Annotated in this window: 199 protein-coding genes, 1 tRNA gene, 1 other RNA gene, 2 pseudogenes and 1 riboswitch (2 of these 204 cut by a window edge); of the genes and pseudogenes, 91 read left to right on the top strand and 112 right to left on the bottom strand. The window is 36.3% G+C overall.

The window, feature by feature from the left end; translation table 11 throughout:
* From J3U00_RS11650 to J3U00_RS05350, 15 genes are all read right to left on the bottom strand, one after another.
* A protein-coding gene (locus tag J3U00_RS11650) for a DNA translocase FtsK 4TM domain-containing protein (RefSeq protein WP_416379878.1) crosses the window boundary here: on the bottom strand, positions 1-2,251 show its 5' portion. It extends 635 nt beyond the left edge of the window; 2,251 of the gene's 2,886 nt are visible here — the first part of the coding sequence; the start codon lies at positions 2,249-2,251; its stop codon lies beyond the left edge, outside the window.
* Between the two features lie 105 nt (positions 2,252-2,356).
* A complete protein-coding gene (locus J3U00_RS05415; RefSeq protein WP_065563620.1) occupies positions 2,357-2,878 on the bottom strand; it encodes a gamma carbonic anhydrase family protein in 522 nt (173 codons plus the stop codon).
* Positions 2,879-2,880: 2 nt separating this feature from the next.
* Positions 2,881-4,122, bottom strand: coding sequence for a Bcr/CflA family multidrug efflux MFS transporter (locus tag J3U00_RS05410; protein WP_218058474.1), 1,242 nt, complete (start codon positions 4,120-4,122; stop codon positions 2,881-2,883).
* A gap of 82 nt (positions 4,123-4,204) precedes the next feature.
* Positions 4,205-4,894 carry a 16S rRNA pseudouridine(516) synthase RsuA gene (rsuA, locus tag J3U00_RS05405; RefSeq protein ID WP_220225696.1) on the bottom strand — a complete coding sequence of 230 codons (690 nt, stop codon included), beginning with the start codon at positions 4,892-4,894 and terminating at the stop codon, positions 4,205-4,207.
* 15 nt (positions 4,895-4,909) lie between these two features.
* On the bottom strand, positions 4,910-5,641 hold the full coding sequence (locus J3U00_RS05400) for a class I SAM-dependent methyltransferase (protein ID WP_267331803.1): 732 nt from the start codon (positions 5,639-5,641) through the stop codon (positions 4,910-4,912).
* The gene (gene prlC / locus J3U00_RS05395) at positions 5,628-7,655 is read right to left on the bottom strand and encodes an oligopeptidase A (protein WP_267331802.1); all 2,028 of its coding nucleotides are present in this window, start codon (positions 7,653-7,655) and stop codon (positions 5,628-5,630) included. Before prlC ends, J3U00_RS05400 begins: the two co-directional genes overlap by 14 nt.
* Positions 7,656-7,744: 89 nt before the next feature.
* Positions 7,745-8,002, bottom strand: coding sequence for a BolA family protein (locus tag J3U00_RS05390; RefSeq protein WP_220225699.1), 258 nt, complete (start codon positions 8,000-8,002; stop codon positions 7,745-7,747).
* 71 nt (positions 8,003-8,073) lie between these two features.
* Positions 8,074-8,352 carry an STAS domain-containing protein gene (locus J3U00_RS05385; protein WP_267331801.1) on the bottom strand — a complete coding sequence of 93 codons (279 nt, stop codon included), beginning with the start codon at positions 8,350-8,352 and terminating at the stop codon, positions 8,074-8,076.
* 6 nt (positions 8,353-8,358) lie between these two features.
* Entirely contained in the window at positions 8,359-9,000 is a 642-nt protein-coding gene (mlaC, locus tag J3U00_RS05380; RefSeq protein WP_065563614.1) for a phospholipid-binding protein MlaC, read from the bottom strand.
* A 2-nt stretch (positions 9,001-9,002) separates the two neighbouring features.
* Complete coding sequence (gene mlaD / locus J3U00_RS05375; RefSeq protein ID WP_065563613.1) at positions 9,003-9,575, bottom strand: outer membrane lipid asymmetry maintenance protein MlaD; 573 nt, start codon at positions 9,573-9,575, stop codon at positions 9,003-9,005.
* Between the two features lie 11 nt (positions 9,576-9,586).
* The gene (gene mlaE, locus J3U00_RS05370) at positions 9,587-10,366 is read right to left on the bottom strand and encodes a lipid asymmetry maintenance ABC transporter permease subunit MlaE (protein WP_267331800.1); all 780 of its coding nucleotides are present in this window, start codon (positions 10,364-10,366) and stop codon (positions 9,587-9,589) included.
* Positions 10,366-11,184, bottom strand: a complete 819-nt coding sequence (gene mlaF / locus J3U00_RS05365) for a phospholipid ABC transporter ATP-binding protein MlaF (RefSeq protein WP_081299570.1) — start codon at positions 11,182-11,184, stop codon at positions 10,366-10,368. The genes mlaE and mlaF overlap by 1 nt, the downstream gene beginning before the upstream one ends.
* 264 nt (positions 11,185-11,448) lie before the next feature.
* The gene (locus J3U00_RS05360) at positions 11,449-12,048 is read right to left on the bottom strand and encodes a methionine ABC transporter permease (protein WP_065563747.1); all 600 of its coding nucleotides are present in this window, start codon (positions 12,046-12,048) and stop codon (positions 11,449-11,451) included.
* 98 nt (positions 12,049-12,146) lie between these two features.
* Positions 12,147-13,190, bottom strand: coding sequence for a methionine ABC transporter ATP-binding protein (locus J3U00_RS05355; protein ID WP_065563611.1), 1,044 nt, complete (start codon positions 13,188-13,190; stop codon positions 12,147-12,149).
* A 13-nt stretch (positions 13,191-13,203) separates the two neighbouring features.
* On the bottom strand, positions 13,204-14,340 hold the full coding sequence (locus tag J3U00_RS05350) for an amidohydrolase (RefSeq protein ID WP_267331799.1): 1,137 nt from the start codon (positions 14,338-14,340) through the stop codon (positions 13,204-13,206).
* A gap of 182 nt (positions 14,341-14,522) precedes the next feature.
* Here J3U00_RS05350 and J3U00_RS05345 point away from each other — a divergent pair, with 182 nt between their 5' ends.
* Complete coding sequence (locus tag J3U00_RS05345) at positions 14,523-15,371, top strand: MetQ/NlpA family ABC transporter substrate-binding protein (protein ID WP_267331798.1); 849 nt, start codon at positions 14,523-14,525, stop codon at positions 15,369-15,371.
* 31 nt (positions 15,372-15,402) lie between these two features.
* On the opposite strand, the gene J3U00_RS05340 is transcribed toward J3U00_RS05345, so the two are convergent.
* Complete coding sequence (locus tag J3U00_RS05340; protein ID WP_267331797.1) at positions 15,403-15,735, bottom strand: rhodanese-like domain-containing protein; 333 nt, start codon at positions 15,733-15,735, stop codon at positions 15,403-15,405.
* Between the two features lie 113 nt (positions 15,736-15,848).
* A complete protein-coding gene (gene pepN / locus J3U00_RS05335) occupies positions 15,849-18,476 on the bottom strand; it encodes an aminopeptidase N (RefSeq protein ID WP_267331796.1) in 2,628 nt (875 codons plus the stop codon).
* Positions 18,477-18,749: 273 nt separating this feature from the next.
* Here pepN and pncB point away from each other — a divergent pair, with 273 nt between their 5' ends.
* The 6 genes from pncB (at position 18,750) to mdtH (ending at position 26,229) form a co-directional block, all read left to right on the top strand.
* Positions 18,750-19,937 (top strand): nicotinate phosphoribosyltransferase, encoded by a 1,188-nt coding sequence (gene pncB / locus J3U00_RS05330; protein WP_065734669.1) that lies wholly within the window; start codon positions 18,750-18,752, stop codon positions 19,935-19,937.
* A 160-nt stretch (positions 19,938-20,097) separates the two neighbouring features.
* Positions 20,098-21,501: an asparagine--tRNA ligase gene (asnS, locus tag J3U00_RS05325; RefSeq protein ID WP_267331795.1), complete on the top strand. Its 1,404-nt coding sequence runs from the start codon at positions 20,098-20,100 to the stop codon at positions 21,499-21,501.
* Between the two features lie 306 nt (positions 21,502-21,807).
* A complete protein-coding gene (locus J3U00_RS05320) occupies positions 21,808-22,971 on the top strand; it encodes a porin (protein ID WP_267331794.1) in 1,164 nt (387 codons plus the stop codon).
* A 309-nt stretch (positions 22,972-23,280) separates the two neighbouring features.
* The gene (locus tag J3U00_RS05315; RefSeq protein WP_267331793.1) at positions 23,281-24,426 is read left to right on the top strand and encodes a porin; all 1,146 of its coding nucleotides are present in this window, start codon (positions 23,281-23,283) and stop codon (positions 24,424-24,426) included.
* Positions 24,427-24,558: 132 nt separating this feature from the next.
* Positions 24,559-25,017, top strand: coding sequence for a methylglyoxal synthase (locus J3U00_RS05310; protein WP_065734666.1), 459 nt, complete (start codon positions 24,559-24,561; stop codon positions 25,015-25,017).
* Entirely contained in the window at positions 25,018-26,229 is a 1,212-nt protein-coding gene (mdtH, locus tag J3U00_RS05305) for a multidrug efflux MFS transporter MdtH (protein ID WP_267331792.1), read from the top strand.
* Here the strand turns inward: mdtH and J3U00_RS05300 are convergent.
* Both J3U00_RS05300 and lpcA read right to left on the bottom strand, forming a co-directional pair.
* Complete coding sequence (locus J3U00_RS05300; RefSeq protein ID WP_267331791.1) at positions 26,207-26,986, bottom strand: class II glutamine amidotransferase; 780 nt, start codon at positions 26,984-26,986, stop codon at positions 26,207-26,209. The genes mdtH and J3U00_RS05300 overlap by 23 nt on opposite strands.
* A 1-nt stretch (position 26,987) precedes the next feature.
* On the bottom strand, positions 26,988-27,563 hold the full coding sequence (lpcA, locus tag J3U00_RS05295; protein ID WP_065734664.1) for a D-sedoheptulose 7-phosphate isomerase: 576 nt from the start codon (positions 27,561-27,563) through the stop codon (positions 26,988-26,990).
* Positions 27,564-27,923: 360 nt separating this feature from the next.
* On the opposite strand from lpcA, the gene ribE reads away from it, so the two are divergent.
* The 11 genes and pseudogenes from ribE to gorA all read left to right on the top strand — a co-directional run bounded on the left by ribE (position 27,924) and on the right by gorA (position 37,749).
* Positions 27,924-28,394 (top strand): 6,7-dimethyl-8-ribityllumazine synthase, encoded by a 471-nt coding sequence (gene ribE, locus J3U00_RS05290; protein WP_416380190.1) that lies wholly within the window; start codon positions 27,924-27,926, stop codon positions 28,392-28,394.
* Between the two features lie 4 nt (positions 28,395-28,398).
* The gene (gene nusB, locus J3U00_RS05285) at positions 28,399-28,818 is read left to right on the top strand and encodes a transcription antitermination factor NusB (RefSeq protein WP_218058472.1); all 420 of its coding nucleotides are present in this window, start codon (positions 28,399-28,401) and stop codon (positions 28,816-28,818) included.
* 21 nt (positions 28,819-28,839) lie between these two features.
* Entirely contained in the window at positions 28,840-29,877 is a 1,038-nt protein-coding gene (locus tag J3U00_RS05280) for a TrmH family RNA methyltransferase (protein ID WP_267331790.1), read from the top strand.
* A gap of 144 nt (positions 29,878-30,021) precedes the next feature.
* The gene (gene nadR, locus J3U00_RS05275; RefSeq protein WP_267331789.1) at positions 30,022-30,957 is read left to right on the top strand and encodes a multifunctional transcriptional regulator/nicotinamide-nucleotide adenylyltransferase/ribosylnicotinamide kinase NadR; all 936 of its coding nucleotides are present in this window, start codon (positions 30,022-30,024) and stop codon (positions 30,955-30,957) included.
* A gap of 62 nt (positions 30,958-31,019) precedes the next feature.
* Positions 31,020-31,790 carry a bifunctional demethylmenaquinone methyltransferase/2-methoxy-6-polyprenyl-1,4-benzoquinol methylase UbiE gene (gene ubiE / locus J3U00_RS05270; RefSeq protein ID WP_267331788.1) on the top strand — a complete coding sequence of 257 codons (771 nt, stop codon included), beginning with the start codon at positions 31,020-31,022 and terminating at the stop codon, positions 31,788-31,790.
* A gap of 15 nt (positions 31,791-31,805) precedes the next feature.
* A complete protein-coding gene (ubiB, locus tag J3U00_RS05265) occupies positions 31,806-33,347 on the top strand; it encodes a ubiquinone biosynthesis regulatory protein kinase UbiB (RefSeq protein ID WP_267331787.1) in 1,542 nt (513 codons plus the stop codon).
* Positions 33,348-33,419: 72 nt separating this feature from the next.
* Entirely contained in the window at positions 33,420-33,632 is a 213-nt protein-coding gene (gene tatA / locus J3U00_RS05260) for a twin-arginine translocase TatA/TatE family subunit (protein WP_065563594.1), read from the top strand.
* Positions 33,633-33,635: 3 nt separating this feature from the next.
* Positions 33,636-33,959 (top strand): annotated as a pseudogene (gene tatB / locus J3U00_RS05255) (Sec-independent protein translocase protein TatB); the annotation flags it as partial.
* A 14-nt stretch (positions 33,960-33,973) separates the two neighbouring features.
* Positions 33,974-34,735: a twin-arginine translocase subunit TatC gene (gene tatC, locus J3U00_RS05250; protein WP_267331786.1), complete on the top strand. Its 762-nt coding sequence runs from the start codon at positions 33,974-33,976 to the stop codon at positions 34,733-34,735.
* A 44-nt stretch (positions 34,736-34,779) separates the two neighbouring features.
* Entirely contained in the window at positions 34,780-36,204 is a 1,425-nt protein-coding gene (gene hldE, locus J3U00_RS05245; RefSeq protein WP_267331785.1) for a bifunctional D-glycero-beta-D-manno-heptose-7-phosphate kinase/D-glycero-beta-D-manno-heptose 1-phosphate adenylyltransferase HldE, read from the top strand.
* 192 nt (positions 36,205-36,396) lie between these two features.
* Complete coding sequence (gene gorA, locus J3U00_RS05240; RefSeq protein WP_267331784.1) at positions 36,397-37,749, top strand: glutathione-disulfide reductase; 1,353 nt, start codon at positions 36,397-36,399, stop codon at positions 37,747-37,749.
* A gap of 72 nt (positions 37,750-37,821) precedes the next feature.
* Here the strand turns inward: gorA and J3U00_RS05235 are convergent, their stop codons facing one another.
* Positions 37,822-39,171: an MFS transporter gene (locus J3U00_RS05235; RefSeq protein WP_065734657.1), complete on the bottom strand. Its 1,350-nt coding sequence runs from the start codon at positions 39,169-39,171 to the stop codon at positions 37,822-37,824.
* 243 nt (positions 39,172-39,414) lie between these two features.
* On the opposite strand from J3U00_RS05235, the gene J3U00_RS05230 reads away from it, so the two are divergent.
* The 3 genes from J3U00_RS05230 to mnmE all read left to right on the top strand — a co-directional run bounded on the left by J3U00_RS05230 (position 39,415) and on the right by mnmE (position 42,036).
* Positions 39,415-39,966 (top strand): DNA-3-methyladenine glycosylase I, encoded by a 552-nt coding sequence (locus tag J3U00_RS05230; protein WP_267331783.1) that lies wholly within the window; start codon positions 39,415-39,417, stop codon positions 39,964-39,966.
* A gap of 10 nt (positions 39,967-39,976) precedes the next feature.
* Positions 39,977-40,579: a YdcF family protein gene (locus tag J3U00_RS05225; protein ID WP_267331782.1), complete on the top strand. Its 603-nt coding sequence runs from the start codon at positions 39,977-39,979 to the stop codon at positions 40,577-40,579.
* Positions 40,580-40,674: 95 nt separating this feature from the next.
* Entirely contained in the window at positions 40,675-42,036 is a 1,362-nt protein-coding gene (gene mnmE, locus J3U00_RS05220; protein ID WP_267331781.1) for a tRNA uridine-5-carboxymethylaminomethyl(34) synthesis GTPase MnmE, read from the top strand.
* Positions 42,037-42,218: 182 nt separating this feature from the next.
* Here the strand turns inward: mnmE and J3U00_RS05215 are convergent, their stop codons facing one another.
* Complete coding sequence (locus tag J3U00_RS05215) at positions 42,219-43,109, bottom strand: LysR family transcriptional regulator (RefSeq protein ID WP_267331780.1); 891 nt, start codon at positions 43,107-43,109, stop codon at positions 42,219-42,221.
* 148 nt (positions 43,110-43,257) lie between these two features.
* On the opposite strand from J3U00_RS05215, the gene J3U00_RS05210 reads away from it, so the two are divergent.
* Positions 43,258-44,160 carry a DMT family transporter gene (locus J3U00_RS05210; protein ID WP_267331779.1) on the top strand — a complete coding sequence of 301 codons (903 nt, stop codon included), beginning with the start codon at positions 43,258-43,260 and terminating at the stop codon, positions 44,158-44,160.
* A 272-nt stretch (positions 44,161-44,432) separates the two neighbouring features.
* Positions 44,433-44,615: pseudogene (locus tag J3U00_RS05205) on the top strand (tRNA uridine-5-carboxymethylaminomethyl(34) synthesis GTPase MnmE); the annotation flags it as partial.
* 89 nt (positions 44,616-44,704) lie between these two features.
* Here J3U00_RS05205 and J3U00_RS05200 read toward each other — a convergent pair.
* Positions 44,705-46,129 carry an MFS transporter gene (locus tag J3U00_RS05200; protein WP_267331778.1) on the bottom strand — a complete coding sequence of 475 codons (1,425 nt, stop codon included), beginning with the start codon at positions 46,127-46,129 and terminating at the stop codon, positions 44,705-44,707.
* 15 nt (positions 46,130-46,144) lie between these two features.
* A complete protein-coding gene (locus tag J3U00_RS05195; protein WP_267331777.1) occupies positions 46,145-47,317 on the bottom strand; it encodes a M20 aminoacylase family protein in 1,173 nt (390 codons plus the stop codon).
* A gap of 429 nt (positions 47,318-47,746) precedes the next feature.
* Between J3U00_RS05195 and J3U00_RS05190 the strand changes: the two genes are divergently transcribed.
* Positions 47,747-47,953 carry a heavy-metal-associated domain-containing protein gene (locus tag J3U00_RS05190; RefSeq protein WP_267331776.1) on the top strand — a complete coding sequence of 69 codons (207 nt, stop codon included), beginning with the start codon at positions 47,747-47,749 and terminating at the stop codon, positions 47,951-47,953.
* 196 nt (positions 47,954-48,149) lie between these two features.
* Here the strand turns inward: J3U00_RS05190 and thiD are convergent, their stop codons facing one another.
* From thiD to J3U00_RS05125, 13 genes are all read right to left on the bottom strand, one after another.
* Positions 48,150-48,962 carry a bifunctional hydroxymethylpyrimidine kinase/phosphomethylpyrimidine kinase gene (thiD, locus tag J3U00_RS05185; RefSeq protein WP_267331775.1) on the bottom strand — a complete coding sequence of 271 codons (813 nt, stop codon included), beginning with the start codon at positions 48,960-48,962 and terminating at the stop codon, positions 48,150-48,152.
* 11 nt (positions 48,963-48,973) lie between these two features.
* Positions 48,974-49,615: a thiamine phosphate synthase gene (thiE, locus tag J3U00_RS05180; protein WP_065563582.1), complete on the bottom strand. Its 642-nt coding sequence runs from the start codon at positions 49,613-49,615 to the stop codon at positions 48,974-48,976.
* Complete coding sequence (gene thiM, locus J3U00_RS05175) at positions 49,615-50,400, bottom strand: hydroxyethylthiazole kinase (protein WP_267331774.1); 786 nt, start codon at positions 50,398-50,400, stop codon at positions 49,615-49,617. Before thiM ends, thiE begins: the two co-directional genes overlap by 1 nt.
* Before the next feature lie 52 nt (positions 50,401-50,452).
* A riboswitch (TPP riboswitch) is annotated at positions 50,453-50,554 on the bottom strand.
* A 54-nt stretch (positions 50,555-50,608) separates the two neighbouring features.
* The gene (gene trkA, locus J3U00_RS05170) at positions 50,609-51,970 is read right to left on the bottom strand and encodes a Trk system potassium transporter TrkA (RefSeq protein ID WP_065563580.1); all 1,362 of its coding nucleotides are present in this window, start codon (positions 51,968-51,970) and stop codon (positions 50,609-50,611) included.
* Between the two features lie 114 nt (positions 51,971-52,084).
* Positions 52,085-53,080, bottom strand: coding sequence for a tryptophan--tRNA ligase (trpS, locus tag J3U00_RS05165; RefSeq protein WP_220225723.1), 996 nt, complete (start codon positions 53,078-53,080; stop codon positions 52,085-52,087).
* 23 nt (positions 53,081-53,103) lie between these two features.
* The gene (locus J3U00_RS05160) at positions 53,104-53,799 is read right to left on the bottom strand and encodes a phosphoglycolate phosphatase (RefSeq protein ID WP_065563578.1); all 696 of its coding nucleotides are present in this window, start codon (positions 53,797-53,799) and stop codon (positions 53,104-53,106) included.
* Positions 53,792-54,469, bottom strand: a complete 678-nt coding sequence (rpe, locus tag J3U00_RS05155) for a ribulose-phosphate 3-epimerase (protein WP_267331773.1) — start codon at positions 54,467-54,469, stop codon at positions 53,792-53,794. Before rpe ends, J3U00_RS05160 begins: the two co-directional genes overlap by 8 nt.
* Positions 54,470-54,508: 39 nt before the next feature.
* Positions 54,509-55,327: a Dam family site-specific DNA-(adenine-N6)-methyltransferase gene (locus J3U00_RS05150; RefSeq protein ID WP_065563576.1), complete on the bottom strand. Its 819-nt coding sequence runs from the start codon at positions 55,325-55,327 to the stop codon at positions 54,509-54,511.
* A gap of 9 nt (positions 55,328-55,336) precedes the next feature.
* A complete protein-coding gene (locus tag J3U00_RS05145; RefSeq protein WP_267331772.1) occupies positions 55,337-56,146 on the bottom strand; it encodes an SPOR domain-containing protein in 810 nt (269 codons plus the stop codon).
* Between the two features lie 58 nt (positions 56,147-56,204).
* The gene (gene aroK / locus J3U00_RS05140) at positions 56,205-56,726 is read right to left on the bottom strand and encodes a shikimate kinase AroK (protein ID WP_065563574.1); all 522 of its coding nucleotides are present in this window, start codon (positions 56,724-56,726) and stop codon (positions 56,205-56,207) included.
* 188 nt (positions 56,727-56,914) lie between these two features.
* Positions 56,915-57,877: an arabinose-5-phosphate isomerase GutQ gene (gutQ, locus tag J3U00_RS05135; RefSeq protein WP_065563573.1), complete on the bottom strand. Its 963-nt coding sequence runs from the start codon at positions 57,875-57,877 to the stop codon at positions 56,915-56,917.
* Between the two features lie 170 nt (positions 57,878-58,047).
* Positions 58,048-58,671: a LysE family transporter gene (locus J3U00_RS05130; protein ID WP_065563572.1), complete on the bottom strand. Its 624-nt coding sequence runs from the start codon at positions 58,669-58,671 to the stop codon at positions 58,048-58,050.
* Positions 58,668-60,110: an LTA synthase family protein gene (locus tag J3U00_RS05125; RefSeq protein ID WP_267331771.1), complete on the bottom strand. Its 1,443-nt coding sequence runs from the start codon at positions 60,108-60,110 to the stop codon at positions 58,668-58,670. Before J3U00_RS05125 ends, J3U00_RS05130 begins: the two co-directional genes overlap by 4 nt.
* A gap of 223 nt (positions 60,111-60,333) precedes the next feature.
* Between J3U00_RS05125 and J3U00_RS05120 the strand changes: the two genes are divergently transcribed.
* The 10 genes from J3U00_RS05120 (at position 60,334) to J3U00_RS05075 (ending at position 69,712) form a co-directional block, all read left to right on the top strand.
* Positions 60,334-60,960, top strand: a complete 627-nt coding sequence (locus J3U00_RS05120; RefSeq protein WP_267331770.1) for a nitroreductase family protein — start codon at positions 60,334-60,336, stop codon at positions 60,958-60,960.
* An 11-nt stretch (positions 60,961-60,971) separates the two neighbouring features.
* Positions 60,972-62,159, top strand: coding sequence for an FTR1 family iron permease (locus J3U00_RS05115; RefSeq protein ID WP_065563569.1), 1,188 nt, complete (start codon positions 60,972-60,974; stop codon positions 62,157-62,159).
* A 139-nt stretch (positions 62,160-62,298) separates the two neighbouring features.
* Positions 62,299-62,862 carry an iron transporter gene (locus J3U00_RS05110; protein WP_267331769.1) on the top strand — a complete coding sequence of 188 codons (564 nt, stop codon included), beginning with the start codon at positions 62,299-62,301 and terminating at the stop codon, positions 62,860-62,862.
* A 97-nt stretch (positions 62,863-62,959) separates the two neighbouring features.
* Positions 62,960-64,174, top strand: a complete 1,215-nt coding sequence (locus J3U00_RS05105) for a Fe-S-containing protein (RefSeq protein ID WP_065563567.1) — start codon at positions 62,960-62,962, stop codon at positions 64,172-64,174.
* A 21-nt stretch (positions 64,175-64,195) separates the two neighbouring features.
* The gene (locus tag J3U00_RS05100; RefSeq protein ID WP_065563566.1) at positions 64,196-65,464 is read left to right on the top strand and encodes an ABC transporter permease; all 1,269 of its coding nucleotides are present in this window, start codon (positions 64,196-64,198) and stop codon (positions 65,462-65,464) included.
* A 13-nt stretch (positions 65,465-65,477) separates the two neighbouring features.
* Entirely contained in the window at positions 65,478-66,620 is a 1,143-nt protein-coding gene (locus J3U00_RS05095; RefSeq protein WP_220225729.1) for an ABC transporter permease, read from the top strand.
* A gap of 11 nt (positions 66,621-66,631) precedes the next feature.
* A complete protein-coding gene (locus J3U00_RS05090; protein WP_267331768.1) occupies positions 66,632-67,291 on the top strand; it encodes an ABC transporter ATP-binding protein in 660 nt (219 codons plus the stop codon).
* Positions 67,292-67,311: 20 nt separating this feature from the next.
* Entirely contained in the window at positions 67,312-67,779 is a 468-nt protein-coding gene (locus tag J3U00_RS05085) for a DUF4418 family protein (RefSeq protein ID WP_267331767.1), read from the top strand.
* A 62-nt stretch (positions 67,780-67,841) separates the two neighbouring features.
* Positions 67,842-69,047 (top strand): ABC transporter permease, encoded by a 1,206-nt coding sequence (locus tag J3U00_RS05080; protein ID WP_267331766.1) that lies wholly within the window; start codon positions 67,842-67,844, stop codon positions 69,045-69,047.
* A complete protein-coding gene (locus J3U00_RS05075) occupies positions 69,047-69,712 on the top strand; it encodes an ABC transporter ATP-binding protein (RefSeq protein WP_065563561.1) in 666 nt (221 codons plus the stop codon). The genes J3U00_RS05080 and J3U00_RS05075 overlap by 1 nt, the downstream gene beginning before the upstream one ends.
* 24 nt (positions 69,713-69,736) lie before the next feature.
* Here J3U00_RS05075 and J3U00_RS05070 read toward each other — a convergent pair whose 3' ends face one another.
* A complete protein-coding gene (locus J3U00_RS05070) occupies positions 69,737-70,318 on the bottom strand; it encodes a Maf family protein (protein ID WP_065734637.1) in 582 nt (193 codons plus the stop codon).
* A complete protein-coding gene (locus J3U00_RS05065) occupies positions 70,315-70,725 on the bottom strand; it encodes a GNAT family N-acetyltransferase (RefSeq protein WP_267331765.1) in 411 nt (136 codons plus the stop codon). Before J3U00_RS05065 ends, J3U00_RS05070 begins: the two co-directional genes overlap by 4 nt.
* 138 nt (positions 70,726-70,863) lie before the next feature.
* Here J3U00_RS05065 and J3U00_RS05060 point away from each other — a divergent pair, with 138 nt between their 5' ends.
* Complete coding sequence (locus J3U00_RS05060; protein ID WP_267331764.1) at positions 70,864-71,292, top strand: universal stress protein; 429 nt, start codon at positions 70,864-70,866, stop codon at positions 71,290-71,292.
* A 329-nt stretch (positions 71,293-71,621) separates the two neighbouring features.
* On the opposite strand, the gene rlmKL is transcribed toward J3U00_RS05060, so the two are convergent.
* The 4 genes from rlmKL to J3U00_RS05040 form a co-directional block, all read right to left on the bottom strand.
* The gene (rlmKL, locus tag J3U00_RS05055; protein WP_267331763.1) at positions 71,622-73,742 is read right to left on the bottom strand and encodes a bifunctional 23S rRNA (guanine(2069)-N(7))-methyltransferase RlmK/23S rRNA (guanine(2445)-N(2))-methyltransferase RlmL; all 2,121 of its coding nucleotides are present in this window, start codon (positions 73,740-73,742) and stop codon (positions 71,622-71,624) included.
* 213 nt (positions 73,743-73,955) lie between these two features.
* The gene (locus J3U00_RS05050; protein ID WP_065563556.1) at positions 73,956-74,498 is read right to left on the bottom strand and encodes an MltR family transcriptional regulator; all 543 of its coding nucleotides are present in this window, start codon (positions 74,496-74,498) and stop codon (positions 73,956-73,958) included.
* 6 nt (positions 74,499-74,504) lie between these two features.
* Complete coding sequence (locus J3U00_RS05045; RefSeq protein WP_267331762.1) at positions 74,505-75,665, bottom strand: mannitol-1-phosphate 5-dehydrogenase; 1,161 nt, start codon at positions 75,663-75,665, stop codon at positions 74,505-74,507.
* Positions 75,666-75,735: 70 nt separating this feature from the next.
* Complete coding sequence (locus tag J3U00_RS05040) at positions 75,736-77,619, bottom strand: PTS mannitol transporter subunit IICBA (RefSeq protein ID WP_220225737.1); 1,884 nt, start codon at positions 77,617-77,619, stop codon at positions 75,736-75,738.
* Positions 77,620-78,250: 631 nt separating this feature from the next.
* Between J3U00_RS05040 and J3U00_RS05035 the strand changes: the two genes are divergently transcribed.
* A complete protein-coding gene (locus J3U00_RS05035; protein WP_267331761.1) occupies positions 78,251-78,895 on the top strand; it encodes a DUF7424 family protein in 645 nt (214 codons plus the stop codon).
* Positions 78,896-79,414: 519 nt separating this feature from the next.
* Here J3U00_RS05035 and glmS read toward each other — a convergent pair.
* Together glmS and glmU are read right to left on the bottom strand one after the other, a co-directional pair.
* A complete protein-coding gene (gene glmS, locus J3U00_RS05030) occupies positions 79,415-81,247 on the bottom strand; it encodes a glutamine--fructose-6-phosphate transaminase (isomerizing) (protein ID WP_267330499.1) in 1,833 nt (610 codons plus the stop codon).
* A gap of 3 nt (positions 81,248-81,250) precedes the next feature.
* Positions 81,251-82,627: a bifunctional UDP-N-acetylglucosamine diphosphorylase/glucosamine-1-phosphate N-acetyltransferase GlmU gene (gene glmU / locus J3U00_RS05025; RefSeq protein WP_416379890.1), complete on the bottom strand. Its 1,377-nt coding sequence runs from the start codon at positions 82,625-82,627 to the stop codon at positions 81,251-81,253.
* Positions 82,628-82,780: 153 nt separating this feature from the next.
* On the opposite strand from glmU, the gene hemG reads away from it, so the two are divergent.
* Both hemG and typA read left to right on the top strand, forming a co-directional pair.
* Positions 82,781-83,317: a menaquinone-dependent protoporphyrinogen IX dehydrogenase gene (hemG, locus tag J3U00_RS05020; protein ID WP_416379889.1), complete on the top strand. Its 537-nt coding sequence runs from the start codon at positions 82,781-82,783 to the stop codon at positions 83,315-83,317.
* A 154-nt stretch (positions 83,318-83,471) separates the two neighbouring features.
* Complete coding sequence (gene typA / locus J3U00_RS05015) at positions 83,472-85,295, top strand: ribosome-dependent GTPase TypA (RefSeq protein WP_065563548.1); 1,824 nt, start codon at positions 83,472-83,474, stop codon at positions 85,293-85,295.
* A gap of 39 nt (positions 85,296-85,334) precedes the next feature.
* Here the strand turns inward: typA and J3U00_RS05010 are convergent, their stop codons facing one another.
* Positions 85,335-85,721: an RnfABCDGE type electron transport complex subunit B gene (locus tag J3U00_RS05010; protein WP_267331759.1), complete on the bottom strand. Its 387-nt coding sequence runs from the start codon at positions 85,719-85,721 to the stop codon at positions 85,335-85,337.
* Positions 85,722-85,734: 13 nt separating this feature from the next.
* Entirely contained in the window at positions 85,735-87,441 is a 1,707-nt protein-coding gene (locus J3U00_RS05005; RefSeq protein ID WP_416379877.1) for a formate--tetrahydrofolate ligase, read from the bottom strand.
* A 145-nt stretch (positions 87,442-87,586) separates the two neighbouring features.
* On the opposite strand from J3U00_RS05005, the gene sohB reads away from it, so the two are divergent.
* The 15 genes from sohB (at position 87,587) to J3U00_RS04930 (ending at position 107,280) form a co-directional block, all read left to right on the top strand.
* Positions 87,587-88,630, top strand: a complete 1,044-nt coding sequence (gene sohB / locus J3U00_RS05000; protein WP_065734628.1) for a protease SohB — start codon at positions 87,587-87,589, stop codon at positions 88,628-88,630.
* A 595-nt stretch (positions 88,631-89,225) separates the two neighbouring features.
* Positions 89,226-90,560 carry a hypothetical protein gene (locus J3U00_RS04995; RefSeq protein WP_267331757.1) on the top strand — a complete coding sequence of 445 codons (1,335 nt, stop codon included), beginning with the start codon at positions 89,226-89,228 and terminating at the stop codon, positions 90,558-90,560.
* Between the two features lie 766 nt (positions 90,561-91,326).
* Complete coding sequence (locus J3U00_RS04990; RefSeq protein ID WP_267331756.1) at positions 91,327-92,649, top strand: hypothetical protein; 1,323 nt, start codon at positions 91,327-91,329, stop codon at positions 92,647-92,649.
* A gap of 792 nt (positions 92,650-93,441) precedes the next feature.
* Complete coding sequence (locus tag J3U00_RS04985) at positions 93,442-94,782, top strand: hypothetical protein (RefSeq protein WP_267331755.1); 1,341 nt, start codon at positions 93,442-93,444, stop codon at positions 94,780-94,782.
* 755 nt (positions 94,783-95,537) lie between these two features.
* Positions 95,538-96,881, top strand: coding sequence for a hypothetical protein (locus J3U00_RS04980; RefSeq protein ID WP_267331754.1), 1,344 nt, complete (start codon positions 95,538-95,540; stop codon positions 96,879-96,881).
* 297 nt (positions 96,882-97,178) lie between these two features.
* On the top strand, positions 97,179-99,581 hold the full coding sequence (rnr, locus tag J3U00_RS04975) for a ribonuclease R (RefSeq protein WP_267331753.1): 2,403 nt from the start codon (positions 97,179-97,181) through the stop codon (positions 99,579-99,581).
* Positions 99,582-100,328 (top strand): 23S rRNA (guanosine(2251)-2'-O)-methyltransferase RlmB, encoded by a 747-nt coding sequence (gene rlmB, locus J3U00_RS04970; protein ID WP_065733738.1) that lies wholly within the window; start codon positions 99,582-99,584, stop codon positions 100,326-100,328.
* 13 nt (positions 100,329-100,341) lie between these two features.
* Positions 100,342-100,959, top strand: a complete 618-nt coding sequence (locus J3U00_RS04965; RefSeq protein WP_220225747.1) for a hypothetical protein — start codon at positions 100,342-100,344, stop codon at positions 100,957-100,959.
* A gap of 192 nt (positions 100,960-101,151) precedes the next feature.
* Positions 101,152-103,224: a BglG family transcription antiterminator gene (locus tag J3U00_RS04960; protein ID WP_267331752.1), complete on the top strand. Its 2,073-nt coding sequence runs from the start codon at positions 101,152-101,154 to the stop codon at positions 103,222-103,224.
* 42 nt (positions 103,225-103,266) lie between these two features.
* A complete protein-coding gene (locus tag J3U00_RS04955; protein ID WP_065563343.1) occupies positions 103,267-103,569 on the top strand; it encodes a PTS sugar transporter subunit IIB in 303 nt (100 codons plus the stop codon).
* A 21-nt stretch (positions 103,570-103,590) separates the two neighbouring features.
* Complete coding sequence (locus J3U00_RS04950) at positions 103,591-104,880, top strand: PTS sugar transporter subunit IIC (RefSeq protein ID WP_065563344.1); 1,290 nt, start codon at positions 103,591-103,593, stop codon at positions 104,878-104,880.
* A gap of 14 nt (positions 104,881-104,894) precedes the next feature.
* Positions 104,895-105,302: a hypothetical protein gene (locus J3U00_RS04945; protein WP_267331751.1), complete on the top strand. Its 408-nt coding sequence runs from the start codon at positions 104,895-104,897 to the stop codon at positions 105,300-105,302.
* An 11-nt stretch (positions 105,303-105,313) separates the two neighbouring features.
* Positions 105,314-106,171 (top strand): class II fructose-bisphosphate aldolase, encoded by an 858-nt coding sequence (locus J3U00_RS04940; RefSeq protein ID WP_267331750.1) that lies wholly within the window; start codon positions 105,314-105,316, stop codon positions 106,169-106,171.
* Between the two features lie 16 nt (positions 106,172-106,187).
* Positions 106,188-106,796, top strand: a complete 609-nt coding sequence (locus J3U00_RS04935; RefSeq protein WP_267331749.1) for an AAA family ATPase — start codon at positions 106,188-106,190, stop codon at positions 106,794-106,796.
* A gap of 238 nt (positions 106,797-107,034) precedes the next feature.
* Positions 107,035-107,280 (top strand): hypothetical protein, encoded by a 246-nt coding sequence (locus J3U00_RS04930; RefSeq protein WP_065563348.1) that lies wholly within the window; start codon positions 107,035-107,037, stop codon positions 107,278-107,280.
* A gap of 239 nt (positions 107,281-107,519) precedes the next feature.
* Here J3U00_RS04930 and J3U00_RS04925 read toward each other — a convergent pair whose 3' ends face one another.
* The 14 genes from J3U00_RS04925 to J3U00_RS04860 all read right to left on the bottom strand — a co-directional run bounded on the left by J3U00_RS04925 (position 107,520) and on the right by J3U00_RS04860 (position 122,921).
* Complete coding sequence (locus tag J3U00_RS04925; RefSeq protein ID WP_267331748.1) at positions 107,520-108,980, bottom strand: catalase; 1,461 nt, start codon at positions 108,978-108,980, stop codon at positions 107,520-107,522.
* 227 nt (positions 108,981-109,207) lie between these two features.
* Positions 109,208-109,747: a 5-formyltetrahydrofolate cyclo-ligase gene (locus tag J3U00_RS04920; protein ID WP_267331747.1), complete on the bottom strand. Its 540-nt coding sequence runs from the start codon at positions 109,745-109,747 to the stop codon at positions 109,208-109,210.
* Positions 109,748-109,775: 28 nt separating this feature from the next.
* Positions 109,776-109,958, bottom strand: a non-coding RNA gene (gene ssrS / locus J3U00_RS04915) — 6S RNA.
* 65 nt (positions 109,959-110,023) lie between these two features.
* Positions 110,024-110,308, bottom strand: coding sequence for a cell division protein ZapA (gene zapA / locus J3U00_RS04910; RefSeq protein WP_267331746.1), 285 nt, complete (start codon positions 110,306-110,308; stop codon positions 110,024-110,026).
* Positions 110,309-110,315: 7 nt separating this feature from the next.
* Positions 110,316-112,178, bottom strand: coding sequence for a 1-deoxy-D-xylulose-5-phosphate synthase (dxs, locus tag J3U00_RS04905; protein WP_416379888.1), 1,863 nt, complete (start codon positions 112,176-112,178; stop codon positions 110,316-110,318).
* Between the two features lie 15 nt (positions 112,179-112,193).
* On the bottom strand, positions 112,194-113,063 hold the full coding sequence (gene ispA, locus J3U00_RS04900; RefSeq protein WP_220225753.1) for a (2E,6E)-farnesyl diphosphate synthase: 870 nt from the start codon (positions 113,061-113,063) through the stop codon (positions 112,194-112,196).
* Positions 113,056-113,295 (bottom strand): exodeoxyribonuclease VII small subunit, encoded by a 240-nt coding sequence (gene xseB, locus J3U00_RS04895; protein WP_065563353.1) that lies wholly within the window; start codon positions 113,293-113,295, stop codon positions 113,056-113,058. Before xseB ends, ispA begins: the two co-directional genes overlap by 8 nt.
* Before the next feature lie 76 nt (positions 113,296-113,371).
* Positions 113,372-114,727, bottom strand: a complete 1,356-nt coding sequence (gene rmuC / locus J3U00_RS04890; RefSeq protein WP_267331744.1) for a DNA recombination protein RmuC — start codon at positions 114,725-114,727, stop codon at positions 113,372-113,374.
* Positions 114,728-114,729: 2 nt separating this feature from the next.
* Positions 114,730-115,704: an elongation factor P--(R)-beta-lysine ligase gene (gene epmA, locus J3U00_RS04885; protein ID WP_065563355.1), complete on the bottom strand. Its 975-nt coding sequence runs from the start codon at positions 115,702-115,704 to the stop codon at positions 114,730-114,732.
* 63 nt (positions 115,705-115,767) lie between these two features.
* The gene (mdoH, locus tag J3U00_RS04880; protein WP_220225755.1) at positions 115,768-118,122 is read right to left on the bottom strand and encodes a glucans biosynthesis glucosyltransferase MdoH; all 2,355 of its coding nucleotides are present in this window, start codon (positions 118,120-118,122) and stop codon (positions 115,768-115,770) included.
* A 21-nt stretch (positions 118,123-118,143) separates the two neighbouring features.
* A complete protein-coding gene (locus J3U00_RS04875) occupies positions 118,144-119,703 on the bottom strand; it encodes a glucan biosynthesis protein G (protein WP_065563357.1) in 1,560 nt (519 codons plus the stop codon).
* Positions 119,704-119,722: 19 nt separating this feature from the next.
* Positions 119,723-120,379, bottom strand: a complete 657-nt coding sequence (locus tag J3U00_RS04870) for a hypothetical protein (RefSeq protein WP_065563358.1) — start codon at positions 120,377-120,379, stop codon at positions 119,723-119,725.
* A gap of 166 nt (positions 120,380-120,545) precedes the next feature.
* Positions 120,546-120,785, bottom strand: coding sequence for a YecH family metal-binding protein (locus tag J3U00_RS04865; RefSeq protein WP_065563359.1), 240 nt, complete (start codon positions 120,783-120,785; stop codon positions 120,546-120,548).
* A 192-nt stretch (positions 120,786-120,977) separates the two neighbouring features.
* Positions 120,978-122,921, bottom strand: coding sequence for an exoribonuclease II (locus J3U00_RS04860; RefSeq protein ID WP_267331743.1), 1,944 nt, complete (start codon positions 122,919-122,921; stop codon positions 120,978-120,980).
* 123 nt (positions 122,922-123,044) lie between these two features.
* On the opposite strand from J3U00_RS04860, the gene J3U00_RS04855 reads away from it, so the two are divergent.
* The gene (locus tag J3U00_RS04855) at positions 123,045-123,788 is read left to right on the top strand and encodes an alpha/beta fold hydrolase (RefSeq protein WP_267331742.1); all 744 of its coding nucleotides are present in this window, start codon (positions 123,045-123,047) and stop codon (positions 123,786-123,788) included.
* On the opposite strand, the gene J3U00_RS04850 is transcribed toward J3U00_RS04855, so the two are convergent.
* Positions 123,785-124,444: an HAD family hydrolase gene (locus J3U00_RS04850; RefSeq protein WP_416380189.1), complete on the bottom strand. Its 660-nt coding sequence runs from the start codon at positions 124,442-124,444 to the stop codon at positions 123,785-123,787. The two genes, J3U00_RS04855 and J3U00_RS04850, sit on opposite strands and share 4 nt — an antisense overlap.
* Before the next feature lie 244 nt (positions 124,445-124,688).
* Here J3U00_RS04850 and J3U00_RS04845 point away from each other — a divergent pair, with 244 nt between their 5' ends.
* Positions 124,689-125,576, top strand: a complete 888-nt coding sequence (locus J3U00_RS04845) for a LysR family transcriptional regulator (protein ID WP_267331741.1) — start codon at positions 124,689-124,691, stop codon at positions 125,574-125,576.
* Here the strand turns inward: J3U00_RS04845 and J3U00_RS04840 are convergent.
* The 4 genes from J3U00_RS04840 to J3U00_RS04825 are packed head-to-tail and all read right to left on the bottom strand — an operon-like array spanning position 125,548 to position 127,336.
* Positions 125,548-125,886 (bottom strand): type IV pilus modification PilV family protein, encoded by a 339-nt coding sequence (locus tag J3U00_RS04840; protein WP_176713942.1) that lies wholly within the window; start codon positions 125,884-125,886, stop codon positions 125,548-125,550. The two genes, J3U00_RS04845 and J3U00_RS04840, sit on opposite strands and share 29 nt — an antisense overlap.
* Positions 125,879-126,262, bottom strand: coding sequence for a DUF2509 family protein (locus tag J3U00_RS04835; protein ID WP_267331850.1), 384 nt, complete (start codon positions 126,260-126,262; stop codon positions 125,879-125,881). Before J3U00_RS04835 ends, J3U00_RS04840 begins: the two co-directional genes overlap by 8 nt.
* A gap of 40 nt (positions 126,263-126,302) precedes the next feature.
* Positions 126,303-126,866: a prepilin peptidase-dependent protein gene (locus J3U00_RS04830; protein WP_220225763.1), complete on the bottom strand. Its 564-nt coding sequence runs from the start codon at positions 126,864-126,866 to the stop codon at positions 126,303-126,305.
* Complete coding sequence (locus J3U00_RS04825) at positions 126,860-127,336, bottom strand: prepilin-type N-terminal cleavage/methylation domain-containing protein (protein ID WP_267331740.1); 477 nt, start codon at positions 127,334-127,336, stop codon at positions 126,860-126,862. The genes J3U00_RS04830 and J3U00_RS04825 overlap by 7 nt, the downstream gene beginning before the upstream one ends.
* Before the next feature lie 218 nt (positions 127,337-127,554).
* On the opposite strand from J3U00_RS04825, the gene dapD reads away from it, so the two are divergent.
* From dapD to bglX, 3 genes are all read left to right on the top strand, one after another.
* Positions 127,555-128,379, top strand: coding sequence for a 2,3,4,5-tetrahydropyridine-2,6-dicarboxylate N-succinyltransferase (gene dapD, locus J3U00_RS04820; protein ID WP_065563367.1), 825 nt, complete (start codon positions 127,555-127,557; stop codon positions 128,377-128,379).
* A 93-nt stretch (positions 128,380-128,472) separates the two neighbouring features.
* Positions 128,473-128,964 (top strand): YajQ family cyclic di-GMP-binding protein, encoded by a 492-nt coding sequence (locus J3U00_RS04815; RefSeq protein WP_267331739.1) that lies wholly within the window; start codon positions 128,473-128,475, stop codon positions 128,962-128,964.
* Between the two features lie 254 nt (positions 128,965-129,218).
* Positions 129,219-131,492 (top strand): beta-glucosidase BglX, encoded by a 2,274-nt coding sequence (bglX, locus tag J3U00_RS04810; protein WP_267331738.1) that lies wholly within the window; start codon positions 129,219-129,221, stop codon positions 131,490-131,492.
* Positions 131,493-131,657: 165 nt separating this feature from the next.
* On the opposite strand, the gene J3U00_RS04805 is transcribed toward bglX, so the two are convergent.
* Positions 131,658-132,122: an NfeD family protein gene (locus tag J3U00_RS04805; protein WP_267331737.1), complete on the bottom strand. Its 465-nt coding sequence runs from the start codon at positions 132,120-132,122 to the stop codon at positions 131,658-131,660.
* Positions 132,123-132,195: 73 nt separating this feature from the next.
* Positions 132,196-133,104, bottom strand: a complete 909-nt coding sequence (locus J3U00_RS04800) for an SPFH domain-containing protein (protein ID WP_065563371.1) — start codon at positions 133,102-133,104, stop codon at positions 132,196-132,198.
* A 565-nt stretch (positions 133,105-133,669) separates the two neighbouring features.
* Here J3U00_RS04800 and J3U00_RS04795 point away from each other — a divergent pair.
* The 11 genes from J3U00_RS04795 to truB all read left to right on the top strand — a co-directional run bounded on the left by J3U00_RS04795 (position 133,670) and on the right by truB (position 146,778).
* Positions 133,670-135,232: an anthranilate synthase component 1 gene (locus J3U00_RS04795; RefSeq protein WP_267331736.1), complete on the top strand. Its 1,563-nt coding sequence runs from the start codon at positions 133,670-133,672 to the stop codon at positions 135,230-135,232.
* Complete coding sequence (gene trpD, locus J3U00_RS04790; RefSeq protein WP_267331735.1) at positions 135,232-136,863, top strand: bifunctional anthranilate synthase glutamate amidotransferase component TrpG/anthranilate phosphoribosyltransferase TrpD; 1,632 nt, start codon at positions 135,232-135,234, stop codon at positions 136,861-136,863. Before J3U00_RS04795 ends, trpD begins: the two co-directional genes overlap by 1 nt.
* 15 nt (positions 136,864-136,878) lie before the next feature.
* Positions 136,879-138,261, top strand: a complete 1,383-nt coding sequence (gene trpCF / locus J3U00_RS04785; protein ID WP_324169890.1) for a bifunctional indole-3-glycerol-phosphate synthase TrpC/phosphoribosylanthranilate isomerase TrpF — start codon at positions 136,879-136,881, stop codon at positions 138,259-138,261.
* A gap of 23 nt (positions 138,262-138,284) precedes the next feature.
* Positions 138,285-139,478 carry a tryptophan synthase subunit beta gene (trpB, locus tag J3U00_RS04780; RefSeq protein WP_065563375.1) on the top strand — a complete coding sequence of 398 codons (1,194 nt, stop codon included), beginning with the start codon at positions 138,285-138,287 and terminating at the stop codon, positions 139,476-139,478.
* Positions 139,475-140,281, top strand: coding sequence for a tryptophan synthase subunit alpha (gene trpA, locus J3U00_RS04775; protein ID WP_267331734.1), 807 nt, complete (start codon positions 139,475-139,477; stop codon positions 140,279-140,281). Before trpB ends, trpA begins: the two co-directional genes overlap by 4 nt.
* 218 nt (positions 140,282-140,499) lie before the next feature.
* Positions 140,500-140,576: transfer RNA gene (locus J3U00_RS04770), tRNA-Met, on the top strand.
* Between the two features lie 185 nt (positions 140,577-140,761).
* On the top strand, positions 140,762-141,223 hold the full coding sequence (rimP, locus tag J3U00_RS04765) for a ribosome maturation factor RimP (RefSeq protein ID WP_065563377.1): 462 nt from the start codon (positions 140,762-140,764) through the stop codon (positions 141,221-141,223).
* A 16-nt stretch (positions 141,224-141,239) separates the two neighbouring features.
* Positions 141,240-142,715, top strand: a complete 1,476-nt coding sequence (nusA, locus tag J3U00_RS04760) for a transcription termination factor NusA (RefSeq protein ID WP_267331733.1) — start codon at positions 141,240-141,242, stop codon at positions 142,713-142,715.
* Between the two features lie 17 nt (positions 142,716-142,732).
* Complete coding sequence (infB, locus tag J3U00_RS04755) at positions 142,733-145,381, top strand: translation initiation factor IF-2 (protein ID WP_065563379.1); 2,649 nt, start codon at positions 142,733-142,735, stop codon at positions 145,379-145,381.
* A 64-nt stretch (positions 145,382-145,445) separates the two neighbouring features.
* Positions 145,446-145,823 (top strand): 30S ribosome-binding factor RbfA, encoded by a 378-nt coding sequence (gene rbfA, locus J3U00_RS04750; protein WP_065733757.1) that lies wholly within the window; start codon positions 145,446-145,448, stop codon positions 145,821-145,823.
* Positions 145,824-145,887: 64 nt separating this feature from the next.
* Positions 145,888-146,778: a tRNA pseudouridine(55) synthase TruB gene (gene truB / locus J3U00_RS04745; protein WP_267331732.1), complete on the top strand. Its 891-nt coding sequence runs from the start codon at positions 145,888-145,890 to the stop codon at positions 146,776-146,778.
* A gap of 25 nt (positions 146,779-146,803) precedes the next feature.
* On the opposite strand, the gene J3U00_RS04740 is transcribed toward truB, so the two are convergent.
* Positions 146,804-147,850 (bottom strand): LacI family DNA-binding transcriptional regulator, encoded by a 1,047-nt coding sequence (locus J3U00_RS04740; protein ID WP_267331731.1) that lies wholly within the window; start codon positions 147,848-147,850, stop codon positions 146,804-146,806.
* Positions 147,851-148,024: 174 nt separating this feature from the next.
* On the opposite strand from J3U00_RS04740, the gene J3U00_RS04735 reads away from it, so the two are divergent.
* The 3 genes from J3U00_RS04735 to dnaB are packed head-to-tail and all read left to right on the top strand — an operon-like array spanning position 148,025 to position 151,271.
* The gene (locus J3U00_RS04735; protein ID WP_220225772.1) at positions 148,025-149,032 is read left to right on the top strand and encodes an aspartate-semialdehyde dehydrogenase; all 1,008 of its coding nucleotides are present in this window, start codon (positions 148,025-148,027) and stop codon (positions 149,030-149,032) included.
* Entirely contained in the window at positions 149,019-149,810 is a 792-nt protein-coding gene (gene truA, locus J3U00_RS04730) for a tRNA pseudouridine(38-40) synthase TruA (RefSeq protein ID WP_267331730.1), read from the top strand. Before J3U00_RS04735 ends, truA begins: the two co-directional genes overlap by 14 nt.
* 33 nt (positions 149,811-149,843) lie before the next feature.
* Complete coding sequence (gene dnaB, locus J3U00_RS04725; RefSeq protein ID WP_267362479.1) at positions 149,844-151,271, top strand: replicative DNA helicase; 1,428 nt, start codon at positions 149,844-149,846, stop codon at positions 151,269-151,271.
* Between the two features lie 35 nt (positions 151,272-151,306).
* On the opposite strand, the gene J3U00_RS04720 is transcribed toward dnaB, so the two are convergent.
* The 4 genes from J3U00_RS04720 to J3U00_RS04705 are packed head-to-tail and all read right to left on the bottom strand — an operon-like array spanning position 151,307 to position 154,805.
* Positions 151,307-152,137: a metal ABC transporter permease gene (locus J3U00_RS04720; protein WP_324169889.1), complete on the bottom strand. Its 831-nt coding sequence runs from the start codon at positions 152,135-152,137 to the stop codon at positions 151,307-151,309.
* Positions 152,134-152,988, bottom strand: coding sequence for a metal ABC transporter permease (locus tag J3U00_RS04715; RefSeq protein WP_220225774.1), 855 nt, complete (start codon positions 152,986-152,988; stop codon positions 152,134-152,136). Before J3U00_RS04715 ends, J3U00_RS04720 begins: the two co-directional genes overlap by 4 nt.
* Positions 152,989-153,885, bottom strand: coding sequence for a manganese/iron ABC transporter ATP-binding protein (locus tag J3U00_RS04710; protein ID WP_081303320.1), 897 nt, complete (start codon positions 153,883-153,885; stop codon positions 152,989-152,991). It lies immediately after the preceding gene.
* Positions 153,885-154,805, bottom strand: coding sequence for a metal ABC transporter substrate-binding protein (locus J3U00_RS04705; RefSeq protein WP_065563387.1), 921 nt, complete (start codon positions 154,803-154,805; stop codon positions 153,885-153,887). The genes J3U00_RS04710 and J3U00_RS04705 overlap by 1 nt, the downstream gene beginning before the upstream one ends.
* A 330-nt stretch (positions 154,806-155,135) precedes the next feature.
* Between J3U00_RS04705 and J3U00_RS04700 the strand changes: the two genes are divergently transcribed.
* On the top strand, positions 155,136-156,056 hold the full coding sequence (locus J3U00_RS04700; RefSeq protein ID WP_065733765.1) for an L-lactate dehydrogenase: 921 nt from the start codon (positions 155,136-155,138) through the stop codon (positions 156,054-156,056).
* 249 nt (positions 156,057-156,305) lie between these two features.
* Here J3U00_RS04700 and J3U00_RS04695 read toward each other — a convergent pair whose 3' ends face one another.
* Together J3U00_RS04695 and J3U00_RS04690 are read right to left on the bottom strand one after the other, a co-directional pair.
* Positions 156,306-157,166 carry a hypothetical protein gene (locus J3U00_RS04695; protein WP_267331729.1) on the bottom strand — a complete coding sequence of 287 codons (861 nt, stop codon included), beginning with the start codon at positions 157,164-157,166 and terminating at the stop codon, positions 156,306-156,308.
* 399 nt (positions 157,167-157,565) lie between these two features.
* Complete coding sequence (locus J3U00_RS04690) at positions 157,566-159,929, bottom strand: membrane-bound PQQ-dependent dehydrogenase, glucose/quinate/shikimate family (RefSeq protein WP_267331728.1); 2,364 nt, start codon at positions 159,927-159,929, stop codon at positions 157,566-157,568.
* A gap of 1,061 nt (positions 159,930-160,990) precedes the next feature.
* On the opposite strand from J3U00_RS04690, the gene J3U00_RS04685 reads away from it, so the two are divergent.
* A complete protein-coding gene (locus J3U00_RS04685) occupies positions 160,991-162,292 on the top strand; it encodes a hypothetical protein (RefSeq protein ID WP_267331727.1) in 1,302 nt (433 codons plus the stop codon).
* A gap of 298 nt (positions 162,293-162,590) precedes the next feature.
* On the opposite strand, the gene ilvA is transcribed toward J3U00_RS04685, so the two are convergent.
* The 5 genes from ilvA to ilvG form a co-directional block, all read right to left on the bottom strand.
* The gene (gene ilvA / locus J3U00_RS04680; RefSeq protein ID WP_267331726.1) at positions 162,591-164,132 is read right to left on the bottom strand and encodes a threonine ammonia-lyase, biosynthetic; all 1,542 of its coding nucleotides are present in this window, start codon (positions 164,130-164,132) and stop codon (positions 162,591-162,593) included.
* Positions 164,125-165,975, bottom strand: coding sequence for a dihydroxy-acid dehydratase (gene ilvD / locus J3U00_RS04675; RefSeq protein ID WP_065733774.1), 1,851 nt, complete (start codon positions 165,973-165,975; stop codon positions 164,125-164,127). Before ilvD ends, ilvA begins: the two co-directional genes overlap by 8 nt.
* A 114-nt stretch (positions 165,976-166,089) precedes the next feature.
* Positions 166,090-167,019, bottom strand: coding sequence for a branched-chain amino acid transaminase (locus tag J3U00_RS04670; RefSeq protein WP_065563394.1), 930 nt, complete (start codon positions 167,017-167,019; stop codon positions 166,090-166,092).
* Between the two features lie 141 nt (positions 167,020-167,160).
* Positions 167,161-167,391 carry an acetolactate synthase 2 small subunit gene (ilvM, locus tag J3U00_RS04665; RefSeq protein ID WP_065563395.1) on the bottom strand — a complete coding sequence of 77 codons (231 nt, stop codon included), beginning with the start codon at positions 167,389-167,391 and terminating at the stop codon, positions 167,161-167,163.
* 3 nt (positions 167,392-167,394) lie between these two features.
* The gene (gene ilvG / locus J3U00_RS04660) at positions 167,395-169,071 is read right to left on the bottom strand and encodes an acetolactate synthase 2 catalytic subunit (protein WP_267331725.1); all 1,677 of its coding nucleotides are present in this window, start codon (positions 169,069-169,071) and stop codon (positions 167,395-167,397) included.
* A 449-nt stretch (positions 169,072-169,520) separates the two neighbouring features.
* On the opposite strand from ilvG, the gene J3U00_RS04655 reads away from it, so the two are divergent.
* The 3 genes from J3U00_RS04655 to J3U00_RS04645 all read left to right on the top strand — a co-directional run bounded on the left by J3U00_RS04655 (position 169,521) and on the right by J3U00_RS04645 (position 171,671).
* Positions 169,521-169,964 (top strand): hypothetical protein, encoded by a 444-nt coding sequence (locus J3U00_RS04655; protein WP_267331724.1) that lies wholly within the window; start codon positions 169,521-169,523, stop codon positions 169,962-169,964.
* A 28-nt stretch (positions 169,965-169,992) separates the two neighbouring features.
* Positions 169,993-170,499 (top strand): hypothetical protein, encoded by a 507-nt coding sequence (locus tag J3U00_RS04650; protein ID WP_267331723.1) that lies wholly within the window; start codon positions 169,993-169,995, stop codon positions 170,497-170,499.
* A gap of 296 nt (positions 170,500-170,795) precedes the next feature.
* Positions 170,796-171,671, top strand: a complete 876-nt coding sequence (locus J3U00_RS04645) for an SDR family oxidoreductase (protein WP_220225784.1) — start codon at positions 170,796-170,798, stop codon at positions 171,669-171,671.
* 54 nt (positions 171,672-171,725) lie between these two features.
* On the opposite strand, the gene J3U00_RS04640 is transcribed toward J3U00_RS04645, so the two are convergent.
* The 6 genes from J3U00_RS04640 to J3U00_RS04615 form a co-directional block, all read right to left on the bottom strand.
* On the bottom strand, positions 171,726-172,961 hold the full coding sequence (locus tag J3U00_RS04640) for an MFS transporter (protein WP_065563400.1): 1,236 nt from the start codon (positions 172,959-172,961) through the stop codon (positions 171,726-171,728).
* A gap of 265 nt (positions 172,962-173,226) precedes the next feature.
* Entirely contained in the window at positions 173,227-174,339 is a 1,113-nt protein-coding gene (locus tag J3U00_RS04635) for a cupin domain-containing protein (RefSeq protein ID WP_267331722.1), read from the bottom strand.
* Positions 174,332-175,114 (bottom strand): YchF/TatD family DNA exonuclease, encoded by a 783-nt coding sequence (locus J3U00_RS04630; RefSeq protein WP_267331721.1) that lies wholly within the window; start codon positions 175,112-175,114, stop codon positions 174,332-174,334. The genes J3U00_RS04635 and J3U00_RS04630 overlap by 8 nt, the downstream gene beginning before the upstream one ends.
* A gap of 12 nt (positions 175,115-175,126) precedes the next feature.
* Entirely contained in the window at positions 175,127-176,305 is a 1,179-nt protein-coding gene (gene lapB, locus J3U00_RS04625; RefSeq protein ID WP_065733783.1) for a lipopolysaccharide assembly protein LapB, read from the bottom strand.
* Between the two features lie 6 nt (positions 176,306-176,311).
* Positions 176,312-176,608 carry a LapA family protein gene (locus J3U00_RS04620; protein ID WP_267331720.1) on the bottom strand — a complete coding sequence of 99 codons (297 nt, stop codon included), beginning with the start codon at positions 176,606-176,608 and terminating at the stop codon, positions 176,312-176,314.
* A gap of 74 nt (positions 176,609-176,682) precedes the next feature.
* Positions 176,683-177,396, bottom strand: a complete 714-nt coding sequence (locus J3U00_RS04615; protein ID WP_267331719.1) for a phosphatase PAP2 family protein — start codon at positions 177,394-177,396, stop codon at positions 176,683-176,685.
* A 102-nt stretch (positions 177,397-177,498) separates the two neighbouring features.
* Here J3U00_RS04615 and ribA point away from each other — a divergent pair, with 102 nt between their 5' ends.
* Positions 177,499-178,098 (top strand): GTP cyclohydrolase II, encoded by a 600-nt coding sequence (gene ribA / locus J3U00_RS04610; protein ID WP_065733785.1) that lies wholly within the window; start codon positions 177,499-177,501, stop codon positions 178,096-178,098.
* Between the two features lie 74 nt (positions 178,099-178,172).
* On the opposite strand, the gene J3U00_RS04605 is transcribed toward ribA, so the two are convergent.
* From J3U00_RS04605 to zipA, 4 genes are all read right to left on the bottom strand, one after another.
* Positions 178,173-178,361: a 2-hydroxymuconate tautomerase gene (locus J3U00_RS04605; protein WP_267331718.1), complete on the bottom strand. Its 189-nt coding sequence runs from the start codon at positions 178,359-178,361 to the stop codon at positions 178,173-178,175.
* 9 nt (positions 178,362-178,370) lie between these two features.
* Positions 178,371-178,886: an S-ribosylhomocysteine lyase gene (gene luxS, locus J3U00_RS04600; RefSeq protein WP_065563407.1), complete on the bottom strand. Its 516-nt coding sequence runs from the start codon at positions 178,884-178,886 to the stop codon at positions 178,371-178,373.
* Positions 178,887-178,953: 67 nt separating this feature from the next.
* Positions 178,954-181,020 carry an NAD-dependent DNA ligase LigA gene (gene ligA / locus J3U00_RS04595; RefSeq protein ID WP_267331717.1) on the bottom strand — a complete coding sequence of 689 codons (2,067 nt, stop codon included), beginning with the start codon at positions 181,018-181,020 and terminating at the stop codon, positions 178,954-178,956.
* 168 nt (positions 181,021-181,188) lie between these two features.
* A complete protein-coding gene (zipA, locus tag J3U00_RS04590) occupies positions 181,189-182,100 on the bottom strand; it encodes a cell division protein ZipA (protein ID WP_416379887.1) in 912 nt (303 codons plus the stop codon).
* A 376-nt stretch (positions 182,101-182,476) separates the two neighbouring features.
* On the opposite strand from zipA, the gene J3U00_RS04585 reads away from it, so the two are divergent.
* Together J3U00_RS04585 and J3U00_RS04580 are read left to right on the top strand one after the other, a co-directional pair.
* Positions 182,477-183,667 (top strand): efflux RND transporter periplasmic adaptor subunit, encoded by a 1,191-nt coding sequence (locus J3U00_RS04585; protein WP_267331715.1) that lies wholly within the window; start codon positions 182,477-182,479, stop codon positions 183,665-183,667.
* Between the two features lie 13 nt (positions 183,668-183,680).
* Positions 183,681-186,893, top strand: a complete 3,213-nt coding sequence (locus J3U00_RS04580) for an efflux RND transporter permease subunit (protein ID WP_267331714.1) — start codon at positions 183,681-183,683, stop codon at positions 186,891-186,893.
* Positions 186,894-187,068: 175 nt separating this feature from the next.
* On the opposite strand, the gene ruvC is transcribed toward J3U00_RS04580, so the two are convergent.
* The 7 genes from ruvC to J3U00_RS04545 all read right to left on the bottom strand — a co-directional run bounded on the left by ruvC (position 187,069) and on the right by J3U00_RS04545 (position 192,548).
* Positions 187,069-187,557, bottom strand: a complete 489-nt coding sequence (ruvC, locus tag J3U00_RS04575; RefSeq protein WP_267331713.1) for a crossover junction endodeoxyribonuclease RuvC — start codon at positions 187,555-187,557, stop codon at positions 187,069-187,071.
* Positions 187,557-188,300, bottom strand: a complete 744-nt coding sequence (locus J3U00_RS04570) for a YebC/PmpR family DNA-binding transcriptional regulator (RefSeq protein WP_034883630.1) — start codon at positions 188,298-188,300, stop codon at positions 187,557-187,559. Before J3U00_RS04570 ends, ruvC begins: the two co-directional genes overlap by 1 nt.
* Positions 188,301-188,669: 369 nt before the next feature.
* Complete coding sequence (gene fis / locus J3U00_RS04565; RefSeq protein ID WP_034883623.1) at positions 188,670-188,966, bottom strand: DNA-binding transcriptional regulator Fis; 297 nt, start codon at positions 188,964-188,966, stop codon at positions 188,670-188,672.
* Between the two features lie 16 nt (positions 188,967-188,982).
* Entirely contained in the window at positions 188,983-189,981 is a 999-nt protein-coding gene (gene dusB / locus J3U00_RS04560; RefSeq protein ID WP_065563413.1) for a tRNA dihydrouridine synthase DusB, read from the bottom strand.
* A gap of 36 nt (positions 189,982-190,017) precedes the next feature.
* Positions 190,018-190,884, bottom strand: a complete 867-nt coding sequence (gene prmA, locus J3U00_RS04555; RefSeq protein WP_267330665.1) for a 50S ribosomal protein L11 methyltransferase — start codon at positions 190,882-190,884, stop codon at positions 190,018-190,020.
* Positions 190,859-192,310, bottom strand: a complete 1,452-nt coding sequence (gene panF, locus J3U00_RS04550) for a sodium/pantothenate symporter (RefSeq protein ID WP_065563415.1) — start codon at positions 192,308-192,310, stop codon at positions 190,859-190,861. The genes prmA and panF overlap by 26 nt, the downstream gene beginning before the upstream one ends.
* Before the next feature lie 10 nt (positions 192,311-192,320).
* Complete coding sequence (locus tag J3U00_RS04545) at positions 192,321-192,548, bottom strand: YhdT family protein (protein ID WP_267331712.1); 228 nt, start codon at positions 192,546-192,548, stop codon at positions 192,321-192,323.
* 171 nt (positions 192,549-192,719) lie between these two features.
* Here J3U00_RS04545 and ilvC point away from each other — a divergent pair, with 171 nt between their 5' ends.
* Together ilvC and J3U00_RS04535 are read left to right on the top strand one after the other, a co-directional pair.
* Positions 192,720-194,198: a ketol-acid reductoisomerase gene (gene ilvC / locus J3U00_RS04540; RefSeq protein ID WP_065733793.1), complete on the top strand. Its 1,479-nt coding sequence runs from the start codon at positions 192,720-192,722 to the stop codon at positions 194,196-194,198.
* A gap of 295 nt (positions 194,199-194,493) precedes the next feature.
* The gene (locus tag J3U00_RS04535) at positions 194,494-195,063 is read left to right on the top strand and encodes a cell division protein ZapC (protein ID WP_220225794.1); all 570 of its coding nucleotides are present in this window, start codon (positions 194,494-194,496) and stop codon (positions 195,061-195,063) included.
* Positions 195,064-195,438: 375 nt separating this feature from the next.
* On the opposite strand, the gene J3U00_RS04530 is transcribed toward J3U00_RS04535, so the two are convergent.
* The 3 genes from J3U00_RS04530 to greB all read right to left on the bottom strand — a co-directional run bounded on the left by J3U00_RS04530 (position 195,439) and on the right by greB (position 197,737).
* A complete protein-coding gene (locus tag J3U00_RS04530) occupies positions 195,439-196,545 on the bottom strand; it encodes a YcbX family protein (protein WP_267331711.1) in 1,107 nt (368 codons plus the stop codon).
* A gap of 96 nt (positions 196,546-196,641) precedes the next feature.
* Entirely contained in the window at positions 196,642-197,214 is a 573-nt protein-coding gene (locus J3U00_RS04525) for a hypothetical protein (protein ID WP_220225796.1), read from the bottom strand.
* A gap of 40 nt (positions 197,215-197,254) precedes the next feature.
* Positions 197,255-197,737: a transcription elongation factor GreB gene (greB, locus tag J3U00_RS04520; RefSeq protein ID WP_267331710.1), complete on the bottom strand. Its 483-nt coding sequence runs from the start codon at positions 197,735-197,737 to the stop codon at positions 197,255-197,257.
* 44 nt (positions 197,738-197,781) lie between these two features.
* On the opposite strand from greB, the gene J3U00_RS04515 reads away from it, so the two are divergent.
* Positions 197,782-200,088 (top strand): Tex family protein, encoded by a 2,307-nt coding sequence (locus J3U00_RS04515; protein WP_267331709.1) that lies wholly within the window; start codon positions 197,782-197,784, stop codon positions 200,086-200,088.
* Between the two features lie 625 nt (positions 200,089-200,713).
* Positions 200,714-202,165, top strand: a complete 1,452-nt coding sequence (locus tag J3U00_RS04510) for a hypothetical protein (protein ID WP_267331708.1) — start codon at positions 200,714-200,716, stop codon at positions 202,163-202,165.
* 214 nt (positions 202,166-202,379) lie between these two features.
* On the opposite strand, the gene J3U00_RS04505 is transcribed toward J3U00_RS04510, so the two are convergent.
* The 10 genes from J3U00_RS04505 to J3U00_RS04460 all read right to left on the bottom strand — a co-directional run bounded on the left by J3U00_RS04505 (position 202,380) and on the right by J3U00_RS04460 (position 215,295).
* Positions 202,380-203,249: a YjjW family glycine radical enzyme activase gene (locus J3U00_RS04505; RefSeq protein ID WP_267331707.1), complete on the bottom strand. Its 870-nt coding sequence runs from the start codon at positions 203,247-203,249 to the stop codon at positions 202,380-202,382.
* The gene (locus J3U00_RS04500) at positions 203,224-204,771 is read right to left on the bottom strand and encodes a YjjI family glycine radical enzyme (RefSeq protein ID WP_416379876.1); all 1,548 of its coding nucleotides are present in this window, start codon (positions 204,769-204,771) and stop codon (positions 203,224-203,226) included. The genes J3U00_RS04505 and J3U00_RS04500 overlap by 26 nt, the downstream gene beginning before the upstream one ends.
* A 112-nt stretch (positions 204,772-204,883) precedes the next feature.
* Positions 204,884-206,557 (bottom strand): bifunctional UDP-sugar hydrolase/5'-nucleotidase UshA, encoded by a 1,674-nt coding sequence (gene ushA / locus J3U00_RS04495; RefSeq protein ID WP_267331705.1) that lies wholly within the window; start codon positions 206,555-206,557, stop codon positions 204,884-204,886.
* A gap of 25 nt (positions 206,558-206,582) precedes the next feature.
* Complete coding sequence (locus tag J3U00_RS04490) at positions 206,583-207,884, bottom strand: pyrimidine-nucleoside phosphorylase (protein ID WP_220225801.1); 1,302 nt, start codon at positions 207,882-207,884, stop codon at positions 206,583-206,585.
* Positions 207,885-208,039: 155 nt separating this feature from the next.
* Positions 208,040-208,441 (bottom strand): cytidine deaminase, encoded by a 402-nt coding sequence (locus J3U00_RS04485; RefSeq protein WP_176713943.1) that lies wholly within the window; start codon positions 208,439-208,441, stop codon positions 208,040-208,042.
* 25 nt (positions 208,442-208,466) lie between these two features.
* Positions 208,467-210,428 (bottom strand): bifunctional 2',3'-cyclic-nucleotide 2'-phosphodiesterase/3'-nucleotidase, encoded by a 1,962-nt coding sequence (locus J3U00_RS04480; RefSeq protein WP_267331704.1) that lies wholly within the window; start codon positions 210,426-210,428, stop codon positions 208,467-208,469.
* A 26-nt stretch (positions 210,429-210,454) separates the two neighbouring features.
* Positions 210,455-211,618 carry an adenosine deaminase gene (gene add, locus J3U00_RS04475; RefSeq protein ID WP_267331703.1) on the bottom strand — a complete coding sequence of 388 codons (1,164 nt, stop codon included), beginning with the start codon at positions 211,616-211,618 and terminating at the stop codon, positions 210,455-210,457.
* 259 nt (positions 211,619-211,877) lie between these two features.
* Complete coding sequence (locus J3U00_RS04470) at positions 211,878-213,116, bottom strand: nucleoside permease (protein WP_267330651.1); 1,239 nt, start codon at positions 213,114-213,116, stop codon at positions 211,878-211,880.
* Between the two features lie 189 nt (positions 213,117-213,305).
* Positions 213,306-214,022: a purine-nucleoside phosphorylase gene (deoD, locus tag J3U00_RS04465; protein ID WP_065733811.1), complete on the bottom strand. Its 717-nt coding sequence runs from the start codon at positions 214,020-214,022 to the stop codon at positions 213,306-213,308.
* 43 nt (positions 214,023-214,065) lie between these two features.
* Positions 214,066-215,295, bottom strand: coding sequence for a phosphopentomutase (locus tag J3U00_RS04460; protein WP_065563162.1), 1,230 nt, complete (start codon positions 215,293-215,295; stop codon positions 214,066-214,068).
* A 482-nt stretch (positions 215,296-215,777) separates the two neighbouring features.
* Between J3U00_RS04460 and murB the strand changes: the two genes are divergently transcribed.
* Genes murB through birA form a run of 3 tightly spaced genes read left to right on the top strand, consistent with a single transcriptional unit; the run spans position 215,778 to position 218,911 of the window.
* A complete protein-coding gene (gene murB, locus J3U00_RS04455; protein WP_267331702.1) occupies positions 215,778-216,788 on the top strand; it encodes a UDP-N-acetylmuramate dehydrogenase in 1,011 nt (336 codons plus the stop codon).
* Between the two features lie 49 nt (positions 216,789-216,837).
* Entirely contained in the window at positions 216,838-217,950 is a 1,113-nt protein-coding gene (locus J3U00_RS04450) for an MFS transporter (RefSeq protein ID WP_267331701.1), read from the top strand.
* Positions 217,951-217,957: 7 nt separating this feature from the next.
* Positions 217,958-218,911, top strand: a complete 954-nt coding sequence (gene birA, locus J3U00_RS04445) for a bifunctional biotin--[acetyl-CoA-carboxylase] ligase/biotin operon repressor BirA (RefSeq protein ID WP_267331700.1) — start codon at positions 217,958-217,960, stop codon at positions 218,909-218,911.
* 640 nt (positions 218,912-219,551) lie between these two features.
* On the opposite strand, the gene J3U00_RS04440 is transcribed toward birA, so the two are convergent.
* The gene (locus tag J3U00_RS04440; RefSeq protein ID WP_267331699.1) at positions 219,552-221,852 is read right to left on the bottom strand and encodes a zinc/cadmium/mercury/lead-transporting ATPase; all 2,301 of its coding nucleotides are present in this window, start codon (positions 221,850-221,852) and stop codon (positions 219,552-219,554) included.
* Between the two features lie 630 nt (positions 221,853-222,482).
* On the opposite strand from J3U00_RS04440, the gene J3U00_RS04435 reads away from it, so the two are divergent.
* The 3 genes from J3U00_RS04435 to J3U00_RS04425 all read left to right on the top strand — a co-directional run bounded on the left by J3U00_RS04435 (position 222,483) and on the right by J3U00_RS04425 (position 227,545).
* Complete coding sequence (locus J3U00_RS04435; RefSeq protein WP_267331698.1) at positions 222,483-223,853, top strand: hypothetical protein; 1,371 nt, start codon at positions 222,483-222,485, stop codon at positions 223,851-223,853.
* A gap of 1,046 nt (positions 223,854-224,899) precedes the next feature.
* The gene (locus tag J3U00_RS04430; protein ID WP_267331697.1) at positions 224,900-226,048 is read left to right on the top strand and encodes a hypothetical protein; all 1,149 of its coding nucleotides are present in this window, start codon (positions 224,900-224,902) and stop codon (positions 226,046-226,048) included.
* A gap of 315 nt (positions 226,049-226,363) precedes the next feature.
* Positions 226,364-227,545, top strand: coding sequence for an MFS transporter (locus J3U00_RS04425; RefSeq protein ID WP_267330644.1), 1,182 nt, complete (start codon positions 226,364-226,366; stop codon positions 227,543-227,545).
* Positions 227,546-227,599: 54 nt separating this feature from the next.
* Here the strand turns inward: J3U00_RS04425 and surE are convergent, their stop codons facing one another.
* Both surE and J3U00_RS04415 read right to left on the bottom strand, forming a co-directional pair.
* Positions 227,600-228,376 (bottom strand): 5'/3'-nucleotidase SurE, encoded by a 777-nt coding sequence (surE, locus tag J3U00_RS04420; RefSeq protein WP_220225818.1) that lies wholly within the window; start codon positions 228,374-228,376, stop codon positions 227,600-227,602.
* A 23-nt stretch (positions 228,377-228,399) separates the two neighbouring features.
* Positions 228,400-229,248: a neutral zinc metallopeptidase gene (locus J3U00_RS04415; RefSeq protein ID WP_267331696.1), complete on the bottom strand. Its 849-nt coding sequence runs from the start codon at positions 229,246-229,248 to the stop codon at positions 228,400-228,402.
* A gap of 272 nt (positions 229,249-229,520) precedes the next feature.
* On the opposite strand from J3U00_RS04415, the gene proP reads away from it, so the two are divergent.
* Positions 229,521-230,686, top strand: partial view of a glycine betaine/L-proline transporter ProP gene (gene proP / locus J3U00_RS04410; RefSeq protein WP_267331695.1) — the 5' portion only. Its footprint extends 313 nt past the window's final position; the window shows 1,166 of its 1,479 coding nt (coding positions 1-1,166); the start codon lies at positions 229,521-229,523; the stop codon falls past the right edge of the window.

Here is a 230,686-nt window from a genome sequence, read left to right as displayed (position 1 = left end):
CCACCATAACCACAATATATGGAAGTTTTTCAAGCGTTGGCATTTCAAGATCCATACTATCAGTGGGTTTCCAAAGAGGATCTGGAATTGGTCGTCCCATTTCTTCGGCAAGTTTGATTTTTTCGTTAAAACCAGCAATGTTACGAACGCCCAATGCTGACATCAATCGATAGCGACGCTCCATTTCATTAACACACCAGTTAAGAGCATTAGCCGCATCTTTCATATCAGTTACTACTTGAGTCAATAGATGAGGAATCCCTTCATAGATAGATAGTTCTAACATTTTAGGATCAATCATTATAAACCTAACATCTTCAGGTTGTGATTTGTATAAAATGCTTAATATCATGGCATTAACACCTACTGATTTACCTGAACCGGTCGTTCCTGCAACCAATAAATGTGGCATTTTAGCTAAATCTGCAACCACTGATTGTCCTGCGATATCTTTTCCTAATACAATTGTTAAAGGAGATTGTGCATTTTTAAATTGTGGACTATCTAATACTTCTCTGAAATAAACAGTTTGTCGATTTTTATTTGGTAATTCAATTCCGACATACGGTTTACCTGGAATAACCTCGACCACCCGTACTGAAGGCATTGATAATGAGCGTGCTAAATCTCGGTCAAGTGTCGAAATTCTTGCTGCCTTAATACCTGGTGCAAGTTCAATTTCGAAGCGAGTAATAACGGGTCCAGGTAAATAATCGACAACTCTAGCTTTTACTCGATAATCAGAGAGGCTTTTTTCGATTTGCTCTGACATTGCATTTAATGCCGCGTGATCAACTTCAATTCGAGTTGTTGGTGGTGGCGTTAATAAATTTAACGAAGGTAACGGTGTTGTTGGTTTAGGTAAAGGCTTATCATTGCGTTTTAGCAAAGGATGAATAAGGCTTTCTTCCTTATCCTCGTCCTCGTCCGTAACTTCTTTTATTTCATTTTTAGTTTGTTGTTCATTTGATTCGTTTACTACCTCATTTTGATATATGTCATCAATGAGAGGGTTTTCTTCTTTAAGAAGTGATATATCAACATCTTCGGGTATCTCAAATTCGGCTGGAATATCATTAGTATTATGATATTCAGGTGTAATACTTGGTGATGTTTCCGCTAAAGGTTCGATTACAATTGGATCAACTGAATCTTGAGATGCAATATGATTTAGATTAATTTTTGGCTCATTATGCTCCATAGTGAATAAAGGTTTACTTGGTGCATCGGCAATAGCGTATTTATCTTCTTCAAAAGGTTCTAAGGCCTCACGACTATTAATTTCTCCATCAGATTCTGTTGAACTCATATCACTCGTGGTGCTTTCATTCATATTTTTCAAAATAGTTTCCATTCGCGCTAAAATCGCGTCAGGATCCATTTCTTTTTTAGATATATCTTTAGTCGGTTGGTTAGTTTCGTTAGGAGATGTATTTGCCTCAATAGATTGCAATAATTGAGCAGCAGTTTTTATAAATACTTCATCATCTTTTAATGAAATAGGTTTAGTTGTACTAATATCTGATTCTGTCGCCAATTTGGTTGAGTCAATATTATCACTACTATCAACATCAATAGGTAGATCAAATTGAGGCTGTTTTTCTGTTGTTAATTTGTCTTCTTGCTTCGAATCAGCTGGTTGTGAAACTTTATCCGGAGTAAATAACCATTTTATTGGTGACAGGATGAACATAACTAAAGCACCAATTTTTTCAAACAGATAAAGCCAAGAGAAACCAGTTAAAAGCGTAATACATGCTAGTGTTGTTGCAAGCAAAGCTAGAGAGGTAGCTAAGCTACTCATAACAGGTAGAAGGCTTTCAATTACTATCGAACCTAAATAACCACCTGCTTGGAATTGTTCTGGATCGCGAATATTAAGAGCAAAAAAACCACAACAACTAAGTACAAAAGCTAAAATGCCGATAATTCGGAAAGAAACACTAAAATAGTTAATAGGATCACTGGCATGGCGGTAAAAGTAACCCATTAATTGTAAACAAAAAAAGATAATAATAACCGGTAAACTATAGGCGATTAATCCAAAAAACTGAAATAAGATATCAGAAATATATGCACCAATATAACCGCCTAAGTTGCTAATAGGATAGTGCCAAGCTGTACGTGACCAGCCAGGATCTGATGGGTTGTAAGTAAACAGTGATAAAAATAAGTAAACAGACAGGCCTATTAATGATAATAGAATTAATTGTGCAACAATCTGTCTTCTTGTAATTTTAGATTTTTTCAAACACGTACCTAAAAACTATCTTAATTAAAAATTTTGAGTATTTTATCATAAATTGAACCTACTCATAGCGTGAAAGGTGTATAAAAACTAATTTATTAGCAACTATTAATTCGATAGCGTTAAGGTTTGATTAAATCTTTTTGCATTCAACACGTAATGTTGAGCATTTTTAATATTTGCTTGAATTTCTTCATCTGTGAGTTTACGAATAATTTTAGCTGGAGATCCCATAATCATACAACCTTCCTCATAAGGTAGACTATGTGTAACTAGTGAGTTTGCACCTACTAGGCAGTTTTTGGCAATTCTAGCATTGTTTAAAATAGTACTTCCCATACCAATTAAACTATTATCCTCAATATTACAACTATGCAAAATAACATTATGGCCAACGGTGACATTCTCACCAACAATACAGGGAATGTCAGTTTCTGTATGAATAGTACTGTTATCTTGAACATTACTATTTTTACCAATATGAATAGTTGCGATATCACCTCGCAAAACTGCGTTAAACCATATAGATACGCCTTCTTCTAAAATAACATCACCAATGATGTCTGCTGATTTAGCAATAAAACACTTAGAATTAATTTGTGGTTTTAGATTTTCTAATTGATAAATCATGGTTAATTCCTTTTTATATTTTTGACACTCAAAAACAATCCAGCCGCAAAAAAGTTACAGATAACCATTGAGCCAACCATTAGCCATTCTGTTAAATTATTCGTAACAGTTGCTGTATTATGAGTTGAAACGAGTGTTGAAAGTAAGACTCCGATAGCGCCAGCGACGGCAAAGCGGATGGTGCCTGCAAGCGAGGAGGCTGTGCCTGCTATATGAGAATAATAATCGAGTATTACAGCCATGCAATTACCACCTATGGTTGAAATACAACCGATATAACCAGCAATACATGCCACTAAAAAGACAAAACCTAAGTCAAATATACTCACTGTAGCCATACCTATGGCTGTAATAAATTGGAGGAGTAAGCCTAACTGAATCATCTTAATAGAACCAACCCGTTTTACAATACGGCTATTGAGTGTATTCATTGAAACCATGACCATAACATTAATAGCAAAGTAATAGCCGAAATTGGTTGATGCAACACCATGTAAGTTCATATAGACAAATGGTCCTAAACTTAGAAATGAAAATAATCCGGCTCCGGAAAATGCACCAATCATCATGTAAGTAAACACTTGTCTATGTCTAAATAGGGCAATGAAGTTGCTTAAAATTCGAATTATACTGAATTTATCACGTTTGGATTTGGCTAATGTCTCAGGGATATTGATTGTTACTAATGCAAAACAAATAATCGCCATTAAGCAAAGTGCATAGAAGTTAGCTTGCCAATTGAACCAATAAAGAATAAAACCACCAATAATCGGTGCGAGTAATGGGGCAACATTCGATATCAATGTTACAAAAGACATCATTTTAGAAAAATCATCACGATCGCGATAGATATCTTTCATTAATGCATTAATAACAATAGTGGTTGCTGATGCTGCTATTCCATGAAAAAATCGGGCTGTGATTAACTGATTTATATTAGCAGCAAGACCACAACATAATGCTGCAATTATGAAAATAATTAGTCCAGCAGTTAAAACTTTTCTTCGTCCGTAACTATCGGTGAGTGGACCAAACAAAAGCTGACCTAATGAAAATCCTAATAAATAGAAACTGATTGTCAACTGCACAGTTGAATCGGCGACATTAAATTTGTTCGCAATAGTTGGCATACTTGGTAAATACATATCAATAGATAATGGCATTAACATTGAAATGAAACCAAGAATAAAGATAAGTGCTTGTTTAGAAACTTTAATTTCTACTTGTGGTTCTTGTGTTTGCACGTTGTCATTCCTTTGGATACAAAGTTACTAAGTTTTAACTATAAAACCTAGTAAAAGAAAACATTAGTTAAGAATCAAACGGCTAATTAAACGAATTGATCTCATCTTGAGTAAGAGGCCGGTATTCGCCCTCAGGTATATCAAGAATAATATTGCCAATCTGTTTACGATGCAACTGGGTGACATGGTTATTTACAGCTGCAAACATTCGTTTCACTTGGTGATATCGACCTTCACTTATTGTAAGTTCTGCATGGTAATCATCAAGGATAACTAATTTAGCTGGTTGAGTAAGTGTTTTTTCACTTTTTAGCTGAATACCTTGTTTAAATATCTCAATAAGATCATTATTAAGAGGTTGCTCAACGGTTACCTGATAAACTTTTTCACAATGATGTTTAGGAGAAGTAATGCGATGTGACCACTTACCATCATCAGTTAATAAAACTAGCCCAGTGGTGTCTAAATCCAGTCGACCTGCTGAATGCAGCTTTTCAGACATAGGTTCATCAATAAAATAGAGGATAGTTGGGTGATCAGGATCATCAGTAGAACAAACATAACCTTGTGGTTTATTGAGCATGAAATAACGATTTTCGGTAATAGGTATAATTTCGAAACCATCATATTCTACAATTTGATCATCTGAGATATGGTAAGCACCTGATTTTACAACAGCTCCATTAACAGTTACCTTTTGGGCTTTCAGTTCTTTATTGACTATTGTTCGGCTTACCCCTAGATGGTGAGCTAGAAATTTATCCAGTCGCATATTCAAATACTATTCCTATAAACATGGTGTGTAAATATCAAAACGATGATTTTTAGTTTTAATTTCCGCCGTTGGTTTTTGATTGGCTAAAAATGGTGCATAATCAGGTCGTTTAACCACAACGCGTTTTTTAGCTAATCGTCTTGCGGGTTCAAGTAGGCTTTCTGCATCGAGATCGTTACCAACTAATTGTTGAAAAATTCGCATCTCTTTTTTCACTAATGCACTTTTTTGTCGATGCGGAAACATCGGATCAAGATAAACAACGTCAGGTTTTTCTTGATGTGAATTGAGCCCAAGTAAACTTGAATTATAAATTAAATGTAACAGCTTTTGTAATTGCTGACCAATGATTGGATCTTGATAAGCACGATTAAGCCCATCTTCTAACAAGGCTGCAACAACAGGATGTCGCTCAAACATAGTAACATGGCAACCAATAGAAGCTAATACGAATGCATCTCGTCCTAATCCAGCTGTTGCATCAATAATAGTGGGTAAATAATTACCTTTAACGCCAACAGCTTTAGCTATCGCTTCACCACGACCACCACCAAATTGACGACGATGAGCCATCGCACCAGACACAAAATTAACCGCGATTGCACCTAATTTAGGTTCATCAGTTTTTTGTAACTCAAGTTGATTGTTTTGATTAACGAGAGTAAATGGAAGATCAGGATGCTCGAATAACCACTGCTCAGCTAACTTTTTGAGCTGAGCAGTGTTAACTTTAGTGGATACCATAGTGACGAAGTAATGCCTCAAGTTGCGGTTCACGACCACGGAAATTTTTGAATAATGTCATTGGTTCATCACTGCCACCTTGAGATAATATATTATCCAGGAAAGCATTACCTGTATTTGCATTGAAGATGCCTTCTTCTTCAAAGCGAGAAAACGCATCAGCAGATAAAACTTCAGCCCATAGATAACTGTAATAACCCGCGGCATAACCTCCTGCAAAAATATGACTAAATGCGTGAGGGAATCGACCCCAATCTACGGTTGGTACTACTGCAACTTGTTCTCTGACTTGTTTTAAAGTTTCTAAAATATCAGGTGTTTTTTCGCTATGTAATTTAAAATCAAATAAACCGAATTCTAACTGACGCAGAATAAATAATGCAGCTTGGAAGTTTTTGCTATCAAGCATTTTTTCTAGCATTTCTTGTGGTAATGGTTCGCCAGTTTGATAATGACCTGAAATAAATTCTAAAGCTTCAGGCTGCCAGCACCAATTTTCTAAGAATTGACTCGGTAATTCAACGGCATCCCATGGAACACCATTAATACCAGCCACTGATGACACATCAATTTCAGTTAACATATGATGTAGCCCATGACCAAATTCATGGAATAATGTGGTTACCTCATTATGAGTAAATAATGCTGGTTTATCACCGATTGGTCGATTGAAATTACAAGTTAAATAGGCAACAGGTTTTTGGATATGGCCATCAGCAAAACGCATTTTACCAATACAATCATCCATCCAAGCACCACCTCGTTTATGTTCACGAGCATATAAATCAAGATAAAAGCTACCTTTTAATTCACCATTGGCATTATATAAATCGTAAAATTTTACCTCAGGTGCCCAAACTTCAACATCATGACGCTGTTTTGCAGTAATGCCAAAAATACGACGAACGACTTCAAATAAGCCACTAATAACTCGATCCTCTGGAAAATATGGACGAAGTTCTTCATCATTGATGGTATAAAGATGTTGCTTTTGTTTTTCGCTGTAATAAGCGATATCCCATGGTTTGATATCACTTGCACCAAAATACTCATAAGCATATCTTTTAAGTTCGGTTAATTCTTTTTCACCTTGTGGTTTAGCTTTGGTTGCTAAATCGGTTAAAAATGCGGTAACTTGCGTTACAGTTTCAGCCATTTTAGTTGCTAATGACTTATCGGCATATGTGTCAAAACCAAGTAACTGAGCAAGTTCAGCTCGAAGCGATATAATTTGTTTAATGATTTCTGTATTATCCCACTTACCGGCATTAGGTCCTTGGTCAGACGCTCGAGTATTGTATGCTTGATAGAGTTCAAATCGTAAATCTCGATTATCGCAATAAGTCATTACCGGTAAATAACTTGGAATATCGAGCGTTAATAACCAACCATCTTGCTCTTTTGCCTTAGCTTGCTCTTTAGCTGCGGCTAAGGCACTTTCAGGCATTCCGGATAAATCTTCAATATTCGTGATTAATGTTGACCAGCCCATAGTGGCATCTAATACATTATTACTATATTGAGATGATAATTCTGAAAGTTTGGCAACAATTTCACCATAACGTTTTTGCTTATCATCCGCCAATCCAATGCCCGATAATTCAAAATCCCGCAATGCATTGTTGATTACTTTTTTTTGTGCTTTGCTTAAATTTTCGAAGTGGTTGCTATCTTTAAGTTGTTTATAGGCGTTATATAGTGGTTTATGTTGTCCTACCCAAGTACTGTATTGAGATAGCAAAGGTAAGCAAGCCTCATATGCTTCACGTAGTTCTGGGCTGTTTTTCACTGAATTAAGATGACTAACCGGTGACCATGCTCGGCTAAATTTTTCATCCATTTCATCAATGGGTTGAACAAGATTATCCCAAGTGTATTCACTATTTTGTTCAAGCACAGATTCAATCGTTTTACGACAATTGTTTAATGTCTCTTTAATCGCTGGTAAAACATGCTCAGGTTTGATTTGTGAAAATAGGGGTAATGATGAATTACTTAATAGTGGGTTAGTCATTCTGGAATACCTTATGCAATGATTATGTTTATTTATAAAACATGTGGCTAAAAAAACTTTATTCAAGTTTCTATGTTCATGGAGGGTAATTATAAACCCATTAATTTTCGCTCACGTTGCCATTCAGTCGGTGTATAGGTTTTGATTGATAATGCATGGATTCGATTATCATTAATAAATTCCGCTAATGGTGCATAAATAGCTTGTTGTTTTTTTACACGACTTAATTCAGCAAACATTTCACCAACGGCAATAACTTGAAAATGGCTGCCGTCGTTTGTTAGTACATGCACATCGTCGAGGTTAAGTGAATTTTTTAATTTAGCTATAATTTCTTGTTTATCCATTATTTAAACTCAGTATTAACTATTTTATAAAAAAAAGTTGAGGAACGGGGTTTTTGAGCTCTCAAATTGCATCAATTTTGATGATTAATCACTGTTTGCAAATCATAAAGCTCAATTAGTGTTTGTAATTGTGGGCTGATCCCAATCAATTTTACATTATATTGATTACAAAAATAGACAAGTGTCGCGAGTCCAGAAGAGTCAACCCGTGTTACTCTAGATACATCAATATGGCTTATATTGCTTAATAGTGTATCTTGAGCAATCCATAAATCATTTAAAGAGTGAAAATCAAGTTCACCGATTAAATTAAGTGCATTTTGTTGTTTTTCTGCTTGGATTCGCGACATAATGAACTAACCTTTTTGTTTAGCGTTTGGATCAATTTTGCGATTGGATAGATCATTTAATTGTTTGGTTAATGCATCTATTCCATTTTGGCGAAGAATAGCTGCCCATTCGTTTTGTTTAGTTGTAACCATGCTTACTCCTTCAGCTGTTAAGTCATAAGCTTTCCATTCACCTGTTACTGTATTTTTTCGCCATTGAAAATCGATACGAATAGGTTGTTGATTTTTATCTGGCTGATTTAAAAGCACGCGAATTGAAATAAGTGATTTGTTAGTTAAATCTTTTGGTGCCTCAACTTGGTAAGTTTGACCGTTGTACATAGAAAGTGCTTGAGCAAAAGCTTGAACTAAATAGTTTTCAAAAGCTTTGAAATAAGCTGTTCGTTGTGCGTCAGTTGCTGATTTATAAGCATCACCTAAAATTAATGCGCCTGCATATTTAACTTGGACATAAGGCAATAAATCCGCTCTTACAATATCTTTAAGTTTATTTGGATTTGACTTAATTGATGCTGATTGAGCTTTCATCGTACTAAATATTTTGTCAGCAGCAACTTGCATATCGTTATAAGGATCGTTTGCAAATGCTGAAGAACTTATTACTAATGCAAGTACTAAAAAAAGGGCTTGTTTAAATTTGGTTAACATAGTTACTCCTTACTATCATTGGTATCTTGTTTTTTATCTGATGATCCGCCTGTGCTATATAAAAATTGTCCAATCAAGTCTTCGATCACCATGGCTGGTTTTGTATTGTTAATGACATAACCATCTATAAGATAAGCTGGTTTATTATTACTATTACTCGTTGTTGTAGTGGTATCAGAATCTAATGAATCAAGTTCGTGTTCAATGCTTTGATCTAACCCAAAATTGATATCAATAAATTGTTCACCTAATAGGCCAGAAGTTTTGATTGAAAGCGAGCTAGAACTTGGAATTCTATTGTATTGAGCATCTAAATCCATAGTGACATAAGGTTTATACGTTGCACCTTTTTCTGATTTAAGACTAATATTACTTACACGACCAATCACTACACCGCCAATTTTAATTGGTGATCTTACTTTTAATCCACCAATGTTATCAAATACTGCATAAACACGGTAGGAGTTATGACGAGCGAAAGACGTTGGATCGGTAACTCTAAAACATAAAAATAGTACTGAGCAAATAACCAGCACCATAAATAACCCTACTGTAATTTCAACTTTACGACTCATGTTTAATGACCTCAATTACTAAACATTAATGCGGTTAAAATAAAATCTAACCCCAAAATAACTAATGATGAATAGACAACGGTGTTCGTTGTTGCCCGACTGATTCCTTCTGATGTTGGCACACAATCATAGCCATTAAATAGAGCAATCCAAGTACTAGCGATTGCAAATGCAAAGCCTTTAACAAAACAATTGCCTAAATCGTGCCACCAATCGACATTACTTTGAATGGATGACCAAAAAAATCCTGCATCAATACCTTTCCAATCAACACCTACTAATACACCACCTAAAATGCCAACAGCGACAAAAATTGCTGTTAGAAACGGCATACAAAAAAATCCAGCCCAAAATCTTGGTGCGATAATTCGTCTTAATGGGTCGATTGCCATCATTTCCATACTTGATAATTGCTCGGTGGCCTTCATTAGACCAATTTCAGCGGTTAAAGCTGAGCCGGCACGACCTGCGAATAGTAATCCTGCAACTACAGGTCCAAGTTCTCTCAACAGCGCAAGTGCGACTAGCATCCCCAAACTGGCTTCAGCACCAAAGGTGGTTAAAATGAAGTAACCTTGTAGTGCTAGTACCATTCCTATGAAAAGACCGGATACGATAATAATTGATAGCGATTGTACACCGACAAAGTAAAATTGTTTAACAAGTAATGGGAATTGTTTGCTAAATTGAGGTTTACCGATAAGTGCACCAAATAGCATTATGCCTGAGCGACCTAGCATCGCGATAATATTGATTATTGATCGCCCAAGTTTTGCAATTAAGTTTAACATTAGTTTGCACCTCTACTTAGGTCTAATTTGTAATCATCCGCAGGATAATGAAATGGTACTGGGCCATCGGCTAATCCTTCAAGGAATTGTTTTACTCGTAAATCATCATTATTGCGTAATTCTTCAGATGTACCGCCAGCAATAATATGTTGTTCAGCAACAATATAGGCATAATCGGCAATACTTAATACTTCACTAACATCATGGCTAACAACAATACAGGTTAATCCAAGTGATTGGTTAATTTCAGATATAAGTTTGACAATTACGCCCATGGATATAGGATCTTGCCCAGCAAAAGGTTCATCAAACATGATTAAATCAGGATCGAGTGCTATTGCTCTGGCTAATGCTGCCCGCCGTGCCATTCCTCCAGATAGTTCTGAAGGCATCATGTTAGCTGCACCACGAAGTCCTACTGATTGTAATTTCATTAATACCAAATTATGTAAAATAGGTTTTGGTAAATTAAAATGTTCTCTTAATGGATAAGCAACATTATCAAATACTGATAAATCAGTAAATAGAGCCCCAGATTGGAATAACATACTCATTCTTTTACGGACTTCATATAACCTTGAACGAGTCATACTAGGTATATCTTCACCATCAAATAGGATTTGACCTGATTGTGGCTTAAGTTGCCCGCCAATCAGTCTTAATAGTGTAGTTTTACCTATTCCCGATGGCCCCATAATTGCGGTAACTTTGCCTTTGGGAACCGTCAAGTTCATATTTTTATAAATTGGACGAGTCCCACGATAAAAAGACATATCGTGTATTTCGACCAGATTTTGTTGTAATGTGTTGGTCACAATGAGTTCCTACACTACCATAATTAAATGTCGGTTATTTTACTTGATTATTACAAATAAACAAATGTATTAAGCAAGTAGCTGATTTAGTGATGGTAATCATAAAATATGCTGAATTTATTTGTTCGTCATTTTATGCTAAAACTTTTTTAATATTTTAACTATATGAGAATATTGAATTATATTTATTGATTTTTTGTGGTAAATAGTGGCGTTTTGAAATAAACGCCAGTATAAAGTGTTGCAATAGGGTTTAATTAGTTGAGATCATTCGTGTCTTGCCTTGCGTGCCAAATAATTACCAATGCTTTGTACAATTTGTATTGCAATAACTAAGATCACAACACAGATATAAATGACGGTATCATCAAAACGTTGATAACCTTGCGAATAGGCGACATCTCCAATACCACCTGCGCCAATAGCCCCTGCCATTGCTGTAGCCCCAATCAAACCAATTGTGGCGGTTGTGAAAGTTAAAATCAATGAACTAAATGCTTCTGGTAGCATAAAGTGCCAAATAATTTGTACTGGCGTTGCGCCCATCGATTCAGCTGCTTCAATAATACCGCTTTTTACCTCTAATAATGAGTTTTCAACAAGCCGAGCAATATAAGGCGCAACATAAAAAGTTAAGGGCACAATTGCTGCTGTCGTACCGATTGATGTGCGAACTATAAAGTAAGTAAATGAATGAAGTGAAAAGAGTAAAATAATAAAAGGTAATGAGCGAACAAAATTAATAATTGGGTTAATAATCTGATAAACCCGTTTATTTTCGAGTAAACCTGATGGTCGGGTGGTGACTAAGCAGATTGCTAATGGAACACCGATTAATGCGCCTAATATTAATGAAAAAACAACCATATATAATGTGTCTAATGATGCTTGTGCATATTGCTCAACGGTCACTCTGGTTAGAAAATTAGTATTTATATAATTGATAAAATCGTTGACTATTTCCATTAGTTGTTCTCCCAATGTTTGATTTCTGTAACGTTAACCCCATTTTCGCGAAGAAATTGCACTGATTGTTCGATATTATTATCACTTCCTTTTAATTGAACAAACATACTGCCTAATACCGTTTTTTCGATTTCAGACATATGGGCAAATAAAATATTCACTACTACTTTCTGCTGTAAGATCAATGCGTTCATAACCGGCTCTGAGGCCGAACGACCTAAAAATTCAAGCTTAAACAACTTAATATTATGTTTATCACCCTCAATTTTTAGCAGATTTTCAACAACACCTTCAGGGATTTGGTCATTAATAACTGAACTAACAAATTTTTGTGTGGTTTTATGCGTTGGATGACCAAAGACATCAAGTACATTGCCATGTTCGATAATTTTACCTTTTTCCATAACTGCTACTTTGTGACATATTTGCTGTATTACATGCATTTCATGGGTAATTAGAACGACAGTTATTTTATATTTATCATTAATTTTTTTTATTAATTCCAAAATAGCTTGAGTAGTTTGTGGATCGAGTGCCGATGTGGCTTCATCACAAAGCAAAATATCGGGATCGTTCGCCAAGGCCCGAGCAATTCCAATACGTTGCTTTTGTCCACCTGATAGCTCTTTAGGATAGCTATTAGCTTTATCGCTTAATCCAACAAATTCGAGCAGTTCATGAACTTTCTGTTTAATCGTTTGTTTATCTTTTTTGATGAGGACTAGAGGGATCGCAACATTTTCATATACGGTTTTGGATTCAAGTAAATTGAAATGTTGAAAAATCATGCCTATTTTACGGCGAACTTGGCGTAATTGAGAGTTTGATAACTGATTCAATGGTTGGTTTTGAATAACAACATTGCCTTGAGTTGGTTTTTCAAGAAAGTTTATCAGACGAACTAGCGTACTTTTTCCTGCACCACTATAACCAATAATGCCGTAGATATCGCCTTTTTGGATAGTTAAGTTGATGTTTTGTAATGCTTGGGTGGTAACTCCATTTCGTTCGTATTGTTTCGATACATTTTCAAATTTTATCATTATGTGATACCTATCAATGTTGTGCTACTTCAATTAATCCTTGCTTAGCGAGATTGGCTAAATAGTTGGCTGCTGGCATAATCATGTCAGTATTAACTAAAAATTTTGGATGATGTAAAGCATAAGGGCTTTGTGAACCAAGATTGATAAATGCGCCAGGTACATGATGCAAATAGTGGGCAAAATCTTCACCACCAAGTTGCGGTTGAAAATCAACAACGTCATAACCTTGTTGTTTGGCAATCTTTTGACAAAAATCGACCCACTTAGCAACATTTATGATTGATGGCGGGCCATCAAACCATCTCAACTCTGCTTTGGCTCCCATGCTAAGTGCAATATTTTCAACAATGCTTTTTAATTGTTGTTTGACTTTTAACCTTATATCAGGAGTTAGCGTTCTTACAGTGCCTTCCATCTCAACAATTTCAGGAATGACATTCCATGTGTTCCCTCCTAAGAATTTTGTAATGCTGACAACCACAGCATCAAGCCCACTTATTGTACGACTTGATATTGTTTGGATAGCACTAATAATTTGTGAACCAATAACAATTGGATCAATTCCTGACTCAGGTCTTGCCGCATGGGCTCCAATCCCTTTTATTGTGATTTCAATTCGGTCAACGTTTGCTGAAAAGGGGCCTGCTCGAGAAGCCATTTGGTTAATGGTTAAATTAGGATTATTGTGCATTCCTAAAATAACATCAACGCCATTAAGCGCACCAATTTCTATGAAATGTAATGCACCACTAAAATTTTCTTCAGCGGGTTGAAAAAGTAATCGAACCGTTCCTTTCAAATGCTCTTCATTGGCTTTCAATAAGTAAGCTGCTCCCATTAAAACAGAAGTATGCAGATCATGACCGCAAGCATGCATTACTCCTTTTTGGGTTGAACGGTATTGGCAATCTGATTGTTCAGAAATGGGTAAGGCGTCAATATCGGCTCTTAAGGCTAAGACTGGTGAGCCTGAACCAATTTCAGCAATAACACCAGTTTTTGCGCCTAGCTCTAATATGCGAATATTCGCTTTTTCTAAGTAATACCTTAATTTTTTGGTTGTTTCAAACTCCTGATTTGAAAGCTCTGGATTTTGATGTAAGTCGAGAAAAAGCTGCTCGATAATAGGTGCAATAGCTTTTGTCATGGTAAGTCCAATTGATAAAAATATTGATATTTTTACAGTAGCACAGCTGATATTTTGGCTCTAATAATCGTTTTTTATAACTTATTCCAAAAAGTTATAAGATAGAATTACATGGAATAAATGAATTATTTTTTATGTGTTAGAGTAGTTTTAAAATTTACACTTCACTGAGGATAGTTCAAATGAAAATGAGGTTCATCAAGCAAAAATTAGTTAATAATGTTGTGGTGTTAGCTTTATTTAGTTCTCTTTTTTTTATTACAGCATGTGATAACTCATCATCGAAAACCGATAATCAAACTAAAAAAGAGATCAGTATGGGCGTTTCACCAGGACCGTACAATGATCTGTTTAATGATGCGGTTAAACCAATACTAGAATCAGAAGGCTATAAAGTTAAGTTAGTTAATTTTCCACATTTATTAGAATCAGATGTGGCATTAAATGAAGGCAGTATTGATTTAACGGTAGCTCAACATACTGCATATATGGATGTGTTTAATAGTCAACGCAAAGCTCATTTAAAACCAGTGGTGCATGTACCTTCGGTTCCAGCTGCAATATTTTCGAATAAGTATACGTCGATAAAAAATGTTTTTCCGGGTGCTAAAATTGGAATTCCTCAAGATGCATCAAATGCAGCACGTTCTTACAACTTGTTGGAAAAAGCTGGTTGGATTAAGTTAAAACCAAATAGTAATCCAATTATTGTCGGCAAAAATGATATTGCCGAAAATATTGCGGGTGTTGATATTGTTGAAATGGATTCAGCCAATATTCCAAGAGTTTTAAATGAGTTAGATTTCGCCGTCATTCCAGGCAGTATCGTTTATTCCGCTAATATTGACTCGAAAAAAGCACTTTTGTCTGAAACAATTATTCCTGATTTAGAAATTATGGTTGTAGTTAATGAAGGTAATGAAAATAGTCAATGGGCAAAAGATATAAAGCGTATTTACCAATCACAACAATTTAAAGATTACATGCAAACACATAATCAAAATGGTTATTGGGTTATGCCACAAGAATAGTGATCATTTAGCCCGTTTAAATGCGGGCTTTTTAATATTTAGGCATACTGGTATCAACAGTTCGAGCCCAAGCGTCAATGCCACCAGTTAGATTGTAGAGAACATCACAATCAAATCCATTTTCAACCAAGTAATTTGCAACGTTAAGACTCCTTACACCATGATGGCAATAAATAATAATATCAATTTCATCTGGGATTTTATCTAAATAAAGTGGTATGAGATTCATAGGAATATGTATTGCTCCCGCTATTGCACATATTTCTACTTCATTAGGTTCGCGTACATCAAGTAAAAAAAGCGGTACGTTATTATCGATCTGTTGTTTTAGTTGCAAAGGTGTTATTTCTTTTATTATTGACATTATTCAAACTCATTCTATCTAAAAAAAGTTGAGGAACGGGGTTTTTGAACGCTATTTTATGTATTTTTTATTAAAAATCCCATCTTGCTAAAGAATGACAAGATGGGATTTTATTATGCAGCTAAAGCCTTACTAATTTTTTCGTAAAGATCTTTAGATAAATTATTCAACTTCAATAAACTTTCTAAAGCGGCTCTCATTTTTTTCTGACGATCTTTATCATAATGTTTTAGACGGATAAGTGGATCAATGAGTCGTGATGCCACTTGTGGATTTTTTTGGTTTAACTCTGTTAATATTTCTACTAAGAAATGATAACCACTACCGTCTTCTGCATGGAAAGCGACAGGATTATTATTTACAAAAGCACCAATTAGGCTTCTAATCCGATTTGGATTATTCAGTGAAAATGAGCGGTGGTTGAGTAGTTTTTTTACTGTTGATAATACATTTTGCTCAGGGCTTGTTGCATTCAAGGCTAACCATTTATCCATAACCAAACCATCTTGATGCCATTTATTATCAAAATCGACAAGTAAAGTATGACGGCAATCAAGCTGTGCTTTTACCGCTGCGGTAAGTGCAGCTAATGAATCTGTCATATTATTCGCTTGTTCATATTGTTTTTTGACTAAGGCATCTACTTGTGGTTTATCATTAGCATATGCCAATAATGACAAACAGCAGTTTTTCAGCATACGTTTGCCGATATCTGAATGTTCAATATGATATTCAGCTGTTTGATTATGATGATAGACCGCTGTTAACTCATCATAAAGTTCATTAGCAAACACACCTAATAAGAATTGGCGTACTTGATAAATAGCAATCGGATCAACAACATCAAACAGATTTGCTAATTCATTCTCTGAAGGTAATGTTAATATTTGTGCAATAAGTGCAGGCTCAACAGAATCTGATAATAGTATTCCTCTAAAAGCATCCAAAACAAGTTCAGAGAAAGTCATAGCTAAATTATGTTGATAATTACTGACATTTAAACGGACGTATTTTGCTAATAACATTTGCGCAGCATCGTAACGACTAAAAGCATTACTAGCATGTTGCATCAAGAATATAAGATCACCATCTTGGTAATCGTAATTGAGTTTTACCGGTGCTGAAAAATCACGCAATAAAGATATAATTGGTCTTTCATTAATATTATCAAATACAAATTGTTGTTTTGCTTGTGTTACATTTAATACATGATGTATAGATTTGTTTTGATATTGCAATCCAATCACTTCGCCATCATGTTGATAAAGTTCAATATCTAATGGAATATGTAATGCTTGTTTTTGGCTTTGATCTTGCGTTGCTGGCGTATGTTGCTCAACAGTAAGGGTATATTGATGATTTTGAGGATCGTAACTGTCAGTTACTGTTAAAATTGGGGTGCCCGATTGGCTGTACCATAATTTGAATTGTGTTAAGTCAATGCCTGATGCATCTTGCATAGCAGCAACAAAATCATCACAGGTTGCAGCACTTCCATCATGTCGTTTGAAATAGAGTTTCATCCCTGCTTGAAAGTTTTTTTCACCTAATAATGTATGCATCATACGTATAACTTCTGCACCTTTTTCATATACGGTAACAGTATAGAAATTATTCATTTCAATTACTTGTTCAGGGCGAATAGGATGAGACATAGGGCTGGCATCTTCAGCAAATTGTACGGTTCGTAGTAGTTTGACATCATTAATACGTTTTACTGATCTAAGTCCTTGGTCAGAAGTAAATTCTTGATCTCTAAATACAGTTAGCCCTTCTTTTAAACTGAGTTGGAACCAGTCTCGACAAGTAACGCGATTACCAGTCCAATTATGAAAGTATTCATGACCAATTACGGATTCAATTCCGATATAATCGTCATCTGTCGCGGTTTCAGGTTTAGCCAAGACATATTTAGAATTGAAAATATTTAGTCCTTTATTTTCCATTGCGCCCATATTGAAGAAATCAACAGCCACAATCATGAAAATATCTAAGTCATATTCTAAATCGAAACGATTTTCATCCCAGCGCATGGCATTTTTTAAACTGGTCATTGCCCATTGTGAACGCTCTAAATTACCTTTATCTACATAAATTTCTAAATCAATTTTTCGATTAGAGCGGGTAATAAAGTGATCTTTTAATATATCAAAGTCACCAGCTACTAATGCGAATAAATAGGCTGGTTTAGGAAATGGATCTTGCCATTGAACCCAATGTCTACCGTCGGCTAGTTCGCCTTGTGAAATGCGGTTTCCATTAGATAATAGAAAAGGATATTGTTTTTTATTGGCAGTAATTCGAGTTGAAAAACGAGCTAATACATCTGGTCTATCAAGGTAGTAAGTGATATGACGGAAACCTTCTGCTTCACATTGTGTACAAAGTGCATCACCTGAAACATATAGTCCTTCAAGTGCAGTATTATCAATTGGTTTGATTTCGTTGACGATGGTTAAAGTAAATTCAGATGGAACATTTTTGATGATTAATCCGGTTTTTGTGATTTGATAATCACTCCAAGGTTGCTCATCAATATTTATTGAAACTAATTTAAGTTCTTCACCGTCTAAAATTAAATCGTCAGCTTGAGGATTTTTATTAATAACATGACTACGAGCGATAACTGTAGTTGTTTCTGCAGCTAAATCAAAATCGAGGTCAATATCAGTAATCGTGAAGTCGGGTGTTTTATAGTCATGACGAAATTTAGCAATTGGTTGGATATCAGTTGTACTCATTTTTCTTTGCCTTCTAAAGTGATGCGCTGATCATGTATTTGAATTCATCAAAATAGGTCTTAATTACTTTCACTTTCATTTATTAATCAAATAAAAGTAAATGAATTATCAATATTAATCATTTTGGAATAGATATGGATTAATTTATCAAAATATCTTTATTGGCTATTATAGCGTATTAAAAATAATCTTATTAGATAATTAATCTATATCTTAATTATTATTCTGCTATAATCTCCAGAATTTTCTTGAAAGAACTGATAATAGATAGACATGTTACCCGCAATAATTACATCAATATTAGATACTGATGCTTATAAATTGCATATGCAGCAAGCTGTTTTTCATCATTATCCTGATGTGACTGTGAATGCACAGTTCCGGTGTCGTAGTGATGATTTACTTGGTCAGTATGCTGATCAAATTGCTCATCAAGTTAAATTAATGGAGTCTCTAGCTCTTACTGAAGATGAGTTCGCTTATTTGTCGCATATTTCTTTTTTTAAACCAGATTATTTAAATTGGCTAAAAAATTGGCATTTTAATAGTCAATTGTTAACGATTAAAAATGAAGATGGTCAGCTAGTTATTCAAATTGAAGGTAAATGGGTTGATGTGATTTTGTGGGAAGTACCATTGCTTGCAGTAATTAGTGAGATTGTTCATAAAGATCGTTCTCCTAATATTGGTGTTGATCAAGCACTAGTAAGACTTAAAGATAAATTAGCAATATTTGATACTAATGATATCGATATATCTGGTTTTAATTTGATGGATTTTGGCACACGAAGACGTTACTCTTTTGCTGTACAAGAAGCCGTTGTTAGTTATTTGCAAAACCATTTTACCAATTTTAATAGTACTAGTAATTATTTATTGGCATATCGTTTAGGATTGACACCGGTTGGTACTCAAGCACATGAATGGTTTCAAGCTCATCAGCGTTTAAGTACCAATTTACAAGACTGCCAGAAGACGGCACTACAAGTTTGGTTAGATGAGTATCCACATGATTTGGGTGTTGCATTAACTGATTGTATTACGATGGATGCATTTTTACGGGATTTTGATTATTATTTAGCCTCTCATTATCAAGGATTACGCCATGATTCAGGCGATCCGATAGAGTGGGGCGAAAAAGCGATTCGTCATTATCAGCAATTAGGAATTGATCCTAAAACAAAATTACTGGTTTTTTCTGATAGCCTAAACTTTGATAAAGCGCTTAAAATCTATCAATACTTCAATAACCGAGTAAAATTATCTTTTGGTATAGGCGGTTTTTTAGCTTGTGACATTCCGTCTACAGAGTTTAATACCAAATCCTTGAATATTGTGTTAAAACTCACTGAATGTAATAATCAACCTGTAGCTAAATTATCAGATAGTCCTGGAAAAACGATTTCGAAAGATTTGGCCTTTATTGACGAATTGAAAAGAACGTTCAAAGTCAATCATTAATAATAAAAGTAGATTATTAATGCTAAAAATTAAATAAGTAATATATCATTAACCGGTATTATTAATCATAAAGAAAATTTTTATGGTTAGTCATTTTAAATTTATATTGCTTTTAATAATATTAACTATATAGATAATAAAATAGAGATGGATAATTAAAATGAATTCAGTTGCTCCTATTGTTGACGTGTTACAAGGCAAAATTGCTGTTGGTAGCACTATTTCTGTTCAAGGCTGGGTACGAACGCGCCGTGATTCGAAAGCCGGTATTTCATTTCTGGCTGTTTATGATGGCTCATGCTTTGATCCTATTCAAGCTGTTATAGAAAAAGATCTACCAAATTATGAACAGGATATTTTACATTTAACTGCTGGCTGTTCAGTAAAAGTAACAGGAAAAGTAGTTGAATCTCCTGGTCAAGGTCAAAAATATGAGTTGCAAGCAACGAATGTTGAAGTTTATGGTTTTGTTGACGATCCTGAAACTTATCCTATGGCCGCTAAACGTCACTCAATTGAATATCTTCGTGAGGTTGCCCATTTACGAGCTAGAACCAATATTGTTGGAGCAATCACTCGTGTGCGACATACATTAGCCCAAGCTATTCACCAATTTTTTGATGAACGTGGATTCTTCTGGTTATCAACACCAATTATTACCGCATCAGATACAGAAGGTGCGGGAGAAATGTTTCGAGTTTCAACTCTTGATATGTTAAATCTACCTAAAACAGATAATGGTAAAATTGACTTTGATAAAGATTTTTTTGGTAAAGAAGCCTTTTTGACTGTTTCGGGTCAACTCAATGCAGAAACTTATGCTTGTGCACTTTCTAAAGTTTATACTTTTGGTCCAACATTTAGGGCTGAAAATTCAAACACTACTCGTCATTTAGCCGAATTTTGGATGATGGAGCCGGAAGTTGCTTTTGCTGATCTTAACGATAATGCCAAACTCGCCGAAGATATGTTGAAATATGTTTTCAAGACGGTACTAGAGAAACGTGCTGATGATATGCAGTTTTTTGCTCAACATATTGATAAAGAAGCAATCAATCGTTTAGAAAACTTTATTAATGCTGATTTTGCTCAAGTTGATTACACCGATGCCATTTCTATTTTACAAAATTGTGATGCAAAATTTGAGAATCCTGTCAGTTGGGGAATTGATTTAGCCTCAGAACATGAACGGTATTTGGCTGAACAACATTTTAAAGCGCCTGTTGTTGTTAAAAATTATCCTAAGGATATCAAAGCATTCTATATGCGTATGAATGATGATGGTAAAACTGTTGCAGCAATGGATGTATTAGCGCCAGGAATCGGTGAGATCATTGGTGGTTCGCAACGTGAAGAACGCTTAGATATGTTAGATAAACGTATGGATGAGTTAGGTCTTAAAAAAGAAGACTACTGGTGGTATCGTGATTTGCGTCGTTATGGAACTGTACCACATTCAGGTTTTGGACTTGGTTTTGAACGCTTGATAGTTTATGTCACTGGTGTACAAAATGTTCGTGATGTGATCCCATTCCCAAGAACACCTCGTAATGCAAATTTCTAAAATTTGCTCAAATTATCAACTGACTTTTTGTCAGTTGATATAAAAATTAATATAAATAAAATACAAAAATTGTATAAAAATTAATCAAACGGATGCAATTTTAAGCTTAGACACGAAGTTTTAGGAAAAGTTCACTTGATTTTAATAAATTTTTATACATAATTTACAGTACTGTGAAAATTGAGATAAAAATAATAGTTATAAACATTAGTTAAAAACATTATTTTTGGATGAATAATCATTGTAACAAAATTGACACAACCCAAAAGACGTGTCTTTTAAGAAAAATAACCATGAGGGTAAGAAATGAAACGTAATCTATTAGCAATCGCTATCCCTGCTCTTTTAGTAGCAGCAGGTGCAAATGCTTCTATCGAAGTATGGAATAAAGATGGTAACAAAGTAGACTTTTACGGACGAGTAAAAGCTGCTAACAACATCACTGACCGTGGACAAGCAGGTGAAGGTGATGATACTTCAGCTCGTTTAGGTATGTCTGGTCAAACACAAATCACTGACGGCATCACTGGTTACGGTCGTTGGGAATATCAAGCGAAAGCTGGTAAAGATAATGATGGAGAAGACAGTCATAGCGAAGTACGTTATGCATTTGCTGGTTTGAACTTTGGTGACTTTGGTTCATTTGATTATGGTCGTAATGACGGTGTGTTAAAAGCAATCACTGCATATACTGACGTATTACCACAATTTGGTGGTGATGCAGCAAACAACGATTGGAACGTTCTTTCAGCTCGTACTAAAGCTGTTGCAACTTATCGTAACAACAACTTCTTTGGCTTAACTGACGATTTAAGTTTTGCATTACAATATGCTGATAATGGCGATAACTCAAATCAATTCAAAAAAGATGCAATCAGAGGTGAATCTCGTGAAGCTTGGGGTGCAAATGTTCAATGGAATATTTTTGACACAGGTTTAACTGCTGGTGCAGGTTATGCCCAAACTTCAACTAGTGATAATCGTCAAAGCACTTGGGCTAGTGGTATTAAATACGATAATTATAATCTATATTTAGCAGCTAACTACTTCCAATCTAAATTTAAAGATGTAATATCATATGGACCGACACATAGAGGTACTTATAAAAATGCTGATATTAAAGTTAGAGGTTTTGAATTAGTCGCTCAATATGGTATTGATTTAGATGTGGGTCGTATTACTCCATCTTTAGCTTATGTACAACATAAAGCTAAAGGTGACGGGGTGAATTTTGTCGAAGATAATATTCGTTACCACAATAGCGGATTCAACTCAGCTTTAGCTAAATATGTATCTTTAGGTGCAACTTATGATCTAAATAAAAACTTTAGTGCGATTGTTGAATATAAATTCAACCTTCTTGATCGTGATGACGTTGGGGCTGCTGAAAATACAAAAAATCATCGTGGTCATAAAAACAAACCAGGTACTAAAGACGTGTTAGGTGTTGGTTTAATTTACCAATTCTAATCTCTTAATATCCTTAAATATCTTAAAAAGGCACTTAGGTGCCTTTTTTTTCGCCTATTAAATGTAAAACCATACAAAAAAACATTTTATGCTTAAAAAAAATTAATTTTAAGTCATAAAATATTCCTAATTCGCAGAATTACATGTGATAAATATTGTTAATCTACAGTGTTTCAATAAAAATCTAGTATTCAATAGTAGATATCCCAGTAATAATTTAGTTGCTATTTGAAAGCAACTATTTATTAAACCAAGAACAAATATTTTTGTATCTTTTTTAAATAATAAAATACCTAAGAGGGTAATTAAATGAAACGTAATCTATTAGCAATTGCTATTCCTGTACTATTAATTGCCGGAACAGCTAGCGCTTCTATTGAAGTGTGGAACAAAGATGGCAATAAAGTTGACTTTTATGGTCGAGTCTATGCTTTAAATTATCTTACTGATCGAAATAATCAAACTGGTGAAGGTGACAAAACGACAGCTCGTTTAGGTATGTCTGGTGAAACGCAAATTTCAGATAGTTTGAGTGGCTATGGTCGTTGGGAATATGAAGCAAAAACTGGATCAGATGCTGATAACGAAACTCGTTATGCATATGCTGGTTTAAATTTCGGTGATTTTGGTTCATTTGACTACGGTCGTAATGACGGCGTATTAAAAACTTTAACTTCTTATACTGACGTTCTACCTGAATTTGGTGGTGATGCTTCAAATAATGATATTTATGCATTAACGGCTAGAACAAAAGCAGTAGCGACTTATCGTAATTCAAACTTTTTTGGATTAGTTGACGGTTTGCGTTTTGCAGTACAGTATGCAGATAACGGAGATAATAGTTCAACTCAATATCTAAATAAACACGATCGTACTGACCATGATAGTGCAGAAGCATGGGGTTCTGTAATTGATTGGGATGTGCTTGATAGTGGTTTATCTATTGGTGCAGGTTATGCGCAAACTGGCGGACATAAAGATGCTAAAGCATGGTCAGCAGGTGCTAAATATAATAACGACAATCTTTATTTAGCTGCACTTTATATTCAAGGTAAACAAAAATATGGTTGGGAAAAAGCGTCAAGTACAAGTAATACTGATGATTTGAAAACCAAAGGTTTTGAATTAGTTGCACAATATGGTATTGACTTTGAAGTTGGCCGTTTAACACCTTCTGTTGCATATATTCAACATAAAGTACAAGATGCTTCAAGCTTCTCAAGAAGTGGTGATGCAGGCCTTAAAGGTAATGATTTAGTTAAATATGTTGATGTTGGCTTAACTTACGATTTCAATAAAAATTTATCAGCCATTGTTGATTATAAAATCAACTTGTTAGATAAGAATGATATTGGCGCACGTCGTGCTTTGTATGAAGACGGTACATTTACTAAATCTCAAATTAAAGCAACAGCTAAGGATACTGTTGCATTAGGATTAATTTATCAATTCTAATTATTTTATCTTTTGATTTGATAAAGGCACTTCGGTGCCTTTTTTCTTGTCTTTCTGGATCAAATACTGCTTGCACTTTAATAGATAGTTTGTTAAAAAATACAAAAAATAATAAGGAATTAGGATTATTTGATGCTTTATATTACTCGAAAGCTACCTGCAAAGAAAAGCATTGCATTGGTTGCACATGATCATTTGAAAGAAGCATTATTAAATTGGTGCAAAACAAATCGCGAAGAACTCTCTCATCATAATTTATGTGGAACAGGTACAACAGGTACATTAATTAAAAAAGAAACCGGATTAAATATTACGCCAATGCTTAGTGGTCCAATGGGGGGCGATCAGCAAATCGGCGCCTTAATCGCAGAAGGTAAAATTGATATTCTTATATTTTTCTGGGATCCTCTAAATGCCGTTCCTCATGATCCAGATGTAAAAGCATTGTTACGCTTATCAACGGTTTGGAACATTCCTGTTGCAACTAATCAAGCAACAGCTAACGCATTAATACAGTCCTCAATATTTACTCAAGAAGTGGAGATAGAGATCCCTGATTACCAAGGCTATTTAAATGAAAGAGTAAAATAGATGCCAATTCCTTCACAAGTTCGCAAAACAGGTAGATACATATTATTATTTGATAATCTGTTTATTGTATTGGGATTTTATGTCGTATTTCCGCTCGTTTCTACGCACTTTGTTAGCCAAGTAGGTTGGAGTGCACTATTTGTTGGTTTTGCTTTAGGATTTCGTCAATTTGTTCAACAAGGATTTGGCTTAATTGGTGGTGCTATAGCAGATCGATTTGGTGCAAAACCCATGATCATAACAGGTATGTTTTTGCGGTCGATTGGCTTTATTTCAATGGCTTTAGCAACTGAACACTGGTTATTACTTGTATCTTGCTTATTGTCTGCATTGGGTGGGCTATTATTTGATCCACCTCGAATGGGATTAACCATAAAATTTACTAGACCTCACGAACGAGGAAAATTTATATCTTTATTAATGATACAAGATAATGCAGGTGCAGTTATTGGTGCTCTTATTGGTGGTATCTTAATAGATTATGATTTCCAATTAGTTTGTTGGTGCGGCGCTTTTATCTTTTTCTTATGTGGCATTTTTAATCTGTTTTTTTTACCCTCTTATCATATTGCAATTGGTAAAGCTTCAATTATTAATGGTATGAAAATGGTTTTGAAAGATAAAAAGTTTACTCATTATGTGCTTACTTTAACTGGTTATTATGTGCTTGGGGTACAAGTCATGTTGATGCTACCTCTAACAATTACCAATATTTCAGGAAGTTCAAGCTATGTGAAATGGATGTACGTGATTGAAGCAATTATCTCACTAACTTTGCTTTATCCTATTGCTCGGTTTAGTGAAAAACATTTTAGATTAGATCAACGCCTTAAATTTGGATTACTTTTGATGTCGTTTGCCTTTATAATTATCGGATTTACATCCCAATTATCTATTTTGTTATCACTCATAGCGCTTTTTTACCTTGGGGCAATTGTAGCAGAGCCGGCTAGAGAAACTTTAGCAACCGTTTTAACTAATCCAAAAGCCAAAGGTAGTTACATGGGATTTAGTCGATTAGGGCTTGCTTTAGGTGGGTTTGTTGGTTATACCGGTGCCGGTTGGCTTTATGAAATTGCAATCAAGATGGGTTTTCCGCATTTGCCGTGGATTATTTTAACTTTAGTTGGTTTCTTAACGTTAGGTTATTTACAGTATTTATTTAAAGATGAACCCCCCATCAATTTAGTTAAGATGAAAAATATCGGTTAATTTCACCATATTTAAATAAAATAGCTTCACCAACGTTTAATTTATGCCAAGTTTCATTTGAAGTTAATGGCATAGTTGAAATAATGGTGACAATATCATTTGGTGTGGTATGCTTTTGAAAATCAATTTCAACATCTTCATCAATTAATTTAGCTTTACCAAATGGTGCTTTTCGGGTTATCCAATGCAAATTAGTTGAGCAATAAGCGAAGACATATTGCCCATTAGAAAGCAGCATATTAAATATACCAAATTGATTTAGATTAAGCGCACATTCTTGAATATAAGTAAAAAGCTCAATATCATCAGAGGGTTGTTTGGGATATTTTTTATGCAATTGATTAATTAAATAACAAAAAGCATATTCACTATCTGTTAACCCAACAGGTTCAAAAATCCCTATATCTAATGTTTGATAATCAGTCAATTGCCCATTGTGAGCAAATGTCCAATTTTTTCCCCATAATTCGCGAGTAAAAGGATGAGTATTTTCTAAGGCCACTCCTCCTCGATTAGCTTGACGAATATGAGCAATTACTGCCGTTGATTTTATTGGGTATTGTTGAACTAATTTAGCTATAGGTGAAAAACTACAAGGTTCAGGATCTTTGAATGTACGACATCCTTTACCTTCATAAAATGTTATTCCCCAGCCATCTTTATGTGGACCTTTATCACCGCCACGTTTGATTAAACTGGTAAAACTAAAACAGATATCAGTCGGCACATTGGCACTCATACCCAATAATTCGCACATATTAAGCCATCTCTTTTTCAATGAGTAAAATCAAAATATGAATCACTTTTATATGGATTTCTTGCACTCTATCAGCATAACCAAAATGAGGTACACGAATGTCTACATCAGCCAAACCATTCATTTTTCCACCATCTTTACCTGTAAGCGTGATAATTTTCATACCTTTTTGTTTTGCTGCTTCAATCGCTTTAATGACATTAGTTGAGTTTCCTGAAGTTGAAATACCTAGTAGTACATCACCTTTTTGACCAACACCTTCTACATAGCGAGAAAAAATAGAATCGAAACCATAATCATTACCAACGCAAGATATATGACTTACATCTGAAATTGCAATGGCAGGATAGGATGGTCGATTATCTCGAAAACGGCCAGTTAACTCTTCAGCAAAATGCATAGCGTCACAATGAGAACCTCCATTACCACATGAAAGTACTTTACCACCTTGTTTAAATGAGTTAGCGATTAAAATTGCCGCTTGTTGAATTTGTTTAAGATTTTCATCATTTGAAATGAAATTAGCTAATACGTCAATTGCTTGATTTAGCTCATCTCGAATAGTGTTAATGTACATCAATTTTACCTCTTTTGTAGAAAGCTTTTTTCTTACCATTGTAATTCGTTAATAACAGCTTGCAAGTAATAAAAATGAAATTTCTTATAGTAAGGAAAAACTTTGATGCAATTATTAAAAATTTATAAATCTTTGTTGAAGGATTGATAATTTATAAATGTAAAAATTACACTTTATAAACAGTAAATTTACAAACAATAACTTTCGAATAATCATACTTACTTATACTTGTTATAAACATGTTAATTCCCCATTTTTGCTAATAGGATAACCCTTTAATCTGTGCTATAATTGGCTAATAAATTTTTCACTAAAAGTGATTATAAAATTGCATCTAGAATCTATCGATAAGGAATAAATATGCAAATAGTTAAAGGTAAAGTTGCTGCACCAAAAGCTAAAGTAGCCATTATCGTGGCACGTTTTAACCAATTTATTAACGAAAGTTTAGTTACTGGAGCAGTAGATGCATTAACTCGTATTGGTCAAGTTGAAGATAAAAACATTTCAGTTATTTGGGTACCAGGCGCTTACGAAATTCCTTTAGCAGCAAAAGTTGCTGCACAATCAAAAAAATATGATGCCATTGTAGCATTAGGTACGGTAATTCGTGGCAGTACGGCTCATTTTGATTTCGTTGCTGGAGAATCAAGTTCAGGTTTATTGAATGCTAGTTTAGAGTATTCAATACCAGTTGGTTTTGGAATTTTAACCACCGAAAGTATTGAGCAGGCGATCGAACGAGCTGGAACTAAAGCGGGTAATAAAGGTGCTGAAGCAGCATTAACCGCACTTGAAATGTTAAATGTTATCAAAACAATTAAGGGGTAATTTAGTGGCGTTAGTTAATCCTCGTCGTCGAGCAAGAGAGTGTGCCGTTCAAGCCATTTACTCTTGGCAAATTTCTAAGAATGATCTTGCTGATGTTGAGAGCAGTTTTATAGCTGAACAAGATATGAAAGGTGTTGATAGTAAATATTTTAGAGAATTACTTCATGGTGTTGCCAAAAACACAGCAGAATTAGATGAAAAAATGGCACCTTACCTAACAGAAAGAACTGTTGATGAGTTAGGACAAATTGAATTAGCGGTACTACGAATTGCAACTTATGAATTAATGAAGAGACATGATGTCCCTTATAAAGTGGTTATCAATGAAGCAATTGATCTGGCAAAAACTTTTGGCGCAGAAGAAAGCCACAAATTTATAAATGGTGTATTGGATAAAGTTGCTCCAACTATTCGTACACGATAACTGTCTTAAATTGGGAATATTATGAACGACACGATCGAAAAAAGCAGGCCTTCAATTTTTTATGCCAAAAATAGTCAATCAAGTGTGAAATCTGTAAAAAACAAAGGCAATGATCATCGAAGTAAGCGTAAAAATGATAGTCTTCAGTCTAATTCAAAAGCAAAAAATGATCGAATTGAAACATTTAAAGTAAAATCATCAAATAAAACTATAAAGTCATCTAAAGTAAACTTAAATTTATCAGATGAACATGATTCTCCTTGGCAAAAAAAAGTTAAAGATAACGATCAAACTCCAACATTTGGCTATGATGAGTATCGACAAAAAAAAGAAGAGACTTTAGTTTATAGTGAAAACAGTTGTAGAGCTGTATTTAAGCATCGACGCTCTGCTATAGTGAAATTATTTATTACTCAAGAAATGACTTATCAGTTTAAAGATTTAATTAATTGGTTAGTCAAACAACGACTAGGTTATGACGTTGTATCAACAGAACAAATTACTAAAATAACTCAAAACCTACATCATGGTGGAGTCTGTTTAATTGTTAAAAAACGGATACCACTCTCTTTACTTGATTATTTACATGAACATGATGATAAAGTTCGTGATTGTATTCTTGCGATTGATGATGTTAATAACCCTCATAATTTAGGTGGATTAGTTCGTAGCGCTGCTTTTTTTGGGGTTAATGGTATCATTTTGCGTCAAACTAATTTGCTTGATAGTGGATCAGCAATGCGAGTCGCTGAAGGTGGTATTGAAGCGATTGAACCAATTAAAAGTGATGATTTTATTGTATCCATAGATATATTAAAAAAGAATGGTTATCAAATAATTGCCTTATTACCATGTCAGTCAAAATCCATTAAATCAACCGAATTATCACAACTTCAATTTAAAAAGAAAGTTGTATTAATTATATTTCAACAAATTAATACAAAGTTAATTAATTGTGCTGATAATGTTGTGCATTTGAGTGGTAATGATAATATGTCGGCATTAAATATTTCTGTTGCAGCAGGGATTGTTTTATCTACTATTAAATATCAATCTTAATTGATATTGCTCTAGTTATTTTTGAATATTTTGATGAAGTTAACACTTTTGTCTTCTCATTATATTAAATAGCATCAATTGGTTAGAAAATGGTTGTTTTTTCTGTACATTGGTATCGAGTTTTTTAATGTATTGGTAATTATTATGTCATCTAAACATCGAGTTGGTTTAATTTTTGGTAAGTTCTATCCATTACATAGTGGCCACATTTATCTTATTGAAAAAGCGTTAACGCAAGTTGATGAATTACATGTAATGCTTGGTTGTGAAGCAACTCGCGATAAACAACTATTTGAGAAAAGTCGTTTACCTAGGCAGCCACAAGTTAGTGATCGTTTTTCATGGTTAAAAGATACCTTCAAAGACAGACATAATATTCATATTTATATTTCTGATGAAACTGGAATTAACTATTATCCTAATGGTTGGAAAGAGTGGAGTGATAGTATTAAACATATATTATCAGAAAATAAAATTGAACCATCTATTGTGTTTACTAGTGAACCACAAGATGTAACGGAGCATGAGCGCTATTTTGGTTGCCCAGTAGTTGTTATTGATGCTAATCGTGAATTCGTTAATATCAGTGCGACCAAAATTCGAGAAAATCCTTATCAAAATTGGTCTTTCATTGCCCAAGCAGCTAGACCTTTTTTTGTTAAAAAAGTCGCCATCATTGGACATGATAAATTTAATGAATTGCCCGTAAAATTAGCTAATATTTATAATACACAATATGTTTCAAATGGGTATATAAATTATATTCAACGAGAAATTTCAACTCTAGAAAATAAACGTTACTTAAGTGAAAATGATTATCTAAGAATTGCAATGTTACATGTAGAGAGAATGAGTAAATCATTAGAAAATGCTAATAAGCTTCTCTTTACTTCGATCGATTTTGGGACATTATCTAACTACTACGAGCAAATTTTTGGCAAATCTAATGAAGTCTTAATTGGACTAAAAAGTAGTTACCAATTTGATTTAATTATTCATGAAAACGATTTACCGGCGAATTCCACTCCATTACAGCATTTTGAAATTGTTTCTAAAATGGTTGAATCGTTATTGATTTAGCTCATCACATTTAGGTTAGCTTATGATAAAATAAGCTAACTTTTTGTGATAGGTGAATTTTTATGTCTCAATCTTCTCAACCAAATGAAAATCAGGATAAAATTGATTTTGGTTACACCCAAGTTCCAAAACAAGATAAAGTAAAACGCGTAGCAGAGGTGTTTCATTCTGTTGCAGATAAATACGATATCATGAACGATCTAATGTCATTTGGTATTCACCGAATCTGGAAAAAAATAACTATTGAGTATAGTAGTGTTAGGAAAGGGCAAAAAGTCCTTGATCTAGCTGGTGGTACAGGTGATTTAACAGCTAAATTCTCACAAATAGTTGGAGATGATGGCTTAGTTGTATTAGCAGATATCAATGAGTCGATGCTTAAGGTTGGTAGAGATAAACTACGAGATAAAGGCTTATTTAAAAATATTGAATATGTACAAGCAAATGCAGAGGAGTTACCATTTGCAGATAACTATTTTGATTGTATCACTATCTCATTTGGTCTACGAAATGTGACTGATAAGCAAAAAGCGCTAGAATCTATGTGGCGAGTTTTAAAGCCAGGAGGGCGTTTATTGATTCTAGAATTCTCTAAACCACAATACCAAATTTTAAATAAAGCCTACGATCTTTACTCATTTACTATGTTGCCATTAATGGGAAAAATCGTAGCCAATGATTCAGATAGTTATCGATATTTAGCTGAATCTATCAGAATGCACCCAGATCAAAAAACACTGAAAAAAATGATGGAAGATGCTGAGTTTGTCGATGTTAAATATCACAATATGACAGGCGGTATTGTAGCCTTACATACTGGTTTTAAATTTTAATGTGATAAACAAATAATGACATTTTTTCGACTTTATAAAATATTAACCATATTTCGAGCTTATCGATTAGAAGAGCTATTACCAAAACACCGTGTCTCAAGGTGGTTACGAGTATTATTGTTTTGTTTGTTTTGGGTTAGACCTAAATCAAATCAACAAGAGATTGGTGAAAGGTTGCGTCAAGCCTTACAAGAGCTAGGTCCGGTATGGATAAAATTTGGGCAAATGGTTTCAACAAGACGCGATGTGCTGCCAAAACATCTTGTCGATGCTCTAGCCAAATTACAAGACCAAGTTCCCCCTTTCGATGGAAAAATTGCAAAACAAATTATTGAAACTGCTCTAGGGTGTCCTATAGATTTTTATTTTTCAGATTTTAATGATCAACCATTAGCATCAGCATCCATCGCACAAGTTCATACAGCAACTTTAAAAAGTAGCCAAGCTGAAGTGGTAATCAAAGTTTTGCGACCAAATATTTTACCTATAATTAAATCTGACATTCGCTTAATGTATTGGATTGCTAACCAATTTACTAAACGGATAAAATTTGGTGAAAAGTTACGGGCTGTAGAAATTGTCAGTGATTATGAAAACACGCTTCTAAAAGAATTGGATCTTCAGAAAGAAGCCTATAACACAGCTCGTTTGCGTGACAATTTCATTAATAGTGAGATCCTTTATATTCCATATGTGTATCAAGATTTGTGCCGAAAAAATGTTTTAGTTGAAGAGCGAATTTATGGTACTCCGATAGCTAATGTTGACGAATTAAAAAGAAATAATGTCAATATGAAGTTATTAGCAGAGCGTGGTGTTCAAGCTTTCTTTACCCAAGTATTTAGGGATAATTTTTTTCATGCAGATATGCACCCGGGCAATATCTTTGTGGATATAAGCGAACCCCAAAATCCTCGTTACATTGGGATAGATTGTGCAATTGTAGGTATTTTGACTGAAGATGATCAACGCTATTTGGCCGAAAATTTTCTTGCATTTTTTAACCAAGATTATCGAAAAATTGCACAAATTTATATCAAATCTGGTTGGGTTCCAGAAACAACGGATGTTGCCGCATTAGAAATGGCTATGCGCAATGTGTGCGAACCTGCATTTGCTAAACCACTTGGTGAGCTCTCCTTTTCGCAAATTTTATTATCACTATTTCAAGTTGCACGTCAATTTGAGATGGATATTCAACCTCAATTAACCTTACTTGAAAAAACGTTATTTTATATAGAAGGGTTAGGGCGCCAACTCTATCCAGAACTTGACTTGTGGCAAACGGCTAAACCATTTTTAGAAAATTGGTATGAAGATAAATACAGTGCTAAAAAGTTATTACATCAAGTTTGGACCTCCTTACCAGAATGGAAAAATCTTGTTGTTGAGCTACCGGAAAAGTTGAATGATCAAGTTCGGATGACTAAGCTGATGCATGTTCAGTTAAAACAGATTAATCAACAACTTCAACGTAGTAAAAGAAACCAACAAAGATTAATGTTTGCAATAAGTATTCTTAGTCTTTTATGTATTGCTTTACTTGTCGGGCATTAAGCGAGTTATTTTTTGGAATCTCACCATTTAAGTGTATAATTTTACTATTTTAAGCTATTGGAGACTTATCATATGCCAAGTTTGCCCAAATTACTCATATTTGTAGCGGTTATTGTTCTATTATTTGGAACAAAAAAATTGCGTTCATTGGGCTCTGATCTTGGGGCTTCAATTAAAGGTTTTAAGAAAGCTATGAATGACGACGATGATCAAAAAGAGACAGATGATTCACAAAAAGTGGAACGTCTCAACTCATCTGATGATAACCACACCAATAAAGAGTAACTTGTGTTTGATATTAGCTTTGGTCAGCTACTATTAGTCTTAATTATCGGGTTGGTCGTATTAGGACCAGAGCGTCTACCTATTGCAATTAAAACTGTTGCAAGCTGGATAAAAGTACTCCGCCGTATGTCTGCAACTGTTCAGTTAGAATTGAATAAAGAGCTTAAATTACAAGAGTTACAAGATAGTTTAAAAAAAGCAGAACAAAGTGGGCTAAATACCCTAACACCGGAAATTCAAGAATCCATTGATGAATTAAAACGCGTAACCGAAACACTACAAAAAGAGATCGATTCCGCCTCTCAAATAGATACAACAATTCATTCAGATAAAGATAAATTATGACAGACGACGCAACGCAACCACTTATTGGTCATCTAGTAGAACTAAGAACACGGCTTTTACGATGTATCATCTGTATATTAATTGTATTAACGTGTTTACTCTATTTCTCGAATGATATTTATCATATTGTTGCTAATCCGCTTATTAGTCAATTGCCAAAAGGTAGTAGCATGATTGCAACTGACATTGCGGCACCATTTTTTACTCCTATTAAACTGACTGCTGTTGTTTCGATATTTATTTCGATTCCTTATATTTTGTATCAAGTATGGGGATTTATTGCACCTGCATTATATCAACATGAAAAACGTCTAATTATGCCATTGATAATTTCAAGTACGGTACTTTTTTATATTGGTATTGCGTTTGCTTATTTTGCAGTATTTCCTCTCGCTTTTTACTTCTTTATTCATACTGCTCCAGTTGATGTTGCGATAAATACCGATATAACTAAATATCTTGATTTTGTCATGACATTATTTATAGTCTTTGGTTTTGCATTTGAAGTCCCTGTTGCAATAATATTGCTGTGCTGGACAGGAGTAACAACCCCTAAAAATCTACGTAAAAAAAGACCTTATATTATTGTAGCAGTATTTGCTGTAGCTATGTTTGTTACACCACCAGACGTATTTTCACAAATTTTATTAGCTGTACCTATCTGTTTATTATTTGAAGTTGGGACATTCTTTGCCCGGTTTTATCAACCAAGAAAAAAAACCATACAAGATGATGATAAAAATATAGACGATGAATAATAGATTGATAATTGATCCAATGAATACGAGTAAAGGATAACTAAATGAAAACATCTCTTCCTGAGTTTAATCTGGCAAATGTTCTTGTTGTTGGCGATATTATGTTAGATCGCTATTGGTATGGCGGTACCAATCGCATATCACCAGAAGCGCCTGTACCAATTGTTAAAATTGATTCTCTTGAAGAACGTCCTGGCGGTGCAGCTAATGTTGCACTCAATATTACCTCCCTCGGAGGTAAAGCGCGTTTAATTGGCCTTACAGGAATGGATGAACCTGCTAAGGTGCTTGATGAGCAACTTACTAATCGACATGTTCATTGCGATTTTGTATCTGTCTCAACACATCCAACTATTACTAAATTAAGAGTGTTATCAAGAAATCAACAATTAATAAGGATTGATTTTGAGGAAGGTTTTAATAATGTGGATCATACTCCTATTTTAGAGCGTATTGATACCGCACTTACAACTTCTAGAGTAATGGTTCTATCGGATTATGCCAAAGGTGCATTAACTGCTGTACAAGAAATGATAAAACAAGCACGAAAAGTTAATGTACCAATATTAGTTGATCCTAAAGGTACTGATTTTGAGCGTTATCGTGGTGTAACATTACTGACACCAAATATGTCTGAATTTGAAGCTGTAGTTGGAACATGTAAAACAGAAGAAGAGATCATTGAAAAAGGTTCCCAACTTATTAAGCAATATGATCTTAAAGCCTTGCTTGTTACTCGTAGTGAAAAAGGCATGACGTTAATACAATTAGATAAACCTGTTTACCATCTACCAACTCAAGCTAAAGAGGTATTTGATGTTACCGGTGCGGGTGATACTGTAATCGCAACTTTAGCAGCTTCATTAGCTGCAGGGCAATCACTTGAAGAAAGCTGTTATTTAGCAAACGCTGCAGCTGGTGTAGTTGTCGGTAAATTGGGAACATCAACTGTTTCGCAAGTTGAATTAAGTAATGCTATTCGGGCTCGCGCAGATGATGGTTTTGGGGTGATGACTGAAGATGAATTAAAAGAAGAAATTCGTAAAGCACGATTACGTGGTGAAAAAATTGTCATGACTAATGGCTGTTTTGACATTTTGCACGCTGGGCATGTTTCATATCTTGCTAATGCTCGCAAGCTTGGTGACCGTTTGATTGTAGCAGTAAATAGTGATACCTCAGTAAAACAATTGAAAGGGGAATCTCGACCAATAAATCCATTAATGCAAAGAATGATAGTATTAGGTGCACTTGATTCAGTTGACTGGGTTGTTCCTTTTGAAGAAGAGACTCCACAAAGGTTGATTGCCAGTATTTTACCTGATGTATTAGTAAAAGGTGGTGACTATAAACCTGAAGATATCGCCGGTGGAAAAGAAGTTATAGAAGCAGGTGGAGTAGTTAAAGTCCTTAATTTTGAAGATGGTTGTTCGACTACAAACATCATTGATAAGATTAAACGGAAATAAATAATATAATAATTAGCTATTTATTTAAGTAGCTAATTAGTCAATTATCGAATTATTTAGGTTTGGGTATATTTTAAAACCAATCAATAGATAATAACTATCGTTAAATTTCAAAATTAATACTTTTTTTATTATCTGCTTTATGCAAACCTATCAACTACCAAATGCTAATTTATTTAAAGGATTTCTTTTATGACTAAACACTATGACTATATTGCTATCGGTGGTGGTAGTGGGGGTATTGCTTCAATTAATCGAGCGGCATCTTACGGTAAAAAGTGCGCTATTATTGAAGCTAAATTATTAGGCGGAACTTGTGTCAATGTTGGGTGTGTTCCCAAAAAAATTATGTGGTATGGTGCACAAATTGCTGAGGCGATTAATCATTATGGCCCTGATTATGGTTTTGATACGACAATTAATCATTTTGATTGGGATAAACTAATCGCTAGCCGAACAGCTTATATTGATCGTGTTCATCAATCTTATGATCGAGTATTAAACAATAATAATGTCGATGTTATTCATGGATATGCTAAATTTATTGATAGCAAAACGCTTGATGTCAATGGTGTGCATTATAGTGCCGATCATATTCTTATTGCTGTCGGTGGTAAGCCAAGTATACCCAATATTCCCGGAGCGCAATATGGAATTACTTCTGATGGATTCTTTGAATTAAAAGCATTACCAAAAAGAGTGGCCGTTGTTGGTGCAGGCTATATAGCTTGTGAAATTGCCAGTGTTTTACACTCGCTAGGTGCTGAAACTCATCAATTTGTTCGGCAAGGCACACCATTACGTGCTTTCGATCCATTAATTGTTGAAACATTAATGGAAGTTATAACTAATGATGGTCAGCATTTGCATACTTTTACAATTCCATCTTCTGTCACTAAAAACGTTGATGAATCATTAACGTTAACATTAGAAGATGGTAAAAGTTATACTGTTGATTGTTTAATTTGGGCAATAGGACGAGAACCTGCAACTAAAGAAATGAATTTATCTGCAGCTGGCATTAAAGTTGACAATAATGGGTTTATTATTGTTGATGAGTATCAAAATACTAATGTAGCAGGAATTTATTCTGTTGGCGATGATACTGGAGCTGCGGCATTAACTCCAGTTGCAGTTGCTGCTGGTCGACGCTTATCTGAGCGACTTTTCAACAATAAACCAAATGAACATCTAGATTATACTAATATTCCAACGGTGGTATTTACCCATCCACCCATCGGGACAGTAGGGTTAACAGAACCACAAGCAATGTTACAATATGGCCCTGAAAACGTGAAGGTCTATAAATCTACGTTTACTGCTATGTATACTGCCGTAACTTCTCATCGCCAACCGTGTAAAATGAAATTAGTTTGTATTGGTGAACAAGAAAAAATAGTCGGCATTCATGGTATAGGCTATGGTATGGACGAAATTTTACAAGGTTTTGCTGTCGCATTAAAAATGGGTGCAACAAAAAAAGACTTTGATAACACCATCGCCATTCACCCAACAGCGGCAGAAGAGTTTGTTACAATGCGCTAATGTATAGAAAATTTATTATATCTTGTTAAAAAAAACAGGGCTTAAGCCCTGTTTTTATATGGTGTTAAATGATTAATTATCTAATCTATTTTGCCAACCCTTTTGAGCTAATGATGAAAAACCAACTAAAACAGCAAGTAAAGCCACTGCTGAGATGTAAATACCTGCTCCCAGATAACTGTATTCACCTAATATATGATCGGGACTTAATAAGTAGATAGTTAAAGTCGGCGTTATTGCACTAAACAATGCATAGGCTAAATTGTAAGATAATGATAGACCAGAATAGCGAATGGCTGGTGGAAAGGTTCTAGTTCCTATAATTGGTGTCATAGCGATTGATCCGATAAATAAGCCAAATATCGCCCAAATCGAATATAGTTTAGCTAATGACATATCTGGCGTTAGTGAACTATAGAAATAGATGCTTACCACAGCCAATCCACCCCAAGTTATGACGACTGTTTTTGCTGTACCTAATTTATCATCTAACCAACCAGAAATAACACAGCCAATTGATAATGTTAAGGCAGCAATACATCCACCAATACGCCAATCCAGATTAGCAAAATGATACATACCGCCAACGATACGGCCAGGAGTAATTAAAATACCAACCATAATTGCTGTTGATAATGACCAAGTTAACAAAGCGACTATCAAACAAGCTGTCTTATGTTTTTTTAGTACGGTAACAACAGGAATGCTTTTTTCTAATGCTTTACGTGCAGCTAATTCCTTGAAGATTGGCGTTTCAGATAAAAATTTTCTTAAATAGACTGAAATCACACCAAAAATTCCACCAATAATAAACGGTATACGCCAAGCATAATCTAAAATATTTTGGCTAGTAAAATAGAGATCAACAATAATTGTAACGAAAAATCCAAGTAAAATTCCGCCTGTAATACCTGATGTTAACGTACCAACGCCCAAACCATAGCGTTGTTTTGGTGTATGTTCTGCGATAAATACCCATGCACCAGGCATTTCTCCACCAATAGCTGCGCCTTGTAACATACGCATCAACAACAATAATAATGGTGCTACAATACCAATTGCTTCATAGGTCGGTAAAATACCGATAATAAAAGTAGGTAAAGCCATCATTGCTACACTTAAGGTAAACATCCGTTTTCGGCCAACTTTATCTCCAAAGTGGGCCATAATAATTCCGCCAACAGGACGAACTAAATAACCAGCAGCAAAAATCCCCCATGCAAATAAATCTAAGGTTAATGGTGACAAGGTATGTGGTAAAAATAGTGGCTTGACAATGGTATCAATATATAGTGCATAGATAACAAAGTCATAAAATTCAAGTGTTCCGCCTAAAGATGACAATATTAATGTTTTAAAATCCTTACTATTCAATGGTCGGGCGACCGGTTGCCATTCAGCGTTAATTTCAGATTGACTCATGAAAAAACCTTATTTTTATTATTAAATGAATATAGCCAGTAAAGAAAATGACTATTCTTTGATAAATTTTAATCTTGAAAAGGCATTCTGCCATAAAAAGTAGTCTTTTGTTTAATCATAAAAAAATTTAATCAACTATAACGATATGTTTGTTTGATTTATAATATGTATAAAAAATGATATTAAACTAAAATTCTATCTATATATCGAATATAATAATTTTAAAATATTTGGATAAAAATAATGGCAAAACGATGCAGTTGGGTTACAAATGACCCGTTATATATAAATTATCATGATAATGAATGGGGGTATCCACAATATGATAGCCTTAAACTATTTGAAAAAATTTGTCTTGAAGGACAACAAGCTGGATTATCTTGGATTACCGTACTAAAAAAAAGAGAAGAATATCGTCGATGTTTTTTTAATTTTGACCCAGAAAAAATTATTCAATTAAATGCTATTGATATAGAGTCATTAATTAAAAATAAAGGCTTAATTCGAAATCGTTTAAAACTTAATAGCATTATAAAAAATGCTCATGCCTATTTAGCTATGCAAAATAATAATGAGGACTTCTCACAATTTATTTGGTCATTCGTTGATGGTAAGCCAATAGTCAATCACTACAAAGATAAAAGTGAGGTTCCTGTTAGTACAGAAATATCCGATAAAATGTCAAAAGCACTGAAAAAGAAAGGATTTTCATTCGTAGGATCAACAATTTGTTATGCATTTATGCAATCTATGGGCTTAGTTAACGACCATTTCGAAGATTGCTTTAAAAAATGAGGGGAAATTGATGACAATCATGAAATTAATAAAATATTGCCTAATATTAATATTAGTTTATTTCATCGTTTGTAATATCATTATTTTTATTTACGCTAATCAAAAGCCATCAACTAATGCTGATACTTTAGTCGTATTAGGATCACAAGTGGTTGGAACACCAGCTGAAGCGCCACTTACCTTACAAAATCGTTTAGATACAGCATTTAATTATTTGCAGAGTAATCCAAATACCAAAGTAATTGTTTGTGGTGGGCAAGGAAGCGATGAATCTGCAACTGAAGCAAGTGTGATGGCTGATTACCTAATTAAAAAAGGTATTGATTCCTCAAGAGTATATCTTGAAGACGGATCAAGGCGAACGGCTCAACAGTTTGTTTATGCTAATCAAATTTTACCACTAGGCAAAACAGTTGTTGTGACCAATGATTTTCATATTCTTCGTTCAATTATGCTAGCTAAACGCTCGGGTATTAGTGATATTACTGGTTTACCTGCACCGTTAGCTTATACCAATATTGATAAATATATAGCAATGATAAGAGAGCCATTAGCTTTACTTAATTCATGGCTGTTTGACCATCCATTAGATTATGTTGAAAATAATAATTAGCCATTCTAATTAAGTTAGATAGCTTGCCTTTACAGATTTTTAATGATAGTCATGGTATGATTAATCATTGCTATTTTTAATTACAATTAATAAATATGAATTCAGACACAATTGTTGCACAGGCAACACCACCTGGTCGTGGTGGTGTTGGTATATTGCGTATTTCTGGACCTAAAGCACAAGAGGTAGCTAAAGTCGTTTTAGGTATCTTACCTAAACCACGATACGCTCATTATCTGCCTTTTTTAGCCGCTGATGGTACAACGTTAGATGAAGGCATTGCTTTATTTTTTCCAAATCCAAATTCGTTCACTGGTGAAGATGTACTTGAACTACAAGGTCATGGTGGACCAGTTATTTTAGATCTACTTTTAAAACGTATTTTAGAAATTTCTGGTGTGCGTATTGCAAGACCGGGTGAATTTTCAGAGCGAGCTTTCTTAAATGATAAATTAGATCTTGCACAAGCTGAAGCCATCGCAGATTTAATTGATGCGAGTTCAGAACAAGCGGCCAAATCTGCTTTGTCATCTTTACAAGGAGTGTTTTCTAAAAAGATTAATGAATTAGTGGAATCGCTTATTCATTTGCGTATTTTTACAGAAGCAGCTATTGATTTTCCTGAAGAAGAAATAGACTTTTTATCTGACGGAAAAATAGAAGCAGAGCTTGACCAAGTTATTCAACGATTAAATGAAGTTCGTCATGAAGCCAAACAAGGTTCATTACTGCGGGAAGGCATGAAAGTTGTCATTGCCGGTCGACCTAATGCGGGTAAATCAAGTTTACTTAACGCATTAGCCGGTCGTGATGCGGCTATTGTTACTGACATAGCAGGGACAACACGTGACGTTTTGCGTGAACATATTCATATCGATGGTATGCCTTTGCATATCATTGACACTGCCGGACTACGAGAAGCCAGCGATGAAGTAGAACGAATCGGTATTGAACGGGCATGGCAAGAAATTGACCAAGCGGATCGGGTGTTATTTATGGTTGATAGCACAACAACCAATGAGGCCAACCCAGAAAAACTTTGGCCAGAATTTATTGAACGCTTGCCTAAAAATATGCCAGTAACCGTTATTCGAAACAAAGCAGACTTAACAGGTGAACCATTAGGCTATAGTGAACAAAATGGTTATTGCCTTATCCAACTATCAGCACGAACTGGAGAAGGTATTACCTTATTACGTGATCATCTTAAACAGGTAATGGGCTTTACTAGTAGTACAGAAGGGGGCTTTTTAGCTCGTCGACGACACTTACAAGCACTTGAAAAAGCTGCAGAGCATTTAAATAATGGTAAATACCAGCTCACAACATTTCATGCTGGCGAATTATTAGCGGAAGAACTCAGATTAGCTCAAGAATCTCTGAGTGAAATCACTGGTCAATTTACATCTGATGACTTATTAGGAAGAATATTCAGTTCATTTTGTATTGGTAAATAATTCAAGTTTTACAGTTAACGAGCTAATACTTGTCAAAAACCAGAATTCAGTTGTTTTGGTTTTTGAACATAAAGACATAGAAGAGTTGAACTACTGTAATGTCTGGAATAATTCAGTGTTATTCAAAAAAAGATAAAAAATATACTCAGTAAATACGAGAGATAATCGTTTAGGTATGGATTCTAAAGCATTAAATTTACATAATTTTCAATGTATTGTTTAAAAACTTTCACTCTGTTTGGCATATAATTTCTATCCTTGAATATTAAAGAGATAGGTCGAATGCTACCGGTCCAATTAGGTAACACTTGCACTAACTCTCCATTAACTAAACTTTTTTGAACAAACTGAGATGGAACAAAACATATCCCCATTCCTGCTTTGGTTGCGTCAATTATTAGTTCAGTATCATCCATAATCAAATAAGGATTTGCTTGTACCTCATAATATTCTTTATTTGTGGTATTAGTGAGTGACCAGCTTAAGTTATGACTTATATTAATTAAATTTTTATCGAGTAAATCAATGGGATGTGTACATATAGGTATTTGTTCTAAATAATCTTTGGATGAGCACAAAATATTTTTCGACAATAGTATTCGTTTTGCTATCCAATCACTATCGGTCAAATCTCCCACGCGTATGGCAATATCTATATTCATATCGGCTAAATTAACTATCTGATTCGTAGCCATTAAATCTATTTTTATATCAGGGTATGTTTTCATAAATGAAAACACACAGTTTCCAAACCATTGATGTGTTAGGCTTAATGGTGCAGTTATTCTTATTGTTCCGGATAACTTTTGGTTAAAATCATACAAATCTTCAGCTGTTTCAACAAACTCCTCAACTAAGGTAGTAAATTTAGCAATATACATTTGTCCTAATGTCGTTAGGGTGATCTTCCTACTGCTTCTATGCATCAAAAGACCGCCAATAGCCTCTTCTAATTGAGTTAGACGTCTGCTTATAGTTGGTGAAGGCATACAAAGTTTATGCGATGCCTTAACAATACTACCTTCTTTGATTACATTAACGAAAATGACCAAATCATCTAATGATAATTTCATTTTTGAAATTTAACCTTGTTTTTTTGTTTATTGTACTATGAATGAATTATTCATAAAATCAAAATCTATCAGTTATTGACCTACCTTAAGCAACGTGGACTAACTTGATACCATTAGATGCCTTTTTATGAATAAAATAGAGATTAAAATGAAAAAAAAAATTACAATTTTACTTGTTATACTATCAACCTTTTTTTGGGGAACTAATTTTAATGCTGGTTCGATAGTTGTCTCTTCCGTATCGCCACTTACAGCAGCTTCTGAACGTTTTATTATTGCAACATTAGCTATTTTTGTTTTTATGATCATTAAAGATAAAGGCAACATCAATGCATTTAAATTAAATTGGAAACCATTAATTTTACTTGGATTATGTGGCATTACAGGCTTCAATTTAGCCTTTTTTATCGGGTTACAAACTACATCCGCTTTAAATGGTGCACTTATTATGGCTACATCGCCAGTGACAACCATATTAATATCATCAATTACAGAAAAACACCGTGTTTCATTGCCACAAACTGTAGGGATGTTGATCAGCTTGATTGGTGTAATTTTAGTGATAAGCCATGGTGATATAAATAATATATTTAAATTACATTTTACTCGTGGTGATTTGATTATTTTATTGGGAAATCTGGCTTGGGCAACCTACACTGTTGGATGTCGTAGATTTATATCCGATTCGACACCATTACAAACAACAGCTTTTACGATGTTATTTGGTACTATAGGAATAGTTGTATTTTCTTTTTATCAAAGTGACTTAATAAAAGAGATTGAAGAAATTTCAACATACAATCAAATTATTCTTATTTATATGGGACTTGTTGGTTCAGTATTAGCATATTTATTTTGGAATGTTGGGATAAAAGAACTCGGTGCAGCTAATACTTCATTGTTTTTCAATTTCGTACCTGTTTTTACTTTATTACTCGCTTTTATAACCGGTACAATACCCAATTTATTACAGTTAGCTGGAGCCCTTTTAGTTATAAGTGGAGTGATATATGCGACAGGATCTTATCAAATATTAAAAATTAATCGTTAAAAAAGTCCTAATATCACAATTCAATAATCATTATTTGACATAATTAACCATAAGTTCGAGAGTTTTTTTGTTTAAAGATTTTTTGAGTAAAATGTCATTTAATGTTTTGTGCAATGACGGTTAAGTAGATTTGTACTCGTTATGGCTATTCCCTCATTCAATTAGTACGAAAAGGATCAGCTATTAACCTAAATATGTGATTATATCAAACAGGTAATGTGTTTTATGAGTAGCACGGGATGAGACTTTTGGCTTATCACTGACATTTATAAGCACTTGAAAAAGCAGCAGAGCATTTAAATAATGGTAAATACCAGCTCACAACATTTCATGCTGGCGAACTATTAGCAGAAGAACTTCGGCTTGCGCAAGAGTCATTGAGTGAAATTACTGGCGAATTTACCTCCAATGATCTACTAGGGCGCATATTCAGCTCATTTTGCATTGGTAAATAAGCTGAACATAATGTTGGTTAGAAATATAGGGATATAAATAAAAAGTCATATCCCTATGAAGTGTTTTAAGAATTAAAAATTAACTTAAGCTATTTATTTTTGCCGGCATTATTTGGAACTAAAAATAAAATTGAAATAAAACATAACAGACAAAATCCGACATTAATCCATAATGCAATTGCTGCACCAGTTGCTATACTTTGACCACTGGCAATAACTGCAGCATAAATTGATGCTGAAATGGCGACACCAAAAGCACCGCCTAATGAACTTGCCATTTTATATATTCCTGATGCAATACCAACTTTATCTTCAGGGGCGCTAGAAATTGCTGTGTCAATCGAAGGTGTCGCATAAAAACCTAAACCAAGACCAAATAAAATGTAGCCACCTAATACTGAAATAATATAAAGCATATCTGGTAAAAATGTCAGCGTCATCAATGCAATTCCGGAACCAGTAATTAACGGTCCCATTAACATTGGTTTTTTTGCACCTACCTTTTGTAAGATTTTTTCACCAACACGAATCATACATAAAACCGAAACTAAATAACCAATAGTTAATAATCCATTTTGGAAAGAGGTAAACCCTCGCCCCTGTTGGGTATAAGTGCTGGCCACAATTAACGTGCCTGCAACAGCATTTAGCATAAAGTTGGATAAGGTAGTACCACGGTAAGGGATATTTTTAAATAATGCAAAATCAATGAAAGCGCCACTCGCTTTACTTTTTTCAATAACAAAAAATAAAATCATAAAAACAAAACAAACGGTAGCCAACGATAATGTTGTTAGACTAGTCCATCCAAAAGTAGAACCTTTGGTTATCACAAGATTTAATGAAACTAACGTAATAACAAAAACAAATAGCCCTACATAATCAAATTTTGACAGACTCGAAGGATCTTCAATTTTGGTTTCAGGAGTTCCTTTCAACAAAAGCATACCTAATACAGCACAGATAATAGAGATTATAAAGATCCATTGCCAACCTAAATAAGTCGCTATTGCACCGCCAGCAAGCACACAAGTGCCCGAGCCGCCCCAAGATCCAATCGACCAAAAACTCAATGCACGCTGACGATCTTTGCCTTGATAATAGGTTTTCACTAATGCTAAAGTCGATGGCATAATACAGGCTGCAGATAAGCCTTGAATAATGCGTCCAAAGGTAAATAATATTTCTCCTTGGGCGAAAATCAAACAAAGACAACCAATAATACTTAAAATAAAACCAAAGTAAGTAAAACGAACTCGTCCAAAGCGATCAGCTAAACCACCAGCAACCACAATAAAGCAGCCAGAGAAAAGTGCAGTCAAACTTACTGCTAAATTAAAAGAGGCTGGAGTGATACCAACAGTATGCTGAACAGCCAGTCCAACATTGACTATTGATTGAGCAAACAGCCAAAAAGTAATAACTCCTAATATAATACCTAATGTTAACCGGTTATAACTTTTAACTTGCTTGGTGCTAGAATTCTTTGAAGTTGACATATTTAAACCAGACATAGAAGCGATTTATCCTTATTTACTTAAATATGTTTCAGTTAATGCAACCCAATATGACGCAGCAGGAACAATACATTTATCATTAAAATCATAACCAGGATTATGAACACTACAAAATCCTGGTTCGTCTCCATTGCCGATAATCATGTAACAACCATTTGGATTGCTCTCTAACATAAAAGCAAAATCTTCACTGCCCATAAAAGGATGGCAATTATCATGAACACGATCTTTACCGACTAATTTCTGAGCAACTTCTAATGCAAATTTTGTTGCATTAGCACCATTATGTAAAACAGGGCTACCATTGATATGTTCGATTTTAACTGAGGCGCCAAAACTTTCCGCCTGCGAAGTGGCAATTTCGGTAATACGCTTGAGCAATAAAGTCCGGGTATTATTATCTAATGCTCTGACGGTTAGCTTCATCAATGCATCGCTATTCACCACATTGGGGGCTTCTCCAGATTGAATACAACCAATCGTGATAACAGCTTTCTCAAAGGGTGAAACATTGCGGGAAACAATACTTTGTAAAGCAATGCCAATATAACAAGCAACAAGCGTCGCATCAATTCCTCGCTCAGGCATGGCTCCATGAGCACCTTTCCCTTTGATGGTGATATGTATCGTATCGGATGAAGCCATAAGAGCACCGCTTTTAAAATAAAAATGACCTTCCTTAAATCCGGGCATATTGTGAATACCGAAAATCACATCACAAGGAAATTGTTTAAATAAACCCTCATCGACCATCACTTTCCCACCATATAACAACTCTTCAGCTGGTTGAAAAATGACATGTAAAGTCCCATCAAAGTTGCGTGTTTCGGCAAGATATTTAGCTGCACATAGCAAAATAGTGGTATGCCCATCATGACCACAACCGTGGAATTTACCATGGCTAACACTGCTCCAAGGTTTACCCGAAGCTTCAACAATAGGTAATGCATCCATGTCAGCTCTAATACCTATTTTCTTATTACTAGCGCCATTTTTCAAAACACCAACGACGCCAGTTTTTGCTAGACCACGATGAACCTCATAGCCCCATTCAGATAGCTTATTTGCAACTAAATCACTGGTTTTTTTCTCTTCAAAACCTAACTCAGGATGTTTATGAATCTGATGTCGAATATCAACAAATTCTTGTTCTGTTTTTCTAATCGTTTCCATAATATGCTGCATTTTAGGCTCCTAATTAACCTGAATATCGTTTATGAGAAAAAAATAAAAATGGAACTATACATCTAAGTTAAAATTATATTTAAAAACAAAAACTAACTTTGTTATCAAAACCACATAGATGAATAAATATACAATCTAATTTTGTATAAGTCGATTATTTCTGTTATTCAATTTTTATTCTTGAAGGATAACCTTTCTTATTTTTCTTGGCACCATGGTTTATTTGAGTATAAAGGAGCAGAAACGCTCAATCATTACGATTTATTAATAACAGATATAAATCTTATAAATTTTCATTATTCTGAGGTGTTTTTTTTGTAGGCTTATTGGCGTAATATAATCACTATACTTTATATGGCAGACAAATTTATTTTAATTATAGATGTTCCAACGTTGCACTAGATGAATTATAGATAACAAAAGGGGATAATGATGAAATTAATCGTCGATAATATGAGTTGTCAACATTGTGTTAAAACCATTACTAAAGCAATTAATGATATTGATCCTAAAGCTAAAGTGACTGTTGATTTAGCGAAACATGAAGTTGATATAGAAGGTGGTACTATCTCACAAGAAGCTGCAATTCAAGCCGTTGATCAAGCGGGGTTTGAGTTTGTGGGTATTTCGTATTAAGGCAATACTATTTACAATTTCTCATTTTAAACGATTAAGACAATCGCTTAAATACTAGATAATACAAATATCCAATAGCCTCTATTTTACTAGATAATGCACTAAAAAAGTTTTCATATACTTCATTGGCACGGATTGTCGATGAAGTATATAGCTGTTGAAAATAGCGTTTGCCGAAAATACCACATTTAGCTTTCTAGCCTTTTCCTGCGGTGTCCCACCATTGATAAAAATGGTGAGTAGGTCCAATTCCTTTACCAATTTTCAAATTATCTGCATTTTCAATGGCACCTTGTAGGTATTTTTTTGCTTGTTTAACGGCTTCTTCTAACTCATATTTTGGTAGTAATGCTGCAATAGCTGCGGATAATGTGCAACCTGTACCATGTGTGTTTTTAGTTTGGATACGTGGTGATGCCATTCTGATGATCTTTGTTGGCGTGATTAAATAATCCGGACTTTCTTGACTTGGCAAATGTCCCCCTTTCATTAATACTGCCTGACAGCCTAATTTGAGTAGCTCATAACCCTGTTGTTGCATTTCATCTTCGTTTTGTGCCTCATGACAATCAAGTAATGCTGCTGCTTCTGGAAGGTTAGGGGTGATGATGGTGGCTAATGGTAATAGCAATTCTCGAATAGCGGTAATGGCATCATTTCTCAATAAAGGATGCCCCCCTTTGGCTATCATTACCGTATCAAGAACAATATTGGTAATAGGATTATTGCTTAATAGATGATTAACCGTGGTTACAATCTCTTTATTCATCAGCATACCGATTTTAACGCTATCAATATGGATATCTTGATATAGTGTGTTAAATTGAGCCTCAACAAATTCGGGTGGCACCGGGTATATGCTATTAACACCTTGTGTACTTTGTGCGGTTAAAGCAGTAATGACTGACATCCCATAAGCGCCAAGCGCTGAAAAGGCCTTTAAATCGGCCTGAATACCTGCACCGCCACTAGGATCGCTACCAGCTATAGTTAATGAAACTGTTGTCATGGTTTAATTTCCTATCTTGCTTGTCTTATTTTTCTAATCAAATCAGATGTGGCCTTAGCAATATCTCCTTGCCCGCAAATTGCGGATACAACGGCAATACCTTCAATGCCAGTTTGAATCACTTCAGTTAAATTGTTTACACCGATACCACCGATCGCAACGGCAGGGCATTGTTTTGCTTTAACAAGTTCAGTCAATTGGGCGATGCCTATTGCTTCTGCTGCATCTTTTTTGGTGGGGGTTGGATAGATAGGGCCAATACCTAGATAATCGACTAGTTGCCAAGGAACACGCTCAAGTTGCGAATAATTAGAGACTGAAAGCCCTATCCATTTATCTTCTCCAATTAATCTTCGTGCAACTTCGACAGGTAGATCGCTTTGTCCAACATGAACACCATCGGCATCGACAGCTAAAGCTATATCAATATGATCATTAATCAATAGTGGAACTTGAGTGTCGATTAATACTTCTTTTAAAGCTTGGGCGGCTTTATACCAATTTCTACCTGAATATTCTTGTTCTGAACGTAATTGAACGGCAGTAACACCATTTTCAACTGCAAACTTAGTGGTATTAACCATACCATTTATGCCATCACAAAGTACTGGATCAAGTACTAAATAAAGTGTTAAATCTAGTTGCTTCTTCATCAAAAATCCTTATTTGTGGTGAAAAGAGAAAGTTGGTCAATAATTGACATAGCAAAAGTACCTAGCCCTTGCTGTTTATTAGCGAATTCACCCGCTTTTTTCATCATAAAGCAGGCTGAAGCAGTAGCCTTTAAATGATCTTCAGAACTTGCAATCAATGCTGCCACAATCGCAGATAATGAACAACCAGTACCAGTTACTTGTGTTAGCGCGATATCACCCCCAACAATGCTATAAACCTGCTCACCATCTGTGACATAATCGGTCTCACCTGTTATTGCAACAATGGTTTGATATTTCTTGGCTAATAGCATTGCCGCATTTAATGCAGAATCAGTAGAATCCAGCCCATCAGGCCCTTTTGATGATGATTGTTGACCACTTAATGCTAGAATTTCTGAAGCATTTCCTCGAATAACTGTCGGTTTAAATGTTAATAATTGCTTAGCAATTTCAGTACGATATTTCAAGGCAGCTCCAACTGCGACAGGATCTAATACCCAAGGAGTTTGATTAGCTTTTGCGGCGGCTAGTAACATGCTTTTAGCGCTATGACTATTGATCGTACCAATATTAATTAACAAACCATTTGCAATGGCAACAAAGTCCTCAACTTCTTGCTCAGCTACCACCATCGCTGGTGAAGCCCCAATCGCCAAAAGAATGTTAGCGGTGTAATTTTGTACCACATCATTGGTAATACAATGGATTAAAGGTCGCTTCTGATGAACTTGCTCAATAAAAGGAATGGCATCTTGATTTGAAAATAATTTAATGACCGACATATTCTTTCCTTATCTAATAAATAATATTAAGGGAAGAATGTGTCAAAAGCGGTAATTAAGACAGAGACTTCCCTACGCTGGCATGATCCAGATCAGGTTCAACGGGTAAATTCTCAGTTTTTTGCTCTAACAAAAAACACCCCGAGTCTAAATAACAAATTTGGATAAAATTGAATCTATTATGAACTGAGTTTAAAAATTAAACAAGTTATTGTAATAATCTTTCTATATCACTAATGGCGCGTCTATCCGGTAAGAAAATTATTAAATGATCGCCATCTTCAATCATTAAATCCGTATTTACTATAATTACATCTTCACCACGAACCACGGCACCAATCGTAGCACCTGAAGGTAATTTTAAACTGTTGATATTTTTACCGACTAATTTTGAATTTTCGGCTTCACCACGAGCAACTACTTCGACAATTTCTGATTCACCTTGGCGTAATGAGACAACTTTAACTACACCCGTTTGCCTAACATGGCTTAGTAGTTCTGAAATAGTGGCATGTTGTGGTGAAATCGCGATATCAATAACACTATCGTTAATCAATTCTAAGTAGGCTTGTCGCTGGATGAGAACGATGACTTTTTTTGCCCCCATTCTTTTTGCCAGCATAGATGACATAATATTGGCTTCATCATCGCTAGTGACCGCCACAAACAGATCGGTTAACTCGACTTGCTCTTGCGATAATAATTCTTGGTCTGATGATTCACCATGTAACACGGTGGTATTAACTAACTGCTCAGCTATTAATTCAGCTTTTTCTGCATTACGTTCAATCAACTTAACTTGATAATCATTCTCTAAACGTTTAGCTAAAGCAATGGCAACGCCACCACCACCGCTAATAATAATACGTTTATAAGGTTTTTCTAGCCTTTGTAGTTCACTGGTTACTGCTTTAATATTGAGGGGAGGGGTAATAAAATAAACCATGTCTCCAGCTTCAATTAAAGTCGAACCTATTGGACGAATAAAACGATTTTGACGATAAATAGCAACAACACGCGCTTCGACATGTGGTAAATGCTCTTTAAGTTCGGATAGTTCGCTCCCCACTAACGCACCACCGTAATAAGCGGTTACAGCAACCAAACAGACACGATTATCATAAAACGAAGCAAACTGTAGAGCACCAGGATATTGAACTAATTGGCTAATATGATTTGTAATTAAGTTTTCAGGAGCAATAATATGATCGATGTTGATACAATCTTTATTGAAGAATGGGTATCTTTCATCGTTATATTCAGGAGCACGGATTCTAGCAACTTTTTGTGGAATATTAAACATCACATGCCCAATCTGACAAGCCATCATATTTACTTCATCAGAATTGGTAACGGCAACTAACATATCGGCTGATTCCGCGCCAGCACTCTCTAATACTTGTGGGTAAGATGATTTACCGCAAATGACTTGTAAATCAAAACGCTCTTGCAAAGATTGCAATTTATCATGATCTTCATCAACGACAGTCACATCGTTCTGCTTTTCAGTTACTAGATATTCAGCAAGTGCACTACCAGTTTGGCCTGCACCAAGAATGATAATTTTCATAATAAACCTATTATAATCAAAAGGCCTCAAGCTAACTCATTATTAGAACAATAGAGCTCATATCAATTAAAGCCGTTTGATATTGTTTAGTAATAATCGCAATCTTATTTTAGATTATACAAAACCGATTGCGTCATAAACCTTCTTCAACGTAGGCTCTGCTTTAGCGCGAGCTTTTTGTGCTCCTTCTTGCATAATTGAAAGAAGATAATTTTCATCATCTCGATATTGATGATATTTTGCTTGTAAACCGGTTAACATCTCGATAACTTGATTTGCCACCTCGGTTTTTAGATGACCATACATTTTGCCTTCAAACTCTTTTTCAAGTTCAGCAATCGGCTTACCTGTAATACCTGTCAAAATATCTAACAGATTTGAAACACCTGCTTTGTTTTTTGAATCATAACGTACAACAGGTGGTTCGTCTGAATCGGTCATTGCCCGTTTAATCTTCTTCTCGACATCTTTCGGATTCTCAAGTAAACCAATAACATTGTTACGATTATCATCTGATTTAGACATCTTTTTGGTTGGATCTTGTAAAGACATCACACGAGCACCTACTTTAGAAATAAACGGCTCAGGAACAGTAAAAATATCGCCATAAAGTGCATTAAAACGCATAGCGATATCACGTGATAACTCGAGATGTTGTTTCTGATCATCACCTACAGGAACTAAATTAGCTTGATATAACAAAATATCAGCAGCCATTAATACTGGATAATCAAATAGCCCGGCGTTAATATTTTCAGAGTGACGAGATGACTTATCTTTAAACTGCGTCATACGGCTCAGTTCACCAAAATAAGTATAACAGTTCAACGCCCAACCTAATTCAGCGTGAGCTGGTACTTGTGATTGAACAAAAATAGTACTTTTTTGTGGATCGATACCACAGGCCAAATAAAGCGCTAACGTATCAAGTGTTGCTTTTCGCAACTTATTAGGATCTTGACGGACCGTGATCGCATGTTGATTGACAATACAATAAACGCAATCATATTCATTTTGCAAAGACACCCAATTCTTCAAAGCCCCTAAATAGTTGCCTAATGTTAGTTCTCCTGATGGCTGAGCGCCACTAAATACAATTGGTTTACTCATAATTTATTCCTAATTTATACTCATTATTTTTTTGCATCAGCCTTTGGCTGAGGTAATAAGGTTAATATATCTTTAAAATCATCAAATAAAAAATCAGGCTTGCTAGATGCAATCGACACCCCATAATTATAACCATAACTTAATGCTACAGTCGGGCAATTAGCATTTTTAGCGGCAGTAATATCATTCTTTGAATCACCAACAAACAGCAACTGATCACTAAACAATCCAAAGGTTGCCATGACTTGATAAAGTGGGGCAGGGTGTGGTTTCAACTTAATCACATCACCACCACCAAGTACCAATGAAAAGTATTCTTTAATACCTAATGACGTCAATAAAGCAGGTAAAAATTGTGCAGGTTTATTGGTAACTAAAGCTAAGGGATAATGATTTTCATAAAGCGTTTTTAAGGTTTCTTTAACATGCGGGAATAGCGTTGTTTGCTCATCCATAACCTTATCATAATGATGATTAAACAACTGTTTCGCTTTATTGAAATCCTCTTTAGACGGATTGCGACCAATCACGTTGAATACGCGTTCGAGCATGACATCAATGCCATTACCGACCATGTTTTTTACTTGCTCATTAGTAACGGTGGGTAACTCCAAATCTGCTAACATCTTTTGTGCAGCTAAGGCAAGGCCAGGCACACTATCGACTAAAGTTCCATCTAAATCGAAAGCAATAGCTTGAATATCGTTTAACTTAGCCATGGTTAACACCTTCTAATTCTTTACGCATTGCATCAATTACGGCTTTATAATCCGGTTGACCAAATATTGCCGAACCAGCAACAAACATATCAGCACCTGCTCTGGCAATCTCAGCGATATTATCAACTTTAACACCACCATCAATTTCTAAACGAATCTTTCTGCCAGACTCAATAATGCGCTGTTTAACTTGTTGTAATTTTTTTAGTGTACTTGGTATAAATGATTGTCCACCAAAACCTGGATTAACGCTCATTAATAAAATAATGTCGACTTTATCCATCACATAATCTAAATAATCTAACGGCGTTGCAGGATTAAGTACAATTCCCGCACTGCAACCATGATCTTTAATTAATTGCAAAGAACGGTCAAGGTGAATAGTAGCTTCAGGGTGAATAGAGATATTAGTTGCGCCAGCTTTGGCAAATGAGGTAATTAAATCTTCAACTGGCGAAACCATCAAATGAACATCAATCGGAGCCTTAATACCATAGTCACGAAGAGCCTTACAAAACATACTACCCATCGTCAAATTTGGTACAAAATGGTTATCCATTACATCAAAATGGACAACATTGGCACCAGCGTCTAACACTTTCTGCGTATCTTCTCCAAGACGAGCAAAATCAGCGGATAATATTGATGGTGCAATAATAAACTCTTTCATAACATACCTCTACTAATAAAACCTTATACATAAAATAGGTTATTTTTGGTACAAGGCTAATATTTCATCAATTTTTTTGCGTCCTTCGCCAGCACAGCTAATTGAGCGTCGCATTTCTGCACGGTAAAGATGGCGCGCTTTACTATATAACGTTCTGGTATACTCTGTATCGTGATTTGATAGTAGTACAGGAATATTTTTTTTATAAGCAATTTTTTCAGCTAATTGTGACAATCGCTTATGTTCTTCAAAACCAAAATTATTGGAATAATAAGCCGTAAAACCGATAGATTCATTTGGAGAAAGATAAGGCGGATCACAATAAATGACAGAATTGCGTTTTGCCATTTTCATTGCTTCATGATAAGGAGTACAGATAAACTCAGCTTTTTGTGCTTTTTGAGCAAAATAGTAGAGCTCCTTCTCAGGAAAATAGATAGTTTTGTAACGTCCAAAAGGTACATTAAAAAGCCCGCTATTATTATAGCGACATAAACCGTTATAACAGTGGCGATTCAAATAGACAAACAAAAGCGATCGTAGATATTGATCTTTACTATAATTAAAGACATCTCGTAGCTGATAAAAAGCCTCAGCTTGATTATTCTGATGATTAAATAATAGCTTAAGATCATTAATAAACTTATCAGGATTGGATTGTAATAACCTAAATAACGCAATTAGATCATGATTGATATCAGCTAAAATATAACTTTTAAAGTTTGTGTTTAAAAAAACAGAACCAGCGCCTACAAAGGGCTCAATGAGTTGGTCCCCTTCTGGTAGATATTGTTTAATTGTGTCCACAAGCTCATATTTTCCTCCAGCCCATTTTAAAAAGGCTCGTTGCTTCTTCAACGGAAACTCCTATTTTGCTGATTTTTCTTTATTAATTGTTTCACCAGATTTAATCCAAGGCTTATCTTTTTGTAGTGCACTTGGTAAAGATTTGATCGCTTTTCTGGCTTCGTCAGCAGAATCATATGTACCTTTAACTAATATATACCATTTAACATTATTTCGTTTGGTTTCATAAATTTGGTAATTAGTGAGATTATGTTCTTTAACCAATCTTTTCAAACCATCAACTGAACTAGAAGAACTAAGTTGAATTGAAAACTGATCATTCTTAATTTTGGCAATCGAAGTTGAATTATTACCTGTTATTACACTATTATTTGAGTTAGAAACAGTAGGATTGCCTCTATCTGGATTTATTGGTTTATTTAAATTAGTTGATGAACCACTAGTATTTTGAGTTGTACTGTTAGCCGTTGGTTGCAGCTCTGGTCTAGAACCCGATGTTGACTGTGTTGATGCTGGAGGTTGACTAACCCCATTATCGTGCTCATTAACATTACTATTAATTGGGGCTGGTGGTACAGGCGCTGAATTTTGTTGACCTTGCGCTAACGCCCCACTATCGTCACTGATTGTTGAATCAGGCGTTTGCGTCGACGAAACACCATTGACTTCCGGAGGAGTCAGTATGGTTGTTTTTTTTGATGGACGAGATATCACAAAGCAAACCAACAAGACAATAATAGCTAAAGCTAATCCCATAATAATCAATTTTTTCTTCGAATAATGCTGAAAAAAAGTTGATATACTAAAAGAAGGCGTAGAAGACTTACTTGATTGTTCTGGTATATAACGATCATCTTTATCTACACGCATATTAACTCCTTTCAAATGGTTTATTGCCTCATGGCCAGCCGAATTTAAAAAATGAATTTTAAATTTGTTCTATTTTTTCAATAATATATCCAGCAACACCTTTGGCACTTTGCTCATCAGTTTTAATCGTAATATCAGCGATCTCTTCGTAAAGTGGATCACGCTCTTCGGCTAATTCTTCGTAAAGTTCACGGGGAGTATTGCCACCTTGTAATAAAGGACGACGCTTATCTTTCTGGGTTCTTGCCATCTGTTTTTCTATTGTAGTTTCTAAATAAACTACAATACCGCGAGCTGATAAACGGTTACGTGTCTCTTTAGATAAAATCGAACCACCACCAGTAGCAAGAACTATACCTTGTTTTTCAGTCAACTCATTAATGACTTTCTCTTCTCTGGCTCGGAATCCGTCTTCACCTTCTAAGTCAAAAATCCATGCAATATCAGCACCTGTACGTTTCTCAATCTCTTGGTCAGAATCAAAAAATTCCATACCTAACTGTTGTGCAATTTGTCGGCCTATTGTGCTTTTTCCTGCCCCCATAGGGCCAATTAGAAAGATATTTCGCTTTTCTGCCATTGTAGTTTCATCATCTATTAATTTTGGTTAAAATTTACAACACAATATCAATTTATAATGACTTAAATAACTCATCATTTCGGTATTGAATTGTGTAACTTACTTGGATCTCCGTCTAACGACAAAAATTTAGGTCGGTAATTATCTCAATAGATAGCCCCATTTTGCAACAGGTATTTATTAATCGATTAACTAATACCTGCTTGATGCAGATCATGAATATTCAGCGCACCAACCAATTCGCCGTGATTATTTACCACAGGTGCAGCAGTAATATTATGATCATTAAATGATTTTAAAGCTTCGACCGCTTTCCAAGTTTCAGGTATTTGATGTCCTGGACTTGTCATTACATCGACAATATTATCTTGTAATGTACCATGTTTTAGTAACAAACGGCGTAAATCGCCATCTGTAAAAACGCCAACTATTTTATTATCATCTTGGCATATTGCAACTAACCCCACACCAGTACGACTTAATTCTAACATGGCATCAAGTACTGTTGCTGATTGTGGTACTCTAGGAATTAAATCACCCTTACGCATAATATCTTTTACATGATTTAATAGTTTAGCGCCTAAACTGCCAGCTGGATGTGAACGAGCAAAATCTTCTTCCTTAAATCCACGAGCTCGCATAACGGCAATTGCCAGCGCATCGCCCATCATTAACGTATTAGTTGAGCTTGAGGTTGGAGCTAATCCCATTGGACACGCTTCCTTTTCGATTGAAATATCCAGCACTGCTTGCGCAGCTAATGCTAATGGGGAATCAAGTCCACCTGTTATGGCAATAACTGGAATATTCATTGCTGCAAGAATGGGTAAAATAAATTGAAATTCCTTAGCTCGTCCTGAATAAGAAATCAAAATCACGACATCATTCTCGGTCACCATTCCTAAATCACCGTGTAATGCTTCAGATGGATGCATAAAAAATGCTGGGCTACCAGTACTGGCTAATGATGCTGCGATCTTTTTACCAATATGACCAGATTTACCAATGCCTGACACTACAACTTTGCCTTTTGTTGACAAAATTAACTGACAAGCCTTAACAAAACTCTCACCAAGCCGAGCTGGCAGCTTCTGTGCCTCATGAAGCTCAAGTTCAAGTAATTCTCGACCATATTGTAATAATTTGTCCATTTTTAGCCACTCATCAAATTAAAACTAAAAAATATATATTGATTAAATTATTAATAGTCTAGCAATTAACTATTCAATATTCAAAAGCCTTTTAGAATAAAAAGATAAGAAATAATTGAGGAGCGCACTTTTTGGAATAAAAAATGTTGAGGAACGGGGTTTTTAAAGCTTTAGAATCCCAATCCAACTTTAACTCCAAGCACGATTAATATCACGCCTAACAACTTATCAATAATCAACTGTAACTTAAAATAACGACGTTGGACAATTTGGGTTTGGAAGACGAATACTACCATCGGCCACCAAATTGCAGCTTCAAGCCAGATTATAAAAGCAACTACCAGTTTATCTACCATCGTTGAGCTGGCATTAAGTAGTTGAGTAAAGATAGCTAGAAAAAACAGCGTGGCTTTTGGATTAAGTAAATTACACAATAGCCCTTGCATAAACGCAGCTTTGGCTGTGACATTCAGTTCCAGCGCTTGTTTGGAAACATAGGCGGTGCCACTGCTTTTGGCTAGTAACGCTTTAACTCCAATCCATAACAAATAAGCGGCTCCGGCATAACGTAATGCATTATAGAGCCAAGGGGTGGCGGTGATTAATACAGCAATGCCTGCCACACAGTAACTCATATGAATGGCGATAGCACTAATTACTCCTAAACAGGTCATTAATGCTATTTTTCGGTTGTAGCTTAAACTATTTTTTAAGACCAGAAAAAAATCTGGCCCGGGTGATATCATGCCTAAACAACTAATGGTTATCACCAAAATTAAGGTATCGACTGTCATTTTTGCTCTTGTGCTGCATTGTTTAACGTGGCGATGTTTGATTTATGTTGTTCGATAAATTGCTTTTTATCGAAATTTTCACCAATTAAGTAATCAGTTAAGAATTTTGCATTCGTTTTAATTTGTGCACCATTCAAAATCATTCTTGGTAAGTCGATTTGGTAAATGGTTTGGTTGGATGATTTTTGTAAATCATCACTATTCGCATTGGTTAATAAGTACAATTTGCGTTCTTTTTCCGACAATTTTTTTACGGTTTCGGTACCCGCACCCATCATTAAATGGTCAGGGAAGATATAAAATACGGTATTGTCTAGTAAACCTTGCTCTTTTAGGTGGTTAATAAATTGCCCTAAATTGTAATCGAGAGATGCGGCTACAAAAGACATGTTGTCATGCTTTGGGCTAATAACAGAGGTCATGCGGTCATCGTTAAAGCCATTTGGTGCATGGGTTGAGACGGTCGAAACAAATAGCGCAAATGGTTTGTCATTATTTTTCATCTCTTGTATTTGCTGTTCGGCGATGTCTAATATATCTTTATCATATAACCCAAATGGCGCATTTGGGTATTTGCCTGGATAGCTTTTTTCAGATACCACTTGCATTCCAACTACTTCTGCTGTGTGGCCAATGCTCGCAAATTCAGGACCAGCCATAACGTAACGAGTTTGGTAGCCCGCTTGTTTTAACACATCGCCTAATGTGACTAATTTAGTCGAGTTAGCGTTTTTTAAAGGGGATGTTGAATGTTCACCAATTAAAAATGGTACACCGGTCATATAAGTGTACATTGAGGCGGTTGTCCAGGTACTACCTGCACTCATTGGCATATTTGGATAAAAGGTATATTGTTGCTTTAGCTGTCTTAAATTAGGCGTAATATCAGCAAAATCTAAAAATCCTTGCTCGAAAGATTCTAACGATAACACAATAATATTTTTGCCTTTTTGACTGTTTAACTGTGATTTTGCAACATAATCATTCATATTGAGCGTTTGTAATGCCTGTTCAAAGGTTGCTTTTGGCGCACAGGTGACTTGATAGATTTCATAGAGGCGACTAATTGGACCATTATGATAACTAATTGAAGCAATTGCGATGACAGCAAACGATAAGCGCCATAACAATCGGCATTTATTACGAAATAAGTTGGCTAATTTACTGATTATAAAAACTAATCCTAAAAAGACCACAATCACTAATACAGCCTGTAACTTGAAGATAAATAATCCTTCAATAATATCATTCACATTTAAATTCACGTAAAACTGATAATCAATAAATCCACCACTAAAATAGATAGAGGTGAGTTCCATAACAATGATGACGGTCATTAAGACAATGGTGAGCAGTTGCCATTTTTTTTGTTTAAAAAAAGAAGCTAAGGTAATAGTTAATATAAAAAGTGGTAATACGATTAAAGTCGAAAACGGCATAGTTAATGATACTCAGATTTTCTTAAAACGGGAATATTGCATCAGTATATACGTTTTAATCAGAAAAATAAAAATCGTAGATTGCAAGGTAATATTAATGCGTTGATTTTATTATATGTAACAAGCTTAATGATAATTATTATTGTTTGTTGTTGATAATTGAAAGCATTAGCAATAAGATAGCAACAATTATTTTATTTCCTAAAGCTGAAAGGTTTACGCTATGTTGTTACGTAGATTTGCCATTGTTTTGCTATTATCTTGTTTTTCTTATAGCTATGCTGATGTCACTTTACCGGCCCCACAAAAGAAAGAGGGTATGGGATTATTTGATAGTCTTAAAAAGCGTGCTTCAACGCCGGGTGGAGGATTTCCAACAGGTATGGTGTCTGACGATGAGCTTTCAAGTGTACTTTGGGCAGCCAGTGGCTTAAATCGAGGTAAAAACGGTTGGACAGTACCAATGGCAAGTGGTAAACCGCCTTATGTTCGCCTGTATGTTGCAAGTGAAAAGGGAACCTTTATATACGAGTGGGAAGGGCACTATCTTCGTGAGATCAATAATCAAGATATTCGTGGCGACATCGGTAAACAAAGTTTTACTAAACGTGCACCTTATATTTTTATTTTTGTGTCTGATGGTGACAATCTTAAAGATTATGATACCCAACAAGCCAATGATTTTAGTCAAATTGCTGTTGGCGCAATGAGCCAAAATGTTTATTTGTCGGCGACAGCATTAAAACTCAGCATACGTTATATCCATTCAATCAATCCTGAATTTATTAGTCAATCATTACAATTGCCAGAAAACAGCAAACCAATAGGGATTATGTTGTTAGGAAAATAAAGGAGTAGGAAGTGAAAAGGTATTTAACTTTAGTTGTTCTACTAATTGCAAGTTTAGCTGTTTTTAGTTCCCCTTCTTATGCAGCCGAAAAGAAATATGAAAGCTGGAATGCAATTATTGATGAGATGGATATCATTTTGAATGATGCCTACAACATCTATTTTATGAAAGACGTCGAAGGTGCTAAAGCCCGTGTTAACAATGCTTACTTTGGATTTTACGAAAAGCATGGCGTTGAGCGCGCAGTGATGTCTTATATTTCAGGTAAGCGCGGTACTGATACTGAATACCAGTTTGCAAAAATTAAACGATTAATGACACAAAATGCGCCGAATAAAACGGTGCGAGCAGAAATTGACGTTATTTTAAAAATGCTCCATGAAGATGCCAACGAGTTAGATGGTAAAAAAGAGAGTGGTTGGAGTGTCTTTTTGGCGTCGTTTATCATCATTTTCCGAGAAGGGTTAGAAGCGATATTGGTTATCGCGGCTATCTCTGCCTATCTTGTTCGCTCAAATAATAAACCGATGCTTAAAGTCGTTTATCTTAGTAGTTTGTTTGCGGTGTTCGCTAGTATTTTAGCGGCGATAGCGTTACATACAATTGTGGGATTAAGTGGTGCCAACCAAGAAATTATGGAAGGTTGCGCCATGTTATTGGCAACGGTAATGCTGTTCTTTATTAGTAATTGGATGCTGTCTAAGTCAGAATCCATAGCATGGAAAAACTATGTGGAAGGTAAGGTCCAAAATGCGGTTTCTACAGGCAGTAGTTTTGCTTTAGGATTTGCTGCCTTTTTAGCAGTATTTCGTGAAGGCGCAGAAACTATCATCTTCTATCAAGCCATGTTAGCAGATGCTAATGAGCATATGGATATGGTGTGGTATGGTTTGGGCGTGGGAATGATTGTATTAGCGTTTGTGTTTGTTATTATTCGCTTTGGTACGGTTAAATTGCCACTTAAACCGTTCTTTATTTGTACCAGTGCCTTAATGTATCTGATGGCGATTGCGTTTGCTGGTGGTGGTGTAAAAGAGTTGCAAGAAGCTGATATTATTCAGGTTACACCGGTCGATTTTGTTCATTCGGTTGAGATATTGGGTATCTATCCAACAGTTGAAACATTACTACCACAGTTGTTCATGGTAGTGGCAGTGATAGGGTCGATTATCTATTCCACAAAATATAAAAAGAAATAATTAATATAAAGCATTAAAAACGATTAATGATTAGTGATTAGTGATAAATCGTAAATACATTGGTAGTAAATTGTTATTGACTAGTCATGATTTTATTGATTAGTGATCAAAAGTGAAAAACAAAATTAAGGAGTTTTCAATGAAAAAACTATTAGTCTCTGCTGGTATTTCATCAATACTTGCACTTTCTTCAATAGCTTATGCTGCTGCACCTGCACCAGGTGAAGAAAAAGGCTTCGAAGAGTTTCCAATTGGTGATGAAGTAACTGTTGGTCCTTTACACATCGGTGCAGTTTATTTCCAACCTGTTGATATGGAACCAGCTGGTATGGGTGGTTTACCTGCTTCAAAATCTGATATGCATATTGAAGCTGATATTTCAGCGGCTGAAGGTAATAACTTAGGTTTTGGTACTGGTGATTTCGTGCCTTACTTAACTGTAAAATATAAAATCCAAAAAGAAGGCAGTGATAAAGCTATCGAAGGTACTTTTATGCCTATGAATGCTTCAGATGGTCCTCACTATGGTAACAATATTAAGTTAGATGGTGCAGGCAAATATAAAGTAACCTTTACTATCGAAAACCCTGAAAAACAAGGTTATTTATTACATGTTGATAAAGAAACTGGTGTTGAAGGTCGTTTCTGGACTAAACCAATTGAAGTTTCATGGGACTTTAACTTCATCCCACGTGCATGGTAATTATTATTTTTAATTAAATTTAATTTTCAATAATTAGTTGTACTATCGGCGAGTGTCAAAACTCGCCTATATACGTTGTAATTTTTAGGCAATCATTATGCTCCAATACCTTATCAATGTTACTGATAATACTTTTGTACCTGTGATTATGTTGGCACTACTTAGTGCTGTATTTGTTCAATCAAGTAAAAAATACCTTATCACGGGATTTGTATTGGGGATGTTGTCGGCTCTTATTTATGCAATATTAAAACGAAATACGGGTTTTGCTGTTCGTGAGTTTTATGATCTTGGTGTGATTGTTACTTGGTGCATTATTGTTGTTCCATTGCTGATCTGCTTATCTTTTAGAAATTTTCTAGTTTTCATCATAGTATCTATTGCAATTGGACTTATTACAGCACAATGTTTACCGAATATTTTACTTTATCCATTTGAATTTGATGTTGGCATGGAGTCAATTTTCAATAATGATTATCTGTTTAAATGGATTGGTTACAGTTTCGCTTTATTAGTTTGTATTTTAATTGGATTGTTTATCTATCGGCTTTGCCAAAGGTTTTCAACTCGATTTATTACTGTTATTACTTCATTAGCGATTATTATTTTTACTACACAGAATATAATTAATTTTCTACAAATTTTGATTGTGCGGCGGTTTATCTCACCACAAGAATGGATGATGGAATTAGTTATTTTTGTTTTAGCTCATGTCAATTTATTTACTTTCATCTTTATGGCATTGGTGTTACTACTTACTATTTTATTATACACCAAATCCAAAACTACCTCATTAGTAGGTAGTAATCCTGCCCAAGTGCGTAAACTCAAAGCAAGTTTACGACGTGATCGCCGTACCTCATTATTATTAATGGCAGGTATTGCCATAACGGCTTATACCGTTACTCGCGCACGCTATATTCTCCAAAAAGGTGTGGAGTTATCACCCGCTGAGCCAGTTAAACCTAATGCGGATGGTTTGATTGTGATTCCATTAGATAAAATAAATGACGGCAATTTACACCGTTATGGTTATCAAGCAGTAGATGGCACCTTAATTAGATTTATTGTCATTAAGAAAAGCGAAAATGCATATGGTGTAGGTTTTGACGCTTGTGATATCTGTGGTGCAAGTGGTTATTATCAACGAGGTAATCAAGTTGTCTGTATTTTGTGTGATGTGGTAATGAATATTGCAACAATTGGTTTTTCAGGCGGTTGTAATCCAGTACCGCTTAAATATGAAATTTTAGATGGCAATATGATTATTCGTCCAGCTCATCTTGAAGCTGAAAAAAGTCGCTTTAAGTAAAGGTGTGAAAAGGAAGAAAATATGTTTCGAAGAATGTTACTTAGTGTGTTAGTTCGCCAAAAAAAGAAGCTATTTTTAATTGCCTTAACCGTTGCTTTAGGGGTTTCGCTAGCGACAGCCATGTTAAATGTGATGTTTGATGTTGGTGATAAAGTTAATCAAGAATTAAAAGCCTATGGTGCTAACTTAAATATTGTGCCCAAAAGTGCAGCGATGGTAAATGAGTTATATCAACTCGATGACAAACAAAACGCAACTCAATATATTAAGCAAGATGATTTAGTCAAGATTAAAATGATTTTCTGGGCATATAACATTGTTGATTTTGCCCCCTATTTAACGACCCAAGTGACCGTTAATGATAGACCTATTACACTAGTGGGAACATGGTTTAATAAGCATCTGACTATTCCAACTGGTGATGAAGTTGACACAGGAATGTTAGCCATGAAGTCGTGGTGGTCGATAGAAGGCAAGCCAATGAAAGATGATAACTTGCAAGGTGCCATGGTGGGTGAAACACTTGCCAAGCAATTAAATCTTAAATTAGGCGATAGTATTGAGCTAACTTCCCCAAAAATGACGCTAATTGTAAATAATATCTTTCATAGTGGTGGTCTTGAAGATAACGAGCTTTATGTATCGCTACCAGTTGCTCAAATGTTAGCGAATAAACAAGGTCTAGTTGAACGGGTTGAAGTGAGCGCTCTTACCACACCTGAAAACGATTTAGCTCGCAAAGCGGCGCAAGATCCCAATAGTTTATCGCGTGCCGAATGGGATCGATGGTACTGCACCGCTTATATCAGTTCGATTGCCTATCAGTTGGAAGAATTAATGCCCGATGTTCGGGTTAAAGCGATAATGCAAGTTGCCGACTCAGAAGGCTCTATTTTACAAAAAACACAATTATTGATGTTATTACTGACAGTGTTATCTTTGATCTGTTCGGCTTTGGCGATATCTAACTTAGTTACTGCTAACGTGATTGAACGTAGTACTGAAATTGGTTTATTAAAAGCACTAGGGGCAACTAATACCTCGGTAGCGATGTTAATTCTTAGTGAAATACTAATCATTGCTTTATTCGGTGGTATGGTCGGCTATTTTATTGGTCTTGGCTTTGCCCAAATTATTGGACAGACGGTATTTGGTTCATTTGTTGAGCCTAAAATGATTATTATCCCAATGGTATTAATTATGGTAAGTCTCATTACCTTATTAGGAAGCTTGCCGGCATTACGTATTATGATGTTCTTACGTCCAACGGATGTATTACATGGTCGGTAAGCGAGGTTAAGTGATGATAAATAAAAACCAACGCTTTATTTTAAAAACGATATTTAGCTCATTAATTCGCCGTCGTTCTCGGATTGCAATTGCCTTACTTGGTGTTGCGATTGGGGCGACAGTGTTACTAGGTATGGTGACGCTTTGTTATGATATTCCAAGACAAATGGGACAAGAGTTTCGTTCTTATGGAGCTAACTTATTGTTAATGCCAGCTAATAATCAACCGACTATATCAATGGTTGAGGTAGAAAAAGCTATTAGCGTATTACCGAAAGACAAAGTATTAGGTGTTACACCATTTCGTTATAATTCTATCCGCAGTAACCAACAGCCTTATACCATCGTTGGCACCCAATTTGATCAGGTTATTAAAACTAGTCCATATTGGAAGATAGAAGGTGAACTACCAAAAAATCCGAACGAAATTATAATTGGTACGGATATTGCCCAGTTTGCTAAACTTAGTATTGGAAGTACCATGCCAATTTCAGGAAAATCTAAAGAAAATTCTCGCTTTGATGAGGACTTAACTGTTACTGGCATCGTCAAGACAGGTCGTGCAGAAGATAATTTTATATTTATCGATCTGAACGATCTTGAAAACCTACTTGAAGAAAGCAATCAGGCCGAAGTGGTCGAAATTAGTATCACTGCAACCAAAGATGAATTGCAACACTATATTCAAACCATTAAAGATCACTCAACCACAATCGAACCGCATCTTATAAAATGGGTGACACAGTCCGAAGCATCAGTGCTCGGTAAACTGTCATCTTTACTCTACTTAGTAACCTTAGTCGTGTTAATTTTGACTATGATTTGTGTGGCCACAACCATGATGACGGTAGTAATGGAGCGTCGCAAAGAGATAGGGCTGAAAAAAGCTATTGGTGCAACCAATAAAAGTATTGCCAAAGAATTTTTAGCCGAAGGGATGATTTTAGGTATTATTGGGGGGGTGATTGGGGTTATTTGTGGTTTAATTTTTGCTCAAGTAATCAGCGCCAATGTATTTGGGCGCTCAATTGTCATTGAATTTTATTTGATACCAACAACGATTGTTATTTCGGCTGTGGTAACCATCATTGCGTGTTTGATTCCGGTAAAACGTGCACTTGAAGTTGAACCAGCATTAGTTTTACGTGGCGAATAGGATAGTAAAGTATGAATATGCTAGAAGTTAATAATGTTTCAAAGATCTATGGCTCTTTACATGCCTTGTCAGAAGTTAACTTATCCGTTGAAGAAGGTAAATGGCTATCCATTATGGGACCTTCAGGCAGTGGTAAAACCACGTTAATGAATATTATTGGTTGTATGGATAAACCGTCGCTGGGTTCAGTAATTCTAGATGGACAAGATATTACCCAACTTTCATTACCCCAACTAACGGAAATTCGGCGTGATAAAATCGGCTTAATCTTTCAACAATTTCACCTTGTATCTTATTTAACCGCATTAGAAAACGTGATGGTGGCACAATATTATCATAGCATGGTTGATGAAAAAGAAGCCTTACAAGCATTAGAGCGTGTGGGGCTTGCAGCGCGGGCCAAACATTTACCGCGTCAATTATCGGGGGGTGAACAACAACGCGTTTGTATTGCTAGGGCATTAATCAATTACCCAAAACTGATTTTAGCTGACGAGCCAACCGGTAATTTAGATGAAAGCAATGAAGCAATGGTCATGAACTTACTACATCAACTTCACGAAGAAGGAAGCACAATCATCGTTGTTACGCATTCACCGGAAGTATCAAAACATGCGCAAACAACGGTAGTTCTTGAACATGGTAAAGTAGCAAGTATTATCAATAATTAATGATTATAAGGTCTATATTTATGAAAAATCGCATTGTTTCATCTGTACTATTTATCTTAATCGGAGCGTTACTTATTCTATTCCCGCTTTATATTTTACCCGTCTGCCCACTGCCGGATGTGCAATCTATGCCAGCCGATGCTATGCATTCTGCACCGATGGATGGCCACATGCACAATGCTGGTGGCAAAATCATGAAATGTTTTTGGACATCAAGGGCGGAAATTGGTATTGGTAGTTTAGTGATAGCTATTGGTGCCTTGGTGTTACTTAGCCGCTCGTTATTTGTACGTATGGGATTAAGTATGGCTATAGCTTGCACTGCGGTCTTAGCAGCTGCGATTCCAACTATTTTAATTGGTGTATGCGGTAATGAAATGATGCGTTGCAATATGGGGGCTAAACCAGCATTGATATTATTGTCAATATTATTAGCGATTGTTGCTATTATCAATGTGATATATTTAAATAAACAAGCTAATCGCTAGTAACTATTAGCAACTATTAAAAGCATTAGTCAGCCTTAACACCAATTATAGAGAACTCCAACATGCAAGAAATAACTATAGCGAATTTAGCATGGCGAAATATCCAACGACGACCATTTCGAAGTTGTTGCTTGATTATCATCATTATGCTTTTTTCCGCTACGCTATTTGGTGGTAGTGTATTGATGAAAAACCTAAGCTTAGGAATTTCAGGCATGGCTAATCGGTTAGGTGCGGACATTCTTATTGTCCCTTATGGTTATGAAAAAAATCTTGAAGTCGCCTTATTACGTGGTGAACCAAGTAGCTTTTATCTAAAAGCCGACTTAGTTGATAAAATCAAAGATATAAAAGGGATCGAAGCCGTCTCACCACAACTATTCATTGCTTCGTTAAGTGCTGGTTGTTGCACATCAAAAGTTCAATTAATTGGTTTTGATCAGCAAAGCGATTTTGTGATCAAACCTTGGCTACAAACACAGTTAGAACAACCACTGCAAGACGATCAGGTCGTGGTAGGCAGTAAAATTACCTCAAATGTAGGTGATGAAATTAAATTTTTCAATCATCCCTTTAAAATAGCCGCTAAAATGGATAGCACAGGAATGGGCTTTGACACCTCAGTTTTTATGACCATCCCTGCTGCTCATTCGCTTATGAAAGAAGCCAATTTAATTGAAGGCGATACTGACCACTTTGCTAACTATGTGTCATCGATTTTTGTTAAAGTCGACCCTGACTATCAGTCTAAAGATATTGTTAATCAAATCATGCCCAAATATGCTATCGATTACAATATTGATTTTGTGATGACCAAAGGTATGTTAAGTAATATATCTAAATGGTTAAATGGCTTCTCAACTATTGTCTATAGCTTATCGGCAATATTTTGGGTGTTAGCGATTATTGTGATCTTTGTAATATTTTCCTCATCTCTTAATGAACGAAAACGCGAAATCAGCTTATTACGTATTCTAGGTGCATCGCGCAGTGATCTGGTTAAAATGTTACTGCGAGAATCCCTTATCATTAGTGCTTTAGGTGGCCTTGCTGGTATAGTGGTTGCTGGCGTATTAATTTATGCCTTCAGCTTATTGATATGCCAAACGATAGGTTTGCCATGTATGAATATTTCAATTACCGATGGATTAATTTATGCCTTCATCGTATTTTTGCTGACATTAATTATTGGTCCGCTGTCTAGTATTTATTCAGCATTATCATTAACTAAGTTTGATACTTATCAAACATTAAGAGAGGGTGAATAATGTTATTGGATATCAAAAACCTTCGCAAAGATTACAAGCGCGGATCACAACACTTTTCAGCGGTGAATAATGTTAGTTTTTCAATGGCACAAAGTGACTTTATCAGCATTATGGGTAAATCAGGTAGTGGTAAAACGACGCTGCTTAATATGATTGCTGGGTTGTTAACGCCTACTCAAGGTAAAATCACGATTAACGGCACCAATTTATTCGATCTTGATGACAAACAAGTATCAGCATTTCGTAATCAAAATATTGGTTACATTCCACAAGGCAGCAGTTTATTACCTAATTTAACTGCTCTGGAAAATATTCGCTTACCGTTTTCTTTAACGAAACGTGAAAACCAATCGAGCTTAAATTCTGCAATGGAACTGCTAGAAAAAGCCCAAATTAGTTATTTAAAAGATGCTTATCCAGCCAACATGTCAGGTGGTGAAATGCGTCGAATAGCTATTTTACGTGCACTAATTTGCCAGCCACAAATAGTCATTGCCGACGAACCCACCAGCGATCTTGACGATGAAAGTTCAACACAAATTATGGCATTATTAGCCGATATTCATCAACAAGGCACAGGACTCTTGATTGTTACTCATGATAATGATGTAGCAAGTTATAGCCAAAAAACGCTGAAAATGTCAGCGGGACGGTTAATCGATTAAATTCGGCTCTGTCATTACCATCAATTATAAAAACAGCGGATTACAGCCCATATCAATCATAATTTTATTTAACTTTATTAGCGGTAATCCGACTAAAGAATTTATATCATCGCCTTCAAGCTTATCGAAAAGAGTAATCCCTAACTCATCACATTTAAAACTGCCAGCACATTGTAGTGGCATCTCTTTAGCGATATAAGCGTCAATTTCGGCATCAGTTAACTGACGAAAGGTGACTTTAAACGGTTCACAAATCGTTTGCGATTGGCCTGTGTGAGTATTAATGACGGTCATTCCTGTATAAAAGTAAAACGCTTTGCCACTGCTATTTTTTAATTGTTGCTGGGCGTTTTCAATAGTAAGTGGTTTACATACAATCTTTCCATCTAAAACACCTACTTGGTCGGAACCAATAATTAAACTATCAGGATTGCTTGCCACTAATGACTGTGCTTTAGCATTAGCCAATCGCACCACCAGCTGCTGTGCACTTTCATTTGGTAGTGGTGTTTCATCACAAATCGGCGGCACACAATCGAAAGGAATAGCTAATTTTTCAAGTACTTTTTTACGTGATAGTGATGTTGATGCTAGGATAATTTTCATTTTAACTGTTCTTGTAAAATCCATGCGGAAGGATGAGCATTAAAACCAATATGACCATAATAATCGACTGCTTGAGGTGCTGCAAGCAAAGTAATTGCACATTGATTATCGGTATGAATTTGAATCTCTTTTATCAACTGTTTACCAATACCTGATTTTTGATAAGCTTCATCAACGGCTAAATCAGCTAAATAAGTTATGTAGACAAAGTCAGTTAAACAGCGGGCAATACCGACAAGTTTCTGATCATGCCATGCGGTAATGACTAAATTAGCATTATCTAACATTGCTTGAAAACGTGGTTTATCACTTATTGGTCGACGTTCCGCCAATGAACAGCGAGAATATAATAATATCGCTTGTTCTATACTGGGTTTGATATCATGGCGATAAATAATATTATCCATAGTTGATCTCCATCATGATTTTGCAAAAAAGTTATTTCAATATTTTAAATTAGCGTTAGGATAACAATATTAGATTTAATTTAAAATTAGTACCATCTTAAATTAATTAAGAAAGATAAGTTAAAATGAGGAGGCGGTATGTACAAAAAAATATTAATTCCGATTGATGTCCTTGAAGATGAACTCACTCAAAAAGTGATCCCACATGTTGAGTGTTTAGCGAAGTTATCCAATGCGCAAGTTATCTTTTTTCATACCTTACCGGTTGCATCGGCTATTGTAAATGCTTACTCATTTGGTTTTGATGAGTTTAAAGATCAAGCTACAGTACAAACAGAGCAATGGCTACATCGCTTGATTGACTCAATTAATTTACCAAAAGAAAATTTATCTTTTTCAATCGCGTTTGGTAATCCACGAGATGAGATCTTACATCTAGCGGAAGAGATTGAGCCCGATCTAATTATCATAGGATCAAGACGCCCAAATATCTCAACACATCTACTTGGATCAAATGCTTCTGGTGTAGTGAGAGGTGCACAAACATCAGTGCTAGTAGTACGTTAATTTTTATTTTTCTGATGTCCTCCAAAAGGACATCAGTTTTTGCTCAAAATCCTCAATCTTTTTTGATTTTAAAAAAGCTTTTAAGCTCCAATATATTCACAAAAAGTAAGTACTGGAAACGATAATAAAAAATTTATTTACTCCAAATAAGATTGTTGTGCAAAAGGTTGTCTTTTTATAAATTAGAGATAATTAATGGCATAATCTAGTGTACGCGAAGACGGAATGATGGGGTAGGGGGTATGCCGTCATGATTTCTCGTTGGGCTTTCCTAAAGAATTGAACATCATAGCTAAGCTAAGATTATACCGCCTTTCGGCGGTATTTTATTATTGATGTTTAACAAGAAAACAGCAGTGGATCTGTTTATTGCGTCTGAAATCGAGCGATAAGGTTTTGTCGGTGATGTCTTGAAACGTCAGATTTAATTTTTGCATACCGTCGGCATCCATTTTGAAGCCTCGTTTGTTATTAGAAAAGACAATTACACCGTTTGGTCTTAATAATCGTTTTAAATCACTCATTAATTTAAGATGATCGCGCTGAACATCAAAAGTATCGTTCATCCGTTTAGAGTTGGAAAATGTTGGAGGATCGATAAAAATTAAATCAAACTGCTCATCAGCTTGAGATAAATAGAGCAAGCAGTCAGCCTGTATTAATCGATGATTTTTACCGGTTAAGCCATTTTGTTTTAGATTACGATCGGCCCACTCTAAATAGGTGCGTGACATATCAACTGTCGTGGTCGATTTTGCTCCACCAAGACCTGCGTAGACGGTTGCACTACCCGTGTAGGCAAATAGATTTAGAAAGTCTTTGCCTGCACTCATTTGTCCGATCATTTTTCTGGCTAAGCGGTGATCTAAAAATAAACCAGTATCCAAATAATCCACCACATTAACCCAAAACTGCGTTTTTTTGTGATTAATTGGATATTCATGGACTAAAAAATAATCCTGTTTTTGCCCAAGTTTTTGATATTGTTGTTTTCCCTTTTGCTTTTCACGGGTTTTTAGTACCAATTGATCGGCGGTTAATTTCAATACCGACATAGTAGCATTAATAATATCAAACAGTCGTTGTCGCGTTTTTTGTGGATCAATATTTTTAGGTGCAGCGTATTCTTGTACCACAATTTTATCTTTGTAACGATCGATAGCCACATTATATTCCGGCAAATCAGCATCATAAAGACGGTAACATTCAAGTTGTTCTTGGCTGGCCCATTTTTCCAATTTTTGACAATTTTTACGTAAACGATTGGCAAAGTCGGCAGCTGGTAAATTTGTTGATATGACCGCCTGATCCACTTGACGATCCGCAATCGAATAATTTTTTTGTAGACAATCTAAAGGGCCATTTTTGGCTTTAAATTGTTTGTCAGCACGCATTTGTAAACAATCTAAAAGTTGTGGCGCGCCACTAAATAACGATAATCTCCACCCACCAAATTGTTGTTTAATTTGGCGACCGAGTGCTGAGTGTAAGGCAACTAATGCTGGCTCACTTTCTAATCGTTCTCCGTAAGGCGGGTTACTGATGATCATGCCATGTATATGGTGATCAAGAGGATTGGTTAATTGTGTCACATCCTGCAATGCAAAAGTAATTAAATCACCAACCCCTGCTTGGATCGCATTTTGTTTGGCTCGCTCCAGTACTGTTGGGTTATTATCATAACCGATAAAAATGGTGTTAGTTTTTTTTACATTATGCTTAGCGCTGAACAGTAAGTCATTCCAAAGTGTTGGGTTAAATTCTTTCCAAGCAAAAAATCCCCATTGTTTGCGTAGCAGTCCAGGCGGGATATGAGACGCCATCATCGCAGCTTCAATCAGTAACGTTCCTGAACCACACATTGGATCGATAAGTGGTTCATCAAACCGCCAGCCAGAACGGAGAATAATAGCCGCGGCTAGACTCTCTTTTAACGGTGCTTGCCCTGTTTGTTGGCGATAACCACGTTGATGTAAGCTTTCACCGCTCAGATCTAATGATAGTGTAACTCGATTTTTGCTAAGATAAGCATGTAAACGAACTTCAGGATTTTGCTTTGCAACATTTGGGCGCTGATTGGTTTTTCGCATAAAGTGATCAACAATGGCATCTTTGATCTTTAGCGCACCATATTGGCTGTTACGAATAAAGTCATTAACACCAACAAAGTTGATAACAAATGAGTTATCTACCGCGAAGATATTGGTCCATTTGATATTCATCACACATGAATAAAGATCTAAATCACTATAGATGTCAAACTCGGCAATTGGCAATAGAATACGAGAGGCTAAACGAGACCACAATAACGATTGGTACATAGTTGACTCATTAGCATCAAAATAGACACCCCCCTGCGCCACCTTACAATTATCCGCCCCAATATTTTCCAACTCTTTTTTTAATAACTCTTCAAGCCCGCGTGATGTGCTGGCAAATAGCGTTTTCATGCATAATCCACTTAACAATAAAATTGCAGGCATTATACCGACTAATTACCAGAGTGGGAAATGATTGCCCTAAACAATAGCCAATCTAACTAAAAAGTAATCAAAAAAAAGTTGAGGAACGGGGTTTTTGAGCTTAAAAATTGCTCAATTTTTGACTATCTACTTAACATCCTTTTTATATTAATACTTAAAATTCATCTCTATAAATTAATATTACTCAGGGAAATAATCAATTTTCTGTTTATTTACGATACGTAAGGTTAAGTCTGTAATAGCGATGATCAACGCTGAGCGAATCATTTGTTGATAACGGTTTTGATACATGGATGATTTTAAGGTATCGACAATGCCGTTCTCTTGCGGGTTATTTAATGGAGAGTTAGGGGGAAGTATCATATCGTGCAATAAACTGATTGGACCTAGGATTTCGTCATCCAGATAGGTGTAATTTTTATCGTCTTGTTCTAGCTCATCTAAAATTGCCATTAACAATTCAATATCTTCATAATCTTCACGCGTGATGATGCCTAGTGCATAAAGTAATTTCAAACAGACAGAGGTATCATTAAGTGGGCCATTCTTGCCCACCAATGATGGAATAACAAACTTGATAGCATGAGGCTCTTTACGAAAAACCTTTAAAATCAATTGATTGACACTGTCATTAATCAAATTGATCGCAACCTTTAGCAAGCTGTGTATATCAGCTTGCTGATTGAGTTTTTCGAGGATGGTGTCTTCTGCTAATGTTTGCATTGTCACTTAAAATTGATGATTTTGCATAGCAGTATAAAGTTGTTCGATTTGGCTAACAACTGGATTATCACTTTCAATACCAGAAATATCGCAAAATGCTTGTTTTAAACCCTTGTTAGCAATTTGATTTGCCAGTTCGATTGCTTGTTCGTCGTCATCATTACGATAGTTAAGCGCAGCTGCAATACCGATAAGCAGATTTTGATTGCTAAGTTTATATTCAAATGTGCCAAGTAATGGTTTGATCAAACGATCGCCAGGACCTAGTTTGCGTATTGGTTGACGTCCTACTCGTGCGGTATCATCATGTAGATAAGGATTCTCAAATCGAGTTAGGATTTTTTCAATATAGGCTTGATGTTTGGCTGGATCAAAATCATAGCGTTTGATCAGTACTTGTCCACTTTCTTCCATGGCTCCACGTACAATTTTACGAATTTTATCGTTTAAAATCGCATCCCGAATGGTCGCAATATTGTTATAAAAACCGAGATAGGCTGTAATAGCATGTCCGGTATTTAAGGTAAATAGTTTACGCTCCACAAAGGCCATTAAGTTATCAACGGGCTCCATACCTTTGATTTGAGGGATTGTGCCAATAAATTGAGTTTTATCGACAATCCATTCAGAGAATGTTTCAACCGTCACCTCTAAAATATCACCTGTTTTAGAAGTTGCAGGTGGCACAATGCGGTCAACCGCAGAATCAACAAAACCAATATGCTCATTAACCCATTGGTGAAGATTTTCTGGTAGATACTTTACGATTTCCTGTTTGAACTGGCTCGTGCCACGTACCATGTTTTCACAAGCAATAATATTGAGTGGAGCGTTATTACCTTGAGCATGTCGAGCAATAATGCCTTGTGCCACACTTTGCGCAATGCTCGCTAAAATTTGAGGACCGACCGCTGTGGTAACTAGATCAACTTTCGCGATGTAATCAGCGACTTTAGGTGAAGTACTGTTGATGGCATCAACATTCTTCACCGTTTCGGTAACCGACTGCTCACCAACCACATTGACTGGATATTGATGACGGCTAGCAAGTTCATCAATAACTTGTTGATTAACATCTGCAAAAGTGACGTGGACACCGGCATCAGATAATAATTTACCAATAAAACCACGACCAATATTGCCGGCGCCAAAATGTAATGCTTGCATAATAATAACCCTTAATTTTGAATCTTTTAGTATATTAGGACACTTCCTACTTCTGTAGGAAGTGGTTAAGTTAGCTTAATATTGCTAGAACTTCTTCAATATCATTAGTGGTAGTCAGTTTTGCAATAATCTTTTCGTCATCAAGTGCATTGGTTAACTTGGCGATAACATCAAGATGTTCATTGTTACGAGCAGCAATTCCAATTACGATTTTTGCTTTATCTTGCTCTTCTTCGCCAAACTGTACACCTGCTGGATATTGGCAAAATACGATACCTGTATTAATCACATCATCTTTAGATTCAATTGTGCCGTGAGGTACAGCAATCGATTCGCCTAAATAGGTGGATGTTAATCGTTCACGTTCTAACATGGCATCAATATAAGCTGTTTTTACGTAACCATTTTCGACTAGTTTTTGGCCAGCAAAACGGATGGCTTCTTCCTTAGTTTGCGCCGTTAAACCTAAGAAGACATTTTTTGCATTCAACTTAAACAGCGGTTGGTGGGTAGGTGTTGGTTGTACAACTTGATGACCGCCTTTTGCTTTGACTAAATCATTCACTAACTGAGTATATAAATCACTATCTAAAAAGTTAGTTAATGAAATATGATAAGCGTTTGGTGCATATTGTTTTGCTCGTGCGGTTAAATCTTTATGTGTGATGATAATATCAGCATCAGTTGGCAAGTTATTAATTGCTAAATTGGTAACACTGATATCTAAATGAGCATCTTCTGCTTTTTTACGTAAAACACCCGCACCCATAGCACTTGAGCCCATACCTGCATCACAAGCAACGATGATTTTTTTCACTTTAGCAAGATCAAGTTCACTATTTTCGCTTACTCCTTTGGCTTCGCTTTTCATTGCAGTGACATCAGACATGGCTTCGTCTAAACTTTTGCCATTATCTTTTGTTGTTTTTAATAAAATAGCCGACACAATAAATGATACTGTAGTTGCTGCAAGCACAGATAACGTTACACCTAAATATGAACCTTTTGCCATACTCATTACCGCAAAAATAGATCCTGGTGATGCTGGTGCTGTTAAACCTGCATTAAATAAAGTTAAAGTAAATACACCTGTCATGCCACCTAAAATCACCGCAATTATTAGTCGAGGATTCATTAAAACATAAGGGAAATAAATTTCATGGATACCACCAAAGAAGTGAATAATTGCCGCACCACTTGCTGATCCTTTTGCCGCACCTTTACCAAAGAACATATAAGCAAGTAATAAACCTAAACCTGGACCTGGGTTTGCTTCAATCAAGAAGAAGATTGACTTACCTGTTTCTGCTACTTGTGTTACACCTAGTGAAGTAAATACACCATGATTGATAGCATTATTAAGAAATAGTATTTTTGCAGGTTCAACCAGAATAGAAGTAAGTGGTAATAAACCATGATCAACCATGAATTGTACTGCAACAATAAGTACATTAGTTAACGAAGCAACAGCTGGACCGATTCCAAAATAAGCGATAAGCGCAAGAATCATACCAATAATGCCAGCTGAAAAGTTATTAACTAACATTTCAAAGCCACTTTTGATTTTACCATCAATGAATTTATCGAACTGTTTAATGCACCATCCACCTAAAGGTCCAGATATCATTGCGCCTAAAAACATTGGAATCGATACGCCAACAATTACCCCAATTGTGGTGACCGCACCAACTACGCCACCACGATCACCGTAAACTAATTTACCACCAGTATAACCAATTAATAATGGAAGTAGATAAGTGATCATTGGTCCGATAAAAGCCGTTGATACGCCTTCATTTGGAAACCATCCTCCAGCAGATGGATCGTTAGCGTTATATAAAAAAATTGCAGTAATAAAGCCCCAAGCAATAAATGCGCCGATATTGGGCATCACCATATTACTCAGAAATCGCCCAAAATTTTGGACTTTAAGTTTAATGTTTGATGTAGTCATACAAATCTTTCCTTATTGATTGATATAATCATTATGCTGTTATTGTAGAAGCATTTAGTTACTCGATTCATCCAAAATAATCAAAAAATGTGACATATATCACACTGTTAAAAGTGGGGTATTTTTTGATTTTGTGATTTGGATCACATTTTATTATCAGTTAGAATAAAGATAGAGGGATTTGATAGTAATTTAATCAGTACTGAATTTCTTTCATTAATATTAGCACTCATTGCATCTGAAATGCGTAGCACAGAAGAAAATGGAATCAGCATGTATCTGTTTCATATGGGGGACATGTTGTGTTAGGGGGATATCATATTTTATAACGTTTTTTATCTCTAAAAGGATATAAGAAAAGTTTTTTTCTATTTATTTAAATGATGTTGAGGATGAACATTATTAAATGTAAAGAAATAAATATTATCCAGTTACACCAGGAAAATTATTTTAGAAATATTCAAAGGAAAGCCTAAAAACGCTATATTTTTTATTGCAAAAATGAAATTAAATCGTTTGTGAACGATTAAAAATACGTTATTATGATCGTAAATGTCAATTTATTCGATTATTGTAAAAGATTCAATATTTGAGATTGAACCGATAAAGCAATAATTATGAGAGGAAAATAATGAAAAAATTATTAGTATTATTGTCTTGTTGTGTTTTGTTATCCGCTTGTAAAGTAGAGTTATCACCAAGTGTTAATTTAAGTGACCTGAGTAGCGAAACACCTAAAATAATTAAATCAGATCTTACTTTAGAAGTTACTGCTTGTGGTGATTATCAAGATTCTAGAAAAGAATCTTCTTCTTTAATTGAAGCAAAACAAAAAATTACAGAAATATTTCCAAATGCAGAATATGTCGAGTGTTACAAAGAAAAATTTGATTCAAAAGCATTATTTAAAATTCCTGTTGTTGTGGGTGGTAAACAACCTGCTGGTGATATTCAGATCACTAATGGTAACTGGGGTGATGGAATGATTGTACTTGTTTCAAAAGAATTGAATAATAAAATGAGTAATATGAAAAAATCGCCAGTAGGAAAGTTAGACTTCAATATTAAAATAAATCTTAACAATGATTCTGGTAATGAACGAAATATTACTGCAAATGGAGTATATATTGATGAAAATCCTGTTCTTCTTAACCAATATGTACTTCAAAAAGGAAATAATACATTTCGATTATCAAATGTTTCCGTTGATTTTCTTTTAAAAAATAACATAACGTTTATTTATGAAGATTATAAAAAGAAGGGCGAAACTCAGTAAAGTTTAAGTCTAAGTAACTTTAGTTAAATGAGAAGGCATCTTAATTGATGCCTTTTTAAATAGATTATAATTAGCTAGGCGTTATCAATATTATTACAAAAATAAATCTTCATTTGCTTTTAAAATATATTTTTATTGGCATTTTTGTATTTATTATTTTGTAAAAACATCCTTTAAATAGTCTATCAACAAGTAACAATTGTCTATGTTGCATACAAATTTGGAAAAATAAATTACAATAAAATCAGATATATTTTTTATTAAAATACATTGGGTTTTATTACACAGATAAAATAAATTGGGGCTGAAGTGAAAATATTCAGTGTATAACCATTCTAAATAAATTCAGTTGATTTGCTAATTTACTTGAAGACCATCCTCTATTAACTAGAGCTAAAATCTTTTTAACAACTTGAGATAGTGGTTTTTATCTATATGCAATTGATTTGATGTGAGAAAATTGGTTTTGATTATGATATCAAAACCATCCACTAACTTCTCACATTAATACAACGAACTTTACTCCACAGTCACAGATTTTGCCAAATTACGAGGCTGATCGACGTCTGTGCCTTTGATTAAAGCTACATGGTAAGCAAGCAATTGGGTTGGTACCGTGTAGTAGATTGGCGCTGTAAGTTCTTCAATATGAGGTAAGTTGATGATATGCATTGTGTCATCACTCACAAAGCCTGCATCTTGCTCTGCAAATACATAAAGTTGTCCACCACGGGCACGAACTTCTTCGATATTAGCTTTAAGTTTTTCGAGTAGGTCATTGGTCGGAGCCATAACAATAACTGGCATATCTGCATCGATAAGCGCTAAAGGACCATGTTTTAATTCACCTGCGGCATACGCTTCTGCATGAATGTAGGAGATCTCTTTAAGTTTTAATGACGCTTCCATTGCGATTGGATATTCATCGCCACGGCCTAAAAATAGGGCGTGATGTTTATCGACAAAGTGTCCAGCAAGTTTTTTGATTTCTGGCTCGGCCATTAACACTTGCTCAATGCGATTTGGCAAAGTTTGTAAGGCATGGACGATCGCTTGTTCAGTGATTTCAGCCATGTCATTAAGTCGGCCTAATTTGGCAACTAAAAGCAATAATACGGTTAATTGCGTGGTAAAGGCTTTAGTTGAAGCAACGCCAATTTCAACGCCAGCTTTGGTTAGTAACACCAAATCAGCTTCACGAACTAAGGTCGAGGCAGCCACATTACAAACGGCAAGAGTGCTTAAGTAATTATTCTCTTTTGCTAAGCGTAATGCTGCAAGCGTATCTGCCGTTTCACCTGATTGTGATAGGGTGATGAATAAACTGTTTTTACGGCGAGCGGGTTTTCGATAGCGAAATTCCGAAGCGATCTCCACATCACAAGGAATACCAGCTAATGCCTCAAACCAATAACGAGCAACCATTCCGGCATTATAGGCGGTACCACAAGCAACAATTTGCACATGTTCAACTTGCTTAAGAATATTTTCCGCATCATCGCCAAGTTCAGATAAATCCACTTTGCCATGAGCCATTCGCCCTTCAAGGGTATTTTTTATAGCATTAGGTTGTTCGTAAATCTCTTTTTGCATGTAGTGATTAAAGCCAGCTTTACTGCCTGCGTCATATTTCGCATCAGATTCGATGCATGGACGGTTAACTTCTTGATGGTTTTTATCAAAAATATTCACAGTGCGATGGGTGATTAGTGCAATATCACCTTCTTCTAAGAAGATAAATTGACGAGTAACCGGTAATAAAGCTAATTGATCTGAAGCAATAAAGTTTTCACCAACGCCACAACCAATCACTAGTGGACTACCTGAACGTGCCGCGACGAGAATATCGGGATTACGCGTATCCATTACAACGGTGCCATAAGCACCTCGTAATTGTGGGATTGCTTTTTGTACTGCTTCAAAAAGTGAGCAATCTTCGGTTGAGATAATATCGTGAATTAAGTGGGCAATAACTTCGGTATCGGTTTCTGAACGGAATTGATATCCTTTTGCGATGAGTGTTTCACGCAGAGGCTCAAAATTTTCAATAATACCATTGTGCACAACGGCAATAAAACCCGATACATGAGGGTGTGCATTGTGTTCTACCGGTTCGCCGTGCGTCGCCCAACGAGTGTGAGCAATCCCAGTTGAACCTTTGATTGGATGCTCATCTACCGCATCTTTAAGCGCTTTTACTTTTCCGACACGTCTTACTCGCTGTAATTCACCTGTTGGAGAGATAATAGCAAGCCCAGCAGAATCATAACCACGATATTCTAATCGTTTTAAACCTTCTAATAATATTTCTGCCACATCACGTTTGGCGATCGCGCCCACAATACCACACATTGTTTATTCCTCTTTCAATTTAGTTGGTCTTTTCCAACCTGCAAGTTGTTTCTGTTTTACCCGGCTAACCACAAGCTCATTGTCATTGACATCATTGGTTACCGTTGTTCCAGCTGCAATGGTTGCACCTTTGCCAATTTTGACTGGTGCAATTAGTTGAGTATCGGAACCCACAAATACATCATCTTCGATCACGGTTTTAAATTTGTTCGCACCATCATAGTTACAAGTAATTGTGCCAGCACCAATGTTGACGTTACAGCCAATTTCGCTATCACCTAAATAACTTAAATGTCCTGCTTTGGTGGCATGACCAAGATGAGCTTTTTTCAATTCGACAAAGTTACCAACATGGGCATGATCATCCAGTTGGCTACCAGGTCTTATTCGAGCAAAAGGTCCGATAGTACAGTGTTTAGCAATGATTGAATCTTCAATTACTGAGAAAGGGCTAATTACGCTATCATCAGCGATGGTGCAGTTTTTTAAAATACAACCTGAACCGATAACGACATTGTTACCCAATGTAACATCACCTTGAATAATCACATTTGTATCAATAGTGACATCCTTGCCATGAGTCAATTTACCACGTAAATCAAAACGCGCAGGGTCAAGCAACGTGACACCAGCAAGTAAAAGTTGCTCAGCTTGATGCTGTTGATAATGCCGTTCTAAAGTTGCAAGTTGCAAGCGATTATTGACGCCTTCAACTTCGAATTTTTTAACTGGGTGAGACGTTAAAATGTCGTAACCATCTTGGTGGGCAAAGGCGATAATATCGGTCAAATAATACTCTTTTTGCGCATTATTATTGGTTAAACGAGATAGCCACTTTTTAAGTAACTTGCCGGTAACCAGCATAATACCGGTATTAATTTCGTTGATTTTTTGTTGTTCAACATTGGCATCTTTTTGTTCAACGATCGCTACCACTTTACCGTCTTTGCGTTCGATTCGCCCATAGCCAGTAGGATCATCTAAAATCACTGTCAATAAGGCAATGCCTTCATGTGGTTTACTGGCAATTAAATTCTGCAAAGTTTCAATTGAGATAAGAGGTGTATCACCATATAAAATCAAGATATCTTCATCATCTTCAATAAAGGGAATAGCTTGTTGAACAGCATGTCCTGTACCCAACTGTTCTGCTTGATAAACAAGTTGCACAGGTTGATCTTGTAACGATTTTTCTAACTCGCTTTTGCCATGACCATAAACAATATTGATGCGATCAGTATTAAGTTGTTGAACTGTATCAATAACATGTTGTAACATCGGCTTACCGCCGATTTTATGTAAAACTTTAGGTAGGTTGGAATACATCCGTGTGCCTTTTCCTGCCGCCAAAATAATTGCACTACGTTTTGGAGGTGAAATTGCCATAATCAGTTCCGGTCTGGTTAAATAAGGTTAATACTATAATCAAAGTTTTCCACGAAATCATCCCGTAATTGTTAATTTTTATCCTAAAAAAAGAATTATTGAAATTTACCAAGTGTTTTAATAAAAGGAAGCATTGTTATGAATAGCATTACCAAGGTCTTATTGCTTTACACCACTCACGAAAAGCAAACCCTTAAAATTATGCAACGAATAAAAACACATCTTGAGGGTAAATGTGATTGTGATTTGATTGAGTTATTGCCCGATACCAAGATAGATCTTGGTAACTACAAAGCCGTATTAATTGGTTGTTCTATTCGATATGGTTTTTACAGTAAAACCATGAAGAAGTTTATTGATGCCAATTATCAGCAATTAAATGCGTTAGAAACAGGCTTTTTTGGGGTAAATGTGGTGGCTAGAAAACCAAATAAAAATACACCTGAAACTAACCTATATACTAAAAAATTCCTTGCCAAAATTGCCTGGCAACCGACTATCAAAGCGGTATTTGCTGGTGCGCTTTATTATCCTAAATATAACTGGTTTGATCGTAATATGATTCGATTTATTATGTGGTTAGGTAAGGGTGATACAGATGTGACAAAAGAAGTAATAGAGTACACAAATTGGACAAAAGTGGATGAATTTGCCGAGCAATTTGTGGAACTTATTGATAATTAGTCTTAGTTATCTTGATAAAATAAGTCACTATTTTCGTTAAATATCAAGTCTTAAAGTTGTTTTGAAGAAACTTTGTGATATAGATCAACTTTTTTACTAAAAAGGTGTACAATATTGCGCCTAAAGAATCTGTCTCCTAACTGGGATTTTAATTGTGATTGAAAATTTAAGAAATATAGCCATTATTGCTCACGTTGACCATGGTAAAACAACCTTGGTTGATAAACTATTAAAACAATCAGGCACGCTTGATAATTTGCGTGGTGATGACAATGAAAGAATAATGGACTCAAATGCGCTTGAAAAAGAGCGTGGTATTACTATTTTAGCTAAAAATACGGCTATCGATTGGAATGGTTACCGAATTAATATCGTTGATACTCCAGGCCATGCCGATTTTGGTGGTGAAGTTGAACGTGTAATGTCAATGGTTGACTCTGTACTACTGCTTGTTGATGCAATGGACGGACCAATGCCACAAACACGTTTTGTGACTCAAAAAGCATTCGCTCATGGTTTAAAACCAATTGTGGTTATTAATAAAGTTGACCGTCCGGGTGCGCGCCCAGATTGGGTTGTGGATCAAGTATTCGACTTATTCGTTAACCTTGGTGCAACTGATGAACAACTTGATTTCCCAATCGTTTATGCATCAGCTTTAATGGGGATTGCAGGTCTTGATCATGAAGATATGGCACAAGACATGACACCACTATTTGAAGCAATTGTTGAACATGTAGAACCACCTAAAGTTGATTTAGATGGTCCATTCCAAATGCAAATTTCTCAACTTGATTACAACAATTATGTTGGTGTTATTGGGATTGGTCGTATTAAACGCGGTCGCGTTAAACCAAATCAACAAGTTACTATTGTCGATAGCGAAGGTAACAAACGTACTGGTAAAGTTGGACAAGTATTAGGTCACCTAGGCTTACAACGTTATGAAGCTGAAGTTGCAGAAGCAGGGGATATCATTGCTATCACTGGATTAGGTGAACTTGGTATTTCTGACACAATTTGTGATAACAGCTGTGTTGAAGCTCTGCCAGCACTAAGTGTTGATGAACCAACCGTTACCATGTTCTTTAATGTAAATAGTTCACCATTTGCAGGTAAAGAAGGTAAATATGTAACTTCTCGTCAAATTCTTGAACGTTTAAATAAAGAACTTGTACATAACGTGGCTCTTCGTGTTGAAGAAACCCCAGATCCAGATGCATTCAAAGTTTCTGGTCGTGGTGAATTGCACTTATCTGTTCTTATTGAAAATATGCGTCGTGAAGGTTATGAACTTGGGGTATCTCGTCCTAAAGTTATTTACAGAGAAATCGATGGCAAAAAACAAGAGCCTTTCGAACAAGTTACCTTAGATATCGAAGAGCAACACCAAGGTTCAGTGATGGAAGCCTTAGGTTTACGTAAAGGTGATTTGACCAATATGTTACCTGATGGTAAAGGACGTGTACGTCTAGATTATGTGATTCCTAGCCGTGGTCTTATTGGATTTAGAACTGAATTTATGACCATGACATCAGGTACTGGTTTACTTTACTCAACATTTAGCCATTACGATGATGTGCGTCCGGGTGAAATCGGCCAACGTAATAATGGGGTAATGATTTCAAACGGTACTGGTAAAGCTTTGGCTTATGCGCTTTATAGCTTGCAAGATCGTGGTAAATTATTCCTTGGTCATGGTGCTGAAGTTTATGAAGGGCAAATTATTGGTATCCATACTCGCTCAAATGATTTAACCGTTAACTGCTTAACGGGTAAAAAATTAACTAACATGCGAGCATCAGGTACTGATGAAGCGACTACCTTATCACCACCAGTAAAAATGTCGTTAGAACAAGCGTTAGAATTTATTGATGATGATGAATTAGTTGAAGTAACACCATTATCTGTTCGTCTACGTAAACGTCATCTAACTGAAAACGATCGTAAACGTGCATTTAGAAGTAATAAAGAATAATGTGAATTATGATTTTAATAATCAAACAACAAAACCTCGCTAATTAGCGAGGTTTTTTTTAGCTCTAACGCGAGCAATAGCATCGGCAATCGATTGTTTACGATCTTTCTGAGTAGTCGCATTGCTTGCAGGCATCGACCTAGGAAATAAAATAGTGGGCGGAACTAACTGATTACGACCTAAGCGTTGTTGTTTCTTTTCAGTTAACTGCAACTCTTCTTGCTCACTTAATTCAACGCCAAGAGTACTTAAGGTAATACAGTCAGTTGGACAGGTATTAATACAATTACTACACGCAGTGCAAAATTGCGGTAATACCGTATGTAACACCTGTTTACTACCAACAATAGCATCAGTAGGGCAAACACGGATACATTTACCACAACCAATACAATTTTCTTCATCAATAAAGGCTTTATATTGCATAATTAAATTTAAATTAACTTAAACCAACAATATTACCATCTTTGTCAATATCAATGTGTCGATAAGCTGGATTCGTGCCAAGCCCCGGCATGGTCATCACATTACCGGCATAAACTCGAATAAAACCAGCACCGGCTGAAATGGCTAAATGGCTGATATCAACATCAAAGTCAGTTGGTACATTCTTTAAATTAGCATCAGCGCTAATCGACATCGGCGTCTTGGCAATACAAAGTGGTAAGTGATCAAGTTTTAACGCTTCAATCTCTTTAATGTTCTTAAGAGCGGTTTCTGACAAGTTCGCTTTATTGGCACCGTACTTTTTAACCATAGTTTGGATTTTATCCATCAATGGCATACTGTCAGGATAAGGTAATTTGATTTCACTTGGCATATCACATGCCTCAATAACATGTTTAGCAAGTTTTTCAGCACCTTTACCACCTTGAGTGAACACTTCGCTTACTTCGCAAGCAAAAGCACCATGTTCAACGGCATATTTTTGTAAAAACGCCAACTCTTCTTCGCTATCATGTGGGAATCGATTAATCGCGACAATCACTTGTAAACCATAGCTCTTGGCATTCTTAATATGCCAAGCTAAATTGGCTGCACCAATTTCAAGTAACTCCACATTTGATTCTGAAATCTCTTTAGGGATAGCTTGTCCTGGTTTGATATTATATTTACCACTATTGGATTTTAAGCTACGAACCGTTGCCACTAAAACCACGCAAGAAGCCTTAATACCAGCTTGACGATATTTAATATTAAAGAATTTCTCCATACCCATGTCAGAACCAAAACCTGCTTCGGTTATCACATAATCGGCTAAATTCATTGCAATGCGATCAGCGATAACTGATGAATTACCATGAGCAATATTAGCAAATGGTCCAGCATGGATTAGTACAGGCGTATTCTCAACAGTTTGCATCAAGTTAGGATTAATCGCATTTTTAAGAAGTACTGTCATCGCGCCTGCAACTTCGAGCTGTTCAGCTGTGATTGGATCGCCTTGCGTATTATAGGCCAAAATAATACGACCAATACGCGCACGCATATCATGTAAATCAGAAGCCAAAGCCAAAATTGCCATTAGCTCAGACGCTGCCGTAATCTCAAAACCGTCACGGCGTTCAACACCATTCACACCGCCACCAACACCGACAGTGATATTACGCAGAGCGCGATCATTGTGATCGATAACCCGTTTCCATACAATGCGATTAACATCAATATTTAAACGAGATAAACCGGTTTGAGCGGTAAACTCATCGCCAAGACGATCTTCATGATAAAGACGAGAATCCAACGCGGCAGATGCTAAATCATGTGCTGCCGTTATTGCATGAATATCACCAGTAAGATGAAGATTTAGCGTCTCCATCGGCAAAACTTCTGCTTGCCCACCACCGGCTGCACCGCCTTTTACGCCAAAAACAGGTCCTAAGCTTGGTTGACGAATACAAGCGATAGCTGATTTACCTAAATAATTAAGGCCTTCACTTAGACCAATGGTATTGACGGTTTTACCCTCACCTAATGGTGTTGGTGTAATAGCGGTAACTAAAACTAATTTACCATTAGCGCGATTTTCCTTCGCATTAAGGATTGATAAATCAATTTTGGCAACATATTTACCGTAAGGAAGCACGTATTGTTCAGGGATCTGACATTGTTTAGCGATTTCAGTTATTGGGCGTAGTGGCATTTTCATTCTCGTATAACAATAAATTAGGCTGTCAGTATAAAGAATTTAAAATGCCGAATAAAGCAACAATTTAATCTTTATTGATTTTCGGCACAATCTCTAATTATCTTGTTATAATAGCGAAAATTTTCAACTAAAGGATAATGATTAAATGAACTGGTTTTCGCAGTATTCTCTCTTCTTGGCTGAAACAGCAACGGTGGTTATTGCTATTTTAGCGGTATTAATTTTTATTTTAAGTCAACGCCGAAAATCATCAACAATTGCTGGACGTTTATCTGTCAAAGATATTAGCGAAGAATATGAACAAGTTAAAGATGACATGCTAACGTCGAGCATGGATGAAATCGAAGCTAAACAGTTTACAAAAGATCTCAAAAAACAAAAAAAACTTGAAAAGAAACAAGCTAAACAAGCGGCTAAAAAGAAAGATGATAATGCTAAATCATCAGATGCAAAGCCTAAATTATTTGTCTTATCGTTTAACGGCAGTATGGATGCACATGAAGTTGAAGAACTGCGTCAAGAAATCACCGCAGTCCTAGCTGTCATCAAACCTGAAGATCAAGTGGTCGTAAAACTTGAAAGCCCTGGTGGAGTAGTGCATGGATATGGTCTTGCTGCCTCCCAACTATTACGCTTTAGAACACGTAACATTCCATTTACGGCTGTGGTTGACAAAGTTGCAGCCAGTGGCGGTTATATGATGGCCTGTACTGCGAGCAAAATTGTCGCAGCGCCATTTGCAATTGTGGGTTCAATTGGTGTTGTTGCCCAAATTCCTAACTTCAACCGATTGCTAAAAAAACATGATGTCGATATTGAATTACAAACGGCAGGAGAATACAAACGAACCCTAACCATGTTTGGTGAAAACACGGACGAAGGTCGCCAAAAATTCAAACAAGAACTTGAACAAACGCATCTATTATTTAAAGACTTTGTAAAAGAATATCGACCAAATATCGATATAGATCAGGTTGCAACAGGCGAACACTGGTTTGCTACTCAAGCCAAAGAAATGGGGCTGGTTGACGAAATTAGCACCAGTGATGATTTTATCTTATCGCACCTAGAAACGCATAAAATCATTGCTGTTAACTATCAACGCAAACAAAAACTGTCCGAAAAACTCTCCAAAAATGTCGTGAAAGGCATGGAAAAGTTATTTTTTAGACAAGGAAACGGACTGTAAAAGGTTTAACCTAAAATCACTATTTTACATCTTTAAAACCCCGATTCCTCAAAAAAAGTTGAGGAGCGGGGTTTTTTAACCCTAAAATTTGATCTAAAAATCTCAAAATTACTAAAAAGTCTAATTTCTAATACAAAACAATTTATCTTAAAAATGTGATCCTTTAAGAATTGTAAATGAGCTGTTTTTGAATTAAACCGCATCTGCTCGGTTATTTTTGTTTTTTTAGATGTTTTTCTTTACAAAGATTAACGATCTAAAGTGAAAAATTGTTGCATCGTATTTTTTCAGTCACTATACTTTTACACCGTTTTATATAAGCGATCCAAATTTAAGTAAAAACATAAAGAGTAAATAAATCATAAATTTAGTTGACAGGATTAAGTAATATGCACTATAATTTTCAACAGGCAACAGGCAACAGGCAACTTGGCCAACCTATAAGTTAAATTCGTCAAAGTTAAGCTCTTATTTTTCATTTTCCACTAAAGTCTATTTTTTCACCAAGATCTATAAAATTACGCTAAATTTTGCGCGATCCTCACATAGATCAATATCATCCCGACAGATCCTATTACCTTTAGTACTTAGCATATTGTTAGCGTTATCATTTACTAGTACAGCGTTAACATCCACAACATCCAATTTTATTCACGGTGAAGTGCCTTATTTTACGTTTGACGGTGGTAATACACGAGTAACGGATACCGAAGGTTTGCTCGGGATCCATCTTTCTAATGGTCAACAATACTCGCCATCAAATAATAATTCTAGTGCAACCAATGCTATCGAATTACCAACTATTGATGAAAGTTTTGCTGATATTAGCATGTTGGTGCCAGTTGATAGTAATACCGTTGATTTAAACACCATTGTCGCTGCACCATATAATTATTGGGGCGATGATGATGGAGATAGTGAAGTCACTGCTACTGGCAGTATAAGCTTGTCTATTGTTGATAAAAACAATCAAACTGTATCACGAAATACTGTACCCATGTATTGTAAAGCGCCTTATAAAGCGACATTAACTAATACTGAAGGCACATTGACCACTCGTTATGGCGTTCCTAATAGCATTAAGTTCGGAGCAGGTAGTGTTACCTATTATTTTAAACCTAAAGAATCACCTGCGATTTGTTTTGCTAAACCAAATAATCTAGCGTATACCGCACCTCCCTATGTAGGTCCCGAAACTATCTGGAATTATGGTAAAGGCTTTCTAACTCAAACCGCGACGCCATCATCTTATGGTTTAAATTTCCCGACTACTGGCGCTAATGGTTTGTACTTTGATTTAGATATTAGCAATAATGATCAGGCATTAACGTGGGATCCGGTTTCTCATAGTGGAATTACTGCGACGATGACCAATTCAACAAATACTAGTGTCCGTGTTACATTAACTGGCCCTGCTGCAACCTTAGAACAATGGAATTCTAGTAATCCGGATAAAGTAGCTAAACCATCTTTACCCCAGACATTCGAGTTAGTCGGTCGTGACAGTAGTGGTAAGGCTGTCGTTAAATATGGATTTGAACTAAAGCAGTGGTTTGTCAATCGTGGGAACGTTATCGGAAATCACGACAACCAATTATCTTGGTGTACAAATATAGGTTATCACCTTCCTAATGTAAGGGATTTAACCAATGCGGTTTATCCATCAAATGACCAATTGATTACCGCTACACCACCATCACCGGGTAATCATTACCAACGTACCATTGGGGCAGGTCTTATTACCGAGTGGGGCTTTCTGTTATATTACGCGAATACTAACTTTAATTTGTATTATTGGACTAATGACTCGTACTCCCATGATGGTGGTTACACGTATTACTTTTACGCACACGCCGACCACGGACTTATTCATTGGGTAGATCCTGCAACCTTCTACAACGGGGTTTGTGTTTCAGATCTCACCCCTTAATTCTTATTTTTTGGGGGAGAGATAGTAAAATAGCTTATATTTTTCTAGTAATTTATGGTGTCGAAACTTAAACCATCCGCCTCAATTGGGGCGGTTTTTTTGAGTTTTTTATCGCAAAAAAAGTTGAGGAGCGGGGTTTTTGAGGTTCTCAATTTCACTTAAAAAATTATTAAAATATCAAAATCACTAAATTTCTAATCCAAGGCCCTAAAATAAAATTTTTGAGGATCAATCGCTCTAATTTTAAAGATTTGCAATTGCGATATATTTAATTAAAACAATAGTTAACCAATTATAAACCAGATCCTTTTTAGATCCTATTTACAAAAGTTAACGTAAATGAGCGAAAAAAAGTGTTGCATCGTGTTTTTCCAATCACTATACTTTTTACACGGTTTTAGCTACTAGGCTAAAATTTAGCAGAAACGTATAAAATTGTAAATTAATCAAAAAATTACTTGACAGGATTGTCACATATGCATTATAATTTTCAACAGGCAACAGGCAACAGGCAACCTGGCCAACCTATCTTTTAAATTCGTCTAAGTCCAACACCCAGTTTAAATTTTTCACTGAAGCTTATTTTTCTACTCAATCAAGTGAAATTCTGCGAAATTTCGTGCGATCGCTTCCGCGATCCTCTTCTCGATCTTTTTTCCGATCGTTTTCCGGATCCTGTTTCAGATCCTGTTTTCGATCTTTTTCCCAATTATCCCGGCAGATTGTTTTTTTCGTGGTCTTTTTCCTTCCTTTTTCGGGTCACGCATTGACATCACAGACAACTAGGAATGCGATACAGGGTAGTGCACCTTATCTGACTTTCGACGGTGGTCGTACTCGTGCGGTTGATGCTAACGGTCTGCTTGGGATTACTCTATCTAACGGAGCTAATTACACGCCTTCTACCAATTTATCATCTACAACCCCAATCGTCTTGCCGGTTGAGGGTCAGAGTTTTGCTGATATTCGTATGTTCGTTCCTACTGATACAAATTCAGTCGATTTAAGTACACTTATCGGTCCTCCTAATAATTATTGGGGTGATGATGATGGTGATTCTGGCGTTAGTGCTACTGGTCGTTTAAGTTTATCTATCGTCGATAAAAACAATCAGTCAGTATCACGTAATTCCGTGCTAACAATTTGTAACGCACCTTATAGGATTAAGTTATCTAGTACTGACGGTACATTATCAACTCGTTACGGATTTCCTAATCGTAGTACTTTCAGTGCCCGTAGCGAGACTTATTACGTCAATCCTAAGGCTTCGCCGGTGGTTTGTTTTGCTCGGCCTAACTTATTGTATGGTAAGCTTGGTGATTGGCCTTCTTACCCATCTTGGGATTTTGCTGGCCCATCTTCAATGTGGGACCCTGCTAAGGGTTTTCTCACTCAAGAAACAGACCCTCTCTATTACGGTCAAAACTTTCCTACAACTGGTGCTAATGGGCTGTACTTTGATTTACTCATTAGTGGTAGTAGTCAGCCATTGTCTTGGTCTCCTGTTTCTCAGGGTGGTATCACAGTCACAATGTCTAATCCTACTGCTACAAGCGTACGCGTTACTTTAACTGGTCCTCACGCTACCGAATCCCAGCATAATTCTAGAAATCCTGGTCCTATTTCTAAACCTACTTTGCCTCAGACCTTCGAGTTGGTCGGTCGTGATACTAATGGTACTCCAGTCGTCAAATATGGTTTTACTTTGAAGCAGTGGTTCGTGAACCGTGGTTCTAAGCGGGACTATTATTCTAGTACATTATCTTGGTGTAATAGTCTTGGTTATCGTCTTGTTAAGGTAAAGGATTTAACCAACGTATATTGTCCTAACAACGATTCTGACTGTAGTGGTTCAGTCGGCGCCACCCCTCCCTCACCTAGTAATCATTACCAACGTAGAATTGGTTCTGGCTTTTTCACTGAGTGGGGACGAATGTATGATTATTCAGGCGTTGGTTTCATCGAATGGCGCTACTGGACTAGTGACCCGATTGGTATTTCCCAGTTTATCGTGAACATAAGCAACGGTCGCGTGTCTCATGGCCACTTCTACAGTGGCTACGAAAGCGGCCTTTGCTCCCATCCTTAGTTTTTATTTCTTCGTCCTTAATCCTTAGGGCGGGGGCGGGGGTGATAAAAAATAGTATTAAGCAATTAAAAGTAAGCTGACTCAAGGAGTCAACGTCGTTTAGCCATAAAAAGCGATTTTGCGGCTAAGCGACGTTTAAATTACCCGCGGGTTTATTTTTGAGGTATTTTATCTCAAAAAAAGTTGAGGAACGGGTTTTTGAGGTTTTAAATTTTACTTAAAAAATTATTCAAATATCAAAATCACTAAATTTCTAATTCAAAGCCCTAAAATAAAATTTTTGAGGATCAATCGCTCTAATTTTAAAGATTTGTAATTGCAATATCTCTAATTAAAGCATTAATTAATCAATTATAATTTAGATTCTTTTTAGATCTAATTTACAAAAGTTAACATAATTGAGCGAAAAAAAGTGTTGCATCGTGTTTTTCCAATCACTATACTTTTTACACGGTTTTAGCTACTAGGCTAAAATTTAGCAGGAAAGTATAAAATTGTAAATTAATCAAAAAATTACTTGACAGGATTGTCGCATATGTTCTATAATTTTCAACAGGCAACAGGCAACAGGCAACTTGGCCAACCTATGTTTTAAATTCGTCTAAGTTCAGCACCCAGTTTAAATTTTTCACTGAAGCTTATTTTTCTACTCAATCAAGTGAAATTCTGAGAGTTTTCGCGCGGTCGCTTCCGCGATCCTCTTCTCGATCCTTTTTCCGATCGTTTTCCGGATCCTCTTTCAGATCCTGTTTTCGATCTTTTTCCCAATTATCCCGTCAGATTGTTTTTTTCGTGGCTATTTTCCTTCCTTTTTCCAGTCATGCATTGACATCACAGACAACTAGGAATGCGATACAGGGTAGTGTACCTTATCTGACTTTCGACGGTGGTCGTACTCGTGCAGTTGATGCTAACGGTCTGCTTGGGATTACACTATCTAACGGAACTAATTACACGCCTTCTACCAATTTATCATCTACAACCCCAATCGTCTTGCCGGTTGAGGGTCAGAGTTTTGCTGATATTCGTATGTTCGTTCCTACTGATACTAATTCAGTCGATTTAAGTACTCTTATCGGTCCTCCTAATAATTATTGGGGGGATGATGATGGTGATTCAGACGTTACTGCTACAGGTTCTTTAAGTTTATCTATCGTCGATAAAAACGGTCAAACGGTATCACGTAATTCCGTGTTAACAATTTGTAACGCACCTTATAGGATTAAGTTATCCAGTACTAACGGTACATTATCAACTCGTTATGGCGTTCCTAATCGTAGTGATTTCAGTGCCCGTAGTGAGACTTATTACGTCAATCCAAAGGCTTCGCCTGTGGTTTGTTTCGTCAGACCTAATTTAATGTATGGTAAGCTTGGTGATGATCCTTATGACCCATCTTGGGATTTTGCTGGCCCAGCTTCGATGTGGGACCCTGATAGGGGGTTTCTCACTCAAAAAACAGACCCTCTCTATTACGGTCAAAACTTTCCTACTACAGGTCTTAATGGATTGTACTTTGATTTAGATATTAGTGGTAGTAGTCAGCCATTGTCTTGGTCTCCAGTTTCTCGGGGTGGTATCACAGTCACAATGTCTAATCCTACTGCTACAAGCGTACGCGTTACTTTAACTGGTCCTTACGCTACTCTATCCCAGCATACTTCATCCAGTCCTAGTCCTATTTCTAAACCTACTTTGCCTCAGACCTTCGAGTTGGTCGGTCGTGATACTAATGGTACTCCAGTTGTTAAATATGGTTTTACTTTGAAGCAGTGGTTCGTGAACCGTGGTTCTAAGAGGGACACTTATTCTAATACATTATCTTGGTGTAATCGTATTGGTTATCGAATGCCTAGCGTAAGGGATTTAACCAACGCGGTTCGTACAGAATCTCCTGCTATCTCTGGCGCCACCCCTTCCTCACGGGATAATCATTATATGCGTCATATAGGTTCTGGTTTTTTCGCTGAGTGGGGTCGTATGTTTGATTATTCAACCATTGGCCTCACCAACTATTGGCTCTGGACTAGTGACCCGAATGGTAGTACCCAGTTTATCGTGTACACATACAACGGTATCGTGGGTTGGGCCTACGACAACGACTACAGCTACGGCCTTTGCTCCCATCCTTAGTTTTTATTTCTTCGTCCTTAATCCTTAGGCTGGGGGTGGGAGTGATAAAAAATAGTATTAGGTGATTAAAAGTAAGCTGACTCAAGGAGTCAACGTCGTTTAGCCATAAAAAAAAGCGATTTTGCGGCTAAGCGATGCTTCAATTACCCGCTTCGGCGGGTTTATTTTTGAGTTTTTTTATTGTAAAAAAAGTTGAGGAGCGGGGTTTTTGGGGTTTTAAATTTCACTTAAAAAGTTTTAAATGATCAAATTTACTAAATTTCGAATTCAAAGTCCTAAAATAAAATTTTCGAGGATCAATGACCATATTTTTAACTATTTGTAATTGCAATATATTTAATTAAAAAAAGTAATTAACCAATCATCAGTTAGATCCTTTTTTAGATCCTCTTTACGAAAGTTAACTGTACTGAGTGAAAAAAAAGTGTTGCATCGTGTTTTTCCAATCACTATACTTTTACACGGTTTTGGTTAAGCAGCTAAAACCTGACCTAGAAGTATAAAATCTTAAATAAATCAAAAAATTACTTGACAGGATTGTCGTATATGTTTTATAATTTTCAACAGGCAACAGGCAACAGGCAACTTGGCTAACCTCTAATTTAAATTCGTCTAAGTTAAACTTCCAACGTTCATTTTACACCGAGACTTATTTTTCCACGCAATTATGCAGAATTCTGCGAATTTTCGCGCGATCCTTTTTTCGATCCATTCATTCTTCCAGTTTAGTTCTGCGGATTATTTTAGGTTTATTCGTGTCGTTTTTGCTTTCTATTTCTTTTTCCGGTCAGGCATTAACTTCACAAACTACAAATAATCAGATTCAGGGTAGCGCGCCTTATTTAACTTTCGACGGTGGTCAGACTCGTGCCGTTAATACCGACAGTCTGCTCGGGATTACGTTATCTGATGGTACGCAATATACGCCATCAACCAATCCCTCTTCATCAACAACACCAATTGTGTTACCTGCCACAGGTCAGACTTTTGCTGATATTGGTATGTTGGTTCCTACAGATACTAATTCAGTTGCTTTAAGTACGCTTATTGGTCCACCTTATAACTATTGGGATGATGAAGACGGAGATGGTGATATTAGTGCTACTGGTAGTTTAAGCTTGTCTATCGTGGATAATAATAATCGACCTGTATCGCGTGATACTTTACTAACGAATTGTAATGCAGCTGCACCTTATCGAGTAACATTAACGAGTACTAATGGTACATTAACTACCCGTTACGGAGTTCCTAATAGTAGTAATTTCAATGCAAGTAATGTGACTTATTATGTTAAGCCTAAGCTTGGGCCGGTGGTTTGTTTTGCGAGGCCTAACTTAAAATATGGTAAACTTAACGAAGATGGTTTCTCTTACGATTTCCGTGGTCCTGCTACAATATGGGATGAAAATAAAGGTTTCCTCACACAATCAACTGCACCATCATCTTATGGTTTAAACTTCCCTACAACTGGCGGACATGGTTTGTACTTTGACTTGCTCATTGATGGTAATAATCAGGCCTTGTCTTGGGCACCTGTTTCACATAGTGGTATAACAGCTACTATGACTAACTCATCAAGTACGAGTGTACGGGTTACATTGACAGGTCCTGTTGCGACAGAATCTCAATGGCGTTCGAGTAATCCGGGTATTATACCTAAACCAACTTTGCCTCAGACCTTCGAGTTAGTTGGTCGTGACAGTCATGGTAAAGAAGTTGCCAAGTATGGTTTTGTCTTAAAACAGTGGTTTGTCAATCGTGGTCCTTACAATTCTTCTTATACAATATCTTGGTGCAGTAACATAGGTTATTTTCTTCCTAAACATCATAACGAATTAACTAATGCTACACGAATAACTGCAAGTACTCCTAGTTCGTCACCAGATAATCATTACCAACGTAGAATTGGTGATGGATTTTTTGCAGAATGGGGCAAAATGCCTGACTACTCTGGAGCTAACTTCAGCGGTGATCCTTATCCGCTTGGACCTCATGATAGTTCCTATCATTATTACATTAACCCGTACGATGGTTCTCAAGGTTGGTTAAATGTTCAGCTTCCTGATAGACTTTGTGTTTCAGACTTATTACAGCCATGATGATTATTACCAATCTAGGTTTGGCGATGGGATCTTTGTGAATTAGGGATATATGGTCTTACTATTCTAAGGTTAACTTTATTTAAAGTTAACCGATTGTATCCTATACTTGTTTTTACTACTTTTAATTGATGTGAATATTTTCGAGACGCTATAAGATATAAGCCGAATACCCCTCTTTTCATCCCCTAAAACATTAAGTAACCCTTTTTTTAAAGTTCCAAAAAGCAATCTCCATTTTAAGTTATACAACTCTATGTTATCCTTAACGCAACATTCGATCACAGGACGTTCTATATGATAAAAGATCCATTTTATGATCGTGAGGCGAAAAAGTATGAATCGCCGATCGCCAGTCGTGAACTGATTTTGGATTATCTTACCAAAGAAGCAAAACCAGCCAGTTTAGAAAAAATAGCTAAAGCCGTATCAATCAAATCTGACGAACAAAAAGAGGCTTTACATCGCCGATTGCGAGCGATGGAACGTGATGGTCAGGTGGTTTACACGCGTCGTAAATGTTATGCCTTACCTGAAAAATTCGATATGGTTAAGGGTAGTGTTATTGCACATCGTGATGGTTATGGCTTTTTACGGGTTGAAGGTAAGCCGGAAGACTATTTTTTGTCACACGAGCAGATGAAAAAGGTTTTACAAGGCGATGTTATTTTGGCTCAGCCAATCGGTAGTCAATACCGTGGTAAGACTGAAGCGCGAGTGGTGCGGATTTTAGAGCCGCGTACTAATCTGATTGTTGGTCGTTATTTTATTGAGCAAGGCGTTGGTTTTGTGGTGCCGGATGATAGCCGTTTGAATTTTGATATTTTAATCGCTGGCAAGCCAAATCGAACGGTTAGAATGGGCTCAGTTGTTGTGGTTGAATTGCAGCAAAGACCTGAACGACGCCAAAAAGCGGTCGGTGTGATTAAGGAAGTGCTTGGCGAAATAATGGGCACGAATTTAGCCATCGATATTTCATTACGTAATCATGAGATCCCTTATGAATTTCCAAAAGCGGTTGAAAACGCGGCTAACAAGTTTAGTGAGCAAGTGCCTGAAAGCGCTAAAAAAGGCCGTAAGGATCTACGTGATTTGCCGTTAGTAACCATTGATGGTGAAGATGCACGAGATTTTGATGATGCGGTCTATTGTCAAAAGAATCGTGGTGGTGGTTATCGTTTGTGGGTGGCGATTGCTGATGTGAGCTATTATGTGCGAACCGGTAAGGCGCTTGATAAAGAAGCTTGTTTGCGTGGGACTTCAGTCTATTTTCCGTCGCGCGTGGTTCCGATGTTGCCGGAAGTTTTATCCAATGGCCTTTGTTCGCTCAATCCACAAGTTGATCGCTTGTGTTTAGTGTGCGAAATGACCGTGTCGAATAAGGGGCGTTTGACCGGTTATCAATTTTATGAAGCGGTGATGAATTCACACGCGCGTTTAACTTATACCAAGGTAGCTAAGATTTTGGAAGGTGATAAGGATTTGCGTGAGCATTATCGTGAGTTGGTTCCTCACCTTGAGAATCTTTATGGTCTTTATAAGGTGCTTAATAGTGCTCGAATTGCCCGTGGCGCAATCGGGTTTGAGTCGGAAGAGCCTAAATTCATCTTCAATGCTGATAAACGTATTGAGAGCATTGAGTTAGTTCAGCGAAATGAAGCGCATAAGATCATTGAGGAGTGTATGATTTTGGCCAATGTTGCCGCAGCAAAATTGGTGATTGATGCTGAGATTCCGTCGCTATTTCGTGTGCATGATAAACCGGATGAAGATCGCATAAATAATTTACGTAGTATTTTAAGTGAACTTGGTTTGTCTCTCGGTAAGGGTACCAGTCCAAAAGATATCGCTAAGTTGATGGTTGAGGTTGAAGCAAGACCTGATCATGAGATGTTGCAAACGGTCATTTTGCGCTCAATGAAGCAAGCAATTTACGATCCTGAAAATCGTGGGCACTTTGGGTTAGCACTTGAGGAGTATGCGCACTTTACATCGCCAATTCGTCGTTATCCTGATCTGTTATTGCATCGTGCGATTAAATGGGTTATTGCTGATCAGCAACATAGTAAACAACATGATAAAACCGGCGGGCACCGTTATACGACTAGCGAGATGCTCTATTTTGGTGAACACTGCTCAATGACCGAACGCCGAGCGGACGAAGCGGTTCGTGATGTCGTTGATTGGTTGAAATGTGATTATATGCAAGATCATGTCGGCGAGGTATTCAATGGCACTATTTCGAGCGTTGTTAATTTCGGCTTTTTTGTGCGATTAGATGATCTATTTATTGATGGTTTAGTGCACGTTTCTTCACTCGAGAATGATTATTATATTTTTGATGCATCACGTAATCGTTTAATTGGTGAAAATACCCGTTTTATTTATCGTTTAGGTGACAAAGTTCAAGTAACAGTCGTTAATGTTAATCCTGACGAGCGTAAAATTGATTTTTCATTGGTTGGCAGTAATAATAAGCCACAACGCCAAGGTAAGACAGCCAAAGATAAGGCGAAGAAAGTCGATAGTGATGCTAAACTGCCAGTTAAGCGCAAAAATAAAAGCCAAGCTAATAGTAAAAAAACGGGTGCAAAGGTTGTCGCAAAGAGTAAAAAACGCAGTAAGCCAAAAACAGCTGCTAAAAAAACGTCTAAATCAGCATCGACCTCAAGCAATCAGAGAAAAAAGAGTAAAAAATAGATGAGTGAAACAGTTTACGGTATCCACGCGATTGAAGCTTTGTTAGCGCGTGCACCAGAAAGAATTATTGAAGTTTTTATCGTTAAAGGCCGAGAAGATAAGCGCCTTAATGCCCTTGTTCGTGAGTTGGAGCAGTTGGGTTTAGCCGTAAAAGTGACCAATAGGCAGTATTTAGATGAAAAAACGAAAAATGGCGTTCATCAAGGTATTTTGGCGATGGTTAAACCAAGCCGTGGTTATCAGGAAAATGATATTCCATTATTAATGGAGCAAAATTCCAATCCGATTATTTTAATTTTAGATGGTGTGACTGATCCACATAATTTAGGTGCTTGTATTCGTACTGCTGATGCCGCTGGTGTGAGCTTTATTGTTGTACCTAAAGATCGTTCTGCACCACTTAATTCAACCGCTCAGAAAGTTGCATGTGGCGCGGCTGAAAGCGTGCCAGTGGTTAGAGTCACTAATCTGGCGCGTACTATGCGTATGTTACAAGATGAATATCAAGTTTGGATAGTGGGTACCGCCGGTGAAGCAACCAGCACACTTTACCAAACAGACTTTTATAAAAATTCAACAGCATTGGCTTTAGTGATGGGGGCAGAAGGTGAGGGGATGCGTCGATTAACCAAAGAGCATTGTGATGAGTTAGTCAGTATACCGATGGCTGGTATTGTTTCTTCGCTTAATGTGTCTGTTGCTACCGGCGTTTGCTTATTTGAGATTGTTAGACAAAAAAATAAATAGTTAGAGTTATAGTATGTTAGGATTTTTGAAAAAGCTTTTATCAGGGAATAAAGAAAAAAATGCTCCGGCGCTGTCTGAGCGAGATTTGAATGGTCGTAATCGTGTCGGATATCCGACAATGCAATTATCGCGTGAGATTGATAATTTAGTTAAATTGAAATACCGTCCTCTTAAACGTGTAATTAAGGTGTATAGAGACACGCTGTTTTTTAAATGGGGTCCTGCAGTTATCAATAATACTTTATCAGATGAGCAGTTGGCTAATTTGTCCGGACGGAATGTTCAGATGGTTTATTTATTGCTGTTTCGTGATATGTTAAGACATATTTCAGGTTTAGCTAAATTTAAGCATTTTGCCGAAGATTGGCCGGAACAATTTGCGAATGAGTTATTAGATAATTGCAAAATGTTAGGCGATAGTGATGATGTTGATGTCGCTAAAAAAGAAGCGTTATTTGCTAACACTGAGCTTTATAATGTTGATAATCCCATCGATCCTAAACACCCAGAAAATACGCAAATCCCTGATTGGACAGCGCCATTAGCGGAATTAATTATGCTGCCACCGGATATGATTTATAAGTGTCATCGTCCTTTAATGGCTGCAATTGACCGTCGCAAAAAGCGCTAACTTTAACGATTGATTGAGTTGAAGCTGTAATATCGATTCACTCAATCAATTTTGTTAACTAATTTACTTCCTTCCTTAAATAGCACTATTTATTACCAACAATTTTGCAATTTATCTTTGCAAAAATACCCACTAGGTAAGCAAATTCATCTCACTTATACTTAAATTAAGAAGTAAATAGGTGAGAAGTTTATGCGAAGTAGAACCATTGAATTATGTAAAAAATTCATTTCAGTCGACTATCCATTAACTATTGAAATGCTTACAGAAGAGTTTCAAATTAGTGCTCGAACTATTCGTAATGAAATTCAAGAAATTAATGAGTTTTTATCTAAAAGACATTTCACTTTAATTACTACTGTGCGTAGTAAAGGGTTTATCATCAATGCTGATCAAGAGCAGAAACAGCTGATTCACGATGCGTTACTGGGTGTGCCATCCTCTACCGTTTTAAGCAAAGATGAGCGACAGTTTGATTTGTTATTGTCGATTGCTTTTGCTAAAACGCCTGTTATTTTAAGCCATAAAGAAGCGGTCTATTTCGTTTCAAAAAGTGTATTAGATGAAGATATTCGTAAAATCAAAGTACGATTAAAAAAATATGATATTGAATTAATTAGCCAACCGAAGCAAGGGATGCAATTTGTTGGATTAGAGCGCTCGATTCGCTTAATGATGTATGAAGCTATTAACCAATTTGCCGGCAATTTAGAACTAGATAAGCCTTTACCTGAATTAAGCTCAATACAGCAACATTTGTTTAATTATATTCCTCAATCACTGATTGATAACTTATTGCAGTTAGCGCATCAAACTATCAGTCAGATACATGATGAAATTTATGTCCAACAAATTGTGATTTTTACTGCTATTTGGCTTGTTCGTAATCAGCATCAACATCATCTGACAATGGTCAGGACTGACTTTAACAATAATGAACAAGGACAAATAGCGAACTTTATTCAGTTGGTGTGCCAGCACTTTGCGTTACAGGTAAATTGGCAAGAACGCCAATATATCATTTACATGCTAGAGGCATTTAATACTAAGGATATCAATAATTATGTCGAATGGCTTAATGCGCAGTTATTAGCCATTAAATTAGTTAATTATGTGGAAGAAAAAACGCTAATCCCGTTTTCAACTAAACAAGAACAGTTATATGAAAACCTTTGTAAGCACTTAGCCGGGCTGATTGCCAGAGTGAGTAATAATATTCATATTATTAATCCATTGCTCGATAGTATTAAACAAAATTACGGTGAAATTCATGCTGCGATTACCACTTTTATGCATGAACTTGAAACAAAACTTAGCCATAAGATTTCCGATGATGAAATTGCTTTTTTGACAATTCATTTTTCAACTTTTGCCAGTGCCATTAACCAAGATCGTAGTTACTATTTTAAAGCAGTGGTGTTGTGTTGTCATGGTATAGCAACTTCTAATCTGCTGGCACAGACACTTAAAGAGTTTTTTAGTATAGATGTATTAGCAATCTTAGGGCGTAACGATTTGAATTTGTTGGAGCAACTTGATTTTGATTTAATATTTTCTACCTTTCCTTTGCAACATTTTGCTCATCCAGTATTAGTTTTAGAACCCATATTAAAAGAAAAAAATCATCCTATCATTAAAGATTTTTTAACTAAACATCGTGCTAATCAACGTATCAATTACCTAACGGATGCAACGGATCTGTTCTATTCACTTGTTAATTTAATTAAAGAAAGTGGCGGTATTGTGTCCGAGCCTATCTATAACCAACTTGAAAAGTGTTTAGCTCTCAATAATCTTAAAATCAATAAAAGGAAAATCCAGCCTATGTTGAAAGATATTCTTACTAATGATGACATTTTATTACATCAAGACTGCCATGATTGGCGAAAGGCTATCCAAATTGCTGCTGAACCATTATTAAAAAAACAGTTTATTTTACCTTCTTACGTCGATGCCATGATCACATCGGTTGAACAATATGGTCCTTATATTGTGATTGGTAAAAATTTAGCTTTAGCGCATGCTCGACCTGAAGACGGAGTAAATCAATTAGGTTTGAGCGTAGTGACGATGGGCCGCCCAGTAGATTTTGGTAATGATGAAATGGGGCCAGTGAAAATTATATTTTGTTTAGCCGCTATCGATTCGTTTTCTCATCTCAACATTATGCGCAGTTTGATTGAATTAATTAATGATGAACAAAAACTGGAGCGTTTAACCAACTGTCATAGTGTAGCGCAATTTAAGTCAATTTTATTTAATTAGGCAAAATCGGATTAAATACCTAAATCTGAAGGAGAATAGAACATGAGTAATTTAACCATTATATTTGTTTGTGGTGCAGGGTTAGGCAGTAGTTTTGCTGCACAAATGGCAACCGAAGATGTTTTAAAAGCTAAAGGTATTGACGCTAAATTAGATCATACCGATATTTCATCAGCAGCCTCAACTAAAGCCGATATCATCATTACAGCCGAAAATTTCCGCCCTCAGTTTGCTAAATTCAATATCAGTGAACAAACCGCAGTGGTCTATCTTAAAAATATAGTATCTAAAGCGGAAATTGATGAGAAGTTAAGTCCAATATTGCAACAAAAGGGATTGCTTTAAATCCATTAGAAGGAGAATACCATGAATGTGATTAACTTTATTATCGACAATATTTTAACTCAAGCTTCGATAACCATTAGCTTAATTGCTATGTTTGGGTTGATTTTACAACGTAAATCTGTTGGACAAATTATTTCAGGCTCACTGAAAACCTTATTGGGTTTTCAAGTGCTCAATGCCGGGTCAAGTATTATTGTGGGAAGTTTAACCTATTTCGGTCATATTTTTACCGCTGGATTTGATATGCAAGGCATTATTCCTTCTATTGAAGCGATTAACGGGCAAGCAATGAATCAGTTAGGATTAGGCCGTGATATTGCACTAACATTTTTGATGATCTTTATTTTTAACATCCTTATTGCTCGTTTTACCCGTTGGAAATATATTTTTCTAACAGGGCAGGCCATTTTATGGATGGCAACAATGACAACGGTATTTGGTAGTTTTGCCGGATTGTCTGGGGTAACACTAATTTTGGTTGGCGGTTTTATTGGTGCACTTTTTGCTGTATTTATGCCGGCCATTGCCCAACCCATTATTCGTAAAGTGACAGGATCAAATGACATTGCATTAGGACACTTTTGTACAATCGGTTATTTATTCGAGGCTGGTGTAGCTTATCTGGTAGGGGAGCGAGGTGAAAACAAGCGCTCAATTGAAGATATGAAGTTGCCTAAGTCATTTGAATTTTTGCAAGATACTTATTTATCCGTCATGGTGGTTATGATCCCACTTTATATTATTACCGCTCTTTTCGCCGGTGAAGCGTATGCTTCAACCTTATCCGGCAGTCAAAATTACGTCATTTACGCCTTTACCCAAGCGATAATTTTTGTCGTCGGAATCTATGTATTACTTGCCGGTGTGAGGTTATTACTCGGTGAAATTGTGCCGGCATTTAGAGGAATTGCCATGAAAGTTGTTCCGAATGCAATTCCGGCGCTTGATTGTCCAGTATTTTTCCCATATAGCCCTAATGCAGTTATCTTAGGTTTTATTACCACATCTATAGGTACAGTGATTGCAATGTTGACTTTACCGGCATTTGGATTGGCGATGATTTTACCGGGAATGTTAACCAACTTTTTTGCTGGTGGAACGGCAGGTATCTTTGGTAATGCAGTTGGTGGTCGCCGTGGGGCGCTTATCGGCGGTATTGCTCATGGGATATTCATTACGCTGTTGCCAGCATTACTTGTCACCATTTTTAATCAAATGGGGTTTATCAATGCAACAGCAACTGATGTTGATACTGTCACAGTGGCACTGCTTTATGCGTGGATATTAAGCCCAATATTGAAGCACTTTTAGTTGAGGAGTTTGACATGTTTAACTTTTTTAAAAAAAAGGCGCCTAAAACAAATTTAGCCCCCGACTCAGAGGTTAAAAGCAGTCTGACAGCACAGCAAATGGAACAGATTGAGCAAAAAATTAACCAATTATTACAGCAGCTCGAAAAGACCGAAGACTTACTGATGTTAGCCTCATCATGTGAACAAATCGGCCTGCTTTATCATCAATTAAATCATATTGATTTGGCTATTGAGTATTTAGAAAAGAGCCAACAGCATAAGAAATCAATTGGCGACGGTTATAAAACATTAATGAATTTGTATAACTCTAAGCGGGCTCAAGCCGCTCAGCATGGCTCATTGGCTGATATCGATATTTGGATGAACAAAATGGATGCTATGCGTAATATTGCTAAACAGATGACTATTCAACGAGATTAAAGGAAATAATTATGTACACCACACTTAAAGATGTAACTTTATTAGCCCAAAAATTAAATTTCACTGTTGGTGCGTTTAATACGCATAATTTAGAAATGTTACCTGCGATGTTACAGGCTGCAAAAGAGGTAGGCGCACCAATTATCATCCAAACAAGCGTTGATACTGCAAGGTATATTGGCTTTAAAGTTTTAGTTAATGCAGTAAAAGCTATTGTAGATGAAGAGATAGTGGATGCGGTATTACACCTCGATCATGCTAAAAATTTTGATGATATAAAACAAGCAATTGATAGTGGATTCACTTCGGTTATGTTTGATGGCTCTTCACTACCATTTAAAGAAAATATATTAAAAACCCGTGCAGTGGTTGAATATGCTCATGCTCATGGTGTATCAGTTGAAGGAGAATTAGGAACAATCGGGGGGACCGAAGAGGGAATTCATGTTGATGTTAACGATAAAGTTTATACCAAACCGGAAGATGCACTGGCATTTGTAAAAGCAACGGGAATTGATGCTTTAGCCATTGCTATAGGTACTAATCATGGACAATTTAAGTCAAAAACAGAGGTAAATATACCGTTATTGAAAGAAATTCATGCTACGGTTGATATTCCTTTGGTCATTCACGGTGGAACAGGGGTCAAAGAGGAGGACTATCCGGAACTGATTAATAACGGTATTCGTAAATTTAATGTTGGCACGGAGTTATTAGTTAACTGGACACAAGTTGCAAAAGATAAATTTGCCCAAACTGAAATTAATCGATCATTACGTCATAATATTATTCCAGCTAATGAGGCCGTGAAAGAAATAGTGAAGCATAAAATGCGTTTATTTCTTAACAGTAATAAATGTCTAAACTAAAAGGAGGCGAGTTGATATGCGTAAATATCTAATTTTACTCGCTGGCTGCCCCTGTACAGGAAAGACTTATCTGGTTAATAAATTGCAACAACAATTTACAGACAGTTTTGTGATAACACCCGATGAGGCTAAAGTTTTATATGCTGACTCTGTCGGTTTCAATTCGAAAGCTGAAAAGCAGGCGCTTGAGCACAAAGTTTGGCATTTTTATTATGGTGTTTTACAACTGTATATGGATGCTGGTAAACACGTTATTATTTCTGAGTATCCCTTTAGTGATAAGCAGAAACACCGGTTGAGTGAGTTGGCGCAAAAGTATCATTATCAAGTGATCACAATTCGCTTAATTGCTGATTTTGAGGTGTTATGGCAACGTCGTTATCAACGAGACCGCTCACCGGAACGGCATTTGAGTCATATTATGCAACACTATCACTATGGAGATAAACTTGAAGATCGTAGTTTGGCCGACGATTTAGTCACTAAATCACAATTTTATAAAATCTGTCAAACTAGAAAGTACGACGAGTTTGCTTTGGGGCAATTGCTCGAAGTGGATGTTACCCATTTTAATCAAGTTGATTATTCGGGTTTATTGGAAAAATTGAAACAAATCGTTAAATAGTAATTTTATTAGATCATCAATGCCGATTAACGTTAATCGGCATTATATTTAGGGTGATAAGCAAATAAATCAGATTTGATTGTAGGAATAGGCAGTTATGGATCAATAGTGAAATAGGTTAGTTTTATATCTTCGTTTATCTTCTCAATAACATTTTAAATACAAAAAATTCTTTCAATTTAGCAATCAAAGATTATGATAAGCCATTTCTAATCAGTCAAGTTGAATGAGCTAAACAATGAAAAGACTGCTATTTATTTTTATTGTTTTTATGTTTGTAGTAAATGCTAAGCCTCATTTGGATCATGAAAATTATGGCAAGTGGGAGATGTTGACCGAGTTAAATAATAAAAATGTGATTTATGAGTCTTGTTATTGCGGTAATCGTTTTATAAATTATCAAAAAGGTAAACTGGATGATTATACCGGGCAAGAAATGATTTCATGTGAGATAAAATCGAGCTACTTTAAAGGCGGCAAATAATTTATCGATTTAGAATCAAAATGTAGCTACTCTGATAGCATAAGTTATGAAGTTAAGGATGAAAATACCTTAATTTGGCATTTATACAATTCAATTTCTTTAGTAATGACTAATCAGCCCGATAAGTTTGACAAGGTCTTTGAAACATGTGATGAGAGACAGTAAAGCTATTAACATTTATCTCTATCAAGTCAAAGGTCAATGCCGACACAATGGTGTCGGCACGATTATTTTACTTTTTAGCTTTTGATTAGATCAACTTCAACACCTAACCCTTTTGCTACACCTGAACCATAATCGGGATGGACTTTATAGAAGTGTTTAAGCTGTTTAATTTGAATATCACGATCGACGTTTTTCATCGAAGTGACAATATTATCAATCAGCAGTTGTTTTTGATCTGGACGCATTAAATTAAATAATGCACGTGGGTGCGAATAGTAATCACCATCAACACGATGATCGTATTTATCCATTGTGCCGGCAGGGACATGCATCGGTGGCTCAGCATACTGGGGTTGTTGTTTAGGTGCACTATCAACACTATTTGGCTCATAGTTTGGTGCATTATCTGGCGTATAAAAGCGCATAGCTCCGTCACGTTGATAATTGTGTACCGGGCATTTAGGTGCATTGATTGGTAATTGTTGGTAGTTTGTACCGATACGATAACGGTGCGCATCAGCATACGCAAAAATTCGCCCTTGTAACATTTTATCCGGTGATAAGCCAATACCAGGTACAATATTACTTGGTTCAAATGCGGATTGTTCGACTTCAGCAAAATAGTTTTCCGGATTACGGTTAAGCTCCATAACACCGACTTCAATAAGCGGAAACTGTTTTTGCGACCAAACTTTAGTGACATCAAATGGGTTTTCTGGATGGTTATTGGCTTGTTCTTCACTCATCACTTGTATATAAAGTCGCCATTTAGGGTAGTTACCTTGTTCAATGGCATTAAAGAGATCTTCTTGCGCTGAATCAGGGTTGCTTCCGTCGAGTTCTGCGGCTTTTTTAGGATGAATATTTTTAATGCCTTGTTCCGTTCTAAAATGCCATTTTACCCAAGTTCGTACATTATCTTTGTTGATTAAACTATAAGTATGGCTACCAAAACCATGCATATGTCGAAATCCATCCGGAATGCCTCGGTCAGAAAAGAGAATTGTTACTTGATGAAGTGATTCTGGCGATAAAGAGAAAAAGTCCCACATCATTTGCGGATCTTTTAAGTTGGTCTTAGGATCGCGTTTTTGGGTGTGAATAAAATCTGGGAATTTGAGTGCATCACGAATAAAAAATACTGGCGTGTTATTACCGACGATATCCCAGTTACCTTGATCTGTGTAAAATTTTACTGAAAATCCACGTGGATCACGTGCCGTGTCTGATGAACCACGTTCACCGCCAACAGTTGAAAATCGAGCAAAAACGGGAGTTTGTTTACCAACTTCGGAAAAAATGCTGGCATAGCTATATTGAGTAATGTCATTGGTGACGGTAAATGTTCCGTGTGCGCCAGAGCCTTTGGCATGGACTCGTCTTTCCGGAATATTTTCACGGTTAAACTGAGCGAGTTTTTCGATTAATTGATAGTCGTCAATCAATACCGGTCCACGAGAGCCAGCAGTGCGAGAGTTTTGATTGTCGGCAATAGGGGCACCATTATTGGTGGTGAGTTCTTTTTTTTCTGACATTGCAATACTCCTTATTAGATTGTAACTTTATAGTTAAAGAGTTGTGATTGATTTTATTGAAAAACTAATTTACTAAGGAATAAGATAAAGACGGTGATGCGTGTAAAAAAAGATATTGCTCGATTTATTATATAACTAAATTGGCTGTTAATTGTAGAAAAACAAATTAATTATTTTTTAATCTAGTAATGAGCGATAGTGAATATAAAAATGGGTCCTTAACCTGATTAAGCATAAATGATTTCCGGTAATTTAACATCCCAATGCTGATTATCAACATGATCAACTTTTTGGCAGGCAAATGCTAGCCCAATAGGATAAATTTGCTGTTGTTGGTAGTTTTCAAGCAAGCGATCATAATAGCCACCGCCCATACCGATACGAAATCCTCGGTCATCAAAAGCCACAAGTGGCGTAAAGATGATATCAAGTTGTTCAATATCTATGATTTTAGTTTTATCGATTACTGGTTCTAAGATACCAAAGCTATTTTTTACTAGTGGTGTATTTGGGGTGTAATTTAAGAAGATTAGTTTATGTTCAGCAACTGGGACAGGTAAATAGACCGATTTATTTTGTTGCCATAGATATTCAATAATCGGTTTAGTATCGACTTCTCCATCAAATGATAAGAATATTGCAATATGTTGTGCTTGGCTGACGGCTGGATGGTTTTTTATTTTTTGGTAGATTATGGCTTGTGCGTTGTCGCGTTGTGCCTGAGATAATTCACGTCTTTTTTGACGTATAGTTTGCCGAATGTCCATAAGTTTTTATTTGAAATAGAGAAGGAATAAAGACTCCAAGATGCCGTTAGGGGCGTAACCCTTGAACCCGAGGTTCAAGGTGAATAGCATGTTTTAATTTTTAGGTTTCCTAAGTTAATTAGGCATACACACCAATTAAAAATCACACCATTCTAAATTAAAGATTATCGGCTCAGGGGACTAACCCATATCGCGAACATCTCAGAGATGTTTACTATGATACAAAATTTAGAAAATCATACAATAGTCTTTGTGGTTTATTTACATTTCATCTAACTAATTGTTAGCGTTTAATGCGGAATCAAGTAATTGCTGTAGCATTTTTAGTCGATTTGCAAATTCATCGCTTTTTTCTTTTTCTTTCGTTAGTTCGTAAGAGATATTCAATGCAGCAGTCATGATAAGTTGATCGCTTCCAACTTGGGGGGATTTTTCTCGTAAATTTGTTAATCGCGCATCTAAATCTTTAGCTGCATTTGTAAGTGCGTCAACTTCATCGACTGGACAATTAAATTTTAACGTTCGCCCAAAAATCTGAACGGTGACAGCTTGATTTTCCATATTTAACCTATAGTTTGATAAATTTATTAATTTTGTCGATTATATGTTTAGCGTTTAATCCGACTTCATCGCGCATTTCTTGCTGTGAGCCTTGCGGGATAAAAATATCAGGCAATCCGATATTTAAAATATCACATTTTATTTTTTTCGATAACAAAAATTCATTAACAGCGCTTCCTGCTCCACCTTTGATGCTGTTTTCTTCGATGGTGACCAGTATATTATGGCTTTGGCTAATGTGCAAAAGGACTTTTTCATCAAGTGGTTTTACAAAACGCATATCTATCACTGTAGCATTTATTTGTTCGGCTACTTGTAAAACTTCAGGTAATAGTGTGCCAAAATTGAGTAAAGCGATCTCTTCGCCCTCTCGGCAGCATTTTGATTGTCCTAATGGTATTGTTTTTAGTGGCTCTAAATGTGCGCCAGTGCCTTCGCCTCGAGGGTAGCGTACTAATGCAGGTCTATCATGTAAATAGCCTGTGTAGAGCATTTGTCGGCATTCGTTTTCGTCACTTGGGGTCATGATGACTAAGTTTGGAATACAGCGTAAAAAGCTTAGATCGAATGCACCTTGGTGGGTTTCACCATCAGCCCCCACAATGCCCGCGCGGTCTATCGCAAATAAAACCGGTAAGTTTTGGATGGCAATATCATGAATTACTTGATCGTAAGCTCGTTGCAAGAAGGTTGAGTAGATAGCAACCACTGGTTTTAATTCGCTAATAGCAAAGCCGGCAGCTAATGTAACTGCATGTTGTTCAGCAATGGCGACATCAAAGAATTGATCTGGAAATCGTTTAGCAAATTCAGTCATGCCAGAACCTTCGCTCATGGCTGGCGTGATTGCCATTAGGCGTTTGTCTTGCTCTGCTATTTCACATAGCCAGTCACCAAAGATTTTGGAATAAGTTGGGGTAATTTTATTTGTGCTTGGTAATATTCCTTCATTTGGATTAAATTTAGGAACGCCGTGCCATAAGGTTGGGTTTTGCTCGGCTGGAGCATAACCTTTTCCTTTCTGGGTGATAATATGCAGTAATTGTGGGCCTTTTAGTTGTCTGACTTTTTGTAAGGTGGCAACTAATGTTTCAATATCATGTCCATCAACAGGACCAATATAGTTAAAACCTAATTCCTCAAATAAAATAGCCGGAGTGACTAAGCCTTTTAGGTGCTCTTCCGTTTTTTTGAATAGTTCTTTTAATGGTGGAATATTGGAAAGCACTTTTTTGCCACTTTCACGAAGTGAGGTGTAGGCTTTGCTTGATAATATTTGTGCCAAGTGTTGATTAAGTGCACCTGTGTTTTCTGAAATGGACATATCGTTGTCATTAACGATAACTAGCATATCTGGTTTTATGTGCCCAGCATGGTTCATCGCTTCAAATGCCATACCAGCAGTTAAGGCCCCATCACCAATAATAGCGGCGACTTTTTTACCTGACTGTTTTTTTTGCTCTGCGATGGCAATACCCAGCGCTGCACTTATTGAGGTTGATGAATGTCCTGTTGTTAATACATCATATTCACTTTCATTTCGGTGAGGAAACGGGTGTAATCCCCCTTTTTGGCGAATAGTGAGCATCTGATCGCGTCGACCCGTTAGAATTTTATGTGGATAAGCTTGATGACCTACGTCCCATATAATTTTGTCAAATGGTGTCTGATAGACGTAATGCAACGCGACTGTTAATTCGACCACACCAAGACCTGAAGCTAAATGACCACTAGATTGGCTGACACTGTCTAATAAAAATTGTCGCAGTTCCTGACTAATTGCTGGCAATTGTGCGAGCGGATATCGCCTAAGATCCGCAGGTGAATTGATTTGCTTTAATAGAGGATATTTGTCTAAATTCATTTTTATCATCTAGTTATTTAGTTAACTATTTCGATTAATAATAAAACCAGCAAGGTCTTGTAATGGTTGGCTATTATAAGGTATTTGCGTCAGACTATCGATAGCTTGTTGATATAACTTGTGTGTCATTTCGATGGCATTTTGTAAACCCATCAATGCTGGATAAGTGCTTTTTTCCAACTTAAGATCAGAGCCTTGTGGTTTACCCATCAGCTCTTGTTCACCAATGACGTCTAATATGTCATCTTGTATCTGGAATGCTAGTCCAATTGCTTTAGCATAGTTGTCTAACATTGGGTAATAGGGTTGAGCTACCTCATCGCATGAATAAGCACCTAGCCTTACTGCCGCTTGAATTAAGGCGCCAGTTTTATAGTTATGGATAGTTTGTAAATGTTCCAACGTGACTGTTTGGTGTTCTGCTTGTAAATCCAGTGATTGACCTAAACACATTCCAGCAAGGCCACTTGCACTTGCTAGTTCAGCAATCATTTTTATTTTACTTTGGTTGCTGATTTGTTGGTTTTCGGATAATAGGCTGAATGCTAGTGATTGTAGTGCATCACCAGCGAGGATGGCTTGTGCTTGGCCAAATTTTATGTGGCAGGTTGGTTTTCCTCGCCTTAGATTATCATCATCCATTGCGGGTAAGTCATCATGAATTAATGAGTAGGTATGCATCGATTCAATGGCTGCAGCAACTGAATCGAGTTTGGTTAGCGGACAATTAAACATTTGTCCGGTTAAATAGACCAGAATAGGGCGTATTCGCTTGCCACCAGCAAGCAGGCTGTAACTCATCGCTTGTTGCAAATTAGATGGTGCAAACTGCGAAATATATGTTGTTAAATAGTTATCAATACGTTCTTGTAATGGTTTTAGGCTATTCATTATTATCAATGGAAAATTCAGATAATTGTGCATCACTATTTTCAGATAATAAAATTTGGATGCGTTGCTCAGCTTCATTAAGTTGTTTTTGACCAGAACGAGCTAGTTTGATGCCTTTTTCGAATTCATTTAGTGCTTCATCTAATGGTAAATCACCATTTTCAAGTTGAGTGACAATTGCTTCAAGTTGCTTGATGGTTTCTTCGAAACTGACTTCATTATTGTTTGACATATCGTACTCCTTCTTATACCAAATGAGTATACACGTATTTTTTATGATGGTGAATTAAGATGTTTTAGTTAACAATTTAACTAAGCTGTTCTTTTTCATTTTCAAGTTCATCAACTGATAGTTGAGCTATATCCGGATTAATTGGTTTTTTTACTTCAATCCCTAATTCCCTAAACCGTTCTATTTGACCAATCACGTTACCACGTCCTTTCGAGAGTTTGTTCATTGAGTTTTGATAGGTTTGTTGGGCTTTATCCAAACAGTTGCCTAGATTTTCCATATCTTCGATAAATCCACGTACTTTGTCATATAGTTTGCTGGCTCTATCAGCAATAAGCTCGGCATTACGATTTTGGTATTCAAAACGCCATAAATTATGAATAGTTCGCAAGGCAACCAATAGGGTAGTTGGGCTAACAATCATGATGTTACTTTTTAATGCATCATTGATTAATGATGGATCTTGATCGATGGCGGATAAAAATGCCGGTTCGACAGGAATGAACATTAGAATGTAGTCTAATGATTGAATGCCATTTAGTTTATGGTAATCTTTTTGACTAAGTTGTTTTAAGTGATTACGCACAGCAATTAAATGATCAGCAATGGCTCTAGTTTTTGTCTCTTCGTCATCACTATTAAAATAACGTTCATAGGCAACTAAGGTGACTTTGGAATCGATGACTACATCACCGCCTTGGGGTAAGTGAACAATTACATCTGGTTGTAGACGTCGGTTATCTTCATTAGTTAGATTAACTTGAGTGTGATATTCGTAACCTTGACGCAATCCGGAATTATCCAATACTTGACTAAGAATAAATTCACCCCAATTACCTTGGGTTTTGTTATTGCCTTTTAACGCATTGGTTAAATTGGTGGCTTCTTTCGTCATGAGTTCGTTAAGCTGTTGTAAGTTGCGAATTTCGTGAGTTAAGGTATGGCGCTCTTTGGCTTCTTGACCAAAGCTATCTTGAACTTGCTTTTTAAAGCCTTCTAATTGTTGTTTAAGTGGTGAGAGTAAAAACTCTAAGCTTTGTTTATTTTGTTGCTCAATTTTTTTGCCACTGTGCTCAAAAATTCGATTTGCTAAGTTTTCAAATTGCGTGGTTAATCGTTGCTCGCTTTGTTCTAAAACTGTCTGTTTTTCATGTGCGGCATTGATAATCTCTTCTAAGCGCGTTTTTAATTCACTAATTTTGATATTTTGAGCAACATTTTGTTGTTGGTATTGGCTCAACTCTTGTTCTAATTGAGTGATATTTGCCATTAATGACTGATTTTCTTTATTTCTTTGATTAAGTTGTAAATCATATATGGCATGTAGGTTATTCGCTTTAAATTGCGCTTTTAGCATGGCAATTAGTAAAACAAAGGCGATAATGGCAATAATTATAACTGCCCATTCACTTAAGCCTAAACTTCCTAACATGATTAAGCCCTTTCAAACGTGAATGAAATCACATCATCTAAATTCATTGCATCAAGTGCCAACATAATTAAGCGGTCAAGCCCAACGGCAACACCTGCACAATCGGGTAAACCCGCTTCCATAGCCGCGATTAATTCAATATCGATGTTTTGTGGTGGTAAGTTTTGATTTGCTCGATCAATATTATTTTGTTCAAAACGCATCTTTTGTTCTTGCGGATTGGTGAGTTCTTTAAATCCATTAGCTAGTTCAACCCCTTTGTAATAAAACTCAAAACGGCTTGCTACACGATGATCTTCTGAACTGATCGCTGCTAAAGCTGCCTGTGAGGCAGGGAAGTTATAAACAGCGATAGGTTTTTCTTGTCCAATATGCGGTTCAACGCCAAAACTAAATAAACATTGTAATAAGGTGTCGCGATCATAATCATCAGTGTTGAGTTCAATATTTAGTTGTTTGATAGCTTCAACTAAAGTTGCGTGATCAGCTTCTAGTGGGTCAATATTAAGATGACGTTGGAATGCCTTTTGGTAAGAGATTCGTTCCGCAGGTTCACAATCTAGGATGCTTTGCAGTAGATCATCGACTTCGTTGATCATTTGCATCATATCAAATTGAATACGATACCATTCGAGCATTGTAAATTCAGGGTTATGATAACGGCTTACTTCTTCATGATTGCGAAAACATTTACAGATTTGATAAATCGGTCCACTGCCAGCAGCTAATAACCGTTTCATATGATATTCAGGGCTAGTGATCAATGACATTTTTCGCCCTTGTTGTTCATCGTTTTCACCCGGTTTTAAAAATAAGGTATGAAATGAACTAAGATGTACATCGGTTACCGCATATTGACTTAGGGTCGGGGTTTCCACTTCCAAAATACAGCGGTCAGCAAAAAACTGTCTTACTTTAGATACAATTTTAGCGCGCTTAAGTAAATTATTAATAGATGCAGTAGGTTGCCAAGTCATAAAAAATATCCATGCATATTGATTAATTTCTAAAAGACGAAATAGGGCATTAAGCCCTATTTCTTATTGCTGGCATTCATTTTGCCACAATGTGAACAAATTGTCGTATTTTTCTTGTTGATGCCAGATATGGCGATGAAGTGCAGAAAGAATAATTGGATCTTCTAAGATCGCTAATTGTTGTTCTTTACTAATTTTTTCTAAATCCACTTGTTGATAATGCTCAATAAGTTGTTTTCGTAACTGCTGATTTTTTGAGTTAGGTAAATGACGAGAAGTCGATAATGCACAGGCTAACGCATTATAAATAGGATCGACAAGCGCCATAATAAAGCCATGTTCAATAAAAGCAGCTTCGGTTTGGACTAAATAGTCACCAGTTAGTTTTACTGCTCGCGACGGATGAGTTTCTTCCGGTGTTAAGAATAACCCTGCTTTTTTGGCTTTCATACCAATACTTGATAAGCCAGAAATACGGACAACTAATGGTGAAATGGTTAATGGAATTAATATCGCTATATACCAATAAGTAAATTGAGGATTTAACCAAATAATCACACATAACCAAACTATGCCTAGTAGCGATAATGGCCAACAGAAGTAGAATGATTCACCCCAAGTTAAGGCATCATCGTTTCTTGCTGGTGATTTCCATTGAATTTTGCTACCCAGCCATGCTTTAACCACAAACTTGCTGTGGAAGATCATGCGGATTGGTGCAAGGATCATCGACCATACCATTTCAATTAAAATCGATAATGATAATTTGAATATTCCACCCACATCTTTTGCACCTGTTCGAGCAATAATAATGCCATAACTAAACAGTTTAGGTGCAAAAAGTAATACCATTGTGGTTGAAAGTAATTGAATAGCTAATTGTTCATCCCACTTTGGCCACGTTGGATAAAATTGGTTAGGTTGGAAGAAGTATTGTGGTTCAGATATATTGAACACTAATAATAAGAGTGTTGAGAAGATCAAGAAGATTAACCACAATAGTGACGAGATGTAAGCCATACCACTGGTTAAAAACATCACACGGTGAGTTAAAGTAATTCCACTTTTAAAGATTAATCGCAAATTAATCAAATTACCCATACACCAGCGATTATCGCGTTTGAGATCTTCTATCATGTTTCCTGGTAGCTCTTCATAACTACCATTCATATCATACGCAATCCATACGCCATAACCCGCACGACGCATTAACGTCGCTTCAACTAAATCGTGCGATAAGATATGAATAGGGCCTTTACGTTTTTGTAATGGCGATAAAATACAGTGCTCAATAAATGGTTTTAAGCGAATCATAGCATTGTGACCCCAATATTGGGCTTCACTTAATTGCCAGAAGTGAGTACCTGAGCAAAAAATATCACTGTATATTTGATTGGCAAATTGTTGAATACGACCATATAAGGTTGTCATTCTGACCGATTTAGGCGGAGACTGTAAAATACCTGCTTTTGGATTCATTTCCATCATTGCGATCATTTTTAAGATACAATCACCGGTCATAATACTATCGGCATCAAGAATCATCATGTATTCATATTGGTGCCCCCAACGACGGCAGAAGTCATCGATGTTACCACTTTTACGTTTTACGCGACGCTTACGGTGGCGATAAAAGATATTACAACCATTGTCAGCTTTTTTAGCGTTAAATTCAGCCCATGCTTTTAATTCATTGACATAGAGATCGGGATCATTGGTGTCGCTTAGAATATAAAAATCACAACACTGCGCATGTCCTGTTTCAACTAGCGATTCATAAGTTGCTTCTAGCCCTGCAAATACCCGTGAAACATCTTCATTACAAATTGGCATGACTAATGCAGTACGATGTTTGGCGTCAATGTGGTTAGCAGGATCATTGGGGATGGCAATAGTGTAGCGATCTTTTTTGATCACCGCCAAAATAAGCCCCATGATGCTAGTCCAAAATCCTATTGAAATCCAACAAAATAGGATAGCAAATAAGGCAATGATAAAACCTTGTATGATATAAGGAATGATGCTGTAAATGGCAAGTTCTGGGTTGATATCCCAATTTGCCATAAAATTGATTTGTTGCCAGCTTTGATAAGGTAATAAGGTTGATAAGTAAGTTGTGCCGTAATAAGTTTGTATGGCAATAAGCACAAACATAATTAAACGACGAATAAGTGCGATGATATTCAGACCAGGTTTGGATTGAGGACTATAACGTTCATTCCAAATTTGTGGTTGAACCGAAACACGCTCAACTTTTGGATAAGTTGGTTGTTGTTTTCTTTCATCATTAAAATGATCAGTGTTGCCAACTTGATTGAGTCGATATTTTAGAAATTCGAGTTTATCGTTTGGCAAGTCTTCCGATTTCTGACGCCAATATTCGGCGTCAGATAGGTTTTCGAAATAATCTTTTTTCATGTTATGTGCTTATTATTAAGATCATTGAGCCGGAAATTGTCCGCTCCAAGTTTCGGACACGATCGTATGTGATTTTTTCGACGATAATTGAAGGCGAATGTCAGTTGGTTTTTTGTTATCTTCAACGTTGAATCGCACTAGTACTCGCCAACCTTTTGTTACAGAGTTGTATTGTGTATCACAGCTAACTATTGAACCATTATTAATACTTGAAATAACGTCAACTGGGTCTTGCTCTGATAAGTTTGGACCAACAAAATCCACAACATAAGCATTAGAACCATCAAGTTTACGTATTAAGTTTGCTTGTTTTATATCACCTAATGATAAGCGCGTACTTTCTGCTCTAGCTTCATTTTTTGGATAACGTTGTTGTTCGTTGAGTGAATAATGTAATCGATATTTAACATCTAACACATCACCAGCTTTATATTGTTTTTCGGGTACCCAGTAGGTAACGATGTTGTCGTTGGTTTCATCTGCGGTAGGGATTTCAACCAATTCAACTCGACCTTTATGCCAATCATTCAATATTTCAACCCATACACTTGGACGAAGTTCGTAATGGTCGTCGAGATCTTGATAGTCATCAAAACCTTTGTCACGTTGAATTAAACCAAATGCTTTAGGGCTTTCTAAACTATATGATGAAAAAGATAAGCGTTTAGGATTATTTAATGGACGCCAAATCCACTCATTTTTGGCCTGGATTGAAAGTCCATTAGAATCGTGCATTGCTGGACGATAGTTTAATAGTGGTGATGGTTGGTTAGGGCCAAATAAGAACATACTAGTCAATGGTGCCACACCAAGTTTTTTAACTGAATCACGGAAGAATACTTTGGCTTCTACAGTAATAGTAGTATCAACACTTGGGATTAAGGTAATTTTGTAAGCCCCTGTTACACTTTTAGAATCAAGTAGGGCATAAATGACTAAGTGTTTTTGATTTGGTTCTGGGCGTTCAATCCAATACTCTTTAAAACGTGGAAACTCTTCGCCAGACATTTCGCCTGTATCAATCGCAAGTCCACGAGCTGAAAGACCATAATGCTGATTTTTACCAACAGCACGGAAATAGCTACCACCTAGTGCGGTAAATATTTCATCGTCGGTTTTTGCTGGGTTATTGATTGGATAGTGCACTTTAAATCCAGCAAAGCCTAGTTTTTTAGTATCTAACTTATCTAAATTAATAGGACTTAAATCGAAGTAATCTGGGCTAAATTTAATTTCATTAACTTGATTGTTTACAATCTCATTAATTTTGACAGGTACATCAAAATACATACCTTCATGATAAAATTCGAGTTTGAAACGACTTTTGCGATCGCTCCAATATGCTTTATCATGCTTAAAATAAATCTTTTGATAATCGGCAAATTGTAGTGACGATAATTCACTAGGAATATTTTTAGATGGTTGGACATAAGCTTTTTTTGATAGTTTTTCTGCTTGTGTCACAACATCGTTAAATGTAAAAGCCCATGAAGAAAAACTTAAACAAGATAAGGATGCGATACAAACTATCTTGCAAGTTAATGTTTTACTAAATCGACTAATAGGTAATAAATTGTACATAAAAAGACTCACTTGAGTATTATCTAAAAATATTGTTGTAATTGATAATATTGTCTTTAGGGCTACTTAAGCATTTTTCCATAAAGTCGCTTCTCATCTCTTGAAGAATACTTGGGTTTTCATCAATCAAAAAGTGAGAGTAGTTATCTTTGAGAATTTTAGCTTTTAAAGCGGCCAAATCTTGCACTGACATCTTAAATAAAGTTTGATAACTTTGGGTTATATTATTGATATCATTGGTATAAACTGCTTCAATAAAATCTGCTGACCATTGACAGTAATTTTTAACATTACCATCAGTTGGTGTGATTTTTTTCAACTCAAGATTATGTTCAGCTTGGTTTTCCTCGACGACTCTTTTAAGTTGAATGTCATATTTTAGCTTGTAGAATTCTTTGAGATAAAAATTTAGCACACAGGAAGATTGGTTGCTGTCACCTTTACAGTTTAAAATACCGTGTTTGGTTATATAGCTGTCAAAGTGTTTGTCTCCAACGAGTTGAAGTAATTGTTTTTTTGCGTCCACAACAAACGAATTATTTTGTTCAGATTGTTGCTTTAAAATCGCTAACTGATCAACTTCAGTTTTACCATCGGTTGAAGACGTATTGTTTTTTACACAGCCTGCGGCAAGAATAGAGACAATGGCGCATGTAAGGATATTACTTATTTTCATATATCAAATTCCACGAACATATTCTTGAGTTGTAATTTCAGGATGAGCAACTTACACTTTTTAGTGGAGCCGTAGCGCGAAATTATATACTCTTATTCTTTTAAAAACACTAGATGATTACATTAAATTTATAAAAACGCATTTATTATTCTTTTGTAAGTTTTTATTAATGTCGACATATTTTTCGAACATCGACGGTAAATTGTGAATCATCAATTGAAGCCGGCTTAAATTTTCCTTTTGCTTTTAAAAAGGCAATAAGTTGCTCGGCATTCATATCGGAGTTGGAACAGGTATGAAATTTAGCCTCGGTACCAAATTTTTTGTGTATGGCTTCAAGTAAAGATGATTCAGTATAATCATTCCCATCCATCATTTGTAACACTTCGTGGCCGTGAATTGACATCTTTTTTCCTCTCCATATAGCAGTTTAAACTAGCTTTATTTTTTATTTTTTTGAGCGGTGAAAGATAGCAGATATTATTATTAAAAAAAAGAGGATAAATGTTAAAAATATTATTAATATTTTTTAGCTTAACCCTGATAATTATCAGGGTTATTAATCATAGCTTGTAACTGATTAAATTGACTAGGGAATTTAAGAGTTAGATTCATTCAGTTTCACAATAACCGATAGATTTTCCATTTTAATTTCATGAATTTTAACAGTGATCAAATCAGCAATTTTGTATGCAGTTTCGCCTTTAATTTTAATTAGCCCTTCATCCGGACTAGTTGATATTTCATCGCGCACGGCATGAATCATTGACAGTGGTAAAAATGCTAATGCGCCAATATCATTTAAACGAACTCTTGCACCGCCACGGTTGATATCTAATATTTCCGCTGCGAACGCTTGTCCTATTTTGTTAGATAAATATTGGCAATAAAGGTTTTCGGCAATATCACGCTCAGCTAAACGTAATTTTTTACGTCTATCAGCCATGCTCTCTAATTGTTCGTTGGATGGAGCTGTTAAGGCTTCTGCTTTAAGCGAGGCTTTAAGTATACGATGGTTTATCATATCACCATATTTTCGAATTGGTGAAGTCCATGTTGCATAAGCATCAAATCCTAAACCAAAGTGAGGTTCTGGTTTTATAGAGAAATCAGCAGGTGTTTGGAACTTTCTTAATCGTGTTGATAAGAAGTCATTATCATCACTTAATCGGCGGAATTTAACATAGCCTTCAAATGAAGTAAGTGATTCTTTATCAAAATCTGTAATGCCATTGTCTGCTAATATTTTTAATATTTGTTCAATGTATTTGGTATCAAAGCCTGAATGAGTGTTAAATACGCCAGTACCTACTTTTTCTTTCAAATACATGGTGAGCGCTAAATTAGCGATAATCATCACTTCTTCAACAATATTATTGCCGATGCCACGTGATTCTTTAATGATTGTTTTTACTTGACGATTATTATCAAGAATAAATCGATAATCATTGTTCACTTTGAAAACTAACGCATTTTGTTGGCGCCAATTTATCCGTGTTTTTGCCAATTCTGATAATAATTTTAGTTGGTTTTTTATTGCCGCGTCATCGATATTTAAATCATCACGATTCTCTAAAAATTCAGACACATTGTGGTAAGAAAGCTTAGCTTTCGATTCAATCCATGCGGGTAAAAAACTGATATCATCATTCGTAAATTCGCCATTTTTATCAATTTTAATTTTACAAACCATAGCTGGACGTTTTTGGTTAGCTTTTAATGAACAAAGATCGTCCGCTAACTGTTTTGGTAACATTGGAATATTAAAGTCGGGCAGATAGGTGGTAAAGTTTCGGTTTTTTGCGATATTGTCGATTTCACTATCTTGCTCAATATATGCGGTTGGATCAGCGATGGCGATCATCAGGTTATAATTACCCATATCATCTTGTGAAATGGTAATTGCATCGTCCATATCTTCGGTATTTTCACTGTCAATTGTAAAAAATTGAATATCCGTTAAATCTTGACGATTTTCTTTTTCAGTCTCTGAAATTGTTAAAGATTCAGCTTGCGGAGCTTTGTCTTCTAAATTATAACGAGCCAAAGTTTTAAGCCATAGTTGATAAATTGAATCAGCACTGGCAATAAATTTTGTTATTTCAGCAAGAAAATGATTTTTATTTTTTTCTAATGGATGAGATTGTAAGGTGGCAACAACCCAATCACCTTCTTTTAATTTTTGCTTTACTTCAGGATTAACTTTACAGCGAATGGCAAAATTGACAGGTATATTTTCGGGATAAATGACCATCGCATTATCTAAAAAACCAATTTTGCCAATAAATTTTTGTAAACTACTTTCAATTAATACTTCAGGTTCAAATGATGTTTTATCGTTAATGGTGGAAATAGTGCCAGAAACTTTATCACCATGACAAACCATTTTCATTTTCGAAACAGCAATAAAGTAGTCAGTTTTGTTGTCAACATTTAGAAAGCCAAAACCTTTTTCATGCGCTCGGACGATACCTTCAACACGAGGTTTTTGTTCATATAATTCTTTTTTTAGTTGGGCTAGTAAAGGGTTATTTTGAAACATAGTTTTTAATATTAATTGAAAAATTTGAACTAAATTCTATCATAGTTATGCTTTTGGGGTTATTGAATTGTTTATTAGTGATGACGAAACAGTCTTAATTACTATAAATTGTAGAGTGGCATAATGAAATTAAACTATAAAATACAGGGTGATAATCAACCAGTTTTATTGATGCATGGTTTATTTGGAAGCCTAGATAATTTAAATATGTTAGCTAAAGATCTGTCTAGTCATTACCAAACTATTCAGGTTGATTTGCGCAATCATGGTCAATCACCATGGTCAAATGTTATGAATTATGAAGTGATGGCTGAAGATGTTGCTGAATTATGTCATGATTTGCAGTTACAAAATATTATATTAATCGGCCATTCAATGGGAGGAAAAGTTGCCATGCAATTAAGCCAACTTATTCCTGTTTCTAAAATCTGTGTCATTGATATTGCGCCAGTTAAATATAATCAAACGGCAAATGCACCTGTTCTTAACGCTTTAGAAAAATGTATTAATCAACAATTAACTGATAAAAAGCAGATTATTGAGCTTATGCATGATTTAAGTGCCTCGACAATTTCATTTTTACTTAAATCTTTTAAACATCAGCATTGGTTGTTTAATGCTCAAGTCATTATTAATCAATATGACAATATATGCGATTGGCAGACAATTTCACCTTGTAACGTACCGACATTATTCATCCGAGGTGGCAATTCAAACTATATTACTGATAAGGATTATCCAGCAATATTTAGCCAATTTCCAAATGCTCAAATTGAAATAGTAGAAGGTGCTGGTCATAATGTTCATGCAGAAAAAACTCAGCAAGTTTTACAACTTTTACATACAAACATTAAAAGCTTCATCTAATCGATTGTGGTTGATGCATTGTTTAAAATGAGCTTATGGTCGTCATCCAACACAATAATGCTATCATTTATCACGTTAACTTTTGAAAAGTCTGGGATCGCAGTTTGTGCTCCGTGTTTGATAAGCTCAGCATCGCCTATTCCAACACAATAGGCGCCAGCTTCAACTGCTGAAGTCACGCCACTTATTGAGTCTTCAAATACTAACGTTTCAGCGGGTGGTAGCATAAGGCGTTTAGCGCCAAGAAGATAAGGATCGGGGTAGGGTTTTCCACGAGCCACATCGTTTCGTTCCACTATCACAGAAATACATTCCTGAATATTCAGCATTGCCATTATTCGATCTATTTTTTCGCGCCAACCACTGGTTACAATCCCCACCCTAATTTTGGCTTTCGCTAAGGCATGTATTAATTGTGCAACACCTGGTATTGGATCATAATCAGCAGTATTTTCAGCGTGCATGATATAGTCTTGAACACTTTTTTGCGCTTCAGTTGATAGATGCCCAAACAGTGCTTTAATCGTATGTGGCCCGGGTTGGCCATGAATATGTTTAACAATATCGTCATCCTTGACGGTTATTCCATATAACTTGCCAGCCTCAATCCATGCTTTTTCAATAACGGTATTTGAATCAATTAGAACCCCATCCATATCAAATAAAACCGCAGAAATTTTTTTATTGCCTTACTCATAAGTTTTTTACCCCGTGCGTTAACCTTAGCCAAGAATTTAACTATTTACATTGAATCTTTGGACTTATAGAAGAGCGTCCATTTAACAATAAATATCTTAATTTTATTCATAACTAATTGTACTTATTGAAATTAATATAAATAGTAAAAGTAATTATGTATAATGAAAAAAATGACTGATTTGATAACAATTAGGAATGGATATGGACATTGAAATGAAGTTGCTACGAGCTTTCGTCGCACTTGTTGAGGTAGGGAATTACCGTGTCGCTTCTGAGCAATTATTTATAACACAACCCGCGTTAACTAAACAAATTCAAGCATTTGAACGAGCAATTGATCGAAGACTGTTTATTCGTGGTCGGAATGGCGCAAAGTTAACTGAAGTTGGGAAGGCGCTATATCCTGAAGTAAAAAAACTATTACAACAGAATAAGAAATTTTTACTCTTTGCTAATAATATTAAAAAAAACATGAATGGAGTTCTTTCAATCGGTTTTGGCATATCTTGTTTTCAACATGTTCCTAAATGGATTCGAACTTTTTCTGAAAGAAATCCGCAATGCCATGTTTCAGCAAAACAACTTCCTTCAAACGAGCAAATTACTCTGCTAATGCAGGGGGAATTAGATATTGGTTTTGTCCGTATGCCTGTGCCAGAGTCATTGAGTTCAATTATGTTATTTAAAGAGTATATCGTGCTAGCAGTTCCAAATAATCTAAAAGTCAGTAGGAACAATCTTAAATGTGTACTAGAAACGCATCCCTTATTACATATAAACCCCTACTTGGCGCCTTGTTTGACCGAGCAAACAAAATTATTACTTGAGGCTATAAACGCTATACCAAAACAGGGTGGGGCGACGAATGATCTTCCCTCTCTTTTGGCTTTAATTGCTGCCAAAAATGGCATTGCTTTTGTGCCTGCTAGTGTTTGTCATTTTCTACCTAAAGGTGTAAAACTTGTCACGCTTGAATTAGCTCAAACGGGATGGGATATTGCGGTTGCATGGAATGAAAAAAATGAAAATAAACAGCGTAATTTATTTTTAGAAATGAACATCAATCACATAACAAACGTTGTTGTTTAATCGTTTTATGATTCGGTGGGGTGATATCAATAAAAACCATTTTACAAGGTGCACTATAAGGTTGGCTGTAAACTTGATATTGCCACTCTTTTGGTATGATTTTATCTACCGTATGAGGGTAACTATCAAGTAAAGCAAACGCCATTTGCTGTGCTTTGAAATGTTGATGAAAATAGTGGTGTTGATTAATAATTGAGGTTAAATAACGAATAAAACCCAGCATGATGATGGCAAACATTAAACATGACAACATAACTTCAATTAAACTAAAGCCAGCTGTTTTTTTATTACTTATATTTTTACTATTCACAATCAATCATCTTCTTTTCAGGGCAATAATCTAACCAATGACCTTTTTCAACAATAAGTTGGTTATCTTCAAAATGCGTTAACATATAAAGGAAATAATCATCATTAGCCTGTCCACGTACTAGGGTGTAGTTATCCACTTTTAATCGCGATTTTTTTATACATGCTTTTAATTGATATTGAGTATCACATAAGCATTGCCACTCTTCAGTTGGCGGTTGCCAAATTTGTTTGGTTGCCCAATTTAAACTGGAACTAGCTTGATTAAACTGACGATAATATTTGGTTTCAATCAAATAGCTCCTTTTTATCGAATCAATGGTAATTTGAAACCCCGTTAGCAAAAGAAGTCCAACAATGGTTAATATGATCACCATCAAAAGCGTGCTAAAGCCATCATATTGAGTTACTGAACGATTAAAAGGGATTTTCATTTTTAATAATGGTTGTTGTTTGATATTTAATTTTTTTGTTTTTCTTCAATTGAGCACTAATATCTATCTCAAAATGATTATTTTGTTTTTTGATTGAAAATTGAGTGATTTTAATGTCGTGAGGATCGAAAATTTTCTCCCAATTGACACCTTCGCAATTGATTGTTCCAACTTTATATTCCAAATTATTATTATAAAGCCGATACGCAAAGATATCTGATTTGGTTGGAATAGTCGTATTATGAACCCAATCATTGCGGATCTCGCTATCGTAACGGAAGATATAGCAATTTTTTGCTGGGTTGATTTCAATTGGTTGCTGACTTATCTTTTCTGGTTTATTGGCGATAAATCCAGCACGTTTCAAATCTTTGGAAATACTAACAATACCTTGATGAATATTCCTTTGTAGATGGGTATTAAGATTTTGCTGAAGTATAATCGATTGTAATTTACTATAAAAAGCTGTGATGCCAATGAAAATTAAGCTAGAAAAGGTGATGCTTAACATCATTTCAAATAACGAAAATCCATCTTGCTTTAACATCGCGGCAGCCCTGGTAAATAACTATTTTTCTTACAAAACCGAATCCGCCCGCGATATGAAATAATAATTTGTGTGGTGCCAATGGCATTATGCAATTCGAATGTACCGGTTTGAGCCATATTTTTTCGCCCCCAAAAAGAGATGGTTTTTTTATCGGCTAAATCATTTAATTCAACAGAATTGTTGGGTTTAATAAAATAGCTAGAGCCTTCTTGGCAAGTCGCTGGTTTTTCGCCTTTGCTGATGCTTAAGCACCAAGGCGTCAAAAAATAATAGATGTGGACATTTTCGTTTGCGTAATAAGCTTTGGCTTGGGCTTCCTCAAGAAAATAGGCTAGCTGTTTTGTGGTAGTAGTAAGTTCGTTACGGAGCTGTAATTCCTTCCAATGTTGTACACCTATTGAAGCCAAAATAGCACCAATACAGATAACAAATAAAAGTTCTACTAAAGAAAATCCATCGTTTTGCATTATTTTTTGTTATAAGATTTAATGAGGATTCAACTTTATATTCAAAGAAAACAACTGAATTAAATATTGTTCAGATTTTGTGAAAGGTATTCCAAATAATTTATCCTTTTTGAGAAATCTCAATGATACGATAAACCACTTAAAAATAACTGCATATTATATTATACTGTTTGCCCAATTAAATTTGCTAACGGACTTAAAGTTAAAGGAAACGAGAAATGCAACAATTACAAACTATTATTGAGGCAGCATTTGAACGTCGTGCTGAAATTACGCCTTCGAATGTTGATACTGTAACACGTGATGCAATTAATCAATGTATCGCTCTATTAGACAGCGGTAAAATGCGTGTCGCGGAAAAGATTAATGGCGATTGGGTGACTCATCAATGGTTAAAAAAAGCGGTATTGCTCTCTTTCCGTATTAATGAAAATCAACTTATTGATGGTGGCGCAACAAATTATTATGACAAAGTGCCATTAAAATTTGCTGATTATGATGAAGCTCGCTTCCAACAAGAAGGCTTCCGTGTAGTTCCATCAGCAATTGCGCGTAAAGGTGCTTATGTTGCTCGTAATACCGTATTAATGCCATCTTACGTAAATATCGGTGCTTATGTTGATGAAGGCACGATGGTTGATACTTGGGTAACAGTTGGTTCATGTGCACAAATTGGTAAAAATGTTCACTTATCTGGTGGTGTTGGTATTGGTGGTGTGTTAGAACCATTACAAGCAAACCCAACTATTATCGAAGATAACTGTTTTATTGGTGCTCGTAGTGAAATCGTTGAAGGTGTGATTGTTGAAGAAGGCAGTGTGATCTCAATGGGCGTATTTATTGGTCAAAGTACTAAAATTTATGATCGAGCAACTGGTGAAGTTCATTACGGACGTGTTCCAGCTGGTTCGGTTGTGGTATCAGGTAACTTACCAACTAAAGATGGCAAATATAGCCTTTATTGTGCAGTTATTGTGAAAAAAGTCGATGCTAAAACTTTAGGTAAAGTTGGTATCAACGAATTACTTCGTACTATCGATTAATCTTAATAATAATGCCGCCGTAAATATTGTGGCGGCAATTAAAAGAGTTGTTTAAAATAAGTAATATTTATAACGATTAGAAGAGGAAAATTTATGCCTTCTTTTGATATTGTGTCAGAAATTCAAATGCCAGAAGTTAAAAACGGTGTCGATAATGCGATTCGTGAACTGACCACTCGTTGGGACTTCAAAAATGTCGAAGCATCTTTTGAGCTCAATGAAAAAAATGAAACCATCAAAGCAACTAGCCAATCCGATTTCCAAGTTCAACAGCTATTGGATATTTTACGTGATAAATTGGCCAAACGTGGTATTGATGGCGGAGCGCTAGAAATTCCTGAAGAGCTGGAACATAGCGGAAAATTTTATAGTATTACGGTCAAACTAAAACAAGGTATCGATAAAGAGTTAGCTAAAAAAATAGTTAAGCTGATTAAAGACAGTAAACTTAAAGTGCAAGCTCAAGTACAAGGTGAGCAGGTTCGCGTTACAGGTAAGTCTCGTGATGATTTACAAGCTGCCATGGCATTAGTCAAAAATGGTGAATTAGGGCAACCTTTCCAATTTACTAATTTCCGCGATTAATAGATCTTCATTCATGATTATTGCCGACTTGATGACTCCCTTTTAAAGCATTTTTCGGCAATATTTTTTTATCTATTACCTTAATAAATCTTAAAAAAAGTTGAGGAACGCACTTTTTTAAGCTTAAATTTTTAAGAATAAATGCTTTTATCTTTATTTTTAGGGATGCTATTTCTAAATAACGAGATTTTTTTAGTTAAATACGTTATGCTATCCGCTTGTCTATCCTCTTAAATTTAAAAATACTTATTATTATGAAAAAATTCGTATTATTTCTCGTTTTTTTTATTTTTTCATCTCCTTTATTTGCTCAAAATCCCAATAGTGAAGAAAAGAAAGCGTTTATTGATGACTTGATGTCAAAGATGACGATTAAAGAGAAAGTAGGGCAACTGCGATTAATCAGTGTGGGTGGCGATCTTACACTAGACAAAGTCCTTGATCAAATTGAAGCGGGTGAAATTGGTGGTATTTTTAATACTGTAGTTGAGCCCGATCTATCACAAATGCAAGAAAGAGCATTAAAATCGCCGAATAAAATCCCTGTTTATTTTGGTTTTGACATTATTCATGGTCATCGTACGGTATTTCCTATTAATTTAGGGATTGCTGCAACTTGGGATCGTGATGCGATAGGTAAAGTTGCTGAAGTATCGTCTGATGAAGCAACTTCTGATGGGCTTAATGTAACTTGGGCGCCAATGGTCGATATTACGCGAGATCCAAGGTGGGGCCGAGTGTCAGAAGGATTTGGTGAAGATCCTTATTTAGCGTCGGAAGCAGGACGTATTTTTGTCGAAAAAATGCAAAAACAGTCTCTTGAGGATAAAAAATCATTAGTGACAACCGTTAAGCATTTTGCGCTATATGGTGCGGTTGAAGCTGGTCGTGAATATAATAGTACGGATATGAGTGAACGAAAAATGTTCCAAGAATATCTTGTACCATATAAAGCGGCTGTAGATGCAGGCAGCCGAGCGGTTATGGTTGCACTTGTTAGTGTAAACGGTATTCCTGCTACCTCTAATCATTGGTTATTAACCGAGGTACTGCGTGATCAATGGCATTTTGATGGTGTAGTGGTTAGTGATCATGGTGCTATTCGTGAATTAATTAATCACGGTGTGGCAAAAGACGCTAAAGATGCAGTTAGAATTGCGATCCTAGCTGGTATTGATATCAGTATGAATGATGAGTATTTTTTACAGTTTATACCAGAACTAGTTAATGAAGGTGCAATCTCTCAAGAGCAGATTAACCAAGCGTGTCGTCATGTATTAGAACTGAAATATGATATGGGATTATTTAAAAATCCTCATCGAAATTTAGATCCTAATTTTGATATTGAAACCATGTTCGCCAACGATCGTTTACATCGTGCAGAAGCAAGGGATGTTGCGCGTCGTAGTATTGTATTGTTAAAAAATGAAAACAATGTTTTACCGTTGAGCAAAAATAAAAAAATTGCGGTGATTGGACCGTTAGCAGATTCAAAACGCGATATTTTGGGTAGTTGGTCTGGTGCTGGGCGAGCTAATTTAGCCGTAACCCCTTTGGAAGGGATTAAGAATGCTGTTATTAATCCAAAATTAGTTAGCTATGCATGGGGTGCCAATATTTCGGATGATCCAAATCTTTATAAATTCTTAAATTTATATGAAGAGATCACTAAATTTGATAAAAGACCTGCTGATAAAATGATTGCCGAAGCGGTTGCTCAAGCTAAAAGATCAGATGCTGTTGTTTTATTTGTTGGCGAAGCCGAAGGGATGGCGCATGAATCATCAAGCCGAACTGACCTAAATTTGCAAGCAAGCCAAAAACGTTTAATCACAGCATTAAAAGCAACAGGTAAACCACTAATTATTGCATTGATGAATGGGCGCCCACTTACCGTGAAAGAAGAATATGAACAAGCCGATGCGATGCTTGAAACTTGGTTTTTAGGTACTGAAGGTGGTAATGCTGTAGCTGATGTTCTCTTTGGTGATTATAACCCATCAGGTAAATTACCGATGTCTTTCCCAGATAATGTTGGTCAAATTCCTGTTTATTATGGTCAATTAAATACTGGTCGACCTCATGGTACGGTCAATATGGGTAAATACACCACTTCTTATTTTGATAGTCCAAACGAACCGTTATTTCCATTTGGTTATGGTTTGAGTTATACCAATTTTACGATTGATTTTTCACTATCAAAAACTGAAATGTCTCCAAATGGTGAAATCGAAGTGATAGCCAATGTAGAAAATACTGGTGATAGAGAGGGGACGCAAGTTGTCCAATTATACTTGCAAGATGTGACTGCTTCAGTTAGCCGTCCTGTCAAGGAGTTAGTTGGATTTGAGAAAATAGCACTTAAACCTCACGAAAAAGGCCAAGTAAAATTTGTTATCAAATATGACATGTTAAAATTCTGGAATGACAAAATGCAATATGTTGCAGAACCAGGTAAATTTAATGTGTTTGTAGGCTCAGATTCGACAACCAAACAAAAGCAAACATTCACTTTACTTGATAAATAAACACAAAAACCGTCGGTTTTAATCGACGGTTTAGTTCTTTTATTCAATCTTTCAATCTTTCAACCTTTAAGACTAATATATAAGATTATTTACTGATATCGTTTACGTTTTTAAGGTAAAAAAATACGAGTCAATGACTCGTATTTAATCCATTTATTATTACAATTATCTATTGAGTGCTTTTACTTTCAGAACTAATCCATCAACAGCAATCACTTCAACAGGTTGTCCAATCTCTAGATCTTGGTTACATTTTGCTGACCATGTGCCATCTTTTATTTTTACCCGACCCGAACCATTAATTATAGCCTCGGTAACGATGGTTTTGATTCCGATTAATTCTTGTTGGGGTTGATTGATTTCACTTTTACCAGATTTATCTTTACCATGTTTTTTTAACCACACCCACCAAAGATAAGCCGATACCAAAGTAAAAATAGCAAATAAAATCCATAGAATTGGCCAAGATAAAGGGACAACCCAAGCTATTAAACCAACAACAATGGCTGCAATCCCACTCCAAAGCCCATATCCGGAAGTTCCCAATAGCTCAAGGATCAGTAAAATACCACCTAAAGCAATAAATACCCAGTGAGGATAATCATAAATAACCGTTAAAAAATCAGTCATTGATTGTTACCTAATTTATTAAAATATAATATCTTCCTAATTAGATTAGGAAGAATTGTTTCACTAAAGCAAATTATTTAGAGTTTTTAATTAATTCTGCAATACCGCCAATGCTACCCATTAAGCTAGAAGCATCTAGTGGCATCATCACTACTTTACTGTTATCTGAAGCACCGATTTGTTGTAAAGCTTCAGTATATTTTTGAGCAACGAAGTAGTTGATCGCATTAATATTACCAGCAGCAATCGCTTCTGAAACCATTTGTGTAGCTTTTGCTTCGGCTTCGGCAGCACGTTCACGCGCTTCTGCTTGTAAAAAAGCAGCTTGTTTTTCACCTTCTGCTTTTAATATTTCTGACTGTTTTTCACCTTCAGAGCGTAAAATAGCCGCTTGGCGGATACCTTCTGCTTCAAGGATCTCAGCACGTTTGTTACGTTCAGCTTTCATTTGCGCGTTCATGGCTGCAATAAGTTCTGCTGGTGGGCGAACGTCACGAATTTCGATACGGGTAATTTTAATTCCCCAAGGGCTAGTTGCATCATCAACAATGCTAAGAAGTTTTGAGTTGATGTGATCACGTTGTGATAACATTTCATCAAGTTCCATACTACCAAGTACGGTACGAATGTTTGTCATCATCAGATTAATAACCGCACGCTCAAGTTGATTAACTTGGTAAGCAGCTCTTGCCGCTTCTTGTACTTGAATAAAGCAAACCGCATCAATTTGTACATTCGCATTATCTTTAGAAATAACTTCTTGAGATGGGATATCAAGAACTTGTTCCATCATATTAATTTTGCGACCCACACCATCCATAAATGGGATAATGATGTTTAAGCCAGGCTCAAGCGTATGAGTGTATTTACCAAAACGCTCGATGGTATATTGGTATCCTTGTGGAACAATGGTAATAGCTTTAAAAACGGTTACGATAGCTAATAAAACTATTATCGCAATAAGAATATAAAATATTGGCATATATCAAAATCTCTAAATTTTATTAATGTATTGATTATTCTAATTGGTATTAGAATATTTGACAAACTATTAGTTTTTAACCATGTGAAATCAAAACAACCTAATAGATCATTTGTTAAATACGGCAACGTAGAAAATTATCTTGAAAAGATCAACCTAGCTCCTCGATTTTAATTTCATCATTAAGTTATTGAGCACTGCTTTATTCGCTGGTCTGAAATCATATAGGTTAAAATCGTTCAATCATCAATGTCATTAATTTAAAAAATGAGTCTAAATAAACCTATTTTTTATAAAGGCTAATTTTATTTATTGAATATAAAATATTCGCTTGACAACACACTAATGAACTAGTTTAATAGTACAACATCTTTTTTAAGCAGATATAATAATGATAAATCATCAAAATCCTATAACTCACTATAAAAAAACTACTGTTTTGAGTTGGTGGCGCATCACTTTCTGCGGGTGATGTGATGATGTCCTTTTTTCACAAGACCCGCTAAATGCGGGTTTTTTAGTTTAAAAAAAGATAAAAAATAATTTTATATAAAGAGAGTCAACAATGAATAAGCCTACATTAACACAAATAATCAAAACCATTGGTTATTATCAGGATCCGACTCAGGTATTTTATCAACTTTGTGATAATAAACCGGCAACATTGTTGCTTGAATCTGCCGAAATTGATAATAAACAGGGGATTAAAAGCGTAATGATCATTGATAGCGCTTTAACTATTTCGGCCCTAAACAACGAAGTGACTTTTCAAGCTTTAACCAGCAACGGGCAAAAATTATTACCTTTGTTAGAGCAAGCATTTCCTGATAACGTCACTAAAACAAAAATAGATGAACATAATCTTAAGTTAGAGTTTCCACCCATTGATGGTTTGCAAGATGAAGATTCTCGCTTAAAGTCATTATCGATTTTTGATGCATTAAGAACATTATTAAATATCGTTAATATTCCCGAAAAAGCGAGTTCAGATGCCGTTTTTGTTGGTGGATTATTTGCGTATGATTTAGTGACAAATTTTGAACATTTACCAATATTACCAACTGAACAACGTTGCCAAGATTTTCGTTTTTATTTAGCTGAAACTTTATTGGAAATTAATCACAAAGATCGCGTTTCATTATTAAAAGCAACGGCCTTTACTTCTTGTCCTGATGAAGTTACACGCTTAAATCAACGATTAGATGAATTACAAAATAAACTCAATCAACCAATGAGCACAATTAAAAGGCAATCGTTGGCTGAAATGGATGTTGCTTGTAATAAGAGTGATGATGATTTCAATACCATTGTTAAGAAAATGCAAGATGCGATTCAACAAGGTGAAATCTTCCAAGCTGTTCCATCTAGACGTTTTTCATTACCTTGTCCTCAACCATTATCTGCATATCAAGTCTTAAAAAATAATAATCCAAGCCCTTATATGTTTTATATGCAAGACGAGGATTTTGTTTTATTTGGTGCCTCACCTGAAAGTGCACTCAAATATAATAAAGCCAATAATCAAGTTGAAATTTATCCAATTGCTGGTACTCGCCCACGTGGTTTAAACACTAATGGCGAGATTGATTACGATTTGGATAGTCGATTAGAGTTGGAAATGCGCACCGATAAAAAAGAGTTAGCTGAACATTTAATGTTGGTCGATTTAGCACGAAATGATTTAGCTCGAATTTGCCAGCCAGGGACGCGATATACCAAAGAGCTATTAAAAGTTGATCGTTATTCTTACGTTATGCATTTAGTTTCAAGAATTGTTGGTCAACTACGTCAAGATCTTGATGCACTACATGCTTATCAAGCTACCATGAACATGGGAACATTAACTGGAGCGCCAAAAGTTAGGGCAATGCAGTTAATTGCCGAATCGGAAAAAATAAAACGGGGTAGTTATGGTGGGGCAGTTGGATATTTTACTGCCAATGGTGATCTTGATACTTGTATCGTTATTCGCAGTGCTTATGTGGAAGATGGTGTTGCAACCGTACAAGCTGGATGTGGCGTGGTTTTAGATTCAGAACCACAAGCAGAATCGGATGAATCACGTAACAAAGCACGTGCTGTTGTTCGCGCGATTATGGCAGCACATAATGTAGAAGGTGTATTCTAATGGCTAATATCTTATTTCTTGATAACGTTGATTCGTTTACTTATAACTTAGTCGATCAGTTACGTCACAATCAACATAACGTGACAATTTATCGCAACACAATTCCAGCTGATGTGATCATCGAAAAATTATCACAAATGCAAAATCCTATCCTAATGTTATCACCAGGACCTGGAGCACCTAGTGAAGCAGGTTCAATGCCTGAATTACTTAAACGTTTAAAAGGTAAATTACCGATCATTGGTATCTGTCTTGGACATCAAGCGATTGTTGAATCTTATGGTGGTATGATTGTCCCTGCGGGCGATATTTTACATGGAAAAGCTTCATTAATTGAACATGATGGGCAAGCGATGTTTAAAGACTTACCCAATCCATTACCGGTTGCGCGCTATCACTCATTAAAAGGTGAAAACATACCGAAAACATTAACCGTCAATGCCATGTGTAATAACATCGTTATGGCAGTACGTAATGACCAAGATCGGGTTTGCGGTTTTCAATTTCATCCTGAATCAATTTTAACGATTCAAGGGGTAAAATTATTAGAACAAACCATTGAATGGGCACTGAATCCACCACAAAAACAGCCAGAAGCAAAACAAGAAGCCATTGTTGATAAGCAAGAATACAATATTCAACCGATTTTAAATAAATTGTACTTAGGGCAAGTATTGTCTCAAGAAGAGAGTAAAATACTGTTTAATTTAATTATTCAAGGTAAAATAGAACCAACGGTACTAGCAACCGCTATCATTAGTATGAAAGTTCGGGGTGAAAAACCTGATGAAATTGCCGGAGCAGCTCAGGCCTTACTTGAAAATGCTGATCCATTTGAAGTGCCTGATTATGATTTTACCGACATCGTTGGGACTGGTGGAGATGGAACTAACAGCATCAATATCTCCACGGCCAGTGCTTTTGTTACTGCGGCATTAGGGTATAAAGTTGCTAAGCATGGTAACCGTGGTGTGTCGAGCAAATCAGGATCATCAGATGTTTTATCCGCTTTAGGTATTAAACTAAACATGTCAGCGGAAGCATCTCGAAAAGCGCTTGATGAATTAGGTGTGTGTTTCTTGTTTGCTCAGCAATATCACTCAGGATTCCGCCATGCTGCACCAGTACGTCAGCAACTTAAAACACGAACAATTTTTAATGTTCTTGGACCGTTGATTAATCCATCACGACCAAAACGTATTTTACTTGGTGTTTATCATCCTGACTTGATAAGACCGATTGCAGAAACATTAAAAATGTTAAACTATACCCATGCTTATGTGGTACATGGCTCAGGGATGGATGAAGTCGCTATTCATGGCGAAACTCAAGTTGCCGAAGTAAAAAATGGCGAAATTCGCTATTTTACTTTGACACCAGAAGATTTTGGTCTACAGCAATATACTTTGAAAGATATTGAAGGTGGAACACCAGAAATGAATCGTGATTTATTGTTAGCGATTTTACAAGGACATGGTAAACCAGCGCATGAAGCAGCTATTGCTGCAAATGTGGCGATGTTAATTAGCCTATTTGGTGAACCAGACTTAAAACAAAATGCTAAGCGTGCAATAGAATTAATGCGTAGCGGTAAAGCTTATGAACTATTACAAAAGTTAGCAGCAAGATAATGAGTGGAGAATAAGATGGCAATTGCAGCATTAACTGAAAATGTTGAAATGGCAACGGTCTTAAAAAAGATCATTGAAGATAAACAGCTATGGCTTGCCGAGCAACAAATTAAAAATCCACTGGCTAATTTTAAAAATAAAGTTGTACCTAGTGATCGTGATTTTTACCAAGCGTTAAATCAACCGAAAACGGTATTTATTTTAGAATGTAAAAGAGCATCGCCATCCAAGGGATTAATTCGAGATGATTTTGACCCAGCAAGTATAGCCAAAGTTTACAAAGATTATGCTTCGGCAATCTCAGTTTTAACTGACGAAAAATACTTTCAAGGTCGTTTTGAGTTTTTACCAATAGTACGTAATGAAGTCACCCAACCCGTACTTTGCAAAGACTTTATTATCGATGAATATCAGATTTACTTAGCACGTTATTATCAGGCTGATGCCATCTTGTTAATGTTATCGGTAGTCAATGATGATGAATATCGCCACTTAAGCCAAGTTGCTCACCAACTTAATATGGGGGTACTGACGGAAGCTAGTACCGAACAAGAAGTTGAACGAGCTATCAAACTTGGCGCTAAAGTGATTGGTATTAATAACCGTAATTTACGCGATCTGTCGGTTGATCTCAATCGGGTAAAAACTTTATCAAAAACAATCCCTGATGATCGAATCATTATTAGTGAATCAGGTATTTATACGCACAATCAAGTTAAAGATCTTAGCCATTATGCTAACGGTTTTTTAATTGGTAGTGCACTTATGTCTGAGCCAAACTTAACCTTAGCTATCCGTAAAGTAATGCTAGGTGAAAATAAAGTTTGTGGCTTAACCCAACCACAGGATGCAATAACCGTCTACCAAGCTGGTGCGGTTTATGGTGGATTAATTTTTGTGCCTAAATCACCAAGATATATAACACCGACTAAAGCGCGTAGTGTTATCGCATCAGCACCCTTGAATTGGGTTGGTGTTTTTAAAGATAGTGATATAGATGAAGTATGCGAAATAGCTAAACAACTATCTCTTTATGCAGTGCAATTGCATGGTCATGAGGATGATAACTATATCAAAACACTTCGCCAAAAATTACCCTCAACCTGTCAGATCTGGAAAGCGTTAAGTATTAGCGATAACATCCCAAATCATGATAACCCACTAGTATCACGTTACATATTTGATAATGGTGCTGGTGGAACAGGTAAAAGTTTTGATTGGTCACTTTTACGTGACAAAGATTTAAGTAATGTCATTTTGGCTGGTGGTATTAATCCGCAAAATGTGAGTGAGGCGCTCACTACCGATGTTATTGGTGTTGACCTTAATTCGGGCGTTGAAGTTTCACCAGGAATTAAAGATAAACAAAAAATCAAATTAGTATTTGAACAAATTTAACTGATTACATTAAAGGAATGGTTATGTCTAAATTAAATCCTTATTTTGGCAAATTTGGTGGTCAATATGTGCCACAAATATTGATGCCTGTGCTTGAACAACTTGAGGATGCTTTTATATCGGCGATACACGATCCAAGTTTTCAAAAAGAATTTAACGATCTTTTGGTTAACTACGCTGGTCGCCCGACAGCATTAACACTATGTAAAAATCTTACCGCAGGGACCAAAACAAAACTATATCTAAAACGTGAAGATTTAGTTCACGGTGGTGCGCATAAAACTAATCAAGTATTAGGCCAAGCATTACTCGCTAAAAGAATGGGTAAAACTGAAATTATTGCCGAAACTGGCGCAGGTCAGCATGGCGTTGCTTCAGCATTGGCGTGTGCATTATTGGGTTTAAAATGCCGAATATATATGGGGGCTAAAGATGTTAAACGCCAAGCTCCGAACGTATTTAGAATGCGACTCATGGGGGCAACAGTTATTCCGGTTGAAACCGGCTCTGCAACCTTAAAAGATGCTTGTAATGAAGCATTGCGAGATTGGTCTGGTAGTTACGAAACCGCTCACTATATGTTAGGTACCGCTGCTGGACCGCACCCATTCCCAACCATAGTGCGTGAATTCCAACAAATAATTAGCCGTGAAGCGAAACAACAAATTTTGGAAAAAGAGGGTCGATTACCTGATGCTGTCATCGCTTGTGTTGGTGGCGGTTCAAACGCAATTGGGATGTTTGCTAATTTTATTGATGATAAGTCAGTAAAATTAATTGGGGTTGAACCAGGAGGCCATGGCATCGAAAGTGGCGAACATGGTGCATCACTTAAACATGGTAAACTCGGTATTTACTTCGGTATGAAAGCCCCAATGATGCAAACCGAAGAAGGCCAAATTGAAGAGTCTTATTCGATTTCTGCAGGCCTTGATTTTCCAGCTGTTGGACCTCAACACGCTTATTTAGATAGTATTGGTCGGGCAGATTATGTCTCTATCACTGATGATGAAGCGCTTGAAGCGTTTCAGGCCTTATCACGCAATGAAGGAATTATTCCGGCTTTAGAGTCATCTCATGCCTTAGCCTATGCACTTAAGATGATTAAAGAAAATCCAAACAAAGAGCAACTATTAATTGTCAATTTATCAGGTCGTGGCGATAAAGATATTTTTACGGTTTACGATGTATTAAAAGCAAAAGGAGAAATAGAATGAGCCGTTATCAAAAACTGTTTGACCGCTTAACAGTCGAAAAACGAGGTGCATTTGTTCCTTTTGTTCCAGTTGGTGATCCTAATCCACAGCTTTCCTATCAAATTATTCAAACAATGATTGATGCAGGGGCTGATGCGTTAGAACTAGGCATTCCTTTTTCTGACCCAATGGCAGATGGTCCAACTATACAAAATGCTAATATTCGTGCTTTTAATGGTGGCATAACCGTTGCAAAATGCTTCGAAATCTTAACCAAAATCCGCGAAAACAATCCTGATATTCCAGTTGGATTATTAATCTATGCCAATTTAGTATTTAAAAATGGTATTGATAACTTCTATGCGAAGTGCGCTAAAGCAGGGGTAGATTCAGTATTAATTGCTGATTTACCTGTAGAGTATGCTGAAGAGTTTACGGGTGCTGCTGAAAAACACAGCATCGCACCAATATTTATCTGTCCACCTAATGCGGACGATGAAGTGATTAAAAATATTGCTAAACGAGGCAAAGGTTATACTTACTTAGTATCACGAGCAGGAGTAACCGGTACAGAAAACCGTGCTAATAAACCACTCACTCATTTACTCGAAAAACTAACTGAATTTAAAGCACCACCAGCAATTCAAGGTTTTGGTATTTCAGAACCCGCTCAAGTTAGTGAAGCAATTAAATCGGGTGCAGCGGGAGCTATTGCTGGATCGGCAACGGTTAAAATCATTGAAAACAAACTTAATAATCCGGACAAAATGCTGAGTGAATTAACAACTTTCGTTAAAACCATGAAAGCAGCAACGCAAAAGTAACATTAACCAATGATTAATCCGCTGAATATTAGGCGGATTAATTCACTTGAAAAACGAATAATTATACATATATAAAACCTAACTATAGATTAATCATAATTGTTCACCAGTTAAAAATCATAGCCCCTTAGTTTCAATAACTTTAAGCTTTTTGTGAATTCTGATATGATTTTGGGTTGCAATTTTTACAAAATACAGTATAATCTTCAGCCATCTATCGCGGGGTGGAGCAGCTTGGTAGCTCGTCGGGCTCATAACCCGAAGGTCGTTGGTTCAAATCCAGCCCCCGCAACCACTTAAATTTTCATTCATATTAATCTATCCTATTTTTATTGTCTGAAAGTTCGAATCAAGTGGCTTCATTATATTATGTTTTATATGTAGCCTCGCTTGTCGGGGTTTTTTTATATGATTTAAACGTTAGTTTAAAAGGAATGTTGGGCTTTATGCCCTTTTTTATTTTCTGCAGTGGAGGTTTGTTTGGCTAATTTAGAACAGCAATTGACCGAAATCATCCAAGAGCCTGTTAATGCACTTGGCTTTGAGCTAGTTGGGGTTGAATACATTCGTGGTCGTTACCCAGTTTTGCGCGTATATATTGATAGTGAAAATGGTATTACCGTTGATGATTGTGCTGATGTTAGTCGACAAATTAGTGCGGTACTTGATGTAGAAGACCCAATTAAAGATGCTTACAATCTCGAGGTCTCCTCACCAGGTATGGATCGACCTTTGTTTACGCTTGAACATTACCAACGTTTTATTGGTGAAGAAGTCACAATAAGTTTGCGTATTCCTGTTGCCAATCGCCGCAAGTGGAAAGGAAAGATTAAATCCATTGATAATGAAATGATTACATTAATCGTGGATGAAAATGATGAAGTGTTTGCTTTTAGTAATATACAAAAAGCGAACATTGTACCTAATTTTAACCTTAAATAGAGTACGGGTGTAAAGGATGAATAAAGAAATTTTAGCTGTTGTTGAAGCGGTATCTAATGAAAAGGCACTTACACGTGACAAAATTTTCGAAGCGCTAGAAACCGCGTTAGCAACGGCCACTAAAAAGAAACATACTGTTGATATAGATGTTGTCGTAAAAATTGACCACAAAACGGGTGATTATGATACGTTCCGCCGTTGGTTAGTGGTTAATGAAGTGTCTCAACCTACTAAAGAAATCACATTGGAAGCAGCTCAATTTGAAGATCCTAATGTAAAAGTAGGTGACTATGTTGAAGAACAAATTGAATCAGTCGCATTCGACCGCATTACAACACAAACAGCTAAACAAGTCATCGTTCAAAAAGTACGCGAAGCTGAGCGTGCTATGGTTATTGACATGTTTAGAAACCGAATTGGTGATATCGTAACGGGTATTGTTAAAAAGACCAACCGTGATAGTGTTATCCTTGATTTAGGTAATAACGCTGATGCAATGATGTCTCGCCATGATATGTTACCACGTGAAAACTTCCGAATTGGTGACCGTGTTCGAGGTATTTTATATCTTGTAGAACAAGATAATAAACCAGCACAACTCTGTGTTAGTCGTTCAAATCCTGAAATGATGGAAGAACTATTCCGTATAGAAGTACCTGAAATTGGCGAAGAGATGATCGACATCAAAGGTGTTGCTCGTGATCCAGGTTCTCGCGCTAAAATTGCTGTTAGCAGTAATGACCGCCGTATTGACCCTGTTGGTGCATGTGTCGGTATGCGAGGTGCTCGCGTTCAAGCTGTTTCGAATGAATTTGGTGGTGAACGTATTGATATTGTTTTATGGGATGATAACCCAGCTCAATATGTTATTAATGCTATGGCACCAGCCGATGTAGTATCTATCGTAGTTGATGAAGACAAACACACTATGGATGTTGCCGTTAATGCAGATACCTTACCGCAAGCTATCGGCCGTAATGGACAAAATATCCGTTTAGCATCACAACTTACTGGTTGGACGTTAAACGTCATGAGTACTGAAGATCTTCAAGAAAAACACCAAGCAGAATCTTTCGCAGCAATCAATAACCTAATGAAACATTTAGATATTGAAGAAGATCTTGCGCAACTTTTAGTTGAAGAAGGATTTACTTCACTTGAAGAGCTTGCTTATGTACCAGTAGATGAGTTACTTGAAATTGAAGAACTTGATGAAGAACTGGTTGATGCATTAAGAAATCGAGCAAAAGATGCCTTAACGACTATCGCACTTGCTCACAGTGGTGATAAACGACCTGCACAAGATCTATTAGATCTACCAGGTATGACACAAGAATTAGCCTATCAATTAGCACAACAAGATATTGTGACTCTAGAAGATTTAGCTGAACAAGGTACAGATGATCTTACAGACATTGAAGGTTTAACAAGCAAACAAGCTGGCGATTTTATTATGGCTGCCCGTAATATTTGTTGGTTTGCAAATGAATAATTGAGGGAAAGTTATACATGACCAAAGTATCAATCGAAACACTGGCTCAAGAAATAAATACACCAGTGCAAACACTTTTGCAACAGTTTGCTGATGCCGGAATGAAAAAGACTGCATCAGATACTGTTACTCAAAAGGAAAAAGAAGCTTTGCTTGCGCATTTAAAACCTCAGCAAGGCCCAACAAAATTAACTTTACAACGTAAAACACATTCAACACTAAATGTGTCAAGCGGTGGTGGCAAAAGTAAAGAAATCAAAGTTGAAGTTCGTAAAAAACGCACTATCGTAAAACAAGATCCTGCTGAATTAGAAAAAGCGCGTCTTGAAGCGGAACAAAAAGCGAAACAAGAAGCTGAATTGAAAGCACGTAAAGAGGCTGAAGAAAAAGCTAAACAAGAGGCTCAAGAACAGAAGAAACGCGAAGAAGCCGAAGCTAAAAAACGCAATCAAGAAGAAAAAGCGAAAGTTGCTCAAGAACAAGCAGCTGATCCAAAAGTGAAAAAAGCGCAAGAAGAAAAAGCTCGCTTAGAAGCTGAAGCAAACGAAATCAAGCGTAAAGCGGAAGAAGAAAACCGTCGTAAACTTGAAGAAGAAGCCAAACGCATGGCGGAAGAAGCGCGCAAACTTGCTGAACAATATAGCGATAGTGACGAAACAGATAACAGTGATGATGATGACTATCATGTCACTACATCTAAATATGCTCGTGCAGCTGAAGATGATACCGACCGTGAAGTTGAAGGTGGTCGTGGTCGTGGACGCGGTAGTAAACAGACTAAACAGAAAAAATCGAGCAAATTATCAGAAGGTAAAGCAGAACGTGAAGAAGCGCGTGCTGTAACGCGTAGTAGCCACAAGAAGAAAGGCAAAAGTACTTTACAACAAAGCTTTACTAAACCAGTACAAGCAATTAACCGCGATGTGGTTATTGGTGAAACCATCACTGTTGCCGAACTTGCTAACAAAATGGCAGTAAAAGGTTCAGAAGTAATCAAAACTATGATGAAAATGGGTGCAATGGCAACCATCAATCAGGTTATTGACCAAGAAACCGCTCAACTTGTTGCTGAAGAAATGGGACACAAAGTGGTACTTCGTCGTGAAAACGAACTTGAAGAATCACTAATGAGCGACCGTGATACTGGTGCAGAAAAAGTTTCTCGCGCACCTGTTGTGACTATCATGGGCCATGTTGACCATGGTAAAACCTCACTACTTGACTATATTCGTAAAGCAAAAGTTGCTTCAGGCGAAGCTGGTGGTATTACTCAGCACATCGGTGCTTACCATGTTAAAACCTCAAGCGGAGAAATCACATTCTTAGATACTCCAGGCCATGCTGCATTTACATCAATGCGTGCTCGTGGTGCTAAAGCAACTGACATCGTGGTATTAGTTGTTGCAGCTGATGATGGTGTGATGCCACAAACTATTGAGGCGATTCAACATGCGAAAGCGGCAAATGTACCAATCGTTGTTGCAGTAAACAAAATTGATAAGCCAGAAGCCGATCCGGAACGTGTCAAAGGTGAACTTGCTCAATATGGCGTGATGTCAGAAGATTGGGGTGGTGATACTCAGTTCGTTCATGTTTCAGCAAAAGCTGGTACGGGGATTGACCAACTACTTGAAGCGATTTTATTACAAGCAGAAGTACTTGAACTTACTGCTTATGAATCAGGTATGGCTAGCGGTGTCGTTATCGAATCATTCCTTGATAAAGGTCGTGGTTCTGTTGCTACAGTACTTGTTCAATCAGGTACCTTACGTAAAGGTGATATCGTATTATGTGGATTTGAATATGGTCGTATTCGTGCAATGCGCAACGAATTAGGTAAAGAAGTTACCGAAGCGGGCCCATCAATTCCGGTTGAGATTTTAGGTCTTTCAGGTGTACCGTCAGCAGGTGATGAAGCAACAGTTGTACGTGATGAAAAGAAAGCACGTGAAGTTGCCTTATATCGTCAAGGTAAATTCCGTGATGTTAAACTTGCACGTCAACAAAAAGCGAAACTTGAAAACATGTTTACTAACATGACTGAAGGTGACGTATCTGAACTTAATATCGTCCTTAAAGCTGACGTACAAGGTTCGGTTGAAGCAATTTCTGATTCATTACTAAAACTATCAACAGATGAAGTTAAAGTTAAAATCATTGGTTCAGGCGTAGGTGGTATCACCGAAACTGATGCATCACTTGCAGCAGCATCTAATGCTATTATCCTTGGTTTTAATGTTCGTGCCGATGCTTCAGCGCGTAAAGTTGTTGAAGCTGAAAACTTAGATTTACGTTACTATTCAGTTATTTATGACTTAATTGATGAAGTTAAACAAGCCATGAGCGGTATGCTTGCTCCAGAATACAAGCAAGAGATTATTGGTCTTGCTGAAGTGCGTGATGTATTTAAATCACCTAAATTTGGTGCAATCGCTGGTTGTATGGTAACTGAAGGCGTAGTTAAACGTCATAACCCAATTCGTGTATTACGTGATAACGTGGTTATCTATGAAGGCGAACTTGAATCATTACGACGCTTCAAAGATGACGTTAACGAAGTTCGTAACGGCATGGAGTGTGGTATTGGTGTTCGTAACTACAATGATGTTCGCGTTGGCGATACTATCGAAGTCTTTGAAACTGTCGAAATCCAGCGTACTATTTAGTTAATACGCTAAATAAGCAAGGTTTTTATAAACCTTGCTTATTCACATTTTAAGGAAAATAGATATGGCAAAAGCATTTAATCGATCGTCTCGGGTCGGACACGAATTACAAAAAGAGATTGCGATTATTTTACAGCGTGAAATCAAAGATCCACGTTTAGGCATGGTAACGGTTTCGGGTGTAGATATTTCACGTGATCTCTCTTATGCAAAAGTGTTTGTAACGTTTTTAAACGATGATGATCCACAAGTTATCGAGCAAGGATTGACTGTCTTAAATGATGCTAAAGGGTATATTCGAACACTCATTGGTAAAGCAATGCGTTTACGAATTATTCCTGAAATTAAATTCTTTTATGATGAATCACTTGTTAAAGGTATGCAGATGTCTACTCTAGTATCTGATGTTATTAAACAAGATAACGAACGTCATAAAGATTAATAATAAAATTGCTCAATATTGTAAAAAATATTGAGGAGTGTGATCCGTTTCAAATAAAATATCGATGATGAATATAAAAAAAACTCGCCGTGATGTTCACGGCGTTTTGTTATTAGACAAACCACAAGGCATGACATCAAATGATGCCTTACAAAAAGTGAAAAGATTATTCAACGCAAAAAAAGCAGGGCATACTGGCGCGCTAGATCCATTAGCCACTGGAATGTTACCTATCTGTTTTGGTGAAGCGACGAAATTTTCACAATACTTGTTAGATTCTGACAAACGCTATCGCGTGATCGCCAAATTGGGTGAGCGTACTGACACGTCTGATGCGGATGGTCAAATAATTTCAACTAGATCGGTTAATATTACTCAATCACAAATCGAAGAAGCATTAACTCATTTTCGCGGTGATATTTTACAAGTTCCAACCATGTTTTCGGCTTTAAAATATCAAGGCAAACCACTTTATGAATATGCTCGCCAAGGTATTGTTATAGAGCGAGAAGCTAGGCCCATTACAATTTATGAAAACCAGTTTATCCAATACGATTCAACTAAGCACGAATTAACCTTAGAAATCCATTGTTCAAAAGGGACTTATATTCGTACCATTATTGATGATTTAGGTGAATTACTTGGCTGTGGGGCACATGTAATTTATTTAAGACGTCTACAAGTATCAAATTATCCTATCGATAATATGATCACCCTAGATGAATTGCAAAATGAACCAATGCTTATGCCAGTCGATAGCCCACTACAAGACCGCCCTAAAGTGGTATTAAGTGAAAGCCAAGGTAAAGACATTTTATTAGGTAGAACCGTAATTGTTGAAAACAGTGTAAGTGTTGAAACATTAGTAAGAATTTATCAAGGCCAACAATTTATTGGTGCAGGAACTCAAATCCTTAATAAATTGTCACCTAAAAGATTAATTTCAACATCCTAATTAAATCGTTAATCAATTTAAAATATTAGCAATTAGTAAAAAACATTTCGGTATCAATAGTATGGCATTGTGATAATGATGTCATATTATGTTCAAGAAGATCACATAACAATTGTGCTGATTTACATCCCATTTTGTATAAAGGCTTATTGACTCTACTCAATTGATCTAATTCATTATATTGAAGATCATTGGTATGGCTAATATAAGTAATTGCAAGCGGATGTTGTAATTGTGATTGGCTCTTTTTGACTTGGTGTAATGCGCCAAAAAGTGAACGATAATTCGATAAATAATTTTGCGTATGATAGCAATCATAACAAGAGAGACTACTCAAATCCTCAAAAATAACGGCTGTCGGCGGCTTATTGCTTTGAAGTAGTGTCTTAATGGCATCTCGCCCATGTTCATACGTAAGGCAACCTTGAATGACATAATCACTATCGATCGGCATATTGATTCGTTGAAAAGCCTGTTGATAGCCTTGCAAGAAAAATGAGGAGTTAGTATTTTTATCGCTATTAATAAAAATTGCGATCTTATTATGCCCCTGCTCAATTAAATGCTGAGTGGTTTGATATCCAATTGTCAGATGATCGAAATGAACACAGGTAAAATTCTTCTTAAAATGATTAACAAATACAATTGGTGGTAATGAATTTTTATAACTATATAGCTGGGTAAGGTATGGAGCTTGATTTATAATGATAATGCCAATAAAACAATTTTGCTTAATATATTGAATTAAATAATAGAGATCATTTTTAACCTTATAAGGAAATTGTAAATAAAACAGTTGAAACCCAGCTTCATGTAAAACTTGCTCAATACCAAAATTGATTAAGCTTTTAGAGATAAGCTGATTATCAACAACTAAAATTTTATTGCTTTCATGAACGGGTTGATAATCTTTTAAATTTTTTGATAGATCAACATTTAAAGCCTTCATCGCCTGATAAACCAGAAATTGAGTTTGTGGAGATGTTAGGTTGGGTGTTCTTAATACTCTTGATACAGATGCGATTGAAACCTTTGCCTCTTTCGCTATCATCGATAATGAGATCTTCGCCATAATTATAAATTTAGTTAAATATAAAATTACTTTAACGAGGATTATTAAAATTGTAATCAACTAAAATTCAATTTTTCGAGCAAGATTCCAAAATTTAGAAAATATCTTTTTTCCAAAATCTTTAACAATAAAGTGGTATAATTGCCATTAAATACTTTAATTCGGGTTTATCATATGTCTGCATGGAATATCGCCATTGTTGGTGCGACAGGACAAGTAGGTTCTGCGCTAATTGAGTTATTAAATGACTCAAAAACTATTGAAATTGAAAATCTCTATTTAGTCGGTAGCGATAACAGCGCTGGCGAAGTAGTTCGTTTTGCCGGTAAAAATTTAACCGTCATTGATAGCGAGCAAATGGATTGGAGTCAATGCCATTTTGCCTTTTTTGTTGCAGGTACTAAAACTAGCGAAAAATATGCTCAAACAGCTGCTCAAGCAGGCTGTATCGTTATTGATGCGAGCGGATTTTTTGCTGATCAAGACCATATCCCATTAATTGTACCTAAAGTAAATAACAGCGTATTAACCGAATATCGCAATGAAAATATTATTGCTGTTGCAAGCCCAACCGTATCTCAATTATTACGTTGTGTTGCATCACTAACCGATATTCAATTACTGACTAATCTCCATTTAACCAGCTTTATTCCTTCATCATTATATGGCAAGCCAGGTGTGGATGAACTAGCAGGACAAAGCGCTAGATTACTCAATGGAATGCCAGTTGATAACGAGCTATTTGACAATCAACTTGCCTTTAACTTATTACCGCTTTCGCATGAGTCTGATCACCAAAGTTTAGGTGAACACACTCAAATTAACCAAATTCGTAAAGTGATAAGTAATTATGATTTACCTATCTCAATTGAATCCGTTATTGTGCCGGTCTTTTATGGACTAGCTCAAGCGGTGAATGTTTCCAGTAGCTTACCCATTGAACTAGACATGGCTCGTTTTAGTGAATTTGGCGTTGAAGTAAAAAGTGAAGATTTACCAACTCCAGTAACCGAAGTCAATACCGAAGGTGAAAAGAACTTAACCATTAAACTCGCTAATTTACGACACAGCTATGGAAATTATGAACAAATTCAATTTTGGTCAGTAGCAGATAATATCCGTTACTTAGGTGGACTAATGTTAATCGAGACACTTGAGATCCTGATTAATGACTACCTCTAAAATTGCATTAGGTATCGAATATGATGGTAGTAGCTATTTTGGTTGGCAACGACAACAGCACGTTGACTCTATTCAAGAAAGATTAGAATCGGCTTTGTCTGTCATAGCTAACGAGCCAATAGCCGTATTTTGTGCAGGACGAACCGACGCTGGCGTACATGCCACAGGGCAAGTAATTCATTTTGAAACCAACGCTCAGCGCGGTGAGGCAGCATGGACAATGGGCGTAAACTCTCATCTTCCTGACAATATCGCTGTACGGTGGTCAAAAAGTGTGGATGACAGTTTTCATGCTAGATTTAGTGCAACGGCTCGGCGTTACCGATATTTGATTTATAATCATCGTTATCGTCCAGCAATTTTGGCCAAAGGCGTGACGCATTATTATCTGCCATTAAATGAAGAACTGATGCACCAAGCGGGGCAATATTTATTAGGTGAAAATGATTTCTCATCATTTAGAGCTGCGCAGTGTCAATCGCGAACGCCCTGGCGTAATATTCATCATATTCAAGTTACAAGACAGGGTGAATATGTTATTGTCGATATCAAAGCAAATGCCTTTGTACATCATATGGTACGCAATATTGTCGGAAGTTTGTTAGAAGTTGGTGCAGGTAATCAACCACCGCAGTGGATTGATGAGCTATTAAAAGCGAAAGATCGTACTCAAGCTGCAGCAACCGCGAAACCTGAAGGTTTATATTTGGTTCAGGTAGATTATCCATTAGAATATCAAATTCCTGATTGCGCTTTAGGGCCATTATTTATAAAGTAAGCAAATTAGCTATAGATTAAATTAAATAAAAAGATGAATGCAATGAATACTGATGATTCAAATAAAGAACTCAAAAATCAAGACGCAAAAAAATCAAAAGTACAAAATATAAAATTACCACCTCACTCAATCGAGGCAGAACAAGCTGTGCTTGGTAGCCTAATGCTGGATAATCAGCGTTGGGATGTTGTTGCTGAAATGATTACCGACCGTGATTTTTATTCTCGTCATCACCAACTCATATTTTCAGAAATGCATACCTTAGTCAGTCGTGGTACCCCGATTGACTTAATCACTTTGTCTGAAAGCTTAGAAAGTAAAGACTTACTTGTTGATGTGGGTGGATTTGCTTATTTAGCTGAGTTATCGAAAAACACACCAAGCGCCATTAACGTAGTGGCTTATACCGACATTATTCGCCAGCAAGCGATATTGCGGGAACTGATTAGTGCTTCAAATGAAATTGCTGATAACTGTTACTCAACTGAAGGCCGAGACAGTACCGAAATTTTAGACTTAGCTGAAAGCAAAATCTTCCAAATTGCCGAAAGCCGTACTAAGCAGGGTGAAGGACCGAAAAATATTACCGATGTGCTAGAAGCTACCGTCGCAAAAATTGAAGAGTTATTCCAGCGCCCACATGATGGCGTGACAGGGGTCTCAACCGGCTTCCTTGATTTAGATAAAAAAACCGCAGGATTACAGCGTTCAGACTTAATTATTATTGCAGCTCGTCCATCAATGGGTAAAACCACATTTGCGATGAACCTTTGTGAAAACGCTGCTATGATGCAAGATAAGCCGGTACTAATCTTTAGTTTAGAAATGCCATCAGAACAGATTATGATGCGTATGCTGGCCTCGTTATCACGTGTTGATCAGACTCGTATTCGTACAGGCCAACTACAAGATGATGATTGGGCAAGAATATCGAGCACCATGGGATTACTGCTGGAAAAGAAAAACATCTACATTGATGACTCATCAGGATTAACTCCTATGGAACTACGCTCACGAGCAAGACGAATTTACCGTGAACATAAAGGATTAAGTATGATCATGGTCGATTACTTACAGCTGATGCGAGTACCAAACATATCAGAAAACCGAACGCTTGAAATCGCCGAGATCTCCCGCTCATTAAAAGCATTAGCCAAAGAGTTACAAATTCCGGTCGTCGCTCTTTCACAGCTAAACCGAAGCTTAGAACAACGCGCCGATAAACGACCTGTTAACTCCGACTTACGTGAATCAGGATCTATCGAACAAGATGCCGATGTAATTATGTTCATCTATCGTGACGAAGTATATAACGAAGCATCAGAACATAAAGGTATTGCAGAAATCATCTTAGGTAAACAGCGAAATGGTCCAATTGGTAAAGTACGCTTAACTTTCCAAGGTCAATTCTCAAGGTTTGATAATTACGCTGATGCGGGTAAATATTTGGATGACGAATAATTGAAGTATCGTAAATGTGAAAAACAATACTTCAATTAACGCCTTATTTTTTTATTAGCGTAGATCCGATAAAACTGGGCAAGAGTAAAAATCACTGCTTGTAAAATCACAATACAAGCACTGGTTGACGCATCTATATGAAAACTGATTAAAGTACCAGTTACTGTCGAAAATACCGATACAATTACTGCAATCACTAACATCTTTTCAAAACATTTAGTCAATAAAAATGCGGTTATGCCAGGCGCAATTAACATCGCAATAACTAAAATAACACCTGCAGCTTTAAGTGATCCAACAATAGTCAATGCTAAAATACTTAATAAACCGTAATGTAATAATTTAACTGGCAAACCAACTACTCTTGCTTGCACGGCATCAAAACAATACAGCATCAAATCACGGCGTTTAATGATAACTAAAATCGAAACAATGCTTGCAATCGTAATAATTTGGATGAGTTCTTGATAGCTTGTTCCCAACACACTACCAAATAAAATATGATTCAAATGTTGCGACGTTTCCACTTTAGAAAACAGCACTAAACCAAAAGCAAACATTCCCGAAAAAACGATGCCCATTACAGTATCTTCCTTTATTCGACTGTTATCTTTAATGTAACCAGTAGCAACCGAACAAAATAACCCCGACGCAAATGCACCAATTATTAAAGGGATCCCAGCTAAATAAGCAAGTACAATACCGGGTAATACCGCGTGAGAAATAGCATCGCCCATCAACGACCAGCCTTTTAACACTAAAAAGCATGACAGTAGGGCGCAAACAATACCAGTAGCTAGCGCAGCTAGAATGGCACGTTGAACAAAAGGAATTGTAAGAGGATGATAAATAAGTTCCCATATCATACTGAACCTCCTTGTCTTGCTTGGCTGATTCGGCGTGAAATCAACCCTTGTCTTGGTGCAAATAAAAATGCTGCCAAAAAGACTAAAGTTTGTAATGTCACAATCACACCACCTGTTTCACCATTAAGGAAATAACTGATCCAAGCGCCAATTGCACTCGTCAGCGCACCGATGATAACTGAAATAATTAACAACCGTGAAAATCTATCGGTAAGTAAGTAAGCCGTCGCGCCAGGGGTTACTACCATCGCTATGACCAAGATTGCACCGACCGTTTGCAGTGCAGCAACAGTACAGGCACTTAAAATAGTAAAAAAAAGAATCTTTAACTGTAATGGTTTTAAGCCAATTGAACGAGCATGAGTTTCATCAAAAAAGACCACTAACAGATCCTTCCAAAAAAACAGTAGTAAAATCAGTGAAACTAAAATAATAATTTGCACTTGCCACATATCACTATCATCAATTCCCAAAATATTACCAAAAATAATAGTTTGCACATTAACAGAAGTTGGATTTAGTGAAATGATTAAAAGACCGATAGCAAAAAAGGTCGAAAAGATAAAACCAATAATGGCATCTTCTTTTAAACGAGTGAAAGCACGTACAATTGTTATTGATAAAGCCGCTAACAAACCGGTAAAAAAAGCGCCCACTGAATAAGGTAAGCCAAGCGCATAAGCACCCGCCACACCGGGCACTACTGAGTGCGAAAGGGCATCGCCCATTAAAGACCAGCCTTTTAACATCAAAAACGCCGACAAAAATGCGCAAGCTGCACCAACAATACTACTTACCCAAATGGCTTTTAACATAAAGCCATAAGTAAAAGGTTCAAGAAGCAGTTCCATTTAGTGTTGCCCTTTAGTTTCAATAACAGTTGGTTCGACTAGAAAATCTTTGTGAGCCGAGTCATCATTGCCTTCACCATAAAATATAGCTGCCCGCTCATCATCAGTTAAAATAGACATTTTACGAGGATCTTCATCTTGGTGTAATTGTTCACCAGACAAGCTTAAATAACGTAGTGCGCCACCAAATGTCATCATCAAATTTTGTGGGGTAAATGTTGTTTTAGTTTCACCAAAAGCCAACACGGTTTGATTAATCAACACTACCTGATCACAAAACTCTGGCACACTACCTAAATTGTGGGTAGAAACTAAAATCAAATGGCCTTCATCACGAAGATCTTTAAGCAGATCGATAATGGCATTTTCGGTTTTCACATCAACGCCCGTAAATGGCTCGTCTAACAATAACACCTTACCTTGTTGAGCCAAAGCTCTAGCTAAAAAGACACGTTTTTTTTGACCGCCAGAAAGTTGACCAATCTGGCGATGCTTAAAATCCAACATATTGACTCGTTCTAGTGCCAGATCGACTTGTCTTTTATCTTCCTTACTTGGTATTCGTAAAAAAGACATATGACCATAACGCCCCATCATCACCACATCCGATACCAAAACCGGAAAATCCCAATCGACTTCTTCAGTTTGAGGAACATAGGCAATAATATTTTGCTTTAATGCTTGTTTTACCGAAATATCATTAAACGTCACTTGTCCTTTAGTGGGTTTTATCATCCCCATAATGCTTTTAAATAGTGTCGATTTCCCACTACCATTAACGCCGACAAGTGCACAGATAGTGCCACCATTCAAACGAAAACTCGCATCATGAATTGCTGTATGACCATTATTATAGGTCACGGTAATATCATCAACATTTAAGCAAATTTGAGTCATTATTTTTCGAATCCTTTAGCGATTGTTTCAACCGTCACTTTTAATAAATCGATATAAGTAGGAACAGGGCCATCTTTAGTAGAAAGTGAATCAACATACAACACACCACCATAAGTAGCGCCAGTTTCTTTACTTACCTGCTTAGCAGGTTTATCAGAAATCGTACTCTCACTAAATAAAACAGGTATATTATTAGCACGTACTAAATCAATAAGATGCTTAACTTGTTTAGGTGTACCTTGTTGCTCGGCATTAATTGGCCAGAGATACGCCTCTTTAAGATTATAATCACGTGCTAAATAACTAAAAGCGCCTTCACTGGTCACTAACCAACGCTGTGATTCAGGGATCTTAGCTAAACGCTCACGAAGTGGGGCATCAAGCGCCTTAATTTTTGCCACATATTCTGCGGCATTCTTATTATATATTTCGGCGTTTTTCGGATCATATTTAACCAAAGCCGCACGAATATTTTCGACATAAGTTAAAGCAAGTGTTGGTGACATCCAAGCATGAGGATTTGGATTACCTTTATAGCTACCTTCTTGAATCGGCATTGGCTCAATGCCTTCTGTTACGACAACTGAAGGCACATCTTTAATATCTTCAAAAAAGCGTTCAAACCAAAGTTCTAAGTTTAAACCATTCCACAACACCAAATCGGCAGACAGTGCTTTATTAATATCTTGTGGTGTAGGATCGTATTCATGAATTTCGGCGCCAACTTTAGTGATTGACTCCACAACCGCGGCATCACCAGCCACGTTTTGGGCAATATCTTGTATAACAGTAAATGTGGTAACTACTTTAAATTTTTTCTCATCAGCTGATGATGAATTGGTCAGACCCGTCAAAACCAGTAGCGATGCTAAAATCGCATTTAATAATGTCTTACGGCTTTTAAAAAAATTGAATTTCATTGATTAATCCTTATTGTATACTATCTGTTCGAACTCAATCAAGTACAGAAAATAAGCTGTAGATAAACGATCAGAAATGTACGAAATCCTTTTCTAGATCACTCCTTATTACTTTAAAAATGCAAAAATGATATTTTAAATGTTAATGAGAATTATTATCATTAATAAAATAAAAGTCAAATTTTTTATTACTCAATATTAAACAAAAATACAAAAAAAGCGTAGCCAGCTACATCTATTAGAACGATAGATAATGTAGTGTTAAACTGGAGATGATATCGCACTCCATCAAAAAAGTAGAATGACAACTTATAAATAACGAGGCTAAATATGAAACTACGTAAAGTAATGATTATTGGTGTAGGAAATGTCGGTTCAACCACCGCTTATACATTAGTCAATCGTGGATTTTGTGAAGAGATCGCACTAGTCGACCTTAATAAAGACTTAGCCTACGGTCACGCACAAGATCTACTCGATGCCGCCGCTTATCGCCAAAACATGATAAAAGTCAGTTTACGTGAATCGACGGACTGTGCTGATATCGATATAGCCATTATTACTGTCACCTCAGGACTGGCACAAAAAAGCAGGGCAGAAGAGCTGTCAGGCACATCTAAAATCATGGCTAATCTTATTCCCAACATGATGAAAAGCGGATTCAAAGGCATATTCCTAATTGCCACAAACCCGTGTGATGCAATTACTTATCAAGTCTGGAAACTATCTGGTTTACCTCGTCATCGCGTCATTGGTACGGGTGTTTGGCTCGATACAGTTCGCCTGCGACGATTACTCGGCGAACAAATGGATATCGGACCACAAAGTATTGATGCTTTTATTGTGGGAGAACATGGTGACTCACAATTTCCGGTATGGTCACACTCTTCAATTTATGGCATAAATCTTAATCAACTTGAAAAAAATAAAATTAATTTTGCTGACATTGGTACTAAAGCTAAAAATAAAGGCTTTGAAATCGTCAAATACAAACACTGCACCGAATACGGCATTGCCAGCACGATTGCTGAAATTTGCCAACACATTTTCACCAACAGCCATCGAGCATTAGCATTAAGTTGTATTTTAGAGGGTGAATATGGGTATAAAGATGTCGCTATAGGGGTACCGGCAATTTTAGATCAGCATGGTATTAAAAAAGTGATACAACTTGATTTTAACGATCAGGAAAAACAGCTATTTGATACAAGTATTAATATTGTGAAAGGTTATATTCAACATATTAATTAATCTTATTAAAGTTAAAACTTATGTCATACTTTTATCAGCCAATAGCGATAAGCATTTTATCTGATTCTATTTAAAGCCGATTAATAAATCGGCTTCTTGTACAATTTGATTTTTGATGATTGGGTAAATTAACGTCATAAAAATGGTCTATAGTCATTTTGTTGCAATTAATATGCAATCTTTTCTTACCACATTGAACACACTCAAAGAGATAACCAGTCAGTGCGCCATCTTTGGATAATGACGTTCTTACTCCTCAATAAGATGAATTGTTTCCTGCAATTTTTTCAATTCAGCAGTACTTAGAAAATAATTAATAGAATTTTTAATATAATCAGCTATTTGTTTATATGTTTGTAAATTATCGGATATAGGATAACAGTCAATATAATGACTAAATGACACGATATCATCAATATCGGCAAACTGTTGCTTGGTAAGTTTATTCAAATATTGCTGTAAATTTTCAGTTTGACAGTTTACCGGAGAGGCTTGTAACCAAAACTGATTGTCATGAAACTGATAAGTTAAATCAATAGCTTTTTTATATTGATAGATATCGTCTTTTACCTCCGCTACATAGCCGAGTTCATAAACAGCGTCTAGTTTAATATGAAATAGCTGATCTTTAATCGTGGATGAAAAGTAAAATATGTGATCTTCATGTCCAGTTTTTCCCGCTACCATTAATTCATCTAGATATTTTCCATTTTTGTCAAAAGCATTAATTAATTTGATATCTTCGTTGAAACCTTCGCCTATACCATCAAAAGTAAAATCATAGAGTATGAATTTGATATCACCCATTTCAAAGCGACCAATAGCTTTTAGATTTTTTAGCGTAAAATAGTTGTCGGTTTCAACAATAGGCTTATCATAATAGCTATAATCATCATCATCGAAATGGAAAAATTTGCTATCAACATATATTCCAGTGACGGTATTATTGCTATCAATAGGCATAGATAAAACAGGTAAACTTTGATAGAAGTCATCGAAGGAATCAAAATGCTTTCTATGATTATATGAGTTATCATTGGCAAACACTACATGAGTGTTAAACAGAGTAAAAAATATGGCTAAACATAAAGTAGAAACTATTTTTTTCATTTTCCTATAAAATCCTTTTTATTGCTAAATATTTACAATTTTTGCAGTCAGTATATTTCATGAAATAAGTTTTTCTTTCTGCAATGTTACATCTTCATAACTATTTAATTATGTAGATAAATTATGGCATTAGTTTTGACCAAAAATCCAGATTTATCTTATTGATCGAGACTAAAGCATTTAGTAATGGGATAATTATTGGAAATTATAGAAATAATGGAAAGTGGTGTTGTGATAGCAGCAATTTCGCCAATGAATTTAAGAAAGGTATCAGGTTTAGTTGAATAGAATAGTTAAATTAAACTGACTAGATTGTATTTTATTTGCCATTATATCGTTAACACTAAACGATATAATGGCATTTCTAGATTAAGCTTATTTTATCTATTTTGCCAAAAACTATTTTTTATCTGGCAATGCATAAGCAATAACATAATCGCCACGCACAGGAGATTGTCTTGCGCCACTAGCGGAAATCACAATATATTGTTTACCTGTTTTTGGTGAGATATAGGTTATTGGAGTACCTTGACTACCCACCGGTAATCTCGCTTTCCAAACTTCTTCACCTGTAACCGAATCAAAGGCTCTTAGGTAAAAATCTTGCGTAGCAGCAAAGAATAATAAACCTGACTTAGTCGCCATTGGTCCACCAATGGTCGGCATACCGATTGGAGCAGGTAAATGCATAGGTATACCTAAAATACCCGTATCCATAACAGTGCCTAAAGGTTTTTGCCAAACTACTTGACGTGATTTAAGATCAATAGCTGTCATTGTACCATACGGTGGTTTTTGGCATGGAACGCCAAGAGGTGAGGTAAATCTTAAACGCATTGCACCAAATGGTGTTCCTTTTTGTGGAACAATACCCATCTCAATCCCGCTTGAATTTTTCGGAATTTGATCTTGAGGAATCATCCAATTTTTCAAGCCAATACGCATATCATTAACAAACATTAAATTGTTTTGAGGATCAACTGCCACGCTACCCCAGTTCATACCACCCAACGATCCTGGATATTGTAACGTTTTAGTCATACCCGGCGGAGTGAACAGACCATGATATTCAGAACCAACAAAGTCAATACGACAAAGAAGCTGATCATATGGTGTTGCTCCCCACATATCGAACTCAGTTAAGGTTTCATTACCAATTGAAGGCATCCCCACTGAAAATGGTTGAGTCGGAGAATAATATTCACCCGGAACATTACCTTGCGGAACAGGTTTTTCTTGGACTTCTGCAACAGGTTTACCCGTTACGCGATCAAGCATAAAAATTTGACCGGATTTTGTGGTTTGTACAATGACTTTTGTCACGCCACCATTTTCATTTGGAATATCATAAAGTAATGGTTGGGAAGGTAAATCATAATCCCATAAATCATGATGAGCCGTTCTAAATGTCCAACGAATTTGTCCGGTTTTACGTTCTAAAGCCACAATAGACGAATTAAAATCATCATCATAATGAGTTCGGCCACCACCAAAAAAGTCTGGGGTTGCATTACCGGTTGGAGCATAAACAAGATCAAGCTCTGGATCGTAAGCTGTTGTTGCCCAAACATTAACGGTACCGCGAGTATAAGTTTCATTTGCAGGTGGTACATCGGTGATATTTGGATTACCTGGATCCCACGCCCAAACCAAATTACCAGAATGAACATCAAAAGCTCGAACTACCCCGCCAGGTTCATTGATTGAAAAGTTATCGGCAACCCGTCCACCAACAACAATAACATCTTTGGCTACTAACGGTGCAGCAGTCGGTTCATAATAGCCTGGCGGAATATCACCCATATTTTTCTTAAGATCCACAACACCTTTATCACCAAAATCTTCACATAATTTACCGGTATTGGCATCGATTGCCATTAAACGGGCATCAATAGTGTTCATAATGATTCTAGCTGAACAAGTCGCATTACTATTGCTAACATTATCTAAACTATCTTCATAATAAGCTAAGCCTCGACAACGCTCCCAGTTTGGAGTTGATGCTTTAGGATCATAGCGCCATTTTTGTTGACCTGAATCTGCATCTAAAGCAATCACAATATTTGTTGGGGTGCAGAGATAAACATTTTGGCCAATTTGTAATGGCGTATTTTGATCTTCCGGACCTGAACCGCTGTTATAAGGCACATAACCGGTACGATAAGTCCATGCGACTTGAAGATCTTTTACATTCTCTTTGTTAATTTGATCCGCTCCGGAAAAACGCGTCCCTTTAGTGGTATTCGCATATTGTCTCCAATCAAGCAGATTGTCTGTAGGTTTCAATTGATTGTTGGCTAAAGGTACTGCATTTTTAATCACATTATGTTCCTGGAACATAAATCCGAGCGAAACACAAAGCGCAACAAAAATAAAAATACCGACAGCATACCCACCTTTGCCAGCTTTATTATCGCCTGTTTCATGTTTCTTTAATGTTGGATAAGCAAATGCAATAAGCATTGCAAAACCACCAAATACCATTAAACGAGAAAATAACGGCCAGAACTGCAAACCAACTTCATATAATGCCCAAACAATTGTTAAGGCATAAGCTAAAGCATAAAGCCATGCACCTTTAGTGTTTTGCTTAAATAAAAGAAATGAGGAAACGATTTGCACCAACCCCATTAATAAAAAATACCAACTACCACCAACGGCAACAAGTCGCACACCGTTAATGGTCAAAAACAGCCCGCTGATTAATAAAATTGTGGCAACAAGCCATAAATAAAATTTTTTAGCACCATTTATCTTTATCATGAATAATCCTTATACTTAATATTAATCTTACTATTGATTAAATTTCTCAGTTAATTTGACGATGTTTAATGAGTAATGGTAGAAAACGACGGGGGTAAAAGATGAACTCCTTAATTATTTATCATCATCCATCAACAAGGCAAAAACTTGTCTGATAAATATGCAATTAATATGCTCTCAATCATTGAGAAAAACAATAGGGGCATGAAAAATTTTTTTGACTTTTTTGCGATTAAAATTCACGTATTTTAATATCCCAAAATAATAAATTTTATGGTTAAAAATCAAATTATTAGCATAAAGTTAACGCATACTTTTATCATATAAAGCATATTAGTCTGATTGAATGTTTCGCCAGTTTAAACAAACTGAAAGGATTTCTTGATTTTTTTATAACTCAAAAAAGTTGAGGAGCAGGTTTTTTAGGTTATAAATTCTACTTTAAAAAGTTATTAAATGATCAAAACGACGATTTTAAACACTAAAATAAAATTTTTCAGGATCAACATACCAAATTTTAAAGATTTGTAATTGCAATATATTTAATTAAAACAGTAATTAACCAATTAATAGTCAGATCCTTTTTAGATCATATTTACGAAAGCTAACGTAATTGAGTGAAAAAAAGTGTTGCATCGTGTTTTTCCAATCACTATACTTTTTACACGGTTTTAGTTAAGAAACTAAAATTTAATGTAAAAGTATAAAATTTCAAATAAATCATAAAATTACTTGACAGGATTGTCGCAAATGTTTTATAATTTCCAACAGGCAACAGGCAACAGGCAACTTGGCTAACCTCTAATTTAAATTCGTCTAAGTTCAGCTTCCAACGTTCATTTTACACCGAGATTTATTTTTCCACGCAATTATGTGGAATTCTGCGAATTATCGCGCGATCCGCTTTTCGATCCTCTTATTCTTTTAAATTATCTTGGTGGATTCTTTTAGGTTCGGTTATTTTACATCCTTTTTCTAGCTTCGCATTAACTTCACAGACTACAAAAAATCCGATTCAAGGTAGCGCACCTTATTTAACCTTTGATGGTGGTCGTACTCGTGTGGTTGATACTGATGCTTTGCTTGGGATTACGTTATCTAATGGTGTTAAATATACGCCTTCAACTAATACTTCCGTTACAACGCCAATCGTGTTGCCTGTTGCGGGTCAAAGTTTTGCTGATATTGATATGTTGGTTCCTGCTTATACTAATTCAGTCGCTTTAAGCTCTCTTATCGGCCCACCTTATAATTATTGGGGAGATGATGATGGTGATACTGACGTTACCGCTACTGGTAGTTTAAGTTTATCTATCGTTGATAAAAATAATCAACCTGTCACGCGTCATACTGTTCCAGATATTTGCAAGGCGCCTTATCAGGTTAAATTAGCTAGCACTGACGGCACATTAAGTACTCGTTATGGCGTTCCAAGTAGTCGTATTTTCAGCGCAAGTAATGTTACTTATTATATCAATCCACAAGCAGGGGCTGTGGTTTGTTTTGCTAGGCCTAACTTAAGATATTTAATTATTGAGAATGAATATCATTATTTTAATCACGTATCTGGTCCTGCTTCTATTTGGAACCCTGCTAAGGGCTTTTTACTTCAATCAATTACGCCGTCATCTTATGGTTTAAATTTTCCAACTACTGGCACTAACAATTTGTATTTTGACTTAGACATTGCTGGTAGTAATCAGGCTTTATCTTGGGCTCCTGTCTCGCATGATGGCATCACTGCTACTATGACTAGTTCTACAGCGACAGGTGTACGCGTCACTTTAACCGGTCCGGTTTTAACTAAATCCCGATGGAATTCTAGCAATTTTGCTGTTGAGATTCCTGCAATTAAGCCGCCTACATTGCCACAAACATTCGAGTTAGTCGGTCGCGATAATAGTGGTAAAGCTGTCATTAAATATGGTTTTGTATTAAAGCAGTGGTTTTATCCTTCTAACCAAGCTTATACTTATGATAAAGCATCATCTATCTGTAGTGATCAACGTTTACGTTTAGCTACGGTTAAAGATTTAACTAATGCTTCTTGTAATGGGATAAATTCTCGTAGTGAGTGTAAAGGTGCCGTCGGCGCAATACCTTCATCACCTAATAATTACTTTCAGCGTATAATTGGTGCAGGATTGTTTAGTGAGTGGGGCTCAACGCACTCATATAATAACATCGGTTTTTTTGACCTCAGTTACTACTGGACTAGTGATGGAATAATGCCTCCTTTAAAAGGCCGTAAATCATCAATAACTCCTACTCAGAACCGTAAATTTGCCGTTAGTCCGAGAAATGGTTCGATAACACGTTTTTCCATTAAGAGTTCTAGTCCCATGCTCTGTGTCTCGCCTTAGCCTTTTTAATTTCTTGAAAGAGGGAATAGGGGAAGGAACTATAGCGTTAAAAAGTGTAGTTTAGTCATATAGTTAATGATGAAATGCGATTTTGTAGAGATGCTTGAACTACCTGATATGAGGATTAATTTCTAGACGTTTTGAAGAAAAAAGTTAAGGAGCGGGGTTTTTCAGTCATTGATCTGACTAAAATTAATCCAATCTTTTTATCAATAATAAAATAGCATGGTTAATAATTAGTTAATCGTTAATCTATAATGTGTTGAGACAAAATCCGCCCCTGATTGGGGCGGTTGAATTATTTACCGGTTAAGAATAGTTTAAGTGAAGGATTTTCTGTTTCGTTATTAAAACCGTAATCCAATTCAGTTAAATGTTTGGTAAAGGTGCTGTGGCTGGCGTTGTCGATTTCAAAGGCGGCTAGCACGCGACCATAATCGGTGCCGTGGCTACGGTAATGGAACATTGAGATATTCCAATTGGTACCCAAGGTTTGTAAGAATTTGAGTAGTGCGCCTTGTGATTCAGGGAATTCAAAGCTGTAGACTTGTTCATTAATCGGTTGGCACGGTTTGCCTCCAATCATGTAACGGACATGCAGTTTTGCCATTTCGTCATCGGTTAGATCAACAACTTGATAACCGGCTGCGGTCAGTTCTTGCATGATTTCGTCTTTTTCGTTGCTTTTGGCAATTTTAACGCCAACAAACACGCAAGCTGATTTGTCGTCATGATAACGGTAGTTGAATTCGGTCACAGCACGACCACCGAGCAGTTGGCAGAATTTGAGGAAGCTGCCTTTTTGTTCTGGAATCGTGACCGCTAACAGGACTTCGCGTTTTTCGCCTAGCTCGCAACGTTCTGATACATAGCGTAGATTGTGGAAGTTCAAGTTAGCGCCGGATAGAATATGGGCTAAGTTTTCGCCACAGATGTTGTTTTGTTCAACATATTTTTTCATTCCCGCTAACGCCACTGCGCCAGACGGTTCGGCAATGGCGCGCACATCATCAAATAGATCTTTAACGGCGGCACAAATTTCGTCACTATCGACAGTGATTATGTCGTCGATATATTGTTGGCAAAGTCTAAATGTTTCGTCACCAATTCGTTTAACCGCGACGCCTTCAGCAAATAAGCCCACGCGATCAAGGTCAACGGGATGACCAGCAATGAGTGCTGCTTTTAGGCAGGCATCGTCTTCAGGTTCAACCGCAATGACTTTAATTGATGGCATGATTTGTTTGATTAATACGGCAATACCGGCTGCAAGCCCTCCACCCCCAACGGGGACAAAGATGCGGTCAAGTTTGGCATTTTGTTGCAGTAGTTCCATGGCGATACTGCCTTGCCCTGCTATGACAAGGGGATGGTCGAAAGGGGGAATAAATATACGGTTTTGTTCTTTGGCTAATTCCATTGCTTTGGCTTTGGCTTCATCAAAGTTGGCTCCATAAAGTAGCACTTCTCCACCAAATCCTTTTACCGCTTCGACTTTAATATCTGCTGTGGTTAATGGCATGACAATGAGGGAATTGATGCCTAATTTTGTGGCTGAAAACGCGACACCTTGCGCATGGTTGCCGGCTGATGCAGCAATCACGCCACATTTACGTTCTTCCGGCGTTAGGCTGGCAATCATGGCTTGCGCGCCCCGTATTTTGAAGCTGTGAACGAGTTGGCGATCTTCTCGCTTAACAAACACTTGGTTTTTTAGGCGAGAGGAGATTTTTTCCATATGTTCTAGTGGTGTCACTTGAGCGACATCGTATACCGCACTACATAGCGTGGCTTTTAGATAATCAGCGCCGGTTAGTTTGTTATTATTCACGTTAACCACCTAATTTACTTTTATCACGCACCGCACCTTTGTCAGCACTGGTTGCTAAGCTTGCATAAGCTTTTAGTGCGTATGAGACATAACGGTTACGGTTATGAGGTGTAAAGGCTTTATCACCGCGAGTGAGTTCAGCTACGCGACGACGTTCTAATTCATCTTCAGGTACGAGGATGTTTAATTTTCGATTTGGGATGTCGATATCGACAATATCTCCATCTCGAACTAAACCAATCACGCCACCGTTGGCGGCTTCTGGCGATATGTGACCAATGGATAAGCCTGATGAACCACCAGAGAATCGACCATCGGTAATTAATGCACAAGCTTTGCCAAGACCCATTGATTTTAGGTAGCTGGTTGGGTAGAGCATCTCTTGCATCCCTGGTCCACCTTTTGGTCCTTCATAGATGATGACGACTACATCACCTTCAACGACTCGTCCACCTAAGATTGCATCAACCGCATCTTCTTGGCTTTCATAGACTTTAGCTGGGCCACGGAAGACTAAATTTTCAGCTGCAACACTTGCCGTTTTAACGATTGCGCCATCTTCGGCTACGTTACCGTATAGGGTTGCTAGTCCGCCATCTTGGCTATAAGCATGTGCTTTGTCGCGGATACAGCCGTTTTGGCGATCGTCATCAAGCGTATCCCAGTAACAATCCTGTGAAAAAGCTTTGGTAGTGCGAATACCTGCCGGACCACTGCGATACATTTTTTTGACTTCTTCGTCAGTGGTTTGGGTGATGTCGTATTTTGCAAACGTTTCTTGTAAGTTTAGACCAAGCACGTTGTGGACATTGCGGTTAAGTAATCCGGCTTTGTCCAGCTCTGATAATATGGAGACGACACCACCAGCGCGATGCACATCTTCCATATGATAGATAGCTGTACTTGGCGCTACTTTACATAGGTGAGGGACTTTGCGTGATAGTCGGTCAATGTCTGACATGGTGAAGTCGATTTCACCTTCTTGTGCAGTGGCAAGTAAGTGCAATACGGTATTGGTTGACCCCCCCATGGCAATATCGAGCGACATGGCATTTTCATAGGCCGCTTTGGTGGCTATTGATCGCGGTAAGTACGAATCATCATCCTGTTCGTAATAACTTTTGGTGATTTCAACAATGCGTTTAGCGGCATTTAAGAAGAGTTTTTCACGTTGTTTGTGTGTCGCAACCAGTGAACCATTCCCCGGCAATGATAAACCTAATGCTTCGGTTAAGCAGTTCATTGAGTTAGCAGTAAACATGCCTGAGCATGATCCGCAAGTTGGACAAGCCGATTGTTCAATTGCTTCACTATCAGCATCACTAACATTTGGATTGGCACTTTGGATCATGGCATCAACCAAGTCGAGTTTGATGATTTTGTCAGATAGTTTGGTTTTACCCGCTTCCATCGGTCCGCCTGATACAAATATAGTTGGGATGTTTAGACGTAGTGACGCCATTAACATGCCGGGGGTGATTTTGTCACAGTTTGATATGCAGATCATGGCATCGGCGCAATGAGCGTTAACCATGTATTCAACGGAATCGGCAATCAGTTCCCGTGAGGGTAGTGAGTAAAGCATACCGCCATGCCCCATGGCGATACCGTCATCGACAGCAATTGTGTTAAATTCTTTGGCAATGCCACCACATGCTTCAATTTCTTTTGCTACCAGTTGACCAATATCTTTTAAGTGAACATGACCCGGTACAAATTGTGTGAATGAGTTAACCACCGCGATAATGGGTTTACCAAAGTCTTCATTTTTTACGCCTGTTGCACGCCATAAAGCGCGGGCGCCCGCCATGTTGCGACCTTCAACCGAGGTTGCTGAACGATATCTAGGCATTTGTTGCTCCCAATTTTTTTATGCAAGCGACCGATTTCTTTCGGTACGTATTTCTATGATTAATAAATCGTTAAATAATGACGACACCGCAGTTTTTTCTGCGGTGTATTTATTTTATTTAATTGGATCTAACCAACCGTATTTGTCTTCAGTTTTGCCATTAAATAATCCGAAGAATGTTTGTTGGATTTTCTTCGTGATTGGGCCACAACGACCAATACCAACTTGGATTCGGTCAACACTACGTACTGGTGTGATTTCGGCAGCGGTACCAGTCATAAATACTTCATCAGCTAGATAGAGTGATTCACGTGATAGAGTTTGTTCACGTACTTCAATGCCTAGATCATGTGCAAGCTTGATGATTGCATCACGTGTGATGCCTGGTAGTGCTGATGATGATAGTAATGGGGTAAATAATATGCCATCTTTGACGATAAATAAGTTTTCGCCAGAACCTTCAGAAAGCTGACCGTTTACGTCTAATGCGATGCCTTCTTGGAAGCCATTAGCTCGCGCTTCTGATCCGATAAGAAGTGATGATAAGTAGTTACCACCCGCTTTAGCTGCTGCTGGGATAGTGTTTGGTGCAAAACGGTTCCATGATGATACCATTGCGTCAATACCTTGTTCTAACGCATCTTCACCAAGGTAGGCTCCCCATGGGAATGCTGCAATCATGACATCAGTTTTGTAACCAGCAGGAGGAATGACGCCCATACCCACATCACCAATAAAGACTAATGGGCGAATGTATGCACTTTTTAGGTTATTTTTTTTGATGACTTGGCGAGTTGCTTCCATGATCTCTTCAAGAGAATAAGGGACAGGAAAACGATAAATTTTGGCTGAGTTTAGTAAGCGTTGTGCGTGTTCTTTATGGCGAAAAATTGCTGGGCCGTTGTTAGTTTCATAACAACGAACACCTTCAAATACTGAAGTTCCATAGTGTAGGGCGTGTGACATTACGTGTATTTTTGCATCAGCCCATGGAACCATTTCGCCATTTAGCCAAATATAATCAGATTTTGCTGTAGTACCCATTTTTTGTTTTCCTCTTAAATTTACTTTTATTAAGCATGTATTTTGCTTTTATTAATTTGTGCATTATACATAACTTTGTTTAACTGCTATAGTTTATTAATTTAATTTGTCTTTTTTACAAAAGAATCTATTTGTTCTTTACTACGCTACCGTTATCACATCCTCCAATTTGGTAATTTGGTTTTGCAGTGACGATAGCGTTCGTTCGGTTGTTAATGTCAGTGTCAAGGTGAATAATTGATTGTCAATTGATTGCATTTGCATCTGTTCGATATGGCCTCCACGGTGGCGAACAACGCGTAATATGCGTTCAAGTGAACCCAATTTATCATTGGCAGTTATGGTAAATTGATGTGTCGCTTTTTGATTCATCACTTACTCCTTGTTACTTTTATCTAACATGTTTTCGTTTGCCGCGCCCGGTGGTACCAGTGGCCATACGTTTTCTAGCTCATCGATACATACGTGCAGTAGATAAGCACCTTTCGAATTGAATAGGTTATCGAGTGCGCCTTCGATTTCCGATTTTTTGCTGATGGTTTGCCCTGGTATATCAAAGGCTTTGGCTAGCATTAAAAAGTCGGGGTTATCTGATAAGTTGGTTTCACTATATCTTTCATTAAAAAATAGCTCTTGCCATTGCCTTACCATGCCTAGGCGTTGGTTATCAATAAGAACGATTTTGACGGGTAATTTTTTGCGTTTAATCGTTGTTAATTCTTGTACATTCATCATGAATGAGCCGTCACCCGATACGCAAATTACCATGTCGTTTGGTCTAGACATTTGTGCGCCAACTGCCGCTGGTAATCCAAAGCCCATAGTGCCAAGCCCACTTGAGGTAATAAAGTTTTGTGGGTGGGTAAAGGACATGTGTTGCGCTGTCCACATTTGGTGCTGACCTACGTCGGTGGTGATGACGGTGTTAGCTGGTTTGCGCTCAGAAATGCGTTTGAGCAGTGCTGGCGCATAAATGGCGTCACCCGGATGATCATAACGTGTTGGATGCTGGGCTTTCAGTTGTTTTATTTTGTTATGCCAGTCATCAATTGAGACCGTTTGGTTAAGCATCGGTAATACGTGTTTAATATCACCTTGTAAACCTAAATGGGTTTGGCGTAGTTTGTTGATTTCGGACTGATCAATATCGACATGGATCACTTTTGCATGTTTAGCAAATTCGTTAAGTTTGCCAGTAACGCGGTCGTCAAATCTAACCCCTAAAGCGATCAGTAGGTCACACTCTTGTACGGCTAAGTTAGCTGCTTTAGCGCCGTGCATCCCGATAAGTCCTAAGTAATAAGGATTGTTAAGGTCAGCAACGCCAAGTCCTTTTAAGGTCGATACGCTAGGGATTTGGGTTAGCGTCATAAATTCGCGTAGTTCATTGATAGCACCAGAAAGCCCAACACCGCCACCAATATAGAGCATCGGTTTTTTGGCTTGGCTGATCATTTGTTTGGCTTGTTTTATCTCATCAGGTGAGATTGGGTAGAGTTGAGCATTATCAGAAGGCGTTTTTATGGATGTTGGCGTTAAATAGGTTTGGTAATCATGGTCGGCAAGCTGGATATCTTTCGGGATGTCAATTAATATTGGTCCCGGCCTGCCCGAATTGGCTAAGTTGAAGGCCTCTTGTAAGGTATTTGGCAATTGGGTGGCATCATCTATTAAATAACTATGTTTGGTGCACGCTAAAGATAATCCTAAAACGTCAACTTCTTGGAAGGCATCAGTGCCTATAAGTGTCGTTGGAACTTGGCCGGTTAGTGCGATAATTGGTACAGAATCAATTAATGCATCCGCAAGGCCGGTAATTATATTGGTTGCACCGGGGCCTGATGTGGCAATGCAAACGCCAATTTTGCCGGTGGCACGGGCATAACCAATGGCTGCCATGGCTGCGCCTTGTTCGTGACGGCAAAGAACGTGTTCAATTCCGCCATCATAAAGCGCATCGTATAGAGGCATAATTTGACCACCAGGATATCCAAAAACGGTAGTAATGCCTTTTTCTTTTAAGGTTTTTACAATCCACTGTGTTCCTAACATTGATTCCTCACTTTTTGCTTAGCCATTTATTCAAAAAAAAACCCCCGCTTTTTTGTGGCGGGGGTTTTGAAATATGATGACCATATATTTAACTCAAAAGACGCCCCCGCGTTGGAATAATGACCACGCTAATGTTAATGAGGACGACGATGAGTGAAAAGTTCATTTGTAATTATTTCGTTAATTTTTTAAAAATATTCATCCAAAATACTCGTTTTAAAAAAAAGTGCAACAATTTTTTTGTTGTTTTTTTTAAAAGCATCATCAATTCATTTATATACTCGTTAAAAAAAGTTGAGGAGCGGGGTTTTTGATGATTTAGATAGGATTGTTTTGGCTTTTTAATGAAGGTTGGTGTATAACTATTCTTCATCTTCCCTAAATTGCTTTGAGCATTTTTTAACTCTTTATTCATAATTACTATTTATTACGTTATGTGAGATATCATTATGAAAATATTTAAATTGCTAGCGTTTTTTGTAGTGAGTTTTTTGCTGTTAAGTTGTGATAATGCTAAAAAAAATACTCCAGTTGAAAATGATTCCCTTGCAGCAATACAAAATTCGATGATTGAGCCTATGAAAAAAGCCTTACCCATTGAGGTTGATGAGTTAACGACTTTGGTTGGCGTTGAGAAGGATAAGGATCGTAATATCATCAATTATCAATATGATGTTAAAAATACGCCAGAGCATACGATGTTGTTACCCAGTACGCTTGATACGATTCGCCAAGCACTTTTTACTGCTTATTGTGAAAATACGGAGGATATGCAACAATTGAAAACGGCGTTCCCGGATGGGGCATACTATCATTATTTTATTGATAATAAAGAGATTGTTGTGGTTGAATTAACGCCAGCCGATTGTCAGACAAAAGGTAATCGGCAATAGCTTCTATTGGTTATGGATGAGTGGATGAATGATAAAAATTATTTTTTTATTGCTGCAATTAAGTTTTGAGTATTCACAGTATAGCAATGATGGGATTGATAAGCTTGTGGACACTATTGGTACTGAAAAAACCCAGAGATTAATACAACTCATCGATGAATATCCTGATAAAAAGGACCTAGATTTCGATAATAAGACTGATGAGTCCGATTATTATAGAGAGGCAGCCATCAGCGTAGTTAAAAAAATCTTACCCATCACTTTAGATGAATACACAACTTTATCCGATGTTAACGCTGAAGGTAATGTTATCGTTTATCAATATGAAATTAATGGGATCACTCCAAACGAATTTCTTTTACCCGATAATAGGGAATTGGTTAAAAAGGCAATTGTTGAATCTTATTGTTCCGATTCACCTCAAATACGTAAAATGAAGAAATATTTTAATGAGGGGGCTAAATATACGTATTACATTGATGGTAAAAGAATTCTTATTGTGGATGTTACGACTGATTGTTCTTTCAAAAAATAGCTATCATTAATTCTGCATTGCTAGCTTAATGTATATTTATTTGTTACACTGTGTTTGGCGTTTAATTTTTCACCCATAATGGTTTTAGCATTTGTTGTTTTTGTCCTCGCTAAACCATCCAAGTAAGTTATTTTTCTCGTTATCAATGATTTTTGTTTTTCACAGTATAATTAATTGAATTAATTAAGTATTTTAAAGATATAAAATATACTCGACAATAGGATTTTGTGATTATTAATTGATTCTATTATGTTAAATTTGAATTTAAATGCATGTTTAACTTAGGAGAATATTATATGAGTAAGCATAATCCAAAATATTTTCATGATAAATTTCCTAAACAAAAACAAAATCCTCCTGGTTTGCAATATGAGATGAAACCAGTTCCAGATTGTGGTGAGGAAAGTTATCAAGGTCATCAACGTTTAGAAGGTCTAAAAATGTTGGTGACCGGTGGTGATTCAGGTATTGGACGCGCAGCAGCTATTGCGTATGCAAGAGAAGGTGCTGATGTTGCAATTAATTATTTACCAGCAGAACAAAAAGATGCCGAAGATGTGGCTAAAATCATTGAGTCTGCGGGTCGAAAGGCTGTGCTTATCCCTGGTGATTTAAGCGATGAGTCATTTTGTAAAAAATTAGTTGAAGAAGCGCATAAAAAATTAGGTGGACTTGATAATTTAACCTTGGTAGCTGGTAAGCAAACTGCGGTAGAAGATATTATGCATTTGTCTACTGAGCAAATCAAAAAAACGTTTGAAATTAATGTGTTTTCACTATTTTGGGTAACCAAAGCGGCATTAGGTTATTTAAAATCTGGCTCGACGATTATTACCACTTCTTCTGTGCAAGCTTATCAGCCAAGTGGCAATTTGTTGGATTATGCTTCAACCAAGACAGCGATTATTGCATTTACTCGTGGCTTATCTGCTCAATTAGGTAGTAAAGGTATTCGGGTAAATAGTGTGGCGCCAGGTCCGGTTTGGACACCGTTACAAATTTGTGGTGGTCAGCCAAGCGAGGCGATTCCTGAGTTTGGTAAACAGACTCCATTACAACGTGCAGGACAACCGGTTGAACTTGCGGGTGTTTATGTGCATTTGGCATCGGAAGAGTCAAGCTATACCACTGGTGAAGTTTATGGTGTTACTGGCGGTATGCATATCAATTAATTTGAGGTAAACATGATTTAGAAAGGGCTTTTTAAGCCCTTTTTTTATATATCGCTATTCTAATGCTTTGCCTTTGGTTTCTGGTATTAAGAATATAAAGGCGGCAGCGGATAATAAGTAAGCGCCTGATAGTAGTGCTAATGCATAACTGATTGAGTAGATGGTTGCTAAGTAAGCAATCAGTACTTGCGATACGCCAGCAATCCCACGACCGACGTTAAAAATAATGTTTTCAGCACTTGAGCGCGCATCAGTCGTGTAGTGTTCAGCTAGTAATGCACCATATCCACCCATCATGCCGTTCACAAAAAAGCCAATCACTGAGCCAAATAAAATTAAAATGGCAACCTCTTTTTGTTGGAAGTAGAACCAGATTGATACGGCGGAAATCAATAAAAATACGATATATGAAGGTCGGCGTCCAAATTTGTCACATAACCAACCAAAAATTAAGATCCCTAATGACATGCCGATAGTTGTTGAGATAGTCCAAAACATGGTGTTTTTGAAAGGTAAGTGATATTCAGAAGCGATCATGTTTGGCATCCAAACCATTATGCCATAAAAGCCAAAATTTTGTACTGCGCAGGCAATGGTTAATCCGATAGTTGTTGCGGTGATTCTCGGGTTTTTAAATAGTTTGCCTATGGCAATTTTGTTTTTATTTTGGTCTTTTAGATTTTGCCAGATTTCAGGCTCTTTAAGTCCTTTACGCGTCCAAGCAACAAATAGCGCTGGTAATACTCCCATCGCAAATGCCCAGCGCCATCCGTGTGCTTCACCAATAAAATTGACAGTTAGTGTTGCAAGGATGATACCGGCTTGGAAGCCTAGTGCGACAATTGAGGTTGCCCTTGAGCGCTTGTGCTTTGGCCAGCTTTCCGAAACTAGCGTCATGCCGATACCAAATTCACCACCTAGACCCAGTCCACTTAGAAAACGAAAAATGAGGAAGCATTCATAATTAGGTGAGATAGCACAAAGACCGGTGAATAATGAGAAGATTAGGATTGTCCATGAAAATACTCTGACTCGTCCATATTTATCAGCAAGAATTCCAAAAAAGATTCCGCCTAATACGGCCCCTAATAATGTGCCTGACGTCAAGGTGCCAAGGTCAGCATTAGTTAGGTTGAAGGTGACGGCAATTAGGCTAAAACATACACCTAAAATCATCATATCTAAGCCATCTAATGCATAACCTACTGTTGATGCAAATAGGGTTCGTTTTTGATAGGGGGTAGTTTGTTCACTTTCAGCGTGCTCGGCCTGGTTTACGTTAGTGTTCATGTTTACCTCAAGTTATTTATAATGGATAAGCATTTATTATTAAATGAAGGCGGGAATTCAAAACGGGGGCAAGTATATACTTAAAAATGATAAAAATCCAAATGAAAAGCCGAAATTCGTGGGTTTTATTCTGTTTATTTCTATTTTGGCGAAATTATTCGACTAATTCTGATAAATATCTAATTTTTGAGACAAATTAGCCGATAATTTCACCATTTTGTGGTTTTTTCGATGACTTTTTTAGTCAATAGTTTTTGAGCGAAATTTATTCTTCGTCAAAATACCAGTAACCAAGATTAACAAATTTCAACATGACATTTAGGGTTTGTTCATCTTGTAATTGTTCGTAGTAAAGTACATCGGTTTCACATAATAGGTCGATGGTTTCCATGGGGAGTGGTATTTTTTTACCGTTGATATAAGCCGTATCCTCTATTTTTACAATACGTATACTTGGTACACGATAGAGTTCAGCGCCAGATTTTAGGATTTCTTCAAATTCATCTAGCTCATATGAGGGATCAACTGGGATGATGTTGAGATCATGCATAGGAATAGTGATGTGTTTACCAAACCAGTCATTGAATAAGTCTGGGTTTTTGATAAGGTCGATCATTTGTCCTTGTAGTTTTTCTAATTCATATGGTTGGATTCGATAAGGATCATTTGGTAATTTTAAGTCTGGGTCTTGATAGAAGATGCCATTGGGTAAGTTATCAATCACATAATCAGCAAAACCACTGAGTAGTTCTTGTGATGTTTGAGTTCTAAATCCTACGGAGTAGCTGAGCGATTCTCCAATTGATACCCCATTATGTGGAAAGCCAATTGGAATATATAAAATATCACCCGCAGTGATTTCTTCATCAATAATTGGCTCATAATCTTCTACATGCAGTAGCGCTTTGTGAGCACTGAACTGTTTGTAATTAGGATTACGATCACCAACCTGCCAACGACGGCAACCTTTGCCTTGGATAATAAAGACATCATAATTATCAATATGAGGTCCAACGCCTGCACCTTGTGTGGCATAGGAGATCATTAGGTCTTCAAATTGCCATTGAGGAATACATTTGAATGGTTCAACTAATGTGGCTGCTTGTTCATGCCAATGGTCAACTGCTTGTACAAGGAGGCTCCAATGGTCTTGACCTAGGTGACTATAATCGATAAATGGACCGTAGGCGGCGTCCCATATGCCGTTTTTGTTAGTAACGATTCGGCTTTCAATTTCTTCTTCCATGGCAAGGCCAGCTAGTTCTTCTGGGGTGATTGGATCGATAAAGTGGCTAAAAGCATCACGCAAGATGACCGGCTTTTTTTGCCAATAATTGGTTAAAAAATCATCCCAATCGATAGTTAATTTGTTACTCATTGAATGCCCCTTGTAAATTAAATAATTGACAAAAGTTAGTGGTTGTTTGTTTTGCAATTTTTTCTAGAGATACGCCTTTTAATGCCGCCAAGTAATTAGCCACTTCCCGAACATAAGCGGGTTGGTTTTCTTTCCCGCGATAAGGAACGGGGGCTAAATAAGGCGAATCAGTTTCAATCAATATGCGATCTAATGGAACATATCTTGCTACTTCTCGTAACGGTTCGGCATTTTTAAAGGTAATGATGCCAGAAAATGAGATATAAAAGCCAATATCTAATAAGGCTTTGGCCGTATCAATATCTTCAGTAAAGCAATGTAGTACACCGGAATAAACTTGCTCTTCTTTTAGGAGTTTTAGGGTGTCTTGCTTGGCATTCCGAGTGTGAACAATAATCGGTTTTTTTAGTTGCTTGCCTAATTTTATATGTTCAATAAAGTTGGCTTGTTGCAATTCAATATTATCTTGTTGGTAGTAATAATCCAAACCTGTTTCACCTAAAGCGATAACATTGTCTTCTTGAGCAAGGCGAGCAAAACGTTCGGCATCGTAGGGCTCATCATCCAAATTGAGTGGGTGAATTCCACATGAAAATGAGCACTGTTTTTGGTATGGCATGAGCATTGTTTTCATCGATTCATAGCCTGAAAGTGTGGTTGCCACGCTTAGGCAATGTTTTACCTCGTTGTTTTGTGCTTCTTGCAATACGCTATCAATCGATTTGTTTGTATAGTCCAAACTGTCTAGATGACAGTGCGAATCAATTAGAAACATATTTTACTCTTTTTAATTATCTGAATGATGTTCGAAATCTCGAACTGGTTTTATGGTTGACCATGAGCGACAGCTCGGACATAGCCAATAGAGGGTGTTAACCGTAAATCCACATTTTTGGCAACGGTAATTGGGAACTGATTTTATTTGTTCACCAACCATGTTGCGAAGTAGTAATAAGCTCTCTTTGGCTTTTCCTTGTTCAGCATCGGCAACATGGTAATCCATTAAGCGATAGAATCCTTTTAGATTTGGGTGTTTTAATAATTCACGATAAAGGTAATATTGCGCTGCATCGAGTCCATTGTCTTTTTCAACAATGTCGGCTAGCATCAATTCGGCAACATTGCCAGTATCTTGTTTGACACAAATTTCGAGGAATTGTTTAAATAGCTGAGGTTGATTAAGTTTTGCGTAACATGCTTTTAATAATGGTAACGCTTCACCGATTAATGCTTTATCTTGATTTAATATTTGTTGGAAAGACTCGATTGCTTGTTCAGCTTTATCTTGCGCCATAAATACTCGCCCAAGCATTAATGATGTTCGTGCACAATTAGCGTCCGCAGCCGCTGATTTTTTTAGTAAAGTGTAAGCTTGATCCAAATCATTATTAGCAATAGCGATGGCAGCAAGCTCACAATAAAATTGGGCTATTTCGATTTTGTATTTTACATTACCAAGTTTGACCAGTCTGGTGGCAGCGTTAATTGCATTATTCCATTCGCTAGTTGATTGATATATGACTAGCAGTTGTTGTAAGGCATGTTGTTGAAAGTCTTCTTCGTCGATTAGCTGTAAAAACATCTCTTCTGCGCGATCGTAAAAACCTGCCACCATGTAATCTCGGCCAAGCTGTTGAATAGCTAATAGTCTTTGTTCAAAGGTTAATGAGGCGCTTTCCATTAATGCTTGGTGAATACGTATTGCACGGTCTACTTCGCCTCGTGAACGGAATAAGTTACCTAAGGTAAGATGGGCTTCAAGTGTGCCTTCATCTTCTTTTAACATGTCAAGGAAGAGGTCAACAGCCTTATCTTTTTGGTTTGACAAAAGAAAGTTTAGACCATCTACATATTCTCGAGATAGTCGGTTAGATTCATTTAAATATTTTTGTTTGGCATTTCTATCTCCCATGTACCAGCCGTATCCGGCTGCTATGGGGAGTAATAGAAATAACAATTCAAACATAATTACCTATTTTTCTAATTTGGTTAAATTTTGATGCGTATTTTCATCATATTTTTTCTGTAATTTATTTAGTTTACGTTTTGTTGATGAGTGTTGGAATTTTGATTTTACGAAGTAAATTCCAGTTAATATCCAACCAACTAAAAAGCCTGAACCAAATAAAATAGCAAGTAATACCGATAACCTAACTTCTGTTTTAGCAATTAAATAGTTGAAGGTGACTAATTGGTTATTAGCTGAACCTATTGTTATCGATATGGCGAAAATAAGAATTATCAATAAAATTGATATCACTAATTTCATAATTTTAACCTTTTTATTTTATTAAAAATCTCTAAATAACTAAAATTTTTTTGTAAAATTTGTTGTTTATAAAATCATCTGACTACTATATTCCATTTTCTAGCATAAAAACAGCTTATTAATGCAATTAACCAAGCAAGAACAACGCCTAATATAAGGTCATAAGCCGAATGCATACCCAATAATAGCCGACTTGTTTCAATCAGTGTTGACCAGACTACGATGGCGGTCACAATTATAAAATGTCGTCTAAAACTAAGTAATGTTATTGCTAAAAAAGCCCATGTTGCTGCAAATAATGTATGTCCAGATGGAAAAGCATAGCCTGTTTCTTGTTGCCAATGTTTTGACAACCAAGATGGTATTGTAGTTGTATTAGTTAGTAGTTGTTCTATGTTGGCTTTTCGTTCAGCTCTTGTTTGGGAATAAAATTGTTTGTCGCTAAAATGATACTCTTTAGCTAACCATAGAACATATGGTCTTGATTCAGCTGTTTGTTGTTTGATTAAACTTTTAATGATTTGTCCACCTAACATTGCGCTGACTAAAATTAACAATATAACTAAGATATTTTTTTTATTGGCCAATAGTTGACAGAACAGTAGAAAAAATAGTCCTGATGTGATTATTGCCCAAGGATAACTTGCTGTTTCGGTTATCCAAAAAAAATATTCAGATGAATTATTAAGTGCTGACGGTTGCCAATGCCAATTTACGACTATTACAGATAACGGTATAATTAGAAATAAGACTAATGCCGCTATTGTTTTTTTTATTACTAACCCCATTTAAAAACTCAATTAAGCATAAAATTTGATTTATTTTAACATGGAAGCACGATTTGTTTTTAAAAAATCTTATCTATGTGTTTACTAAATTTGGAGATAATAATGCAATTAAAACATGTTGCACAAGCCAAACTGCCAACACCATGGGGATGTTTTACCATTGTTGGTTTTGAAGAGATTGCAACAGGTAAGGATCATGTGGCATTAGTGTTTGGTGATATCAATGATGAAACGTCAATTTTGACGCGTGTTCATTCAGAGTGTTTAACCGGTGATGCGTTATTTAGTTTGCGTTGTGATTGTGGTTTTCAGTTAGAAGCCGCGTTAAAACAAATCGCTAAAGAAGGTAAAGGGATTTTAATTTATCATCGCCAAGAAGGGCGTAATATTGGGTTATTAAATAAGATCAGAGCCTATGCCCTTCAAGATCAAGGTTTAGACACGGTTGAAGCAAATGAGCAATTAGGGTTTGCGGCAGATGAGCGTGATTTTACTTTATGTGCCGATATGTTGACGCTGTTAGGGGTGTCAAAAATTCGTCTGTTAACCAATAATCCTGAAAAGATTAAAGTGCTTGAACAAGCAGGAATTAAGGTTACCGAGCGCGTTCCTTTAGAAGTAGGGGAGAACCCGAATAATGAGCATTATTTAGCAACCAAAGCCAATAAGTTAGGGCATTTGTTGCATTTACATCGTCATTAGTTTTTAATATTTTAAATTGTTTAACCTCAATATTTAATATTGAGGTTGATTTTTTGGGGCGATTAATCGTTTAATTAATCTTTATCGCAACGAAGCACTCCACCGTTGGCAATTTGGTCTTTAGAGATTTCGTGCATGATAATTTGTACTGCTTCAGGTTTGCATTTGAGTGTTTCGACAATTGCATCTGTTATTCGTTTAGCCATTTCACGTTTTTGTTCGATGGTGCGTCCTTCTAAGAAGTCAATAACGACATTTGGCATAAATATCTCCTAATGATTAATTGTGGCAAGTTGTGCATCAGTTAATGCGATGTCTTGATTATGGCAAATACCAATACCGGATTGTATGATTTTTTCAGCAATCGCTTTTGCTTCCTCTAATGAGTGCATTGTATAAGTTCCACATTGATATTCGTTTAATTCTGGAATTTCTGATTGTGATTTTACATTTAGCACATCATGCATAGATTTTAACCAAGCATCAACTACCAACGATTCGTTAGGTTTACCAATTAAGCTCATATAAAAACCAGTACGGCATCCCATTGGGGATATATCTATAATTTCGACATTATCACTGTTTAAATGGTCGCGCATAAAGCCAGCAAATAGGTGTTCTAATGTATGAATCCCTTTTTCAGGTAATAGTGCTTTATTAGGAATGGTAAAGCGAAGATCAAATACAGTTATGTCATCACCTTTAGGGGTTGCCATGGTTTTAGCTATTCGCACAAAAGGTGCTTTCATTTTAGTATGATCGACTTTAAAACTGTCTAATAAAGGCATAATGTTCTCCTTAGTTTATAATCAAGCTATTTTGATTAATTAGCTCGATTTATTCCACCTTTTTTATTCATTGATTTAATAAATCTAACATTTCTTGTTCATCAATGACTTTTATTCCTAGCTCTTCTGCTTTGGTTAGCTTTGAACCGGCTGATTCACCCGCAATCACTAAGTCAGTTTTTTTAGAAACGCTTCCAGTAACTTTAGCACCGAGTTTTTTTAGTTTGTCTTTTGCTTCGTCACGGGTTAATTGTGATAATGTTCCGGTTAATACAATGGTTTTGCCCGAGAATGGTGAGTCAATTGTTAATGGTTGTACTTCGACATCAGGCCAATGTATACCGATTTCCGGACTGGTTAGTTGGTCAATGACATCACGATTATGGGGTTCTTGAAAAAAGTCGATAATACTTTCAGCGATTACTTCACCAACATCACTTATAGTTTGTAGTTGCTCTAATGATGCATTTTCAATTGCTGGTAAGTTACCAAATTGGTTAACTAAATTTTCAGCTGTGACTTCACCAACATTTGGTATGCCGAGGGCGAATATAAATCGATTTAAGGTCGTGTCTTTAGATTGATTTAATGCGTTAATTAGGTTGTTGGCTAATTTTTGCCCAACTTTGTCTAATGAACATAAAATTGGTAAGGTTAGCTTGTAAAGATCAGCCGGTGTTTTGACATAATCTTTGTCTACTAATTGTTCGATTATTCTATCCCCGAGTCCATCAACGTTCATTGCCCGGCGAGATACGAAGTGTTTTAGGGCTTCTTTGCGCTGTGCTGGGCAAATCAATCCACCGGCACAACGAGAGATTGCTTCACCTTCATCGCGAACAATAAGGGAGCCACAAATAGGGCAGTGGGTTGGGAAGATGATTTCTTTGGTGCCAGCTGGTCGCCGATCTTGGATGACTGAAACAATTTGTGGAATCACATCACCTGCACGGCGTACAGTGACATAATCACCTTCTCGAATACCTAAACGTTCAATTTCATCACTGTTGTGGAGTGTTGCATTACTGACGATAACCCCTGCTACCGATACCGGCTCTAGTCTTGCTACTGGTGTTATGGCACCGGTACGACCAACTTGGAAGTCGACTTTTTTAAGCTGTGTTACTTCTTCTTGCGCTGGAAATTTGAATGCTGTGGCCCAACGAGGTGCACGGGCAACAAAACCAAGCTCTTGTTGTTGTGCAATACTGTTGACTTTGATAACTACACCGTCAATATCAAAATCAAGTGACATTCTTTCCTCACCAATTTCATGAAAGTAGGCAAGTGCTTCTTGGACACCTTGGCGAATCTGGACTTTGTCGCTAACAGGTAAACCCCAAGCTTTAAATTGCATTAGACGGTCATAATGGTTATCAGGTAGAGTTGCGCCCTCATTAATGCCAACACCATAACAGAAAAAAGAGAGCGGTCTTTTGGCGGTGATTTTAGGATCTAATTGCCTTAATGAACCTGCGGCGGCATTCCGAGGATTTGCAAATGTTCTTTCCTTGCGTTTTTCCGCATCTGCATTTAATTTGGCAAAACCTTTGTGTGTCATAAAGACTTCGCCACGTACCTCTAATCGAGTAGGTATGTTTTCACCTTTTAATACCAGTGGAATAGTTCTTATGGTTTTTACATTTGAAGTTATATCTTCACCAGTAGTGCCATCGCCACGCGTTGCTGCTCGAACGAATCGTCCATTTTCGTATAATAAACTTACCGCTAACCCGTCAAGTTTTAACTCACAGCAGTATTCAACTGATTGGCTACTAGTGAGATGTAAGCGATCTTTTACCCTTTTATTAAAGGCGTTAAAACTTAATTCATCAAATACATTATCAAGTGATAGCATCGGTAGTTCATGTTTTACCGAGTCAAATTGTGACAGAGGTGTGCCTCCTACACGTTGTGTTGGTGAGTCGGATGTGATGAGTTCAGGGTGATTGTGTTCTAGATTTTGGAGTTGTTTTATTAATTTATCATATTCTACGTCGGGAATTTCTGGTGCATCAAGCACATAATAACAATATTCATGATGTCTAATCAGATTGCGTAAAGCAGTTATCTGCTCTGTTACCTCTTGTAGAGATTCAGAATGATTTACTGAATTTTCAGTTATATTTGGCATGATTTTTAACTCTTAAATTAAAACTAAAGTTTTAGAATTAGCAATAAAATAGTACGTAACTAAATTTAGTACAATAGGTGTTGATAAATATAGTTTGTAAACCAACATAAACTAGCTATTCCACTAATGTTCATTAGTGGAATAGTTTTAAAAAAAGAGTTCTGATGATTAAATTTCGTTACAAGCTTTTTTAATGCGTTCTTTATAACTATCAATCTTTTGTGGTGTCATCATGTGATGTTCATCATCAAGTACTACACCATTGACATCGTCAGCGATACGTTGCGCAGTTTGTAACATAAGTTTGAAGTTTTGTTGATTGTTACCATGAGTTGGCGCAACCATAAATATTGATACACCCGGTGTGGTAAATTCGTGCATGGTTTCAGGATCTAAATAACCTGGGCTAATCATGTTAGCTAAACTAAATAAAATTGGGCCATTGCCGGCAGGGTCAACATGGCGATGGAAAATTTGCATATCACCAAATTGGAATCCTGATTGCATTATGCTAGCTAACAGTACATCACCTTGTAATGATTTGCCATTTATACCGGTTACGTTTAAGACAATAATTTCAGTATGGTTGTCTTCACCCACATCTAGTTTTTGATTGCTTTGTTCTTCAGATACTGATTGAGCCGTTTTTTGGACTTCTTTAACCTTTGGTGTTTCAGGTTCTTCAGCAAAAATTTCTTGTTGAAAGTTGATTGTAGGCTCGTTACCAGCCTTATCGTCAATTTCTTCATCATTATTATTTGAAAATAGATCTTCTTGAAGAGGTAAATGTTCTTCCTCTTCTTCTTTCACGTTTTCTTTAACGTTCTCTTCTTCAACTACTACTGACTCAACTGGGTTATTACTTTCATCCTGTTTATTTTTAGGCGTGAGTAATATTACATCGTCTTCTTCGCCGTAGATGTCTTCAAATTGTTGAGTATTTGGTGTGAATTTATCTTTTTTGCCTGACTTAAATAAAGAAGAACGTTCTTTTTTATTGATCCAGAGCCCATGAATCAATAATGCAATAATGACTAAGGACGCAATAACAATTAGAACAGTACGTAAATTATCCATAATACCCATCTCAGAATTAAATTAAATATAGATTTAAATTATTCAATAATATAATTGAAAAAAAAGGATTAAAAAATACCACAATTAAATTTTTTTACTTTTTATTCGTAAGCTAAATCCATACTCACTTATTACAGCACTAAAAATCAATTCGCATATATTACTTTATTTCTCCAAATAATCATAATATCAATCCTAATTTTTTTATTATTATTGTTTCGTTATGGTTAAATTTAGTAAATTTTTAGAACTCTGTGCTATTAAGGTGTTAAGATACTTACAATCAATGCATATTTTTTGTAAAATCACCGATCACTTTTGAATGATTTCATTGTTTTTTATTAAAAAATAATTATTAAGTTACCGAGGTCTTTTTTATATGAGATTTAATAAGCTATTACTTACGCTGGCATTATCTGGTCTATTGTTATTAACTGGTTGTGATAATAATCAATCCCAATCAGCTAATGGCCAATTACCCAAGGTAACTGTTTTTAAAGTCCAACCTTTAGATTATACCCTTAAAATTAGTTTACCTGGACGAGTTGTTGCATCGCAAATAGCTGAAATTCGCCCACAAGTTAGTGGAATTGTGTTAAATCGTGAATTTGAAGAAAGTTCGAATGTTAAAGCTGGGCAATCACTTTATCAGATCGATCCTGCTATTTATCAAGCTAATTATGATAGTGCGGTGGCAAGTGTAGAAAGTGCAAAAGCTAATGCTAATATTGCGCAACTTACTTTAAAACGTTATGCAGGGCTATTAAATACTAAATCCATCAGCCAACAAGAATATGATAAAGCTGCTGCTGATGCTAAACAAGCTGAAGCAAGTGTTTTAGTTGCTCAAGCAGCAGAACATGCTGCTAAAGTTAATTTAGATTATACTAAAGTTTATTCGCCAATTGATGGTTATATTGGTAAATCAAGTGTGACTGAAGGTGCGCTAGTTTCTGCTGGACAAGCTGCTCCACTTGCACTAGTTCAACAACTTGATCCAATTTATGTAGATATGACTGAAGCAGCTACTCGCTATAATAAATATCTTCAAGATGAAAATATTATTTATGAGCCCGCTAAAGGTGATAACGTTGATCTGTTTTTTAATGATGGTTCTAAATACGCATTATCAGGTAGCATTAAATTTTCAGATATGACAGTTAATGAGACTACAGGTACTGTTACGCTGCGTTCACAATTTTCAAATAGTGAAGGTAAAATTTTACCAGGTATGTTTGTTAAACCACAAATGACATTAGGTACTATTAAAAATGCAGTGTTAGTGCCTCAACAAGGTATTACTAGTAACCAAAAAGGCCAATATACAGCTAAGATTTTAAAATCAGATGGTGCAGTTGAATATCGCCAAGATATTAAAATTTATACCGGTATAGGTGGTTATTGGGTGGTAACTAGTGGAATTAATATCGGTGAAGAAGTTATTACAACAGGCCTACTTAATTTAACTGGGGTTGAAACAGGAACAGCTATGAAAGCGGTTGCAGTTGGTAAGCCTGCTGAACTGACTCAAGAGCAGTTAGATAGTCTCATCAAAAACAGCGTGAAATAAGGTAGATTTAATTATGGCTAAGTTTTTTATTGATAGACCTGTTTTTGCATGGGTAATTGCTATCATGATGATGCTGGGCGGTGCTTTGTGTATTAAGTTACTTGCTGTTGAACAGTATCCTGATATTGCACCACCTGCTGTTACGGTTTCAGCGGTTTATCCAGGTGCTGATGCACAAACAATTGAAAATACAGTTACGCAGTTAATTGAGCAAAACTTAACTGGTTTGGATAATTTGATTTATATGAAATCAACCAGTAGTGCTCAAGGTGTGGTACAAACTACGTTAACTTTTGCACCAGGTACTAGCCCTGATTTTGCGCAGGTACAGGTATTAAATAAAGTAGAAAGTATTAAATCTCGTTTACCAGAAAGTGTTCAAAAAAATGGGGTTTCGGTTGCTAAAAATAACACCAACTTCTTAAAAGTTATCGGCTTCTACTCAACCAATCCTCAAAAAACACAGGCAGATATAGCTGACTTTATTTATTCAACTGTACAAGATCAGATTCGTCGTGTACAAGGGGTAGGTGATACGCAGTTATTTGGTTCTGAATATGCAATGCGTATTTGGTTAGATCCAAATAAACTTAATTATTTTAATCTGTCGATTGAAGAAATTATTAGTGCTATCCAAGCGCAAAATGCTCAGGTTACTGCAGGGCAATTAGGTGCTTTACCAGCCACTGAAGGGCAAGAACTTAATGCCACCATTACTGCTCAATCACGTTTAAAAACACCAGAGCAATTTCAAAATATTTTACTTCGTGTTAATACAGATGGTTCAAATGTTTTATTAAAAGATGTAGCTAAAGTTGAAATTGGTGCAGCTGATTATAATTTCCTTTCTCGTTATGATGGTAAACCATCAGCTGGTTTAGGTATTTATTTAGCAACAGGTGCTAACCAACTTGATACATCTGAGAAAGTTGACAAAAAAATTGAAGAGTTATCTCATATTTTTCCTGAGGATATTAAATTTGCGTATCCTTATGATACAACACCATTTGTTAAATTATCGATCAACAATGTAGTACATACCTTAATCGAAGCAATCATTTTGGTTGTTATCGTTATGTATGTGTTTTTACAAAATCTGCGTTCTACACTTATTCCAACCATCACCGTACCGGTAGTATTGTTAGGTACGTTTGCGGTTCTATATATCTGTGGATTTACCATTAATACGTTATCCATGTTTGCTATGGTACTGGCCATCGGTCTTTTGGTCGATGATGCCATTGTGGTTATTGAGAACGTTGAACGTATTATGCATGATGAAGGACTTTCACCTTATGATGCAACCGTTAAATCGATGGAACAAATTACTTCTGCTTTAGTTGGTATTGCCGTGGTACTTTCAGCGGTATTCGTACCAATGGCATTTTATGGTGGTGCAGCAGGGGGGATTTATCGTCAATTTTCAATCACTATTGTAACGTCAATGTCATTATCAGTGGTGATGGCAATTGTGTTAACGCCAGCACTTTGTGCTCAAATTTTAAAAGCACCGTCAAAAAGCAAAATTAAGAAAGCTACGATTGGCGAAAAATTAGAAAGTGTGCCTCCATTTAGCTGGTTTTCAATTGGTACTAAATGGTTCTTCAATAAATTTAATAATGTATATAACAAAAGTTTACATGCCTATGAAAAAGGTGTAATTAAATTTATTCGATATCCTCTCGTTTCATTTATTTGCTATACGTTAATTGTTGTTGCTTTAATATTTGGCTTTAATCGCTTACCAACTGGCTTCTTACCGAATGAAGATCAGGGTGTATTAATTGTCATGGTCGAATTACCACCCGGTTCTACATTAGAACAAACCATGGGCGTTTTGAATAAAACCTCTAAATTCTATATGGAGAAAAAGGCTGACTCAGTGAAGGAAATCTTTACCGTTGCTGGTTTTAGTATGGTTGGTCGTGGTCAAAATATGGGGCTTGGCTTTATTCGATTAAAAGATTGGGATGAGCGGACTCGCCCAGACCAAAAAGTTGATGCCTTAGTTGGTAGTGGTTGGGGATTTGCTTCAACAATAACTGAAGGTCGTGTCATTATTACCAATGTACCAGCAGTACCGTCACTTGGTATGGCTAATGGTTTCTCATATATGTTAAAAGATACCTCTGGCCTTGGACATGATGCATTGATGGGCGCATTTTTCCAACTATTGAGACAAGCTTCTCAAAATCCTAACTTACAACAAGTTCGTCCTGGTAGTATGTTAGATGTTCCACAGTATAAAATTAATGTGGATTTCGAAACGGCTCAAGCGCTTGGTGTTGCGGTAAGTAGTGTTAATACCGTGCTTTCAACTGCATTAGGTTCAGCTTATATTGATGACTTTGTTTATAACAACCGTGTTAAAAAGGTTTATTTACAATCTGATGCGGCTTATCGAATGCTTCCTGATGATTTTAGTTTCTGGCATGTAAAAAATCAAAAAGGTGAAATGGTACCTTACGATGCTTTTGCAACCACAACGAAAAGTTATGGCTCACCATCACTTGTTCGTTATGATGGTGTAGCAGCAATGGGTATTAGTGGTTCGGCAGCCCCTGGGTTGAGTTCTGGTCAGGCTATGGCGACTATGGAAGAATTATCTAAAAACTTACCTAAGGGCTTCTCATTTGACTGGACAGATATTTCTTATCAAGAACGTCAAACAGGTTCTCAAACTACAACACTTTATTATATTTCAATCATTGTGGTGTTCTTGTCGTTAGCAGCTTTATATGAAAGCTGGACAGTGCCTATTTCGATCCTATTTGTGATCCCATTAGGTATTATCGGTACCGTATATGCGACGATGTTTAGAGGTCTTGATAACGATATTTACTTTATTGTTGGACTTTTAACTACGATGGGCTTATCGGCTAAGAATGCTATTTTGATTGTGGAATTTGCTAAAGATGCACTCGAAAAAGAAGGTAAATCATTAATCGATGCAACGTTAGAAGCTTGTCGTCTACGTTTACGTCCAATCTTAATGACTTCATTTGCTTTCATTCTTGGTGTGTATCCATTAGCAACAAGTAGTGGTGCAGGTTCTGTAAGTCAGAATGCGGTAGGTACAGGGGTAATCGGCGGTATGTTGACAGCAACATTCTTGGCGATATTCTATGTTCCGCTATTCTTCTTATTTGTAACTAAATTATTTACTAAACATAAGAATAAAGTCGTATTGCCAACTAACTTTACAGGCAACACAGAAAATAAATAACCAATAGGTTCGATTTAAAAAGCACCAATAATCTTGGTGCTTTTTTTATGTGCTTTTTGGAATTAATCTTTTAAACGATAATTGAGTTTGTATTCAGTTAAATTTTGCGTTGAGGAACGGGGTTTTTGAGTGATATAAACCAGATATTGATGTGATTTTTTTTAAAGATTAGACTTTATCGATGTGATTTAACTAAGTGTTGGGCCATATGCGCATGGGTAATCGCGATTGCGAGCGCATCAGCGGCATCTGCTTGAGGGCTTGCCGGTAATTTAAGTAATAACTTAACCATGTGCTGTACTTGCTTTTTATCCGCTGCTCCTGTTCCAACTACGCTTTGCTTAACTAATCGTGCGGCATATTCAAAAACGGGTAAATCATTATTAACCGCTGCAACAATGGCAGAACCTCGTGCTTGACCTAATTTTAGCGCAGAATCGGCATTATGAGCCATAAACACTTGTTCAATAGCAAACATGTCAGGTTGGAATTGGAGGATGATTTCGCTTACTCCGGCGTAGACACGTTTTAAACGCGTTGGTAAGTCATCAACTGCAGTACGGATACAACCACTGCCAAGATAGGTTAGTTGTCGTCCCGTTTGGCGAATTACACCGTAACCCGTCAAACGAGAACCTGGGTCAATCCCCAGAATGATAGTCATTAGAGTGCTGCTGCAACTTCGTCTGAAACTTCTCCGTTATGATAAACTTCTTGAACATCATCACAATCTTCAAGCATGTCAATAAGACGTAGTAGTTTTGGTGCAGAATCAATATCCAAGTCAACTTTAGTGGCTGGAATCATTGAAACTTCAGCGGATTCAGCGACTAAGCCTGCAGCATCTAGTGCATCTTTAACTTCACCGAATGATTCAGGTGTTGTAAATACATCAATAGCACCATCGTCATACGTCACAACATCATCAGCACCAGCTTCAAGCGCAGCATCCATGACTTGATCTTCGTCAGTTCCAGTTGGATATGAGATAACGCCTTTTTTGGTGAATAAGTAAGATACAGAACCATCAGTACCTAGGTTTCCACCCGTTTTAGTAAAAGCATGACGAACTTCTGATACCGTGCGGTTTCGATTATCACTTAAGCATTCTACCATTACTGCAGTACCTGCTGGTCCATAACCTTCATAGATGATAGTTTCCATATTAGTATCATCTTCACCACCAACACCACGAGCAATTGCTCTGTTCATGGTATCTCGAGTCATGTTGTTAGATAATGCTTTGTCCATAGCAGCTCGTAGACGAGGGTTAGACGCTGGATCGCCACCACCAAGTTTTGCTGCTGTTACAAGTTCGCGAATAATTTTGGTAAAGATTTTACCGCGCTTAGCATCTTGAGCTGCTTTGCGATGTTTGGTATTGGCCCATTTACTATGACCTGCCATAAAATTCTCCAGATTAAATAATTTAAAAATCGAGCTATTTTAACAAACTTTTAGCTAAAGTTCATTATCAATCTCTTTATTCCTTTTCTGCTGTTAATAATAAAGTTTTTATTAGAGTCATTTCAATAAAAGTTGAGTATGTGGATATACAACATTGCTCTTATTTATTGCTGAAAGTTTAAAAAGAATAGTTCTTATAGGTATATAACGTTAAATTGTATTGATAATTAAAAAATCGCTATATAAGCTTTGTGCAACACTTGTTTAGTGCTCTTAGGCTTGAATAAATTTTTAGTTAGTAAAAAATAAAAAAAGCGCCCTATCAATCAGCGCTTTTAATCTATTAAATAATATGGTTTAAAATTTTTACTAACTCATTCCATATTGTTTTAATTTTTTGCGTAAAGTACCACGGTTGATACCAAGCATATTTGCTGCTCGAGTTTGATTGCCACGAGTATATTGCATAACCATATCAAGGAATGGGTGTTCAACTTCAGCTAACACTAATTCGTATAGATCAGTAGGATCTTCACCATTTAATTGTGATAAATAGTTTTTTAAAGCTTGTTTTACCGAATCTCGTAAAGGCTTTTGTGTTATTTGGTCTTGAGAGTTTACAGTTGTAAATTTAAGTGCTGCAGCTGTAACGCGTTGTTCTGACATAGTATTTTTAACTCTTTTATTTGTTTCTAATTTGACTAAAAAATGCTTTTAGTGTTTTTACTTGCTCACTTGTATTGCTAAGTACACTAAATAAGCGCCTGAATTGATCACTATCAGCATAACTCTTGGTATACCAATTTACATGCTTTCTGGCAATCCTTAATCCTTTGTATTCTCCATAAAATTGATAAAGATCTTCAAGGTGTGTTAATACAATTTGTTCGACTTCATCAATTGTTTTATTTTTTTTTAACTGTCCGTGTGCTAAATAGAATGCAATTTCTTCAAATATCCAAGGTCGCCCCTGTGCCGCTCGGCCGATCATTATACCATCAGCTTGCGTATATTTGAAAACATCTTTTGCTTGTTCTGGTGTACAAATATCACCATTTGCAATTACCGGAATCGTTACCTTTTCTTTCACTGCTTTTATGGAGTCATATTCGACTTCTCCATTGAATAAGCATGCACGACTTCGCCCATGAATAGTAATAGCCTTTATGCCACAATCCTGCGCAATTTGTGCGATTTCAATGCAATTTCTATTATTTTTATCCCATCCAGTCCGAGTTTTTAGTGTTACTGGCACATCAACTGAGCCAACAACTTTTTGCAAAATATTTTTTATTAGATCTGGATGCTGCATTAATGCAGAACCAGCTAATTTTTTATTTACTTTTTTAGCAGGGCATCCCATATTAATATCAATTAATTGAGCACCATGTTTGACATTAAATTCAGCAGCTCTAGCCATTTCATCTGGATCTGAGCCAACAATTTGGACTGCACGTATACCTACATCATCAGTTGAAATCATTCTTAATGCTGATTTGTCAGTATGCCAAACATCTGAATTAGCTAAAAACATTTCAGAAATAGTCATTCCTGCACCAAAGCGATGACATAAATTTCTAAATGGTTTATCGCTTATTCCTGCCATAGGGGCCGCAATTAAATTGTTTTTTAATGTGACCTTGCCAATGCTAAGCAAATTAAGGTCGGCTATATTACGCATTTTTCCTCTAAGTTAAAAGGGGGTAATGTCACATTTTTACTTTTTTTTACCAGTAATTCGGCACCACTCTTCTTGCTCAATAATAGGATCAAGTTCAAAATGAGTCTGATATGCTTCATATACACTTTGAGATTGAGTGGCTAAAATACCTGATAATCCTAGTTTTCCATTAGTTTTTACAAGGTTATTGATCTGTGGTTCAAGTTCTTTTAAAGGGCCAGCTAATATGTTTGCGACAACAACATCTGCTTGTAAATTATTAGGAAGATCTTTTGCTAAATATAGTTCAATTTTTTCACTAACATTATTTCGCTCAGCATTGTCACGACTTGCTTGGATCGCTTGAGGATCAATATCTACTCCAATGACTCGCTTAGCACCTAATTTTAATGCAGCAATGGCTAAAATACCTGAACCGCAACCATAATCAATCACTATCTTGTTGTTTAGATCTAGACTATCTAACCAAGTTAAACATAATGCTGTTGTCGGGTGGGTCCCCGTTCCAAATGCTAGACCAGGATCTAACATTACGTTGACTGCATTAGGATCAGGAATGTCTCGCCAGCTAGGGCATATCCATAATCTTTTACCAAATTGCATTGGATGAAAGTTATCCATCCACTCTCTTTCCCAATCTTTATCTTCTAGCTGTTCAATTTTATAGGAATATTGGTCTAGATTTAGTATCGCTTTTAATTCATCAATATCTATTTGAGCGTCATAAAGTCCAACTACGTCGGTGTTTCCCCAAAGTTTCGTTTCACCAGGTAACGGTTCAAAAACAGGGTTATCATAAGTATCTTGAAAAGTGACTGATACAGCACCTGATTCTTCTAGTTGCTCGCTGATTTGTTCAGCTAATTCATTAGTAGTGTTAATTCTGAGTTGAATCCAAGGCATAGTTTTTTCCTGTTTGGCCAAATAGGTTGGCAATAATAAATACAACTAATCCGATCAGTAACGATGGTATGATTGGATGGAAAGCATAAATCTTAATGTTATAAACAGCGAGAAGAGTATAGCTTATTGCACCAGCTAACATTGAGCAAAGTGCCCCTGTTGCATTCGCTTTTTTCCAGTATAATCCGAGTACTAATGGCCATAAAAATACTGCTTCAAGCCCACCAAATGCTAGTAAATTAAGCCAGATGATCATTTCGGGTGGTTTCCATGCGGCTAATATCAATAATCCACCAAAGAAATAGGTAATGGTAACTGATAATCGAGTTAGCATTTTATCACTAAATTTGGTATTTGGTCTTATCGTTAGGAATAGATCTTTAATAATAACCGATGATACTTGTAGTAGTTGGGCATTAATTGTGGACATTATAGCTGAAAGTGGCGCAGCCAAAAAGATTCCTGCAGCCAAAGGAGGCATAACTTTTATAATTAATGTGGGTACAATTTGATCCGGAATCGTTAAATCACTCACTATCGCACGACCGAGTGCTCCAGATAAATGCATAGTTAACATGATAATTGTTACAACTATAGTACCAATAATAATACCTTGGTGAACCGCTTTACTATCTTTATAGGCCATGCAACGAACAGCAGTATGTGGTAAACCAACAACACCAAAGCAGACTAAAACCCAAAAAGAAGCCATAAAAGGGAAGTCCATAAAATTATTTGGTCCTTGTGGTGTTAATAAAGCCGGATCGATTGTATATAAACGGTCAATAATATTTGTAATCCCACCACCAGCGTAAATAATTGCGACTAAAAGTAAAATGGCACCGATTATCATAACTAAGCCTTGGAAAGCATCATTTAAAATGCTGGCTCTAAAACCACCAAAAGCCGTATATATTACTGTGCCGAATCCAAAAATAATTAATCCATTGTCATAAGGAATACCGACAGATGATTCTAATAAACGTGCTCCTCCTACAAATTGTACTGTCATCGCACCAACAAAAGCAGTAATTAAAGCGATACTTGCAAACCATACAATCATTTTACTTTTATAATGAGAATAGAGCATATCACTAAGCGTTATTGCATTGTATTTACGAGCTAAAATAGCAAACTTTTTACCTAAAATGCCCAGTGAAAGTAATACAGTAGGGACTTGGATCATTGATAAAAGCACCCAGCCAAGTCCATATTTATAAGCAGCCCCTGGCCCACCGATGAATGAACTAGCACTAATATAAGTTGCAGCCAAGGTCATCGCCAGTAAAAAACCGCCCATGGTGCGATTACCAATAAAATAGTCAGTAAATTGGTTTACTTTCTTTCTTTTTATATAAGCGTAAATTGATAACGCAAATACAAATATAAGGTAAATAATAAGAGGAAGAATAATATCTAATTGCACGCTTAATGGCCTATTCTAATGGAATATTTTTGAATTGTTTTTTTACCACAATACAACATAACAAGATAAAACCGAATGGTACCATTATACATGACAGCTCAAACCATAATGGTAAACCTATGAAACCTTTTTGATCTTTTAAACTATAAGCGCTAATTACCCATGCAGCGAAATAGATAAGAGTAAGTAACAATGAAAGCTTTGCTTCTTTATTAGCCTGCTTGTAACGAGTATCCATATTAAATAAATGGTTAATTAATTTGGGGGGACTTAGAGTAAAAGAAAGTGTTTAACTTGGCAAGTTTATTGCAATTTATGCAATATAATGTTCTAAATATATCAATTTTCGCAATTATGATTTTACGCTATAGTGCTCTGATTAAAAATAATTCAACTCATGGAGAGAATAATGTCTAACTATTTTAATACATTAAATTTACGCGAAAAATTAGAACAACTAGGTCAGTGCCGTTTTATGGCTCGTGATGAATTTGCATCAGAAGCTAATTTTTTAAAAGGCAAAAAGATTGTGATCGTTGGTTGTGGTGCTCAAGGTCTTAACCAAGGGCTAAATATGCGCGATTCTGGTTTAGATATTTCTTACGCTTTACGTAAAGAAGCTATTGCAGAAAAAAGAGCATCATGGAAAAAAGCAACAGAAAATGGCTTTAAAGTTGGAACTTATGAGGAATTAATTCCTACCGCTGATTTAGTTATCAACTTAACTCCAGATAAGCAACATTCAGCTGTAGTACAAGCTGTTCAACCATTGATGAAAAAGGGTGCAGCATTAGGTTATTCACACGGTTTTAACATCGTTGAAGTTGGCGAAAAAATTCGTCCAGATATCACAGTAGTGATGGTTGCGCCAAAATGTCCTGGAACAGAAGTTCGTGAAGAGTATAAACGTGGATTTGGTGTACCAACTCTGATCGCTGTCCATCCTGAAAATGATCCTAAAGGCGAAGGTTTAGCAATTGCTAAAGCATGGGCTGCTGCAACAGGTGGTCATAGAGCGGGTGTTTTACAGTCTTCTTTTGTTGCTGAAGTTAAATCTGATCTTATGGGTGAACAAACGATCTTATGTGGTATGTTGCAAACTGGATCATTACTTTGCTTTGACAAACTTGTCGCAGATGGCGTTGATCCTGCATATGCTTGTAAATTATTACAATTTGGTTGGGAAACGATCACTGAAGCATTAAAACAAGGTGGTATTACGTTAATGATGGATCGTTTATCTAATCCTGCTAAATTACGTGCGAATGCATTAGCTAAAGAATTAAAAGTGATCATGACTGATCTTTACCGTAAACATATGGATGATATTATTTCAGGCGAATTCTCATCAACGATGATGAAAGATTGGGCTAACGATGATGTTAACTTATTGAAATGGCGTAAAGAAACGGGTGAAACTGCATTCGAAAAAGCTGCCGAATATCAAGGTAAGATTGACGAACAAGCTTATTTTGATCAAGGTGTTGTTATGGTAGCAATGGTTAAAGCAGGGGTTGAACTTGCATTTGAAACTATGCTTGAATCTGGTATTTTACCTGAATCAGCTTATTATGAATCACTACATGAGTTACCACTTATTGCAAATACAATAGCTCGTAAACGTTTGTATGAAATGAATGTGGTTATTTCTGATACCGCTGAATATGGTAACTATTTATTTGCTAATGCAGCTGTTCCATTATTAAAAGAGAAATTCATGCCAATGTTACAAGCAGGTGACTTAGGTAAAGCTATACCTGAAGGTAGTGTTGACAATGCACAATTACGTGATGTTAATGAAGCTATTCGTCACCATCCAATTGAGATCGTTGGGCGTAAACTTCGTAGCTATATGACAGATATGAAAAGGATCAATGTAGCAAGTTAATTGATCTTAATCAGTTATGAAAAAGGTGCTAATAAGCACCTTTTTTTATGTCTAAAGTATCTTAACATCAAGCTTTAACTGCATTTAATATTTTGTAAAATTACGATTTGATCACAAAGGATCAAGGATCAAAAAAAGGATCCAACTTAGATCATTCGGATCCTTCTAAAATTTTCATAAAACTTTTAAAAATTAAATAATTAAAAATTTTTTATTTTAACTTTTTATTTATTTTTTATATTAGTTATGGTATATTTTGTTCAAATTTAGTTCAATTTGTAAGGATAAAATATCAATGAAAATGGCTTTTCGACCAACTGATAGCTGGCGTTGGTATTTTGATAAAGAATACGACAGCTTAATGCTTGAAATTTCATCAGAAATGTTATTTCGTTGTAATTATGCAAGCAAAATATTAATACCAGATGTATTTGATGAGTTTTCGTTTTCTGTTGATGACGCGACGGCTTATTATCTATTTTATGATAGTTGCCAATCTTTAGCTTTAAGTGACTCGCAAAAGATTGAATTATCCATTAATGCCATTGTTGCGGCTAATTTTATTAAACCTCAAATGCCAAAAAGTTGGTATTTTTGCCAACAACCTAAGCTATATCGTCCTAAATTAGCGGACATTGTTGAAGTCAGCATGCAAGAAGGTGATCAACGGGTTTTTTTATTAGTCGTTGAAGCGGGTGAAAATGCTTCACTGTGTATTATTGCTCAACCTACATTTGTGGCAATGAATAAAACATTTTATTTTTCCGAAGCAATTAAAGTGATGAATGATCGACTGGCGCCAATCCAAAAAAATGTCATGGATGAGAGTTCGTTGATAGACCTTAAGTTAGAAGCCATTTCGTAAACAATACCATTCTCTAATCCGACTATTGTCTTGTCAGTAAGACTTAATTTCGATTTAAACCTGCTATATTTTGATTTTGTTATTCACAACAGGTTGTGAAGCAGGCAATGTATTGATCTGTTTAATCGATGACTTAAACGGCATTTCGTTACGGTATCGCAGTTGAACGCTTTAAAACTGAATACAAATGACTTTAAAGGATAGCATTTAGCATCAACGGTTTTAAATTTAAGCCATATAACATTATTAACGTATTGATTGGCAGGCTAACTTGTCATCATAGTGGGGTAATAATTTATTAAGTGTCAATCAACCATTTTAATCAATAATTAACGATTTATTATTGATAAATCAGAATTCTATGACCAATGATCATTAAGGTTTTTTTATTAATTCAATTTTGATATCACCCTCAGGTATACAACTACAAGCTAAAATACGGTGATCGCGTTTTATTGCAGATTGAGTAAGAGGATTCACTTTTCCTTGTTTTAATACCACTGCACATTTTCCACAAATTCCAACTCTGCATGAATAAGGGAGAGTAATATTATGTTGTTCCAGTTGTTCTAAAATAGTCTGTTGTTGATTTCCTTTGATTGTATAGTTCTCAAAAGTAATATTACACTGTTCGTGGTTAAATCGATTATTTTCGGGAAAAGATTTTAAATACTTTTTGGCCGGTTGCCTTTCAAGTATCTCAACAGGATCGTCAATTGATATTGATCCGACATTGCGAGCTATCATATTCATTCCAAAATCTATTTCCCCTTGCTCATCAGTCCGAAAATAGCGGAGCGTATTGAGTGGTTCATTATTTGCTAAAGGCTTTGCTGTATTAATATTAAAAGTGGTAAGTACACAGCGACTACACGGTTTAACGATATCAAAAATGACATCGCCAATTTTGATGATTTTCCAGCCATCTTCGGCAAAAGGAAGCGCACCTTGAATGATGATATTGCTTCGAAACTGCTGAATATCGAGCTTTTCCAAGCATCTTTGTTGTAAATAATTGAATGATGCTTCATTCAATAGTAGATAAGGATAGCCATCTGCAAAGCTTACCGGTGTTTGAGGATATCGTTTTGTTCGTCTTGTCAAATTAGTGCCAATCCAGCGCAATTGCACATTTTTTTGAAGGATGTGACTAAAAAATTGGTTAAGTCTGATTGGCGCAATATGAGAGGTAAAATGGTTACCCCAAACTTCGGTTGGTTCATTAGTTTCAATAAATTCATCAAATTGAATTGCTATTGATTCGTTATTTGACGTTGAAACAACAATACTGTTGTTAACTATAGCTGTTTTTAGTTTTAAAAGCTCAGGAAATTGTCTTGCGGTGATAAATGTTCCGTCAGGTTCACTAATCATCAATACACGATCATATTTGAATCCCCCTACAACAACATTCGACGTATTTAGGGGAATACCTGCAAGCGATTTAATCGGATAGATAAATAATTGGCTGACAGCGCTCATAATAAATAAAGTGATGAGTAAAAATGATCTTAATTGTAAACTGAATTCATCGTAATTTATAGGCAGTAGATAGTACGCCTATAAATAATCGATTGGCTACATAGGCAGATCTTGTAGAACTTTAGCATATTTTACTACATAGTCTAGGAAAATATTAGCAGAAGAAATGTAATAAACGAAATGTCCTTTAGTTATGATAGCATGAGGACCTTTATTTACTCCGCAGTGGTAACCAGGATTTAATTGAAGCTCTGATTTTTCAATTATTTTCTTATATTTTTCAGCTTCAATCGTAGAATCAAATGTTAATATCAAAACAGAAAAAGAAGGATAATATTTATTGTAAATACGGGTATTACTTTTAAAACCGTACCATTTTATACCAGATCCATTAAATTGATAATATTGATTCGAATTACAATCAGAGAAGCGAACCGAGCCGGATCGTTCAAAATAGAGTCGTTCATCTTGATTGAATCCATCTTGATTAAGTCTCTTAAAGAAAGCATCTAATTTGCCAAATTCGACTTGATCAAATTTTAAGGTTAATTCAGTATATGGTACTGAGGATGTTCTATTATTGAGTTGAAAAAAATAATAAAAAATTATTATTAGTAATATTATTAAAAAAAATATGCATTGAAAAAACAAAATTTTTCTTCTTTTCATACCAATCCTCTAATTCTTTAATGATTAAATTGTTAAAATATTATGAAATTGTAATATAGCTAATTTCTAGGATAAAAAAATAAGTTTTACCACTAGGTGTCATTACTGATATTTCATCGTCAACTTTATGACCAATTAACGCTCTGGCAACAGGACTATTAATAGAAATCCAATTTTTTTTAGGATCAAATTCATCGGCTCCTACAATGCGGTAAATTTGTACGTGACCGGATTCATCTTCTAGTTTAACCCAAGCACCAAAAAATACTTTGCCTTCTTGCCTTGGATCAGGATCGATAATGGTTAATATTTCTAGGCGTTTTGTTAAAAATCGTACTCGTCTGTCAATTTCACGCAATCGTCGTTTTCCATAAATATATTCTGCATTTTCACTCCGATCGCCAAGGGCTGCCGCATCAGATACAGCTTGAGTAACACGGGGTCTTTCTTCTTTCCATAAATATTTCAATTCACGATCGAGTGCCAAGTAGCCCTCTCTTGTTATATAATTAGCTTTTTGCATAATAAGTTTACATTCCGTTAATCGACGAGATATACAGAGATATCATGATAAATAATCAAATTAGCCATATTATAGCGGGTGAATTAACCGTAAAACCAGAACAAGTTTTAGCTGCCATTCAGTTATTAGATGATGGTAGTACTGTTCCCTTTATTGCTCGATATCGTAAAGAGGTGACCGGAGGTCTGGATGATACCCAATTACGTACCTTAGATAGCCGTTTAAGTTATTTGCGAGAACTAGAAGATCGTAAACAAACAATTTTAAAATCAATTGAGGAACAGGGTAAATTAACCCCAGAATTAAGCCAAAAAATTACTGATACACTTAGTAAAACGGAATTAGAAGATCTTTATCTTCCTTATAAACCAAAACGTCGTACCCGCGGTCAAATAGCAATCGAGGCGGGGCTTGAATCTCTCGCTGACGATTTATGGCAAAATCCCGATCTCAATCCAGAAACTGAAGCTGAAAAATATATCAATGCAGATAAAGGCATTGCTGATACTAAATCTGCCTTAGATGGTGCCCGTTATATTTTAATGGAGCGTTTTGCTGAAGATGCCGCTTTACTTGCTAAAGTTCGTCATTATCTTTGGAATAACGCGCATCTTGTATCTCAAGTTATTACAGGTAAAGAGGAAGAAGGTGCTAAATTTAGAGACTACTTCGCACAAAGTGAACTTATTTCAAAAGTGCCTTCTCATCGTGCTTTAGCGATGTTTAGAGGACGAAATGAAGGATTTTTACAACTTTCACTCAATGCCGATCCGCAATTTGAAGAAACGCCAAAAGAGAGCTATTGCGAGCAAATTATTACAGAGCATTTAGGGATTCATTTTAATGATCAACCTGCAGATAAATGGCGTAAAGCAGTTATTAATTGGACATGGCGAATTAAGATTTTAATGCACATGGAAACTGAGCTTATGACCACTTTGCGTGAACGTGCTGAAGAGGAAGCAATTAACGTATTTGCAGCAAATTTACACGATATGTTGATGGCTGCACCTGCAGGTATGAAAGTCACTATGGGAATGGATCCAGGCTTACGAACAGGTGTAAAAATTGCCGTTGTGGATTCTACAGGTAAACTTATTGCGACCGAAACGATTTATCCTCATACTGGACAAGCTGATAAAGCAGCAATGATTGTTGCTGCACTTTGCATCAAACATCAAGTGGAATTAGTTGCAATTGGTAATGGCACAGCATCTCGTGAAACTGAACGTTTTTATCTTGATCTTCAGAAAAAGTATCCGGAAGTAAAAGGGCAAAAAGTTATTGTCAGCGAAGCTGGGGCTTCTGTTTATTCTGCATCAGAGCTTGCTGCTCAAGAGTTCCCTGAGCTGGATGTATCAATTCGTGGTGCGGTATCCATTGCTCGTCGTTTACAAGATCCATTAGCTGAGCTAGTAAAAATCGATCCAAAATCCATTGGGGTGGGGCAATATCAGCATGATGTTAGTCAGACCCAATTAGCTAAAAAACTTGATGCGGTGGTGGAAGATGGAGTAAATGCGGTAGGGGTAAATTTAAACACTGCATCAATGATGTTACTTGCCCGTATTGCAGGATTGAATAAAGTTATTGCCCAAAATATTGTAGATTGGCGTAATGAAAATGGTCAATTTACCGATCGCAAACAGTTGTTAAAAGTTAGTCGTTTAGGCCCTAAAGCGTTTGAACAATGTGCTGGTTTTTTGCGCATAATGGAGGGTAAAAATCCACTTGATGCATCGGCTGTTCACCCTGAAGCCTATCCGGTTGTCGAACGAATTTTAGAGAAAAATCATAAATCTTTAAAAGAAATTTTAGGTGATACTAATTACCTGAAATCATTAAAAGCGGTTGATTACGTTGATGACCATTTTGGTGTTCCAACTGTCACTGATATTATTAAAGAACTTGATAAACCCGGACGTGATCCAAGGCCTGAATTTAAAACTGCCCAGTTTGCTGATAACATCGAAACAATGGAAGATTTAAAAATAGGCATGATTATGGAGGGTGCGGTAACCAATGTTACCAATTTTGGTGCTTTTGTTGATATTGGTGTACATCAAGATGGTTTAGTTCATATATCTGCATTATCTGATAAATTTGTTGAAGATCCACGAACGGTAGTTAAAGCTGGTGATATTGTTAAAGTTAAAGTGATTGAAGTGGATATTGCCCGCAAACGTATTGCTTTATCGATGCGACTTGATGATCCAACAACGCCAAAAGTAGAAGGGGCCAAAGCTCGAACGAATAAATCAACCGGCACTTCTAAAAGTGGACAGTCAGCGCCTATTACAAATAGTGCAATGGGTAATGCTTTTGCTGCAGCTTTTAAAAAAGGAAAATAAATTCAGTTATAATTTATTTGTAAAGGGAGGTTAATGCCTCCTTTTTTATTTAACGCTAATTTCAAAATATTTTAATAAAAATATTGATGATAAATCCAGTGATTAAAAATCAAATCAGGAGCTCAATCACTTTATTTAGAATTATTATTTTAATAAATATTCATTTGAGAACCATTAAATATCAATAAATTGATATTTAGCTATTCCATATTGTATATATTATTATATACTATGCACAATTGTGTAGATTATTTTTAACATATACAATTAATTATCTTATTTAATCAGCCTGTTAGTAAAGTTAAACTACTTTGCGCTGATCTTTTTAATAGCATTTCTTATTTTGATATTCTTAAATTAGTTTATTAACAACATTTGAATATTACACTTTTTCGATAGCGACATAGTCGTTTTTTGCTCTAGATATTAAATAAAAATATACCGTTACATGGATGCAATTTAATAACTTTCTAATGGTTTCTATTGCTTATACGCGTTTTTAAAATTTGAAATTGTAATAGGTAACAATTTTTATCAATCATTTGATAATTCTGTAGTTTATTAAAACTTTAAATCAATAACTTTATTCTAATTTGCAGGAAAGTTTATGAGTAGAGGAATTAGCATGAATAGTAAAATGTTTGTTTCCCCAAAATTTTATTTGATGCAATTAATATTTAATATTACAGCTATTTCTTTTTTTTGCCTTTTTTGCCATACATCTCTAGCCGCATTATCATTTGCTGCAACCACTACGCAATATATTCACGGTAATCCGCCTGAAATTCTAGAATCTGCTGATACAAAAATCTTAAATGGAATTCAATTTAAATTAAATATTGATGGTATTGATCCTGTGATTGTTTTGCCTGGTACTGATAATAAGATTTCTGTTGCTTACAACACTTCACCAAGTATTTATTCATTTGGGGTAGATACTTCAAGTTTGAATGATAGTGATATAAATGATGTAGATGGTGACAAAGTGGCTACTACCGGCAGTTTTATCATTCAGTCTATTAATACTGAATGGCGGGACTCAAACAATAACATAATTCCTTCTGATTCTACTTCCCAACTTGGTAGTGATGTGTGTAATTCATCGACGGCTAATGCAAAATCATCAGTAAAAGTAACGATTCAATTTGTTGCTAAAACCCAGTACGGTGCTCCTGAACAGTCAGAACCAAGAGAAGTCTCTAAAACATTTCAAGTCAGTGCTGATGATGGTATCTGTTATATTAGGCCTGGTGTATTGGCTCTGATTATGCACAATGGATGGGATGAAGGGGATAACTATGCTCCTTATGGTGCTGATACGATAGATCTTGATGTTCCTTATAACGTAGACCAATTTACTATGCATAAAGGTTTTAAGGCCTCCGCTAAAGATCAAAACGGCAATTACTTCCCAACATATGGTTTCCCGGATGCACGTTTTAGAATTGTGCCGGTAAATCCAATTTCAGATTATAGTTATACCTTGGTTAAAAATCCGAATAATTCACTAATTAGTGCTTCTCGTGATTCAAGCGCTGATTCTAAAAGTGAATTTAAATTTACCGAAAATGTACCAGCTCAAGATGATAAATTTGTAATATTAGTTACCAATAATCGAACGTTAGCACAGTTTTATTACACTTTCTCTATAAAACATTGGTTATATTTTACAAATAACTTGGTGGGCAATTGGCAAAGCGCAAATACATATTGTCAAAATAATAATGATAGATTACCAATACGAGCTGAGTTATCCAATTCTAGTTTTGCTACCATTCCAACAACTAATGATAACTATTATGTAAAAAATAATGGATATAGAAGAGCAATCGGTGAAGGATTATTGCCAGAATGGGGTAAAGCCTACTTTTATTCGCCACTTGATTATATTGGGCGAGATATGATGTCTGGTGTGCCAAATTTAAGAAGTTTAATCAATTATGATTTCTATTTTACCAGTGAACCATCATCGGTAAAAGATGTATTAGGTAATTATAGATATTACAGTGTAGGGATGGTAGAAGGTAATGTTATTGTTGAACCAGATATAGCATATACCTTATGTGTTAAATATTAACGTTAATATACAATTAGCTATTTTTTAAAAAATCTAAACAGATATTAATGATTTATCTTAATATTTGATTTTTGTGTTAATCAAATGAGCAGGTTTTCAAACTGCTCATTTTTATTTCAAAAATCTCATGAGGTAAAAATTTAAGACATTATTTTGGAATTTTATAATAAGCCTGTTAATGGTTTATTAAGCTCACACTCATTAAAAAACGCTATTATGATAAATAAACAGTTGGCAAAACAATATTTTTCAGGCCAAATTGTTTTAATTCCATAGCAAAATTTTCGATATGTTGTTTTGATGCGCTCTGCCATGTTTTGGCTTCACCTCTCACACCATGATTATGAAATGCATTGATTCTAATTTTTATATTTGCATCAAATTGCTTTAAAAAATTAGCTAAATGTTCGGCGTTATGTTGTAAATCGGTATGCTTAGGAATGATTAGAAATCTGACTTCGTATAATTTATTCATTTTTGCAAGATATTCAATTGACTTTTTAACTCTTAAATTTCCCTTGCTGGTTAATGCTTCATGTACTTGATTATCCCATGCTTTAAGATCAATCATTGCCCCATCCATTACGTTGACTATTTTTTGCCAACCCAATTGAGGTAAATATCCATTACTGTCAACAAAACAGCTTAGGTGTTTTAAATCCTGAGCTTGTTTAATCGCACTAAAAAGCTGTTCAATAAACGCCAGTTGCAGTGTTGCCTCTCCACCGCTTAGGGTTATTCCATTTAAAAAAGGGAGATACTTTCGGATAAGTTTTAAAATATCTTCGATATTGTATCGATAAGTCATCGGTGTTGACTGATAGTTACAAGTGTTTATACAAGTATCGCACTGCTGGCAAGTTGAACTTTGCCAAATGACTTTGTTGTTGATAAATGATAATGATTGATGGGGGCAGGTAGCAACACATTCGCCACACTCCTTACACCGTGAAATAGTATAAGGATTGTGGCAATTTAAACATTTAAAATTGCAGCCTTGTAAAAAGATGACTAACCGGTTTCCCGGTCCATCAACACAAGAAAAGGGTAAAATTTTATTAACGATTGCCCATGACTTGTTCATGGCTTATTACCCTAGGGGTCCTGCATAAGTAACTATTGTTCACTGTATCTTCGGCTGCTTCACTACCTAAAAATGTGGTATTAATCCGCGAACCTTCTTCTTTATATTTTTTGATATCTGATAATCTCACCATATAACCAGTTACACGTACCAGATCATTACCACTGATATTAGCCGTAAATTCACGGAAACCAAATTTAAATGCTGCTTTACAAATTTGTACTAAGGCTAATGGATTATTTTTAATCGTTTCATCAATAGTTAAAATATCACTAATGCCAGATGTATAATATTTATGGTGTTTAAATAATGCCATTATATGGGTAACAGGATCTGGTTCATGTCCATAAGGGATGCGTAAACCAGGTGTTGCACCGCGGTCTGTACTGATACCTGACTGCGCATGTAACATCGCTTTACCTTGCCATGCATGTTTAATTTTATGATTATCAATAAAGTCGGCTAATTGCTTAGAAATTGTGGTAGCTAGTTCATTAGCATCTTCATCAACACCATAGCGACCAGCTAAGTTAGATTTTACTTGTAGAATATTAACCGCTTCAGCCATAGCATAAATACCAAACATTGGTGCAAATCGAGTTGCGTCAATTAGTCCTTCTTTGACTAAAAAACTATTTTGAAAGAAATTCGATTTTTCATAAAGAAATTCTGATCTCGCTTTGATTAAGTTCAATTGCAATTGGCAATAATAAGGCAGGGTATTTTGTAAAAAGTCGGTAATACTGTTACTTTTTAATGCGACTTCTTTTAAATTGATTCTTGATAAAGTGCTACCACCACCCGCAACAGGGAGAGAGTTATAACAACTCACAACACCATAGCCTTGATCATCAAAATCTTTTTTGATCATCATATTATTAGCGATATGTGGTTTTGCTGTTTGGCAGATATTCTCAATTGCTGTATTTAGTAAAGATTCTGGGGTGATATCTTCATCATAAATAAATGTTAAATTAGGCGCAACTTGTTTGAGTTCACGATCAACACGTAAAATTACTCGACAGATCACATTGTCAGTTGGACCAATATTGGCGTGCATAAATGCATCAGGAAGATTGCGATCAAGCATAATCCAAAAACGTTTTAATCGCTGATAAAGCTCTTCTTCTGTTAAATTGCCAACATAAGGTAGTAACACTTTATCCAAACAACCCAAATAAACAGGCATACCAGTGACCGAAGGAACATGATGATAAGCAATTGTCAGCATATTTATGGCATCATCAAAATTTTTTGCAGGCTCAAGCTCTAAATACTCAGATCCTTGTTTAAGGAATTTTGCATAATCTGGTAACACATAACGAGGTTTATACGGTGCATGACCTTCGTACATGTCACAAATTACACGCTCATCTAAAGCTTGCTTAGTTTCACTATCCAAATCAACATAAGGTAAATTATTTTCCGCTGCTAAAGCGAGAAGGTTCGCTTTTTGTTTAGGTGACAGGTTGGGATCGGTCACAATATCGTAACAATTTTTTTGAAATTCTGTCATGTTCATAAATACCTCTATATTACCTATATGTTGAAAGCAAAAAATTAAATTTAATGGCTAATTTATAATACCAATTTTACCCGTGCCATTTATATTCTACATTTCTTTTTTAAAGCCGTTATTTTTCCAAAATGAAATTAACCGGTTCATAATCTGCCGCATTAATTGGTGAGTGCGCTTCAATATATTCTCTTATCACATCCGCGTCTCGGTAACCTGTATCGACATAAGTTGGTGAAGTGTTGATAACGGGATAACCATCTCCACCAGCCGCTAAATAATCTAACGTGGTAATACGATAAGATTTTTGCAAATCAATTGGCTCATTATTAATTTTAATATCGCTAATCGTATTGCCAGCTAGCGTGATATTTTTTAAGTGAGTATAACCACCAGAACCTTGTTTTTTACTTAATGCAACTTTAAGATATTCCACCAATTCACGGCCGGTTAACTCAAAGTAAACAACTGTATTACCAAAAGGCTCAACTTTCAAAATATCACGATAAGTAATATTTCCTTCAATAAGTGAATCACGAATCATACCGCCAGCCATAATGCCAACATCAGCATTCGTTTTTTCAATAAAGGCACTGAGTAACAGCTGTCCCATATTGCTTTGTTGATATCTTACTACACTACGATCACCTTCTAAACGACCGATTAATTCACCTGTTTTAGTGAGTAATTGCTGTTTACCTTGATCTTGATAAGGTTTAAGTGTTTCTAACAATTTTTTATCTTGTTCAATTTCACTAGTGTAGTATTCAAGACGTTTAGTATCGTTGCCATTGTCGACTTCTTTTTTCAAGTTGATAGGAATTAACTGATAATTTTCCAGTGTTATTTTACCGTTTAAAAAGACAAAGTCGGCACGACCAACATATTTACCCCATTCATGAGCTTGAACAATCCAAGTTCCATTTTGTTGATCGGGTGCACATGGTGTGCCAGGAACATACTCAGTAATACGTTTGTTAGGGCTAGTCATACATACAGGGTTTTGAGAGTGACCACCTACAATCATATTTAAATCACCTGGTTTCAATCCCCGTGCTAACTCAACATCACCCGGTGCCATTGAACCATGTTCACCATTTTCATAATGTCCCATATGAGTAACCGCAATAATCATATCTGGGCGCTCATTATTTTTAATTTGACTTATCACCTTCTCTGCTTCAGGCAAGGTTTTGCGAAACTCAACACCGTCAGTATTTTTAGGTGAAGCAAGGAAAATTGTATCATCAGTAGTTAAACCAAATACCGCAACTCTAATGCCATTTAAATCAAACATTTTATAAGCATCGAAAACGCGATTATCAGTATTTTTGAAGTAAGTATTTGCTGATAAAAATGGAAAGTGAGCCCATTTTTGTTGTTCACGAATAACTGCTAAAGGATGATCAAATTCATGGTTACCAACAGCCATTGCATCATAACCAATACTGTTCATACCCATAAAATCAGGTTTAGCTTGTAAAACATCGGATTCAGGAACGCCTGTATTAATGTCACCTCCAGATAGCAGAAGTAATTTCCCACCTTTTTCGGATACTTCTTTTCTAATTTGCTCAACTACAGTTTTTTGAGCAGCTAAACCATATTCACCAATGTCATTTTGCCAAAAATGGCCATGATGGTCATTAGTATGCAAAATAGTAAAAGAATAGGGCTTATCTTTTTCCCAAGTAGGTGCAGTAGATTGCTTGGTTGCAACTGCTGCGAATGAATTAACTGAGAACAGACCTAAAACAATAACTAGTGACAGTTTAAATTTAAAACAATACATGGCATCTCCCAAATCCTTATTAGAGCTATTCCGTAATTACTTTGAAAATCAATTGTGGTTGTTTAGCACTATCACTGATAGTAATATTGTCATACAATTTTTGTTTAATTGCATCAATCTTATCGCTACTTGAATGAATAGTTAATAATGGTTCACCCACTTCAACTTTATCACCCACTTTTTTATGTAAAACAATACCAACTGCTGGATCAATAACGTCTTCTTTAGTTGCTCGTCCAGCACCTAATTGCATTGCCGCAATACCAATTTGGTCGGCAATAATGCGTGATACATAACCTGATTTTTGTGCAGGTAGATCGATTTGGTAAGGGGCATTGGCTAATTTTTCAGGATGATCAACAACAGAGCTATCTCCACCTTGAGCTTCAATTAACGTTTTAAATTTCTCTATCGCTTTACCATTTTTAATGACTTCTTGAAGTTTTTCTCTTGCTTCCTCTAATGTCTTAGCTTTATTGGCTAATACAACCATTTGACTACCAAGCGTTAAAACTAACTCAGTTAAATCAGCAGGACCGTGACCATTTAATGTATCAATGGCCTCTTTAACTTCTAAGGCATTACCAATAGCATAACCTAAAGGTTGAGACATATCTGAGATAATCGCCATGGTTCTACGGCCAATTTGATTACCAATATTAACCATTTCATGTGCTAATTTCTCAGAGTCTTCCATCGTTTTCATTAAAGCACCGTCACCGGTTTTGACATCCAACACAATAGCATCAGCACCCGCAGCCAGTTTTTTACTCATGATTGAACTGGCAATCAGCGGAATAGAGTTAACCGTACCGGTTACATCACGTAATGAATAAAGTTTTTTATCAGCTGGGGTTAAGTTACCTGATTGACCAATAACCGCAACACCTTTTTGGTTAACCTGATCGATAAACTCTTGCTTACCCAATTCGATTTTAAAGCCGGGAATAGTTTCAAATTTATCGGTTGTTCCACCAGTATGGCCTAATCCTCGACCTGACATCTTGGCAACAGGAATATCTAAAGCAGCAACTAATGGTGCTAATACTAAAGTGGTTGTATCACCCACACCTCCGGTTGAATGTTTATCTACTTTAATACCTTTAATTGATGATAGATCAACAGTATCACCGGAATACATCATAGCACTAGTTAAATCAGCACATTCTTTCGAAGTCATACCTTGATAATAAATAGCCATAAGTAAAGCACTTACTTGGTAGTCAGGAATCGTACCATTAGTATAATTGGTAATAAAAAATTGAATTTCTTCGGTAGTTAAGGCATGTCCATCACGTTTTTTTTCAATAATATCTACAAATCTCATTACACTTCTCTCTTAATATCAATAAATCAAATTAGGATTATATTTTTTCATCCATTATATGGATTGATGATAATTCTGATCTTAGCTTCATCACTCTCTTTTATTATTTTCTATCAATTTTTTGATAGTTAAAATTTTCTTATTCAGAAATAATACTAATCTAAATCACTAGGTGAAAAAGACCAAGGCAACAATTCACCGACAGTGGTTTCTTGGATTTTACCATGCATATTTGTCAAAATAACTGGCATATCTTTGGCGCAAAATTCACTAATGACTTGGCGACAAGCTCCACAAGGTGAAATTGGTCCATCAGTATCGCCAATCACAACTAATTTTTTAAATTTTGTTTTACCTTCTGATACCGCCTTAAAAATCGCAGTTCGTTCAGCACAGTTGGCTAGGCCATATGAGGCATTTTCAATATTGCATCCTAAAATAGCTTCATCATCTTCGGTAATTAATACTGCACCTACTTGAAATTTAGAATAGGGTACATAAGCTTTTGAGCGTGCTGTTTTAGCTAGTTCAATTAGTTTTTCAATCTTCATATTCATAATCCTTGTTATCATCAATAGATTTTTAGTTTTGCGATTTTGTTGGTGCTTGTAAATTAAGTTGATATACACCAAAGCCTAAATTATCTTTTTCAATAAACTTAATTGGGTACAATGAATGTTTTTCAATATAGGCTTTGGCTTCTTCAGTAGGGGAAGATTCAAAGCGAATATCCAAATTAATTTTGCTGGTAATTGGTGCAATTCGCCAGTTATTATCAACCTTCACATTCACTTCACCTTGTTTTTTAGTGTGATTAGTAATATAGGCTGAAAGAGTGACCCTTAAATCATCCGGAGAATTAAATTTAACATTTTTACCACCAGTACCAGGGAATGTTCCGGTATAAGCACGATAGTTATTGGTAGCAATTAAAAATGCTTGATTGGAAGCAATAGGTTTTTGTTGATAAGTTAAGTTTACGATACGTTCTGAATCAGGATTAATTAACTGACAATTTCCATCATAACGTGCAGGTTTAGTAATATCAATTTGATAACTCACACCATCAATAGTATCAAAATTATAAGTTCTAAATTTATCCCAATTAATCAAATATTGTGGTTGTGACGAATTGATATCAATTTGATTATAAACACCTGCTGAGCATTCCAACCACTCTTTAACATCTTTACCCGTTATTTTTACTGCAGATAAAATATTAGGATAAAGATAGATATCAGCTGCATTTCTAAAAGTTAAATCACCTTTTTTAACATCAACATAAGCTGAAGGATCGTTTTTACGACCACCAGCTTTAAATGGCGCAATTGCCGATAAAATGGGTAATCCATCCAGATCTGGATCACCTTGAACAAACTGTTTCACATAATCAATTTGCGCATCACTAATAATTTGCAAAGCAGAAGTATCTTCGACTAATGCTAAATAACTATTGATATCGGTTGAAACCTTGCCAATTGGTTTACCAACAAATTCACGGGTACCTTCGTGGTCGTCTCTTAACGCATTCGTAATATTTTTATCTGATTCAACTAATGCTTTTTTATTTTTAATATCAAAGATCGGGCGAGCTTCTGATTTACCAGAAATGACTTTCCAATTAGCTTTATCACCTTCAATAACTAAATCAACTACACCTAAATGACTTCCCCATTGTCCAGGCATTACTGCGGGCACATGATTGATATTTCCGGTACTAATATCAGTATTAGGCAATGATTTAAAATCCTCGCTAGGAAAGACCCCATGAGAATGACCAAACATAATAGCATTAATACCTTCAACTTGGCTTAAATAATAGACTGAATTTTCAGCTAAAGCCTTATATGGTTCGGCAGAAACACCTGAATGCGGAATTGCAACAATGATATTTGCACCTTGCTTTTTCATTTCAGGCACTAATTGTTTCGCGGTTTCAGTGATATCTTTAACAATTACCTTACCTTCCAAATTAAGTTTATCCCACTGCATAATTTGTGGTGGCACAAAACCAATATAACCGATTTTAATAGTGTGTTGTTTACCTTCTCTATCAACGACCGGTTTATCTAAAATAATATATTGCCTAAAGTAAGGTTTATTTGTTTTCGCATCAAAAACATTAGCATTAACATAAGGAAAATTAGCACCAGCTAGACTTTTTTGTAAAAAATCTAAACCAAAATTAAACTCATGATTACCGATGTTACCAACTACATAATCTAGCGTATTAAGTGCTTTATAAACAGGATGAGTCTCACCTTTGTTTAGACCTTTATTCAAAGCATAATCAGCCATTGGACTGCCTTGAATCAAATCGCCGTTATCAACTAAAACACTGTTTTTTACCTCTTTTCGTGCTTGATGAATTAAATTGGCTGTTTTAGCTAAACCAAAAGTATCAATGTACTGATCTTTGAAATAGTCATAATTCATCATATTACCGTGCAAATCGGTAGTTTCTATAATTCTTAAATCTACTGTTGCTGCTTGAAGTGAACCAGATATTAATAGGGTTAGTAGGATTAATCGGGTTTTATTCATATCAATCTCCTATTTCTCTGATGTTGTTAATCATTAACATATAATAAAACGAGATAATTCTTAAATCGTTCAATAATAGCAGGGTGATACTGCTGATCGTTGATTGCCTGTTGTAGACATTGCTTATCATTAATCGTAAAAAAGGCTAAAACGTCATTAAACAAACGTGATTTTTCGGTTGGTTCAATAAATGCAGCATCAATTCCACAAAGTGTAATATCAAACAGTTCCAATCGAGAAAAATGAAAAAAATGCTCAGCGAGCTGATATTCTTTCTCTATATCGGTGCCAAATATGCCTGCGTCATCGGTATTAAGCGTTATTCTAACCCCTCTATCATAAAGTTGTCGAATTGGGTGATTAAGAATATCACCATTTAACTTATTGACTAAAATACGATTACTAGTAAGCGCTATTTCTAAAGTGATCTTGTTATCAATTAAATTCTCAATCAACTTATCATCTTCAATGGCGGCGATACCATGTCCAATACGATTCGCGCCATGTTTAAGCGCTTGGATAATACTTTCAGCAGAATCAATTTCACCAGCATGATAAGATTTTTTTAAATTCAATTTAGAAGCAAGTTGATGGGCTTTTTCAAAATCATCAAAATGACCTGCTTTTTCATTACCTGCGATATTAAATCCGGTAATAAATGGGTGGGGGTTGTTCTCAATAAATTGCAGTGTATCGTATACCACATCGGCACCAAGATGGCGCACGCCAATCACATGGTATCTTACAGTAATATTATGTTCTTTTTGAACATCAATAATCGCTTTATCCATTTGATTAAGCGTTTGTTTAAATCTTTCTTGATCCCAAACTATTTTACCTTCGCTTTCCATGGCACAAATATGATAGGGAGACAAAAATAGCTCGCAATAGATTAACCCTTGCTTGGCATTTCTGCTTAAAAAATCGTAAGTAATTAGGTAATAATCGTCGGGATGTTTAACAAAATTAGAGACAGTATCATAAGTTTGGATAAATGAAACAAAATCGGATTCATCATAATTATATCGACCATTTTTATAATCGGTTGCATTATATTCACCGGGTCGATAGCACAATGAATCAGGAAAAGTCAGATGATTCTTATCGGCTAGTTTTTTTGCCATAAATGGTGTAATACTACCTTCCACATGCTCATGAAGTATAACTTTTGGGATTATTTGCTTATTCATCTAGTTCTAATCTGTTTAAGTATATGCTTATAGGGCACTTGTAAATTATTCATCAGACTAAAGTGATACAACTTTTACAAGCATTTTATTCTACCTTGATAAGACAATTATTTTCCATACATTTTGTGTGACTTATCAATTTCCTTGAAATCAAGTGGCAACAATAGACAGGCAACAAATTAGATGCCTGTCTATTGATGTGGCCAAATTGGTTAATTTAGTCTATCTATTTAATATTAACCTTGCCTTGAGTTTGGTATTAATTTCTGTTCTCAAGAGTATCATTCTTGAAAATAAAGACAAAAATAATAGCAAGTAATAAAGAATATCCTGCAAAAATTAACCAAATTGTACGCCAGTCAATGACACCATTTACAGTGTAAAGATCCACAACAACACCACTGATAGTTGAACCTAAATAAGCCCCAAAACCATTGGTCATAATCATAAATAAACCTTGTGCACTATTACGGATATCTGGTGAAACTGTTTTATCAACGTACATAGAACCTGAAATATTATAGAAATCAAATGCACAACCATAAACAATCATTGACAGAAGAAGTAACGTGAAACCTACAGGTGATGGATCGCCAAAAGCAAATAATCCAAACCGAGCAACCCATGCCAACATACTAATTAACATGACATACTTGATACCAAATCTTTTCATAAAAAATGGTACAAATAAAATAAATACAACTTCTGACATTTGTGAAATAGATAGCAATACTGACGGATATTGCACAACTAAACTATCAGCATATTCCGGAATACTTTTAAATGAAAGTAAGAACGGATTACCAAAAGTATTGGTAATTTGTAAAATACCACCAAGGAAGACTGCAAAGACAAAAAAGATAGCAATTCTAGGTTGTTTAAATAATACAAATGCGTCTAAACCTAAAGAACTTACAAGCGACTTTCTTTTTGACTCATCTTTAGCAATGACAATTAATGGCAATGTTAATGAATATAGGCTGAGTAAAATCGAACCGCCAGCTGCAATATAGAGCTGTACATTGCTTAATCCAACTTTTAAGAAACTAACAAGCCACATAGCAACAATGAAGCCGATAGTACCAAAAATTCTTATACTAGGGAATTGCGATATAACATCAAGACCTTCTGATTCTAAACAAGAATAAGAAATTGAGTTAGAAATCGCGATAGTTGGCATAAATGCTAAACAATGAATTAAAATTACCACGACCATCATAAATGGTGTTGTGACTGAAGCGGCAATAAAAAGGGTTATTGCGCCAAATAAGTGACAAAGCATGAATAAACGATTAGCAGGAATCCATCTATCTGCCACAACACCAAGCAGACCTGGCATAAATAAGGATGCTATGCCCATAGTACCATAAACTGTACCTACTGTTGTTCCAGTAAAATGCAAGGTCTCCATCATGTAAGAGCCTAAAGTTATAAGCCAGCTACCCCAGATAAAAAATTGCAAGAAAAATATAACTTTAAGTTTGAACTTAATATTCATTTCGTTTCCTTATTAAATGAGTTCTCTTCTAACCTATTAGATAAAATTAATGAATAAATAAAAATTGTTATTACTATCGATGCGTTAGTTATAACGTTAAACACATTTACTGATAAAATTGATTAATGACAGTCAATGTAAAACTTTTATTTCTTAAACAAAAAAAATGGCAGAAATTCTGCCATTAATTTAATCTGAATTGAGTAATACCGACTCTAACGCAACAGTAATCATCTCTTTGAAGCCTAGCTGGCGTTCTTCGGAAGACATCGCTTCGCCTTTTCGAATATGATCTGATACCGTACAAATCGCCAACGCTTTTGCGCCATATTCAGCCGCCACACCATAAATACCAGCAGCTTCCATTTCGACACCTAAAATATTGTATTTTTCCATGATATCGAAAAGATCAGGCTCAACGCTATAAAACAGATCAGCTGAGAAAATATTACCAACCTTCACATTAACATTTAAATCTTTAGCTGCATTAACTGCATTACAAACAAGATCAAAGTCAGCGATGGCAGCAAAATCATGATCTTTAAAACGCAAACGATTCACTTTAGAATCCGTACAAGCGCCCATACCAATAACAACATCACCAAGATTAACATTTGGACTAATTGCACCACACGAACCGATACGAATAATGTTTTTAACACCATAAAACTTAATCAATTCGGTTGTATAAATAGAACAAGATGGGATACCCATTCCATGCCCCATAACAGAAACTTGTTTACCTTTATACTGACCAGTAAAACCGAGCATTCCTCTTACATTCGTTACTTCTTTAGCATTATCTAAAAAAGTTTCGGCAATAAACTTAGCTCGTAATGGATCGCCGGGCATTAATACCGTTTGAGCAAAAGCACCATCGGCGGCGTTGATATGAGGGGTAGGCATTTAACTCTCCTGATTTATTACTAAAAAACGTCCTAAACAATTGCTATTTACGAATAAATGACTTGCCATAATCCATTGGTGACAAATCAAAATAATCAGCAACACTTTGACCAATGTCAGCAAATGTTTCACGATGACCTAATGATCCAGCTGGAACACTATCACCATAAACTAAAACTGGAATATGCTCACGAGTATGATCCGTACCAGGCCACGTTGGATCACAACCATGATCGGCACTAATAATTAAAAGATCGCCTGGTTCAATAAGGGCTAACATCTCAGGTAAACGGCGATCAAAATATTCTAAAGCCGCAGCGTAGCCTGCAACATCACGTCGATGACCATAAGATGAGTCAAAATCAACGAAATTGGTAAACACAATCGTGTTATCTTTCGCTTGTTTGATTTCTTCTAGCGTAGCATTGAATAAAGCCTCAATACCTGTAGCTTTAACTTTCTTAGTGATACCTACTTCGGCATAAATATCGGCAATTTTACCGATTGATACAACAGTACCCTGTTTTTCTTCAACCAGCTTTTTAATCATTGTTGGAGCTGGTGGTTCAACGGCTAAATCATGACGATTACCAGTACGCACAAATTCACCTGGCTTATTACCTAAAAATGGACGAGCAATAACGCGGCCGATATTATAATCGCCTTTATTAAGCTCATCACGAGCTATCTCACAAACCTCATAAAGTTTATCAAGACCGAAAGTCTCTTCATGGCAGGCAATTTGAAAAACAGAATCAGCAGAGGTATAAAAAATAGGTTTACCAGAAGCCATATGCTCAAGCCCAAGCTCATCAAGAATCACTGTACCTGATGAATGACAATCACCAAGATAACCAGGCAAGTTAGCACGTTTAACAATATTATCTAATAATTCTTTAGGAAAACTATTGGTAGTATTGGTAAAATAGCCCCAATCAAACAGAACGGGAACACCCGCGATTTCCCAGTGACCTGAAGGCGTATCTTTACCCGACGAAATCTCACTGGCAAAGCCATAAGCACCAATAACTTCACCTTCGGTAGCCATTCCTTTAGGGTATGAACCAGTTGATTCATAAGCGGCTTCTATCAAACCTAACTTTCCTAAATTAGGTAATTTTAATGGGCCTTGACGACCATGATCTGCATTACCTGAAGCACAAGCTTCGGCAATATGGCCTAAGGTATCAGAACCTTCATCACCATATTTTTTTGCATCTTCAGCACCGCCGATCCCAAAGGAATCGAGGATCATAATAAAAACTCTTTTCATAATTTCCTCTAAATCACAACTACCACTAAATATTGCAACAATCTTAAAACATAAAGTTATATAAAACCGTGATCGATAACTTATTTTTTAAATTTCATTAATAATAACGTCTACCACAAGGTTGAGTAAAATAGATTTTAACTAAATTTATAAAAAAGATCGTTTGGGTAGCTATAATACATGATAAAAAAAAACAAAAAAGGGAAAGTGTCCAATTTGTAGACTATTTGTCTAATCTTTTGACACATATATCAACCTAAAAGTAGTTAAGATCATTAAAAAAAATTTTAATGCATAAAAGATCGTTTTGCGTTGTGATAATATAGCAAATAAATAAACAATCGACACAATAGAATAAATTGCTTTATCAAAATAGATAAAGGCATTGATTTGATACTTTTAAATAAAAAAAGGCATAAAAAATGCCGAATAAAACTAATTTAATTGAATTTAAAAGTATTTCTAATAAAAGGTAGTCATTAATGAACCAAAAAATTCCTAACACATTTGCTTTAGATGTATATGCCAACCAAGTAGAAACAGTCGAAACTGTGGAACAGCTAATGCAAGTTTGGAAAACTAATACCGACAGTCAACCAATTATGATTATTGGACAAGGTAGTAATACACTATTTACTGAAAATTTTGCTGGTACAATCATTGTTAATCGAATTAAAGGATTAACTATAACCGAAACCCCAACACACTGGCATTTAAAAGTGGGTGCGGGTGAATATTGGCATGATCTAGTTGCTAACACCATTAATCAAAACATTCCTGGTCTTGAAAACTTAGCTCTAATACCAGGATGTGTAGGATCTGCACCAATTCAAAATATTGGCGCTTATGGCATTGAATTTCAAAAAGTAGCCGATTATGTCGAATTACTTGAATTTGCAACGGGTAAAATTATTCGCGTAACTGACGGCCAATATGGCTATCGTGAAAGCATCTTCAAACAAAAATATGCTAATGGTTATGCGGTTGTATATGTTGGCATCACATTACCAAAACAATGGAGCCCGGTGTTAACTTATGGTGAATTAAGGAATTTTGATCCAGAAAGTGTCACCCCAAGAATGATCTTCGACAAAGTGTGCGAAATCCGTCGTAGCAAACTGCCTGATCCTAATGTATTAGGAAATGGTGGAAGCTTTTTTAAAAACCCAGTAGTAGACAAAAAATTTGCTGATAAACTACTTGAAAAATATCCAACAATGCCAATATATCCACAAACAAATGATCAAATAAAATTAGCTGCTGGCTGGTTAATTGATCAGTGTGGTCTAAAAGGCTATCAAATTGGTGGTGCAGCAGTGCATCAACAACAAGCTCTTGTATTAGTCAATAAAGATAATGCGACAGCGCAAGATGTCGTTGCGTTAGCGCGTTATATCATAAATGCAGTATTACAAAAGTTCTCGGTGCACCTCTCGCCTGAAATTCGATTTATGGGCGCAACTGGTGAGATTGACGTGGATAAATTTCTATAACGTAAATAACGTTTATTAGACAATAAAACAGCTTATATACAACAAAATTATGAAACATTCGTATTCATTTCCTATTTTATTAACAAGTTTATTATTTGTAACCATCGCCTTATCGGCACTTAATACCCAAGTGCCACTTTGGCTAGTACGTGAACATTTTTCACTAGGACAAATAGGTTTAGTCGGCTCAAGTTACTTTACAGGTAACTTAGTGGGAACGATTATGGCAAATTGGTTTATTAGCCGATTTAACGCCAGATTCACTTACACCTATAGTTGTATTATCTTTGCGATTGCAACTATTGGATTAAGCTTCTCAATGGATTTTTACAGTTGGGCGATATGGCGATTTTTTGTTGGTATTGCCTGTGCTGTTACTTGGGTGGTCATCGAAAGTTGCATATTAGTCACGGGAACAGTTCGTACCCGTGGTAAAATGCTGGCGGTATATCTAACGACCTACTACTTAGGTACTGTTTTAGGGCAAGCATTGCTCCAATACTTTCCACAAAACGTGCTCTATTTTGGTCTAGTTATTGCTGTATTGATGGGACTGGCAATTTTATTTATATTACTAACCCATTACAAATTACCGAAAAAGAAAAAAAGCAGTTTCAACATCATTCCCATGATATTGTATAAACCTTCTCGAGTTGGTTTAATTGGTTGTGCGATTGCAGGTATGTTAATTGGGTCACTGTACTCCCTAATGCCTGCATACTACTCACATCTAGGTTATACAGATAACCAAGTCGCCAATTGGATGGTTTTACTAATCCTTTCAGGTGTGATTGCGCAAATGCCTGCCAACTGGTGTGCAGACAAATTTGGTCGTCGCATTGTTTTATTGGTTGAATCAATCTTAATGATGATAGCTTGTTGTTTACTGATATTTAACCTCTATGGCGTATTAGCTATCATTTTACTTGGTGCGACCATTTACACTATCTACCCAATCTCAATGGCGTGGGCTTGCTCATGTGTTCGCAAACAAGAAATTGTATCAATGAATCAAGCTATGCTATTAACCAATACACTTGGTAGCCTAGTTGCGCCAGCGATAATTGCCTTTATAATGGACACATTTAACAATACCTATTTATTTATTAGTTTTGCTATAATTTCGCTTTACTTTATTGTTTTATTATCACTTAAAAAGTGAGGGTATAATGCGCAGTAACCAAAATCCATTGAAATTAATCAATATATTAGCTGATGGACAGTTTCACTCCGGTGAAGAACTTGCCAACCAATTTGGAATAACGCGAGCTGGCATCAACAAATATATCAAAGTGCTACGGGAATGGGGGATCACCTTATCGTCTGTGCAAGGTAAAGGTTACTGCTTAGCATCACCCATAGATCTACTTGATAAAGTTAAAATCGACAAAGACTATGGTGCTGATAGTCATGTGGAAGTACTGCCTATCATTGAATCAACCAACCAATATCTATTAGATAATATTGAAAAATTACAAACTGGCGACAGTTGTGTTGCTGAGTTTCAATCTAAAGCGCGAGGCAGGCGAGGGCGACAATGGTTTGCACCATTTGGCAGTAATCTCTATTTCTCAATGTATTGGCGACTTGAACAGGGCATCGCAGCAGCCATGGGGCTAAGCTTAGTCGTTGGTGTTGTGATAGCCGATACGTTACGAGAAATCTCTGGGCAAGATATTAAAGTAAAATGGCCAAATGACCTCTATCTTAATGACCAAAAACTTGCAGGCATATTAGTTGAACTTGCAGGCAAAACGGGAGACTGTGCGCATGTTGTTATTGGTGTTGGAGTCAACCTAATGATGAATAATCCCGATACAACTATCGTCAACCAAAAGTGGGCTAATTTAGGTAAAGTTGATCGCAATTTATTAGTGGCAAAAGTTGCGAAAAATCTAAAATTAAAACTTCGAGACTTCGAACAACATGGACTAACACCGTTTCTTAACGATTGGCAACGACTCGACAATTTTGTAGGGCGTCCTGTTAAATTATTAATTGGTGACGATGTAATCCGTGGCGCAGCCAAAGGTATCAATGAACAGGGTGCGTTACTCTTAGACCAAAATGGCAAAACGAACGCATATATTGGTGGCGAAATCTCATTACGTAGTGATGAGTAAAATATCTACCGGTAATTGATTAACATGAATTACCGCAAAGTATATCTTATGAGCGGGAATAAATCGGTACAATAGGTAAGCAGCAAAAAATAATGCAGCTCTAAATCCCTTTTTATCTTGACTTAACCATTTAATAAATTTCAAATTATATTGATAATCTCGCCTTAAACCAACTGTTTAAAAAAGCACAAAAAAAATTGGTGGAATTTTTTATTTTGGTATTTTAATTAATAAACAATAGGTTATAATTAGGGTGTTCCCTATATGCATAGGGGTAAACCCCGTCATTATCTATTGGGAACAACCCGAATTAAGTGTTCCCTATATGCATAGGGATAAACCGTTCATACCAATCAGCCAATCGGCTTTGTCTCGGTGTTCCCTATATACATAGGGATAAACCGCATCGATCGAGCAAGTAAAAAATTAGACGAGTATTCTCTATAAGTAGCGATAAACGATTTGTATATGAATCGCAGTGGTTAACTCCAAATCGTTCCATTTAAATAAGGATTTACCAGAAGGGATTGCGTACAGCATCCCTTCTTTAATAGGTTTAAGAATAAAAGATAGATTACGCCATTATAAAAAGTTCGAAAACTTATCCTTTAAAAAAACAGTTAAAATAAGCTGTTCACCCTTATTTTTTAACCTTAAGCAATCTTAACGCATTGGCTGTAACAATCGCTGTGGTACCCGAATCGGCTAATACTGCAAGCCAAAGCCCAGTAATACCAAACAAACTAGTAATTAAAAATACCAACTTAATTCCTAAGGCAATTGTAATATTTTGTTTGATATTACGATTAGCGAAGCGAGTTAAACGTATTAATTTAGGTAAACTTAATAAACTATTTTTGGTTAAAGCGGCATCGGCTGTTTCAAGTGCAACATCAGTACCACTACCCATAGCAATACCGACAGTTGCAGCCTTCATAGCAGGAGAATCATTAATTCCATCACCAATCATCGCAATAGACGTATGTTGACCTATTTTTTCGATTTCTGCTAGCTTATCTGCTGGCAACAACTCAGCACGATAATCTATACCCAATTGTCCTGCAATTGCTTTTGCTGCACGTTGATTGTCGCCGGTTAACATCAATGTTTGTAAACCAAGTTGCTTAAGCTCAGTTATAGCAGCTAAAGCATCACTTCGTAGCACATCTTGCAAAGCAATAATCCCCAACAACTGCTGATGGGTTGTAACCACCACAACGGTCTTACCACCATTTTCGAGTTGAGTGATAGTTTCAGCATCTTTAGCACTTATAGCCGTTGATACGGTTTCAATCTTATTAGGAGATACAATAAAGTAAATTTGTTGATCTAATTCACCTTGAATCCCAACGCCAGCAATCGCCTTACGATTTTGGGCTTCTTCAAAATGGATCTGTTTTTGCTTAACATAATCAACTAAAGCCTTAGCTAAAGGATGGTGTGATCCACTTTCAATCGAGGCAACAATTGTTAACAACTCCTCGCTAGAACAATGAAGATTAATGACATCAGTTACCTGTGGCTTACCCTCAGTTAATGTTCCTGTCTTATCAAATGCCACCATCTTAATTGAGCCAATATGCTCAAGTGCTGCTCCGCCCTTAATCAACACCCCATGTTTGGCTGCGGTTGACAAAGCCGACGTAATAACAGCGGGGGTAGATATCACTAATGCACAAGGACAACCAATTAACAACAACGTCAATCCTCGATAAATCCAAGTATACCAATCGGCACCCGTCAACAATGGTGGAATTATTACCACCAAAAACGCAAATAGCGTAATTGCTGGAGTATAATAACGACTAAACTTATCGATAAAACGCTCAATAGGCGCTTTACGATCTTCGGCATCCTCAATCAATTGCAAAATCCGATCAACGGCATTTTGTCCTGATTCCGAAATTACCTTGAGTTGAATAGTATTATCCACCACTAATGACCCTGCTAAAATTTTATCACCACTTAAATAATTAACTGGAATCGACTCACCTGTTAATGCGCTCTCATCAATGCTGGCTTGTTCGCTAACCAAAATAACATCAGCAGGTAATCGTCCACCAGATGAAATTTCAATAATATCATTAGGTTTTAACGTATGGCTGGCAACTGTTTTTCTTTTACCATCAATAATAATCACCGTTTCATCAGGCATCAATTCTACTAGTGACGAAATTCCTTTTTTCGCCTTACTCGTTGCAAAGCCCTCGAGCATCTCACCGATCATAAATAAAAAGATCACCATGGTAGCTTCTTCCGCTGCTCCAATAAACAGCGCACCAAGAGCGGATATACTCATTAACGACTCAATTGCAAATGGAGTGCCACTACGGGTTAAAACAATCGCCTCCTTCAAAATGGGGATAATTCCAACAATAGCAGTCACAATAAAGGCATATTCGCCAGCTGTATGATTCACCAACAAAATAAGATAACTTACTACAATTAAAGTACCTAAAACGGCTAACGGAATAAATGCTTTTTTATCAAAATTATGTGAATGTTCGTGGTGATGGGATTGGTTAGGTGATGCCTCAAAAATTGGGGTATAACCTAATTCTACGACTTTATCTTCAATCATCTTTATTACCGCATCATCATGCTTTGGAACAAAAACGATTAACTTTTCGGTTGAAAAAATAATTTTGGTTTGATTAATATTGGGCAGTGTCTTAACACTGTTTTCGATTTTACTTGCGCAATGTGCGCAATCCATACCTTGAATTTTCCAAGTTAATTTAACGCCTTGGCAACTCCGCTCAGGCTCTTCGGGAGGATCTTCAATCTCATGTCCATGTCCATGATTATGTCCATCACAAGATACTGTTGGACTTTCGTTATGAGAATCATGCATATGATTATGTGCAATATTATGACAATCTCCATGACAATGGTCGTGATTATCGTGATGGGATTGCGTAGATTTGTTATTATATAACATAACGTTACCTCTATTCGTGGATGATTTTTATTGTACGCTCAAAAAAACAAAAAGAAATATTTTTAACCCACTTTTCTAAAAAAAGTTGAGGAGTGGAGTTTTTGAAGTCATAAATTACGTTTAAACATTATTAAATGATCAAAATCGCTAATTTCAAAAATTAGAATAAATTAATAGGATCATTAATTACATTTTTAAAGATTTGTAATTTTAATATATTCAATTAAAACAGCGTATAGTGAATTATTATTTAGATCTTTTTTAGATCGTCTTTACGAAAGTTAACACAATTGAGTGAAAAAAAGTGTTGCATCGTGTTTTTCCAATCACTATACTTTTTACACGGTTTTAGCTAATAGGCTAAAATTTGACAAAAAAGTATAAAATTGCAAATTAATCAAAAAATTACTTGACAGGGTAGTCTAAAATGCATTATAATTTTCAACAGGCAACAGGCAACAGGCAACCTGGCCGACCTATCTTTTAAATTCGTCTAAGTTCAGCACCCAGTTTAAATTTTTCACTAAAACTTACTTTTCCACTCAATCGAGTGAAATTCTGCGAATTTTTGCGCGATCCTTTTTTCGATCCTTCCATTTTCCGAAATTATCCCGACAGATTGTTTTTTTCGTGGCGGTTTTTCTTCCTTTTTCGAGTCAGGCATTGACTTCACAGACTACAAAAAATCAGATTCAGGGGAGTGCGCCGTATTTAACCTTAGACGAAGGACGCACACGTTTAATAACCACAAGCGGCTTGCTTGGGATTACTTTATCTAATGGCTCAAAATACACACCTTCAAATAATACTTCATCTTCTTCAAGACCAATTGAGTTGCCTAATGCCGGTGAGAGTTTTGCTGATATAGATATGTTGATCCCTACTGATACTAATTCAGTCGCTTTAAGCGCTCTTATTGGTCCTCCTAATAATTATTGGGGGGATGATGATGGTGATTTTGATGTTACTGCTACAGGTAGTTTAAATTTATCTATTGTTGATAAAAATAATCAAGCTGTATCACGTAATTCCGTGTTAACGACTTGTAATTCTCCTTATAAGGTTACGTTATCCAGTACTAACGGCACATTAGCTACTCATTACGGGTTTCCTAATCGTAGGGATTTCAGTGAAAGTAGTGTGACTTATTACGTTATTCCTAAGGTTACGCCTGTGGTTTGTTTTGCTCGGCCTAATTTAATGTATGGTAAGCGTGGTGATGATAGGATTCACCCATCTATTGATTTTGCTGGTCCGTCTTCGATGTGGGACCCTGCTAATGGTTTTCTTACTCAAAAAACAGACCAATCTTCTTACGGTCAAAACTTTCCTACTACTGGTCTTCATGGATTGTACTTTGATTTACTCATTACTGGTAGTAGTCAACCTTTGTCTTGGTCTCCGGTATCTCATGGTGGTATTACTGCTACAATGTCTAATTCTACTGCTACAAGCGTACGCGTTACTTTAACTGGTCCTTTCGCTACTTCATCCCATATTAATTCAGACAATCCTGATCGTATTTCTACACCTTCTTTGCCTCAGACATTCGAGTTGGTAGGTCGTGACGGTCAAGGTAATCCTGCCGTTAAATATGGTTTTAGATTAAAGCAATGGTTCGTCAAAGGAGGTTCTGAGTATTTTCACTTTAAACCATATTCTAATATTTTATCTTGGTGTAATAGTCTAGGTTATCGCCTTCCTAAGGTAAAGGACTTAACCAATTCATCTTGTCCTAATAAGCAAACCGACCCTTTTTGTAACTATTATGTCAGCGCCACCCCTTCCTCATCAGGTGCACATTACATGCGTCATATAGGTTCTGGCTTTATTACTGAGTGGGGTTTTATGAACGATTATTCTGGTGTTGGATTCAACTTCGATTCGGTATGGACTAGTGACATCATCGCTACTAATGGCATAGCGTTTGTCGTGGACGCATTCGACGGTCGTCCGCATGATAACTACTTCTTAGCGCTCGGTCTTTGTACCTATCCTTAGTATTTATTTCTTCGACCTTAATTCTTAGGGCAGGGTGGGGAAAGATAATATTAAGTTATTAAAATTAAGCTGACTCTCAATGTTGCTGAACTATAAAAAATCGATTTTGTGGCTAAGCGACGCTTCAATTACCCGCTTCGGCGGGTTTATTTTTTTAGGTATTTTATCTTAAAAAAAGTTAAGAAAAGGGGTTTTGGGGGTTCTAAATTCTGCTTTGCAATGTTGCCTCAAGTAAATAATTCCGCTTTAAACTGTGGCGTTTTTCAGTAACCGTTTTTACATCAAAAAAAGTTGAGGAGCGGGGTTTTTGAGGTTCTAAATTTTATTAAAAAAATTATTAGAATATCAAAATTACTAAATTTCTTATTCAAAGCTCTAGAATAAAATTTTCAAGGATCAATAAGCTTAATTTTAAAAAATTGTAATGATGATATATTCAATTAAAATAGCATATAACCGGTTATTTTTTAGATCCTTTTCAGATCCTCTTTACGAAAATTAACGTAATTGAGTGAAAAAAAAGTGTTGCATCGTGTTTTTCCAATCACTATACTTTTTACACGGTTTTAGTTAAGTGACCAGAAATTGAGTATTAAGTATAAAATTCCAAATAAATCAGAAAATTACTTGACAGGATTGTCGAAAATGTTTTATAATTTCCAACAGGCAACAGGCAACAGGCAACTTGGCCAACCTCTAATTTAAATTCGTCTAATTTCAGCTTCCAACGTTCATTTTACACCGAGATTTATTTTTCCACGCAATTATGTGGAATTCTGCGAATTATCGCGCGATCCGCTTTTCGATCCTCTTATTTTTTTAAATTATCTTGGTGGGTTTTTTTAGGTTCGGTTATTTTACATCCTTTTTCTAGCTTCGCATTAACTTCACAGACTACAAAAAATCCGATTCAAGGTAGCGCGCCTTATTTAACCTTTGATGGTGGTCGTACTCGTGCTGTTGATACTAATGTTCTGCTTGGGATTACGTTATCTAATGGTGTTAAATACACGCCTTCAACTAATACTTCCTTTACAACGCCAATCGTGTTGCCTGTTGCAGGTCAAAGTTTTGCTGATATTGGTATGTTGGTTCCAGCTTATACTAATTCAGTTGCTTTAAATTCTCTAATCGGTCCGCCTTATAATTATTGGGGAGATGATGATGGAGATACTGACGTTACCGCTACTGGTAGTTTAAGTTTATCTATCGTTGATAAATATAATCAACCCGTCACACGTCATACTGTTCCAGATATTTGTAAGGCGCCTTATCAGGTTAAATTAACCAGCACTGACGGTACATTGAGTACTCGTTATGGCGTTCCAAGGAGTCGTAGTTTTAGCGCAAGTAATGTTACTTATTATATCAATCCACAAGCAAGGGCTGTGGTTTGTTTTGCTAGACCTAATTTAAAGTATTTTTTAATTAATGAACGTGATTATTCTAATGAAGTCCGTGGTCCTGCTTCTATTTGGAATGAAAATAAGGGCTTTTTAACTCAATCAACTAATCCGTCATCTTATGGTTTAAATTTTCCAACTACTGGCGCTAACGATTTGTATTTTGACTTAGACATTGCTGGTAGTAATGAGGCTTTATCTTGGGCTCCTGTTTCACATGAAGGCATCACTGCTACTATGACAAATTCATCAAGAACAGGTGTTCGAGTTACATTAACACGTTACGGTTTAAATAGTCTATTTAGACCATCTTTACCCCAGACTTTTGAATTAGTTGGTCGTGACGGTCGTGGTAATGAAGTTGTTAAGTATGGTTTTGTGTTAAAGCAGTGGTTCTATACCTATGATAAACGTTATACTTATGATAAAGCATTATCTGGCTGTAGTGACCTACGTTTACGTTTAGCTACGGTTAAAGATTTAACTAATGCCTCTTGTAATGGGTTAAATGTTAATAGTGAATGTATAAGAGCAGTCGGCGCAATACCTTCATCACCGAATAATTACTTTCAGCGTATAATTGGCGCAGGATTCTTTAGTGAGTGGGGCACAATGGGCCTATATTCTAAAGCTAATTTTGGATTCGATGACTACTGGACTAGTGAGGAAAAAGGGCATATGTTACCGGGAAAAAGCCGTAAATATACTGTTAATCCAAGAAATGGCTCGGTAGGTGCTTCTCTATTTTCATCGAATTACTTTACAGGTCTGATGGTTTGTGTCTGGCCTTAGCCTTTTTATTTTTTGAACGAGGGAATAAGTGCCAGGAACTATAGTGTTAAAAAGTATAGCTTACTTGAAGAGTCAACGATGAAATGCGATTTTGTAGAGATGCTTGAATTACTTGATATGTGGATTAAATTCTAGACGTTTTAAAAAAAAAGTTGAGGAGCGTGGTTTTTTAAGCCTTAAATCTACCATTTATTATTACATTTATAGTATTAATGTTGATGGATTGTTTAAAAAGCCTTTATTTAAATACGCCTATATTCCCACTAATTTTAGGGGTATAATTGATGCACTTAATTTCATGGTAAATCGGCTTTTATGACTTCTTCATTCCTTCGAAAATCGGGTGTTGTTTTTGGTGCTTTTTTAGTAGCAACCTTTATTATTGGGGTGGCTGGTGCTTTGCAATCACCTACTTTAAGTCGTTTTTTATCGTTTGAAGTTGGCGCTGACCCTCGCTTAGTGGGGGCGTTTTATTCGATTAATGCGTTAGCCAGTATTATTGGTAGTTATCTGTTAGCTAAGTATTCAGACAATAAGGGTGATAGGCGTAAGATTGTTATTTTTTGTTGTTTGATGGGGTTGGCAAATAGTCTGACTTTTGCCTTTTCACGCAACTATTATGTCTTAATTACTTTGGGCGTATTTTTTGCTGCATTAGCGTCCGCTGCGATGCCACAGATTTTTGCTATGGCGCGTGAGTATGCAGAAAAGAGTGGACGTAATGCGGTTGCCTTTAATTCTCTGATTCGTGCACAGTTGTCATTAGCGTGGGTGATTGGCCCCCCATTATCTTTTGCTTTGGCGATCAAGTACGGTTTTACCATCATGTATTTGTGTGCAATGTCGATGTTTATTATTTCGATGATTGTGGTAGCAATCTATTTACCACCCATTGAAAAAAAGGTTATCAGTTCGTTTACTGCTAATGAGTTAGCGGTGGCAAACCAATCAATTTTTACTAATCGTAATGTCATGTGTTTGCTAATTTCTACCATTTTTATGTGGACCGCTAATATGATGTATATCATCGATATGCCGATTTATGTAGAAACGGTTCTGCACTTATCTGATTCATTACCTGGTGGGTTGATGGGGTTAGCGGCAGGGATTGAAATTCCTATTATGATTATTGCGGGTTATTTGGTCCCCGTGTTAGGTAAGCGAAATCTATTTTTTATCGCTATAATTTGCGGAATTTTGTTTTATGTTGGGATGATTCTTTTTAAAGATTCAACCATGTTATATGTGTTGCAACTTTTTAACGGGCTGTTTATTGGGATTGTTGCTAACATTGGTATTATCTATTTCCAAGATTTGCTACCAACTCGTATGGGCGTGGCTTCAACGCTATTTAATAATGGTATTATTTGCAGTGTCATTTTAGCTGGTATCATTCAAGGTTTTGTTTCACAAGCTTACGGGCATGAAGTGATTTATTGGATTGGTTTAGTGATGGTGACGATTTCGTTTTTATTCTGTGCTTTAGTGAAGAAATAATTTATTTACGTCTTCCTGAGTGATTTAGGAAGACGTATAGACAATATCTAAGTATTATACTTTAAACGTTGCTTTTATTTTTTGATATAACGCGTAATTAGTACGTTCATAATTTAACGGTGTAATAGCAATATAACCATCATTAGCTGCATCAAGCTCTTTGTCGATATCAACCTTTACACTTTGGTTACGTTTAGCTCTAAACCAAAAGTAGTCATGACCTTCTGGATCTTGAGTTTCTGCAATAACAAATTGGCTTACATCCGGCTCGCCCTGTTTTGTGATTTTTATCCCTTTTATTTGATCGGCTTGGCAATTAGGGAAGTTGATATTGAAGCAAGTCTTATCTGAAAGGGGATAGAGTTGTCTGATTATCGATTCAGCAAGATGAGTTGAACAGTGCCAATTGGTTGGTGTGTTATCTTCACTGCTGACTTGACTTAGCGCCATGGCTGGCACGCCTAGCGTCATTGCCATCATTGCTGCCCCCACTGTGCCCGATAATATTGTTTCAAATCCCAAATTAGATCCATTATTAATTCCTGACAGCACGAGATCGGGTAATTGATTAGCCATTAGTGATTTTATGGCAAATAGTGAGCAGTCAGCAGGGGTGCCGTAGACTGCGTATTCTGTATTGCTACGTTTTTGAACGCGAAATGGCGACTTTAAACTAACTGAACAAGAAACGCCACTTTGATCAACAACAGGTGCGACAATCCAAACTTCGTTTGCTATGTTTTCAGCCACGCTTTTTAAAATCTGAATTCCAGGGGCATCAATGCCATCATCATTGACTAAAAGTACTCGGTTGACTAATTTTTTTGACATATTGGTTCCTTTTTTATATTTCCTTATTGAATAAATGTATTGCACTGATCCATCGACCCACTGTCATAACCACGTTTAAACCATGTATAGCGTTGTTTTGATGTACCATGAGTAAAGCTATCAGGAACAATATAACCATTATTTTGTTGTAGGCGATCATCGCCAATTGCTTGCACAGTATTGAGGGCTTGCTCAATATCACCCGCGTCTAAAATATTTTTCACGCCATTGCCCCATAATCCCGCATAACAGTCAGCTTGTAATTCAAGTTTGACCGACAATTGGTTACGGATTAGTGTAGATTGATTTTGCGATAATTGTTCAACTTTATTAAATGTGCCAAGTAAATTCTGTACATGGTGCCCAACTTCGTGTGCAATAACATAACCTTGTGCAAAGTCACCTCCGCCACCTAGGCGTCTTTTCATCTCTTGATAAAATGATAAGTCAAGATAAACCGTTTTATCGAGATTGCAATAGAATGGTCCCATCATGGCTTGCCCGGTGCCACACATGGTTTGGGTTGCTCCGTTATAGAGTACAAGTTTAGGGGGAATATAGGTTTTGCCTAATTTTTGGAATTGTTCGCGCCAGAAATCTTCGGTACTTGCTAATATTACTGAAGTAAATTTATCTGCATCGTTAGGTTGGGTGTTGTCAATCTGGCTTGTTGATGTGGAATCATCCAAATCAATCACATTGCTGTCGAGCAAACCAGTTAAATCAACGCCATAGTAGCCTGCCACTAATACAACAACAAATAAAACAATTTTACCTTTACCACCAATTGGGATGCGTGTCCCAATATCACTTCCTGATTGTGAGCGGCGATCTTCAATGTTATCACTCTCTCTTTGGTCTCTCCATCTCATAGGGAATACCTCATCAGTTTTGGTAACATCATTCTAAAGGATAATAGATGAGGTTACTAGCACTACTCATCATAAAAAGAGGATGTGATAAATGGGTTATTTTTGCTTTTTTTAGGTATATAATTCTTACCTATACCGCATCAATTGAATAAGTAAAATTGGTGTGATTAAATTTAAAACCTCATCTGACTCGCATAATTTGATTTAGTTTATCTTTGGCATGGTAGCCGGTTATTTATTTTTATATTAATGAATTTTAAAGGCGGTACTTCATGGCACAATCGAATAATAAACCTTTGGATATTGATGATATTCCTATCATTAATGACAATCAGCTAAAAAAAGCCACTTGGGCATCGGCGTTTAGTAATGCTATTGAGTGGTATGATTTTGGGGTATACAGTTTTGTGGCGTATATTATTGGGCAGGTGTTTTTTCCTCATGTTTCACCTAGCGTGCAGATTATTGCTGCGTTATCGACTTTTTCTATTCCTTTTTTTGTTCGCCCTTTAGGGGGGATTATTTTTGGTTTAATTGGTGACAATATTGGTCGCCAAAAAGTGCTATCTATCACTTTAGTGATAATGTCGTTAAGCACATTTTGTATTGGGTTGATTCCAACTTATGAGACGATTGGTATCACTTCGCCTGTGTTGCTGTTGATTGTTAAATTAGCCCAAGGGTTTTCAATCGGTGGGGAATACTCTGGCTCAGCAACGGTAGTTGCCGAATATTCGCCCGATCGTAAACGTGGTTTTATTGGTGGTTGGCTTGATTTTGGTTCAATGGTGGGTTTTATAATTGGTGCGGGGCTAGTGGTGTTTTTATCAATGTTACTCAGTCAATCGGCGCTATTTAGTTGGGGCTGGCGAATTCCGTTTTTAATAGCCTTACCGCTTGGGATCATTAGCTTTATCCTACATCATATTTCAGAAGAGACGCCAACTTTCCAACAACACCTTGAAGCCAGAGAGTCGCAAGATAAGGCTGAATCAACACTAAAAAAAGTTGTCGGTAAATATTGGCAGCATATTTTAATTTGTGCGGGGTTGGTTATTGTAACAAATGTCTCGTTTTATCTGTTGCTAACGTATATGCCTAGCTATTTAGCACATAATTTGAATTATGATACTGAACACGGTTTGCTTATTATTATTGCGATTATGGTCGGGATGTTAATTATTCAACCTATTATCGGGTTATTAAGTGACAAGGTGGGTCGTAGGCCTTTCATTTTAATTGGAAGTATTGGTTTATTGCTATTATCTTATCCTGCATTTATGTTAATTAATAGCCAACAAATACCTTTGGTTTTTTTAGGCGTATTTATTTTGGCTCTGTTTATTAACTGCTTTACTGGAATCATTACCTCAATATTACCCGCAATGTTTCCAACTAATATTCGCTATAGTGCTATTGCAAGCATTTTCAATGTTGC

The sequence above is a fragment of the Gilliamella sp. B3127 genome (genome assembly GCF_026536935.1).
Classification (GTDB): domain Bacteria; phylum Pseudomonadota; class Gammaproteobacteria; order Enterobacterales; family Orbaceae; genus Gilliamella; species Gilliamella apicola_E.
Note: the sequence above shows the minus strand (reverse complement) of the source record. Positions and strands in the feature narration are given on the sequence as shown.

Bases quoted from the DNA above. Each gene is read 5' to 3' on its own strand.
- J3U00_RS05005 (WP_416379877.1), bottom strand. From the start codon at position 87,441: ATGAAAATGCCACTACGCCCAATAACTGAAATCGCTAAACAATGTCAG.
- deoD (WP_065733811.1), bottom strand. From the start codon at position 214,022: ATGCCTACCCCTCATATCAACGCCGCCGATGGTGCTTTTGCTCAAACG.
- J3U00_RS05355 (WP_065563611.1), bottom strand. From the start codon at position 13,190: ATGATAAAATTTGAAAATGTATCGAAACAATACGAACGAAATGGAGTT.
- trpD (WP_267331735.1), top strand. From the start codon at position 135,232: ATGGCTAATATCTTATTTCTTGATAACGTTGATTCGTTTACTTATAAC.
- mlaC (WP_065563614.1), bottom strand. From the start codon at position 9,000: ATGTTAACCAAATTTAAACAAGCCCTTTTTTTAGTACTTGCATTAGTA.
- J3U00_RS05100 (WP_065563566.1), top strand. From the start codon at position 64,196: ATGTTTCGAAGAATGTTACTTAGTGTGTTAGTTCGCCAAAAAAAGAAG.
- J3U00_RS04710 (WP_081303320.1), bottom strand. From the start codon at position 153,885: ATGACTCAAATTTGCTTAAATGTTGATGATATTACCGTGACCTATAAT.
- J3U00_RS05060 (WP_267331764.1), top strand. From the start codon at position 70,864: ATGTACAAAAAAATATTAATTCCGATTGATGTCCTTGAAGATGAACTC.
- trpS (WP_220225723.1), bottom strand. From the start codon at position 53,080: ATGAGTAAACCAATTGTATTTAGTGGCGCTCAGCCATCAGGAGAACTA.
- J3U00_RS05070 (WP_065734637.1), bottom strand. From the start codon at position 70,318: ATGAAAATTATCCTAGCATCAACATCACTATCACGTAAAAAAGTACTT.
- J3U00_RS04865 (WP_065563359.1), bottom strand. From the start codon at position 120,785: ATGTCAATTCACGGCCACGAAGTGTTACAAATGATGGATGGGAATGAT.
- greB (WP_267331710.1), bottom strand. From the start codon at position 197,737: ATGCAAAAAGCTAATTATATAACAAGAGAGGGCTACTTGGCACTCGAT.
- ushA (WP_267331705.1), bottom strand. From the start codon at position 206,557: ATGTATTGTTTTAAATTTAAACTGTCACTAGTTATTGTTTTAGGTCTG.
- J3U00_RS04545 (WP_267331712.1), bottom strand. From the start codon at position 192,548: ATGGATACTCGTTACAAGCAGGCTAATAAAGAAGCAAAGCTTTCATTG.
- trkA (WP_065563580.1), bottom strand. From the start codon at position 51,970: ATGAAAATTATCATTCTTGGTGCAGGCCAAACTGGTAGTGCACTTGCT.
- J3U00_RS04740 (WP_267331731.1), bottom strand. From the start codon at position 147,850: ATGGCGAAGATCTCATTATCGATGATAGCGAAAGAGGCAAAGGTTTCA.
- J3U00_RS04470 (WP_267330651.1), bottom strand. From the start codon at position 213,116: ATGAATATTAAGTTCAAACTTAAAGTTATATTTTTCTTGCAATTTTTT.
- J3U00_RS05390 (WP_220225699.1), bottom strand. From the start codon at position 8,002: ATGGATAAACAAGAAATTATAGCTAAATTAAAAAATTCACTTAACCTC.
- J3U00_RS04525 (WP_220225796.1), bottom strand. From the start codon at position 197,214: ATGAAAAGAAGAAAAATTTTGTTTTTTCAATGCATATTTTTTTTAATA.
- rlmKL (WP_267331763.1), bottom strand. From the start codon at position 73,742: ATGAAAACGCTATTTGCCAGCACATCACGCGGGCTTGAAGAGTTATTA.
- J3U00_RS04830 (WP_220225763.1), bottom strand. From the start codon at position 126,866: ATGTTAAAGCAAGATGGATTTTCGTTATTTGAAATGATGTTAAGCATC.
- J3U00_RS04945 (WP_267331751.1), top strand. From the start codon at position 104,895: ATGTTTAACTTTTTTAAAAAAAAGGCGCCTAAAACAAATTTAGCCCCC.
- J3U00_RS04480 (WP_267331704.1), bottom strand. From the start codon at position 210,428: ATGAATAAAACCCGATTAATCCTACTAACCCTATTAATATCTGGTTCA.
- mlaD (WP_065563613.1), bottom strand. From the start codon at position 9,575: ATGAGTCGTAAAGTTGAAATTACAGTAGGGTTATTTATGGTGCTGGTT.
- J3U00_RS05310 (WP_065734666.1), top strand. From the start codon at position 24,559: ATGCTTTATATTACTCGAAAGCTACCTGCAAAGAAAAGCATTGCATTG.
- J3U00_RS04815 (WP_267331739.1), top strand. From the start codon at position 128,473: ATGCCTTCTTTTGATATTGTGTCAGAAATTCAAATGCCAGAAGTTAAA.
- J3U00_RS05190 (WP_267331776.1), top strand. From the start codon at position 47,747: ATGATGAAATTAATCGTCGATAATATGAGTTGTCAACATTGTGTTAAA.
- J3U00_RS05160 (WP_065563578.1), bottom strand. From the start codon at position 53,799: ATGGCTAAGTTAAACGATATTCAAGCTATTGCTTTCGATTTAGATGGA.
- xseB (WP_065563353.1), bottom strand. From the start codon at position 113,295: ATGTCAAACAATAATGAAGTCAGTTTCGAAGAAACCATCAAGCAACTT.
- prlC (WP_267331802.1), bottom strand. From the start codon at position 7,655: ATGACTAACCCACTATTAAGTAATTCATCATTACCCCTATTTTCACAA.
- bglX (WP_267331738.1), top strand. From the start codon at position 129,219: ATGAAAAAATTCGTATTATTTCTCGTTTTTTTTATTTTTTCATCTCCT.
- ispA (WP_220225753.1), bottom strand. From the start codon at position 113,063: ATGAATAGCCTAAAACCATTACAAGAACGTATTGATAACTATTTAACA.
- J3U00_RS04650 (WP_267331723.1), top strand. From the start codon at position 169,993: ATGATAAAAATTATTTTTTTATTGCTGCAATTAAGTTTTGAGTATTCA.
- J3U00_RS04795 (WP_267331736.1), top strand. From the start codon at position 133,670: ATGAATAAGCCTACATTAACACAAATAATCAAAACCATTGGTTATTAT.
- J3U00_RS04950 (WP_065563344.1), top strand. From the start codon at position 103,591: ATGAATGTGATTAACTTTATTATCGACAATATTTTAACTCAAGCTTCG.
- dapD (WP_065563367.1), top strand. From the start codon at position 127,555: ATGCAACAATTACAAACTATTATTGAGGCAGCATTTGAACGTCGTGCT.
- J3U00_RS04570 (WP_034883630.1), bottom strand. From the start codon at position 188,300: ATGGCAGGTCATAGTAAATGGGCCAATACCAAACATCGCAAAGCAGCT.
- J3U00_RS04925 (WP_267331748.1), bottom strand. From the start codon at position 108,980: ATGTCAGAAAAAAAAGAACTCACCACCAATAATGGTGCCCCTATTGCC.
- ribA (WP_065733785.1), top strand. From the start codon at position 177,499: ATGCAATTAAAACATGTTGCACAAGCCAAACTGCCAACACCATGGGGA.
- gutQ (WP_065563573.1), bottom strand. From the start codon at position 57,877: ATGGACAAATTATTACAATATGGTCGAGAATTACTTGAACTTGAGCTT.
- J3U00_RS04715 (WP_220225774.1), bottom strand. From the start codon at position 152,988: ATGGAACTGCTTCTTGAACCTTTTACTTATGGCTTTATGTTAAAAGCC.
- J3U00_RS04515 (WP_267331709.1), top strand. From the start codon at position 197,782: ATGATAAATAATCAAATTAGCCATATTATAGCGGGTGAATTAACCGTA.
- J3U00_RS04655 (WP_267331724.1), top strand. From the start codon at position 169,521: ATGAAAATATTTAAATTGCTAGCGTTTTTTGTAGTGAGTTTTTTGCTG.
- J3U00_RS04605 (WP_267331718.1), bottom strand. From the start codon at position 178,361: ATGCCAAATGTCGTTATTGACTTCTTAGAAGGACGCACCATCGAACAA.
- J3U00_RS04645 (WP_220225784.1), top strand. From the start codon at position 170,796: ATGAGTAAGCATAATCCAAAATATTTTCATGATAAATTTCCTAAACAA.
- J3U00_RS05050 (WP_065563556.1), bottom strand. From the start codon at position 74,498: ATGCAAACATTAGCAGAAGACACCATCCTCGAAAAACTCAATCAGCAA.
- asnS (WP_267331795.1), top strand. From the start codon at position 20,098: ATGAATTCAGTTGCTCCTATTGTTGACGTGTTACAAGGCAAAATTGCT.
- J3U00_RS05235 (WP_065734657.1), bottom strand. From the start codon at position 39,171: ATGAGTCAATCTGAAATTAACGCTGAATGGCAACCGGTCGCCCGACCA.
- thiM (WP_267331774.1), bottom strand. From the start codon at position 50,400: ATGTCGGTCATTAAATTATTTTCAAATCAAGATGCCATTCCTTTTATT.
- J3U00_RS04935 (WP_267331749.1), top strand. From the start codon at position 106,188: ATGCGTAAATATCTAATTTTACTCGCTGGCTGCCCCTGTACAGGAAAG.
- J3U00_RS05315 (WP_267331793.1), top strand. From the start codon at position 23,281: ATGAAACGTAATCTATTAGCAATTGCTATTCCTGTACTATTAATTGCC.
- nusA (WP_267331733.1), top strand. From the start codon at position 141,240: ATGAATAAAGAAATTTTAGCTGTTGTTGAAGCGGTATCTAATGAAAAG.
- J3U00_RS05035 (WP_267331761.1), top strand. From the start codon at position 78,251: ATGAAAAAATTATTAGTATTATTGTCTTGTTGTGTTTTGTTATCCGCT.
- J3U00_RS05300 (WP_267331791.1), bottom strand. From the start codon at position 26,986: ATGTGCGAATTATTGGGTATGAGTGCCAATGTGCCGACTGATATCTGT.
- J3U00_RS04965 (WP_220225747.1), top strand. From the start codon at position 100,342: ATGTTAGGATTTTTGAAAAAGCTTTTATCAGGGAATAAAGAAAAAAAT.
- J3U00_RS05210 (WP_267331779.1), top strand. From the start codon at position 43,258: ATGAAAAAAAAAATTACAATTTTACTTGTTATACTATCAACCTTTTTT.
- dnaB (WP_267362479.1), top strand. From the start codon at position 149,844: ATGAATGCAATGAATACTGATGATTCAAATAAAGAACTCAAAAATCAA.
- add (WP_267331703.1), bottom strand. From the start codon at position 211,618: ATGAATAAGCAAATAATCCCAAAAGTTATACTTCATGAGCATGTGGAA.
- J3U00_RS04850 (WP_416380189.1), bottom strand. From the start codon at position 124,444: ATGGATGGGGTTCTAATTGATTCAAATACCGTTATTGAAAAAGCATGG.
- J3U00_RS05065 (WP_267331765.1), bottom strand. From the start codon at position 70,725: ATGGATAATATTATTTATCGCCATGATATCAAACCCAGTATAGAACAA.
- J3U00_RS05095 (WP_220225729.1), top strand. From the start codon at position 65,478: ATGATAAATAAAAACCAACGCTTTATTTTAAAAACGATATTTAGCTCA.
- J3U00_RS05040 (WP_220225737.1), bottom strand. From the start codon at position 77,619: ATGACTACATCAAACATTAAACTTAAAGTCCAAAATTTTGGGCGATTT.
- trpA (WP_267331734.1), top strand. From the start codon at position 139,475: ATGAGCCGTTATCAAAAACTGTTTGACCGCTTAACAGTCGAAAAACGA.
- J3U00_RS05075 (WP_065563561.1), top strand. From the start codon at position 69,047: ATGTTATTGGATATCAAAAACCTTCGCAAAGATTACAAGCGCGGATCA.
- ubiB (WP_267331787.1), top strand. From the start codon at position 31,806: ATGACATTTTTTCGACTTTATAAAATATTAACCATATTTCGAGCTTAT.
- J3U00_RS04920 (WP_267331747.1), bottom strand. From the start codon at position 109,747: ATGGACATTCGGCAAACTATACGTCAAAAAAGACGTGAATTATCTCAG.
- J3U00_RS05105 (WP_065563567.1), top strand. From the start codon at position 62,960: ATGCTCCAATACCTTATCAATGTTACTGATAATACTTTTGTACCTGTG.
- J3U00_RS04690 (WP_267331728.1), bottom strand. From the start codon at position 159,929: ATGATAAAGATAAATGGTGCTAAAAAATTTTATTTATGGCTTGTTGCC.
- ribE (WP_416380190.1), top strand. From the start codon at position 27,924: ATGCAAATAGTTAAAGGTAAAGTTGCTGCACCAAAAGCTAAAGTAGCC.
- ilvG (WP_267331725.1), bottom strand. From the start codon at position 169,071: ATGTTAGGAACACAGTGGATTGTAAAAACCTTAAAAGAAAAAGGCATT.
- mnmE (WP_267331781.1), top strand. From the start codon at position 40,675: ATGAATTCAGACACAATTGTTGCACAGGCAACACCACCTGGTCGTGGT.
- rlmB (WP_065733738.1), top strand. From the start codon at position 99,582: ATGAGTGAAACAGTTTACGGTATCCACGCGATTGAAGCTTTGTTAGCG.
- J3U00_RS04510 (WP_267331708.1), top strand. From the start codon at position 200,714: ATGAATAGTAAAATGTTTGTTTCCCCAAAATTTTATTTGATGCAATTA.
- J3U00_RS04440 (WP_267331699.1), bottom strand. From the start codon at position 221,852: ATGTTATATAATAACAAATCTACGCAATCCCATCACGATAATCACGAC.
- J3U00_RS04720 (WP_324169889.1), bottom strand. From the start codon at position 152,137: ATGATATGGGAACTTATTTATCATCCTCTTACAATTCCTTTTGTTCAA.
- ruvC (WP_267331713.1), bottom strand. From the start codon at position 187,557: ATGACTATCATTCTGGGGATTGACCCAGGTTCTCGTTTGACGGGTTAC.
- J3U00_RS05225 (WP_267331782.1), top strand. From the start codon at position 39,977: ATGACAATCATGAAATTAATAAAATATTGCCTAATATTAATATTAGTT.
- J3U00_RS05085 (WP_267331767.1), top strand. From the start codon at position 67,312: ATGAAAAATCGCATTGTTTCATCTGTACTATTTATCTTAATCGGAGCG.
- birA (WP_267331700.1), top strand. From the start codon at position 217,958: ATGCGCAGTAACCAAAATCCATTGAAATTAATCAATATATTAGCTGAT.
- J3U00_RS04845 (WP_267331741.1), top strand. From the start codon at position 124,689: ATGGACATTGAAATGAAGTTGCTACGAGCTTTCGTCGCACTTGTTGAG.
- J3U00_RS05090 (WP_267331768.1), top strand. From the start codon at position 66,632: ATGAATATGCTAGAAGTTAATAATGTTTCAAAGATCTATGGCTCTTTA.
- sohB (WP_065734628.1), top strand. From the start codon at position 87,587: ATGAACTGGTTTTCGCAGTATTCTCTCTTCTTGGCTGAAACAGCAACG.
- J3U00_RS04630 (WP_267331721.1), bottom strand. From the start codon at position 175,114: ATGTTTCTAATTGATTCGCACTGTCATCTAGACAGTTTGGACTATACA.
- luxS (WP_065563407.1), bottom strand. From the start codon at position 178,886: ATGCCTTTATTAGACAGTTTTAAAGTCGATCATACTAAAATGAAAGCA.
- dusB (WP_065563413.1), bottom strand. From the start codon at position 189,981: ATGCGTAATATAGCCGACCTTAATTTGCTTAGCATTGGCAAGGTCACA.
- gorA (WP_267331784.1), top strand. From the start codon at position 36,397: ATGACTAAACACTATGACTATATTGCTATCGGTGGTGGTAGTGGGGGT.
- thiD (WP_267331775.1), bottom strand. From the start codon at position 48,962: ATGACAACAGTTTCATTAACTATAGCTGGTAGCGATCCTAGTGGCGGT.
- ubiE (WP_267331788.1), top strand. From the start codon at position 31,020: ATGTCTCAATCTTCTCAACCAAATGAAAATCAGGATAAAATTGATTTT.
- J3U00_RS04505 (WP_267331707.1), bottom strand. From the start codon at position 203,249: ATGAACAAGTCATGGGCAATCGTTAATAAAATTTTACCCTTTTCTTGT.
- J3U00_RS04805 (WP_267331737.1), bottom strand. From the start codon at position 132,122: ATGACTGATTTTTTAACGGTTATTTATGATTATCCTCACTGGGTATTT.
- J3U00_RS04695 (WP_267331729.1), bottom strand. From the start codon at position 157,166: ATGAAAAAAATAGTTTCTACTTTATGTTTAGCCATATTTTTTACTCTG.
- J3U00_RS04425 (WP_267330644.1), top strand. From the start codon at position 226,364: ATGACTTCTTCATTCCTTCGAAAATCGGGTGTTGTTTTTGGTGCTTTT.
- J3U00_RS05045 (WP_267331762.1), bottom strand. From the start codon at position 75,665: ATGCAAGCATTACATTTTGGCGCCGGCAATATTGGTCGTGGTTTTATT.
- J3U00_RS05350 (WP_267331799.1), bottom strand. From the start codon at position 14,340: ATGACAAAAGCTATTGCACCTATTATCGAGCAGCTTTTTCTCGACTTA.
- lapB (WP_065733783.1), bottom strand. From the start codon at position 176,305: ATGTTTGAATTGTTATTTCTATTACTCCCCATAGCAGCCGGATACGGC.
- J3U00_RS04535 (WP_220225794.1), top strand. From the start codon at position 194,494: ATGAAAATGGCTTTTCGACCAACTGATAGCTGGCGTTGGTATTTTGAT.
- truB (WP_267331732.1), top strand. From the start codon at position 145,888: ATGATGAATATAAAAAAAACTCGCCGTGATGTTCACGGCGTTTTGTTA.
- J3U00_RS04940 (WP_267331750.1), top strand. From the start codon at position 105,314: ATGTACACCACACTTAAAGATGTAACTTTATTAGCCCAAAAATTAAAT.
- pncB (WP_065734669.1), top strand. From the start codon at position 18,750: ATGTTACCCGCAATAATTACATCAATATTAGATACTGATGCTTATAAA.
- mlaE (WP_267331800.1), bottom strand. From the start codon at position 10,366: ATGTTAAACTTAATTGCAAAACTTGGGCGATCAATAATCAATATTATC.
- ligA (WP_267331717.1), bottom strand. From the start codon at position 181,020: ATGCCAAATATAACTGAAAATTCAGTAAATCATTCTGAATCTCTACAA.
- J3U00_RS05010 (WP_267331759.1), bottom strand. From the start codon at position 85,721: ATGCAATATAAAGCCTTTATTGATGAAGAAAATTGTATTGGTTGTGGT.
- J3U00_RS04825 (WP_267331740.1), bottom strand. From the start codon at position 127,336: ATGCAAAACGATGGATTTTCTTTAGTAGAACTTTTATTTGTTATCTGT.
- J3U00_RS05345 (WP_267331798.1), top strand. From the start codon at position 14,523: ATGAAAATGAGGTTCATCAAGCAAAAATTAGTTAATAATGTTGTGGTG.
- J3U00_RS05110 (WP_267331769.1), top strand. From the start codon at position 62,299: ATGAAAAAACTATTAGTCTCTGCTGGTATTTCATCAATACTTGCACTT.
- J3U00_RS05415 (WP_065563620.1), bottom strand. From the start codon at position 2,878: ATGATTTATCAATTAGAAAATCTAAAACCACAAATTAATTCTAAGTGT.
- J3U00_RS04460 (WP_065563162.1), bottom strand. From the start codon at position 215,295: ATGAAAAGAGTTTTTATTATGATCCTCGATTCCTTTGGGATCGGCGGT.
- J3U00_RS05215 (WP_267331780.1), bottom strand. From the start codon at position 43,109: ATGAAATTATCATTAGATGATTTGGTCATTTTCGTTAATGTAATCAAA.
- J3U00_RS04930 (WP_065563348.1), top strand. From the start codon at position 107,035: ATGAAAAGACTGCTATTTATTTTTATTGTTTTTATGTTTGTAGTAAAT.
- rsuA (WP_220225696.1), bottom strand. From the start codon at position 4,894: ATGCGACTGGATAAATTTCTAGCTCACCATCTAGGGGTAAGCCGAACA.
- ilvD (WP_065733774.1), bottom strand. From the start codon at position 165,975: ATGCCTAGATATCGTTCAGCAACCTCGGTTGAAGGTCGCAACATGGCG.
- rnr (WP_267331753.1), top strand. From the start codon at position 97,179: ATGATAAAAGATCCATTTTATGATCGTGAGGCGAAAAAGTATGAATCG.
- tatA (WP_065563594.1), top strand. From the start codon at position 33,420: ATGCCAAGTTTGCCCAAATTACTCATATTTGTAGCGGTTATTGTTCTA.
- J3U00_RS04585 (WP_267331715.1), top strand. From the start codon at position 182,477: ATGAGATTTAATAAGCTATTACTTACGCTGGCATTATCTGGTCTATTG.
- J3U00_RS05400 (WP_267331803.1), bottom strand. From the start codon at position 5,641: ATGGTATCCACTAAAGTTAACACTGCTCAGCTCAAAAAGTTAGCTGAG.
- J3U00_RS04530 (WP_267331711.1), bottom strand. From the start codon at position 196,545: ATGAGCGCTGTCAGCCAATTATTTATCTATCCGATTAAATCGCTTGCA.
- infB (WP_065563379.1), top strand. From the start codon at position 142,733: ATGACCAAAGTATCAATCGAAACACTGGCTCAAGAAATAAATACACCA.
- nadR (WP_267331789.1), top strand. From the start codon at position 30,022: ATGTCATCTAAACATCGAGTTGGTTTAATTTTTGGTAAGTTCTATCCA.
- zapA (WP_267331746.1), bottom strand. From the start codon at position 110,308: ATGGAAAATCAAGCTGTCACCGTTCAGATTTTTGGGCGAACGTTAAAA.
- truA (WP_267331730.1), top strand. From the start codon at position 149,019: ATGACTACCTCTAAAATTGCATTAGGTATCGAATATGATGGTAGTAGC.
- trpCF (WP_324169890.1), top strand. From the start codon at position 136,879: ATGGCAATTGCAGCATTAACTGAAAATGTTGAAATGGCAACGGTCTTA.
- surE (WP_220225818.1), bottom strand. From the start codon at position 228,376: ATGTCAAAAAAATTAGTCAACCGAGTACTTTTAGTCAATGATGATGGC.
- J3U00_RS05385 (WP_267331801.1), bottom strand. From the start codon at position 8,352: ATGTCGCGAATCCAAGCAGAAAAACAACAAAATGCACTTAATTTAATC.
- J3U00_RS04635 (WP_267331722.1), bottom strand. From the start codon at position 174,339: ATGAGTAACAAATTAACTATCGATTGGGATGATTTTTTAACCAATTAT.
- J3U00_RS04490 (WP_220225801.1), bottom strand. From the start codon at position 207,884: ATGAGATTTGTAGATATTATTGAAAAAAAACGTGATGGACATGCCTTA.
- J3U00_RS04860 (WP_267331743.1), bottom strand. From the start codon at position 122,921: ATGTTTCAAAATAACCCTTTACTAGCCCAACTAAAAAAAGAATTATAT.
- J3U00_RS04615 (WP_267331719.1), bottom strand. From the start codon at position 177,396: ATGGGGTTAGTAATAAAAAAAACAATAGCGGCATTAGTCTTATTTCTA.
- J3U00_RS04640 (WP_065563400.1), bottom strand. From the start codon at position 172,961: ATGAACACTAACGTAAACCAGGCCGAGCACGCTGAAAGTGAACAAACT.
- J3U00_RS05360 (WP_065563747.1), bottom strand. From the start codon at position 12,048: ATGGTTGTTTTTTCATTAATATTAGGCGCATTAATCGGTGTTCCATTA.
- epmA (WP_065563355.1), bottom strand. From the start codon at position 115,704: ATGACTTGGCAACCTACTGCATCTATTAATAATTTACTTAAGCGCGCT.
- hldE (WP_267331785.1), top strand. From the start codon at position 34,780: ATGAAAACATCTCTTCCTGAGTTTAATCTGGCAAATGTTCTTGTTGTT.
- J3U00_RS04800 (WP_065563371.1), bottom strand. From the start codon at position 133,104: ATGCCAATATTTTATATTCTTATTGCGATAATAGTTTTATTAGCTATC.
- aroK (WP_065563574.1), bottom strand. From the start codon at position 56,726: ATGGCAGAAAAGCGAAATATCTTTCTAATTGGCCCTATGGGGGCAGGA.
- lpcA (WP_065734664.1), bottom strand. From the start codon at position 27,563: ATGTACATTAACACTATTCGAGATGAGCTAAATCAAGCAATTGACGTA.
- thiE (WP_065563582.1), bottom strand. From the start codon at position 49,615: ATGAAGAAGCAACTAGATTTAACACTTTATTTAGTACTTGATCCAGTA.
- J3U00_RS05195 (WP_267331777.1), bottom strand. From the start codon at position 47,317: ATGCAGCATATTATGGAAACGATTAGAAAAACAGAACAAGAATTTGTT.
- J3U00_RS04620 (WP_267331720.1), bottom strand. From the start codon at position 176,608: ATGAAATTAGTGATATCAATTTTATTGATAATTCTTATTTTCGCCATA.
- J3U00_RS04485 (WP_176713943.1), bottom strand. From the start codon at position 208,441: ATGAATATGAAGATTGAAAAACTAATTGAACTAGCTAAAACAGCACGC.
- J3U00_RS05125 (WP_267331771.1), bottom strand. From the start codon at position 60,110: ATGCCGTTTTCGACTTTAATCGTATTACCACTTTTTATATTAACTATT.
- mdtH (WP_267331792.1), top strand. From the start codon at position 25,018: ATGCCAATTCCTTCACAAGTTCGCAAAACAGGTAGATACATATTATTA.
- J3U00_RS05130 (WP_065563572.1), bottom strand. From the start codon at position 58,671: ATGACAGTCGATACCTTAATTTTGGTGATAACCATTAGTTGTTTAGGC.
- J3U00_RS04705 (WP_065563387.1), bottom strand. From the start codon at position 154,805: ATGAAATTCAATTTTTTTAAAAGCCGTAAGACATTATTAAATGCGATT.
- J3U00_RS05080 (WP_267331766.1), top strand. From the start codon at position 67,842: ATGCAAGAAATAACTATAGCGAATTTAGCATGGCGAAATATCCAACGA.
- J3U00_RS04835 (WP_267331850.1), bottom strand. From the start codon at position 126,262: ATGGTGATCATATTAACCATTGTTGGACTTCTTTTGCTAACGGGGTTT.
- J3U00_RS04450 (WP_267331701.1), top strand. From the start codon at position 216,838: ATGAAACATTCGTATTCATTTCCTATTTTATTAACAAGTTTATTATTT.
- J3U00_RS04415 (WP_267331696.1), bottom strand. From the start codon at position 229,248: ATGAGATGGAGAGACCAAAGAGAGAGTGATAACATTGAAGATCGCCGC.
- rbfA (WP_065733757.1), top strand. From the start codon at position 145,446: ATGGCAAAAGCATTTAATCGATCGTCTCGGGTCGGACACGAATTACAA.
- J3U00_RS05120 (WP_267331770.1), top strand. From the start codon at position 60,334: ATGTTGTTACGTAGATTTGCCATTGTTTTGCTATTATCTTGTTTTTCT.
- rpe (WP_267331773.1), bottom strand. From the start codon at position 54,469: ATGAAAGAGTTTATTATTGCACCATCAATATTATCCGCTGATTTTGCT.
- J3U00_RS04735 (WP_220225772.1), top strand. From the start codon at position 148,025: ATGTCTGCATGGAATATCGCCATTGTTGGTGCGACAGGACAAGTAGGT.
- J3U00_RS05200 (WP_267331778.1), bottom strand. From the start codon at position 46,129: ATGTCTGGTTTAAATATGTCAACTTCAAAGAATTCTAGCACCAAGCAA.
- rmuC (WP_267331744.1), bottom strand. From the start codon at position 114,727: ATGTTAGGAAGTTTAGGCTTAAGTGAATGGGCAGTTATAATTATTGCC.
- J3U00_RS04500 (WP_416379876.1), bottom strand. From the start codon at position 204,771: ATGAACATGACAGAATTTCAAAAAAATTGTTACGATATTGTGACCGAT.
- ilvM (WP_065563395.1), bottom strand. From the start codon at position 167,391: ATGAATCAAAAAGCGACACATCAATTTACCATAACTGCCAATGATAAA.
- tatC (WP_267331786.1), top strand. From the start codon at position 33,974: ATGACAGACGACGCAACGCAACCACTTATTGGTCATCTAGTAGAACTA.
- murB (WP_267331702.1), top strand. From the start codon at position 215,778: ATGAACCAAAAAATTCCTAACACATTTGCTTTAGATGTATATGCCAAC.
- fis (WP_034883623.1), bottom strand. From the start codon at position 188,966: ATGTCAGAACAACGCGTTACAGCTGCAGCACTTAAATTTACAACTGTA.
- mdoH (WP_220225755.1), bottom strand. From the start codon at position 118,122: ATGAAAAAAGATTATTTCGAAAACCTATCTGACGCCGAATATTGGCGT.
- J3U00_RS04870 (WP_065563358.1), bottom strand. From the start codon at position 120,379: ATGAAAATAAGTAATATCCTTACATGCGCCATTGTCTCTATTCTTGCC.
- J3U00_RS05230 (WP_267331783.1), top strand. From the start codon at position 39,415: ATGGCAAAACGATGCAGTTGGGTTACAAATGACCCGTTATATATAAAT.
- J3U00_RS05340 (WP_267331797.1), bottom strand. From the start codon at position 15,735: ATGTCAATAATAAAAGAAATAACACCTTTGCAACTAAAACAACAGATC.
- pepN (WP_267331796.1), bottom strand. From the start codon at position 18,476: ATGAGTACAACTGATATCCAACCAATTGCTAAATTTCGTCATGACTAT.
- J3U00_RS04700 (WP_065733765.1), top strand. From the start codon at position 155,136: ATGAAACTACGTAAAGTAATGATTATTGGTGTAGGAAATGTCGGTTCA.
- J3U00_RS04670 (WP_065563394.1), bottom strand. From the start codon at position 167,019: ATGGGTACTACAGCAAAATCTGATTATATTTGGCTAAATGGCGAAATG.
- J3U00_RS05280 (WP_267331790.1), top strand. From the start codon at position 28,840: ATGAACGACACGATCGAAAAAAGCAGGCCTTCAATTTTTTATGCCAAA.
- ilvC (WP_065733793.1), top strand. From the start codon at position 192,720: ATGTCTAACTATTTTAATACATTAAATTTACGCGAAAAATTAGAACAA.
- J3U00_RS04855 (WP_267331742.1), top strand. From the start codon at position 123,045: ATGAAATTAAACTATAAAATACAGGGTGATAATCAACCAGTTTTATTG.
- J3U00_RS04875 (WP_065563357.1), bottom strand. From the start codon at position 119,703: ATGTACAATTTATTACCTATTAGTCGATTTAGTAAAACATTAACTTGC.
- J3U00_RS04960 (WP_267331752.1), top strand. From the start codon at position 101,152: ATGCGAAGTAGAACCATTGAATTATGTAAAAAATTCATTTCAGTCGAC.
- J3U00_RS05145 (WP_267331772.1), bottom strand. From the start codon at position 56,146: ATGCGTGTAGATAAAGATGATCGTTATATACCAGAACAATCAAGTAAG.
- J3U00_RS04580 (WP_267331714.1), top strand. From the start codon at position 183,681: ATGGCTAAGTTTTTTATTGATAGACCTGTTTTTGCATGGGTAATTGCT.
- J3U00_RS04955 (WP_065563343.1), top strand. From the start codon at position 103,267: ATGAGTAATTTAACCATTATATTTGTTTGTGGTGCAGGGTTAGGCAGT.
- glmS (WP_267330499.1), bottom strand. From the start codon at position 81,247: ATGTGTGGTATTGTGGGCGCGATCGCCAAACGTGATGTGGCAGAAATA.
- trpB (WP_065563375.1), top strand. From the start codon at position 138,285: ATGTCTAAATTAAATCCTTATTTTGGCAAATTTGGTGGTCAATATGTG.
- prmA (WP_267330665.1), bottom strand. From the start codon at position 190,884: ATGCCTTGGATTCAACTCAGAATTAACACTACTAATGAATTAGCTGAA.
- J3U00_RS05320 (WP_267331794.1), top strand. From the start codon at position 21,808: ATGAAACGTAATCTATTAGCAATCGCTATCCCTGCTCTTTTAGTAGCA.